The following is a 224920-nucleotide window of genomic DNA, read 5'->3' on the forward strand; positions in this document are numbered from 1 at the left end:
TCTTCGAGTTGGAGTATCTGTTCGGTGTCCGGCCGGCGTCGGGGGACTTGCAGGAGGACGTAGTGCGGCAGCTCGGCAGTCTGCTGGTCGAGACATGGTCGGCGCGGCTCGCGTCGGCCTATCCCGACCGCCGATTCTCCGTGACGCTCCAGCTCGCGGACGAGTCGCTGATGCTGGCCACCCGGGTGCAGGTGACGCAGACGACTCCACCGCTGCAACCGCCCGCGGGCTGGAGCCTCTCGGTCAGCTGAGCCAGGTGGGGCGTAGGGGGAAGTGGGCGTTGGATTGGTTGTCCAGTTTTACGGCCAGGAACTGGTGGAGTTGGGTGTTGTTGCGTTCGAAGCCGACTCGGCAGGCGGCTAGGTAGAGGCCCCAGATCTTGGCGATGGGGTGGCCTACTTCGGCTACGGCCTCGTCCCAGTGGGTCTGGAGGTTGTCGGACCAGGCGGCGAGGGTGAGGGCGTAGTGCTCGCGGAGGTTCTCCGAGTGGCGGACCTCGAAGCCGGCGTCCTGGGCTTCGGCCATGATGCGGCCGGAGCCGATCAGTTCGCCGTCGGGGAAGATGTAGCGGTCGATGAAGGCGCCGGTGGAGCGGAAGCGGTTGTCCGGCCGGGTGATGCAGTGGTTCAGCAGCCGGCCGCCGGGCTTGAGCCGGTCCAGCAGGAAACCGAAGTACGACGGATAGTTGCGTACGCCGATGTGCTCCGTCAGACCGATCGAGCTGATCGCGTCGAAGTCGCGCTCCGGCACGTCGCGGTAGTCGAGGAACCGTACCTCGGCCAGATCCTCCAGCCCTTCGGCCTTGATCGCCTCCGACGCCCACTCGGCCTGCGCCGACGACAACGTGACGCCCAGCGCGCGAACGCCGTACTCGCGGGCCGCGTGCCGGACCATGCCGCCCCACCCGCACCCGACGTCGAGCAGCCGCTGACCCGCCTTCAGATCGAGCTTCCGCGCAACCAGGTCGTACTTCTCGTACTGCGCCTGCTCCAGGGTCGCGTCCGCGGACGGGTACACCGCGCAGGTGTACGTCATCGACGGCCCGAGGATCCACTCGTAGAAAGTGTTCGACACGTCGTAGTGGTGGTGGATCGCGGCCTTGTCCCGGGTCCGCGAGTGGCGCAGTCCCTCGAACGTCCGGCGCCACTTCGGCAGGTGCTCCTGCGGCGGGGGCGGCGGTGGTTTCAGGTGGCTCCAGCCGAGCCCGCGGACGATGCGCAGCGCCTCCGCCGTCGTCGGCCGCTCGAAGTGCAGCTGGTTGAGCATCATCCGCATCAGCCCGTACGGATTGGCCGGGTGCACGCCGGTGATCTCCAGGTCGCCCATCACGTAGGCGCGGACCAGGCCGAGGTCGCCGGGCGCCGTGAGTACGTAGGACAGTCCACGCTCGGACGCGAGGTGCATGTGGATCGGCGAATCCTCAGGGCCGGTCGCGCTGCCGTCGTACGCCGTGAACCGGAACGGGAGACCGTCCGGGGTCACTGTCGTGAGTGCATCGGCAATCGAAACCTGGGTCGCAAGCGTCGTCATCGGCGCGTCACCGCCTTCTCGTAGAGCCCGGTGAGCCGGGCGTCGGGGTCGTACCGTTTCTTCACCGCGTTCAAGGCCGGAACGTTGTAGAGGCGGTCGAACGTGTCGCGGTCGTAGTAGGCATCGGAGTACAGCGACTTGTGGCCGTCGAAACGCGCGACGGCGTCCTCGATCGCCCGGTTCACGTCACCGTCGGCGGCACCGTCGGCCATGGCCACGGTGCCCCAGAAGCCAACGTTCACGTACGTCTCGCCGGGCTTCAGCGGATACAGCGGCCAGTCGATGGACCCGCGGAGCCGCAGCGGGCACAGCCACACCGGCCGCATCCCCACCTCGGCGTCGAACCAGCGCAGGAACCCGGCCAGCTGCGACGCCGGAATCTCGACGTCCTGGACCACGCGTTCGCGGTCGGCCTGGCCGCGCCGGCGATTGAGCCGCGCGGCGACGTGATGCCGGTTCTCGAAGCCGACGATCTTGTGGAACACGTCGCTGCGCCGCCAGCGCCGCGGCCACACCCGCCGTACCCAGGGGTTCTGCGCGCCGAACGCGGCCGAGCACCAGAACCAGTCGGTGTCCCAGCGCCACAGATAGTCGTGTGCGGTGAGGAAGTCGTTCGGCCGCTGCTGGATCGAGCGGTAGTAGATCTGCTGGCCGGTGTAGTCGCTGGTCCGCACCGCCGCGTCGCTGTTGCGACCGAGCGTCAGATACGCCTCCGACGGCGTGAACGCCACCCCGTCGACGAAGTGCACCGGCTCGCCCTCGTACATGCCGGAGGCAACGAGCTCCTCGATCACCGGGCCGAGCCGGTCCAGGTCGACCCGCACATGCCGCAGCGCGACGTACGGCGAGATCCGGTCGAGCTCGATCCGCAGCCGGGTCGCGTAGCCGAGCGTGCCGTAGGAGTTCGGGAAGGTGCGGAACAGCTCCGCGTGCTCACCGTCGGGCCGGGCCGTGACGAGCTGGCCGGACCCGGTGAGGATGTCGAGTTCGAGCACCGACTCGTGCGGCAGCCCGGCGCGGAACGACGACGACTCGATGCCGAGTCCGGTGACCGCGCCGCCGAGGGTGATGGTCTTCAACTGCGGGACGACCATCGGGGTGAGGCCGTGCGGCAGCGTCGCCGCGACCAGGTCCTCGTACGTGCACATGCCCTGGACGTCGGCCGTCCGCGCCACCGGATCGACAGCGATCACGCCGGTCAGTGCGGATACATCGAGACCGGCCTGGTCGATCTCGGTTCTCGGCCGGAACAAGTTGGAACTGCGCTTCGCCAGCCGGACGGGCCTGCCTGCGGGGATCCGTTCGTACGACGCCCGCAGCTGCCCTACCGCCTGGTCGTGATCGAGAGTCCGAACCGGATCCGATGTCGAAGGCACCGATCCAGAGTACGACGACGCTTCGTGCCTGGCACGGGAGTTCACACTGTCGGAGTGGCCGAGTAGGTTCGTGGGCATGGCTGATGTGGTGAAGGCATGGCTGCCCTGGGAGGACCCCGACACCTTCCTCGGCGGGCTGCCCGCGGGTTTCGACGTGGACTTCTTCGACGGTGACGAGCGGCCGGCGTCGCTCGCGGAGGTCGAGTTCTACGTTCCGGGGTACATGGGCGGTGACCGGGTGATCCAGGTCGTCCGGGAGCTGCCGAATCTCAAGGTCGTGCAGACCCAGACGGCCGGGTTCGAGCATGTTGTGCCGCACCTGGCCGACGGAGTCACCTTGTGCAACGCCCGCGGCGTCCATGACGCGTCCACCGCGGAGCTGGCGGTCGGCCTGATCCTGGCGTCGTACCGGCGCCTGCCGCGAGCCGTCCGCAACCAGGAGCGGGAGGTCTGGCCGTCGTCGTACACCGAGCTGGACGACTCGCTCGCGGACCGGACGGTGATGATCCTCGGATACGGGTCGATCGGCGAGGCGCTGGAGCGGCGGCTGACCGGGTTCGAGTGCGAGATCATCCGGGTCGCCCGGCGGCCCCGGGAGGGTGTGCACCCGATCACCGACCTGCCTGAGCTGCTCCCGCGCGCGGATGTCGTCGTCGTTCTGACGCCGGCGACCGCCGAGACGCGGGGGATGGTAGACGCGAAGTTCCTGGCCCAGCTGAAGGACGGCGCGCTGCTGGTCAACGTCGCACGCGGTGTCGTCGTGGACACGGACGCGTTGCTGGCGGAGCTCAGCTCGGAGCGGATCAGCGCCGCGCTCGACGTGACCCATCCCGAGCCGTTGCCCGCCGGACATCCGCTGTGGTCGGCTCCGAACGTTCTGATCAACCCGCACCGCGGCGGTGCGTCGACGGCGTTCGAGCCGCGAGTCGCCCGGCTGGTGCGTGCGCAGCTGGAGCGGTATGCGCAAGGGGAAGCACTCGTCAATGTGGTGGCGGGGCCGCCACGCTAAAGGAGGACAACGATGTCCGAGGCCGTACTGCTGATCGGGACCAAGAAGGGGCTCTGGATCGGACGGAGTGACGCCGCGCGCCGGAAGTGGAGCCTGGACGGCCCGGTGCCGGAGTTCGAGATGCAGGGTGTGTACGCGGTCGGTATCGATCCGCGCGGCGACCAGCCCCGGCTGTTCGTCGGTGGGACGAGCGAGCACTGGGGCCCGGCGGTGTTCCACTCCGACGACCTCGGCAAGACGTGGGCCGAACCGCCCCAGGGCTCGATCGGCTTCCCTGAAGGCTCCGAGGCGTCGCTCGAGCGGGTCTGGCAGATCCAGCCGGCGCCCGAATCGCAGCCCGGAGTCGTGTACGCCGGGACGCAGCCGTCGGCGCTGTGGAAGTCGACCGACGGGGGAGTGACGTTCGAGCTGGTCCGCGGCCTGTGGGACCACCCGCACCGCAAGGAGTGGGGCGCCGGCTTCGGCGGTCAGGCGGTGCACACCGTGCTCCCGCACCCGAGCGACCCCGGGCAGGTGAGTGTCGCGATGTCGACCGGTGGCGTGTACCAGACCACCGACGGCGGTGCGTCGTGGTCGCCGGCGAACCACGGGATCAAGGCGAAGTTCATGCCCGACCCGGATCCGGAGTTCGGTCAGTGCGTGCACAAGTTGGCCGGGCATCCCGACGTACCGGAGCGGATGTTCGCGCAGAACCACCACGGCGTCTACCGCTCCGACGACGGTGGCGCGATCTGGAAGTCGATCGCGGACGGACTGCCCTCGGACTTCGGGTTCCCGATCGTGGTGCATCCGCACGACCCCGACACCGTTTACGTCTTCCCGTTGGTCGCGGACGCGAACCGGATCCCCACCGACGCCAGTTGCCGCGTCTACCGGTCTCGCGACGCCGGGGCGACCTGGGAGCCGTTGTCCAGCGGACTGCCCGACGTTTCGTTCGTGCCGGTCCTGCGCGACGCGATGACGACCGACACGGCCGACCCGGCCGGGGTGTACGTCGGCACGCGCGACGGGTGCGTGTATGCGAGTGCGGATGCCGGTGACACGTGGGTCGAGGTGGCGAGTCACCTGCCAGACGTGCTCACCGTGCGCGCCGCGGTGCTGGGCTGACGATGGTCGCGGTCAGGCTGCCGACGGTGCTCAGACCGTTCGCGGGCGGAGCCGAGCGGGTCGAGATCGAGTCCGGCGGCGAGCCGACCGTTGCCTCGGTCTTCGCCGCCCTCGAGGCTCAGCACCCGGCACTCCGCCGGCGCCTGACCGACGAGCAGGGTGCGATCCGTCGGCACGTGAACGTGTATCTGGGCAACGACAACATCCGCGACCTGGACGGTCTGGACACCAAGCTGCCCGCCGAAGCCGAGCTCCTCATCCTGCCCAGCGTCGCCGGCGGCTAAATGAGTGCAGTTTCCGGGGCGGGTTGGCTAGCGTCTCGCAGCATGAACGGCGAGCTCATCGTGCTGACCGGACCACCTGGCGCAGGCAAGTCGACAGTGGCCGAGTTGGTTGCCACGGATGCGGAACGTCTGACCGTGCACCTCCTGACCGATCAGTTCTACACGGCCATCCGCACCGGCTTCGTGCCGCCGTACCTGCCTGGGTCGGCGGACCAGAACGACGTGGTCGTCGACGTCATCGTCGCGGCGGCGACGACGTACGCACGAGGCGGGTACGACGTCGTGGTGGACGGGGTCGTCGGCCTCCATTACGTGCCACCGTTCCGCGCCGCCGCGGAGCAGGCCGGCCTGGTCCTGTCGTACGTCGTACTCCGGCCGGATCTCGAGACCACGCTGGCCCGGGCCCGGGACCGGGGCGGCGACTCACTGAAGGATGCCGAGGCGATCACCGGGCTGCACCAGTTGTTCGCCGAACTGGGTGAGCTGGAGTCGCATGCGATCGACACCAGCGGGCTCGACGTGCAGCGGACGGCGGACGAAGTACGGCGGGCGGTCTCCTCCCAACGCTTCCGCTTGGTCGGCTGACGACGAAGAGCGATCCTGCGGTGGCGTAGAGATACGGACAGTGACCGAGGGGTTGTCGCGGGGTCGCGCCCAGCCTACTGTCGGCGAAGGGGCGCGCGGCGTGGCCGGGCCTGGGGGCGCCTGGGGGAGGGGGCGCCCTGTGCATGTGTTTCTGGATCGGCTCGGTCGAGGGGCCGCACGATTTCACTGGTTCGTGATCGCCGGCTGGCTGGTTGCCGTGGTCGGGTTGTTCGTCCTGCGGGCGGCGTTCGGCGGTACGTACGTCAACAACTACACGGTCCCCGGCAGTGAATCGTCGGCTGGATTGACGATCCTGAACAAGGACTTCTCCACGGCCGGCGGGTACTCCGGATCGATCGTCTTCCACGCCAAGTCCGGGACGGTCTCCGAGCAGTCCGATGCGGTCAAGACGTCGATGGCGGCGGTCGGCAAGCTGCCTGACGTCGTCTCGGCCGTCGATCCGCTGGCGACGTCATCGACGGCGTACATCTCGAAGGACGGGAGCGTCGTCAACGCTCCGGTGTCGTTCTCCGTGGTGCCGGCGTCGCTCGACAGCAGCTACCTCGACAAGCTGGACGCGGCCGTCCAGCCGGCCCGCTCCGCCGGACTCGAGGTCGAGTACGGCGGAGGCGCCGGGCAGATCGGCAAGCAGGCCGACGATGCGCTCTCGGAGGCGATCGGTCTCGCGCTGGCGCTGCTGTTGCTGTTCCTGATGTTCCGGTCCATCGTCGCGTCCGCGCTGCCGCTGGTGGCCGCGATCTTCAGCGTCGGCGGCGGCCTGGCCATACTCGGTCTGCTCGCGGCCGTGAAGGACTTCCCGGTCTCGGCGCCGACGGTCGCGACCCTGCTCGGACTGGGCGTCGCGATCGACTACGGGCTCTTCATGGTGTCCCGCCATCGCGAACAACTCGACGACGGCCAAGGCGTCGAGGAGTCCGTCGGCCGGACCGAGTCGACCTCCGGTGCGGCCATCCTGGTCGCCGGTGGGACGGTCGTCATCGCGATCCTCGGTCTGTATGTGTCCGGCGTACCGTTCGTCGGCGCGCTCGGTCTGTCGTCGGCCATCGTGGTCGCGGTCACTGTGCTGGCTGCCCTGACACTCATCCCGGCCATGCTCGGTCTGGCGAAGTTCCTGGTACTGAACCGCAACGACAGGCACCACCTGGTCGAGGAACAGGAGCTCGAGGCCGGCCTCGAGGACGAGGTGGCCGTGGCCGAACACCGGGCCGAGGAGCGCGAGCGGCGCGACCTCAAGCACGAGCAGAGCGCGTTCGCCCGCTGGGGGCGCAAGGTCAGCGTCCGGCCGTGGCCGTACGGCATCGTCGCCACGCTGGTGCTGCTCGTCCTGGCGATCCCGCTGCTGTCGATGAACCTCGGCCAGCTCGACGCCGGCACGGATCCGGCGCAGGACTCGAGCCGGAAGGCGTACGACCTGGTTGCCCAAGGCTTCGGCCCGGGCGCGAACGGTCCGCTGACGGTCGTCGTACAGCTCCCGTCCGAGAGCTCGACCGACAAGCAGACCTTGCTGAACGGTCTCGCGTCGACGCTGCAGAAGACGTCCGGCGTGGCCGCCGTACAGCCGCCGAGCCTGAACAGCTCCGGTACGACGGCGATCATCAACGTCATCCCGACCACGTCGCCGTCCGCGGCGGAGACCGAGGACCTGGTCAACCGGATCCGGGACGACGTACTCGCGGGGCAGAAAGAGCCCACCTTCGTCGTCGGCACCACTGCCGGGTACGTCGACTTCACCGAGAAGGTGTCCGGGCGGATGCTGTGGCTGATCGGGGCTGTGGTGCTGCTGGCGTTCCTGCTGCTCACGGTCGCGTTCCGATCGCTCCTGATCGGGATCAAGGCCGCGATCCTCAACCTGCTGTCGGTCGGAGCGGCGTACGGCGTGATCGTCGCGGTGTTCCAGTGGGGTTGGGGATCCTCGTTGGTCGGGATCGACGAGAAGGTGCCGATCCCGTCGTTCGTGCCGATGCTGATGTTCGCGATCGTGTTCGGGTTGTCGATGGACTACGAAGTCTTCCTGCTGTCCCGGGTGCACGAGGCGTGGATCGCGACCAAGGACAGCCATCGCGCCGTGGCGATCGGGATCGGCGCGACGGCCCGGGTCATCACCACGGCGGCCGCGATCATGATCGTGGTCTTCCTCAGCTTCGTCCTCGACGACGACCCGACGGTCAAGATGCTCGCGGTCGGCATGGCAGTCGCCGTACTGATCGACGCCAGCATCGTCCGGATGGTCCTGGTGCCGTCCGTCATGACGCTCCTCGGCGACCGCGCCTGGTGGCTCCCACGCTGGCTCGACCGCATCGTCCCCGACATCCAACTGGAAGGCGGCCCACCGGCCCCACCCCCACCAACCCCCCAAGAAACCCCCAAGGTCGAACCCGTCGCCTGACCTCCTCAATGGCGGAAGAGGCGTACGCCGGTTCGTGACAGCGTGATTCCGCGGGCAGCGCACGCCTCGGCGACCTCGTCGGAGCGGATCGAGCCGCCGGGTTCGGCGATGTGGGCTACGCCGTGGCGGTGGGCTTCGTCGATGTTGTCGACGAAGGGGATGGCGCCGTCGGAGACCATCGCGACGCCGGTCAGCGGCTCTGACGAGCGGCGGGACCACCACTCGTCTGCTTTCTCGCCGGCCAGGCGGACGCAGTCGACTCGTGACTGCTGGCCGGCGCCGATGCCGATCGTCGTACCGTCCTTCACCATCGCGACCGTGTTCGACTGCGTGTACCGCGCCACGATCATCCCGAGCAACAAGTCCCGGGCCGCTGCATCCGGCACGCCCGGATCCAGCAGCTCACGAGTCAACGGCAGGTCGTCCCGCTGCTGCGTCAGCCGTAGCCCGTACACCTCGCGCACCTCGTGCTCCGGAGGCTCGAAGGACGCATCGGCTTCGAGGACGAGAAAGGTCCCGCGCTTCTTCCCGGCCAACACTCCGACGACGCCTTCGTCGTACCCAGGCGCAATGATCCCGTCGCTCACGACCCGCTTGAGCACACCCGCAAGCTCGGCATCGACCGGATGCGAGACCGCAACGAAATCGCCGTACGACGACTTCGGATCGGCATCACGGGCGCGCACATACGCGGCACTCACCGAATCCGCCAGCGCAGCACCGGCAGGGGAGACGTGCTTGTACGACGCCGCCGCGACCACCCCGAACGCCCCAGCCGCCTCCCGTACGAGCTGCCAACCGGTGAGCGCATCCAAGACATTGATGTACGACGGACTCCCGCTGACGACTGTGAACGGCGCCCGACCGGACACCGGGGTCATCGTGGCGGACTGGTGTGGGTTCATTCCATAACGCATCCAGCGACCTCCGAGATCGAAACACATCGGAGGCGCCCAGGCGGACGACGCCTTGCTTACCGGCCGACCGCTCCCCGGTGGTACTCCACCCTCGCCAGTCGCGATCGTTCGGCAGTCTATTCGAGCAACCCGCACACGTACGATCCGAGCATGGGGATCTTCTCTCGCAAGGCGGTGGATGTCTCCAGGCTTCGGCTTGATCAGGCGTGGGCCGATCCCGAGCTCGATCGAGCGTACGCCGCTGTGCGTGCGGGGGATCTGTCGACGGGGATGGCGTTGCTGAAGGCGACGCCGGTGAATACCGGGCTGCGGTCGGTGCGAGTGGTGGGGCTGGGGCAGGCGGCGGTCGGGCACAGCGAGCAGTTGGAATTGCGGCTGGAGGCGTTGCCCGGGGATCCGGATCTGCTGCTGTGGCTTGGGCAGACGTTGGTGTTCGAGGCCTGGGAAGTGCGGAGCGGGAGTCTCGCGAAGTACGTCTCCGAGCAGCAGTTCGCGTCCTTCCACGACGTCCTCGGGACCGCGGGCGCAGTACTGAATCATGCGATCGATGCGGCGCCCGACGATGCGGCCCCGTGGGAGGTGCTGCAGTGGGTGACGGTTGGACTGCAGTCGTCGATGGAGGTGAAGGACAAGGTCTTTCGGTCCGCGGTGGAGCGGCATCCCGACAGCTACGCCGCGCACAGCGGACGGGTGCAGGTGCTGGCCCCGAAGTGGTCGGGCCTGGAGCTCGCCGAGCTCGTGCACTTCGGTCATCAGGTGGTGGCGAACGCACAGCCGGGTAGCGCCCTGAGTGCCGTCGCCGCACAGGTGATCAACGAGGTGTGGGTCGACGTACTCGGCGACAGCGAGCTCTCCCGGCTGCAGCGCGGCGCCCGCCTGACGCACGAGGTCTCGAACCGGCGGGAGGAACTGCTGGCCGCGCGGGACAAATGGTGGACCCCCGGACGCGAGCAACAGCCGGAGGACATCTCCGCCCACGGTGCGATGTCGTTCGCATTGAAGGCAGTCGGTGCGAAGGCAGCGGCAATGGAGCACGCCGCCCTGACCACAGGCCGGATCGAGAGCCTGCCCTGGGGCTACACCAACGCCCCCGACGCCCTCACCGCCTTCGCCACCGCGGTGGCACACCAGATGTCCTGAGACCCGGCGCGGTCGGACGAGGGCAGCGTTGTTGATTTACGAGGAATAGAGTGACCGGCATGGTCGATGTGAAGCCACGGAGCCGGACGGTGACCGACGGGCTGGAGGCGACCGCATCGCGCGGGATGCTTCGCGCGGTCGGGATGGGTGACGACGACTGGGCCAAGCCACAGGTCGGAGTCGCGTCGAGCTGGAATGAGATCACCCCGTGCAACCTGTCCCTGGACCGGCTCGCGAAGGCGGTCAAGGAGGGCGTGCACGCGGCCGGCGGCTATCCGCTGGAGTTCGGCACGATCAGCGTGTCCGACGGCATCTCGATGGGCCACGTCGGCATGCACTACTCGCTCGTCAGCCGCGAGATCATCGCCGACTCGGTCGAGACCGTGATGGAGGCCGAGCGGCTGGACGGCTCGGTGCTGTTGGCCGGCTGCGACAAGTCGCTGCCCGGCATGCTGATGGCCGCGGCCCGGCTCGACCTGGCCTCGGTCTTCCTGTACGCCGGTTCGATCATGCCCGGCAGGCTCGGCGACAAGGACGTCACGATCATCGACGCGTTCGAGGCGGTCGGTGCCTGCCTGCGTGGCCTGATCACGCAGGACGAGGTGGACGCGGTCGAGCGCGCTATCTGCCCGGGCGAAGGCGCCTGTGGCGGCATGTACACCGCGAACACCATGGCCGCCTCCGCCGAAGCGCTCGGTATGTCGCTCCCCGGCTCGGCCGCACCGCCCGCGGTCGACCGACGTCGCGACGGCTACGCGCGTAAGTCCGGCGAAGCCGTGGTCGGCCTTCTGCAGAAGGGGATCACGGCCCGCCAGATCCTCACCAAGGAAGCGTTCGAGAACGCGATCGCCGTCGTGATGGCGCTCGGCGGCTCCACGAACGCCGTACTGCATCTGCTCGCGATCGCGCGCGAGGCCGACGTCGACCTGACCCTGGCGGACTTCAACCGGATCGGCGACCGGGTCCCGCATCTCGGCGACCTCAAGCCGTTCGGGCGCTACGTGATGACCGACGTGGACCGCGTCGGCGGCATCCCGGTCGTCATGCGTTCGCTCCTCGATGCCGGCCTGCTGCACGGCGACTGCCTCACCGTTACCGGCAAGACGATGGCTGAGAACCTCGCCGACATCGCCCCGCCGGACGTCGACGGCACGATCATCCGCGCGCTGGACAAGCCGATCCACGGCACCGGCGGCATCACGATCCTGCACGGCTCGCTCGCGCCCGAGGGCGCGGTGGTGAAAAGCGCCGGCTTCGACTCCGACGTCTTCGAAGGTACGGCGCGAGTCTTCGACGGGGAGCGCCCGGCCATGGACGCGGTCGCCGGACTCAACCCCGGCGACGTCGTGGTGATCCGCTACGAAGGCCCGAAGGGTGGCCCTGGGATGCGCGAGATGCTCGCGGTCACCGGTGCGATCAAGGGCGCGGGTCTCGGCAAAGAGGTCCTGCTGCTCACCGACGGCCGTTTCTCCGGCGGTACGACGGGGCTCTGCGTGGGCCATGTCGCGCCGGAGGCCGTCGACGGCGGCCCGATCGCGTTCGTCCGTGACGGCGACCGGATCACCCTCGACGTCAAGAACCGCACGCTCGACCTGCACATCAGCCCGGAGGAACTCGAACGCCGCAAGGTTGGCTGGACCCCGAAGACCCCGGCGATCACCAAGGGCGTGCTCGGCAAGTACACCCGCCTGGTCCGCTCCGCGTCCGAAGGGGCTGTCTGCATCTAAGACAGTCATCTCACGATATGAGAGAACGCCGAGCCGAACTTGACCCGATCGCATTCCGTCGGCGACTGTTGCCTACATGCGATCGATTCTCCTCGTACTTGTGCGGCGCGCCGACTGACGCGACCACTGAGTCGAGCGCGCCCCTTCAGCCAACCGGCGGAAGGGGTTTTTTGTTGCCAATGCGACTATCTGCGACCCAGATATCGCGAAGCAGCAGCCACAAGCGAGGATGGATCGGTCGCGACAAGCCAGATCGTCAAGGCCATATCGTGACAGGACTGAGGGAAGGCACTCATGAGTGAGCAGCTGACCGGGGCACAGGCTCTGATCCGCGCACTGGAACATGCCGGAGTGGACACCGTCTTCGGCATCCCGGGTGGCGCGATCCTCCCGGCGTACGACCCGATGCTCGACTCGACCCAGATCCGCCACATCCTGGTACGTCACGAGCAGGGCGCCGGCCACGCCGCCCAGGGGTACGCCTCGGCGTCCGGCAAGACCGGCGTGTGCATGGCGACCTCCGGGCCCGGCGCGACCAACCTGGTGACGCCGATCGCGGACGCGTACATGGACTCGGTCCCGTTGGTCGCGATCACCGGCCAGGTGGCCAGCGCCGCGATCGGGACGGACGCCTTCCAGGAGGCCGACATCCGCGGCATCACGATGCCGATCACCAAGCACAACTTCCTGGTCAACGACCCGAACGACATCGCCACCACGGTGGCCGAGGCGTTCCACATCGCCTCGACCGGCCGGCCCGGTCCGGTGCTCGTCGACGTGACCAAGGACGCGATGCAGGCGCGGGTCGACTTCCAGTGGCCGACCGAACTGTCGCTGCCCGGCTACCGGCCGGTGACGCGGCCGCACCCCAAGCAGGTGCGCGAGGCGGCCCGCCTGATCGCCGCGGCCGAGAAGCCGGTCCTGTACGTCGGCGGCGGCGTGATCCGGGCTCAGGCCCACGCCGAGTTGAAGGAACTCGCGGAGCTCCTCGGCATCCCGGTGGTGACCACGCTGATGGCCCGCGGCGCGCTGCCGGACACCCATGACCTGCACTTCGGCATGCCGGGCATGCACGGCTCGGTCTCCGCGGTCGGCGCGCTCCAGCGCTCCGATCTGCTCATCTGCCTGGGTGCCCGCTTCGACGACCGGGTGACCGGCAAGCTCGACTCGTTCGCCCCGGAGGCGAAGGTCATCCACGCCGACATCGACCCGGCCGAGATCGGCAAGAACCGGGCCGCCGACGTGCCGATCGTGGGTGACTGCAAGGAGGTCATCACCGACCTCATCGCCGCGCTCCACACCGAGATCGCGAACGCCGGCCGGACCCCGTCGTACGACACCTGGCGGCACCAGCTCGAGGCCGTGCGGGCCAAGTACCCGGTCGCGTACGACGAGCCCGAGGACGGCAGCCTGTCCCCGCAGTACGTGATCGAGCGGATCGGCCAGATCGCCGGCCCGGACGCCATCTACACCGCGGGCGTCGGGCAGCACCAGATGTGGGCCGCGCACTATCTCCCGTTCGAGAAGCCGCGTCACTGGCTGAACTCCGGCGGCCTCGGCACGATGGGGTACGCCGTTCCGGCCGCGATGGGAGCCAAGGTCGCCCGGCCGGACAAGACCGTGTGGGCGATCGACGGTGACGGCTGCTTCCAGATGACCAACCAGGAGCTGGTCACCTGTGCGCTGGAGGGCATCCCGATCAAGGTTGCCGTGATCAACAACCAGTCCCTGGGCATGGTCCGGCAGTGGCAGACCCTGTTCTACGACAAGCGTTACTCCAACACCGATCTGCACTCGGCCCAGATCCCGGACTTCGCCAAGCTGGCCGAGGCGATGGGCGGCGTCGGGCTGCGCTGCTCCGACCGCGACTCGGTCGACGCCACGATCGAGAAGGCGATGGCGGTCACCGACGCGCCGGTGGTGGTCGACTTCGTCGTGCACCGCGACGCGATGGTCTGGCCGATGGTCGCGGCCGGCACCAGCAACGACGACATCCAGATCGCCCGCGACATGGCGCCGGCCTGGGACACCGAGGAGCTCTAAATGTCGAAACACACTCTGAGCATCCTGGTCGAGAACAAGCATGGAGTGCTGGCCCGGGTGGCCGCGCTGATCTCGCGCCGCGGGTTCAACATCGACTCCCTCGCGGTCGGTCCGACCGAGCACCCGGAGGTGTCCCGGATGACCATCGCGGTCAGCGTGGACGAGCAGCCTCTGGAGCAGATCACCAAGCAGCTGAACAAGCTGGTGAACGTGATCAAGATCGTCGAACTCGAGCCCAGCCAGACCGTGCAGCGTGAACTGCTGCTGGTGAAGGTCAAGGCGGACACCCTGACCAGGGGACAGGTGCTGGAGACCGTCCAGCTGTTCCGTGCGAAGGTGGTGGACGTGGCTCCGGACGCGATCACGATCGAGGCGACCGGCAATCCCGAGAAGCTCGAGGCCATGCTGCGGGTGCTGGAACCGTTCGGCGTCCGCGAGCTGGTGCAGTCCGGCATGGTGGCGATCGGCCGGGGCAGTCGCTCCATTTCCGACCGCACGCTACGGCCGGTCCCGGTGCCACCGCCGCACGTCGCGTCGGGTCCCCCGAACCTGCAGGCGCAACCCGCCGAGCGCCCCCATCACCCGGTGCCGGCGCCGCCGCCGGGCCGACCCGTGGCCCCGGCCCGCCAGGGCTGAGCCGACAACAAGCGCCGTACCGAATATCTACAGAGGAGAAGAGCGCCAAAGTGGCTGCTGAAATGTTCTACGACGACAACGCCGACCTGTCGGTGATCCAGGGCCGCCACGTGGCCGTTCTCGGCTACGGCTCCCAGGGCCACGCGCACGCGCTGTCCCTGCGCGACTCCGGCGTCGACGTCCGGGTGGGCCTGCCCGAGGGCTCCAAGAGCCGGGCCAAGGCCGAGGCCCAGGGCCTGCGCGTACTCAGCCCGGCCGAGGCGGTGGAGGAGGCCGACGTGATCGTCGTCCTCGCGCCGGACCCGGCCCAGCGCAAGCTCTACAAGGAGGCCATCGAGCCGAACCTGGTCGACGGCGACGCGCTCGTGTTCGGTCACGGCTTCAACATCCGGTTCGGCTACATCAAGCCGCCGGCCGGCGTGGACGTGTTCATGGTCGCCCCGAAGGGCCCGGGCCACCTGGTCCGCCGTGAGTACACCGAGGGTCGCGGCGTACCCGTGCTGGTAGCGGTCGAGCAGGACGCCACCGGCAAGGCGTGGGACCTCGCGCTGTCGTACGCCAAGGGCATCGGCGGCCTCCGGGCCGGCGGCATCAAGACCACCTTCACCGAGGAGACCGAGACCGACCTGTTCGGTGAGCAGGCCGTCCTCTGCGGTGGCGTGTCCGCGCTGATCCAGAACGGCTTCGAGGTACTGACCGAGGCCGGCTACCAGCCCGAGGTCGCGTACTTCGAGTGCCTGCACGAGCTCAAGCTGATCGTCGACCTGATCTACGAAGGCGGCATCGCCAAGCAGCGCTGGTCGGTCTCCGACACCGCCGAGTACGGCGACTACGTGTCCGGGCCCCGCATCATCGACGCGTCGGTCAAGCAGCGGATGAAGGAGGTCCTCGGCGACATCACCGACGGCACCTTCGCGGCCCGCTTCATCGCCGACCAGGACGCCGGCGCGCCGGAGTTCGCCGAGTTCCGCAAGCAGAGCGAGTCGCACCCGATCGAGGCGGTCGGCAAGGAACTGCGCGGCCTGATGGCCTGGGTCAAGTCCCACGACGAGGACTACGTGGAGGGCACGGCAGCCCGCTGACACCACCTTGTGATAGGCCCGGACCATCCAGGTGGATGGTCCGGGCTCAGGGCGTGTCTCACAGTTCCCGCCTACTGCGCGGCACTCGGCACGGCACCTCGCTGCACGTGAGCAAAGGCCACGATGCGCCGCCTCGAGACCTTCGCTCCCGCGCACCGATGCACCGCACCGAGCACCTGCTCGCTACGGCGCGGAACTGTGAGACCCGCCCTGTTCTTTGGCACAATCGGTGACGATTGTGGTCTGGACTGGTGATGGTGGGGGAGGTGAGCCTCGGTGGAGGACGGCAGGCATGCGCTGCCGCGGCCGCCCCGGCGCGTGCCGGTAGGCGCCGGCGTCCTCACCCAACTGCAGACCCCGCCCCCGCGGGCCCCACGCCGCGGACGACGGCCGCCGTGGAAGTTCGGCCGGTTCCTGGCCGGACTCCTCGTCGTACTGCTGATCCTCGGCGCCGGCGCTTCGGCCGGCTGGGTGATCCGCGCGCAGAGCCTCAAGATCGACACCGCGAAGGTCCTGGACCTGGCCGGCCCGGGTGTCGTCCGGGTCCTGGCGACGACGTGCGCGGGGAACGGTGAAGCGAGCGGGGTCGTGATCGGTGACGGGCTGGTCCTGACCGCCGCATCCGCGATGAAGCAATCGCTCTCGATGGCGATCGTGACCCCGGACGGCCGGATCCGACGGGCCAACCTGCTCGGGACGAGTGCGGACGGAGTCGCCGTACTGCGCATGATCGGGCGACTCGACGACGACCCGGTGCCGCTGGCGCCGACGGACCCGGACCGGAAGGCCGAGCGCGCGCACATCGGCTACACCGCCGCGGGGAGGCAGGCGATCCAGAAGGTCGGTACGACGGATCGCCCGCGGGCGCTGACCGAGATCATGAACACGGCCAAGCTCGGTGGGCCGGTCGTCGACAAGTCCGGCCAGGTCGTCGGCCTGGTCGTCGGCGACACCGCCGCGACCGCGAGCATCGTCCCGGTCGCCCGGTTGCGCGAGTACGTCGTACCGAACGCGCCGGCGCTCACGCCTGAACCGGGCGGCACCTGTGACCGGTCGCGCGGACCGCAGACCCCGATCGTCCCGGAACTGCTGGTCTCGAAGACCAAGCTGGCGATCGAGGCGCAGGGACTGCTCGGCACCTACCTGACGCTGATGAACCAGCACGACTTCAGCGGGCTGCGGACGGCCTACTACTCCAAGCGGCTGCTCGGCGCGCTGTCGGAGAAACGGGACCGGGACAGCCACCAGACGACGTACTTCTTCGGCGCCAGGATCACCGAGGTGACCACCAACGCGCTGGGCGTGAACGTCCGGATGATGTTCACCGTGCTGTTCTCGCCGAACTCGAGCGGTGCGAAGGGTCAGACCTGCAACCGGCTGGACGTCCGCTATCGTCTGGTCCGGGAGGGCAACCGGCTCAAGGTCGACCAGGGCAGTTCGGTGAACCTCCCGCAGAGCTGCGACACCGACTGACCGTCATTCGGGTCGCCCGGCGGGTCTGACCGGTGACCAGGTACTATCTCATCAGCGGGCACAGCGCGGTGCTCTGAACTTTCGAGCCCCTACCGCTTCTGCAGGAGACTTCTCCCATGACTGACGTAACCCGGCCCGTCGTCCTGATCGCCGAAGAGCTGAGCCCGGCCACCGTCGAGGCCCTCGGCCCCGATTTCGAGATCCGGCACACCAACGGCGCCGATCGCGCCCAGCTGCTCCCGGCCATCGCCGACGTCGACGCCATCCTGATCCGCAGTGCCACCAAGGTGGACGCCGAGGCGCTGGCCGCGGCCAAGCGCCTGAAGGTCGTCGCCCGGGCCGGTGTCGGCCTGGACAACGTGGACGTGAAGGCCGCCACCCAGGCCGGCGTGATGGTGGTCAACGCGCCGACCTCCAACATCGTCAGCGCCGCCGAGCTCGCGGTCGCGCTGCTGCTGGCCACCGCGCGCCGGGTGCCGGCCGCCGACCAGTCGCTGAAGAACGGCGAGTGGAAGCGCAGCAAGTACTCCGGTGTCGAGCTGTTCGAGAAGACTGTCGGCATCGTCGGCCTCGGCAAGATCGGTGTCCTGGTCGCGCAGCGGCTGGCCGCCTTCGGCATGAACGTGATCGCCTACGACCCGTACGTGCAGGCCGGCCGGGCCGCTCAGATGGGTGTGCGGCTGGCGTCTCTCGACGAGCTCCTCGCCGCCAGCGACTTCATCTCGGTGCACCTGCCGAAGACCCCGGAGACGATCGGCCTGATCGGCGACGAGGAGCTGCACAAGGTCAAGCCCGAGGTCATCGTCGTGAACGCGGCCCGCGGCGGCATCGTCGACGAGCAGGCGCTCTACTCCGCGCTCAAGGAAGGCCGGGTGGCCGGCGCCGGCCTGGACGTGTTCGCGTCCGAGCCGTGCACCGACTCGCCGCTGTTCGAGTTCGAGAACGTGATCGCCACCCCGCACCTGGGCGCGTCCACCGACGAGGCGCAGGAGAAGGCCGGCATCGCGGTGGCCAAGTCGGTCCGGCTGGCGCTGTCGGGCGAGCTGGTGCCGGACGCGGTCAACGTCCAGGGCGGTGTGATCGCCGAGGACGTCCGGCCGGGCATCGGCCTGACCGAGAAGCTGGGCCGGATCTTCACCGCGCTGGCCGGCGGCGTCGCGCAGCAGCTCGACGTCGAGGTCCGCGGCGAGATCACGCAGTACGACGTGAAGGTGCTCGAGCTGGCCGCGCTGAAGGGCGTCTTCGCCGACGTGGTCGAGGACAACGTGTCGTACGTGAACGCGCCGCTGCTGGCGGCCGAGCGGGGCCTCGAGGTCCGGCTCGTCACCGACCACGACAGCCCCGAGCACCGCAACCTGATCACCCTGCGCGGGACCCTTGCCGACGGCATCCAGGTGTCGGTGTCCGGCACGCTGATCGGCGTCCGGCAGTCGGAGCGGCTGGTCGAGATCGACGGGTTCGACGTGGAGATCGAGCTGTCCGCGCACCTGGCCTTCCTCACCTACGAGGACCGGCCGGGCATCGTCGGACAGATCGGCCGCATCCTCGGCGACGCGGAAGTGAACATCGCCGGCATGCAGGTCAGCCGGGACCGCAAGGGCGGCAAGGCGCTGGTCGCGCTGGCCGTCGACTCGGCGATCGCGACCGGCGTACTGGACGACATCGCCGGTGCGGTGCAGGCCGATACGGCTCGCACTGTGGACCTGGAGGCGTAATTCAGACGAACGACTGATTTACTGGAGGCGGTCGGCCGCCCGCAGGCGCATGGCGGCCGGCAAGGGCCCGAGTCACCTATGGCTCGGGCCCGCCTTCGTTCCCGGCTGTTTCAGGGCTTGTGTCAGTGCCGGGTGGCCAGCAGTACGGCGGCGTCCGGCGCGACCATCACCTCGACGGTGGTGAACCGCTTGTCCATCAGCCATTCCTGCCGGAGCGTGTCGACCCGGCCTTCGTACATGGGCGGCCAGACCGCCGATGGCGTGAAGTCGTCCAGGACGACGAAGCCGCCCGGCTCGACGACGTCCGCGATGATGTCGCGGGCCGACAGCTTCGCCTCGCGGGCGTCCACGAACAGCAGCGCGAACGGGCCGCGCTCGATCAGGGCGGTCCAGTCGGCCGAGACGACCTCGATCCGCTCGTCGGCCGCGAACAGCTCCGCCACCGCCTGCGCCAGCTGCGGGTCGCTCTCCGCGGTGACGATGCGGGTGCTCTCCGCGGCGCCGCTGCGCAACCACGCGGAGCCCACGCCACAGCCGGTCCCGAGCTCACCGAGCAGACCGGTCCTCGACGCGGCGAGAGTCGCCAGCAGCCGGCCGGTCTCGTTCCTGGTAGAGCTGACGAATCCACGCCGGCCGGACAGGCTGAGGGCCGCTGAAACCAGCGGCGGTAGTTCTGGAGGAGCACTCACCGGTTGAGAGTTGCACAGCTCTGGCCCAGCGTCTGCACCGGCATCTCACATTCCGGGACATCGTGCCCGCATAGTGGTGAAATAGTCGGACGTCAGAGTAAATTCGTCGGCATCCTGCCGCCCGCATCCTGTCTGGGGAGGAGCAGCATGTACGACATGTATCCGGCCAACTGGCCCGCGATCGACGCCCGGGAACGGAAGGCGACCCGCCGTCGCCGTCCGGCGCGCCGCGGGAGCGTGACCGCGTCCGAGGCCGGGGCCGTCCAAGAGGCTATGAACCGCCGCGACAATGGGGGAGAACCCAAGAAGTGAGCGACAAGAAGAACTTCACGCTGGCCGTGGTCCCCGGTGACGGTATCGGTCCGGAGGTGACCACCGAGGCGCTGAAGGTGCTGGACGCGGTAGCCGCGCAGCACGGCGTGACGTTCGAGCGGACCGAGTACGACCTCGGCGCGAGGCGCTGGCACGCGACCGGCGAGACGCTGCCGGACGCCGAGCTCGAGGAGATCCGCAAGCACGACGCGATCCTGCTCGGTGCGGTCGGCGACCCGTCGGTCCCGTCCGGGGTGCTCGAGCGCGGCCTGCTGCTGAAGCTCCGGTTCACCCTCGACCACTACGTGAACCTGCGCCCGTCGAAGATCTACCCCTCCGTCGGCTCCCCGCTGGCGGACCCGGGCGACGTCGACTTCGTCGTCGTCCGCGAGGGCACCGAGGGCCCGTACGTCGGCAACGGTGGCGCCCTGCGAGTCGGTACGCCGGCCGAGATCGCCACCGAGGTCTCCGTCAACACGGCGTACGGCGTGGAGCGCGTGGTCCGGGACGCGTTCGCCCGGGCGCAGGCGCGGCCGCGTAAGAAGCTCACGCTGGTGCACAAGAACAACGTGCTCGTGTACGCCGGCCACCTGTGGAAGCGGACCGTCGACAAGGTCGCCGCGGACTTCCCGGAGATCGCGGTCGACTACCTGCACGTGGACGCGGCGACCATCTTCCTGGTCACCGACCCGGCCCGGTTCGACGTGATCGTCACCGACAACCTGTTCGGCGACATCATCACCGACCTGGCGGCCGCGATCAGCGGTGGCATCGGGCTGGCCGCGAGCGGCAACATCAACCCGGACCGGACCGCGCCGAGCATGTTCGAGCCGGTGCACGGCTCCGCGCCGGACATCGCCGGTCAGCAGAAGGCCGACCCGACCGCGGCGATCCTGTCCGCGTCGCTGTTGTGCGACCACCTCGGTCTGACCGAGGCCGCGGCGGCGATCGAGGCGGCTGTCACGGCCGATATCGCGGAGCGTACCGGCGCCGTCCGGAGCACCGCGGAGATCGGTGACGCCATCACCAAGCGCGCGATCGGCTGACGCTCGCATGACCAGTCGGCCAAGAGGTACGGTGCGGCTATGAGCGCCGATCTGCGATTCACCGTTGAGCCAACCACCCATGCGGCCAGCGACGACCAGCGCGCCACGATCCTGGCGAACCCGGGATTCGGGCAGTACTTCTCCGACCACATGGCGATCGCCACCTGGACCAAGGAGAACGGCTGGCACGACGCGAGGATCACCGCCTTCGGACCGCTGGAGCTGTCTCCGGCCACCGCGGTGTTCCACTACGCCCAGACCATTTTCGAGGGGATGAAGGCCTACCGGCATCCCGACGACTCGATCCACATGTTCCGTCCCGAGGCCAATGCCGCCCGGTTCGCGAAGTCGGCGCGCCGGCTCGCGCTGCCCGAGCTGCCCGAGGCCGCCTTCCTGGACTCGCTGCGCAAGCTGGTCGAGCTGGACAAGGCCTGGGTCCCCGGTGGCGGTGAGACGTCGCTCTACCTGCGGCCGTTCATGTTCGGATCGGACCCGTTCCTCGGCGTCCGGCCGTCCGCGGAGGTCACGTACTGCGTGATCACGTCCCCGGCCGGCTCGTACTTCGCGAACGGCGTCAAGCCGGTGCGGATCTGGCTGAGTGAGGATTACACCCGGGCGGCCCCCGGTGGCACCGGCGCGGCCAAGACGGGCGGCAACTACGCCTCGTCGCTGATCGCGCAGGCCGAAGCCATCGAGCAGGGCTGCGACCAGGTCGCCTTCCTCGACGCGGTCGAGAAGAAGTGGATCGAGGAGCTCGGCGGGATGAACCTGTACTTCGTCCTCGACGACAATTCGGTCGTCACCCCGGAGCTGTCCGGCACCATCCTCGAGGGCGTCACCCGGGACTCGATCCTCAAGCTGGTCACCGACCTCGGCCACACCGTCACCGAGCGGAAGATCTCGATCGACGAGTGGCGCGACGGTGCGGCGTCGGGCAAGATCCGCGAGGTGTTCGCCTGCGGCACCGCCGCGGTGATCACCCCGGTCGCGTCGCTGAAGTGGAAGGACGGCGAGGTGCAGGTGGCCGACGGCAACGGTGGCCCGGTCACCGCCGCGGTCCGCAGCGCCCTCCTCGACGTCCAGTACGGCCGCACCCCCGACACCCACAACTGGATGACCAGAGTCTGCTGATCAGTCGCCCGTACGACGGCCCGGTGGAGCTTCCACCGGGCCGTTCGTCATGTCAGCCCCGGGTCGTTTCCTCAAGCGGGTCGTTTTCACAGGATCTTTTCAGCTCCTCGGGTCCGGGGTTCGGTAGGGTCGGGCGGCATGAGCAGCTTCCCCGACGATGTCGAGGCCTATTACGCGGAGCTCGCCGGGCGGCGTGACTGGTCGCCCGAGACCGTCGCCGCGATCCGGTCGACCGTCGAGCTGATCCGCGACCTCGACCGCGGTACCGCGCCTCGCACGTACGGCGCGGTGGCCGACGAGGAAGGCACCGACTGGCTGTACGAGGCGGTCTGGCACGAGGGGGAGTGGGTCGTGGTCCGCCAGATCGGCGCGGCCGAGGACGGCACCATCACCAGGTACTGGTGGCAGCGGGTCGAGGACGACGAGGGCATGCTCACCGACCAGGCCCTGGACCGCGACGAGTGGGGCCTGCGCCCACTCAGCCGCGAGGACTTCTACACCGCCTGGGACGACCCCGGCTGGTCCCTGACCACCCTGACCGCCTGACCCCCGCACCCCCCACCCGCACCCTGCCCACGCCCCCCGCACCGGCCCCCGGTCCCGAGGAGATATCCGGCTCCTCTGTCTGATGTGTGGGTCGGTTTCGGCCGGTCTCGTTCCGGGACAGCGCGTCGTACTGCGCTGGTCGCGGCGGCCGCGGACACCATCAGGGGATCGCGGACAGGAAATACCTTGTCCGAGGTCCCCGGTTCCTGTCCGCGCCCCCACCGCAAAGCCGTCCGAGGGCGAGCCCGGTGCGGCCGGCGCACGGCACCCTGCGATATGAACGGACAACCCCTGGAATTGCTGGTTGTCCGGCCGGAATTCGAGCGAACAACCAGCAAGTCGACGGGTTGTCCGGCGTCGTGCTCGGTGGCTGGGTGATCGTCGGCGTGGGTGGGGGTTGAGGGGATGCGGTCGTGCAGTTCGACAGGACGTGTCGACGCGATCCGGCCGGTCTCAGGCGTGAATACCCCAGCAGACGTGGTCCCTGGACCGACACCTCCTGTCGAGCTGTACGCCGAACCCCGCCCGGGGCTCGCTCCCTGTCGTGGCTTCTGCGCTGCCGTGGCGAGCGCGGTGTCGGGGATCGGTTCGTGGATCACGGTTCGCCACAGACGCTGAACCGCGCCCGCATCCACGACTCGACGACCACCTGCCGCTGAGTTGACCCCGACAAGACACAACCCACGCCAGCCCCGCGGCGCGTCACACGGTGTCGCCCACACATCAGGCACGAGAGCCGGATATCCGGTCGTATGAGAACGGAGAACCCACACGGGGAGGGGACATCCGTTCGTTTGGGAGTGGTGGAGGAGCGGGCTCCGGCGGGTGGTGGTGGGGGAGCGGGCTTTGGCGGGGTGGACTGTGGCGGGCGCCGTAGTACTGGTCGGCGTACTGAATGTTCGTGATTCGAGACGGGCCCGCCACGGTGTGGACATTGTGTGGCAGACTGCGAAATGTCATGAAGAACTACCGGGTCATCATTATCTAGGCGCGCTCAGCCAGCAGTACCTGAGCGCGCAGACCTCTCGCAGCTTGCGGGAGGTTTTTTGTTTGCCCGCCAGCCCCCACCGGAAGGCCGATCATGAGTATCTCGGACGAGTTCCACGTCTACGACACCACTCTGCGCGACGGTGCGCAGCAGGAGGGGCTGGCGCTGTCCGTGGCCGACAAGATCGCCATTGCGCGGCACCTGGACGACCTGGGCGTGGGATTCATCGAGGGCGGCTGGCCGGGCGCGGTGCCCAAGGACACCGAGTTCTTCGAGCAGGCCCGGACCGAGTTGCACCTGCGGAACGCGACGTTCGCGGCCTTCGGCGCGACTCGCAAACCCGAGACCGCGGTGGCCGACGACCAGCAGGTGGCGGCCCTGCGCGACTCCGGCGCCGGCGTCGTCACACTCGTTGCCAAGAGCCACGATGCGCACGTCGAGCGGGCGCTGCGGACGACGCTGGACGAGAACCTCCGGATGGTCGCGGACACGGTCCGCCATCTGCGCGAGAACGGGCAGCGAGTCTTCCTCGACACGGAGCACTTCTTCGACGGCTACCGCGCGAACCGGGCTTACGCGCTGGAAGTCGTACGAGTAGCCGTCGAGGCCGGCGCCGACGTGGTGGCGCTGTGCGACACGAACGGCGGCACGCTGCCGCGGGAGTTGCAGGACATCGTCCGCGACGTCCTCGACTCCACCGGCGCGCGCCTCGGTATCCACTGTCACAACGACGCCGGCTGCGCGGTGGCGAACACGATCGCCGCCGTCGAGGCCGGCGTCACGCACGTCCAGGGCACCATCAACGGGTACGGCGAACGCACCGGAAACGCCGACCTGCTCGCGATCGTCGCCAACCTGGAGCTGAAGCGGGGCCTGGACCTCCTCCCGGCCGGCAAGCTGGCCGAGTCGTTCCGGATCGCCCACGCGATCGCCGAAGTGACGAACGTGCCGCCGTCGACCCGGCAGCCGTACGTCGGTGTGTCCGCCTTCGCCCACAAGGCGGGGCTGCACGCCAGTGCCATCAAGGTGGATCCCGATCTCTACCAGCACACGGATCCGGCCCGCGTGGGCAACGACATGCGGATGCTCGTGTCCGAGATGGCCGGGCGGGCGAGCGTCGAGCTGAAGGGTCGCGAGCTCGGGTTCGACCTCGGCAACGACCGCGAACTGGTCAGCCGCGTGACGGAGCGAGTGAAGGAGATGGAGGCCCGCGGGTACACGTTCGAGGCGGCGGACGCGTCGTTCGAACTGCTGCTGACCGAAGAGGTCACCGGGAAACGGGCATCCTTCTTCGACGTCGAGTCCTGGCGGGTGATCACCGAGTCGCGCGCCGACGGCGAGGCGGTGTCGGAGTCGACCGTGAAGCTGGTCGCGGGCGGCGAGCGGGAGATCGTCACGGGGGAGGGGAACGGCCCGGTCAACGCCCTCGACCACGCGCTTCGTACTGCGATCGAACGCGCGTACCCAGTGGTGAACAAGTTCGAGTTGGTCGACTACAAGGTCCGCATCCTCGATCAAGGGCATGGGACGGACGCGGTCATCAGAGTCCTGATCGAGACCGCGGACGGCGAGGGCTCATGGGTGACGGTCGGGGTCGGCCACAACATCGTCGAGGCGTCCTGGGAGGCGCTCGTCGACGGTGTCACGTTCGGTCTGCTGCGTCACAAGGAGGTCGTGCGATGACCCTGCTCGCCGTCGAACGAACGGTCACCGTCTTCACCGCGCGCGTCGTCGAGACCGAAGGCATGCTGGCCCGGATCGCCGTCATGCTGAACCCGTACGACGTACGCGAACTCGCGCTCTCCCTCGACGAAGGCACGCTGAACATCACCGTCGAAGGCGACGGCTTCGACGCCGGCCGCGTCGCCGCCCGCCTGAACAAGGTGATCGGCGTCCTCGAGGTCACGTACTCCTGACTCGCCAGTCCCAACTGTTCAGTTTGGACTGATCAGTTATGCTGGCTATGTGAGCCAGCGGATCTCCCCTTCGGCGGTGCAGGCGGCCAGTGACGTGCGCGTCATGTTCGGCCGGGTGAAGCGCAGGCTGAAGGAGCTGGCGGAGCACGACGACCTGACGCCGTCGCAGAGCTCGGTGCTCAGCCGGCTCGACAAGGACGGGCCGGCGTCGGCCAGTGAGTTGGCGGCCGTGGAGCGGGTGCGCCCGCAGTCGATGGCTGCGATCCTGGCCGGACTGCGGGAGTCGGACCTGATCGAGCGCCACCCGGACCCTGAGGACGGTCGCCGGCAGGTCGTGTCGCTCACCACCGCCGGACGGCATCGGCTCCAGGGTGATCGCAAGGTCCGCCAGGAGTGGCTGGCCCGTGCCCTGCAGGACGGCTGCACCGAGACCGAGCGGCAGACCATCATCAAGGCACTCGCTCTGCTCGACCACGCCCTCGACACCACCGCGGCACCCCGGGCGGCGACCTCCCGGTGACCCCCGAGCCGGATCCGGCCGCCAGTCGCCCCCAGCGGTTCGATCGGCGGTTGATCGCGCCGATGGTGGTGGGGTCGATCCTCAACCCGATCAACTCGTCGATGCTCGCGGTGGCGCTGATCCCGATCGGGGCCGCCTTCGGAGTACCGCCCTCCGACACCGCCTGGCTGATCACCGGGCTGTACCTCGCGACCGCTGTCGGGCAGCCGGTCATCGGCCGGCTGGTCGACCTCTACGGCCCGCGTCCGCTCTATCTGATCGGTACGGCGGTCGTCGGCATCGCCGGTCTGCTCGGTGCGCTGGCGCCGACGCTCGGGGTGCTGATCCTTTCCCGCGTCCTCCTCGGTTTCGGTACGTCGGCGGCGTACCCGGCCTCGATGTCGCTGATCCGGAGCGAAGCCGACCGGACCGGCATGGACACCCCGGCGGCCATCCTCAGCTCGCTGTCGATCGCCAACCAGGTGATCTCGGTGATCGGCCCGACGCTCGGCGGGCTGCTGATCGGGCTCGGTGGCTGGCACATGATCTTCACCATCAACGTGCCGTTGTCGATCCTCTGCCTGGTCCTCGGATCCCTCTGGCTGCCGCGGAGTCCGCGGTCCCGTGTCACGGTCAGGCTCGACTACGCGGGCATCGCGCTGTTCGCCGGCACGCTGGTGTCGTTGATGGTGTTCCTGATGGCGCCGAAGGCATCGAACTGGTATCTGCTGATGCTCGGTGCCCTGCTCGGCGTGGTGTTCGTCGTCGTGCAACTTCGCTCGGTGGAGCCGTTCATCGACCTGCGGGTCCTCGGCGGCAACCGTCCGCTGATTGCGACGTACCTGCGCCAGGTGCTCGCGTTCACCATCAGCTACTCGTTCCTCTACGGCTTCACGCAGTGGCTGGAGGAAGGTCGCGGGCTGGGTGCCTCGTCGGCCGGGCTGCTGTTGCTGCCGCTGTCCCTGTCGGCCGTGGCGATCACGGTGATCACCGGCCGGCGCGCTCAGGTCCGCGGCAAACTCGTTGCCGGGAGCATCCTCTTGGCCGTGGCCTGCGTCGTACCGCAGTTCGTCGGGGGAGAGACTGCGATCTGGCTGCTGGCATTGGTCGGCGTCATCGCGGGGATCCCGCAGGGCCTGAACGGTCTGGCCAATCAGAACGCGCTCTACCACCAGGCGGATCGAGCCCGGATGGGGTCCTCCGCTGGTCTGCTGCGCACCTTCATGTACCTCGGTGCGCTGATCGCCGCCGCGGCCAACGCCCACTTCTTCCAGCACGGCGCGACCACCACCGGTCTGCACGAGCTGGCGCTGTTCCTGCTCGTCGTCGCCGGCCTCCTCGTGCTGGTGACCCTCCTCGACCGGTCCCTCGCCCAGATCGGCCGCCCACAACCCAACTGAGAGGTCCGTCGTGCCCGTCACCGCTCTTGATCCGAAAACCGCCCTCGTCGTCATCGACCTGCAGAACGGCATCACGGCCATCCCTGGTGCGCCGTACCCGACCGCCGACGTCATCACCCGGACCGCGGAGCTCGCCGACGCCTTCCGCAAGCGCGGCCTCCCGGTGTTCCTGGTCCGGGCCAGCTTCCGCGCGGACGGTGCGGACCGGATGCCAGGCCGGACCGAGCAGCCGACCCGCGCGACGGGTACGCCGCCCGCGGATGCCGACCAGATCGTCCCGCAGCTCGCCGGTCACCCCGAGGACACCGTGGTGACCAAGCGGAACTGGGGTGCCTTCCACGGCACCGACCTCGACGTCCACCTCCGCCGCCGCGGCGTCACCCAGATCGTCCTCACCGGCGTAGCCACCAGCTTCGGCGTCGAGTCGACCGCCCGCGCCGCCCACGAGCACGGCTACAACGTCACCCTCGCCACCGACGCCATGACGGACCTCAGCCCCGAGTCCCACATCCACGCCACCACCTACATCTTCCCCCGCCTCGGCGAGACCGGCACCACCGCCGACATCCTGGCCAAGCTCCCTGCGTAGACCGCGGGCAGGACACGCGAGCCGGGCAGCTGCTGTGCTGCCCGGCTCGCGTCGCACTCAGTCCCAGCTCAGCCCGCTCGACGACTGGTACTCGATGACGCGGGTCTCGAAGAAGTTCTTTTCCTTCTTCAGGTCCATGACCTCTGACATCCAGCCGAACGGGTTGCGGGTCTCGCCGAAGATGGGGGCGAGGCCGATCTGCTCGGCGCGGCGGTCGGTGATGAAGTGCATGTACTGCTCGCAGAGCTCCGCGGTCAGGCCGAGCATGCCGTTCGGCATCGTCGCGCGGCCGTAGGCGACCTCCAGCTCACACGCTTCGGTGAGCATCTGCCGCACCTCGGCCTGGAAACGAGCCGTCCACAGGTGCGGGTTCTCCTGCTTGATCTGGTTGATGCAGTCGATGCCGAAGTTCAGGTGGATCGACTCGTCGCGCAGGATGTACTGGTACTGCTCGGCGATGCCGACCATCTTGTTCCGCCGGCCCAGCGACAGGATCTGCGCGAACCCGGTGTAGAACCACATCCCCTCGAACACCACGTAGAACGCGATCAGGTCGCGCAGGAACGCGGTGTCGCTCTCCGGCGTCCCGGTCCGGAAGTCCGGGTCCTCCAGGTGCTGGGTGTACTTCAGCGCCCACGCGTCCTTGTCCGAGATCGACGGCACCTCGCGGTACATGTTGAACAGCTCGCCCTCGTCCAGGCCGAGCGACGTACAGATGTACTGGAAGGTGTGCGTGTGCACGGCCTCCTCGAACGCCTGGCGCAGCAGGTACTGCCGGCATTCGGGGTTGGTCAGCTGCCGGTAGACGGCCAGGACGATGTTGTTCGCGACCAGAGACTCCGCCGTAGCGAAGAAGCCGAGGTTGCGCTTCAGCATCATCCGCTCGTCCTCGGTGAGGCCGTCCCTCGACTTCCATAACGAGATGTCGGCTTGCATGGACACCTCCGTCGGCATCCAGTGGTTGTTGCAGGCGGCAAGGTACTTCTCCCAGGCCCACCGGTACTTCAAAGGCAGCAACTGGTTCACGTCCGCCCGCGCGTTGATCATCGCCTTGTCGGCGACCTCGACCCGGGACGCCCCGACGGAGATCTCTCCCAATCCGGTCGTCACTGGCAGGCCTCGCAGTCCGGGTCGTCGATGGCGCAAACGGCTCCGGTGGGCTCGGGAAGCGCAACTTGTACGGCGTTCAGCCGGCCGTCCGTCCCTTGGAGCGTGGACTTCTCCACATGGGTGGCTGACTGGGAACGCAGGTAATAGGTCGTCTTGAGTCCATACCGCCAAGTCGACCTGTAGAGCTCGTCCAGCGCCCGGCCCGACGGCGCGGCCATGTAGAGGTTCAGCGACTGCGACTGGTCGATCCACTTCTGCCGCCGCGACGCCGCCTTGACCAGCCACATCGGGTCGATCTCGAAGGCCGTCGCGTACAGCTCGCGCAGGTCGGCCGGGATCCGCTCGATCCCCGCCAGGATGCCGTCGTGGTACTTGAGGTCGGACACCATCACCTGGTCCCACAGCCCGCGCGCCTTCAGGTCGGCCACGAGGTACGGGTTCGCCACGGTGAACTCACCCGACATGTTCGACTTCACGAACAGGTTGCTGTACGTCGGCTCGATCGACTGGCTCACCCCGCAGATGTTGGAGATCGTCGCGGTCGGCGCGATCGCCATCACGTTGGAGTTGCGCATGCCGTCGCGCCGGACCTTCTGCCGGAGCGCGTCCCAGTCGAGCTGCTTGCTCTGGTCAACGATCAGGTCGCCGTCCCGCGCCGTCTTGAGCAGCTCGAGCGAGTCGATCGGCAGGATGCCCTGGCTCCACAGCGATCCGTCGTACGACGAGTAGCGGCCGCGCTCGGCGGCGAGATCGCTGGAGGCCTCGATCGCGTGGTAGCTGATCTGCTCCATCGAGCTGTCGGCGAAGGCGACCGCCGCCTCTGAGGCATACGGTATCCGTAGCCGGAAGAGTGCGTCGGAGAACCCCATCAGGCCGAGACTGATCGGCCGGTGCCGCAGGTTCGACCGCTCCGACTCGGGCGTGGTGTAGAAGTTCGTGTCGATGGTGTTGTCGAGCATCCGGACCGCCGCCATGACGGTGTCGCGGAGCAGCTCGGCGTCCAGCCCGTCAGGTGTGACGTGGGCAGCCAGGTTCACCGAGCCGAGGTTGCAGACGGCGATCTCGTCGGCGCTGGTGTTCAGGGTGATCTCGGTGCACAGGTTCGAGGAGTGGACGACACCGTCGTGCTGCTGCGGCGAGCGCAGGTTGCACGGGTCCTTGAACGTGATCCACGGGTGCCCGGTCTCGAAGAGCACCGTGAGCATCCGCCGCCACAGATCGACCGCCTTGACCCGCTTGAACACCCGGATCTCGCCACGGTCCGCGGCCTGCTCGTAACCGCGGTAAGCGTCCGCGAACGCAGTGCCGTACAGGTCGTGCAGCTCGGGCACGTCGTCGGGGGAGAAGAGTGTCCAGTCGCCGCCGGCCTCGACCCGTTGCATGAACAGGTCGGGGACCCAGTTCGCGGTGTTCATGTCGTGGGTACGGCGCCGCTCGTCGCCGGTGTTCTTGCGCAGGTCGAGGAACTCCTCGATGTCGATGTGCCAGGTCTCGAGGTACGCGCAGACCGCACCCTTGCGCTTGCCACCCTGGTTCACCGCGACCGCGGTGTCGTTGGCGATCTTCAGGAACGGTACGACGCCCTGCGACTCACCGTTGGTCCCGCGGATCCTGGCGCCGATGCCGCGCACCGGGGTCCAGTCGTTGCCGAGGCCGCCGGAGTACTTGGCGAGCAGCGCGTTGTTGCGGATGCCTGCGAAGATCTCGGCCAGGTCGTCCTGGACGGTGGTCAGGAAGCAGGCAGACAGCTGCGGTCGGGTCGTGCCGGAGTTGAACAGGATCGGCGTCGACGTCATGAACCGGAACGAGCTGAGCATTTCGTAGAACTCGATGGCCTTTGCGTCACGGTCGTCCTCGCGCAGCGCCATCCCCATCGCGACGCGCAGGAAAAGCGCCTGCGGCAGCTCGAAGCGCACCTTGTCGATGTGCAGCAGGTAGCGGTCGTACAAGGTCTGCAGGCTGAGGAAGGTGAAGTCCAGGTCGCGCTCGGGCTGGATCGCGGCGGCGAGGCGCGGGAGGTCGAAGGTGGCCAGCTCGGGATCGAGATGCCCGGCTTCGACCCCGAGTTCGACGTAGCGCGGGAAGTAGTCCACGTACGCCTGGGCCATCTCCGCCTGGCTGGCCTGCCGCGGCTCGCCGTGGACGCGGCCGAGCGCCTCGCGACGGATCTGGTCGAGCAGCAGCCGGGACGCGGCGAAGCTGTACTGCGGCTCGGTCTCGACGTACGACCGGGCGGCCATCACCAGAGCGAGCTCGACCTCGTGTTGTGCGATGCCGTCGTAGCAGGAACCGAGGGTCTCGTCGAGGATCAGCTCGGGGTCGACCGCGTCCAGACCCGTGGCCGCCTCCGCGACGATCACGCGCAGCCGGTCGATGTCGAGCGGCGCGGTGCTGCCGTCGGCCGCGCGGACGCTGAGCGCGGGCTTGTCGGTGATGCCGGAAGGGTCGGCCGGGGTGCGGGCCTTGGTGCGCTCCTCGCGGTAGAGGACGTACGCACGGGCGACCTGGTGCTCGCCGGCGCGCATCAGCGCCAGCTCGACCTGGTCCTGGATGTCCTCGACCTGCACGCTGCGGCGGGCGTCACCGCGGCTCGTCAGGGCCTCGACGACCCGGCCGGTCAAGTCCGTCACCAGGTCACGGACCCGGTGGGTGGTGCCCGCCTCGGCACCCTCGACGGCGAGGAACGCCTTGGTCATGGCGACCGAGATCTTGGTCTGGTCGAAGCCGGTGTGGCCGCCGTCGCGGCGTACGACGGTCAGCTGGATCGACCGGTCGGCTGTCGCCGACCGGGATGAGGAAGCAATCGTCACAGGTGTTGTCTCCAAAAGAGTTCGGAGGATCGGAGCCACGCGGAGGGGCGCACGACGGGGCCGGCAGAACCGGCCGGGAACACTGCCGCCACGCCCTGCGACCCACCCGCGAGGTCTCGGACCACGTGCACCGGCGGTGCACGCGCCGGTGGCAGGTATCCGGACTCGCGGAAGGCTTCCGCTCACCGTTGCGGGGCAGTTCCGGACTCGCACCGGATTCCCCTGTTGCCTCGGCGTGGCCCCACATCTTGTGGTGCCGACCACTCCGAACCACCAGCAGTAGTGATGCTAAGTGGCTGACCCTAGATCTTGTGGTAGCGCCACGCCGCATGTCGCACATGTTGTGGTCCTCACGCCGCGACCGCGTAGAGGTCCTGGAGCGTCATGATCTCCGAGCCATGGTGGATCAGCTCACGATTCAGCCGCAGTACGACGTGACCGAACGGCTCGCCCGCGTCCAGCTCGGTCGCCTGGCTGAGGCCGATCGTCATCACCTGCTCCTCGTCGAGAGCGGCGATCGCGTCCTGCCAGGCCTCGACCCAGTGAGTCAGCCACGCCACCGCATCGCGCGCGTTGCCGTGCAGGGTGATGTCGGCACGTCCCTGTTGGCTCGCGCCGAACGTCCACTCCCAGCGCTCGAAGAACGTCTCGGTCAGATGGGCGATCAGCCAGGCGATCGTGCGTGGCCCGCGATGGTCCGGCTCGTCGGGCCACTGCGCGACCCACTCGCCGGACCCGAGTGATCGGAACCGCCCGGTGTAGTGCCGGCGTACGACGGTCAGCGCCTCGCTGCTCGGTCGCCAGAAGTACTGGTCGTCGGTCAACTGCGCGAGCCGGCCGGACAGCACCATCCAGCTGAAGCCGAGCTGGCCCCGGACCATGGCCATCGCCGATGGCCGGTGCAGGATGTCCCAGTCGAACGGCTCTGGCATCATCTCTCCCTGTACGATCGAACATATGTTCGAATTCTTGCTCGCTCGGGAGAAGAAAGTCAATGTGCGTGGCGTGTTGGTGCTGGCCTCGATGGAACCGGTCTGCTAGGTGGCTCGATCCGGGTGTCCGCGGCCGGGCTGGCGAAGCGGCGTTCGAGCAGGGTGAACGCGTCGATCAGTTCGGGCGCCTCGTAGACGCGGTTGCGTCGGCCGTCGGTGATCTCACGCAGGATGCGGGCCTCGACGAGCCTCGCCAGACCCTGGTTGGTTGCCTGCTGGGAGCGGTCGACAAGTTGCGCGGCCGCCGCGAGCGTGAGCACCGGCGCGGCAGGCAGTGCCTCGATGAGCAGGTCGGCTGTCGAGCCGCCGCGGACAGGCGCGGCTCGCTCGCGCCATGCGGACTTCAGTTCGGCGGCCGTCTGCTCGAAGCGAGCGGCCTCCGCCGTCGCGTGGCTGCAGGCCATCGCGAACATCCGCAGCCACGGATTCGCCGCCGACCGAGCCTTCGCAGTAGTCGCGCGACCGACATGCCGGAACGCCGTCAGTGCTTCGACGTACTGCATCGCGTGCGTGGCGAGCGACAGCGACACCGGCGGCACGGTCCGCGTGACCAGTCCATCGGCCCGCAGGATCAGGTGGATCAGCGCTCGCCCGGTCCGGCCGTTGCCATCGGCAAATGGGTGGATGGTCTCGAACTGTGCGTGCGCGATCGCGGCCTTCGCCAGCACCGGCAGCCGGGACTCCCGGACGAAGGTCATCAGATCCGCCAGCAGGTCGGGCACCAGGTGCGCCGGCGGCGGGACGTAGTACGCCTCCGCGGGGGAGCGGCCGCCGATCCAGTTCTGCAGGAAGCGGACCTCGCCGCCGAACTCGGGTGTCGGGGACTGGGCCATCAAGCGCCGGTGCGCCTCGAGCAGGTGGTCGACCTCGAGCTTGTCGCCGGCCTGGACGGATTCGGTCGCCCAGGTCATCGCGTCGACCGCGCCGAGCACCTCCTCGGCGGTGACGTCGCGCTGCCGGTCCCGCAGTACGTCGGCCTTGAGCAGGCGACGCGCGCCGACCACCAGCCCTTCGATCTGCGACGACCCGACAGCCTCCGCCCGCAGCAGCAGGCGGGCCAGGGCTTCGCTGTTCGTCAGGACGGCGGCCGTCGCGTCCAGGCGGGCCAGATCGCCGGCGGCGTCCTCCAACGCCGCGAGGACGTCGTCGCTCAGGTCGAACTCGCGCCCGACCAACGGGTCCGGGAAGTACAGCTCGTACGACCCGCCCAACCGCTCGGCCCGGGTGAACCCGTCCGGATGCCCAGGCCACCGATGCAACTCCACCCGTGCCATAATCCTTATTCAAGCTTATTTCACAACCTTGAACAAGGGGATGCGATCAAGCAGGCGGTGTTCACCCGCTCGCCACCAGGACGCGTCACAATCAGTCCCCCGCCCGGCGTCGCCGGGCGATTACCGAAGGAGCCCGGCGATGACGGAGACCGAGCCGCAGGACGAGCATTCCGGTCTGCTGCACTCTCTCGGCAAACACCTGCCGCACCACCAGCACCATCCGGAGACCGACGACGTCACCGAGTCGGAGGAGGCGGTCGGCTTCGACCTCGACACCGACTCGGCGCTGCCGCACCCGCATCACCCGGACGGCAATACGTTCGACCGCACCAAGGATCTGTCCTACGGTCGACTGCCAGACGACCCCGACGCCTGAGGACGCTTATGCGACTGGACGCGCAGACACTGCAGATGGTGGCCGCCAACGAGGCGGACTGGGATGCGCGGGCGCCGCTGCACGCGGCGAGCCGTTTCTACAGTCAGCCGGCGGAGTTCTGGTTCGCCGACTACGAGTGGGACGACCTCGGTCCGCTCGAGGGTCGCGACGTACTGCATCTGCAGTGTCATCTGGGGACAGAGACCATCGCTTTCGCTCGGCGCGGGGCGCGGACGACCGGGTTGGACCTGTCGGCCAAGTCGCTCGAGGAGGCGCGGCAGATCGCTGCCGACGCCGGGGTCGAGGTCGACTACGTCCACGCGAATGTGTACGACGCTGTGGAGGCGGTGCAAGGTCGCAGGTTCGATGTCGTCTACACGGGCAAGGGTGCGCTGTGCTACCTGCCCGATCTCGAGCACTGGGCGCGCGTGGTCCGTGACCTCCTCAAGCCTGGCGGCGCCTTGTATGTCGTGGAGTTCCACCCACTGCTGAACGCGATGCGGCCGGTGTCGCTGCCTGGCGAGTCCGACGACCTGATCATCCGCGCCGACTACCTCGAAGGTCGCGGACCGATCGCCCACGACTCGACCGTGACCTACACCGGCGATGCGGTGCCCGGCCGTCAAACCAGCTACGAATGGATGCACGGCCTGGGTGAGGTGGTCACCACCCTCGCGTCCACCGGCTTCCACGTCACAAGCCTGCGTGAATCAGAGGTCCTGCAGTGGCCCCGTTGGCCGAGCATGAAACAGACCGCCGAGGGCTGGTGGCGCCTCCCCGACGACGCCCCACGCATCCCGCTCCTCTTCGCCTTGAAGGCAGTCACTCCGCGCTGAAGCCGGTGCGCCAACTGGGGTGAAGCGGCGTCCAACCGAGCGAGCGGGCCAGGGCGTTGTCGGCGCCGCGCTCCCACGGTCTGCGACCCGGTGCCAGAGCCGGAGTCGGGGCTCCCACGGACGCTGCGAAGACGGGGAGCCATTCGCGCGTCGGTGCCGGTTCGTCGTCGACCACGTTGACGGCGCCGCTCGGCCAGTTCAGGGCGTCGACGGCAGCCCGTGCCGCGTCGTCGACATGGAGGAACGAGAAGACACCATCGCCCTCGGTGAGGCCGCCGAAGAACGCGGCACCCGGGTGATCGGCCGGCCGCTCGCTCCGCAGTACGTCGTCCGCCAACCCACCGCGGCGCAGCCACGTGCCCGGGCCGTAGAGCAGTCCGTACCGCAGGACGACGTACTCCGGGAGCTCGGCCGCGCCGTCCTCCAGCGCGCGGATCGCGGACACTGTCGTACCGCGCGGGTCCGGTGCCGACTCGTCCAGCGGGGTGGTCTCCACGGCCGGTCCAGCGCCGGCTTCGTAGGCCCAGGCAATCGACTGCGCGACCATCTTGGGTACTGCAGCCTGGCGGGCGGCGTCGACGAGGTTGCGGGTGCCGATGCGCCGGATCCGGCCGTTGCCACCTGGGGCGCCGCTGCTGAGGTCGGTCAGTTGATGCATGATCACGTCGGGCGCAGCAGCCGCGACCGCGGCCTTCACCGCATCCGCGTCGTACACATCGAGTTGTACGCCGTGCGCCCCGGCCGCCCGCAGTTGTTCGAGCCCCGCATCGGAGCGGGTCGTCCCGATCACCTGATGCCCACCCTCGATCAGGCGCGGGACCAACTGTCGTCCGATCGTGCCGGTCGCGCCGGCAATCATGACCTTCACGACTGCCACGGTAGGGCCTGAAATGCCCAGCGGATTGGGCCAATCAGCGTTGGAGACCGTGGGCCAGTCGATCCTCTCTAGGATCGGAAGATGACGAACGACGGCCGCGCGCAGCGCGAGAGTGACTTGATTGCCTACTACACCAACGAGGTTGGTGCTCGCGTCGGGCGTGAGCTGCCTGACGCCAGGGTTGCCCGGCGTACGGCGTACCTCGAGCGGCTGGGCAGTGAGGGGCGGCGGTCCGTGCTCGAGATCGGCTGTGGTCCCGGGCGTGACGGGCAGGCGATTGCGGATGCCGGGTTCGCCTATGTGGGCGTGGATCTCGCGCCCGCCAGCGTCGAGACCTGCCGTTCACTTGGTCTGGAAGCGCAGGTTGCCTCGGTCCTGGAGTTGCCGTTCGAGGACGGGAGCTTCGACGCGGGCTGGACGATGAGCACGCTCCTGCATGTCGCGGACGAGGATGTCGACCAGGCGCTGAGCGAGATCGTGCGAGTGCTGCGTCCTGGCGCACCGCTGGCGATCGGGCTGTGGGGTAGTGCCACCGGCGGCGAGCAGGTCTGGCAGGACGAGAGCGGCTTCGGTCCCGGGCGCTTCTTCAGCATCCGCACGGACGACGGACTGCGGGAGACCTTGCAGCGCTACGGCACCGTCGACGAATGGGAGACCTGGGACGACGGCCGATCGATGCACTATCAGTGGGCGGTGGTCACCGTTTCTGCGGACCGCGGAACGCAACGTAGATGAGCGCGACGCCGGCGGCCGCGACGATCGGGCCGACGATCGCCCAGAACGAGCTGCCGGTCATCGAGCTGCCCTTGAGGTAGCCGAGTCCCTGGAGCGTCCAGACCGCGCCGATGGCAAGCAGCAGCGCACCCAGCGCGATGGCGACGATCTTCCCCATGCCGCCGAGCCTAGCCGAGCAACTCGTCGCAGAGGTCGACGAGCTGCTGGCGGAGTGGCCGGGCGCGTTCGGCGAAGATGCGTTGGGCGGCGGCGTACTCGGCTTTGCCTGCTGTGGTTTCGATCGGCACAGGGGAGTAGCCGAGAGCCGAGAGGTCGTACGGCGAGGCGCGCATGTCGAGCGTGCGGATGTCGCGGGCGATCTCGAAGCAGCCCAGCACCAAGGCACTCGGAGTGAACGGCATCAGCTTCGACGCCCACTTGTAAAGGTCCATGTTGGCGTGCAGGCAACCGCCCTGCTCCAGCTGCGGCTGGGACTCCCGGGTCGGTTGCAGCACGTTGCGCGGCCGCGCGGAATCCGTGAAGAACCGGAAGGCGTCGAAGTGCGAGCACGCGATCTTGTGCGACTCGACCACCTGGTCCGTCCGCTCGGATCCCAGCCGCAACGGCCACGACTCATGCCGTACGTCGGACGTCCGGTAGACCATCGCCCACTCGTGCAACCCGAAACATCCGAACTGCGGCTGGCGATCCAGCGTCGCACCCAGCAGCCGACGGATCCACCGAAGGCTGTCCGCCCGCCGACCCACCTCCGCCGGATCCACACTGGCTGCGCCGTCGACGTACCTGTAGCCGCGGCGTCCGTCGTACTGCGTGGCTCCGAGCAGCCGGACGCCCGGTCCTGGATGCCAGACGCGAAGCTGGTTCGGGCGAGTGGGGTAGTAGGTGAAGAGGAAGTCCTCGACCGGATGCGCCTCCCTACGGCGTCGCCGCTCCAGATGCCCGGAGACCAAGGCGTCGACGCGGTTCCGATGGGCTGTCTCGTACGACGTCCATTCGGCGGGGCTGAGGGTGACGGTCACAGGTCCAGGGCGAAGGCCCACAGATCGACGCCGGCGATCGGGGACCAGTCGCGGTCGGGGATGCGGACGAAGCCGAGGCGCTGGTAGATGCGGTGCGCGGTCGTCATGTACGTCGCACTGCACATCACGATCCGGCCGAGGCCGAGCTCGCGGGTGCGCTCGATACAGCGCTCGGTCAGCGCGGTCCCAACGCCTAGTCCGCGCGCCCGGCCGACCACTCCGAGCATCCGGAACTCGCCCTCGTCGTCCAGCCCGATCTCTCGGTACACAGAGCCTGCTGGACAGTAGGTGACAGAGCCGAGCAGTCCGCTCTCGTCCGCCGCGACCCACAGCTCCGCCTTGGCCGCCCGATCAGCCGCCGCTCGCAGCGTCCTCGCGTAGTCGCCCCGGACATAGCCGTCGTGCGAGTAGGCCTCCACCGTCAGCTCGCCGACAGCGTCGTACTCGGAAGGAAGGGCCTGCCGGATCTCGATCGTCACCACATAACTCTCTCACTCCGTCCCGACGGTAGGCTCGGGCCGTGCGTATCGCCAGATTCTCCGTGGACGACGAGCCGAGGTACGGCGTCGTCGAGACCGACGACCCCGAGGGGCTCACCGGCACCGTATCCGTGCTCGACTCGGACCCGCTCTACCGGCCGGTCCAGTTCACCGGGGAGAAGCTGCAACTGGCCGACGTCCGGCTGCTCGCTCCGGTGATCCCGCGCAGCAAGGTGGTCTGCGTCGGCCGCAACTACGCCGCGCACGCCGAGGAGCTCGGCAACGACGTACCGGCCGAGCCATTGATCTTCCTGAAGCCGAACACCTCGGTGATCGGGCCGCGGGACGGCATCGTCTACCCCGAGCAGACCAACAACCTGCACTTCGAGGGCGAACTGGCGATCGTGATCGGCCGGATCTGCCGCGACCTGCCCAAGGAGCGGGTGAACGAGGTGATCTTCGGGTACACGATCGCCAACGACGTCACCGCGCGCGACCTGCAGAAGAGCGACGGGCAGTGGGCCCGGGCCAAGGGCTACGACACGTTCTGCCCGCTCGGCCCGTGGATCAGCACCGAGCTCGACGCGTCCGACCTGCGGGTCAGCACGCAGGTGAACGGCGAGCCGAAGCAGGACGGGCGGACGTCGCAGTTCATCTTCGGCATCCCGGAGGTGCTGGCCTACATCACGTCCTTCACCACGCTGCTGCCCGGCGACGTGGTGCTCACCGGCACCCCCGCGGGTGTCGGCCCGATGCTGCCCGGCGACGAGGTCGCGATCAGCGTCGAAGGAATCGGAACTCTGACGAACAAGGTGATCGTGCGTGACTGACCGGCCAGCCCCCACCGACGACGATGTCCTGGGTGGCCTCGAACCGAACCAGGTGCGGCTGCGCTTCGCGCCCTCCCCGACGGGCTACCTGCACGTCGGCAACATCCGGACCGCGCTGTTCGCCTGGGCCTTCGCCCGCCACTACGGCGGCAAGCTGGTCCTGCGGATCGAGGACACCGATATTGCCCGGAACACCCCGGACGGGCTGAGCTTCACCCTGGAGTCGCTGCGCTGGCTGGGCATCGACTGGGACGAGGGCCCGGAGAAGGGCGGCGACTTCGGTCCGTACCAGCAGACCGAGCGGATGGACATCTACTCCGATGTCGTCGCCAAGCTGCTGGCGGCCGGCCGGGCGTACCACTGCTACTGCTCGCAGGAGGAGCTCGAGCAGCGTCGTGAGGCCGCGCGCACCGCCGGCCAGCACAGCGGGTACGACGGTCACTGCCGCACGCTCACCGAGGAGCAGGTCAAGGCGTACGTCGACGAGGGCCGCCGGCCCGTGGTCCGGCTGCGCATGCCGGACCGGCCGATCGTGTTCGACGACTTGGTCCGCGGGCAGATCACCTTCCTGCCCGAGAACCTGAGCGACTACGTCCTGGTCCGGGCGAACGGCTACCCGCTCTACCCGCTGGTGAACCCGGTCGACGACGCGCTGATGGAGATCACCCACGTGCTCCGCGGCGAGGACCTGCTGCCGTCCACACCACGGCAGGTCGCGCTCTACGAGGCGCTCGCCGAGATCGGCGTCGGCAGCGGCCGGACGCCGCGGTTCGGGCACCTGCCGTTCGTGATGGGTGAGGGCAACAAGAAGCTGTCCAAGCGCGACCCGGGCTCCGGCCTCGGCGAGTACATGCAGCGTGGCTTCCTGCCCGAAGGCCTGCTGAACTACCTGGCCCTGCTCGGCTGGTCGATCGCCGACGACCGCGACGTGTTCACGACGGCGGAGATGATCGAGGCGTTCGACATCCGCAAGGTGAACTCGAACGCGGCCCGCTTCGACCCGAAGAAGTGCGAGGCGATCAACGCCGCGCACATGCGGATGCTGGCGCCGGAGGAGTTCGGATCCCGGATGGTCCCGTTCCTGGCCAAGGCGGGCGTGCTGCCGGCCGAGCCGTCGGCGGACCAGCGTGCAGTCCTGCAGGCCGCCGTACCACTGGTGCAGGAGCGCATGAACACGCTGTCGGAGTCGGTCGACATGCTCGGCTTCCTGTTCGTCGACGATGCGGCGTTCAGCGTCGACCCGGACGCCGCAGCGAAGGTGCTGACCGGTGACGCGGGCGCGGTCCTCGAGGCGTCGGTGAAGGCGCTGGCCGACGTGGACTGGACCACTGAGGCGATCGAGGCGTCGCTGCGGACCTCGCTGATCGAGGGGCTCGGGCTGAAGCCGAAGAACGCGTTCGGCCCGGTCCGGGTGGCGATCTCCGGACGCCGGATCTCGCCGCCGCTGTTCGAGTCGCTCGAGCTGCTCGGCCGGGAGAAGTCCCTGCATCGGCTCGAGCAGGCGCGTGCTTCCCTCCTGGCGGGCTAGATGCCGCACGACGTGACGCCGGCGACGGACAGGTCCGATGCGGGGCCTCCGCCGTACCAGCGGCTGCTGGTGAACCCGGAGGCACCGCGCGGGTACGTCGTTCTCGGCGCCTTGGCGATCCTCGTCGGCTGGATGATCACGAGCGTGGTCGTGCTCGGGATCCAGCAGGGCATCCGCAAGGATCCCGAGGGCACAGTCTCGTGGCTTGGGCTGCTGGCGACGAACCTGTCGCTGATCGCGCTGATCCCGCTGAGCATGCTGGTCGCGCGGGCGCTCAACCGGCAGGCGCCGGGGCTGTTGTCCTCGGTCATCGGCCGGCTGCGCTGGCGGCCGCTGGCGTGGTTCGCGGTGGCCGCGGTTGTGACCGAGTTGGTCATGCTCGGTGTGATCCAGCTCGGCAGCGTCGAGCTCATCGGCGGTGATGGTGGCAGCGGGATCGCGCCGGATGCGGCGGGCGTGATTGCAGTCACGCTGCTCACGTCGACGTTCCAGGCTGCGGGGGAGGAGTACTTCTTCCGCGGCTACCTGTTGCAGGCCGTCGGTGCCCTGGTGCGGAGCTCGGTGATCGCGGTCCTCGTCACGACCGTGCTGTTCACCATGGCGCACGGGGTGTGGCCGTGGGAGAGCCCGGCGTTGTTCCTGGATCGGTTCGCATTCGGGTTGGTCGCGGGCTTCCTCGTCATACGGACCGGTGGGCTGGAGGCGTCGATCGCGGCGCACGCGGCGAACAACGTGGTGACCTTCGTGTTCGCGGCGTTGACGAACAGCGTGGGTGCCAGCCTGGGCGCGAAGGACGCGCCCTGGTCGCTGGTGACGGTGGACGTGGTGAAGTTCGCACTGTTCGGAGCGGTCGCGCTGTGGCTGGCCCGGAGGATGAAGCTGGCGACAGTGTGCAACCTGCCGTTGACCCCGGCTCCGCACCCGGGCACGAGGCTGGTGTGACGGGAGTGACAACCCGCGACCGGCACCCCCGTTTTGGTGTCCGAGCCCTTGCTCGGGTACTCTCTTCGAGCCAGGTTGTGAGGGCGGAGACGGTCTCACAACTGCAGTGAAATGCCTTTGGGGTATGGGGTAATTGGCAGCCCGTCTGATTCTGGTTCAGTTAGTCTAGGTTCGAGTCCTAGTACCCCAGCGGATTGGACCGCACCGATGGAAATCGGTAAGGTTCAACCTCGTTGCCCGGCCCGTGAGGACCGGACGACAACCCTCTGGCCCCGTTGTGTAGCGGCCTAGCACGCCGCCCTCTCAAGGCGGTAGCGCGGGTTCGAATCCCGTCGGGGCTACCAGAGAAAGCCTCCCACCAGCTGGTGGGAGGCTTTTCTGGTTCTGGACGGATCAGGTCACCGAACTGCGGGCCGGCCGTCCTGCGAAGTACACGACGATGGCGACAACGGTGTAGGCGGCGGCGAGCAGGTACCCGAGCCTGGCGTTGTCCTCGCCGGTCACCATCAGGAAGAAGAAGCCGCTGCCGAAGGCGTTGAGGCTCGCGTGCCAGACCGCCGTCAGAGTCCAGCGTCCGCCGCTGGCGACGAAGACCCGCAGCATCACCATCGTGAACGCCGCGTTGCCCACGATGCCGACCACCCACGGCAGCTCGCCGGTGATCATCAGCGGCAGGTGCCAAAGGATCCGCATCCCAGCGGCGAGCGCCCAGGCGGCCAGGAAGCCGTGCCGGCGCAGCAGGATCGGCGCCGCGAACGCCATCCAGCCCGCTTCCTCGCCGATGCCGATCAGCACCACCAGCACCACCATCGACGCCAGTACGCCGGGCCAGGCCGCGAGCTGCTCCGAGGTGGGCAACGGCGCCCCGAGCAGATGGTTCACCAGCACGTTGACGGTGTGCAGCACCACTGGGGCCAGGATGGCGAGCAGGTACCACTTCGGAGCGGCTCTCCAGCTGCGCAGCCTCCGGCCCCAGGCGCGCAGCTCCTCACGGCCCTGGCAGGCGGTGACGACCAGTGCGGCCGCGAGTGGCCCGAGCGGAAGGTTCTCCGGATTCGATCCGAGCCCGAGGAAGGCCGTGATGTAGCGCAGCCAGCCGAAGAAGCAGGCCAGCACGACGAAGCTGATGATCGGGTAGCGCCGGATGACGCCGATCGGGCCTCGGGTCTTGTGCTGCTCGGCGATGCGTCGGGCTGCGGGCTCTACCTCGATGGTCTGTGCGTTCATGACATCCCCCCTCTCCATACGCCTCCGTATGGAGGATTGACCATACGGTAGCGTATGGACATGGCCATTGGGAAGCGCGAATCATTGACGGCGAACGACTGGACGGCGGCAGCGCTCGACGCACTCGCCCGGGGCGGCCTCGGAGCGGTCGCGGTCGAGCCGCTGGCCAAGTCCCTCGGGACCACGAAGGGCAGCTTCTACTGGCACTTCACCGATCGGAACGCACTCATCGCGGCCGCGCTCGAGCGCTGGGAGCAGCGCGACACCGATCGGGTGATCGCGGCGGTCGATCAGACGCCGGACGTCGCGACGCGTCTTCGCAAACTCCTCCGCCTGGTGTTCACCGCGGTGGTGGGCGACCCCGGGGCGGGAGCCGGTTCCGTCGAGCTCGCCCTGCAGGCCACCGCGACGCATCCGCTGGTCGCGCCCACGCTGGCACGGGTGACCGAGCGCCGGCTCGCCTACCTCACCTCACTGTTCGCCGAACTCGGTCTCTCCCAGGCCCGGGCCCGCGACCGCGGCCTGCTGGCGTACGCCGCCTTCCTCGGCCACGCACAACTGGCGCATGCGACGCCGCAGCTCGTGCCGGCCGGTCGAGCACTCTCCAGTCACATCGATCGGCTCATCGAAACGCTGACCGCTATCGAGGACTGACGTCACCTGTGATGCGCGGGCCAGGCGATGTGGTCGATTGCGAGCCACGGTGCGGTGGCCACGGCGGAAGGGGTGATTCCAGTGATGGCTTTGACATCGCGGTGGAGATGGGACTGGTCGACGTACCCGCTCTGGGCGGCAGCACTCGCGGGGGCATGGCCCGCCGCGAGAAGGTGAGCGGCGTGGTCGAAGCGCACCAGCTGTGCGGCGCGCTTGGGCGTAAGGCCGATCTGGGAGCGGAAGCGGGACCACAGGCGCTGCCGGCTCCAGCCGACCTCGTCCGCCAGCCCGTCGACCCGGATCCGCCCGCGGCCGGCGACCGTCCGCCGCCAGGAAAGGGCGACCTCCGGATCGATCGATGGCCGGCCGTCCAGGCGCCGGGTGAGGACGTCCGCCGCGATCGTGAACCGCTCGTCCCAGGAGCCCGTGGCGCGCAGTTTCTCCTCGAGCTGTCCGCCATCGCGGCCCCACACATCTTCCAGGGATGCGACTGTCCCGGAGAGCTCGGTCGACGCGCCGAACAACGAGGCCGCGACTACCGGCGACAAGCGGATCTGGAGACACTCGCCGCTCCAGCCGCCGGCCCGAAGCCGACCAGGGAGGAGCCCGGCGACGAAGCTGCCGCGCTGGCGCTGCCCCCCATCGGCCTGGTAGACGACGCCACCTGCCAGGCTCAGGTCGAACAGCACAGTGACCGACGGGTGGGCAACCATGGCGATGTCCACGAACGCGGAGGTACGGACGCCGAACCCGGCCATGCTGATCCCCGGCAGCCGAGCTGACGGGCGCGGTACGGCGACGTCCACGTCCGACCAGGTCCAGCTGGGTGATGTGCCAGTCGACAGCACGTGATCAGTCTACGGAGTGTTCGCGGCAGCAGCCGTGAAACCCAGCAGGAGTTCGCTGGTCAGCTCGGGCGCCTCGAGCATGGGCATGTGCCCGACATCAGGCAGCATCTCGAGCCGTGTGTTCGGCACCGCGTCGTACTGGCGCGCTGTTGCCGGGTAGTACCGGGGGTCGGCGGCACCGAAGATCACGAGCACCGGTACGTCGAGGCCAGTGAGACGATCCGGGGTACTGCGCTCGGCGACGTACGCGCCGTTGCACCGCAGGACCTTCCGGAAGGTGCGGTACGTGATGTTCTTCAGGTCGGCGACCGTGTCGTCCGGAATGTCCACCGGGCGAACCATCGTTGCCCTGATCCCCTTGCGGATCATCGCGTCCGACCGCCTGGGCCACAGCAACGGGCCGAACGGCGGGGCCAGCAGGGCTCGCAGGATGAACGGTTGCGGCTGCAGCGCGTCGAGGCTGGTGGCGGTGCTGATCAGCACGAGCGAACCCACCAGGTCGTGGCGCTGTTCGGCCAGCGAGATGGCGACCCAGCCACCACTGGAGTGCCCGACCACAGGGACGTCCCGCAGTCCAAGGTCGTCGAGCAGCTCGGCAACGCGGCTCGCCTGACGAGGCACGTCGTACGTCGGTGCTGTCGGAGACCGGCCGCATCCGGGAAGGTCTACCCGGATGACGTGATGACGGGCGGCGAGTGCCTCGACCACCGGGCCCCAGGATGCGCCCGAGGCGCCCGATCCATGAATGAGCAGTAACGGCGACGCTGTCCGCGGGCCGTCGTGGACCACGTGCATCCCGTGCACGAGCTCAACGTCGCGATGAACCATGCACGGGACGCTACGTGGATGCCGAGGCGTCGGTCTTGGACGAATGTCAGCCGATCACGCCGGGGACGGCGTGGTGGTCTGCGGTGGATGGCTCAGGTCGCGGCGGACGCTGAGGCCGACGGCGATCAGGACGACGCCCCAGACCAGGGCGGTCACCCCGAGGAGTACGGCGATGCCGACCGCGGACGCACCCGGGTTGGCGACGAACAGGACACCGATCAGGATCGACAGGGCACCGCTCACGACGAGCAGCCAGCGGGGCATGACGTGGTTGTTGGTGAAGGCACCGAACAGTTCGAAGAGACCGCGGACGATCAGCCAGATGCCGAGGATCCACGTCAGTGTCTTCGCGGCCATCCCGGGGTGGACGATCGCGAAGAACGCCGCGAGCAGCGCGATGACGCCGAGCACCACCAGCCAGATGCGGTTGCCCTTCGACTCCGGCTGGAAGGCCTGCACTATCGACCCGATGCCGTCCGCAAGGGCCCAGATACCCCACAGCACTGCGAGCGCGATGGCCGTTTCGATCGGCCAGACGATCGCGAGAATCCCGAAGACGATGCCGATCGCCCCACGGACGAGCAGCATCTTCCAGCCGAGTGTGAGCCAGTCCCGATCCATGGCAGACCTCCTTGAGCTCCCAGGCCACTCAAGCTTCATGGTCACCCGACTCACCCGAATACACAACGGGTACACGTCATCACTCGCAGCCGCGGGCAACCATCCGAGCGCGGTTCGGCCTACGCTGGGCTGATGGCCGTCGAGTTCAACCACACCATCGTGAACTGCACCGACAAGGGGGCGTCGGCGCGCTTCCTGGCCGAGATCCTCGGACTCGGCGATCCGGCCGGCTACGGGCCGTTCGCTGTGGTGCAGCTCGGGAACGGCACGTCGCTGGACTTCGCGGACAGCCACGGGCAGCCGCATCGCCAGCACTATGCCTTCCTCGTCAGCGAGGAGGAGTTCGACCAGATCCATGCACGGATCGTCGAGCGCGGACTGACCTACTGGGCCGACCCGTTCCACCGGCGCGACGGTGAGATCAACACCAACGACGGCGGACGTGGCCTCTACTGGGACGATCCCGACGGGCACAACCTCGAGATCCTCACGGTGCCGTACGGCGGCTGAACGTCGCCTGATTACTCCGAGGCGCGGCGGAGAGCCTCGGACAGACGCTCGGCGGCAGCCATCACGGCGGGGGCGTGCATCCGTCCGGGCTGGCGGGACAACCGCTCGATCGGGCCGGAGACGGACACGGCCGCGATCACCTTGCCGGACGGGGAACGCACCGGAGCGGACACCGAGGCGACACCCTGCTCGCGTTCGCCGACCGAGTGGGCCCAGCCGCGGCGCCGTACACCGGCCAACGCGGCCGCGTTGAAGGTGGCGTTGTGCAGACCGCGGTGCATCCGCTCCGGGTCCTCCCAGGCGAGCAGGATCTGGGCCGCGGAGCCGGCCGCCATGGTCAGCTGACTGCCGACCGGCACGGTGTCGCGCAGGCCGGACGGACGCTCGGCGGCCGCGACGCACACCCGGTACTCACCCTGGCGGCGGAACAACTGCGCCGACTCACCCGTGATGTCGCGCAGCCGCGCCAGCACCGGGCCGGCGGTCGCCAGCAGCCGGTCCTCACCGGCGGCCGAGGCCAACTCGCTGAGCCGCGGGCCGAGCACGAACCGGCCCTGCATGTCGCGCCCGACCAGCCGGTGGTGCTCCAGCGCCACCGCCAGCCGGTGTGCCGTCGGACGGGCCAGCCCCGTGGCCGCCACCAGGCCGGCCAGGGTCGCCGGCCCGGACTCGAGGGCGGACAGAACGAGGGCTGCTTTGTCGAGAACGCCGACTCCGCTAGAGTTGTCCATGAGACGATATTGCCGTCTCGAATCGTGGAACGCAAGTCGCTTCCGTGACCCGATCGAGAGCACTGTGAGCCAGACAGCACCTCACCAGACACCTCGACAGGGGCGGTGGGGTTGGGAAAAGTATCCAAGGAGGAGAAGTCTGATGGGTAGGACGTTGTCGGAAAAGGTGTGGGATGCGCACGTCGTGCGCCATGCCGACGGGGAACCCGACCTCCTCTACATCGACCTCCACCTGGTGCACGAGGTGACCAGTCCGCAGGCGTTCGACGGCCTCCGGCTGGGTGGCCGTCAGGTCCGGCGCCCGGACCTGACCATCGCCACCGAGGACCACAACGTCCCGACCTTCGACGTGGACAAGCCGATCGCCGACCCGGTGTCGCGCACCCAGGTCGACACCCTGCGCAAGAACGCCGAGGAGTTCGGCATCCGGATCCACACCCTCGGCGACCCGGACCAGGGCGTCGTCCACGTGATCGGCCCGCAGCTCGGACTGACCCAGCCCGGCATGACCGTGGTCTGCGGTGACAGCCATACGAGCACGCACGGCGCGTTCGGGGCGATTGCCTTCGGCATCGGCACCAGCGAGGTCGAGCACGTGCTGGCCACCCAGACGCTGATGCAGGCGCGGCCGAAGACGATGGCCGTGACGGTCGACGGCGTACTGCCCGACGGCGTCTCGGCGAAGGACCTGGTGCTGGCGCTGATCGCGGAGGTCGGCACCGGCGGCGGCCAGGGCTACATCGTCGAGTACCGCGGCGAGGCGATCCGCGCGCTGAGCATGGAAGCCCGGATGACGATCTGCAACATGTCGATCGAGTGGGGCGCGAAGGCCGGCATGATCGCGCCGGACGAGACCACGTTCGCGTACCTGCGGGACAAGCCGCACGCGCCGCAGGGCGTCGACTGGGAAGCCGCGGTCGAGTACTGGAAGAGCCTGGCCACCGACGCGGACGCGACCTTCGACCGCGAGGTGGTCCTGCGCGCCGAGGACATCACGCCGTTCGTCACCTGGGGCACCAACCCCGGTCAGGGCATCCCGCTGTCGGAGTCCGTCCCGTCGCCGGACGACTTCGGCAACGAGAACGACAAGCGCGCCGCCGAGCGGGCGCTGGAGTACATGGGCCTGACCGCCGGTACGCCGATGCGCGAGATCCACGTGGACACAGTGTTCCTGGGCTCCTGCACCAACGGCCGGATCGAGGACCTGCGCGCCGCGGCCGGGGTGCTGGCCGGCCGGAAGGTTGCCGAGGGCACCCGGATGCTCGTGGTCCCGGGATCGGGCCGGGTCCGGTTGCAGGCCGAGGCCGAGGGCCTGGACGCGATCTTCAAGGATGCCGGCGCCGAATGGCGTGGGGCCGGATGCTCGATGTGCCTGGGCATGAACCCGGACCAGTTGGCCCCGGGCGAGCGCAGCGCCTCCACCTCGAACCGGAACTTCGAAGGCCGCCAGGGCAAGGGCGGCCGGACGCACCTGGTGTCCCCGCTGGTTGCCGCCGCGACCGCCGTCACCGGGACCCTCGCGGCCCCGGTGGACCTGCCGCCGGTCGACGTCGCCGTACCCGAGAACGTCTGAGGAGCAGCAGAATCATGGAAGCCTTCACCCAGCACATCGGTACGGCGGCCCCACTGCGCCGCAGCAACGTCGACACCGACCAGATCATCCCGGCCGTCTACCTGAAGCGCGTCACCCGGACCGGCTTCGAGGACGGGCTGTTCGCGGCCTGGCGCAACGATCCCGAGTTCGTCCTGAACCAGCCCGAGTACGGCGGTGTCTCGGTGCTCGTGGCCGGACCGGACTTCGGCACCGGATCGTCGCGGGAGCACGCGGTCTGGGCCCTGCTCGACTACGGGTTCCGCGTCGTCGTGTCGTCGCGGTTCGGCGACATCTTCCGTGGCAACTCGGGCAAGGCCGGGCTGCTCGCGGCCCTTGTCGAGCAGGACGTCGTCGAGCGGCTGTGGACCACGATCGAATCCGACCCGGGCACCAAGGTGACCGTCGACCTGGAGCACAAGACGATCTCCGCCGGTGACGTGTCGGCGCCGTTCGAGATCGACGACTACACCCGCTACCGGTTGCTGAACGGTCTCGACGACGTCGGCATCACCTTGTCCCACGAGGCCGACATCGCCGCGTACGAGGCGACCCGGCCCGCCTTCAAGCCGGCCACGTTGCCGGCGAAGGCCTGACGTAGCGCGAAGGCCTGACGTAGTGCAGAGTTCTCGCCGCCGTAACGTCCGGACGTCCGGCGGCGATAACTCTGGTGTTACCCTGGCGTGGTTGTCAGAACAAGGCTTGCGAGACCGAGGAGGTGAGGCGCTCATGAGTAGCGACCCCTCCAGACATATGGGTCTCGCTCGACCTTGAGAGGCGGAATCCTCTGGTAGTTGCGGCTTGAGTGCCGTGGGGGTCGGGCAGACGCGTGCCCATCACTCACTTGCCTCACCGCACCTGGAGGACTCATGTCCGACCTGCGCCTGCGCACGCTGCGCGCCTTCGGCCGCACCCCGTCACTTCGCACTACCGCCCGCAAGCATGCCGCTGCTCCTGTCGTCGAGCCGGCCGAGAGGCCGCGCGAGCTGCCGAAGCCCAAGGGACACAGCGTCGTCGACAGTGCGATCTACTGCGACGGCCGCCGGGTTGCGTCGCCGGGTTCGCTGGCCGAGACCTATCGCGTGCTGCACAAGGCGCCCAAGAGCCTGGCCTGGATCGGCCTGTACCGGCCGGACCGGCGCGAACTCGCGTCGCTGGCCCAGGAGTTCGACCTGCACGAGTTGGCCATCGAGGACGCCATCCAGGCCCATCAACGGCCGAAGCTGGAGCGCTACGGCGACACGTTGTTCGTCGTACTGAAGGCCGCCCGCTACCGGGACGCGACCGAGGAGGTCGAGTTCGGCGAGGTGCACGTGTTCGTCGGCCCGGACTTCGTGGTGACGGTCCGGCATGCCGAGGCGCCCAACCTGGCCGCGGTACGGCGCCGGGTCGAACGCGACCCCGAGTTGCTGGACCGCGGCACCGAGGCGGTGCTCTACGCGATCATGGACAAGGTCGTCGACGGGTACGCGCCGGTGGTCGCCGGCCTGGAGAACGACATCGACGAGATCGAGACCGAGGTGTTCCGCGGCGACCCGAAGGTGTCGCGGCGCATCTACGAACTGTCCCGTGAGGTGATCGAGTTCCAGCGCGCGACCCGGCCGTTGGTCGCGATTCTCGAGGCGTTGCGCGGCGGATTCGAGAAGTACGGCATCGACGAGGAACTGCAGCGTTCGCTGCGCGATGTGGCCGACCACGTCACCGAGGTGGTGGAGAAGGTCGACGGCTTCCGCGAACTGCTGCGCGACATCCTGACCGTGAACGCGACCCTGGTGGCCCAGCAGCAGAACGAGGAGATGAAGAGCCTCGCGATCGCCAGCAGCGAGCAGAACGAAGAGGTGAAGCGGATCTCCGCCTGGGCGGCGATCCTGTTCGCACCGACCCTGATCGGCACTGTCTACGGGATGAACTTCGACAGCATGCCCGAGCTGCACTGGCAGTTCGGATACCCGTTCGCGATCGGCCTGATGGCGTTGGTCTGTGGGGGTCTGCACCAGATCTTCAAGCGCCGCGGCTGGTTGTGAACCCGGCTTCCACCCGGTCACGCAGGGCATCGGATCGTTGCTCAGCAGGGATTCTGAAGGCCCTGAAGGGCCGGATCGGGCCAAATTGTGGCACGAATCGCCCAAAACAAGCCGAATTGCCGCGTTGGTGTTTGTGAACTGGCACTGGAGTCCATAACGTTCACGTGAGATCGAGCGCTGTGCTCGACGCCTAGTGTTCACGGAGGGAAGCAGTGAACAAGAGCCAGTTGGTCGAAGCGCTCGCAGTGCACTTCGACGGAAACCGCCGCCAAGCCCAGCACGCACTGGAATCGGTGATCGACACCGTGGAGCGCGAGCTGACCAAGAAGGGTGGCAAGGTCGCCATCACCGGGTTCGGTGCCTTCGAGGCCATCGAGCGTGGCGCGCGCATCGTGCGCAACCCGCGGACCGGCGAGACCAAGCGTGCCAAGAAGACCGTGGTTCCGAAGTTCCGCGCGGGTGCGGAGCTGAAGGCCGTTGTCTCCGGTGCGAAGAAGCTGCCGAAGCTCGTCGTGCCGAAGCCGGCCGCGACCGCCACCAAGGCGGCCGCCCCGGCGAAGAAGGCCGCTCCGGCCAAGGCCGCGGCGACCAAGACCGCCGCCAAGAGGGCGACGGCCACCAAGACGGTTGCCAAGAAGGCGCCGGCCAAGACCGTTGCCAAGAAGGCCCCGGCCAAGGCCGTCGCCAAGAAGGCTCCGGCGAAGAAGGCGACCGTTGCCAAGAAGGCGCCGGCCAAGAAGGCCCCCGCCAAGAAGGCTCCGGCGAAGCGCGCATCGTCTCGCTGACCTTCAGCACTGCAGCACCGCAGTACGCACTACAGCGAAGGCCGGTCACCCCACTCCAGGGGCGACCGGCCTTCGCCGTGTGCACAGTGCCGTGTGCGGGTGCCTGCGGCAACCTTTTACAGCACGGTGCCGAAATCGACCCTGGTCACGCGGAGATCCGCCCCGGAGCCGGTGGTTTCGATCCGGACCCGCTGACCGACGCGGAGGTGGCGGACCGGAGTGTCCGCGACGGCGTGCACGGTGAAAGGCAGCTCGATCCCGGTGTCGGTCAGCACCGCGCCGGAGAACGTCTCGGTGTCGTAGCGGCTCACTGTTGCTTGCATTTCAGCAGGCTAGACCCTCGGTCCCGGTGGCGGCGCCGAGCACGAGTGACATCACGTCCGCGGTCGCTTCACCGACTCCCAGTTGTACGGCGTGAGCCAGATCGGCTGCCGTGTCGACGTCGCGGCGTACCGACTCGATGCCGGTCAACTCGATCGGCATCGCCCCGGATGCTTGGTGGGCTAGTGCGGAACCCACACCGAACCGCGGATCCAGCGCGACCCCGGGCTGTGCCGCGAGGAGCGTCGTACCGGTGCCGGGAAGGTCGATGACGAATGATCGGGGCGCCACACAGGCAGCCAGTACGGCGGTCAGCTCGGCGGGCCGCAACGCGGGCAGATCCGCGGAGAGGGCAACGACCCCGTGCCCCGGGAACTCCGCGGCGGCAACCCTGGCGCCGTGCAGGAGCGCCTCGTTCAGCCCCGCGGCCGGGAGATCCGGCACGACCCGCGCGCCGACGGCGGTGACGTCCCTGGCCACCACCGGGTCGTCGGTGACGACCAGGGCGGCACGGACCAGGGCAGAGGACAAGATGGCCGCAGTAGTGTCGACAGCGAAGGCGCGCGCGAGCTCCGGACGGTGCTGCGGGTAGGCGGCAGCCAGCCGGCTCTTTGCGATCGCCGTACGCTTCACCGGGATCACCAGGGTCCAGGGAGCGACCTGTAGGTCTGCCATCAGGCAGGATTCTCCCATGACGGATGGCAGGCACGAGCAGCAGGAGGCAGCAGTGGACGGGCAGCGGAAAGATCCCCGGCCACCCCGGGGCTTCTGGTTCGGCCTGATCGTCGTGATCGTGAAGCCGTTCATGCTGGTGTTCACCAAGTGCACGTTCACCGGGCGGGAGAACATGCCCCGCTCCGGCGGCGTGGTCTACGTGCCGAATCACATCTCGCATTTCGACCCGGTCGTGCTCGGGTACTTCATCTGGGAGTGCCGCCGGATCCCGCGGTTCCTGGGCAAGGCGTCGCTGTTCAAGCTGCCGGTGCTCGGCCGGATCATCACCAGTGCCGGCCAGATCCCGGTCTACCGGGACTCCACCCAGGCCGCGGACGCGTTCCGGGATGCGGTCGCCGCGGTCGAGCGGGGCGAGTGCGTCGGCGTCTACCCGGAGGGCACGATCACCCGCGACCCCGAGATGTGGCCGATGACCGGCAAGACCGGCGCCGCCCGGATCGCCTTGATGACCGGCTGTCCGGTGGTCCCGATCGCCAACTGGGGCGCCCAGGAGGTCATCAAGTCCTACACCGGCCGCACCGTGCGGATCCGGCTGCTGCCGCGCAAGACGCTGCGAGTGCGGGCCGGCAAGCCGGTCGACCTGAGCGCGTTCCAGGGCAAGCCGATCACCAACTCGCTGTTGCACGAGGCAACCGAGGTGATCATGGCCGAGGTCGCTGCCACGCTGGGCGAGTTGCGCGGCGAGACCCCGCCGAAGGAGCTCTACGACCTGCGCAAGGCCCGTGCAGCCGACGATGGTGAGGAGACGGCATGACGAAGGTGGCGGTGTTCGGAGCCGGATCCTGGGGTACGGCGTTCGCCACGGTGCTGGCGAACGCGGGGAACCAGGTGTCCATCTGGGGCCGGCGTGAGTCCCTGTGCGAAGTGATCAACACCCAGCACGAGAACACCGACTACCTGCCCGGGTTGCGACTCCCGGACACGATCACCGCGACCCACGATCCGGCCGCGGCTGCCGACGGTGCGGAGGCCGTCGTACTGGCGGTCCCGAGTCAGTCGTTGCGTGAGAACCTGAAGGACTGGGCCGACGTCCTGCCGAACGCCGTACCCCTGGTCAGCCTGATGAAGGGCGTCGAGGTCGGTACGACCAAGCGGATGAGCGAGGTGATCGCGGAGATCACCGGCGCCGGACCGGAGCGGATCGCTGTGGTGTCGGGGCCCAACCTGGCGCGGGAGATCGCCGAAGGACAACCGGCCGCGTCGGTGGTCGCGTGCGCGGACGAGGGAACTGCGACACGGCTGCAGAAGCTGTGCCATTCGCCGACGTTCCGCCCGTACACGAACAACGACGTGATCGGCTGCGAGCTCGGTGGCGCGACCAAGAACGTGATCGCCCTGGCCGTCGGGATGGCGGTCGGCCTCGGCTTCGGCGACAACGCCAGGGCCTCGGTCATCACCCGCGGTCTGGTCGAGACAGCCCGCCTGGGTACGGCGCTCGGCGCGCGGGAGCACACGTTCTCCGGGCTGGCCGGCTTGGGTGACCTGGTCGCGACCTGCTCGTCGCCGCTGTCGCGGAACCGGACCTTCGGCGAGAAGCTCGGCAAGGGCATGACCGTGGCCGAGATCGCCGGCGCCACTCGCCAGGTCGCGGAGGGTGTGAAGTCCTGTTCGTCGATCAGCGACCTGGCTCACCACCACGACGTCGAGATGCCGATCGCCGAACACGTCACCAAGGTCGTCGCCGGCGAGATGACGCCCAAGGACATGCTGTTCAGCCTCGTGTCCCGCTCGGCCAAGTCGGAGCGGTGGGGATGATCCCTTCCGCCTTCGCCCAGGCCACGGTCGATCGCGAGGGTGAGGCGGGGGCAGCCTGGCTGGCCGAACTCCCCGCACTCGTGGACGACCTGATGGCGCGGTGGGACTGCGTTCGGGACGGCGAGGTGACGCACGGCCAGGTCGGGGTGATCGTTCCGGTCCTTCACGCGTCTGGACATGCCGTGCTCAAGGTGTCGTTCCCGCACCCGGGCAACGTGCACGAACCGGACGCGTACGCGGCGTGGGGCGGCCGTGGCGCGGTCCTGTTGTACGAGCGCGATGACGCTTCCTTCGCGATGCTGCTCGAGCGTGCGAAGTCCTCGACCCTGGGCCAGCTCGCCGACCGCGACGAGATTGCGTCCGTGTCGGGACAGCTCAGTCGCCGCCTGTCCATCCCGGCGCCCTCCGGGCTACCGCGGCTTGCCGATCAGGCCGACGGCTGGGCCGCCGAGCTGCGCCAGGATGCCGCGGATTTTCCTGGTGCGCTGCCCGTTGCAGTCGTGGACTCCGCGCTGGCGGTCATCGACGAACTGGGCCGGCAACAGCCGGAGCTCGTCGTGCACGGCGATTTCCACGGCCGCAACATCCTGCGTGGGAATCGCGAACCGTGGCTGGCCGTCGATCCCAAGGGGTACGTCGGGGATCCGGCGTACGACGGCGCGACCTTGCTCAAGCCGCGTGCCTTGGCGCTGATGGAGTCCGACGACCTGATGAAGGCGCTGCTGCACGAGCTCGACGTCTTCGCCGAAGCGGCACAACTCGATCGCGAGCGCGTCCGGAGATGGGCACACCTGCAGGTCGTGCAGGCCGCCTTCCACGGCAGGCGCCACGGGTTCGGGCGGGCGCGGGGCGGACCGCTCCTCGACCGGCTCCTCGCCGTGGTGGATCACTGGGCCGTCAGCTGGTGCTGAAGGACGAGGGTTGCGGCGCCGCGCAGCGCGGCATCCTGACCTGACTGGCTGGTGACCACGTGCAGGTCGGTGGTGGCCAGGGGCAACGATCTGGCGTAGATCGCTTCGCGGATGCCGGCCAGGAGGCTGTCGCCGGCCTGGGACAGTGAACCGCCGATGACGATCACCGACGGGTTGAGCAGGCTGACGGCCGCGGCGAGGACGGAGCCGATCTCACGTCCCGCCTGGCGGACCGCTGCGGTTGCGGCGGTGTTGCCGGCGCGGACGAGGTCGACGATGTCGTGACTGCCACCGACGTTCAGCTGGGCGGCGATGGCCGCGGCCGACGCGACCGCCTCCAGGCAGCCGGTGTTGCCACAGCGGCACAGCTCGGAGCGACCTGGTGCCTGGATGTGGCCGATGTCGCCGGCCGCGCCCTGTGCGCCACGATGCAAGCGGCCCCCGCTGATCACGCCGGCGCCGATGCCGGTGGCGACCTTGACGAACAGCAGGTGCTCCACGTCGGCGTACTCGGTCGCGTGTTCGCCGAGGGCCATGATGTTCACGTCGTTGTCGACCAGAACCGGCGCCTTCAGTTCGTGTTCGAGTCGGCCGACCACGTCGTAGGAGTCCCAGCCCGGCATGATCGGCGGATGGTTCGGACGGCCGGTGCTGTGCTCGACCGGTCCAGGCAGTCCGACTCCGGTGCCGGCAAGATCCTTGACCGAACGCCGCGCGGCCTTCAGCAGCGAACGTCCGGTCTGCGCGATGGCGGTCAGGACCACCTCGGGGCCTTCGGCGATGTTGAGCGGCGTGGTCGACCGATCGAGGATCTCGCCGGTGAGGTCGGTCAGGGCGACGGACAGATGTGTCGCGCCGACGTCCGCCGCCAGGATCAGCCGCGCGGCCGGGTTGAACCGGAAGCGCGCCGGTGGCCGGCCACCGGTCGACGCTGCCTCACCGGACGGTACGACGAGTCCGGCCGCGAGCAACTCCTCGATCCGGCCGGTCACCGTGGACCGGGCCAGGCCGCTGAGGTCGATGAGTTCGGCGCGGGTCCGGGGCTGCCCGTCCAGGAGTAACCGCAGCACGGCACCGGTGCCCGCCGTACCCAGATCGCTCATCGCAGCACTTCCGTCGTTGGACCGATGGACTTTTGCTTGACAGGGTTCAAAAGTGTCACATAGCGTCCTTCGACGTGTCCACCAGTGCGCGCAAGCTCCGGGTCGGGATCGTCGGCGGCGGCTTCATGGGCCGCGTTCACGGCAGGTCGGCCCTGGTGGCCGGAGCCCAGGTGGTCGGTGCGCTCGGTTCCAGCCCCGCTCGGGCGGAGGCGGCGGCCGAGGCGACCGGCGCCGAGCGCGGCTTCGCGACCCTGGACGAACTGCTTGCCGCCGACATCGATGTCGTCCACGTCTGTACGCCGAACAACACCCACCTCCCGGTGACGCTGCAGGCGCTCGAGGCCGGTAAGCACGTGATCTGCGAGAAGCCGCTGGCGACCTCGGCGCAGGACGCGGCCGGTCTGCACGCCGCCGCGGTCGACGCCGAGCGTGTCGGAGCCGTGCCGTTCGTCTACCGCTACCACCCGATGGTCCGCGAGCTCCGGACCCGGATCGCTGCCGGCGAGGCCGGAGTGATCACCAGCCTGCACGGGTCGTACCTGCAGGACTGGCTGGCCGGTGTGGACGACCAGAACTGGCGGGTGGACGACCAGACCGGCGGTCCGTCGCGGACGTTCGCCGACATCGGGTCGCACTGGTGTGACCTGACCGAGTTCGTCACCGGTGACCGGATCGCGGCCATCAGCGCGCAGCTACGGACCGTCCGCGGCGAGCGTGGCGGCGTGCAGGTGCGCACGGAGGATCTGGCGACCGCGCAGTTCCGCACCGAGGCCGGAGTGGTCGGCACCATCGTCGTCAGCCAGGTCGCCGCCGGCCGGAAGAACCGCCTGTACCTGGAGGTCTCGGGGACCGAGTCGAGCTTCGGCTTCGACCAGGAGGACCCGGATCGCCTCTGGGTCGGCCGTCGTGCCGCCTCGCAGTTGCTGACCCGGGACCCGGAGACGCTCAGCCCGCCCGCGGCGCGAGTGAACCGGCTGCCGGCCGGGCATGCGCAGGGGTACCAGGACGCGTTCGACTCGTTCGTTGCCGACAGCTATGCCGCCGTACTGGGTGATCGCCCGGACGGTCTGCCCGATTTCGCCGCCGGAGCGCGGTCCGCCCGGCTGGTCGACGCCGTACTGCGGTCGGCCGCGGACGACAGCGCCTGGACCACCGTCGAGAACTCTTAATCGCTGAGGAGTCAGTCAGATGCCACGTCCGATCACCTTGTTCACCGGTCAGTGGGCCGACCTGCCGTTCGAGGAGGTCTGTCAGTTCGCCTCCGAGGCCGGGTACGACGGCGTCGAGATCGCCTGCTCGGGTGACCACTTCGACGTCCAGCAGGCCGTCAACGACGACTCGTACGTCCAGGGCCGCAAGGACATCCTGGCCAAGTACAACCTGCAGGTGTTCGCGATCTCGAACCACCTGGTCGGCCAGGCCGTCTGCGACAACCCGATCGACTTCCGGCACCAGGCGATCGTGCCGTCGCGGATCTGGGGCGACGGCGATGCCGAAGGCGTCCGGCAGCGCGCCGCCGAGGACTTGAAGAACACCGCGCGGGCGGCGGCCAAGCTCGGCGTGAAGACAGTGATCGGCTTCACCGGGTCGTCGATCTGGCAGTACGTCGCGATGTTCCCGCCGGTGCCGGCCGAGCGGATCGAGGCCGGCTACAAGGACTTCGCCGACCGGTGGAACCCGATCCTCGACGTCTTCGACGAGGAGGGCGTGCGGTTCGCGCACGAGGTGCACCCGTCGGAGATCGCGTACGACTACTGGACCACCACGCTGACGCTCGAGGCGATCGGGCACCGTGAGGCCTTCGGCCTGAACTGGGATCCGTCGCACATGGTGTGGCAGGACATCGACCCGGTCGCATTCCTGTGGGACTTCAAGGACCGGATCTACCACGTCGACTGCAAGGACACCCGGATGCGGGTCGGCGGCGGCCGCAACGGCCGGCTCGGTTCGCACCTGCCGTGGGGCGACCCGCGCCGCGGCTGGGACTTCTACTCCACCGGCCACGGCGACGTGCAGTGGGAGGACTGCTTCCGGGTCCTGAACGCGATCGGCTACGACGGCCCGATCTCGGTCGAGTGGGAGGACGCCGGCATGGAGCGCAAGGTCGGCGCCGCCGAGGCGGTCAACGTCATCCGCAACCTCGCCTTCGACAAGCCCGAAGCCGCCTTCGACGCCGCTTTCGCCACCGACAAGTAGCCGCTCGGACAGACAGGGTCAGGAGCTTGGTGACAGCCGGTTGATGGCCGTGCCAAGCTTCTGGCCGGGCGTCTCAGCCCAGGCGGCGGCGGATCAGCTGGTCGAGGCGTTGCCAGGCGGGCGACGAGGCGTTGACCGTGTTCTGGAGGAGCTGGGGCAGGTTGGGGTCGATCGCCTGGCCGGGCAGGTCCGTGCCGTAGCGCTCGATGCTGGCCGCCACGATCCGGTCGGCGAGCTCGACCAGGACCGGGTCGTCGGGTTGCAGCTCGCGGGCGCGGTCGTAGTCGAGGTAGAGCTCTCGCAGCGCCGGTTCCGCCAGAGCGCCGGCCTGGTCCCTGAAGAGCTCGTCCCCGGTGTCTGGGTAGGTGGCGAACACGATGATCCACAGATCGCGCTCCATCGCCACCCACTGCTCACTGAAGCCCAGCTCGGCCAGACCCCGCAGATGTACGTCGACCTCGGCCGGGAGCAGCTGTACGTCGCCCGAGGCAAGCTCGCGCAAGCGCTGCTGAGTGGCTTGCAGGCCACGAATCCGGTCGGTCAGATCGTCGTCGATCTGCTGCAGGGCCGCGGCGAACTCCTGCCCCGAACCGAGGTTGCGGATCCTTGCCAGCGGAACACCGGCCTCGGCGAGGGTCCGGATCCGGATCAGTTCGACCACCGCCTCCGCGCCGTACCGCCGGTAGCCGGAGGCGTCGCGTTCGGGCTCGGGCAGCAGGCCCTTGGCGTGGTAGACGCGGACGGTCTTGGTCGACACCCCGACGTACTTGGCAAGCTGTCCGATCGTGAGCACAGGGCCATTGTTGACCTTGCCCTTGGGGCAAGGTCGCATCATCGACGCATGACTGACTGGGACACCCTGCGCGCGCTCGCCGACGAGGGGAACGAGAAGGCGATGGACCGGCTCGCCGATCTGGCGGATGAGCGGTCTGATCTGGACGCTCTGAACGGGTTGCTGGACGAGGGGAACGAGCGGGCGGGGGAGCACCTCACGCGGCGTGCGGCTGCCGCCAAGGATCTGCTGGAGCTGCAGCGGATCAGCGACGCCGGCTATGAGGAAGCGGGGGAGGTCCTCGACCGGTTGCTCAGCTAGGCGCGTCCGCGAGGCAGGCGCGCGCATGAGGGTGGGCGCGGGCGCGAGGCTAGGCGCGGACGCGGGGTTTGGTGCGGAGGACCGGGGCGAAGACGGCCAGGGCGACGGTCAGGACGGTGACGACCATGAAGGAGACGGTCAGGTTGCTGGCCTGGGCGATGCCGCCGATGATCGACGGCGCGACGAGCCCGGACGCGTACGTGATGGTGGCGACTCCGGCAATCGCCTGACTCGCGTTGGCGTCGGTCCGGCCGGCCGCGGCGAATGCGAGCGGTACGACGACCGCGATCCCGATCCCGATCAGCCCGAACCCCAGCATCGCGACGGCCGCGTGAGGTGCGACCACGACCAGTACGCCGCCCGCCGTCGCGATCACGCCACTCCAGCGAACCGTCCGTACGGCGCCGAAACGGTCGACCACCGCGTCACCGGTCAACCGGGCGATCGCCATCGTCAACGCGAAGCCCGTCGTCGCACCCGCGGCGACTCCGGCCGTGCTGTCGAGGATGTCGCGCAGGTAGACCGCCGACCAGTCCAGGCTCGCGCCCTCCGCGAACACCGCGCAGAACCCGACCGCACCGATCAGCAACGCCGACCGCGGCGGCAGCGCGAACCGCGCCGGCGGCTCCTCGTCCTCGTCCGGATGAATGTTCAGCACGAACTGACACGCCACAGCCCCGACCACCGTCAGGAAGATGGCTGCAGCCACATGATGGACCTGGGCACTGAGCTCCGCATGCGCCGCGACGGTGCCGACCGCGGCCCCGAAGAGCGCGCCGAGACTCCACATCCCGTGCAGGCCGGACATGATCGATTTGTTCAGCCGATGCTCCACCTCGACCCCGAGGGCGTTCATCGCCACATCGGCCATGCCCGACGTCCCGCCGTACACGAAGAGCGCGGCGCACAGCATCAGCAGGTTCGGAGCGAACGACGGCAGGATCAGCGAGAGCGTCCACAACGCCAGCAGACCGCGCAGGGCGCTCCGTGTCCCGAAGCGGTGGGTGACCCGGGCTGCGAGGGGCATCATCAATGCCGCACCCAGTGCGGGGAACGCGAGCGCGATGCCGAGCTGTCCGGCAGACAAGCCGGAGTGTTCCTGGATCCAGGGCACGCGGGTCGCGAACGAGCCCGTCACCGAGCCGTGCACGCAGAAGACCGCGGCCACGGCGTACCGCGACCGCCTGACCAGCTTGGTGTCATCAGTCACAAGCGAACAGACTATCTGTTTGAACGATCAGACGGATGGTAGATTTCTGCGCGTGAGGAGTGCAGAACGGCATCAAGTGATCGTAGAACGACTTCGGGGCGTTGACCGAGTGTCCGTCCAGGAACTGGTCGAGGCCACCGAGTCGTCGGACATGACGATCCGCCGCGACCTCGACTTCCTGGCCGCCCAGGGCGTTCTCAAGCGCGTCCACGGTGGTGCTGTCCCGGCCATGGGCTCGGGTGTCGAGCCGCCGTACTCGCTGAGGGCGCAGGCCGCCGTCGCCGCCAAGCGTGCGATCGCGCGCGTCGCGATCGAGCACATCCACGACGGCGAGACGATCGTCCTCGACAGCGGTACGACGGCGCTCGAGGTGGCCAAGCTTCTGCACGATCGCGCGGTGACCGTCATGCCGCTCTCGCTCCACGTCGCGCACGAGTTGGCGGACGCGCCACGGATCCGGCTGCTGATGCCCGGGGGAGAGGCGCGTCGAGGCGAGCTTGCTCTGGTTGGTCCGCTGACGCTCGCGTCGCTGCGGGCGTTGCGCTTCGACCTGGCCGTGTTGAGCCCCTGCGCGTTCAGCCTCGACGCCGGACTGACTGCGTTCGATCTGGGCGACGCCGAGGTCAAGCAGGAGGCGATGGCCGTCGCCGCTCGGTCGATGGTGCTGGCCGACGGTGCGAAGTGGGATCGCGCCGCCTTGGCCTACGTCTGTCCGGCCGACTACCCAGACCTGATCATCACCGACCCGACCGCGCCCGAGGACCAGCGCACGCTGCTGGCCCAACGCGGCGTACTGGTCGAGGTCGCCGCTTGGGAGGACGCTTCTTGACCGCCACCGATCTGCGTTCGCAGACCGCACCGCCAAGAGCCGCCCGCGTCGCCACCTGGCTGTACTTCGGCCTGAACGGGTTCGCCGTCGGTATGTGGGTCGTGCACATCCCCAACATCGAGCACGCCACCGGCATCTCGCACAGCACGCTCGGGCTTCTGCTGCTGGTCCTCGGCGGCGCCGCCTTCACCGGCATGCAGGTGGCCGGTCCGCTGGTGGACCGCCTCGGCCAGCGACGGCTGGTGCCCGCGGCCGGCGTACTGCTCGGCATCGCCCTCGCCGGTCCCGGCCTGGCGACGAACTGGTGGACGCTGGGCCTGACGCTGATTCTCATCGGCTTCGGCAACGGCTCGATCGACGTCGGGATGAACGCCCAGGCGGTCGTGGTGGAACGCGGCTACCCGCGCCCGATCATGGCCGCCTTCCACGCGATGTGGTCGATCGGCGGCGCCATCGCAGCGCTGATCGGTGCCGCCACGCTGCGTGCCGGCGTACCGACCGAGGTCTCCCTCGGCCTGGCGGGCGCGCTGTGCATCGTCATCGCCCTCGCCGCCAGCCGGTTCTTGATCGAGGCAACCACTGACGAGGCCGACGAGCCGGCGCAGGAGCGCGCAAAACCGCCCGGCAAGCTGGTCTGGGCGCTCGGCGGGCTCGCGTTCGGCCTCATGCTCGCGGAGGGTGTGGCCAACGACTGGGCCGCGCTGCACTTCCGCGACATCCTCGGAACGTCGGTCAGTACGGCGGCCTACGCGTACGGCGCCTTCGCGGTGGCGATGACCGTCGGCCGGTTCCTCACCGACCGTGTCGCCGCGGTGGTCGGACCGGCGGCGATCGTGAGGTGGGGTGCCGCGATGGCCGCGGTCGGCCTGACCATCGTGATCGTCGTACCGTGGGTGCCCGTCGCGCTCGTCGGCTGGGCGTTGTTCGGCCTCGGCCTGGCCGGCGGCGTACCGCAACTCTTCACCGCCGCCGGCAACCTCGACCCCCGCGCCGCCGGCGCCCTGATGGCACGCGTCGTCGGACTCGGGTACGTCGGTCTGCTCGCGGGCCCGGCGCTGATCGGTGGGCTCGCGCACTGGATGCCGCTGAACCTCGCGTTCATCCTGCCGCTGGTGCTCTGTGTGCTGACGTTCCTCGGCGGACCGGTGCTCAAATCGCGGTCTTGAGCGCGTGCTCCAGATCGGCCCAGAGGTCGTCGGGATGCTCGATCCCGACGGCCAGCCGGATCAGGTCCACCGGGATCGTCTCGACCTCCATCGCCCAGCGGCGACGGCGTTCCAGCATCGACTCGACACCGCCGAGACTGGTCGCGTGAACCCACAGTTCAGTGCTCTCACAGACCCGCTGGGCGTACTCACCATCGCCGCCGAGTTCGATGGACAGGATCGCTCCGAAGCCGGACATCTGCGCGGCCGCGCGGGCGTGGCCGGGGTCATCCGGTAGGCCCGGGTACCGCACACGGCTCACGCGTGGGTGTTGAAGGAGACGCTCGGCCAGGAACGCGGCATTGGACTGGGCACGCTCAAGCCGCAGCGCGAGGGTCCGCAGGCCGCGGAGGCCCAGCCAGGCCTCCATCGGGCCGGGGATCGCGCCGCTGCCGCGGCGGCGGAGCTCGATCGCGGCCCACAGCTCCTCGTCGGCGGTGATGACGGCGCCGAGGATGACGTCGGAGTGGCCGGCGATGAACTTGGTTGCCGAGTGCATCACGACGTCAGCGCCGAGCTTGAGCGGCTGCTGCAGCAGCGGGGTCGCAAACGTGTTGTCGACGACAACGGTTGCGCCGGCGTCGTGACCAGCGGCTGCGAGCGCGGGGATGTCCGCGACCTCCATGGCCGGGTTGGTCGGTGACTCGATCCACAGCATGTCGGCGCCTGCGGCCGCTTGGATCACGGCGTCGGTGTCCGCGATGTTCACCTTGTCCACGCGCAGGCGGCCGGATGCCGCGTGCTGGTCGAGGAGCGCGAGCACACCGGAGTACGCGTGCTGTGGTGCGACGATCCGGCCACCGACGGGGACGAGATCACAGACCGCCGCGACCGCTGCCATCCCGGAGGCGAAGGTCAGTCCACGACCGCCTTCGAGCGCGCCGAGGGTCTCCTCGAGTGCGGTCCACGCGTCGTTGCCGAATCGTCCGTAGCCGCGGTCGCCGCCCGCGACGTACGTCGAGCTGAACACCGGCGAGTCGCCGACCGGCGCGTTCGGTACCCGCTCGGGGCGGCCGGCGTGGACGACGACGGTGGAGGGATCGAGATCAGAGGCCATACGGGGAATTGTTCCGCCCACCGTCCGCCTCGCTCCGGGCGGGGGAGGACGGGAGAGCGCCGGGCAGTCGCGGACCGGCCGCCGGCAGGGGGATGCCGCCGCCGCGGAGCAGGCTCATCGCGCGGCGGGCCAGCACCTTGACCTCGGTGTCGTCCGGGTTCTCGACCCAGATCCGTACCACCGTCTCGATGATGTTCATCGCGATCCCGGCCGACAGCGCGGCCGTGAACTCGACCTGCTGCGGGTTCGGAGCCTGCTGGCCGGACTCGACCCGTTGGCGGGCCGGACCGGAGAGTCGGCGGACCAGTTCGTCGGTGAGGTCGTTGCGGAACCGCCAGATCAACTCGTTCAGGTGGGCGCTCACCGACGCGGTCTGACCGGCCAGGTCGAACACCGCACGCACCCGGTCCGGGTTGCTCTCCAGCCGCTCCAGCACCCGCTCGATCACCGACTGCAGGCCGTCGGGCAGGGCGATGACCACCGGCTGCCCGCGGAACCAGCCGACGGCGTCCATCAGGCAGTCCTCGACGAACTCGAGGACGAGCGTCTCCTTGGTCGGGAAGTACCGGTACAGCGTGCTCGGACCAACCTCCGCGGCGGCGGCGATCTGTTCGACCGTGGTCCGGCCGAAGCCGTGGTCGGTGAACAGCTCGAACGCCTTGTCCGCGATCAGCCGGCGGGTCCGCTCCCGCTTGAGTTCGCGCAGTCCCATCTCCACCTCCGCGGGCAGAGTACCGGTTGGCCGACTCGCCAGTAATGGTTCGCTTTCGGCACTCTCGATCATATGGTAGTCACTACCAAAACCCGTCGAACGGGTGCCGATGACCGACACGTTCCCCGTCAACCGCCCGTCCGGGTGCCCGTTCGACCCCGCGAGCGAGGCACCCCCTGGGTGAGCCGCCACGCGTCGGCCGGAGGCTGACGACCTTCCGGCCGGCCCGCAGACGATCGAGGCGGGTGGGTTCCTGATCGCGGCGCTGTCGTCGGCCAACCGCGACGAGCGCGCCTTCCCGGACCCCGATCGGCTCGATCTGACCCGCAAGGCCGCCGGTCACGTGGCGTTCGGTTTCGGTCCACACCAGTGCCTCGGACAACAGTTGGCCAGGGTGGAACTGCAGGAGGTGTTCACCCGTCTGTACCGGCGGATCCCGACGCTGCGACTCGCCGTACCGTTCGAGGAACTCGAGTTCAGGGACAACACGTTGGTGTACGGCGTGACCGCGCTCCCGGTCACCTGGGACACGCCGCTACCGTCCGAAATCTGAACAGCTCTTAACCGAACCCAGATCGGAACCTGATCGCCGGGCCGCTACAGTCGAGCCGGTGAGTGAGTACTCGAGGGAACAACGCAAGCCCCGCGTCGCCGTGGTCTTCGGCGGACGGTCGAGCGAGCACGCCATCTCCTGTGTGACCGCGGCCAACGTGCTGCAGGCGATCGACCGCGACGTCTACGACGTGGTCCCGGTCGGCATCAGTACCAGCGGTCACTGGGTGCTGGAAAGCGGTGATCCGGAGCGGCTGTCGATCACCGACGGCAAGCTCCCGGAGGTCGACGTCACCGCGATGCCGGTGCTGTTCGGCGCGAACCGCGAGCTCGTGGTGAGCGAACCGGGGACGGTACCGAGCACGCTCGGCGAGGTCGACGTGGTGTTCCCACTCCTGCACGGTCCGTGGGGCGAGGACGGCACCATCCAGGGCCTCCTCGAGATGTCCGACATCCGGTACGTCGGCTCCGGCGTCCTGTCCAGCGCGGTCGGTATGGACAAGCACTACATGAAGGTCGTCTTCCAGGCGGCCGGCCTCGAGGTCGGGCCGTACGTCGTGATCCGCGACCGTGACTGGAGGCGCGACGCGGAGGCCTGCCGCAAGGCGGTGGACGAGCTCGGCTACCCGGTGTTCGTGAAGCCGGCCCGCGGCGGGTCGAGCCTGGGCATCAGCAAGGTGAACAGCCGCGATGAGCTCGACGACGCGATCGTCGAGGCCCGGGCCCACGACCCGAAGGTGATCGTCGAGGCGTCGGCGAATGACCCGCGCGAAATCGAGGTCGGCGTCCTGGGCGGCCTGGACGGTGCGCCAGCCGAGGTCAGCGTGTGCGGCGAGGTCGCGGTCTCCGGCGGCGGCCACGACTTCTACGACTTCGAGACGAAGTACCTGCCGGAGGGGGAGGAGTACCTCGCGCTCTCGGTGCCGGCCGACCTCCCGGCCGACGTCGCCGCGGACATCCGCGCGAAGGCTCTGACGGCGTTCGACGCGATCGAGGCCGAGGGCCTGGCCCGTGTCGACTTCTTCCTCGATGCTGACGGCCGGGTGGTCATCAACGAGATCAACACGATGCCCGGCTTCACCCCCACGAGCATGTTCCCCCGCTTGTGGGCCGAATCCGGCATCGACTACCCGACCCTGGTCAACCGCCTCCTCACCCTGGCCCTGACCCGCCCCACCGGCCTCCGCTGACGGCCTTTCCCGCCTTTCAGACGCTGAAAGTGGTCTGAAAGGCGGTCGGCCTACGGTCGCGGAAGTGGGTTTGACCCCACGCCGGGCCAGGAGGGGAGCAGGTTCATGTCCAAGTCGGTGCTCGACATGTCGGTGTCCGTTGACGGATACATCGCGGATCTCGACGACTACCTCGGTGGAGCCGACGGGCATCGGCTGCACAACTGGTTCGCCGAGGACGCCGAAGCGAAGCGGCCGCCTGGGCCCGAGTCGGAGTTCTTCGACGAGTGGAGCGGCTGTGGGGCGGTCCTCGCGGGGCGTCGTACGGCCGAGCTGATGGATCACTGGGGTGGCGATCACAACGGAAGGCCGATTTTCGTGCCGAGTCACCGGCCGCCCGGCCCCGCCGCGCGGTGGGGGTATCCGCTGGTGACGTACGTGCCGGACGGCATCGTGAGCGCGATGAAGCAGGCCAAGGCAGCCGCCGGCGAGCGCGATGTCCAGGTCCGTGGTGGGTACGCGGGTCAGAGCGCGCTGGAGGCCGGCGTCCTGGACGAGATCCAGGTCCACCAGGTCCCGGTCCTGCTCGGCCGAGGCCACCGCCTGTTCGACATCCTCCCAACCGAGATCGAGCTGCAGATCATCCGCGTCATAGACACCCCACTAGCCACCCACATCCGTTACCAGGTGATCACTCCCACACCGCAGCCATAGCGTGGCGGTCGATTCCTCACCGGAGTCATAGTCGGTGGCGGTCGGCCCCACAGCCGGTTGGCGGTCGGTCGGCGCCGCGGTCGTAGGCGGGTGGCAGTCGGCTCACACCGCGGTCACAGGCGGTTGGCTCGGGTGTGGAGGTAGCGCTGCTGGGGGACGCTGGTGGTTTTGGTTGCTGCTTCCTCGTAGGCGGCTCGGGCCGCTGTGGTGTCGCCGGACATTTCCAGTAGGTGCGCGCGGACGGCCGCCAGGCGATGGTCGTGGGCGATGCGGTCGTCGTCTTCGATGGTGCTCAGTTGCTTGAGACCCTCGTCTGGTCCCCGCGCCATCGCGACCGCGACGACGTGGTTGAGCGCGACCATCGGGTTGTCGGTCAGCCGGAGCAAGACCTCGTACAGCGCAAGGATCTGCTGCCAGTCGGTCTCGTCCGCCGACGCGGCCTCGTCATGTACGGCGGCGATCGCCGCCTGCAGCTGATACGGACCCACCGGACCTCGCGGCAGCGCCGCGGTGATCAGCCCCACCCCTTCCGCGATCAACTCAGAGATCCACAGCGACCGATCCTGCTCGTCCATCGGGACCAACTCACCCAGCGGACCGGTCCGCGCCGGCCGACGCGCATCCGTCAGCAGCATCAGCGCGAGCAACCCCGTCACCTCGCTGTCGTCCGGCAGCAACCGGTGCAGCATCCGTCCCAGCCGGATCCCCTCCGCCGACAACTCGACCCGCTGCAGACTCGGCCCCGTCGTACTCGCGTAGCCCTCGTTGAAGATCAGGTAGACGACCTTCAGCACTGCGCCGAGCCGCTCGTCCCGATCCGCCGGCAGGGCGAACCGCGCACCGCTGTCGCTCACGCTCGCCTTCGCCCGGCTGATCCGCCGCGTCATCGTTGCCTCCGGCACCAGGAACGCCCGGGCGATCTCCGCGGTGGTCAGACCGCCGACCGCCCGCAACGTCAACGCGATCTGCGACGCCGGCGACAGCGACGGGTGGCAGCACATGAACAACAGGATCAGCGTGTCGTCGGTGTCCGCGATCGGTTCGCTCGGACTGGCCGCCCACTGCGCCATCCGGTCCTCGCGCCGCTGCCGAGCCTGCTCCCGGCGGAGCAGATCCGTCAGCCGGCGCGAGGCCACCGTGATCAGCCAGCCGCGCGGACTGTCCGGTACGCCGTCCTCCGGCCACTGCTGCGCCGCCGCGAGCAGTGCCTCCTGCACCGCGTCCTCCGCGGTGTCGAAGTGCCCGTACCGCCGGACCAGCGCCCCGAGCACCTGCGGCGCCAGCTCGCGCAGCAGGTCCTCGAGAGCTGCGGACATGACGATCAGTCCAGCATTTCGTCTCGGCCCTCGACCACGGGCCGGATGTCGGCGTACGCGGTCGCGCGGACGAACTCGGGCGCTGGCGTGTCGGCAAGCCTGGAGGCGATCTCGGTCGCCCGGTCGAAGGACTCGCACTCGACGATCCAGTACCCGGCGAGCACCTCCTGGGTCTCGGCGTACGGACCGTCCGTCACCACCGAGGCTCCGTCCTTCGAGCCGAGCCGCCGGGTGAGCACCGGCGCGGCCAGCGCGCGGGTCTCGACCAGCTCACCGGACTCGGCCAGGTCCGCGTTGAACTTCTCCATGAACGCCCTCATCGCGGCGAAGTCCTCGCCCGTCCAGGCCGGCTTGCCCGTGTCCTTGCCGGACATCCCGTCGTAGTCCTCCTGCGACGCGTAGGTCAGGATCATGTACTTCATCGGAGTCTCCCGTCGTCCGGGCACCCACCGCGGGTGCCTCTCAGCCGATACGTCGCCCCCGCCGGACCGAACCGGACACCGAGTGCGGACGAATTTCCTTCTCGACAGGGAGTATGCCGTCGTCAGGTACAGGGAGTGATGACTTTGTCGAACCTGTGGACAGCGTCGGCGACGTCGGTCAGCGCGTTCGCCTCGGGGTCGTACTTCGCCGGGACCGCGACCTCGACATAGACCTCGCGGCCGATGGTCGTGAAGATGACCCCGTTGCCGGCCTCCTTGGCGAACCAGCCGACGCCGTTCACCTCGAAGCACTGCGACTGCGCCTCGGCCATCCCCGCCGGCGGTGCGACTCCGCAGGTGATCTCGATCGGCGGATCGCCGTACGCGGTGGTCAGCGGGCTGGGCGGCTCGGTCTTGCGGCGGTCGGCGTCCAGCACCTGGTCGGGCAGCGCCGCCACCAGCTGCTCACAGACCGCAGCGACCTCGGGCGCGGGAGACGGTACGGCGACAGGCACGGCTCCCGGACTGCACGCGGCCAGAACGACCAGACCGGCCAGACCGAGTGCGGCGAACAGGACTTTGGGCATGCTGAAGGACGGCGGGACCTCGGGCAACCAGCTCAGATGTGAACGACGGGACAGGTCAGGGTGCGGGTGATGCCAGGCACGTTCTGGACCCGGGCAACGACCAGCTTGCCCAGTTCGTCGACGTTGCGGGCTTCCGCGCGGACGATCACGTCGTACGGACCGGTGACGTCCTCGGCCAGGGTGACACCCTGGACCTCGGCGATCTGTGCGGCGACGTCGGCCGCCCGGCCGACCTCGGTCTGGATCAGGATGTAGGCCTGGACCACCACGTCGTTCTCCACTCAGTCGTCCTCAGCTGGCTCCGGCCGCGGTACTGGGCGGCGGCCGGGCGTACTCTTCGTTGCCCGGTCACGGTACCGCCTAAGGCGGTGTCTGGTAATCCCCCGCCTACTGCGCGGCACTCGGCACGGCACCTCGCCGCACTGGAGCAAAGGCCACGATGCGCCGCATCGAGACCTTCGCTCCAGCACGCCGATGCACCGCACCGAGCACCTGCTCGCTACGGCGTGGGATCACCAGACACCGCCTAGACTCCCACTGGCGATATGGGAGGTCTGTTGACGTGACAGAGACGTTGGGGAGCACGGGTGAGTTCGGCCTGATCGAGGCCGTCACCAAGGGGCTGTCCACAAGTGAGGACGTCCTGGTCGGGCCTGGTGACGACGCGGCCGTGGTGGCGGTGCCGGACGGGCGGATGGTGATCACGACGGACCTGCTGGTGGAGGGCCGCCACTTCCGCCGGGACTGGTCGTCGGCGTACGACGTGGGCCGCAAGGCTGCCGCGCAGAACCTGGCCGATGTGGTGGCGATGGGCGCGCGGCCGACCTCCATGGTGGTCGGCTTCGGCGCACCGGCCGACCTGGCGACCGCTTGGGCGCTGGAGCTCAACCAGGGCCTGGCGGACGAGTGCGAACTGGTCGATGTGCACATCGTCGGCGGCGACACCGTGCAGTCGGACAAGATCGTCGTTTCGGTGACAGCCTTCGGGTCGCTCGACGGCCGCGCACCGGTGCTGCGCTCCGGTGCGCGCCCCGGTGACGAGGTCGCGTACATCGGCCGGCTGGGCTGGGCCGAGGCCGGCTACACGGTCCTGACCCGCGGCTTCCGTTCGCCCCGGTCGGTCGTGGAAGCGCACCGCCGCCCGCAGCCGCCGTACGTCGAAGGTCCGCGGGCCGCGCTGGCCGGTGCGTCGTCGCTGTGTGACGTGAGTGACGGACTGCTCGCAGATCTCGGCCACATCGCGACCCGGAGTCAGGTGGTCATCGACGTACACTCGCACGCGCTGGCCGTGCCGGAGCCGCTGCAGGCGGTGGCGGCCGCGACAGGTGTCGACGCGCTGAAGTTCGTGCTGACCGGTGGTGAGGACCACGCACTGGTCGGCACCTTCGAGCCCGCGGACGTACCCGAGGGCTGGACCGTCATCGGTTCGGTTGCTGAGGGCAACGAGGAACGGCCGGCCGGAACGGTCACCGTGGATGGCGCGGCGTACGCCGAGGAGTCCGGTCACGCCCACTTCAGGAGCTGAGATGAGTCGATTGCCCAGGGTGCTCACGATCGCCGGTTCGGACTCCGGCGGCGGAGCGGGAATCCAGGCCGACCTCAAGTCCATGCTGGCCAACGGGGTCCATGGCATGAGCGTGCTGACCGCGATCACGGCGCAGAACAGTCTCGGCGTGCAGGGTGCGTGGGAGCTGCCGGAGGAGCAGGTCCGCGCCCAGTTCCACAGTGTCGTGGACGACATCGGTGTGGATGCGGTGAAGACCGGCATGCTGGCGTCTGCGCGGATGGCCGGCGTGGTGGCGTCCCTGCTACGGACGCTGCCGTCGTCCGTGCCGGTGGTGGTCGACCCGGTGTCGGTGTCCAAGCACGGTGATGCGCTGCTGGCCGCCGACGCGATGGACGCCGTACGGACCGAGATCGTGCCGCTGGCAACCGTCCTGACGCCGAACCTGACCGAGCTCGGACCGGTCGCCGGAATCGAGTTGGAGACCATCGAGGACCGTGAGCTCGCCGCGAAGCTGCTCATGGACGCCGGAGCCACGTGGGTCCTGGTGAAGGGCGGCCACGACGTCGGTACGGCGGCAGTGGACGTGCTGCACGGTCCTGGGGTACGACGGTCCTACAGCGCGGTCCGGGCGGACAACCGGCACACCCACGGCACCGGATGCACCTTGGCCAGCGCCATCGCGTCGTACCTGGCGCGTGGGTACGACGTACCGAGTGCGGTCGGTGCTGCGAAGGAGTACGTGACCGGGGCGATCTCGGCCGGGTTCGCGCTCGGTGGTGGAATCGGTCCGGTCGATCACGCGTGGAGATTTCGAGGGAGTGGCAGTTGACGAAGCAGCAGCCCCCGGTGGACGGGTACTGCGAGCAGTGCGGCTTCAACTACGACACGGGTGACCTGCAGGGCACGGTGACCCTGCTCATCCGGCAGGCGGCGGACTGCAGCATGGCTCTGACCAAGGCCGCGGCCGGTCCGGATCCGAACGTCGTACGGCTGCGGCCGGAGCCCGACGTGTGGTCGGCGATCGAGTACGCCTGCCACGTGCGCGACGTACTCGAGACGCAGCGGCACCGGATCGCGCAATGCCTGGCGGAGGACCGGCCGGTGTACGCGCCGATGGACCGGACCGGTCGGGTGAAGCAGCTCAAGTACGAGCTCCAGGACCCGATGGAGGTGGCGGCCGCGCTGGTGCGGTTCGCCCGCGAGTTCGGTGCCGCCGCACGGGTGCTGACCCCGCCGCAGCTCGGCAAGCTCGGCCTCTACAACTACCCGGTGCGTGCGCCGCGCACGCTGGGCTGGATCATCCGCCACACCGCCCACGAGATTCAGCACCACCGGCTCGACCTCATCACCATCCTCGCGGAGGTGGAGCCGCCGATCGTCTCCAAGGCTAAGCCCGAGCCGCCTCCGGCAGTGGAGGAGACCACTACTGACTAGCGGCCCAAGTCGCTATGGAGGGCTCGCTGGTGAGGTGGTCGAGTGCCAGAGCTGCCGCACCGCGGAGCGGGCCGTCTGGTTGGTGTGTGGCAGAAAGGACCGGTGGGGGAGAGCTGCGGTGGAAGGTCATCAGACCGGCTAGGTAGGCCTGCTCGAACGACGTCTCGGCGGCAGCGCGGAGTGGGATGGCCAGACCGCCCAGCGTGACCACGTCGGGGTCGTGTGCGTTGACCAGACCGGCGATGCCGGTGCCCAATGCCGTAACCACCTTGGCGACTGCCCGGGCCGCTGCACGGTCGGTGCGGCGGAGCACAGCCTCGGCATAGGCGTACGGATCGTCCGGTGCGGTCTCCTTGAGATGCCTGGCCAGTGCGCGCCCGTCGATGTCCAGGTCCCAGCAGCCGCGCGCACCGCATGGGCACGACCGAGTGCGATCCCCGAACGGGACATGCCCGTACTCACCGCCGGCGCCCGACGCTCCCTGCGCTGGTACGCCGTCGATGATCAGAGTGCCGCCGAGACCCACCTCGACGATGAGGTGCAACGCCGTACCGGCTCCCGCGGCAGCACCCGTGCGCGCTTCGGCCACACCGCTCAGGGTCGCGTCGTTGCCGGCGAGTAGTGGTATCCCGGTCCGAGCTGTGACGGTCTCGAGGTCAAGCTCGGCCCAGTCCAGCGTCGGCGCCTGCATCAAACGGTTGTCCCGGATGGTGCCCGGCGCCGCCAGGCTGACGACCCGCAACCGAGCGCCGTACTGCCGGTGTGTCCGCTCTACCTCCTTCTGCAGGTTGCTGAGCACGACCTGGGAACGTCGGCTTCGGTGCCGCCTGGACTGCTGCTCCAGGAACGACCCGTCGAGCGAGACCACAGCACTGCGCCAACTGCCCTGCCTCAGGTCCAGTCCGAGCCCCACAGGCCCTTGAGGGTGCGCCCGCAGTACTGTCGTCGGCCGTCCCCGCCCCTGACTGGGCGCCGGCGCCTCGGTCAGCAGCCGTACGTCGCGTAGCCGAGCGGTCACCTCAGTCGCCGAACTCGTGCTCAGCCGCAGCTCGCGCGCCACCGCGGCACGCGTGATCCCCGGCTGACGGCTCACCCGCACCAGTACGTCGGAAGCCGTCTGCCACTGTCCCCGGCGCACTGGAGTCATAGCATCCTTCTACCTTATGCTCGTGGGACGAGTTTAATTGGAGGGGTGATGGGGCTTCCCGACATCCGCGCGGTGCTGTTCGACATGGACGGCACCCTGGTCGACTCCGACGGTGCCGTCGACCGGACCTGGACGCTCTGGGCGGAGGAGTACGGCGTACGGCCGGCCGACGCACTGGCGATCGCTCACGGCAGTCCGTCCGAGGCGACGATCGCGCGGCTGCGGCCCGATCTCGCGCCGGCGGAGGTGTCCGCTGCCGCGGCGCGGCTGCTGGATCTCGAGTGCGAGGACCTGACCGACGTCGTGCCTGCACCTGGTGCCCACGAGTTGATCGAGGTGCTGGAGCGGCTCGGTCTGCCGTGGGCCGTCTTCACGAGTGCGTCCACCCGGCTGGCGAAGGTCCGCCTCGGAGCTACCGGGATCTCTCCGTCGATCCTGGTCACCGTCGACGACGTCAGCCGGGGCAAGCCGGATCCGGAGGGGTATCTGCGGGCCGCCGAGCTGGTCGGCGTACCTGCTGAGCAGTGTCTGGTGGTCGAGGACACCGAGGTCGGGCTGGCCGCCGGCCGCGCGGCCGGTGCGGTCACGGCCGGCCTGAAGGGGACGACCGCCGACATCGAACTGCCCGACCTGCACCGCCTCGTCGCCTTGTTCACCGCACACGTCGAATGAGCGCCGAGATCCCCGAGATGTCCGGAGTGCGGATCCGCCGCGATGAGGTCCAGATCGGAATCGGGCTCTCGTCGATGGGGTTCGTGCTGGCCGGACTGGGAGCCTGCATCGCGATCCTCGCGCGCGATCTGGACGAACCGACCAGTCGGTTGGCTCTGCTGTCGTCGGGTTTCGCGATCGGCCTCCTGATCGTCGCGCTGGTCGGTCCACGACTGCTCCGCACCTGGCCGATCAGCACCGTCCTCGCGCTGGGGTCGGTTGTCTGCTCCGCCGGCATAGTGCTCCTTGCTCTGGCCCCGGTGTACGCCGTGGCGGTCGCCGGCGGACTGTGTATCGGGCTGGGCGGCGCACTGCTCGTCCTGGTCGCGCCACTGATGCTGAACGGTCCCACAGCGGCTGCCCGTCTCAGCCGGGTCAATGCGGTCGCCAGCGGCGCCGGCATCCTCGCCCCGCTCGCCATTGGCGCCCTCGACTCACTAGGCCCCACTGGCCGCCTCGCCATCCTGGCCGCCGTCCCACCCCTGCTCCTCCTGGCCGTTCTCACCTGGCGCACGGCCTCACCATCGCCCCCGGTCAGGGAGGCGCCCGTACCCGTACTCATCGACTCGGCTCCGGCAGTGGGTCTCGGCAAGCGGTGGTTCGGGCGGCGGACCGGACGTGGTCTCAAGGGACTCGTGCCTCGCAGGCTGGGGAGGGCGGTGGTTCTGGAGGTCGGTCGCGGCTGGTTGCGGATCGTGCTGGCCGTCGCCGTCGAGTTCTGCTTCGTGGTCTGGGCGGTGGCCCGCCTGGTCTCCACCGGGTTGCCGACGGCAACAGCTGCCCTGCTGGGGAGTGCCTTCCCGATCGGCATGGCGGTCGGCCGGGCAATCGGTCCAATCCACTGGCGGGCATGGTCCCCCGTCGTACCCAGTGGACTCCTGGCGATCGCCGGCACGTTGCTCGTCAGTCTGTTCGACTCGCCCGCGGCAGTGGCGCTCGGACTGGGAGTGGCCGGCTTCGGCATAGCGCCGCTCTACCCGATCACCCTCGCCGCGCTGGTCGCGACACCCGGCCTCAGCCCCGCCCGCCTTGCAGCCGTCGGAGCCCTCGCCTCCGGCATCGCCATCCTGATCGCCCCGGCTCTCCTCGCCGTACTGGCTCGCGTCCTCGACCTTCGTACGGCGTACCTCGTCACCCTCCCGCTCCTCGCAACCCTCTTCGTCCTGAGCCGCGGGCCGAGGCGCTCTCGGCACCAGCGTGCAGCGACGACGCTGCGGTCGGGTCACGTAGCATGACGTGCATGGAGTGTTTCGCCGCGGGACGTACCCGCCGCTGAAGGTCGACCCGTCGCAGCGCGAGCTGCGAGGTGGGTCACGCGCGCCCGATTCCCTTCAGTGCGAGAGGCACACTTCATGTTTATTCGTTCGTACGTTCACTCTGACCTGCCCCGGCTGATCGAGTTCACCATCGAGACGTTCGGCCCGTTCTACGAGGGCTCGTTCCGTCCGCTGGTCGGCGAGACGATCTTCGGCATCCAGCACGGCAACTGGCGCGACGACTATCACAAGCAGGTCGCCGGGCTGCATGATCCGGACCAGCACAAGTACGTCGTGATCGCCGAAGAGAGCGGCGTACTCGCCGGCTACGTGGCCTGGGCCGTCGAGCCCGACCGGCGGCATGGCGAGGTGACCATCCTCGCCGTCGCAGCGCAGCACCGCCGGGAGAACCTCGGCACCGCGCTGTGTGAGCACGCGTTCGACGGGATGCGAAGCCTGGGCGCGGAAGTCGTCGAGATCGGCACGGGCGGAGACGACTTCCACGCCCCCGCCCGTGCCCTCTACGAAAGCCTCGGCTGCATCAAACTCCCGGTCGCCGTCTACTACCGCACTCTCTAGTAGCACCCGGCCAGGCCGTCGCTGACAGCTGACCGCTCCGCGCGGCCCGCTCGCCGTAGCTCCCACGACTCTGAGCACCCATCAACCACCAGACACGCGGACACGTGGTCGACCCGTGCACAACGTCGCGCCAGCGCCCCACCCGCTTCCGAGGTCCCGGGCCTCCAGGGTGGGCCGGGGCTGCGGACAGGATGTGGGGACCGCGGACACGGCATGACCTGTGCACGGTCACCAGAAGGTGTTCACGGTCGCGCGTACTGCCCGACCATCTTTACCAAGGTGTCCGGCGGAACGACCTTCACGTGGGGGTCGAGTCCGTCGACAACAGCCAGCACGTTGTCGACGGACTTGCTCCACGCGTGCCAGACGACCACCGAGTAGCCGGCCGTGGAGTGCGGGTTCCGCGTGGCTGCGTTGAGTTCGGCCGTCACTGAGGCCTCGTCGGCGCCGTCGAGCCCGTCCCAGAGCATCGTGCGGGCGGAGATGACCGGCTTGCCCTCGGACCAGACGACCTTGCCCTTCAGGCCGTCGTAGCGGGAGTACTCGAGGTAGATGAGCCCGTCGATCTCACGGCGCTTGAGGTACGACGACCACAGGCTGGTGTTCTCGAACGCATCGAAGTCGATGATCTGTGCGACGGAGAGGTCTGCACGGCCCATCGCCTTGGCCAGGGACGCGGTGTGCTTGTCCAGCGCGGCAGCGGGGTAGCGGCTCGGGTACATGTAGCCGCCGCCCGACGGTCCGACGACCCAGCGGTCCTTGCGCGACTGGTCGTAGTACCAGCGCATCACCGAGGGGGCGAGATCGATCAGCGACGGCGAGATGCCCCAACCCAGGTCGACCTCCCCGCGCCGAGGACTCCCGAACCACCGCGGGTCGGTCGGGAAGTCCCCGAGCATCCACTGAATGTTGTCCCCATCGGTGATCAGAAAGGTGACGTAGTGGGCATTCGGGTCCGGTTCGAGGGCCCTCCCCCCACCCCCTCCGCTCTGCGTCAAGCGGTCTTCCCGGATGCCCGACAGCACCGACAGGTTGCGGGCGTGGTCGGCGGGCAGGGCTTTGACGCCGGCTGCCGAGTTCACGCCGATGAACGCGTCCTCGCCGTTCGATGCGTCGCCCCAGCCGATCACGGTGGCGTCGTCGTCGAGCGCGTCGACCACCTCGGCGCGGAAGTCCGAGTTGCCGTCGAAGAAGGCGAGCGTCCCCGCCATCGTCACGTAGTCCCGCAGTCGCTCCGGCCAGTCTCCCTTCTGCTCGATCGCGACGTCGTGCCGCAACCGTGGCCAGTAGTTGTCCAGCACCCAGCGGTCGTCCTTGTCCCGCACGTCCAGCACCTTGCGCAGTCCGTGCTGGACGGCGAGCGCCTCCAGGCTCTCCTCGACGGCCACCGCACCGGTCAATCCGGAGAGCGTGGTCGCGACGTTGACCGACGGGGTGCCCGTTCGGAAGAGAACATATCCGTCGATGCCGGACCGGGTGACGGTTGTCCACAGGTCGCCGGGACGCGTGCGAACGCCGTACCGGGAGACGATGTCGTCCAGCCAGATCTGGTAACCGAGCGACGGGATGTTCAGGTAGAGCGACTCGCCACCGCGGCGGGCCAGCAGCCCTTGCAGCGTGGTCGCGAGCGTCCGCTCAGCGGGGCTCAGCGAGTCCTCGGTCAGCACGTTCAGCAGCCGCGGCCGCTGCCCCTTGGGGTAGGCCGCACCAGTGGAGGCGGAAGCGAAGGAAGGCACGGCGACTGACGGAGCAAGGGACGCCAGGCCCAACCCCGCGGTCAGGCCGAGGGCGTGCCGGCGGGTGAGACGTCGTCGATCGGACATGCGGTGCCTCCAGGGAGCGGCTGGTGGACTGTCCTACGTTGTCATCTGCCCCGAGACCATGCCACAAGCCGTCACCGCCTCACAAGAGGTCAGCCCGGAATCGGCAACCCGTAACGGCGCAGCAGCCCCACCAACGTGTCCACCCCGGTCGACAGGTCGTACACCTCAGCGTGCAGCCCGACGCTCGCAGCGCCCGCCACATTGGCTTCGTTGTCGTCGATGAACAGTACCGACGACGCCGGTACGTCGATCGCGGCCAGGATCGCCCGGAAGTACGCCGGATCAGGCTTGGCCAGCCCCAGATCGCACGAGTAGAAGCTCTGGTCGAACCACTCGCCGTACCCGCGCTCGTCGTGCATGAGCGACCGTCGGTACGCCTGCTGGTTGGTCGCGAGGTGGCACCCGATCCCGGCGGCGCGCAGCTCCTGGATCAACGACACCACGGCCGGCTCCGCCTCGAACCAGTGCCACGGCTCGAGCGCCTCCTCCACCGTCGCGGTGGAGTTCCAGCGCTGCAGGACCTCGGCGAGTGCGTCCCGGAAGTCGACCTTGCCGACCAGGCTGGGCTTCTCCGCGGCCATCAGCTCGGCCAGAAAGGTCTCGCTGTCGGCGGGGACGAGGGAGTTCAGGCGGGCGAACCAGTCCTGGCTGGGGCGCTGGAGCACGCCGTCGGCGTCGAACAGGACGGCGGTGACAGAGGTCGTCGGCATGAATCCATCCTGTCAGCCCGGGGCCTTGACCGGTTCAGTCGGTATGCGCTTACCTTGTGGCTACGTAAACATATCTGGACACCTTCCGGCGAAAAACAACAGAAAGCGCCAGGTGAGGCGTATGAGTCTGAGCAGAAGGAAGTTCCTCGCGTTCGGTGCCGGCGCCGCGGCCGCGAGCACCGGTCTGAGCGGATGTGGCTCCCGAAGTTCGCTCGGCGGATCCGACGAGCTGAGCATGTGGACCTGGGTCGGATCGGTGAACGACGACCTGATCGGCCAAGCGGAGAAGGCGATCCCGGGGCACGACGGGCTGCGGCTGTCGATGACCCGGATCGGCAGCAACTACAAGACCAAGGTGCTGACCTCGCTGGCCGGCAAGTCGCTGGTTCCCGACATCGTCGCGATCAACGACGACGTGGCGACGTACTTCCCGAACGCCGACCAGTTCCACGACCTGTTCGAACTCGGCGCCAAGGAGCGCGAGAGCGAGTTCCTGCCCTGGAAATGGAAGCTCGGCGTCACGCCGGACAACAAGATGATGGCCTACCCGATGGACACCGGTCCGACCGCGCTGTTCTACCGCACCGACGTCTTCAGCAAGGCCGGCATCGACATCGACCCCGCCGCGGTCGCCGGGCTCGCGCCGGACTGGGACACCTACATCGCGCTCGGAAAGAAGGTGAAGCAGGCCGTCCCCGGCGCGTCGATCACCGACAACATCAACAGCATCTTCTCCTACCGGATGGCGCAGCAGCCGAAGCGGTACATGACCGTGGACGGGCAGTACATCGGCGACCAGGACCACGTCCGGGAGGCGTTCGACCTGGCCATCCGCGTGGTCAAGGAAGGGCTGTCCGCCAACGCGCAGGACGGTTCGACCGACGCGGACGCGGTCGTGACGAACGGCAAGCTGGTCGCCTTCAACGCCGCGGTCTGGTGGGCCCAGCTCGGCCCGAAGAACGCGGCGCCCAAGACCAAGGGACTCTGGCGGGTGACGGCGGCTCCTGGTGGCGCCGGCAACCGCGGCGGGTCCTTCCTGGGCATCACGAAGTACTGCAAGAACCCCGAGGCGGCCTTCGCGTTCATCAGCTGGCTGGAGTCGGCGAAGAACCAGGCCCAGGCGTTCCTCGACCCAGTGCTGTTTCCGTCAACTCCGGCCAGCTACACCGATTCCCGGCTCGCCGCGCCGGATCCGTTCTTCGGCGGTCAGAAGATCGTCGAGGTGTTCGCGGAGTCGGCGACGAAGTACCCGGGCGCCTATTTCTCGCCGTACGACTCGATCATCGGTGCGCCGATCAGCGCCGAACTCGTGAACGTCGAAGTGGCCGGCAAGTCACCGAACCAGGCCTGGAACGACGCACAGCACCAGGTCGAGCGTGAACTGACCCGGGCGGGGGCGATCTGAGATGACTGCCACCAAAACACTTCCCGTGACCGTCCGCAGCACCGACACCACTACCGCCAAGCCGCCGGGCAAGTATCGCCAGGCGTTCCCGCAGTACGCCGCCGTCGCGCCGTTCTTCATCCTGTTCGCGATCTTCGGCGCCTTCCCGGTGCTGTTCTCGATCTGGATCTCGTTCCACGACTGGGACGGCATCGGGTCGATGACCTGGGTCGGCCTGCAGCAGTACAGCTACCTGCTCGGCGATCCGAAGTTCTGGCAGGCGATCGGCAACACGCTGATCATCTGGGTGCTGTCGACCGTGCCGATGTTGCTGCTCGCGCTCGTGATCGCCAACGCGTTGCACAACGCCACCCGGTTCCGCAGCTTCTACCGGATCGCCTACTTCATCCCCAACGTCACCTCGGTGGTCGCGGTCACCCTGGTGTTCGGATCGATCTTCAGCAACAACTTCGGCCTGCTGAACGCGTTCCTGCAGTCGGTCGGCCTGGGCAAGGTCGAATGGTTGACCCAGCCGTGGGGGATCAAGATCGCGATCGCCACCATCGTCACCTGGCGGTGGGTCGGCTACAACGCGATCATCTTCCTGGCCGGCCTGCAGGCGATCTCGGCCGACGTGTACGAGGCGGCCAAGGTCGACGGCGCCAGTTCACGGCAGGTGTTCTGGCGGATCACTGTGCCGATGCTGCGGCCGGTGATCCTGTTCACCGCGGTCACCTCGACCATCGGCGGACTGCAGATCTTCACCGAATCCCGGGTTCTGTTCGGTGACACCAACAACATCGGCGGCCCCGGCAACGCCGGTATGACGATCGTGTCGTACCTGTACCAGAGCGCGTTCATCAACAACCAGTTCGGGTACGGCGCCGCGATCGGCTGGGCGCTGTTCATCCTCATCGTGCTGTTCTCGATCATCAACTGGCGACTGATCGGCGGCCGGGACAACGAGCGGATCGCCCGTCGCGCCGCCCGCCGGGCCGAACGCAACATCGCCGCCCAGAAGGCCGCCCAGCAGGCCGAACAGCAGGAGGAAGCACAGCAGACCACGAAGGAGGCCGCCGATGTCCATTGAGCGCATCCGCACCACGATCGGGCACATCGTCTTGATGCTCGGCGTCGTCGTCTCGATCTTCCCGTTCTACTGGATGCTGGTGATGGCCTCGAACACCACACCGGACATCTTCAGCTACCCGCCGAAGCTGGTGATCGGCTCCCACCTGTTCGAGAACATGGGCAAGGTGCTCGACAACATCGACTTCTTCGGAGCGATGCTGCTCACCCTGATCGCCTCCCTCGGCGTCACCGTCCTCATCCTGTTCTTCGACTCGCTGGCCGCGTTCGCGTTCGCGAAGTACGAGTTCCCCGGCCGCAACTTTCTCTTCGGGTTGCTGCTGGCAACCTTCATGATCCCGACCCAGCTGTCGCTGGTGCCGCAGTTCGTCACACTCGCGGAGTTCGGCTGGATCGGGTCGCTGAAGGCACTCATCATCCCGGGCGCGGCGAACGCGTTCGGCATCTTCTGGATGCGCCAGTACGCCGCCGGCGCGATCCCGGACGAGCTGATCTCGGCCGCCAAGGTCGACGGGGCCGGATTCTTCCGGCAGTACCTGACGGTCGGCCTGCCGGTACTGCGGCCCGGCCTCGCGTTCCTCGGCATCTTCACCTTCATCAACGTCTGGAACGACTACCTCTGGCCGCTGATCGTGATGACCGACCCGAACCGGCTCACCCTGCAGGTCGCCCTGGACCAGCTCAACGGCATCTACGGCACCGACTACTCCATGGTCATGGCCGGCGCCCTGATGAGCGTCATACCGTTGATCGGGGTCTTCCTGATCGGCGGCCGGCACTTCATCTCCGATCTGGCCGCCGGCGCCATGAAATTCTGATCCATACCGACAAAGAAAACGGGACACGTCTTGACTGACACCAAGCTCCGCTGGGGCATCCTCGGCACCGGGAACATCGCGTCCCGGTTCGCCAGCCAGGTGCCGACCTCGCCGACGAACTCGGTCGTCGCCGTCGGCAGCCGGTCGATCGACTCCGCCAACGCCTTCGCCGACAAGTGGGACATCGCCAACCGGCACGCGTCGTACGAGGACCTGCTCGCCGACGAGACCGTGGACGCGGTCTACATCGCGACGCCGCACCCGATGCACGTCGAGTGGGCGATCAAGGCCGCCGAGGCCGGCAAGCACGTGCTGTGCGAGAAGCCGCTCGCGATCAACAAGGCCTGGGCCGAGGCGATGATCGAGGCCGCGGTCCGCAACGACGTCTTCCTGATGGAGGCGTACATGTACCGCTGCCTGCCGCAGACCAAGCTGATCGCCCAGCTGGTCCGCGACGGCGAGCTCGGCAACGTCCACCAGATCCAGGCGACGTTCGCGTTCGCGTCGTCGTTCCGGCCGGAGTCGCGGATCTTCGCCGACGAGCTGGCCGGTGGCGGCATTCTCGATGTCGGCGGCTACCCGGTCTCGATGGCCCGGCTGATTGCCGGCGCGGCGACCGGGCAGCCGTTCGCCGACCCGGCCGCGGTGACCGCGGTCGGCACGGTCGGCGAAACCGGCGCCGACGAATGGACCGTGGCGACGCTGTTCTTCGAGGGCGGCGTGACCGCACAGGTGAGCACCGGCGTGCGGCTCGGGGACCAGAACCAGGTCCGCATCTTCGGCAGCAAGGGCTATCTGGTGGTCGAGGACCCGTGGTTCGGTGGCGACGGCAAGCCGACCCACGTCACCCTGCACAAGGTGGGGGAGGAGCCGCGGGACATCTCCGCGGACCCGGCGCTCATCTACGCGGCCGAGGCCGAGGCGGTCGCACGGGCGATCGAGCAACGGCAGGCACCGGAGATGAGCTGGGCCGACACCCTCGGCAACCTGACCGTCCAGGACGCGTGGCGGGCGGCGATCGGGCAGCAGTACGCGAGCGAGCGGGACGACGCCAAGATCCCGACCGCCACCGGCCGCCCGCTGGCCAAGCGCGCCGACGCCCCGATGATCTACGGCAAGGTGCCCGGGCTCGACAAGCCCGTCTCCCGGCTCGTGATGGGCGTCGACAACCAGCAGACGCTCACCCACGCCGCGGTGGTCTTCGACGACTTCGTCGAGCGCGGCGGAACGACGTTCGACACCGCCTACATCTACGGCGGCGGCCGGGGCGAGAAGCTGCTTGGTCAGTGGATCACGTCCCGCGGCAACCGCGACGAGATCGTTGTCATCGGCAAGGGTGCGCACACGCCGCACTGCGATCCGGAGTCGATCACGCGGCAGCTGCACGAGAGCCTCGAGCGGCTGCAGACCGACCACGTCGACCTCTACATGATGCACCGCGACAACGAGGAGATCCCGGTCGCGGAGTTCGTCGATGTCCTCGACGAGCACTTCAAAGCCGGCCGGATCAAGGCGTACGGCGGCTCCAACTGGTCGCTGTCGCGGTTCGACGATGCCAACGCGTACGCCGAGGCCAACGGCAAGCAGCCGTTCACGCTGCTCAGCAACCACCTCGGCCTCGCGCGGGCGTACGACGTACCGTGGAAGGGCTGCCGGCACGTCTCCGACGACGAGTCGCAGGCGTGGCTGCGGGAGCGGCAGGTCGCGCTGTTCCCGTGGTCGAGCCAGGCGCGCGGGTTCTTCACTGGGCGGGCGAAACCGGAGGACCGGTCGGACGAGGAACTGGTGCGCTGTTTCTACTCCGACGAGAACTTCCGTAGGCTCGACCGGGCACGGGAGCTGGCGGCCGCCAAGGGAGTCGAGCCGACGGCGATCGCGCTTGCTTGGCTGTTGCATCAGCCGTACCCGGTGTTCCCGCTGATCGGGCCGCGGCACGTCAGCGAGACCCGGACCTCGACACCGGGGCTGTCGGTCACTCTCACGGACGAGGAAGTGGCCTACCTCACTGCCTGATCGGCGAGTGTGGACCGAATTGGTCGTGCGTCAGGCCGCATGTAACATGGTCTGTCGGTGTCACGACCCTGAACACGGAGAATCATGTCTAAGAAGTGCGATGTCTGCGGCAAGCAGCCGACGTTCGGCAACAACGTTGCCCGCCTGGGTAAGGGCGCGATGATCCGTCGGGTCAAGGCTCGTACGCCGCGGCGGTTCAACCCCAACATCCAGCCGGTCCGGGCGCTCATCAAGGGCACCCCGACCCGCCTGAAGGTCTGCACGTCCTGCATCAAGGCCGGCAAGGTCCAGCGCGTCGTCGGCTGACCCCAGCTCTCTCCGTTGTAGGGCCTGAAACAGGCGCCCGGGATCACCCGGGCGCCTCTTTCGCGTCTTCTCAGACCTTGTGGGCCACGACGGTGATCTCGTTCCGGTTGTGGTGCAGTTGCCGGGCGTGCAGTACGTCGTACTGCCGGCGCAGGACGTCGATACCGCGCCGGGCGCCGTCGAGCGGGTTCTTCCCGCCGCCCTTCAGCGTGACGATCGCGAGTCCGCCGCGGCGCACGTGCGCCGCCGCGTCGACCATCATCTGGGCGCTCATCACCTGATCCATCCGCATGTCGTTCACCACCACGTGGAACCGCACCCGGTTCTCCGCGAAGAACCGCCCGGCCGTCGTCGCCGCGTGATGGATCCCGCGGTCACGCTGCAGCCGCTGGTCCAGCGAGCCAGGATCCACCGACCACACCACCTGCTCGTGCTGCCGCAGGATCCGCGTCCACCCGCCCGGCGACGCACCCAGGTCGACCGCCTTCCCACCCGGCGCAAGCTCCAGCCCGAAGGTCGCGATCGCCTCCTCCAACTTGAACTCCGACCGCGACACCCGCTCCTCACCCCGAGCCAACCGCATCCGCCCACCCGGCCAGTCCGACAAGCTGTCAGCGCGGCGGTGCAGCCCGAGCAGGACCGCTCGGCGGCCCACGAAGCACGAGACGACGACCTCCTGCCCGGAGCGGGTCACCCTCACCCCACGCTCGGTGAGGGCGCCCTCGAGCCGGTGGTAGTACGACCCGCCGGTGCCTGCGCCATCGGTCCAGGCCTGCACCGCGAGCGCTTTCGGGTAGTCGGGCAGGGCGCTGAGCACAAGCTCGGCCAGCTCGTAGTCCGGGGGCAGCTCGTCGAAGCTGGCGATCTCGGTAGTCAGGTGCCGGACGAACACGATCCGCCCCGCGTCGCATGCCGCCGCGAGCTCACCCACGGCCGGGCCGTCGACGATGCGCCCCAGGTCACCGCTGACCCGCTCGATCCGCAGCTCGCGGCCGAACTCGCTCCGGATCTCCCGCACCGCCCACTCGTAACTGTCGGCAGCAACCGAGAACAACACGCTCACCCCCGAACCCTAGCGACCCGGCTCTCTGCGTACCGAACGACAGGACGTAGTCGTGTACGTAGATGCCCGCGCACGCCTGACGAGGTGCGCCGGAAGCCTCGGTTGGGGGACTACCTCCTGTCCTTCGGTACGCAGCGGGCTGTGTCGCTAGGGTTTGGGCGTGGAGGAATTGACGGTCGAGGTGTTGCGGGCCTGGGCTCGGACGGCGCTGGTCGAGTTGGGGCGGGCGCGGACCGACATCGACGAGCTGAACGTGTATCCGGTGCCGGACGGTGATACGGGCACGAACCTCTACCTGACCTGGGAAGCCGCCTGCGACGCGTTGCCCGCGGGCGAGCTGACCTTCAGCGAGGCCATCCAGGCGTTCGGCCGCGGCGCGTTGCTCGGCGCCCGCGGCAACTCCGGCGTCATCACCTCCCAGATGATCCGCGCCTGCGGCCTCCGCCTCGCGGAGAACCTCCCGCGTGACCAGGCTGCCGATGACAACGCCGTACTGGCCGACCCCCGGATGAGCGAGTCGGCCGCGTTCGCGGATGCCCTGAAGTACGCCGCCGATGCCGCCTACGGTGCGGTCGCGCAACCGGTCGAGGGGACCATGCTGACCGTGGCCCGGGCTGCGGCGACCGGCGCGATCACGGCCGCGAACGACGGGAAGAGCCTGGCGGACGTGTGCCTGGCCGCCGTCGCATCCGCCCGGCAGGCGCTCACCAGGACGACCGAGCAGCTCGACGTACTGCGGCGCGCGGGTGTCGTGGATGCCGGGGGAGCGGGCCTCGTGGTGATCCTCGGCGCGATGGAGTCCGTGCTCACCGGGCAGATCGTGCGGGTCGAGGTGCCGGCCCGGGTCGAGCCTCAGGGTGAGAACGCCGAGAGCCAGGACGGGCCGGCGTACGAGGTGATGTACCTGCTGGACGCACCGGACGACAAGGTCGCCGACTTCCGGCAGATCCTGGCCGGTCTCGGCGACTCGGTCGTCGTGGTCGGCGGGGACGGGTTGTGGAACGTCCACGTCCACACCGACGACGTGGGTGCCGCGATCGAGCACGGCATCGACATCGGTCGGCCGCACCGGATCCGGGTCACCCACTTCGCCGACCAGGCCCAGCACGAGCCGCCGCCGGGTCGCGCGGTGATCGCGGTCGTCGCCGGTGACGGGCTGGCGGACCTGTTCACCGAGGCCGGGGCGCAGGTCATCATCGGCGGACCGGGGCGGCGGTGCTCGACCGGGGAACTGCTGCGCGCGATGGAGAAGTCGAAGGCGTCCGAGATCGTGCTGCTGCCCAACGACAGCGACTCGCTCGCGGTCGCCGAGGCCGCCGCGACCGCGGCCCGCCAGGACGGGATCCGGGTGGCCGTGATCCCGACCAGGGCCCAGGTCCAGGGTCTGGCGGCGATCGCTGTCCACGACCCCGAGCGCAACTTCGACGACGACGTCGTACACCTCTCGGCGGCGGCCGGGCAAACCCGCCACGGCGCCGTCACGATCGCGGTGAAGGACGCCTGGACGATGGCCGGCATGTGCCGGGTCGGCGACGCGCTGGGCGTGGTCGACGGCGATTTCACGCTGATCACCGAAGATCTTGAGGAGGCGGCGTTCGGCGTGGTCGACCGGCTGCTCGGCGGCGGAGGCGAGTTGCTCACCATCGTCACCGGCCGGGACGCGGACCCCGCCCTGGCGGCGGCTCTGGAGCGGCACGTGCGGCGGAACCGCAAAGATGTCGACGTCGTGGTGTACGACGGAGGACAGGACAGGTACCCGCTGCTGATCGGGGTGGAATGACAACGGATATGGACAGGAAGGTCCGCGACTTCCTCGGTGCCAGGACGGCGAAGATCTTCGCGGACGTGCTCGCCATCGAGACCGTCGGCGACCTGCTGCGGCACTACCCGCGCCGGTACCTGAAGAAGGGTGAGCTGACCCCCTTCGACGAGCTCGAGGTGGGCGACCAGGCGACCGTCAACGGCCGGGTCAAGAAGGTCACCGTGCGGTCGCTGGACACCAAGGCCGAGATCCCGCTCACCGACGTGCAGAAGTGGGCCCGGCGCAAGACTCTGACCAAGGTCGTCGTCACCGACGGCCGGCGCGACCTGGAGCTGGCCTTCTTCAACCAGCCCTGGCTGGCGACCAAGCTGACGCCGGGGACGGCCGCCCTGTTCTGGGGCGAGGTGACGATGTTCCGCGACATCATGCAGCTGAAGAGCCCGGGCACCGAGATCCTCGACGAGGAGGACCTGTCCGAGGCCGAGATCGAACGCCGGGCCCGGCCGTTCCGGCCGCTCTACCCGGCCACCGCGAAGTTGCCGACCGCAACGATCGAGCGGAGCGTGAAGATCGTCCTGGACAGCCTGGCCGAGGGTCTCGACGACCCGATCCCGGAGCTGATCCTGCGCAAGGAGAAGCTGCTCAACCTGCGCGAGGCCCTGCAGAAGGTGCATCTGCCGGACACCGAGAAGGACATCCGCGACGCGCAGCACCGGTTCCGGTTCGAGGAAGCCCTGGTGATGCAGACGATCCTGGCCCAGCGCCGGGCCGTCACCGACGCGCTGAACGCGATCCCGCGGCCGCGGACCGAGGGCGGGATGCTGGACGAGTTCGACCAGCGGCTGCCGTTCGAGCTCACTGCCGGCCAGGCTGAGGTGGGCGAGGAGATCTTCGCCGACCTGGCCCGGCCGCACCCGATGCACCGCCTGTTGCAGGGCGAGGTCGGCTCCGGCAAGACCGTGGTCGCGCTGCGGGCGATGCTGTCCGTGGTCGACTCCGGCGGTCAGGCGGTGCTGCTGGCCCCGACCGAGGTGCTCGCCACCCAGCACCACAAGACGCTGACCAAGATGCTCGGCGATCTGGCCGAGGAGGGCATGCTCGGCGGCGCGGAGCGGGCCACCCGGGTGGGGCTGCTCACCGGTTCCCTGGGCGCGGCGGCCCGTCGTACGGCGATGCTCGACGCGGCCAGCGGGGCCGCGGGGATCGTGGTCGGGACGCACGCGCTGCTCGAGGACAAGGTGCAGTTCGCGGATCTCGGGCTCGTGGTGGTCGACGAGCAGCACCGGTTCGGGGTCGAGCAACGGGCGGCGCTGAGTCAGAAGTCCGGCGAGAACACTCCGCACGTGCTGGTGATGACGGCGACACCCATCCCGCGGACCGTGGCGATGACGGTGTTCGGCGACCTGTCCGTCTCGACGCTGACCGAGCTCCCCGCCGGACGCTCGCCGATCCAGTCGTCCGTGGTCCCGGCGAAGGAGAAGCCCGACTGGCTGCAGCGGGCCTGGGCCCGGGTCCGCGAGGAGGTCGGCAAGGGCCATCAGGCGTACGTCGTGTGCCCGCGGATCGGTGACGACGTGAAGAACGCGGCCGACGAGGAAGGTGAGTTCGTCGCCGGCGAGGAGGACAAGGGCGGCGGGAAGAAGCAGCAGGCGCGGCCGCCGATCTCGGTCCTGCAGGTGGCCGAGGCGCTGACCGAGATCCTGCACGACCTGCGGGTCGAGATCCTGCACGGCCGGCTGCCGGCCGAGGAGAAGGACGCGGTGATGTCGCGGTTCGCGGCTGGTGAGGTCGACGTACTGATCGCGACCACGGTGATCGAGGTCGGCGTCGACGTACCGAACGCGTCGACGATGGTGATCATGGACGCCGACCGGTTCGGCATCTCCCAGCTGCACCAGCTCCGCGGCCGGGTAGGTCGGGGCAAGGTGCCGGGGCTGTGCCTGCTGGTGACGGACCTGTGGGCGGGCTCGAAGTCGTACGGGCGCCTGGACGCGGTCGCATCGACGACGGACGGGTTCGAGCTGTCGCGGATCGACCTCGAGACCCGGCGTGAGGGTGACGTGCTGGGAGTCGCGCAGTCGGGTCGGCGGAGCAGTCTGAAGCTGCTGAGCGTGCTGCGGGACGAGGACATCATCTTCGCCGCCCGGCATGTGGCGAACTCGATCGTCTCGGTCGACGCCGAACTGGCCGAGTACCCGGCGCTCCGGTCGTTCGTGCGGAGCGCCCTGGAGTCGGAGACGACCGAGTACCTGGAGAAGACGTGAGCCGGATCGTCGGCGGATCGGCCGGCGGGCGGCGGATCGCCGTACCACCGGGGAGCGGTACGCGGCCGACCGCGGATCGGGTCCGGGAGGCGCTGTTCTCGTCGCTGGAGTCCGAGTTCGGCAGCCTCGACGGGCTCGCGGTGCTCGACCTGTACGCCGGATCGGGCGCGATCGGACTCGAGGCGCTGTCCCGGGGAGCGGTGCGCGCGGTCCTGGTCGAGTCGGACCGGAGGGCGGCCGAGGTGATCGCGGCCAACATCAAGGCCGTGGGCCTGCCCGGCGCGACCGTGCTGACACGTCCGGTGGAAAAGGTGACGGCGGGGGAGAGCCCCGCGGTCTTCGACCTGGTGTTCGCGGATCCGCCGTACAGGCTGGAGACGGAGGAGTTGCAGGACGTGCTGACCGGCCTGGCCGCGAACGGGTGGCTGGCCGACGACGCGGTCGTCGTGGTCGAGCGGGGCAAGCGGGAGCCGTGGGAGTGGCCGGAAGGTTTCGCCGCGCTGCGGGACCGCAAGTACGGCGAGGCCCGGCTTTGGTACGGTCACCGCCATGAGTAGGGCGGTCTTCCCCGGCACCTTCGACCCGCCGACGGTCGGGCATCTGGACATCGTCACCCGGGCGGCCGCCGCCTTCGACGAGGTGATCGTCGCGGCCGGCGTGAACCAGTCCAAGAACCGGCTGTTCAGCCCCGACGAGCGGGTGGAGATGCTGACCGAGCTCGCCGCGCCGTTCGGCAACGTGCGGATCGGGACCTTCGAGGGGCTGCTGGTCGACTACTGCCGGGCCGAGGGCGCCGGCGTGATCGTGAAGGGCCTGCGGTCGGCGGCCGACTACGACTACGAACTGCAGATGGCCCAGCTCAACCGCGCGATGACCGGGGTCGACACGCTGTTCATGCCGACCCGGGCGGAGAACGCTTTCATCTCCTCCAGTTGGGTCAAGGAGATCGCCCGCCTCGGCGGGGACGTAAGCTCCTTCGTGACCCCGGCTGTTCACTCCCGGTTACTGGCGAAGTTCTAGATGTACCCCGAATTGGGCGACTGGCCGCGGAGTTGGTAACCTAGACAACCGGTCTCGACGAGACCGAGATTTTGCCTTGCCCACGCCTGAGAGGAATGTCCTGAGCGTCTTGGACCCGCGGTCCCCACTCGTGATCGACACGCACGAGCTGACACGCCGCGCCGGGTCCCAGCGCGAGGTCACCTTCACGGCGCCGGCTCCGGCGGATCTCGGAATCGACGTGATCGGCGTCCCCGAGGGCGACCCGATCCAGTTCGATCTACGGCTGGAATCGGTCGTCGAAGGGGTCCTCGTCACCGGGACGGCCCGCGGCCGACTGGTCGGGGAGTGCGCGCGGTGCCTGGTCGATATCGAGGACGAGTTCCTCGCTGACGTCCAGGAGCTGTACGTCTACCCGGAAAGCGAAGCCGAACCGGACGAGGCCAGCCGGATGGAGGGCGATCTGATCGACCTCGAGCCGGTGCTGAGGGACCAGGTGGTGCTCGCACTGCCGTTCCAGCCCTTGTGTACGGACGACTGTCCGGGCCTGTGCCCCGAGTGTGGGGTACGCCTGGCGGACGAGCCCGGCCACAAGCACGAGGACGGTACCGACCCACGCTGGGCAGCCCTCGGCGGACTGCTCCAGAACGACCAGCACGACAACTAGATACCGAATACACGTCAGCCAGCCGGCCGGGTCCACAAGCCCCCGGCCGAACCGAGGAGTCATAACCGTGGCCGTTCCGAAGCGGAAGATGTCGCGCAGCAACACCCGCAACCGCCGGGCCCAGTGGAAGACCACTGCCCCGTCGCTGGTCACCTGCGTGAACCCCGCCTGCCGCGCGAAGCACCTGCAGCACACCGTTTGCCCCACCTGCGGCCAGTACGGCGCCAAGGGCGAGCGCCGCCAGGTCGTCGAGAGCTAAGCGACACCTCACCCAGTGAATTCGGTCAACGAGACGGGGCTCTACGCCGAGCTGAACCAGCGGCTCGGCGTATCGCTGGCTGACGAACTACTGGAGCACGCCTTCACCCACCGCTCGTACGCGTACGAGAACGGCGGGCTACCGACGAACGAGCGGCTGGAGTTCCTCGGGGACTCCGTGCTCGGCGTCATCGTCACGGAGTCGCTGTTCCGCAATCACCCGGACCTGTCCGAGGGCAGGCTGGCCAAGCTGCGCGCCGCGGTGGTGAACATGCGCGCGCTCGCCGGGGTCGCCCGCGATCTCAAGCTGGGCAAGTACCTGAGGCTCGGTCGCGGTGAGGAAGCCACCGGCGGCCGGGACAAGTCGTCGATCCTGGCCGACTGTGTCGAGGCGCTGATCGGTGCCGTCTACCTGGACCGCGGCTTCGAGACCGCCGGACACGTCGTGCACAGGCTGTTCGACGACCTGATGGAGTCCTCGGCCCGGCTCGGCGCCGGCCTGGACTGGAAGACCTCGCTGCAGGAACTGGTCGCGCAGCTGGGCGTCGGCGTGCCGGAGTACGTGATCGCCGAGTCCGGCCCGGACCACGCCAAGACGTTCGAGGCTCGGGTCCGGATCGGTTCCGACACGTACGGTCACGGCATCGGCCGGAGCAAGAAGGAAGCCGAGCAGCAGGCCGCGGAGACCGCGTGGAAGGCGCTCCGGGCCGCCCACCCAGACAGCACAGACCCATCCCAGCAGCCCTGAGGTGCCTGAGCTTCCTGAGGTAGAGGTCGTACGCCGGGGTCTGGCGGAGTTCACCACCGGCCGGACCATCGACGCGGTCGAGGTCCTGCATCCGCGTCCGGTACGGCGTCACGCCGCCGGGCCGGACGATTTCGTCGCCCGGCTGAAGGGGCAGGTGTTCGCCGAGCCGGCCCGGCGCGGGAAGTACCTGTGGCTGCCACTGGAGTCCGGGGACGCGGTGCTGACCCATCTCGGGATGAGCGGGCAGTTCCGGGTGCAGCCGGTCGGCGCGCCGGACGAGTCCCATCTGCGGGTCCGGTTCCGGTTCGCCGACGACGGCGGAGAGGTCCGATTTGTGGACCAGCGGATGTTCGGTGGTCTGTCCTATTCCGAGGGTGGTGCGGACCTGCCGCCGGAAATCGCGCACATCGCCCGCGACCCGTTCGATCCTCTGTTCGATCCGGACGTCTTCGTGGCCGCGGTCCGGCGCCGCAAGACCGGCCTCAAACGGGCCTTGCTGGACCAGACCGTCATCAGCGGAGTGGGCAATATCTACGCAGATGAAGCGTTGTGGCGGTCAAAAATGCACTACGCCCGGGCGACGGAAACGCTGAAACCCTTACAAATAAGGGAGATCCTGCGCCACGCCCATGAGGTGATGGCGGAGGCACTGACCGTCGGCGGGACCAGCTTCGATGCCCTGTATGTCAACGTGAACGGGGAATCCGGCTACTTCGAGCGTGGCCTGAACGTCTACGGACAAGAGGGTTCGCCGTGTCCGCGCGACGGGCGGCCGATCCGTCGGGAGCCGTTCATGAACCGTTCGTCGTATCGGTGCCCGAAATGTCAGCCGATCCCTCGCCATGTCCGCTGGTGAGCGAGGTATCGTTAATAAACGTGGCCCAGGTTGACCGTCGGCCCCGCCGGTGTCACCCTGAAAGACGGCACACATTTTCAGCGCTCCACGTCGTGATCCCAGGAGCGCACCCGGCGAGAACCCTTCCGGAGGACAGCACAATGGCCAAGGCTCTTCTAGGGCACCTTGGAGGCACTGACCCGCGCATGCTCGAGCAGGTTCGTCTGCTCAACCGGCGTGTCGCCGATCTGGAGGCGCACGTGATGCGCCTGCAGGCAGAGAACGACCACCTCGTCGCACAGGTCCACGAGGGCCGACTGCTTACCGTCGACGAGGCTCTGCGCGCCCCCGCTTCGGTCTGAGGACCCGAGCCGCGACAACGAGAGTTCCATCTCTACCGTCCGCACTACCCACGGCGGTGGCCCCCGTCCGGGCCTCCGCCGGTTGTCTGTTCATCGAATGTTGTGCTCCCAGAACCTTTGCCCGCCATTCTGATCGGCTGGCCTCCGCACGTTCGTCGGCAGCTGTTTGTAGACTGCGAAGCGGAACTACTTCCCCCGGGTAGCGGCAGCGTTACGTGCAGTTATGACGGTTCCTTCGGTATCGTCTGTCCTTTCACGGGTTGGAGAGCATCGCTTTGTACCTGAAGAGCATGACGCTCCGAGGCTTCAAGTCGTTCGCGTCGGCCACGACGATGAACTTCGAACCGGGCATCACCTGCATCGTCGGCCCGAACGGCTCCGGCAAGTCCAATGTGGTCGACGCTCTCGCCTGGGTGATGGGCGAGCAGGGCGCCAAGTCGCTGCGTGGCGGCAAGATGGAAGACGTCATCTTCGCCGGCACCTCCGGCCGCGCCCCGCTGGGCCGCGCCGAGGTGGTGCTCACCATCGACAACACCGACGGCGCGCTGCCGATCGAGTACGCCGAGGTGACGATCTCCCGGACGATGTTCCGCAACGGCGGGTCGGACTACCAGATCAACGGCCAGAACTGCCGGCTCCTGGACGTCCAGGAACTGCTCAGCGACTCCGGCATCGGCCGCGAGATGCACGTCATCGTCGGCCAGGGCCAGCTCGACTCGATCCTGCGCGCCACACCGGAAGGCCGGCGCGGGTTCGTCGAGGAGGCGGCCGGCGTCCTGAAGCACCGCAAGCGCAAGGAAAAGGCGATCCGGAAGCTGGAGGCCACCGAGGGCAACCTGAACCGGCTCGGGGACCTGATCACCGAGATCCGCCGCCAGTTGAAGCCGCTCGGGCGCCAGGCGGAGGTGGCGCGCCGGGCGGTGACGATCCAGGCGGAGGTCCGGGACGGTCGCGCCCGGCTGCTCGCCGACGACATCGTCCAGGCCCAGTCCGCGCTCGAGGCGGAGCTGCGCGACGAGGCCGCGCTGACCCAGCGGCGGACCGAGACCGAGGCCAAGCTGCGCGAGGCCCGTGAGCTGGAGGCCGAGCTCGAGGACGCGCTGCGCGAGGATGCGCCCGCCCTGCAGGCCGCCCAGGATACGTGGTACCAGCTGTCCGGCTTCGGCGAGAAGATCAAGGGCACGGCGCGGATCGCGGCGGACCGGATCCGGTCGCTGAACGACGAGGCCGAGGAGCCGCGCGCCGGGCGGGACCCGGACGAGCTCGAGCTGGAGGCCGCGCGGGTCCGCGAGACCGAGGCGCAGATCGAGGCCGAGGTCGAGGCGCACTCGGAGCTGCTCGCCGAAGCCGTCGAACGCCGCCAGCAGCTCGAGTCCCAAGAGGCCGAGGAGGAGCGACGGATCTCGGCGCTGATCCGGGCCGCCGCCGACCGCCGCGAGGGCCTGGCCCGGCTGACCGGTCAGGTGAACGCGCTGAAGAGCCGCGCCTCCGCCGCCGAGTCCGAGATCGGCCGTCTCGCCAGCAACATGCGCGAGGCCGAGGCACGTGCGGCCAAGGCGCAGCACGACTTCACCGCGCTGGAGACCCAGGTCGCCGGGCTGGACGCCGGTGAGAAGGGTCTCGACGACCAGTTCGAGGCGGCTCAGGCGGTCCTCGACGAGATGGACGAGCGCCTGGCGAAGGTCCGGGCCGAGGAGCGCGACGCCGAGCGCGAGCGCACCGGCCTGTCGGCTCGCAAGGAGGCGCTGGAACTCGGCCTGAACCGCAAGGACGGTGCCGGCGCCCTGCTGGCCGCCTCCGAGCAGGTGAACGGCCTGATGGGTTCCGTGGCTGCCCTGCTGAGCGTGCGGACCGGGTACGAAACTGCAATCGCAGCGGCCCTCGGCGAGGCTGCCGACGCCGTCGCGGTCACCCACACCGACGCTGCTCTGCACGCCGTCGGCCACCTCAAGCAGCACGATCTGGGTCGGGCCGGCCTGCTGCTGGGCGATGCACCGTCGGATGACTACGCCACGTGGCCGTCGCTGCCGTACGGAGCGTCGTACGCCGTTGATGTCGTGGACTGCCCGGAGACCCTGCGGCCCGCTCTGCGGCGGCTGCTGCGCAAGGTCGTCGTGGTGGACGATGTCGCAGCTGCCCGGGTGCTGGTGCGGAATCTGCCCGACGTCACGTGCACCACGCGCGGTGGCGACGTACTCGGGGCGCATTTCGCGTACGGCGGTTCGGACGCGGCGCCCAGCCTGATCGAGGTGCAGTCCGCGGTCGACGAGGCGGCGGAGAAGCTGACCGAGGCGACGGCGCGGAGCGAGCGGCTGCGGTTCGAGTTGGCGGCGCTGGACGACGAGCGATCGCGGCAGAAGGAATCCGTCGAGATCACGCTGGCCCGGCTGCACGAGTCGGACGCGGCGATGGCGGCCGTGGCCGAGCAGTTGGCGCACTTCGGGTCGCTCGCGAAGGCGTCCCGTGGCGAGGCGCAGCGGATGGCCGAGGCCATCGCCGCGGCCGAGGAGGAGCGCGACAAGAACCTGTCCGGCCTGGCCGAGCTGGAGGAGCGCCTCACCGACGCCGAGCAGTTCGACGACGACGGTGACGAGCCGGATACCGCCGAGCGCGACCGGCTCGCCGAGGCGGCCAAGGGCGGTCGGGCGGCCGAGATGGAGGCGCGGCTGGCGCTGCGCACCACCGAGGAGCGGGCCAGGGCGCTGTCCGGCCGGGCGGACTCGCTGGAGCGCGCGGCGCGGCAGGAGCGCGAGGCGCGGGCGCGGGCGATCGCTCGGGCGGCACGCCGAGCCCGGCAGGCGGAGGCCGCGCAGGCGGTGCACCTGGCTGCTGGTCACGTGCTGGCCCGGCTGGAGACCTCGTTGCAGCTGGCGGCGTCCGAGCGGGCGGCGATCCAGGCGCAGCGCGCGGATCGCGAGCAGGCGCTGGCCCAGTCGCGCTCCGCGACGCGGGGCCTGAGCTCCGAGCTGGAGCAGCTGACCAACACTGTGCACCGCGACGCGCTGGCCCGGGCCGAGCAGAAGATGCGGCTGGAGCAGCTGTACGAGAAGTCGCTCGGCGAGCTCGGCGTCGAGGTCGAGGCGCTTGTCGCGGAGTACGGGCCGGACCAGCTGGTGCCGCCGCTGCCGAAGGACGGCGACGACAACACCCTCGAGCTCGAGGGCGAGCCGTTCGACCGGACGAAGGTCGAGAAGCGGCTCAAGCAGGCCGAACGCGCGCTCAACCAGCTGGGGCGGATCAACCCGCTCGCGCTGGAGGAGTTCGACGCGATGGAGGAGCGGCACCGGTTCCTGTCCGAGCAGCTCGACGACCTGAAGAAGTCCCGCCGGGACCTGATGGACATCGTCAAGGAGGTCGACGAGCGGGTCGAGCAGGTCTTCACCCAGGCCTATCGCGACGTCGAGGTCGCCTTCGAGCATGTGTTCGCCCGGCTGTTCCCGGGAGGTGAGGGCCGGCTGGTGCTGACCGACCCCGACGACATGCTGTCCACCGGGATCGACGTCGAGGCGCGCCCGCCGGGCAAGAAGGTGAAGCGGCTGTCGTTGCTGTCCGGTGGCGAACGGTCGCTCGTCGCGGTCGCGTTCCTGGTCGCGCTGTTCAAGGCCCGGCCGTCGCCGTTCTACATTCTCGACGAGGTCGAGGCGGCGCTGGACGACACGAACCTCGGCCGCCTGCTGGAGCTCTACGAAGAGCTGCGCGAGAACAGCCAGCTCCTCGTCATCACCCACCAGAAGCGCACCATGGAGGTCGCCGACGCCCTGTACGGCGTCACCATGCGCGGCGACGGCGTCTCCTCGGTCATCTCCCAACGAATCCGCGAGCCCGAAGCAGTGTAGTTCGCAGGTGTAGCGAGCTGTGTCTCATGGAGCTACGCTGGGGGTATGAAGATCATCACCCAGCGGGAGTTCCGCAATCACTCCGCGGCTGTGATGGATGCCGTTGAGGCTGGGGAGACCTACCACATCACCCGGAACGGCACCGAGGTCGCCGAGCTGCGCCCGCTGAACAAGCGGCGACGCCTGAGCGCGCAGGAGCTGGTCCAACGGCACCGCCGGTTGCCCCGCGTGGACGCCGCGCTGATGCGACAGGAGGCGGACGAGTTCTTCGGCGCCGAGGACAGGGTCGGCGAGGACGACCCCTGGGAGCGCGGCGGTGAGTGATCCGTCGGCTTCCGGCGTTCTGGACACCTGTACGTACATCGATCTCGGTCTGATCGAGGCAGATGCGCTGCCGGAGTATCCCGAACTCACGGCCGTCACCCTCGCCGAACTGCATCAGGGTGTAGCGATGGCGAAGGATGCGGCGACGAGAGCCGCGCGGACTGAGGTGCTCGGAGCTGCCGTGTCCGACTTCGATCCACTGCCGTTCGACGGCGATGCGGCGGCCCGCTACGGCACGCTGGTGGCGCTGGTGATCTCGGCCGGCCGTGATCCCCGGCCCCGGCGAATGGACCTGATGATCGCGGCCATCGCCTCGAGCCGGGGCCTGCCGCTGTACACACGCAACGCAGCGGACTTCAAGGGACTCGACAACGTGCTGACCGTCCGCGCGGTCTGAGGGCATTGGGCTACCAGTTGTTGCCGGAGGCGGCGGAATCTCCGAGGTCCGAGTCGCTGCCGCTGGAGGGGCCGGAGTCGAAGGCGAAGTCGTCGCCGGCGTCGTACAGGCCGTAGGCGTACTTCGTGTACCGGCGGGCTGACATTCTCATGACCGGACTGTAGGAGGCCGATGGGGCAGTCGAGCGCTTGACCGCTGCGGCGTGCTTGCCTCCGGCAACTAAGCGGGGTCAGGCGGTGATGGTCATGGATGCGAGCTGATCGCCCTGGACGTCGAAGGTGAAGTGGGACGGTCCGTTGAAGCCGTCGCCGCCGACCTGGGTGACGATCGTCAGCGGGTTGCCCGGGGTGGACACCGTGGTGCCGGTGAAGGTGGCCCGCTTGCCGATCAGCTCGTTGTCGCTCCAGGACCGGATCCGGTCGTGTCCGCGGAACTGGCGGCCCCAGTCGTCGACGAAGCCGTCGGCGGCGAAGGCCGCCACGAACGCGTCGTTGTCCTGCTCGTCGATCGCGGTGAGTGCACGCTGGATCGCGGCGGGGATCTGTTCCATACCTGAAACCATGCCCGAAACGATATCTCTCCGGTTTGAACCGGTCACGGATTCCGGACGTATGGCAGGTGTTCAACGGTGACCCGAGGAGGACCTGATGAAGCGGATGGGAATTGTGATCGGTGTGCTCGCCCTCGGCCTCGCCGGCTTGACCGCCTGCGGTGACGACGGCAACTCCGCCAGCGGTGGGACATCCAGCAGCAGCTCGAGCGCACCGGCCGCCGCCGACGCGAAGCTCGCCACTGCCGACGTCGGCAGCTTCGGCAAGGTCATTGTCGACGGCAACGGGCGAACGGTGTACGTGTTCGACAAGGACGTGTCCGGCAAGTCGAACTGTGAGGGCGACTGCCTGGCCAAGTGGCCGGTCGTGGCCGCCGGTGACGGTACGCCGCAGCTGGACGGCATCGACGCCTCGCTGGTCAGCACAGTGACCCGGTCCGACGGCAGCAAGCAGCTGGCGGTCGGCGGGTTGCCGATCTACCTGTTCGCGAGTGACACCAAGGCGGGCGACGCCAAAGGCCAGGCGGTCGAAGGAGTCTGGTGGGTCGTCGGCGCGGACGGTAAGAAGGTCACGACTCAGCCGTCAAGTAATGGCAACTCAGGTTACTGAGTTCCGGCCGCGGTCGAGCCCAGCCATTGCGGTGGCCGGTGAATCCCCTATCGTACGGACGGTGGGTGACTACCCGGGGCCGGAGGCTGCCGAGACGCTGATCCGATCGCTGTACGCCGAACACGGCCGCAGCCTGCTGGCTTATGCGACCCGGCTGACCGGCGACCGTGCGGCCGCGGAGGACGTCGTACAGGAGACTCTGGTGCGGGCGTGGAAACACGCCGGCGACCTGACCTCGGGCAAGGGTTCCGTCCGCGGATGGTTGCTGACGGTGGCACGCAACATCGTCACCGACCGGGCCAGGGCCCGAGCGGCGCGACCGGCCGAGGTCGCCGACGTGGAGATCCGGCCCCCGGTCGAGGGTGACCATTCCGAGTCCGTGGTGAACACCATGATCGTGATGGACGCACTCGACCAGGTGTCGCCGGAACATCGCGAGGTGCTGGTGCAGTTGTACTACCGGGGCCGGTCGGTCGCCGAGGCCGCCAAGGAACTCGGTGTCCCGCCCGGTACCGTGAAATCGAGATCGTATTACGCCCTCCGAGCTCTGCGCGCGGTGATGGCCGGAACAGAAGCGGAGGTGGCCCGATGACTGAGCACGATCGCTCGCAGCTGGGTGCCTACGCCCTCGGCGCGCTCGAGCCCGACGAGGTCCGCGAGGTCGACGAGCACCTGGCCACCTGTGCCGAGTGCCGCACCGAGGTGGCCGAGTTGGAGGAGATGAAGTACTTCCTGGGCGAGGTGCCGCCGGAGGCGTTCCTGGACGGTCCGCCCGAAGGTGGCGAGCTCTTGCTGCAGCGCACGCTGCGGGAGGTGCGGCAGACGGCCGCCGAGCCGGCGCCGGTGCAGGCCCCGCCCGCCAGGAAGCGGTCCCGCACATGGTTGCTGGCAGCCGCGGCAGTGCTGGTGGTGGCCGGTGCACTCGGTGGCGGCGTGGCCATCGGACGGCAGGCCGCCGAGCCGGCCGAGGTTCCTGTCGCCGGGTCCAAGCACGTCAACTCCGCGGACGTCGCGACTGGCACGACGATGGCCACGACGGTGGAGCCACGGGCCGGCTGGAGCTGGGTCACGGTGCAGATCAACGGCCTGAAGGCCGGTGCCGAGTGCCAGATGGTCGTGACCGACAAGTCGGGCAAGACCTGGATCGCGGGCAGTTGGGTGGTGTCGGCGAAGGCCGCTCAGGAGGGCAGCAAGTTCGGCGGCGGTGTGCTGGTGCCGCTGAATCAGGTGCGGTCGGTCGAGATCAGGACGCTCGAGGGCGAGCACGTGGTCACTGCCAAGATCTGAGCCCAAACCGATTGCGGGGCACGAGAGGATAGGGGCGTGGCTACTACCTCTGACGACCTCAGGGCCCGCCGGAAGACCGCGGCCGAGAACTGTGAACGCTGGCTGTCACACCCACGGGTGTCTGTGCCGGACAGGTTGCGGCAGCTCACCGAGGTCGAGTGCGAGGAGTCGGCCGACGTCTACGGCAACGATGGAGACGTCGCCGCGCTCGAGCAGGAGGTAGCCGACCTCCTGGGGAAGCCGGCGGCGGTCTTCATGCCGACCGGGATCATGGCCCAGCAGAGCGTCCTGCGCGTATACGCCGACCGCGCCGGGACCGATCGGGTCGCGGTGCACGGGCTGTCCCACCTGCTCGTGCACGAGCTGAACGCACTGGAAGAGGTGCACCGGCTCCGGATCGAGCGGATGACGTCGGAGCCGCGGCAGCCCCGGCCGGACGAGCTGGCCGCGATCCCGGGGAAGCTGGCCGCGGTCACGGTGGAGCTGCCGCTGCGCGATGGCGGGTTCGTGCTGCCGACGTGGGACGAGCTGGTCGTGTTCGCCGAGTCCTGTCGGGAGCGCGGCGTACCGCTGCATCTGGATGGCGCTCGCTTGTGGGAGAGCACGCCGTACCTGGGCCACAGCCTGGCGGAGATCGCGGCACTCGCCTCGACGGTGTACGTGTCGTTCTACAAGGTGCTTGGTGGCTTGAGCGGTGCGGCGCTGGCCGGGCCGGAGGACGTGATCGCCGAGGTACGGCGCTGGCAGCGTCGGCTGGGCGGCAACCTCTACACGCTGTTCCCGTACGCCGTGTCCGCGCGGGAGGGACTGCGGACCGTCCTGCCGCTCATGGGAGACCTGTACCAGCGGGCGGTCGAGCTCTCGATGGCCTTGCAGGGCGAGGGTTTCCGGGTGTTCCCGGAGCCGCCGCACACCAACTCGTTCCGGGTCTACGCGCCGCAGGCGGCCGACACGATCGAGACCGCTGCGGTCAAGCGGATGGAGACGACGCGCGAGGCGATCTGCGGCCGATGGCAGCCCGCTGACGTACCGGGATGGTCGTGGATCGAGTTGGTGGTTGGTCCGCACACGCTGGAGTGGCAGGTCGACGAAGTCGCCAAGGCGTTCGGGGAACTTTTGCGGCACTGAGGTCGTCAGTGTGATTGTTGGGTTGGGGATACGGGGAGAGAAGTGCTGACATTCGTCGTCACCATGGTCGTTCTGCTGGTTCTGTCGGGGCTCGTGCTGCTGGCCGTGGCCCGGGGTGAGGGGAAACATTTCGGGTAGCCTCGCTGGATGAGGCGACTGATCTTTCAGGAGTACGTCACCCTCGACGGGTACGCCGCCGGACCGGACGGTGGGCTGGAGTTCTTCGACACGATCGCCGGGCAGTCCGACACCGACAATCTCGCCTTGCTCGAGAACGTCGACACCATGGTGCTCGGCGCCGAGACGTACCGGTTGTTCGCCGCGTTCTGGCCGACGGCCGCCTCTGCCGGTGAGGTGATCGCGGAGAAGCTCAACGCGTTGCGCCTGGTGGTCGTCTCGACGACGCTCGAGAGCGCACCGTGGGGGCAGTACGAGCCCGGCATCGTGGTCCGCGACCTCGACGCGGTGCGGGCGATCAAGGCCGAGCAGGACGGCAAGGACCTGATCCTGTGGGGCAGCATCACGCTGTTCCACTCGCTGCTGCACGCCGGTCTGGTCGACGAGGTGCAGTTACGCATCTGCCCGATCCTGCTGGGCGCGGGCAAGAGCGCGTTCCCGGTCGGGGGCCAGCCGGTCGACCTCGACCTGATCGAGGCCAGGCCGTGGGCCAAGGGCGGCGTACTGGTCCGCTACCAGCCGGCTAACTCACCGCGCTGACGATCGCTTTGACGAGTGGGGCGGCGACGGTGATCGTCGGGAGGATCAGGAGGGCGGCCGCCACGGCGTAGGTGCCGGCGGCGAGCCAGGCGTTGCTCGGCTCGGGGTCGGCGAGGCGCTGGACCCGCAGTACGGTCGCCGACTTGGCAGCGGCCAATCCTGCTTCGGGAGCTGGTGCGCCGGCGAGCGCGACCAGGGCTCGGGCGAGTGGGCGTGGGCCGTTGCGGCGGCGGGCGTCGTCGTCCGCCAGCAGCTCGACCAGCGTGCGTGCCTGCTCCAGTGCTACGTCGCTGCGGACCAAGCGCGGGAATGCCATGTGCAGTGCTGTGAACGCCTCGAGGACAAGATCGTGCCGGGCGCGCAGGTGCGCTTGCTCGTGGGCGAGCACGGCGCGCAGCTCGTTGTCGTCGAGCCTGTCCAGAGCTCCGACCGACACGACCACGCGGGCGCCGCGGAGAGCTGGGAGGCAGTAGGCCAGCGGTGTTTCCTCGGCGAGCACACGCAGTCCCGGGATCAGGCCGTCCGGTCTGGCGAGTACGTCGACCAGGTCGCGGTGCCGCTTGCGGCGGGCCCTGGTACCTACTGCGACTCGGCTGGCTGCCCAGAGGAGTCTCACCAGAACCAGTGCGGTCATGGCGAGGATGACGGCCGCCAGCAGGTCTCGGGCGGACGATGGGTCGAAGCGTGGCCGGCCGGGTTCGCCCGCTGTGGAGTAGGAGAGCGCGATGCCGGCGCCTAGCGCGGCCAGTACGGCGGCGAGCGATATCGCCTGCCAGAGTGTGACGGCAGCGCGGGGGATCCGGTAGGGCCAGCTGGAACGTGCCAGCAGCGCCGGTGCCGGCCCCGTCAGCACCAGGGCGAGTGCGGCGAGCAGGACGGGGGTGATCACCCCGCTCGCTCCTCGCTCTCCGCGTGGCCCTCCAGCCGGCCGAGGGCTTCGCGGAGCAGTGCGGCTTCCTCGTCGCTGACCTGTCCGACGAAGCGGACCAACGCCTCGCGGCGATCACCGGCACGGTCGAGGGCATCCCGCATAAGGTCCGCCGCGAGCTCCTCACGTGGCGAGGCGGCCCGGTAGCGCCAGGCCTTGCCGTCGCGCTCCCGCTCGGTCAGCTTCTTCTTGGCCAGCCGGTCCAGCACGGTCATCACGGTCGTGTAGGCGAGCTCACGGGTGTCCGCCAGTTGCTCGTGCACCTCGCGAACCGTCAGCGCCGCCGGCGCAGCCCACAGCCGCTCCATGACCAGCCGCTCCAGGTCGCCCAGGGGGCGCGGTGCCTTCTCCTCACTCGCCACGTGACCAGTATAACTACGCGTTGTAGTAGATCCGCGCTAGCATCTACTACGTAACGTCGTAGATGGCTGGGGAGGCCGGCGCGTGGACACCCTGGATCTGGCTCGATGGCAGTTCGCCATCACCACCGTGTACCACTTCTTCTTCGTCCCGGTGACGATCTCGCTGGTCGCGATCACTGCCGGGCTGCAGACCGCGTGGTACCGGACCGGCAAAGAGAAGTACCTGCGGCTGACCAAGTTCTACGGGAAGCTGTTCCTGATCAACATCGCGATGGGTGTGGTCACCGGACTGGTGCAGGAGTTCCAGTTCGGGATGAACTGGAGCGACTACTCGCGGTTCGTCGGCGACGTGTTCGGTGCACCGCTGGCGCTGGAGGGGCTGCTCGCGTTCTTCCTGGAGTCGACATTCATCGGGCTGTGGATCTTCGGCTGGGAGCGGTTGCCCCGGCTGGTCCATCTCGGGTGCATCTGGATGGTGGTGCTGGGGTCGCAGTTGTCGGCGTACTTCATCCTGGCGGCCAACTCGTGGATGCAGAACCCGGTCGGCTTCCGCTACAACGCTTCCCGTGGCCGCGCGGAGCTGACCGATATCTGGGCGGTGCTGACGAACAAGGTCGTCCTGGTCACCTACCCGCACACGATCTTCGCCGCGTTCATGGTCGGCGGTGCGTTCGTCGCCGGGGTGGCGCTCTGGCACCTGATCCGGCGGCCGTCGGTGGACCGCGAGGTGTTCCGTACGGCGCTCAAAATCGGGGCCGTGATCGTGATCGCGGCCGGTGCCGGGGTCGCGATCAGCGGTGACCAGCAGGGCAAGGTGATGACCGAGGTACAGCCGATGAAGATGGCCGCGGCCGAGGCGCTGTACGAGACGGAGAAGCCGGCGTCGTTCTCGGTCTTCACCGTGGGCACGCTGGACGGGTCGCGGGAGATCTTCTCCGTCAAGCTGCCGCATCTGCTGTCGTTCCTGGCCACCGGGAACTTCAACGGCGAGGTGAAGGGGATCAACTCGCTGCAGGCCGCGTACGAGCAGTTGTACGGGCCGGGGTCGTACAAGCCGAACATCCCGCTGACCTACTGGACCTTCCGGTTGATGATCGGAGTCGGGATGGCGTCCGCCGTGCTGGCGGTGTGGTTGCTGTGGACCACCCGGCGTGGCCGGGCGCCTGCTCGGTGGCTGATCTGGCTCGCGGCTCCGCTGCCGTTGCTGCCACTGCTGGCGAACACCTTCGGCTGGATCTTCACCGAGACCGGGCGGCAGCCCTGGCTGGTGTTCGGATTGTTGCCGACGGCATCGGGTGTGTCGCCGGGCACGACCAGCGGCGAGGTGATCACGTCGCTGGCCGGCTTCACCGTGCTGTACGGCGTACTCGCTGTTGTCGAGGTCAAGCTGATGGTGCGCACCATCCGCGGTGGGCTGGCCGGGACGGACGGGCCGGCGCCCGATTCGCCGGACGACGCACCGGACGACGCCGCCAAACCGTTGTCGTTCGCCTACTGAGGGGCTGGCCATGGAACTCACCACCGTTTGGTTCCTCGCCATCGCGGGGTTGTGGATCGGGTACTTCGTCCTGGAGGGATTCGACTTCGGCGTCGGCACGCTGCTGCGGGTGCTCGGGCGGAACGAGCCGGAGCGACGGGCGGTGATCACCACGATCGGGCCGGTCTGGGACGGCAACGAGGTGTGGCTGATCGTGGCCGGCGGGGCGACGTTCGCTGCCTTTCCGGAGTGGTACGCGACGTTGTTCAGTGGGTTCTACCTACCGCTGTTCGCGATCCTGGTGTCGCTGATCGTGCGCGGGGTGGCGTTGGAGTACCGCGGTAAGCGCGACGACCTGGTCTGGCGCGGCCGGATGGACACGATGATCACGATCGGGTCGGTGCTGCCTGCGCTGCTGTGGGGTCTCACGTTCGCCAACCTGCTGCGTGGGGTGCCGCTTGATGCTTCGTTCGAGTACGTCGGCAATCTCGGTGACCTGTTGAGTCCGTTCGCTCTGCTCGGCGCGGTTGCGTTCACCGCGGTGTTCGTTGCCCATGGCGCGATCTTCCTTGCCTTGCGGACGACGGATGATCTGCGGGTGCGGGCCAATCGGTTGGCCTCGCGTGCCGGGTTGGTGGCGGCGGTGCTGGTGATCGCCTTTCTCGCGTGGGCCCAGGCGATCCGCGGTGACACCGGCTCGGTGATCGTCGCGGCGTTGGCGGTGGTCGCGTTCGCCGGTGGTCTGGTTGCGAACCGGGTCCGGCGCGAGGGCTGGGCTTTCCTCGGTACGGCGCTCGCCGTCGGGCTGGCCGTGGCGTCGTTGTTCGCCGCGATGTTCCCGGCCGTGATGCCGTCAACACTTGATCCGCAATCAACATTGACAACAGTTGATGCCGCGTCAACGCCGTACACGTTGAAGATCTTGACGATCATTGCCGGGATCTTCCTGCCGTTGGTGCTGCTGTACCAGGGGTGGACGTACTGGGTGTTCCGCAAGCGCATCACTGTCGAGCCGGTCGCTGTCTCGGGCTCCGCGTCATGAAGCCCGTCGACCCGCGGCTGCTGCGCAGAGCGCGGGGTGCGCGGGTCTTTCTCGCGGCGTCGGTGCTGATCGGGATCGCCAGCGGATTGCTGATCGTGATCCAGGCTGTGCTGCTGGCGCGCGGCATCGCGGGCATGGTGCCGACCGCCGACGGAGGAACCGGCGTACTCCGCGGAGACGCGGGCGGCGCCGAGCCCAGTGGCGGCGTGCTGGGTGGGGGGCTGGGCAGCGGGTTGCTCGGCGGCTTGCTCGGCGAAGGCTTGCGGGGCGGCGGGGTGGCGGCTGTGGCTCTCGGGCTGGGGGTTGTTGTGGTAGGGCGGGGGCTCTTGGTGTGGATGCAGGAGGTGGTGGCGCAGCGAGCGGCGGCTGCGGTGAAGTCGACGCTGCGTCGGCAGGTGCTGGAGCACTCACTGAAGCTCGGGCCGGTGTGGCTGAGTGGTGAGCGCAGCAGCGCAATGACGACCCTGCTGACCAAGGGGCTGGACGACCTGGATCCGTACTTCGCGCGGTACCTGCCCCAGCTCGTACTAGCCGCGACCGTCCCGGCCGGCGTGATCGGATGGATGGCGACGGGAGACCTGATCGCGGCGGGGACCGTGCTGATCACGCTCCCGCTGATCCCGATCTTCATGGCCCTGATCGGCTGGGCGACCCAAGCCCACAGCCGGCGCCGCCAGCACGCACTGTCCGTCCTCGCGCACCACTTCGCCGATGTCGTCTCCGGTTTGCCCACCCTGAAGCTGTTCGGCCGCGCCAAGGCCCAGGAGTCCGCCGTACGACGGGTGACCGACAAGCATCGGGTGGCGTCGATGAGCAGTCTGCGGTTGGCGTTCCTGTCGTCGTTCGCGCTGGAACTGCTGGCGAGCATCTCGGTGGCGCTGGTCGCCGTCGGTGTCGGTCTGCGGCTGGTCGACGGCAAGCTGGGGCTCGAGACGGCGTTGATGGTGTTGATCCTGGCGCCTGAGGCGTACCTGCCGTTGCGTCAGGTCGGCATGCAGTTCCACGCCAGTGCGGACGGGGTCGCCGCGAGCGAAGAGGTGTTCCGGATCCTGGAGACGCCACTGCCTGAGCGCGGCGATCGGACCGACGTACCGGACCTGCGGGTGAGCCCGCTGCAGCTGTACGACGTGACGGTGCGGTACCCAGGACGCGACGACGCGGCGCTGGATGGGTTCGACCTGGACGTGCGTCCGGGGGAGGTGGTTGCGCTGACCGGGCCGAGCGGGGTCGGGAAGTCGACTGTGCTGGCTGTGTTGCTCGGGTTTGTGGAGCTGGAGCGGGGCGTGGTTGTTGCGGGTGGGAGTGCGGCGGACGAGTTCGAGCCGACGGTGTGGAGGCGGCAGTTCGCCTGGGTGCCACAGCGGCCCGGGCTGCGGATGGGAACGGTCGCGGACAACGTGCGGCTGGGTCGGCCGGATGCCTCCGACGACGAGGTCCGGCTGGCGCTGATCGCGGCCGGCGCCGGTGAACTGGAGCTCGACAAGGCAGTCGGCGAGCAAGGGCAGCTGCTGTCCGGTGGGCAGCAACGCCGAGTGGCACTGGCCCGAGCGCTGATCACCGACGCCCCGGTGCTCCTCCTGGACGAGCCGACAGCGGGCCTGGACCCCGACGCGGAGGCGACAGTCATCGCCGGCCTCCGTGCCAGCGGCCGCACAGTCCTGATGGTCGCTCACAGACCCGCCCTGATCGCCGCCGCAGACCGAACAGTCACGGTCGGCGCGAGAGAGCTGGTGAACGCATGAGCGCCACAAGCAGCCCTCGGCGACGTCTGACGGAGCCGGGCGGAGCGCACCTCACCGAAGCGAGCCAGCCGGCCCTCGGGATCCCGATGGAAGCGGGAACCGCGGGAGACACGGGGTCGGGGGGAGAGACGACGGGGCTGCGGGAAGAGACGGGGCCGCGGGGAGAGACGACGGGGTCGGCGAGAGGGACGGGGCCGCAGGAGGAGACGGGGCCGCGGGGAGAGACGGGGGCGTGGGGAGAGACGGAGTTGGGGCGGGGGTGGTTTCCGGTTGGGCTGGTGGTGCCTGAGCGGGGCGTGCGGTGGCGGTTGGGGGTGGCGCTCGCGGCTGGGGTGGCGGCTGCGGGGTCTGCGGTGGGGTTGCTGGCTACTTCGGCTTGGTTGATTACCACTGCTGCGGCTCAGCCGCCGGTGTTGATCTTGATGGTAGCGATCGTGGCGGTGCGGGCGTTCGGGGTGGGACGCGGGGTGTTCCGGTACGTCGAGCGGTTGGTCGGGCATGACGCGGCGTACCGGGTGCTGGGGGAGACTCGGGCGCGGATCACCGGGCGGTTGGAGAAGCTGGCGCCGGGTGGGCTGAGCTCGCAGCGGAAGGGTGACCTGCTGGCGAGGCTGGTGCTGGACGTGGACGCGGTGCTGGACCTGTGGCTGCGCGTGCTGCTGCCGGTAGCGGTCGCAGCGGTGACAGCCACCGCCACGGTGGTCCTCATAGCTCTGCTGCTGCCGGCTGCGGGTGTAGCCGTCGCGTTGGCGGTCCTGATCGCGTGCACCGTCGTACCGTGGCTGACCGCGAAGACCGCTGGACGGGCCGAGCGGAAGCTCTCAGGTGCACGCGGCGAGGTAGCGGCCGCCGCCACCGAGACGCTGCTCACCGCAGGCGACATCGTCGCGTTCAACGCGATCGACAACGTGCTGGACTCCTTCAGCGCCAGCGACTCTCGCCTAGCCACGGCAGAGCGACGCTCTGCCTGGAGCGCCGGACTCGGGGCAGCGCTCCTCGTGCTGTGCGTCGGCGGTGCGAGCGTGGCCGGTCTGGTGCTCGGCAGTACGGCGAACATCACCGGCGCAGTGTTCGCCGTACTCGTCCTGACCCCACTCGCGCTCGCCGATGTCCTCGGTGGGATCCCGGCCGCCGCACAACTAGCGATCCGCGTCCGGGCATCACTGGACCGGGTCCAAGAGCTCCTGGACACCCAAGAGCCAGTCACCGAACCCGAGACCCCGCTACCCCTGCCCCACGGACGCGACCTCGAGGTGAAGCTCCTCCGAGTTGGGTACGCCGACCACGCCGACGTACTGAACGGGTTGAGCCTGGACATGCCGGCCGGCAGCCGAGTGGTGATCACCGGCCCGAGCGGCTCGGGAAAGAGCACCCTCGCAGCGGTCCTGCTGCGGTTCCTGGAGCCGCGCGCCGGCGAGGTGCTGCTGGACGGTGTCGATCTGGCCAAGCTCGAGGGCGACCAGGTCCGGTCCGTGGTCGGCCTGCTCACCCAGGAGAGCCACGTGTTCGACACGAGCATCCGGGAGAACCTCCTGCTCGCCAAGCCCGGCGCCAGTGACCTGGAGCTCTGGAGGGCGCTCTACCGCGCCCGCCTCGGGGTCTTCGTCGAGACGCTGCCGGACGGGCTCGACACGATGGTGGGCGAGCACGGCGCCCGGCTGTCGGGTGGGGAGCGGCAGCGCCTCGCGTTCGCCCGGCTGCTGCTGGCCGACCGCGACGTACTCGTGCTGGACGAGCCGACCGAGCACCTGGACGAGGAGACTGGACGGGCGCTGCTGGAGGACCTGTTCGCCGCGGCCGGGCACCGGACCGTGGTGTTGCTCACGCACCGGCCCGAGCTGGTACCGCCTCACGTACCGCGACAGCTGGTGCGCCTGACGTGATGGATGCAAAGGGCGGGCCGGGTGTCTGTCAAGATGGGGAACCGTGTTGACTCCACAGCTCGTCACTCTGCTCTCGGACCAGGCCCTGATCGCGATCATCGTCGTGGTCGCGGCTGTCCTGGTCGCCGGTACCGCCGGACTCGTGGTGTCCCGGCGGCGGTCGTCCCAGCTGCCGCAGGCCACTCAGCCGGCGCCGCTCGACACCGCTGAGCCGACGGTCGGTGAGGACGCCGAGGAGCCGAGGGACACGCCGACCCGGACGCTGGAGGACACCGAGCTGCCGGTGGAGGCCCCGGCCGCGACGATCGAGAAGCCGGAGTCCGCGCAGGGACGGCTGGTCCGGCTGCGCGCGCGGCTGGCGCGGTCGCAGGGGTCGCTGGGCAAGGGCCTGCTCGCACTGCTGTCGCGGGACAAGCTGGACGAGGAGGCGTGGGAGGACATCGAGACCACGCTGATCACGGCGGACGTCGGTGTGGCGCCGACACAGGAGCTGGTCGAGAAGCTGCGGACCCGGATGCGAGTCGAGGGCGTCAGCGGCGCGCAGGCCCGCGACATCCTCCGCGAGGAGCTGATCGCGCTGGTCGACCCGTCGCTGGACCGGACGCTGAAGGTGAGCCGCAAGGAGACGCAGCCGGCGGTCGTGATGGTCGTCGGTGTGAACGGCACCGGCAAGACCACCACGGTCGGCAAGCTGGCGCGGGTCCTGGTCGCCGAGGACAAGCACGTCGTGCTCGGCGCGGCCGACACGTTCCGGGCCGCGGCCGCGGACCAGCTGCAGACCTGGGGTGACCGGGTCGGGGTCCGGACCGTGCGCGGCCCTGAGGGCGGCGACCCGGCCAGCGTCGCGTTCGACTCGGTCAAGCAGGGCATCGAGGAGGAGGCGGACGCCGTCCTGGTCGACACTGCCGGACGGCTGCACACCAAGACCGGCCTGATGGACGAGCTGGGCAAGGTGAAGCGGGTGATCGAGAAGACTGCCGAGGTCGACGAGGTGCTGCTCGTCATCGACGCCACCACCGGCCAGAACGGCCTCACCCAGGCCCGCGTCTTCGCCGAGGTCATCGACGTCACCGGACTGGTCCTGACCAAGCTCGACGGTACGGCGAAGGGCGGCATCGTGATCGCGGTCCAGCGTGAGCTCGGCGTACCGGTCAAACTGGTCGGCCTGGGCGAGGGTGCCGACGACATGGCGCCGTTCGACGCCGAGCAGTTCGTGGACGCCCTGCTGGACTGACGCCCTGCTGGGCGGACGCGCCGCTGGACCGAGGCTGTCTGCCGGGCGGGTGGATCTGGTACTCAGGTGGCATGACGCTGCCAAGAGTCGTGATCATCGGTGCCGGGTTCGCCGGGTTCCACGCGGCCAAGACGCTGTGCCGGCTGGCCAAGGGCCGGGCCGACATCGTCATGGTCAATCCGACCGACTACTTCCTGTACGTCCCGCTGCTGCCCGAGGTCGCGACCGGCATCCTCGAGCCCCGGCGGCTGACAGTGTCCATCGCGGACGCGCTGCCCGACGTCCGCCTGGTGCTCGGAGAAGCCGAGGGACTCGACCTGGACCGGCGGACGGTGCAGTACGCCGATCCGCTCGACCGGCGCGACGAGATCGAGTACGACCGGCTCATCATCGCCGCCGGCAGTGTGAACAAGCTGCTGCCCATCCCCGGCGTGACGGAGTACGCGCACGGCTTCCGTGGCATCCCCGAAGCGGTCTTCCTGCGTGACCACCTGACCCAGCAGATCGAGCTCGCCAACGCCACCGACGATGCGGCCGCGCGGGACGCACTCTGCACGTTCGTTGTCGTCGGAGCGGGCTACACGGGCACAGAGGTGGCAGCGCACGGCGTCCTGTACACCGAGCTGCTCAAGAAACGCAGACCGCGCCTGCGCCACCAGCGGATGCGCTGGATGCTGCTGGACATCGCCGACCGCGTCCTGCCCGAGCTGGACGAGCGGCTGTCGCGTACGGCGGACAGAGTGCTACGCGAGCGTGGTGTCGAGGTCATGATGGGTACGTCGGTCGAAGAGGCCATGCACGACGGTGTCCGACTCACCGACCAGTCCGACGTACCGACCCACTCACTGATCTGGTGTGTCGGCGTCCGTCCGGACCCTGTGGTCGAGGCACTCGGTCTGAAGACGCAGAAGGGGCGTCTGCTGGTCGACGAGTACCTGAACGTGCCCGACCACCCAGAGGTGTTCGCCTGCGGCGACGCGGCCGCCGTACCGGATCTGACGCGGCCTGGCGAGGTCACACCGATGACTGCGCAACATGCCGAGCGGCAAGGCCGGCGAGCTGCCAAGAACGTAGCCGCCAGCTTTGGCACAGGTGAGCGGAAGCCGTACATCCACAAGGACCTCGGCTTCGTGGTGGACCTGGGCGGCAAGCAGGCGGCGGCCAACCCGCTGCAGATCCCGCTCGCCGGTCTCCCCGCGAAGGCGGTGACCCGTGGCTACCATCTGATGTCCATGCCGGGGAACCGCGTCCGTACGGCGACCGAATGGCTGTTCGATGCGACACTGCACCGGCAGACCACGCAGCTCGGTGTCATCCCCGCGGCCGACGTACCGCTGGAGACCGCGAGTCCGGAGCGGGTCCGCCCACATCGAAGTGGGCCGAAGGAGGAGACGAGATGACCAAGTTCCTGCTGCTGATGCACTACGACGGCGGCAACGTCGACACCCCGATGCTGGAGTGGGACGAGCCCGACATGAAGGCGCACCTGCAGTACCTGACCGACCACCTGGAGCGGCTGCGGGAGAGCGGTGAGCTGGTGGAGGCGCAGGCCCTGACCTGGCCCCAGCACGCCAAGGTCGTCCGGGCTGCCAGCGTGAGTGCGCCGGTGCTGACGGACGGTCCGTACGCCGAGTCCAAGGAGGTGCTGGCCGGGTACACGATGGTGGACGTGGAGTCGGAGGAACGCGCACTGGAGATCGCGGCCGAGCAGTCCGCCGCGCCCGGCCCGGGCGGTGTCCCGGTCGAGCAGCCGATCGAGGTCCGCCGTCTGATGGAGTCGGATGCCGACCTCTACGAATGACCACCACCTCGAGGACCTGCTGCGTGAGCTGACGCCGCAGGTCGTCGGTGCGGTCGTGCGGTGGTCCGGCGACTTCGCGGCGGCGGAGGACGCCGTCCAAGAGGCGCTGCTGGCCGCTGCGACGACCTGGCCACGCGACGGTACGCCGGACAACCCGAAGGCGTGGCTGATCCAGGCGGCGTCGCGGCGGCTGATCGACGAGGTCCGGCAGGAGCAGGCCCGGCGACGCCGGGAGGAGCGTGCCGCGCTGCGCGACGTACCGCCGGAGGACGTCGAGGAGCAGGACGACACGCTGCGGCTGCTGTTCCTGTGCTGCCACCCGAAGCTGACGCCGGCGTCGGCCATCGCGCTGACGCTGCGGGCGGTCGGCGGCCTCACCACCGCCGAGATCGCGCACGCCTACTTGGTGCCTGAGGCGACGATGGCGCAGCGGATCAGCCGGGCGAAGCAGCGGCTCAAGGGCGTCGCCTTCGAGTTGGACACCGGCGAGGAGCGACTCCGCAATGTGCTGCACGTGCTGTACCTGATGTTCAACGAGGGCTACACCAGCACCAGCGGTCCGGAGTTGCAGCGCAGCGATCTGTCGGCGGAAGCGATCCGTCTGACGCGGAGCGTGCACGCGCTACTGCCGGAGAACGGTCAGGTCACCGGACTGCTCGCGCTGATGCTCCTCAGCGACGCTCGCCGCCCCGCCCGCACCGGCGGCGCCGGAGAGCTCATCCCGCTCGCGGACCAGGACCGCACGCTCTGGAACAAGGACCACATCACCGAAGGCGTCGCACTGGCCGTGCAGGCCTTCGACACGCCGCCACTCGGGGAGTACCAGCTACAAGCCGCGATCGCAGCACTGCACGACGAAGTGGACCGGGCAGAGGACACCGACTGGCCGCAGATCCTCGCGCTGTACGGACTGCTGGAGGATCTGTCCGGCAATCCGATGGTGAAGCTCAACCGGGCCATCGCCGCCGCGATGGTCGATGGCCCCGACGCAGGTCTGAAGCTCCTCGAGCCACTCGACGAGGAACTACCTGGCCACTACCGGCTGGACGCCGTACGCGGGCATCTGTACGAGATGAAGGGCGACCACGAGACTGCCGCGCACCATTTCCGCGCGGCGGCCCTCGGTACGACCAGCCTTCCCGAACGCGACTACCTGACGACCAAGGCGGCCGAGCTCAGATAGGCCGACGGTGGCCGGCCACCGTCGGAGTTTCCTGAACACTGCCTCCGTCCGGACCGGCGGACAGGTCGTTCCACCACAACACCTCGCCGGCCGGGGGAGTCGCGTCAGCCGGCACCTGCGGTAGGTGGCCCAGCCGCTCGACCTGCTCCGCCAACGCGTCCAGGACAGACCGGAGCTGCACATGTGCGACCCGGGTGAACGTCCGCACGTACTCCAGGTCGGCGACCGGAGCATCGCTCGCCGGGAAGTGCTTCACAGCGGATTCCACCGAGTCGCGAGCCTGCGCCAGTGCGTCCCGCTGCTGGGTGCGAGCCGTCTCCACCAGATCCTTCGCGTACTGTTCCGCCTCGGCCACCAGGTTGTCCGCGATCTGCTGCGCCTGGCTCAGCAGCCCGACCGCGTGGGCGGTGATGTGGGCGCGCTGGTCCGAGTCCGGCGTACTGCTGCGGAGCCGCTCGACCTCTGCCCGCAGCTCCGCCCGGTCCGCGTCGGCGTACTCGATCTGGTCCGCCAGGTCGCTCAGGTACGCCGTGACTTCGTTCTGGTCCAGGCCCCTGCGGCGGGTGCCGAAGGTCTTGTGCCGGATCGTGTACGGCGATTGAGCCGGTCGGCCGGCGAACGGATCTTGGCGCGTCACTGCTGACTCCCTGCCGAGGTCGTGATCCCCAAGGATTCGGTGTGGATGGCGGTGGTCGGCACACCGGCTTCGGTGAGATCGGCGACCGTGTGCCGGACCATGGCGGGCGATCCGCACACCAGGGCGGTGCGGTCCGTCCACGGCCCCTGGGCAGCGGCGACCGCGCCGACCTGCCCACGCTCCCCGGGGTACGACGAATCGTCGGAAACCACCGGGGTGTAGCTGAACCAGGGCCGCCGGGTGAGGCTGATCAGCTGCTTGTGCTCGTACAGGTTCCACGGCATCCGGGCTCCGTGGAACAGATGCACTCGCGGGACCTGGCTCGACTGGGCCCGCCGGTCGAGCTGCTCGAGCATCGCCCGGAACGGCGCCAGTCCGGTGCCGCCGGCGATCATCACGAGGTCCCGGCCGTCTTCCGGGAGCTTGAGGGTGTCGCCGACCGGAGCGCCGATGCGGACCGGGTCACCGCGCTTGAGCGACCGGACGGCAGGCCCGCTCACCTGGCCGCCGGGGACCAGGCCGATGTGCAGCTCGAACGAACCGTCGCTGCGCGGTGCGTTGGCAGGGCTGTAGTAGCGCCACCGCCGCGGCCGGTAGGGGATCTCGACCGCCACGGACTGGCCAGGCCGGTACTCCAGCGGTCGCTCCGGGTGGATCTGCACGATCGTCACGTCCATCGTGCGCCGGTCCACGCCGAGAACCTCACCGGACCACCAGGCGGGGTACTCCTCGGCGGACTCCTCGGCGGACTGGACCATCACTGTCGCGACCAGGCCGTACGCCTCGGCCCAGTCGGCGGCCAGCTCGGACGTCCAGGCAGCACCCAGGAAGTGCTGCAGCGTCGCGAGCAGGGACGCGCCGACCGCGGAGTAGTGCTCGGCGACGACCGAGAAGCGCCGGTGATCGCGGCCGAGTTGTTGCAGGAACGGCACCACCTCGTCGATTTGAGCGGCGTTGCTGACAACGGCGCCGAGAGCGCCGACGAGCTTGTCGCGTTGGGCGGCCATCGAGACCGGGAACATCTCCCGGACCTCGGGATGGGAAAGGAACAGATGGGAGTAGAAGAACAGCGGCACCTCGTCACCGGACTTGGCGACCAGTGCCCAGCTGTTCTTCAGCGCAGCCGGGTCCATCCGCGTCAGTGCGCCCCGACGATGTCGTCCTGGGTGGCACCCAGCGCTGTCACCACCCGGCCGATGATGTCGGCGGGCACCTCGTGCGCCTCCAGCGCGGCGACCAGGTGCACCACCACCTTACCGAAGTCCTCACCGGTGATGCCGCGGCCCTTGTGCGCCTCGGCCAGCGCGAGACCGTCGTACGACACCGGGCCGCCCATGACCTGCGAGACCAGTTGCACCTGGTGCCGTTTCAGCTTGGCCAGGTCGCTGTCGGCGAAGTAGCCCGCCAGCTGCGGATCCGCAAGCACGTTGCGGTAGAAGACATCCACCACCGACGCGATCGCCGGACCACCGCCGACCGCTTGGTAATCGCTGTCCCCCGCTGTGCTGCCCTGTGTCTGCTCGACCACGGCGCAACCATCTCCCAACCCTCGAAATCGGTCCCCGAGCGGTGACGATCCGAGCACTGTCCGGCTGAGAGGTCAAGTTCAGGAGACGGATTTGCCACGATTTGTCCGATCTTTGCCGCGATTGGTTAGCAGCGCCGATTCGTGGGTAGGAGCTCTATCCGAATTCCGGAATGTTGCCCAAGGCAATAATCAAACGTATTGTCCGAACGCCGCCGCGATGTCGTCATCTGTTGCCAAGAGCAACCGAAGCAGGACCCGGGCCTTGTACGGGTCCAGGAAGCCGCCGTCGATCAGGCCACGCTGTAGCAGATCCCACTCCGACCCGACCGACCGGTAGGTGTTCCGGACGATCGAACCGGCGCCCGTCCGCGACGTCAGCACCACTGGTATCGTCGCAGCCAACTCTCCGAGCACAGGAGCAAGCGCGGCCGGCACATGTCCGACGCCGAAGCCGGCCACCACCAGACCCTGGTGGGTGTCCGCCAGCCCCTGCAACAGCAGGCCGTCGTCGTCCATCGTGACGGTGTAGAGCGCCACCCGCGTCGCGTCGAGCTCTGCCGGCTCCGCACTTCCCTGTACGCCGTCAAGGCGCAGGGGGCGGGTGAGGACCCGCACGCGGTCCTCGACCACGTGTCCGATCGGGCCGGTGTTGGGTGACACGAAGGTCGCCGTACTCGTGCTGTGCGTCTTGCGGACCCAGCGGGCCGCGTGGATCTCTTCCTTGAACACGACCAGTGCGCCGAGGTCGCGGGCCGCGGGGGAGCAGGCGACGCGGAGAGCAGCCAGGAGGTTCGCCGGGCCGTCAGGGCCGGCCAGAGTGGGATTGCGCATCGCACCGGTGAGGACGAACGGCTGCGGATGTGGCCAGACCTGGTCGACCAGGAAGGCGGTCTCCTCCAGCGTGTCTGTGCCTTGCGTGACCACGACCCCGGTGGCGCCGGCGGACACGGCCTTCGAGGCGGCGTCGACGACCTCGAGCATCTTCGCGGCGGTCAGGTTGGCGCTGGGCACTGCCTCGATGTCCTGGATCTCGACCGGTCGGCCGAGCTCCGACAACCCGGGCACCGCGGCGGCCAGGTCCTCGCCGGTCAGTCGGTGTTTGCCGGCCATCCCGATGGTGCCGCCCAGGGTGAACAACGCGATGCTCACTACCAGTTCCTCCTCAGTCACACGGATCGCCCGACAGACCGCCGCAGCCTACTGGCTACTTGGTGCGCGCCCGGACGTGCAGGCGTTCCCCCTGTGGCCCGTACAGGCACAGGACCTCCGTCGGACCCGGACCGGGGTTGCCGAACCAGTGCGGCACCCGGGTGTCGAACTCCGCCACCTCACCCTCTTTCAGGATGAAGTCCTGGTCGCCGAGCTTGAGCCGGACCCGTCCGGAGAGCACATAGATCCAGTCGTAGCCCTCGTGCGTCTTCTGTTGTACGTCGTTGCCGGGGTAGCCCTCCGGCAGGATCTGCTTGAACGCTTGCAGCCCGCCCGGTCGCCTGCTCAGCGGGATGTGCACCGTGCCGTGGCGTTTGATCGGCTTCGCGTAGATCCGAGGGTCGCCGGTGGGTGGCGCGTCCACCAGTTCGTCCAGCTGGACCTGATGTGCCCGTGCCAGCGGCAGCAGAAGCTCGAGGGTCGGCCGGCGCTGCCCGGACTCCAGCCGGGAGAGCGTGCTCACCGAGATCCCGGTCTCCTCGGACAGCTGGGACAGCGTCGTACCGCGCTCCGATCGCAGGCTGCGCAGCCGGGATCCGACCGCTTCGAGTACGTCGTCGTAGGACTCCATGTTGCCATTCTGGCAAACAAAGTTGTCGAAAACGAGAATCGTCACGCACGCTCGAGGCAACCGAGAGGAGCCGGAGATGAAGAAGTACGACGTGATTGTGATCGGCGGAGGCGCCGCCGGGCTGAGTGGAGCGCTGGCGTTGGTCCGATCGCGCCGGTCGGTCCTGGTGATCGACGACGGTACGCCGCGCAACGCGCCGGCCGAGCATGTGCACAACTACCTGACCCGGGACGGTGTCCCACCGGCCGAGGTGTACGCCATCGGCCGCCAAGAGGTCATCGGGTACGGCGGTGAGGTCGTCACAGGCACCGTGACCACGGCCCGCCGGGCCGGCGATTTCACGGTCGAGCTTGCGGACGGTACGACGTACCAGGGCCGGCGGCTGCTGGTGACGACCGGGCTGACGGACGTGCTGCCCGACGTACCCGGGCTGGCTGAGCGGTGGGGCAAGGACGTGCTGCACTGCCCGTACTGCCACGGCTGGGAGGTGCGCGACCAGGCGATCGGCGTACTGGCGACCAGTGTGATGGCGCTGCACCAGGTGCAGCTGTTCCGGCAGCTGAGTGACGACGTGACGCTGTTCCTGCACACCGCGCCGGAGCCGACCGACGAGCAGTGGGAGGAGCTCGCGGCTCGCGGTATCTCGGTAGTGGAAGGGAAGGTCGAGCAGCTCGAGGTGGAGGACGGCAAGCTCACCGGTGTCCGGCTGGAGGGCGGCAAGGTCATCCCACGGCAGGCGCTGGCAGTGCAGACCACCATGCGGGCGCGTGCGGGCTTCCTGGCCGATCTGGGGCTGGAGACGACCGAGCTGGAGGCCAACGGGACCGTCCTGGGCACCGCCGTCCAGGTCGACGCGATGGGAGCCACCCAGGTGCCCGGCGTCTTCGCGGCCGGCAACGTGACCGACCCGAAGGCGCAGGTCATGCCCGCCGCGGCCGCCGGGCTGATGGCTGCCGGTGGTATCAACTTCGACCTGATCGGCGAAGAGATGCGGCTGGCAGTGGCCGCCCGCAGTAGTTGAGGAGTTGAATAGAGGCGGGAGGGTGGATGCACGAAACGGTCGACCCGGATTTCGCCTCGTATGTCGATGCGCGGCAGGGCAGATGGCTCCGGACGGCGTACCTGGTGTACGGCGATCCTGAGCGTGCCGAGGATGCGCTGATGCACGCCTTCACCCGGCTGGCGCTGCGCTGGACCAGGGTCGACGATCCAGACGCCTTCGTTCAGCGGCTGCTCTACCAGCCTGCTCTGAACCGGTGGAGCCGGGTGACGGCGTTCCCGGACGAGGACGACCCGGTGAAGCTCGCGCTGGCCGAGCTGACGCCCGCACAGCGCACTGTGTTCGTGCTGCTCCACCTGGAGGAGCTCACCGAGTTCGAGGTGGCTGACATGCTCAACATGTCCCACCAGACCGTGCACGGGCACGGCATGTCGGCCTTCAGCCGGTTCCGTACTGCGCTAGGCGGGGGCGACTGGCGTGACGGCCCCAGCGAGAGCGCCCCTGACAGCGCCAACGACAGGGCGCGCGACATCGGTGGGGGCGACCAGCGATGAGGCGCGAGGACGTCCAGCCGATGCTCGCCAAGGCGTCGGACCGGCTGCCCGAACCGGATCTGGCCGACGCGGCCTGGGCCGCCGGAGTGGAGACCCGGCGCCGCCGGCGGCGCAGCATCCTCATCGGTCTGATCTCCGCTGTGCTGATTGCCGTCATCGCTGCGATCGGAGTGGGCCTCAGCGGTGACGACAACTCCCAGTTCACCCCACCGATCACACCGCCCAGCGACCCGGCCGTCCGCGCCCCGGACGGACAGATCAACGGGATCGACTTCTGGGTCGCTCCGCCGTCCGGAAGCGAACGGTTCCTCGACCGGCTCGAGACGCCGCTCGGCGACCTCCTGCAACTACCGGACAACGTCGAGCCGCTGGCGGACCGGCCGCTGGACCGCATTGCCGCGGTGGTGCTCGAGGACCGTGGCGATCGCTACGTACCGCTCCTGCTGGGATCCGACTCCTCCTGGGCGCGAGCCGACGTGGAGTTGCTCCCGATCCGCACCGGTACGCCGCTGAGCTCCGGGGCGGTGTCGCCTGACGGACGGATCGCCGCCTTCCCGCAGCCGGGCGAGCTGGTCACCGTCAACGTCGCGACGGCAGAGGTGTTCCGCATCAAGATGCCGGCCCAGGACATCCGCAGCGTCTCTTGGCTACCGGATGCCCAGCGCGTTCTCGTCAGCGGTCCGGGGATCGCGTATCGGGTGCTGGTGGGGGAGAGCGGCACCGGCGAGGAGCCGCTGGTGGCGATCGCGGGTGCCGCGGATCCGTCGGCGGTCACAGCGCCGTTCCGGCTGGACAAGGGTGCCGTGCTCCGGTACATGGTCGGTGGCCAGTGGATCGTCGACAGCGCTCTGCAGTTGCCGGTGCGCGCATGGGTCGGGCAGACCTTCTCCACGGACAGGGCCGCCGCCCGGCTCTTCATCGCGGACGATCTGACCCCAGTGACCACCGAAGCCTCACAACCGCAGGTGGTGGCGGCCATCTCGACCCTGCGGGCAGAGCCCAGCCGCCTGCTGGTGCTGGGTGACCCCACGGTGATGTCCTCGGCCCAGCCAATGGACGAGCCGTACGCGCGTGAGCCTGGCTGCTGTGCCGTACTGGGCTGGTACGACCACGACACCCCGCTGTTCGAGGTCCGAGGCTGGGTGCTCGCCTGGGACCTGAACTCAGGCCGGGTCCGCCGGGTCACCGAACTGGCTGTGGCCGGCCTGGCCGTTGGACCCGGGATTCGCCCCTGAACCGGTGTCCATGATGCAGCGCAGTGTGAACTCCACCAGCCGGTCGGCGTCCTCCGGCGGCGGCATCGGCTCCCCGGTCAGCGCGCGGACGACGAACACGCCGGCCAGCCACTGCACCATCAGCACCGGGTCCACCGTGCTCCGGATCGGCTCCCCGCGCTTGCGGGCCCGTTCCAGCGCGTTCCGGGTCAGCCCGATCCGGTGGTCCAGGAATTCACGGTAGATCCGTGCGGACCGCTCGTCGCGGTTCGCCTCCGTGACCGCCAGGCGGATCAGTGCCAGGCCGTTCTCGCTGTTCACGAACGCCAGTGCGTCGGCGTAGACCTGGCGCAGGTCACCGGCGATCGATCCGGTGTCCGCGTCCGGTATCTGGATGTCGAAGAGCTCCGCCATCGCGTCGTTGGCCAGCGATTCCTTGCTGGCCCAGCGACGGTAGATGGTGGCTTTGCCGACGCCCGCCGCCTCGGCGACGTCGTCGACCGTCATTCCGTCGAATCCGCGCTCCAGCAGCAGCTGCACGGCGTACCTGCGGATCCTCGGCTCTGCGTCCGGGTCTCGCGGCCTGCCGCGGCGCGGCCTCACCCCGTGGTTGATCCCCATCTCGTATCCCCAGGTCGGACGGGCGCAGTGGCGCGGCTGCGTACCCGTGTGGTCCAGGCCAGAGTGCCACACCTTGGCCGATGTCACCTCGATGTCACCTGATCGCCCTCTTTGTCACATGCCTGAAACAAACCGACCGATTGGCTGAAACGGCGTCCCGACACCGTGTCCGGTGTGGCTGTTGCGCGTGGGCTCCCCGGCGTTGTGGAGTTCCCCCGGCTGAGGGCGCCGGTCACCCCGCAACGATGGAAGGGATGACGTTGATGGAGATCAACGCCGGCGATACCGCCTGGGTCTTGGCAAGCGCCGCCCTGGTGATGCTGATGACACCGGGCCTGGCTTTCTTCTACGGCGGCATGGTGCGCATGAAGAGCGTGCTGAACATGATGATGATGAGCTTCATCACCATCGCCGTCGTCACCATCATGTGGGTGGTGGTCGGCTATTCGCTCACGTTCGCCGGCGACACCGGGCACGTGGTCGGTGACCTCTCCGAGGTCGGCCTGAAGGGCCTGATGTCCCCGGACGCGGTGAGCGGCTCGACGCCGACGCTCGCGTTCGTCGCGTTCCAGCTGATGTTCGCGATCATCACTCCGGCGCTGATCTCGGGTGCCATCGCCGACCGGGCCACGTTCCGGGGCTGGATCGCGTTCGTCGTCGGCTGGACGCCGCTGGTGTACTTCCCGGTCGCGCACTCGGTCTGGTTCCTGCAGGACGGGGAGGGCGGCTGGATCGGCGACAAGTTGAAGGCGGTCGACTTCGCCGGTGGTACGGCGGTGCACGTGAACGCCGGTGCCGCCGCGCTCGCGCTGGCGATCGTGCTCGGCAAGCGGATCGGCTGGAAGAAGGACCCGATGCGGCCGCACAGCCTGCCGCTGGTCATCCTCGGCGGCGGTCTGCTGTGGTTCGGCTGGTTCGGCTTCAACGCGGGCTCGGCGCTGAGCGCCGGCACCACTGCGGCGGTCACCTTCGTGAACACCCAGGCCGCCACCGCCGCCGCCGTGATCGGCTGGCTGATCATCGAGCGGATCCGGCATGGCAAGGCCACCACGCTGGGCATGGCGTCCGGTGCGGTCGCCGGTCTGGTCGCGATCACGCCGTCCTGTGGCGCGGTCACCCCGGTCGGTGCGATCATCCTCGGCCTGCTGGCCGGCGCGGTCTGCTGCTTCGCGGTGTCGCTGAAGTACAAGTTCGGCTTCGACGACTCGCTCGACGTGGTCGGCGTCCACCTGGTCGGCGGTCTGTTCGGCTCGCTGATGATCGGCCTCCTCGGTACGGCGGCGGCCCCGTCGGCCGTGAACGGCCTGTTCTACGGCGGCGGCGTCTCCCAGCTGGGTAAGCAGGCGCTCGCCAACCTGGTGGTGGGTGTGTACTCGTTCGTGGTCGCCTTCATCCTCGGCAAGGTGATCGACAAGACCATCGGCTTCCGGGTCACGGAGGACGACGAGGTCACCGGTGTCGACCAGGTGGAGCACGCCGAGACGGCGTACGACTTCCTGGGCGCGTCGGGTCTGCGGGGGCACACCCCGCTGGCCAGGCCGAGCACCGCTGAGACCGAGAATGGCACCACCGAGACGTCCGAGAAGGAAGGTGCGAACGCATGAAGCTGATCACCGCGGTGGTCAAGCCGCACAAGCTGGAGGACGTCCGGGCCGCGCTGGAGACGTTCGGTGTCACCGGCATGACGGTCACCGAGGCGAGCGGCTACGGCCGGCAGAAGGGGCACACCGAGGTGTACCGCGGCGCCGAGTACGAGGTGGACCTGGTCCCGAAGGTCCGGCTCGAGGTCGTCGTCGAGGACGGCGACAGCGGCGACGTGGTGGACGTGATCGTGAAGGCCGCACAGACCGGCAAGATCGGTGACGGCAAGGTCTGGGTCACCCCGGTCGAGACCATCGTCCGGGTTCGCACCGGCGAGCTGGATGGAGACGCCCTCTAGATGGTGAACCGAGCAGAACAGCGGCGCGTTCGTGCCGAGGAGGCCGACGCGCTGCTGTACCTGCTCCTCTCCAAGGCCTGTGACGCCCTCGGTGTTCCCACCGAGGGCGTCGCCCTGGTCGCGGTCGGGGGCTACGGCCGGGAGGAGCTGTCGCCGTACAGCGACCTCGACGTGATGCTCGTGCACGCCGAGGGGTATCCGCGTGTGGACGAGTTGGCGGCACAGATCTGGTATCCGCTGTGGGACTCGAGGACCAAGCTGGACCACAGTGTCCGGACGTTGGCGGAGGCCCGGCAGGCGGCAGCCGACGATGTCCGCGTCGCCCTGGGTCTGCTGGACGCACGACATGTCGCCGGGGACTCGCACCTCACACTGCAGCTGCGCTCGGTGCTGATGGCGGACTGGCGTCGTACGGCGCGCACGCGGCTGCCTGCGCTGGCGCAGGCGTGCCGGGACCGCGCCACGACCGTCGGTGAGCTCGCGCATCTCGCCGAGCCGGATCTGAAGGAGGCGTACGGCGGTCTGCGGGATGCCGTCGTACTGCGCTCATTGGTCGCTTCTTGGCTGGTCGACGTACCGCACCCGGTCGTGGAGCGGGCGCGGCTGGACCTGCTCGACATCCGGGACGAACTGCACGAGGTTGCTGGTCGTTCCACCGACCGACTGGTGGCCGACCTGGCCGGTGAGGTCGCGGCAGGCCTGGGTCTGGACGGGCGGGACGAACTGTTGCGCCACGTCTACGCGACCGGCCGGACGCTGGCGCATGTGTGCGACGTGTCGTGGCGGCGGGTGGAGAGCCTGATGACCCGGCCGCCGCGGTCCAGGCGTCGGCAGCGGACTGGTGGACCCCTGCTGCTGGCGCTGGATGACGGAGTCGGTCAGCACGAGGGTGAAGTCGTACTGATGCCGGACGCGCGGCCGGAGCGTGACGCAGTACTTGGCCTCCGGGCTGCTGCTGTTGCCGCGGATCGTGAGCTCGTCCTGTCGCCGGCTGTGTGTGGTCGGCTGGCCAGGAGCGCCATGGCGTTGCCCGAGCCGTGGCCGGGTGAGGCGCGGCGGTTGCTGTGCGCTCTGCTGGGTGCCGGCAGTGGACTGCTCGAGGTGTGGGAGGCGCTGGACCAGGCTGGTTACATCTCGCGGATCCTGCCGGAGTGGGACACGGTCCGGTTCCGGCCGCCGCAGTCCGCGGTCCACCGCTTCACCGTCGACCGGCATCTGCTGGAGACGTGTGTCGAGGCATCCAAGATGCTGCGGGACGTCCGACGTCCTGACCTCCTGCTGGTCTCCGCATTGCTCCATGACTTGGGCAAAGCGGTCGACGGGGACCACAGTGTCACCGGAGCTGTGATCGCCGGGACCGTTGCTCGCCGCATCGGATTCACCGAGGCAGACGCCGACACCATCGCGCTGCTGGTCCGGCAGCACCTCATGCTTGCGCAGGTCGCCACTCGCCGAGACCTGGACGACCCGATGACTGTCGACCTGGTCGTGGGCATCGTCCGCACCACCGAGACACTGGACCTGCTGGAGGCCCTCACGTACGCCGACGCACGGGCTGCCGGTCCGGCGGCGGCGTCACCGTGGCGGATGCGGCTGGTCGGTGAACTGTGTCGTCGGGTGCGTGGCGAGCTGTCCGGGGGAGGCGAGGGCATGTGGACCGATGCTCCTCCGGTTCCCGTGCCCACACTGCATCAGGTGGTCGGCGTAGGACGGCTGGGCGTGTCAGTGGCTGACCATCACGGTGACTTGCGCATCAACGTCGCCGTACCCGATCAAGTGGGCACGCTGTCGACCGTTGCGGCCGTGTTGGCGGTTGAGCGGCTCGCAGTGCGGTCCGCTGTGATCACATCCGTTGAGGGCTTGGGTATCTCGCAGTGGACCGTGGCCGGCTCACTGCCTGATCCGATCCGGCTGCGTGACCGGCTCGCCGTGGCGCTGCGCGACAGCACTGACCTGGTACGACGTTTGGCCGCGCGAGACTCGTCCGCGGTGAAGCAACGGCTCGACAGCCGGGTCGACCTCCTGCCCGGAGCCTCAGAGACCGCCACAGTGCTGCAGGTGCGAGCACATGACCGCCCGGGACTGCTGTACGACGTCACCGCGGCTATCGCGTTCACCGGAGCGGACATCCGGTCGGCCCACGTCAGCACACTGGGTGCGGAGTGCGTGGACGTCTTCTACCTCACCGATCCACAGGGTTCTCCACTCGACGAGGAGGACGCGCGCACAACGGCAAAGACGGTCCTGGATCGCCTGACCTCTTAATCTCAGTGATGTGCATGTTGTAGCGGCGTTCCAGCATCAAGCGGTTGCCTGCGAGGACCTCGGGTCCCCGATGTACGCCGAACTGCTTCGGCTGATCGTGGACGATTACGAGGTCGGAGGCGTGTCCACCGGAGTACTGGCGGGCTATGAGGATCGTCCGTTCGGTGACGCGATCGCTCTGCGCTTGCTGGCCGCGGTGCACGGCCAGGTACTGGCCGGGGAGGTGCCCGAGCTGGCGGCGTTCTATCCGAGCGTCGGTGGGTCGTGGGACCCGGTGCTGGGCTGGGAGGCGTTCGAGCAGGTCCTGCAGTCACGGTCCGCTGAGCTGCGGGCGTTGCTGACCCAGCCACCGCAGACGAATGAGGTAGGCCGGGCCGCCGCGCTCTACGGCGGTCTACTGCAGTTGGTCGAGGCCGTGCGGTTGCCTGTCCGGTTGTTCGAGATCGGTGCGAGCGCTGGGCTCAACCTGCGGGCGGACCACTTCCGCTACACCGCGGACGGGACGTCGTACGGTCCGGCCGACAGTCCTGTGGTGTTCGAGGACGCCTGGTCCGGGCAGTCGCTGAAGCCGGCGGAGCTGCGGATCGCCGAGCGGGTCGGGAGCGACATCGCTCCGGTGAACCCACTGACCTCGGAGGGCGCACGCACGCTGACGTCGTACGTGTGGCCGGACATGTCGCAGCGGCTGGAGCGGTTGCGCGGTGCGGTGGAGATCGCGCGGCAGGTGCCGGCCGACGTACGACGGGAGGACGCCGTCTCGTTCGTGCGCGGTCTCGAGCTGTCGCAGGGGCATGTGACCGTGGTGTGGCACTCGATCATGTGGCAGTACCTGAGCCGCGACGACCGGGCCGCAGTGGACGACCACCTCGCCGATCTCGGTGCCCAGGCCACCGAGTCGACCCCACTGGCGCGCCTGCGCCTCGAGCCACTGCCACGAGCAGTCCTGGTCGAGCTGCAGACCTGGCCCGGCGGCGAACGGCGGACCCTCGGCCGAGCCGAACCACACGGTCAAGGTCTCGTCTGGTCAGCTGAGTGACGCGACCAGTGTGTCGGTGAGCTCGGCTGCGTAGACCCCGTCGGGATCCAGATCAGGGTCGAAGATGCCGATGTCGATCCCCATGCAGGCCGGCGAGGCCAACAGCGGGCGCAGGAGTTCTCTGAGCTGGGAGTGGTCGATGCCGCCCGGGTCGGGGCTGTCCACCGCCGGCATCACCTCGGCGTCGAGGATGTCCACATCCAGATGCACCCAGAACCCGTCGAGCTCCTCCCGCTCGAGATGCTCCAGTACGCCGTCCGCAGCCGACTCCGCCATCATCGTGAGCGCAGACCACACCGGTATCCCGGCCGCCTCGACGTCACCGACGTACTCGTCGTCCTCCCGAATGCCCAATAGGGCAGCATCCGTGTCCTGGACGTACGGCGACAACCCTTCGAGATCAGTGAGGTCCGCCTGGCCGCGTCCCGTGACCAGTGCGAGCGCTTCACCACCCGCTGCCCCGACGTACGGCGAGTTGTCGACGGTGCGGAAGTCGGAGTGGCCGTCGATGTAGATCACGCCGTACCGCCCGCGCCGCTTCAACGCCAAGGCCGGCCCGAGCAGATTGCTGCACTCACCACCGAGCAGCACCACGAACCGCTGGTCGTCGAACAACTTCGTCAGCCGATCAGCCAGCCGCACCGTGTACGACGCCATCGCCTCGGCGTTGAACACGCCGTCGCCCGGCTTCCAACCCTCGCGGTCGTACCTCGGTGGGGTGACACAGCCGGCGTCGGAAGCGTTGATCCGCTGCAGCAATCCCTGGTCGCGCAACGCCCCGGCCAGCTTGTAGCAGCCCGGCACCGCGCCCTTGACCGGTGGCCGCAATCCCAGGTTCGATGGTCCGTCCAGCACTACCCGCTGCCTGCCCACTCGAGCCCCCTAACCGATCCACATGGATTGACCGGTTAGAGCCTCGCGGCCTGACCCTCCGGTTGTCAACCGCGCCCGGTAGACTCGGGGAGTTGTCTGGGTGAGCTGGGTTTTCTGAAGAACGGACTGTTCCTGGTGTTCGACACGCTTTCCGATCGTCTGTCCACGGCGTTCAAGAATCTGCGCGGCAAGGGCAAGCTGACCGACGCCGACATCGACGCGACGACGCGGGAGATCCGGATCGCGCTGCTCGAGGCCGATGTCGCGCTGCCGGTGGTGAAGGAGTTCATCGCCGCGGTCCGGGAACGGGCCAGCGGCGCCGACGTGCGCGGCGGGCTGAACCCGGCGCAGCAGGTGATCAAGATCGTCAACGAGGAACTGGTCAAAATCCTCGGTGGCGAGACCCGCGAGCTGCGGATGGCCAAGCGGCCGCCGACCGTCATCATGCTCGCCGGTCTGCAAGGTGCTGGTAAGACCACGCTGGCCGGCAAGTTGGCCAAGTGGCTGAAGGAGACCAAGCACCAGACGCCGATGCTGGTCGCGGCCGACCTCCAGCGCCCGAACGCGGTGACCCAGCTGCAGGTGGTCGGCGAGCGTGCCGGCGTGCCGGTGTTCGCTCCCGAGCCCGGCAACGGCGTCGGCGACCCGGTCGACGTGGCCCGCAAGGCGATGGACGAGGCGCGGACCAAGCAGCACAGCGTGGTCATCGTCGACACGGCCGGCCGGCTGGGTGTCGACGAGGTGCTGATGAAGCAGGCCGCCGACATCCGCGACGCGGTCACGCCGGACGAGATCCTGTTCGTGGTCGACGCGATGATCGGTCAGGACGCGGTCACCACCGCCCAGGCCTTCCTCGACGGGGTCGGCTTCGACGGTGTCGTGCTGTCCAAGCTCGACGGTGACGCCCGCGGTGGTGCCGCGCTGTCGATCGCGCAGGTCACCGGCCGCCAGGTGATGTTCGCCTCCAACGGCGAGAAGCTCGAGGACTTCGACGTCTTCCACCCCGATCGGATGGCGTCGCGCATCCTCGGCATGGGCGACGTGATGAGCCTGATCGAGCAGGCGGAGAAGTCGTTCGACGCGGAGGAGGCCGCCAAGACGGCCGCCAAGCTGCAGAAGCGCGGCGGCAAGGACTTCACCCTGGACGACTTCCTCGCCCAGATGCAGTCGGTCCGCAAGATGGGCCCGCTGACCAAGATCTTCGGCATGCTGCCCGGGGCGAACCAGTTCAAGGACCAGCTGGAGAACTTCGACGAGCGCGAGATCGACCGGATCGAGGCGGTCATCCACTCGATGACACCGGCCGAGCGGACCGATCCCAACATCATCAACGGCTCCCGCCGGGCCCGGATCGCGAAGGGCTCCGGGACCGAGGTCGCCACCGTCAGCGGCCTGGTCGAGCGGTTCTTCGAGGCCCGCAAGATGATGGCCGCGATGGCGTCGGGCAAGGGAATGCCCGGGATGCCCGGTATGCCGGGGATGCCCGGCATGGGCGGCGGTGGCGCGCGGAAGGCCAAGCAGCAACAGAAGAAGGGCAAGAAGCGCGGCTCCGGCAACCCGGCCAAGCGGGCGAACCAGGGCAACTCCCAGCCGGCTCCGCCGCAGCCGGGGCAGCTGCCCGCCGCGTTCGGCGGTGGCGGCCAGGACGCCGGCGACTTCGCCCTCCCGGACGAACTGCGCAAGATCCTCGGCGACGACAAGAAGTGACACCGGGCGGTGAACGCTCGGTGACGGGGGAGTGGACGCCGCTTCGGCATTTGGTCACTGCATGAAGTGGCGCACCGTTACCGGTTGTCCACGACCCTGCGACGGCTAAGATCGTGCCTACGCCCGGCAAGACTCAGTACTGCGGAAACGTCGAGGGACGCGGATGAGGCAGCAGTTCAAGAACCTGGATACGTGGCGGGGGAAGCTGACCGCCACCTGGGTCTGCTTGGCTCCTCCCACCGCGATGGTCGCCGTGTTCGTCGCGGGCGGCCTCACCTCGAACACGTTCATCGTGGACGCGCACGCGCTGGCCCAACCGCGCCAGGACGCGCAGTTCGACAACTTGGCCGACAACGTCCCGAACCAGCCCGGCGCCGACGGCAGCCTCCCGACCCAGCAGAAGTCGCAGATCGCGGTGCCGGTGACCGGTGCCGTCGACGGCACGGTGCAGCCGATCCCGGGCATCTCCGGTGACGCCTCGGGCATTCCTGGCACGGTGCTGGCGGCGTACCAGAAGGCGGCGAACGATCTCGCGGTGGCGACGCCGGGTTGTCACATCACCTGGCCGCTGCTGGCCGGGATCGGCAAGGTCGAGTCCGCGCATGCCAGCGGTGGCAAGGTCGAGGCCAACGGGAACACCCGCGGCAAGATCCTCGGACCGGTGCTCGACGGTGGCCCGGGGATGGCCGCGATCGCCGACACCGACCAGGGCGTGTACGACGGGAATGCTCAGTGGGACCGTGCGGTCGGGCCGATGCAGTTCATCCCGGGGACGTGGAAGGTCTTCGGTGCGGACGGCAACGGTGACGGGGTCAAGGATCCGCACAACGTCTTCGACGCGGCCCGGGCGGCCGGTGACTACCTGTGCTCCGGCGGAGCGGACCTGAGTAATCCGCAGGGGCTCGTGCAGGCGGTGCTGCGCTACAACCACTCGATGGACTACGTGTCGACGGTGCTTCGGTGGATGCAGTCGTACAGCAAGGAGACTGTGACGATCCCGGACACGTCGGGCGTCATCACCCCGCCGCTGGGCGACAACGGGAACGTCGACGAGAGCAACGACCCGACCCGCGCGGGCGGCACCACGAGTCCGACGCCGACGCCGCAGCCGTCCACGCCGACGCCGACCGCGAGCCGGACGACGAGCAAGCCGCCGTCGAGCAAGCCGACCACCCAGGTGCCGAACACGCCGCCGTCGACGACGACGAAGCCGCCGACGACGACCCCGCCGTCGACCACGACCCCGCCGACGACGACCCCGCCGACGACCACGACCCCGCCGACGACCACTCCGCCGACGACGCCGCCGACCTCGGATCCGCCGCCGACGACCTGTACGCCGACGCCCACCCCGACGGACCCGCCGACGACGACACCGACGGAGACCCCGAGCCCGACCCCCACGCCGTGCGACACCAACGCTCCCGGGTCGGACGAGAGCACGGCCGCGACTCCGGGCGAGGCGCCCGAGCCGGCCAACTGAGCAACGACCCGCGATCCGGGGCCCGGATACCTCTGGCAACGTAGTTCTGAGCGTTACCCGGGTGCCTGTTTTCGGCCGTGTTGGCGAGTCAGGTAACTTTGCGTCGTCTTGATGTAACTTTCTGGCGTATTGATCGTTGAGGGGATCATGCGCCTAACCCGTAGTGGTAACCGTCGGGTCAAAATCATCATCGCTTCACTGTGCACAGCCCCGCTCCTGGTCGGGGCCATCGTGACAGTCGCCTCGGGCGGAGCCGGTGCCTCCGGTCAGCTCGCGGCGGACAGCCCGGTCGCCCCATCGCCTGGGGCCGGGCTCAACAGCGGTGAGTTCGACGAACTGACGATGGTCGTGCCGCAGCGTCCCGGAGTGGACGGCCGGCTCGGCTCCGATAAACCCGCCCGCGCCGACGTCCCCGTGCAGGGGGCGACCGATGGCCGTTCGGTGGTCCGCCCGGGCCGCCCGGACGCGGTCAACGGCATTCCGCGCGGGGTGTTCCCCGCCTACCGTCGCGCCACCGCGAATCTCGCCGTGGTCCGGCCGAACTGTGGGCTCACCTGGCCGTTGCTGGCCGGGATCGGCAAGGTCGAGTCCGACCATGCCAGCGGCGGCCGGGTCGACGTGGCCGGCACCACCCGGGGCAAGATCCTCGGCCCGGTGCTGAACGGCCGTGCCGGCAACGGCCGGGTCACCGACTCCGACAAGGGCCGGTTCGACGGCGATCTGACCTGGGACCGTGCGGTCGGGCCGATGCAGATCATTCCCCAGGTGTGGGACGAGTTCGGCGCCGACGGCAACGGTGACGGCTTCCGCAACCCGAACAACGTGTACGACGCGGTCACCACGGTCGCGGTCTACCTGTGCTCCGAGGGCGACGACCTGAAGGCACCCCGCGACCTGGTCGCCTCCTTGCTGCGGTACCAGCACTCCAAGGACTTCGTCTCCACGGTGCTGCGGTGGATGCGGGTCTACAGCAAGAACGCCGTACTGATCCCGAACGAGAAGGGCAGCCTGTCGACGGCGAAGTCCGCCGGGAACGCGGAGCGCAAGGTCGACCCGCGCCAGGTCCCGGACGTGCCGGACGACAAGACGGCCTCGCCGACGCAGCACCCGTCGACACCGGTCGGCGAGCCGACGGTGCCGGATCCGATCGAGACGCCGACGCACAAGCCGACCCGGCCGACGCAGACGCCGACGAAGACTCCGACCAAGACGCCGACGAAGACGCCGACCAAGACGCCTACGCCGACGGACACCCCGACCCAGACGCCGACCGAGACCCCGTCGCAGACGCCGACGGACACGCCGAGCGGGACGCCCTGCACGGCTGAGCCGACCACGCCGAGCTGCACCCCAGGAGGCGGCTCGCACGGCTGACGCTTGCCCGGATACGGTCGCGGTATGACCGACTCCGGCGTCCTCAGAATCGTCGGCACGGTGCTGCCGGCCGGCGAACAGCAAGAGCTCCATCTCAGCGGTGGGCTGGTCGTCGACCAGCCCACCGCTGCTGATGTCACCACCGTGCACTCCGGTGGCTGGATCGTGCCCGGTCTGGTCGACGCCCACTGTCACATCGGCCTGGACCAGCGCGGTGCGGTCGACAAGGAAACGCAGGAGGAGCAGGCGATCGCGGACCGCGCGGCCGGTGCGCTGCTGGTCCGCGACGCCGGTTCGGCCGCCGACACCCGCTGGATCGACGAGCGCGAGGACCTGCCCAAGATCATCCGGGCCGGCCGGCACATCGCCCGCTCGAAGCGGTACATCCGCAACTACGGCTGGGAGATCGAGCCGGACGAGTTGGTCGCGTACGTCGAGCAGGAGGCCCGCCGTGCCGACGGTTGGGTGAAGCTCGTCGGCGACTGGATCGATCGGGATGCCGGTGACCTCACCGCCTGCTGGCCGGCCGAGGCGCTCGACGCGGCGATCGCTCGCGCCCACGAGCTCGGCGCGCGCGTCACCGCGCACGTGTTCGGCGAGCACGCCCTGCCCGATCTGCTTGCCGCCGGCATCGACTGCATCGAGCACGGCACCGGCGTACTGCCGGACATGCTCGACCAGATGGCCGCGCACGGTGTCGCGGTGGTGCCGACGCTCATCCAGCTGGAGAACTTCCCGGAGTACGCCGATCAGGCCGCCGCGAAGTTCCCGGAGTACTCGGCCCACATGCGCGACCTCTACGACCGCCGCCTCGAGCGACTCCGGGACGCGTTCGAGGCCGGCGTACCCGTGTATGCCGGGACCGACGCGGGCGGGGTCCTCGGGCACGGCCTGGTGGCGCAGGAGATCCAGGCGCTGACCGGGATCGGGATGTCGGGGGAGCAGGCGCTGGCTGCTGGTTCGTGGGCGGCCCGCGAGTGGTTGGGGGCCCCGAGCACCTTTCAGCCGGGCGATCCGGCCGACCTGGTGGTGTACGACGAGGACCCGCGGGCGAACCCAGCGGTGCTCACCCATCCTCGGCTGATCGTCCTGCGCGGCCGGGTGGTGAGCTGATCGGGTGGCATGATCGCGTGATCGGCCGACTTCACGCCGTGACGGGAAAAAATTCACCTGAACTCTGGTCTCGGCGGAAGATTTTGGCTTAGCGTGAGCCCGGGACCGCCGACGCCCCTCGGCGGACCGACCAAGGGAAGGAACCGCCCGATGGGGAAAACCGCCCGAGTACCCAGACACGTGTCCACAACGCTCCTGGCCGTCGCGGCCGCCGGCGCACTCGCACTCAGCGCACTGCCGAGCAACGCGGCCGAACCGACGCAACCCTCCGGCTCCGCGGGCCTGTCGTCCGCGTTCGACACCGCCGCCGCGAAGTACGACGTACCGCGTGAACTGCTCGTCGGCGTCGGGTACGCCGAATCGCACCTGGACGGTCACAACGGCCAACCCAGCCAGGCGAACGGCTATGGCGTCATGCACCTGGTCAGCAACGACAAGAACCAGACGATGTCCGAGGCAACCAAGCTCACCGGCCTGCCGCTCGCGCAGTTGTCCAAGGACAACGCTTCGAACATCCTCGGCGCCGCCGCGGTCCTGGACTCGTACGCCGACCAGGCCGGTCTGACCGATCGGTCCAACCTCTGCAAGTGGTACGGCGTGGTCGCGAAGTACTCGCACTCCGCCGACGGGCCGACCGCCCGGCTGTACACCGACGAGGTCTACCGGATCATCGGCGCGGGTGTCCGCGCCGCGGGTGTGACCACCGAGCCGAAGAAGGTCACGCCGGTCCTCGGCGCCTACGCCAACGTCACCCCGCTCGGCACCCGCACACCGGCCTCGGTCGCGGCGGTCGACTACCCGGGCGCGATCTGGAACGCGGCCAGCACCAGCAACTACCGGGTCGGCCGGAACGCGGCGATCTCCACCATCGTCATCCACGTGACGCAGGGGTCGTACGCAGGCACGATCAGCTGGTTCAAGAACCCGTCGGCGCAGGTCAGCTCGCACTACGTGATCCGGTCGAGCGACGGCCAGGTCACCCAGATGGTGGCCGAGAAGGACACGGCCTGGCACGTGGGCTCCGAGAACGGCTACACGATCGGCATCGAGCACGAGGGCTTCGTCGATCAGCCCTCCTGGTTCACCGACGCGATGTACCGCTCGTCGGCCGCTCTGACTCGCAACATCGCGGACCGCCGGGGCATCCCGAAGGACCGGGCCCACATCAAGGGCCACGTCGAGATGCCGAACCAGACCCACACCGACCCGGGTCCGAACTGGAACTGGAACTACTACATGGAGCTGGTGAACGGCGGGAACCCGAACCCGCCGGAATACAACTTCACCACCTACGGCAGCGGCGTCCGGGTCCGCTCGGCCCCCAGCCTCACCGCCTCCATCATCACCGAGCTGCCCGGGCCGACCCAGGTGTTCGTCACTTGCCAGGTGCATGGCGACCCGGTGACGGCCGAGGGCACCACCAACGACTGGTGGGCGAAACTCCGCGACCAGGGCGGCTACATGAGCAACATCTACATCCAAGACCCGAATCCGAAGCTCCCCGGCGTCCCTGAGTGCTGATCACGACAGGAGGCCCGGGGGATCACCCCGGGCCTTCTGGTGTGCCGGAGCCCGAACAGTAGAGCCTGCTGTACCGACCACGGCGTCCGCTTGGCGCACGATTGAGACATGTTGACCAAGATCCTGTCCCGGGGCATGCCGGCCAGCGGCTATCTGATGGTCCGCTTCCTGAAGTCGCTGGCGCTGCTTCCTACGCTGCCGATCGGCCTGCTGCTGGGCTGGATCATTCCGGACCTCACCGCCGGTCTGGTGCGGCTGGCCAACATCGAGCGGTACCGCGCCGCGTGGTACCTCGGTGTGCCGGAGCCCGAGCTGCTGCCGCGGGCCGCGCGCCGCCGGCCGGGCGACGTCGTCGCGCTGTTCAAGGACAAGTCGTTCAAGCGCAGTCTGCGGTGTCTGCTGATGCCGCTGGTGATGATCCCCGAACTGGTGGTTGCGGTCGTCTCGGTGGCCGGAGCGCCATCGGCACTCATCAGCATGGCAACGTGGAAGTTCAACAACGGCGCCAGCCTGATGGGGCTCGACGTCGACAGCTGGACCAGGGCATTGACGCTCGGTCCGCTGCAAGTGCTGATCAGTCTTAGCTTCCTCTGGTGGGTAGCGCCGGCCCTGGCGCGCGGCCACGCGAAGGCAGCACTCGATCTGCTTGCGCCGACCGAGTCCCAGTTGGAGACGGCCAGGTTGGAGCAGCGGGTGGAGGAGCTGACCAAGAGCCGGGCTGGTGCGGTGGATTCGCATGGTGCCGAGTTGCGGCGCATCGAGCGGGATCTGCATGACGGTACGCAGGCGCAGTTGGTGTCGCTGGCGATGCGGATCGGGCTCGCCAAGAAGACCATGGCGGACGACCCGGAGAAGGCGGCCAAGCTGCTCGACGACGCCCGCGACGGCGCGGAGCAGGCCATGCACGAGCTGCGCGGCGTACTGCGGACCATGTACCCGCCGATCCTCGCCGACCGCGGTCTGGCCGGTGCAGTCTCCGCACTGTGCGCCCGCTGCCCACTACCGGTCGACCTCCGGCTGGGTGAGCTCGGGCAAGTACCCGCGCCTGTCGAGGCGGCGGCGTACTTCGTCGTCGCCGAGTCGCTCACCAACATCACCAAGCACTCTGCCGCTGGACACGTCGACGTACTGATGGAACGGCGGGATGCGGAGCTGCACCTGGTGATCACCGATGACGGGATCGGGGGAGCGCGGATCAACGACCGGTCCGACCTGCTCGGCCGGGGGAGTGGTCTGCATGGCATGCTCCACCGGGTGCAGGCGATCGACGGTCAGCTGGAGTTGCAGAGCCCGATCGGTGGGCCGACCACCGTCGAGGTGATCCTCCCGTGCGGGTGATGATCCTCGAGGACAACCCGATCCTTGCCGAGGGCCTCGGTTTGCTGCTGGGCAACTCCGGCTTCGAGGTGGCCGCGGTCGCCGGCGACGCGGACGGGTTCGCGAAGGCGATCGCCGAGCACGAGGTGGACATCGCGGTGGTCGACGTACGGCTGCCGCCCACCTTCACCGACGAGGGTCTGCGGGCCGCGATCGAGGCCCGCCGGGTGCGGCCCGGCCTGCCCGTACTGGTGTTCTCGCAGTACGTCGAAGAGGTCTACGCGGCCGAGTTGCTCGCCGCCGGGAGCGAGGGCGTCGGGTACCTGCTCAAGGACCGCGTCTCCCGGGTCGACGAGTTCCTCGAAGCGGTACGCCGGGTCGCCGCCGGAGGAACCGTACTGGACCCCGAGGTGGTGAGCCAGTTGATGATCAAGCGGAGCAGTCCGCTGGACCGGCTCACCCCTCGGGAACGCGAGGTACTCGCACTGATGGCGCAAGGACTGGGTAACACGGCGATCGCCGACCGCCTGGTCGTCACCGAAGGCGCCGTCCACAAACACGTCGGCAACGTCTTCCTCAAGCTCGACCTACCGCCAACGGATGCCGGCCACCGCCGCGTCCTCGCAGTCCTCGCCTACCTCGGTCTCTGACCCAGCCGATCAGGCCGGCTGGTCGGGCACCGACTCGAGCGCCGGCTTGTGGTCCTTCGGGGTGCTGAGGGAGTCGATCAGCTGCTTGGCCAGGGCGAACCCGGAGCCGCCCATCGTGATCGTCTTGACCAGGGTGTCCTCGATGCCCTGGGCACCGTTCAGCACGACCATGTTGCCGACCTTCTCGAACGAGCCCGCCGCCGCGGCGACGATCTCCGGGTAGGCCTCGGCCAGCTGCTGCGCGACGACCGCGTCCGTGTTGGTGGCCAGCGCCTCGGCCCGGGCCTTGATACCGGCCGCCTCGGCCATCGCCTTCGCCTGCACTGCGGCGGCTTCGGCCTTACCGGTCAGCTCGGTCGCCTTCGCCTGGGCCTCACCGCGGAGCTGGACCTCCTTGGCGTTCGCCTCGGCGGCCGCGATCTGAGCGTCGCGGGCAGCCTGGGCCAGCGTGCGCTGCCGGTACGCCTCGGCGTCTGCCGGCTTCAGCACCGACGACTCCAACTGCTTCTCGGCCAGCGAGGCGTTCAGCTTCGCGGTCTCCGTTTCGGCGACGACGACCTCCTGCCGGGCCAGCGCCTCGGCCAGCGGACCGGACTGCGACGCCTTCGAGTTCGCTTGGTCGACCTCGGCCTGGTAACCGGCCTGGGCGATCGAGCTCTCCCGCACCGCCGCGGCCTTCTTCGCCGCCGCGGCCTGCTCGCGCTCGGTCGCCTCCCGGTCCCGCTCGGCCTGCGCGATCCGGGCCGCGGCCTCGACCGCGGCGGCCTGCGGGCGGCCGAGGTTCTTGATGTAACCGGACTCGTCGTCGATCTCCTGGATCTGCAGCGAGTCGACCACCAGGCCGAGCTTCTCCATGTCGCCGGCCAGCGAGCCGCGGATGTTCGTGGTCAGCGTCTCGCGGTCGTGCAGCATCTCCTCGACCGTCGTCGAGCCGACGATCGCGCGCAGGTGACCGGCGAACAGCTCGTGGATCGTGCTCATCACCTGCTCGTCGCTCTGCTCCAGGAACCGCCGGGCCGCGTTCGCGATCGAGCCGTAGTCGTCACCGACCTTGTACGCCGTCACACCCTTGATGTGCAGCGGGATGCCCTGGCTGGACACGCAGGTGACGGTCAGCGGCGTCGCGCGGATGTCCAGCGGCAACCGCCGTACGGTCTGGAAACCCGGCAGTACCGCGGTGCCGCGGCCGACGACGATCTTGAAGCCGAGGGTCTCGTTGACCTGCTCCTGGCTCGAGTGCGCGCCGAGACCGGAGATGATCAGCGCCTCGTTCGGCTCCGCCACCCGCCAGACCATCCGGAACACGATCAGAAGGACGACCACCGCCACCGCGGCGATGATCACGTACGTCCAGAGCATTTCCCCTCCAGGGAACGGAACGATGAATCAGATGGCGCGAGCGACGTAGACAGTGCGCGGCGGGTCGTAGTCGACGACCACCACCTGCGTGCCCACCTCGATCACCTCGTCGGTCGCGGGGTAAGCGTAGAAGGCCTCGGTGGCACCCCGGACCGGCAGCATCACCTCGCCGACGATCCCAGGTGCGATCCGCCCGATCACGCGCCCCCGTTTGCCTACCATGACGCCCCTCCGACGTACCGCGGCTGCTCTGGGTTCCGCAGCTTAACGCCTTGTGGCCCGGACGCTCGCGGGCGCATGGTGGAGGCATCGACGCGCGGCCTGGGGGCGGGGGAGGGGTGATGGGCGCGGAGGTACAGCTGGGGGTCGTCGAAGAGGGGTCGGACGACGCACGGCTCGAGGAACTGGCGTTGCTGCTCCGGGAGGAGTTGCTGACGCTCGACGTACGGTCGGTCGAGCCGTACTACGAAGGCGAAGCACCGGAGGGATCGCGGAGTGCTCTCGCCGCGATCGCCGGCATGCTCAGCGTCTCGGTGGCCCCAGGGGTGCAAGCGGTCGGTGCGATCGTGGCGGTGGTCCGCGGCTGGCTGCGCCGGTCCGGCAACGAGCGGACGGTGAAGCTCACGATCGACGGAGACGTGATCGAGCTGACCGGCGCCAGCGACCAGGCCCAGCAGCAACTGGTGGATGCGTTCGTCCGAAGGCACTCCATGGCGGACGGGTGAGATGGACGGCAAGAGGGTCGCGCTCGTCATCGCCAACGACCAGTACGACGATCCCGGTCTGCGCAGGCTTGTCGCGCCCGCCCAGGACGCGGCCGCACTGGCGGAGGTGCTGGCGGATCCGTCGGTCGGTGGGTTCGCGGTGCAGGTCCTGCACAACGAGTCCGCCCAGGAGATCCGGTTTGCGGTCGAGGACTTCTTCGCCGATCGCGTGCCGGAGGATCTGCTGTTACTGCATTTCTCCTGCCACGGCCTGAAGAACTCCGCGGGGGAGTTGTTCCTGGCCGTCGCCGACACCAAGCCGACCCGGCTCGCGTCGACCGCGCTGGCCGCGGACTTCGTCAACCGGCAGATGGCGGACAGTCGCGCGCAGCGGATCGCACTGTTCCTCGATTGTTGCTACGGCGGCGCGTTCCCGCGGGGCATGGTCGTGCGTGCGTCCGGTGAGGCGCAGGTACGCGACGCCTTCGTCGGCCAGGAAGAGGTCGGCGGCGGACGTGGACGCGTGGTGGTGACGGCCTCCAGCGCGATGGAGTACGCCTTCGAGGGCGGGCAGTTGGCGACCGCCGCCGCCACGCCGGCGCCGTCGGTGTTCACCAGCGCCGTGGTGGACGGCCTGACGACCGGCGAGGCGGATCGGGACGGCGACGGGTGGGTCGGGCTCACGGAGTTGGTCGGGTTCGTCACCGATCGGGTCCATCGGGTCACTCCGAATCAGAACCCGCAGATGTGGACGTTCGGATCGCAGGGCGAGCTGCTGATCGCGCGCAGCCGGGTCCGCCGGATCACGCCCACGCCGCTTGCGCCGGCTCTGCTCGAGGCGATGGAGAGTCCGTTGCCGGCGGCAAGGTTCGGCGTGGTCGACTACCTGCGCGAACGGTTGGACGGAGACGACCTCGGGCAGGCGTACGCCGCTTGGCAGGCACTGCACCGGATGGTCGCCGACGACAGCCGCAAGGTGTCCGAGGCCGCCGGCGAGGCGATCGCCTCAGCGGTCCCGCGGGTGACGCCTGGCGAGGTCGAACTCGGCGAAGCTGTGCCGAGCGTTGAGCTGCAGGTCGAAGGCCCGCCGATCGCCCGAACTGCCGTGGCGTCGCCCGGTGCCGCCTGGGTCCGGGTCGAACAGGACGGCATGACTGTCCGAGTGAGCGCCGACCCTGCCGACCCCGGCACCCACGAGTCCTCGCTCATCGTCGCCGGCCCAACCGGCGAATGCACAGTCCCCGTCCACCTAACCCTCCCCGAATCCAAACCCGAGCCACCACCACCCCGTCCCGAGCCGGCCGCCGTGTCCGGCGTGGCACCCATTGCCGAGCCGGCCCCTGTGTCCGCGCCGGGGCTTGAGACGGCCTCTGCGTTGAAGGCGGCACCTGTTGCCGAGCCGGCCGCTCTGTCTGAGCCGGAGCCTGAGGCGGCCGCCGCGTCCAAGCCAGTTCCTGTTGCCGAGACGGAGCCCGAGCCGACATCCAAACCCGTGCCACCGTCTCTGCCCTCCGCGCAACCCGAGGCTGGATCCGCACCTCCGTGGTGGGCGATCGCCGTACTGGCGATCGGTGGTGTGGCGCTCGTCTACCTGAACTGGCCCGGTCCGCTGCATTCGCAGTACCTGTGGAGCGACAGCGATACCGGGTGGTGGGTGTACCGCAGCTGGGGCGACGCTGCGATCCTGGCGTCGGTCTGTGCGGTGGTGGCGAGCCTGGTCGCTCGGTGGTCGGGACCGCTGGCGCTCGGTGTCGTCGCCGGGTGTGCTCTCTCGGTGCTCGAGGACGGCGTGGTCATCCTCGGCGGAGGCATCTCGGCGGACGAGACCACGCCGTGGGCCCTCTCGACGGTTGTCACGGCCGCGATGGTCGCCGTACTGCTGATCGTGCTCCGACCGACGAGTTGGCGGTACTGGCCCGTCCCGCTGGCGGCCGCGGCGCTGGTCGTTGCCGGCGGCGTCTTGATACTGGTCAGCGCCCTGACCCACCACCCGGACGGCTATTCCTGGTTCACGGTCACGAAGCTGGCTCTGATCGAGCCCGTCTTCACGGCGGGGCTGGGTTGGCTCGCTGTGGCCGCGACCGACAAGCGAAGCCGGATCTGGCTGGGTGCGGCGGTGACGACGGTCGCAGTGATGAGTTGCATCTCCGTCATCCCCGCCCTGACCCAGGGCAACTCGCCGCCGGCCTTCATCACCGCCGTCCTCGGGAACGTGCTGGTCGTGGCCGGCGTGCTCAGCCGCGAATTGCGCCTTCAGTCGCGCCCTTGATGAACTGGCGGGCGAAGAGTGCGAAGACGATGATCAGCGGAATCATCGCCAGCAGGGCACCGGTCATCACCATGCTGTAGTCGACACCGTGGGACCGGTTCAGCTGCGACAACGCCACCTGGAGCGTGAGGTGGTCTGGGTTGGTGAGCACGATCAGCGGCCAGAGGTAGTCGTTCCAGGACGCGACGAACGTGAAGATGCCCAGGAACGCCAGCGCCGGCCGGGCCGACGGGAGCGCCACGTGCCAGTACGTCCCCATGAACCCGCAGCCGTCCAGCGTCGCCGCCTCGACCAGTTCGTCGTGGATGGAGCGCTGGAAGTACTGCCGCATCCAGAAGATGCCGAACGCGTTCGCCGCACCTGGGATGATCAGCGCCTTCAGCGAGCCGACCCAGCCGAGCGCGACCATCGTCTGGAACTGCGGGATGGTCGCCAACTGTGCGGGCAGCAGCATCGTCGCCAGCAGGATCACGAACAACGCGTTCCGGCCCGGGAACCGGAACTTCGCGAACGTGAACGCGGCCAGCGAGTCGAAGAACAGCACCAGCACCGTGGCCGAGACCGCAACGATCGCCGAGTTGCCCATCGACTGGAAGAACGCGATGTTCGTCAGCACATGGTGGATGTTGTCGTCGAGCTGCGAGCCGAAGGTGAACTTCGGCGGGAACCGGTAGATGTCCGCCGTGGTATTGGTTGCCATCACCAACGACCAGTAGAACGGGAACAGCGAGACCAGTGCCGTCACCGCCAGGCCCGCGTGCAGCAGGATCCGTCCACGTCGCCTGATCATGAATCACTCCTGCCCCGGAACAGCCGCCAGTTGATCGCCGTCACCAGCAGCACGAGCATGAAGATGCTCAAGGCAACGGCGGCCGCGTAGCCGTAGTCGTTGGCGACGAACGCCTGGGTGTAGAAGTACATGACCGCGGTCAGACCGCTCTGGCCCGCGCCACCACTGGTACCGACCATCACCTGCGGTTCGGTGAACGTCTGCAGACCGCCGATCGTCGACATGATCACCGTGAACAACACCACCGGCCGCAGCTGCGGCAGTGTGATCGAGAAGAACGTCCGGACCGGTCCGGCGCCGTCCACCTTGGCCGCCTCGTACTGCTCGGTCGGAATCGCCTGCAATCCGGCCAGGTAGATGATCGTGTTGTACCCGGTCCACTGCCACACGATCATCGTCGAGATCGCGATCTTGATGCCCCACGGCTGCCCGAGCCAGTCCTCGGTGGGCAGTCCCAGCGACCGCAGGCCGGCGTTGATCAGACCGAAGTTCGTACTGAAGATCGCGCCGAAGAAGATCGCCGCCGCGACCAGCGAGGTGATGTTCGGGACGAAGTACGCGAACCGGTACACGCTGCTGAACCGCACCGCCGAGTGCAGCATCACCGCCAGCAGGAGCGCCAGGCACAGCGTCGGTGCGGTCGACATGACGAACAGCACCAGCGTGTTCCACAGCGACAGCCAGAACGTGTTGTCCTCGATCAGGAACTTGAAGTTCTGCAGCCCGACCATCTGCCGCGCCCCGAGCCCGTCCCACTTCTGGAACGCGAGCAGGATCGTGGACGCGACCGGGTACAGCCCGAAGACGACGAACAGGATGTAGAACGGCGACAGGGCCAGGTAGAACCGCCAGTACGACCGGACCGGACGTTTCCGCCCGGATCCCGTCGTACCGACGTCGCTGCGGGGCGCCGTGGCGGTCAGGGTCACTGCACGCCCTGACGTTTGCCGATCTGCTTCGCCTGCGCGACCGCGTCCTTCCAGGCCTGCTCCGACGACTTGCTGCCGGACTGCACAGTCTTCAGCTGGGTCCCGTACGGCGCTCCGACCGCGGAGTCGAGCGGTGCTTCGTACGCGATCGGGATGGCCTTGGCGGCCGGACCGAACACGTCGATCGGGACCTGCCCGCCGAAGAACGGGTCGGCTGCCTTCAGTTGCGGCATGTCGTACGCCTTCGGGGCGGCCGGGAAGATCTGAGCGTCGGCGAACGCCTTGGCCTGGTTGTCCGCGCTGAGCATGTACTTGATCACCTCGAACGCGGCGGATGGGTCGGCGGCGTTCTTGGTGATGCCGAGGAACGAGCCACCGAAGTTCGCCGGGCCGCTCGGGGTCGGTGCCAGCCGCCACTTGCCCACGCTGGTCTTGCAGGCCGCCTTCACGTCCAGCGCGACCCAGGCCGCACCGGACAGCGCCGGCACCGTGCCCTGGTCGAGTCCGGCGTTCCAGTCCGGCGTACCGCCGAGGGTCTTCGCGTCGACCTTGGTGTTGATTGCCTTCACCGCCAGGTCCCAAGCGCGGCGAATGTGGTCCTGGTCGCCGATGAACTTGTTGTCCTTGTCGATGTAGCGCTCGGTGCCCTGGCTGACGATGATCCCGTACATGTCGGTCGCGTCGGACACGATCAGCGCCTTCGGGTTCTTCGCCTTCAGCTCCAGACCGGCCGCGAGCAGGTCGTCCCAGGTCTTCAGTTGCGCTGCCACCTCGTCCGGCTTGCCGGGCAGTCCGCCCGCGGTGAACACGTCCTCGCGGTAGAACAGCGCGGTCGGGCCGATGTCGATCGGGATGCCGAGCAGCTTGCCGTCCAGCGTGGTGGCCTGCTTGACCTTCCACTCCAGGTAGTCGCCGAGGATGTCCTTCGCGCCGACGGTGTTCAGGTCGACGAACCGGTCCGCCTGCGGCAGCCAGGAGGCGATGTCCTCGCCCTTGAGCCCGGTGATGTCGGGGATGTTGGTGCCGCCGTTGAACGTGGTCAGCAGCTTCTGCTTGAAGTCGTCGCCGATCTCGGAGTACTTGATGTGCTGGTCCGGGAAGTGCGCGATGGTGTCGTCCAGCACGGACTTGCCCAGTCCGCCCGGCCAGCACCACAGCGCGATGTTGCCCGAGGCATTCTTCTTCGTGGACGAGGCGTCCATCCCGGACGAGCAGCCGACAAGGGAACCGCCGAGCACGGCTGCGAAGCCCCCAGCGAGCAGCGTCCGACGTGAGAGCTCCATGGTTCTTACCTTCCTGAGTGGGCGCTGATCAGCGCTTCGAGGTGATGGTCTTCGGGATGCGCGGCCTGCCACCCCGACAGGTCCTCCCAGCGGGGCGCCGCGTCGGCACCGCCGAGCCGGGTCACCGACATGGCCGCGGTGAGCGCGGCGAAGCGCACCCGCAGCTCCAGCGGCAGATTCCACAGCGTGGCCGCGATGAAGCCGGCGGCGAACACATCACCCGCCCCGGTGGTGTCCGCCGCCTGCACTGGATACGCCGGTACGGCGACCCGCTCGCCGGTGCCGGCGTCGATCGCCAGGGCGCCGGCGGCGCCGTTCGAGACGACGACCTGCGGCACCAGTTCGGCCAGCCGGTCGAGCGCCTGCTCCGGACTGTTCGTCCGGGTGTAGTTCATCGCCTCGTCGGCGTTCGGCAGGAACACGTCACAGTGCTCGAGCTGGTCGAGTACTGCGGGATCCCACCGCTCCGACGGATCCCACCCGACATCGGCGAACACCACGCAACCGGCCGCCTTCGCCTTCGCCAGCCACTCGTTCGGCCAGGGGCCGATGTGGGCGGCGACAGCTCGAGCGGCCGGCGGCGCAGTGATCAGCTCGTCGGCCGACAGCAGGGGAGGGGTGCCCCGGGTGACCAGTGCCCGATCGTTGTCATAGGCAAGGGCCACCGTCAACGGGGTCCGCCAGCCGGCGAGCTTGCGGGAGAGAGTCAGATCGATGCCCTCGTGCGCCAGCCGGTCCCAGACGCTGTCGCCGTCGGGATCGGCGCCGAAGGCCGCGGCCAGCCCCGTGCGCAGGCCGAGCCGAGCCAGTGCGACGGCGAAGTTCGCGATGCCGCCCGGGCTCTCCTGTGAGTCGGTGGCCCACACCTCGGTGCCGGGCCGCGGCGGCGTGGGCAGGCCGAGCACCAGGTCCTGGAAGACCAGGCCGGACACAACCACGTCCAGCTCACTCATCTACTTTCCACCACACTTCTGCAGGGTCGATCAAACTCGTGCATGAATCTTGAAACGCTTGCGCAAGATGCGCAATACCTGCCCATAACTTTGACTGAAAATGACGGAGTTTGCGTGATACGGTCTGGGTGTGTTGCCGAAGCAGCGACAGGATCAGATCATCCGCGCGCTCCGGGCCGACGGGGCCGGGGGCGTCAAAGTGCTGGCCACGCGACTCGGGGTCAGTGAGGCGACGATCCGCCGCGACCTCGAGCAACTGCACGCGGAAGGCCGATTGACCCGTGTGTACGGGGGTGCGCTCGCGGTCGACGGTGGAGACGAGCCGTTCGCGGACGTCAACGCCGTACATGCCGCGGAGAAGGACCGGATCGCGCGGCGGGCCGCTGAGTTGGTGAACGACGGTGAGTCGTTGCTGCTCGACATCGGTACGACGGCGTTGCGCGTCGCCCAGCATCTGCATGGCCGGTCGTTGACGGTGGTCACCAGCAATCTCGCAGTACTGGAGGAGCTGGAGAACGACGAGCAGATCGAGCTGATCGTGCTCGGTGGGTTCGTCCGGCGGAGCTACCGCTCGCTGGTGGGGTATCTGACCGAGGAGAGCCTGCGGCAGATCCACGTCGACTGGCTGTTCCTCGGCACCAGCGGAGTGCGGCCGGACGGGCGGGTGATGGACAGCACGATGATCGAGGTACCGGTGAAGCGCGCGATGATCCAGGCCGCCGACCGGGTGGTGCTGCTGGCGGACGCGACGAAGTTCCCGGGCCATGGCGTCGGGCGGGTCTGCGATCCGGGGGAGCTGTTCATGGTGGTGACCGAGCCCGGCGCCGATGAGGTGACCCGGGCCCAACTGACAGAGGCGGGCGTACAGGTGGTGCTTGCGTGAGACTGACAATCCTTGGCGGTGGGGGATTCCGGGTGCCGCTGGTGTATCAGGCGTTGCTCGGAGACCGGGGTACCGGCCGGATCACGTCGGTGGCGCTGTTCGACACCGATCGGACTCGGCTGACGTCGATCGCGGCGGTGTTGCGGCAGCAGGCCGCGGGCGTCGCGGACGCGCCGGTGGTGACCGAGACGACTGACCTGGACGAGGCGCTGCGCGGTGCGGACTTCGTGTTCTCCGCGATCCGCGTGGGCGGGCTGGAAGGGCGGACCGTCGACGAGCGGGTCGCGCTGGACCTCGGCGTACTCGGTCAGGAGACGGTCGGGGCCGGTGGGATCGCCTACGGGCTGCGCACGGTGCCGGTTGCCGTGGGGATCGCCCAGCGGATCGCAGCGGTGGCGCCGCAGGCGTGGGTCATCAACTTCACCAACCCGGCCGGGATGGTGACCGAAGCGATGATCCCGTACCTGGGCGACCGGGTGATCGGGATCTGTGACTCGCCGTCCGGACTGGGGCGCCGGGCCGCGCTGGCGCTCGGGGTGGACCCATCGACGGCGTTCTACGACTACGCGGGGCTGAACCACCTGGGCTGGCTGCGGGGCTTGCGGTCCGGTGGAGTCGACCGGCTGCCGGCGTTGCTGGAGTCCTCCGACGCGTTGTCGTCGTTCGAGGAGGGGCGGCTGTTCGGGGCGGACTGGTTGCGGTCGCTGGGCGCCATTCCGAACGAGTACCTGCATTACTACTACTTCGCCCGCGAGACGCTGGCCGCCGTACAGGCTGTGCAGCAGACGCGGGGCAAGTTCCTGCTGGAGCAGCAGTCCGCGTTCTATGCGGAGACGGTCCGACATCCGGAGCGGGCGCTGGAGTTGTGGCAGAAGACCCGGGCCGAGCGTGAGTCGACGTACATGGTGGAGAGTCGCGAGGTCGCGGACGCTGGTGAACGCGACGAGCGCGACATGGCCGCCGGGGGTTACGAGCAGGTCGCGCTGTCGCTGATGCGGGCGATCGCCCACAACGAGCGCGCCTCGCTGATCCTGAACGTGCGCAACCGCGGGGTGCTGCATCACCTGGACGACGACGCGGTGGTGGAGATCCCGTGCACGGTCGATGCGAACGGCGCGCTGCCGGTCACGGTGTCCCAGTTGACCGACCACCAGGCCGGGCTCATCTGCTCGGTCAAGGCGGTCGAGCGCTCGACGATCGAGGCTGCTGTCAGTGGCTCCCGGTCCGCCGCGCTGCGCGCCTTCGCCTGGCACCCCCTGGTCGACTCCGTGACCGCGGCCGGCAAGCTGCTGGAGTCGTATGCCGAGCAGCTGCCGGACCTGTCCCGGTTCCGGGCTTGACACCGGATTGGGTGGTGGGGTCGGAATCTGGCACAATGGCCTGCTGAGTCCGTCCAGGTTCGTGCAGCCCTCTAACTCCACTGCCCGGCCGGCCCATTCGAGTGGTCACCCGTTGTCCCCACGACGCTGTGCTGCTCACCCAGACATGTAATCCGAGGGAGACCCCACAAACGTGGCTGTCAAGATCCGTTTGAAGCGCATCGGCAAGAAGCGTGCGCCGCACTACCGCATCGTCGTGATGGACGCCCGGACCAAGCGGGACGGTCGCGCCATCGAGGAGATCGGGAAGTACAACCCGAAGACCGAGCCGTCGTTCATCCACGTCGAGTCGGACCGGGCGCAGTACTGGCTGAGCGTCGGCGCGCAGCCGACCGAGGCCGTCGAGGCGATCTTCAAGGCCTCCGGCGACTGGCAGAAGTTCAAGGGTGAGGCCGCTCCGGCGCCGCTGCGGGTCAAGGAGCCCAAGCGGGACAAGCAGGAGATCTTCAACGAGGCGCTGGCCGAGGCCCACGGCACGCTGAAGACCGAGGCCACCACCGCCAAGAAGTCGGCGGCGAAGAAGGCGGACAAGAAGGACGACGCGCCGAAGGACGAGGCCGCCAAGGCCGACGCCCCCAAGGCCGACGCTCCCAAGGCCGACGCTCCCAAGACTGAGGCGCCGAAGGCTGAGGCCGCCGAGGCCCCGGCTGAGGCCGCGCCGGCCGACGACGCCAAGGCCTGACCATGATGGAGACCGAGGCGCTCGAGCACCTGGTCCGTGGCATCGTGGACAACCCCGACGAGGTCAGCGTCCGGGCCCGGAACCTGCGGCGTGGCCGCACCCTCGAGGTGCACGTCCACCCCGACGACATCGGCAAGGTGATCGGCCGCAACGGCCGGACCGCCACCGCGATCCGTACCGTCGTCGGTGCGCTCAGCTCCGAGTCGTCGATCCGGATCGACTTCGTCGACGAGTTCAACCGGCGTCCGCGCCGCTGACTCGCAGCAGTTCCCCGAAGGGCCGCACCGCACCGGTGCGGCCCTTCGCCATATCCTCGGGTCCATCGTGTCTGTAGAGAGAGGTTTGTGCGGGTGTTGGTGACTGTCGGACGGCTCGGCCGGGCGCATGGGATCAAGGGCGAGGTCGGTGTGGACGTCCGGACGGACGAGCCGGACCTCCGGTTCGCCGACGGCGCGACCCTGGTGACGGACTCGAAGGTCCCGCGCAAGCTGACCGTCGAGGCGAGCCGGTGGCACAGCGGGCGGCTGCTGGTGAAGTTCGCCGAGGTGGCGGACCGGACCGGTGCCGAACAGCTGCGCAACCTGTTCGTGCAGGCCGAGGTGGCCGAGGACGCCCGGCCGGAGGACCCGGAGGAGTACTACGACCGCGAGCTGGTCGGCCTGGCGGTTCGGACCTCGGACGGCGCTGAGGCCGGCGAGGTGATCGACGTCGTCCACCTGCCGTCGCAGGACCTGCTGGAGATCCGGCGTCCCGCGGGCAACGCCGTACTGGTGCCGCTGGTCGAGGAGCTCGTGCCCGAGATCAATCTGGACAAGCAGTACGTCGTCGTGGCCGACCGGCCGGGTCTGCTGGACCCGGAGGGCGCTGACGTGGTTCCGACCGAGCCGGGCGCCGACTGATGAGGCTGGACGTCCTCACGATCTTCCCGGAGTACCTGGCCGCGCTCGACGTCTCCCTGGTCGGCAAGGCGGCGAAGAGCGGCCTCCTCGACATCCGCCTCCATGACTTGCGCGACTGGACCCACGATCGGCACCGGACCGTCGACGACACCCCGTACGGCGGCGGTGCGGGCATGGTGATGCGGCCGGAGCCATGGGGAGAGGCGCTGGACGCTGTTGCGCCCCCGGGTGGCCCTTCACAGCCTCGTCTGATCGTGCCGACGCCGGCGGGCCGCCCGTTCACCCAGGAGCTCGCGTACGAGCTTGCCGCCGAGCCATGGCTTGCATTCGCCTGCGGCCGCTACGAGGGCATCGACGCTCGGGTGGCGTCGTACGCGGCGGAGCGGATGCGCGTCGACGAGGTTTCGATCGGCGACTACGTGCTGAACGGCGGGGAGGTCGCCGTACTCGTCATGGTCGAGGCGGTCGCCCGTCTGCTGCCTGGTGTCATCGGCAACCCGGAGTCGTTGGCTGAGGAGTCCCACTCGGGCGATGGCCTGCTGGAGTATCCGGTCTACACGAAACCGCCGGTGTGGCGCGGGTACGACGTACCCGAGGTGCTGTTGTCCGGAAACCATCGTCTGATCGCGGAGTGGCATCACGACGAGTCGGTACGACGTACTGCGGAGCGCCGGCCTGATCTGCTTGCGGCGTGGGGCGATGCGGTCGCGGGGAAGGACGATCCGGCGTCGGAGGTCCGGCTGCTGCCGGCCACGGAGGCGGACGCGGGGGAGATTCACACGCTCCAGTTGGCCGCGTTCCTCTCGGAGGGGCAGATCTACGACGACCTGACGATCCCGCCGCTCTCGGAGGACCCGGCCGCGAGTGTCGAGCGGCTCAAGCAGGGCGGCGTACTCAAGGCTGTGGCCGGCACCAGGATCGTCGGGTCGGTGCAGCTGAGCGTGGACGGTGAGGTGGGCCGGATCGATCGGTTGATCGTCGCGCCGGACTGGCAGGGGCGCGGTCTGGGTGTCCGGCTGTTGCGGGTCGCGGAAAAGCTCGCGCCGGCCGAGGTCACGTCGTACGAGCTGAACACGGGTGCGGAGAGTGAGCGGAACCTCGGGTTGTACCGGAAAGCCGGTTACCGTGAGACACGACGCGTGCCGCAGACCGCGAAGGTCGAACTGGTGGTGCTGACCAAGCGCCGCAGGCGACGCTGATTTCGGTTCCGCTGGGCCAATGTGGCAAGATTGCTCGTTGCTGCCCTTCGGTGCTCCTGCCACAGGGGGTGACCACCGACCGGCAGCACGCGATGAGCTGTGCAGCTATGCAGAGCCTCCTGATGACTTCATCACCACCGAGATTCGTGGGTGACCTGTGGCACGCGCGAGGAAGAGACACCTGATGAGCAACATCCTGAACGAGCTCGACAACGCGAGCAAGCGTGACGACATCCCCGCCTTCCGTCCCGGTGACACCGTCAAGGTGCACGTCAAGGTCGTCGAGGGCAACCGGTCCCGCGTCCAGGTGTTCCAGGGTGTCGTGATCCGGCGCCAGGGTGGTGGCCTGCAGGAGACCTTCACGGTCCGCAAGGTCAGCTTCGGTGTCGGCGTCGAGCGGACCTTCCCGCTGCACACCCCGATCGTCGAGAAGGTCGAGGTCGTGACCCGCGGCGACGTCCGCCGGGCCAAGCTGTACTACCTGCGTGAGCTGCGCGGCAAGGCAGCCAAGATCAAGGAGAAGCGGGACGTCCCGGCCTCCTGAGCGTCGTAGCGACGACGGTCACCTATGGCGCCGAGCACTGCGACTCGCGCTCGCCCTCGCCCGGTCGCCCGGAGGGCACGTCGCAGTAAGGGACGTCACCGCAGGCTGAAGCAGCGCAATCCGCTGCTCAGCCTGCTCATCGAGATGAGCACCGTCACGGTGCTCGCCCTCGTCATCACGGTGGTACTGCGGCTGTTCGTCGCGGAAGCGTTCTACGTACCGTCGGAGTCGATGTACGACACGCTGACCACGAACGACCGCATCCTGGCCGAGAAGATCAGCTACATGCACCGGGACGTGGACCGCGGCGACATCATCGTGTTCAAGGACCCCGCGAACTGGCTGAACGAGGCGCAGACCGAGCCCGGCCCGTTCCGCCGGGTCGGCGAGTTCGTCGGCATCCTGCCGCGCAGCGGCGAGGGGCACCTGGTCAAGCGGGTGATCGGCGTCGGCGGCGACAAGGTGATCTGCTGCGACCGCTCGGGCCGGATCACCGTCAACGGCATCCCGCTGGACGAACGCGAGTACCTGCTCAAGGACGCGAAGCCGTCCGAGCTGCCCTTCAGCGTGGTGGTGCCGCCAGGCCACCTGTGGGTGATGGGGGACAATCGCGCCGAATCCGCCGACTCCCGCGCCCATATGGGCGGCCCCGGTGGTGGGTTCGTGCCGGTCGAGAACGTGGTTGGCCGGGCCTGTTGCGTAATCTGGCCGTCTGACCGGATGACGATGCTGCGTCCTCCGGAAACCTTCAAGAAGCCGGGGCTGAAGAAGTGACCGATACACCGACGAAGACGGACGAGAAACCCGCACACCGATCGGGCTTCGCGGCCGCCGCTCGCGAGTTCGTGCTGATCGTGGTCGGGGCGCTCATCGTCTCGTCGATCCTGCGGGCGTTCGTCGGGCAGATGTTCATCATCCCCAGCGAGTCGATGGAGAACACCCTGCTGGTCGGCGACCGCGTCGTGGTGGAGAAGCTCACCGATGTCAAGCGCGGCGACGTGGTCGTGTTCGAGGACCCGGGCGGCTGGCTCGGCCCGGAGGAGAGCGGTCAGAAGCGTGGGTCGATCGGCCGGTTCTTCGAGATCGTCGGCCTGCTGCCGGACTCCAGCCACGGCCACTTGATCAAGCGCCTGATCGGCATGCCGGGCGACAAGGTCGCCTGCTGCGACGAGAAGGGCCGGCTGCTGGTGAACGGCCAGCCTCTGGACGAGACCAGTTACCTGTACCCGGGCGACGCACCATCCCAGATGGAGTTCCAGGTCACTGTGCCAGCTGGGCGCGTGTTCGTGATGGGTGACCACCGGTCCGCCTCGGGCGACTCCCGCGTCCATCTGAGCGACGTGGACGCCAACGGCAACAATCCCGGCGACGCAGCGTTCGTCCCGATGGACAAGGTCACCGGCCGCGCCATCATGATCGTCTGGCCCGCGGGCCGCTGGGGCAAGCTCGGCGTCCCCGACACCTTCAAAGCCGTCCCGGCGCCCGGGCCGGCGCCGGACAAACCCTCGATATCCCTCACCCCACCGCCCAAATGACAAGACCCCGCTCAGCGGGGACGTCGGTGGTCGTGCCTAGGGTGGTCTTGCCTAGGGTGGGAGCTGTGATGCGGAGGGCTGCATGAGCGTGTTGCCGCGCGGGAGCACGGTACGGCGCGATGCCGGGCTGTACGGGTACGAGCGGGCGCTGCGCCGCGTCGGCCTGGATCCGATCGCCGGCGTGGACGAGGCGGGCCGCGGACCGTGCGCGGGACCGCTGGTCGCGGCTGCGGTGATCCTCCCCGAGGGCAAGCGCGGCCAGATCCCGGAGCTCGCCGACTCGAAGCTGTTGACCGCGAAGGCCCGTGACCGCTGCTACGACGAGATCCGCAAGCGCGCCCTGGCCTGGTCGGTCGTCGCCATCGAGTCCACCGAGTGCGATCGCCTGGGCATGCACGTCGCCAACGTGGAGGCGCTCCGCCGCGCGCTCTTCCGCCTCGACGTGCGCCCGGCGTACGTGCTGACCGACGGGTTCGGCGTCGACGGGCTCGGCGTCCCTGGCCTCGCGATCTGGAAGGGTGATCGCGTGGCCGCCTGTATCGCTGCCGCGTCAATCATCGCGAAGGTGACGCGCGACCGGGTGATGGAGCACTGGGACAAGGTGTACCCGCAGTACGGTTTCGGGATCCACAAGGGCTACTGCACGCCCGAACACCAGGCGGCGCTGGACGAATACGGCCCGTGCCCACAACATCGACGGCGGTTCGAGAATGTCCGCCGCAGTCTGCGACCCGATATGGGACAGAATGTGACCAGTCCCACCGGAGTGGAGAGCCGATGAGCGAGCGCAGCGAGCGCCCAAACAAGCACAGCGCTCTCAGCGCTCATGCCGGATCCGAGCGTTGCGAGGTGGAGTATGAGCGCTGACGACCTCGAGAAGTACGAAACCGATATGGAGCTGCAGCTCTATCGGGAGTACAAGGACGTCGTCGGGATCTTCAAGTACGTCGTGGAGACCGAACGGCGCTTCTACCTGTGCAACGCGGTCGACCTGAAGGTCCGCACCGAGGGCGGCGACGTGTACTTCGAGGTGACCATGGCCGACGCGTGGGTCTGGGATGTCTACCGATCCGCCCGCTTCGTCAAGAACGCGAAGGTCGTCACCTTCCGCGACGTCAACATCGAAGAACTGGCCAAGTCCGACCTGGAAGTCCCCAAGGACTCCGACTTCGGCCGCTGACCCCGCCGACTCCTACCCCACCCCGCATCAGGGTGGGGTCGGTGTCAGGCGCCAGCCGGTTGGGGTGGGGTGGACCAGGGCGAGGGCGGCGAGGGTTTCGAGGCAGGACTGGGTGGTCGGGAGGTCCAGGCCTGCGGTGGTGGCTATGCGGGCGGCGGGCGCTGGGTTGACGACCGGGACGGCGTCGAGGGTGCGGCGGACGTCGTGGGGCAGGTCGTCGCTGGGATTCTTGGGGGCTTGTGGGCGCGGCGCGAGGCCGGTGCCGAGCGGGGAGACGGCCTCGATGATCTCGGCGACGCTCGTGACGAGTACGGCGTCTCGTTCGCGGACCAGCAAGTGGCTGCCTGCGGACATGCGGGACGTGATCGGCCCCGGCACCGCGAGGACGGCACGTCCGCACTGCTCGGCCCAACCTGCGCTGTTCAGCGCTCCGCTCCGGACCGCTGCCTCGATGACGACCGTGCCGAGCGTGCCCGCCGCGATCAGCCGGTTGCGCGCCAGGAACCGCAGCTTGGTCGGTGAACATCCCGGTGGCAGCTCACTCACCACCAACCCGTCCTCCACAATCCGGCTGAACATCGCGGAGTTGCTCTTCGGATAGCTCGTATCAACCCCAGACGCCAGCACGGCGACCGTCACCCCGGAACCAGCCAGCACACCCCGATGCGCCGCCGCATCAATCCCGTACGCCCCGCCTGACACCACCGTGATCCCGTTGTCCGCCAGTCCACCCGCGAGCTCCGCCGCGACATGCTCGCCGTACGACGAACACGCGCGAGCACCCACCATCGCGACGGATCGCGCGAGCGTCTTGCGCAGGTGCGCCGGCCCTCGGACCCACAGCCCGAACGGCACGCCGGCCCGACGAGTCAGCTGCCCTGCCTCGGCCAGTACTTCCACCTGCTCGGGCCACTCGTCGTCCCCAGGGATCACGAACCGCGCTCCTGCAGCAGCCGCCCGCTCGAGGTCCCGCTCAGGCTGCGCCGCAGCCAGCCGCGTGGACCACCGCTCGGTGCCTGGCGCCTTCCCCCGCAAGAACTCCCAGATCTCCAGCACCTCCATCCCTGCGAACGCCTTCAAGGCCGCCAGGTCCCCGGGCTCCACCACCCGGGACAACCCCACCCGAACCAGCCGCTCCTCATCCCCGCCCCCGCCAACTCCCGCGGTCCCACCACCACCTGTCCCGCCAACCCCATCCACCGACGCCTCGTCCACCACGTCAGCTGCACCCACCACCCCCTCCGTGACCGCCACTGACGCACGCGCCTCAGCCGCGGAGGTGCTGGATGCCCGAGGCAACGTCATCGGGGGAGAGGACGTACACGTGCTGCGACGGGATGGGGGCGCAGGCAACTGATTGCCTGAGGTGATGGCAGAGGCCGGTTCCTGCGAAGCCAGGTTCCTTGGAGCCGTGATGCAGTTGAGCGTCATGCGGGGATTCCTTTGAGGGGGCGGGTGTCGGAGAGGTCGGTCAGGGGTTCGCCGGTGCGGAGTTGGAAGGCTTCGTGGGTCAGGGCAGCGGTTGGTTGGTCGATGCCTTGGAGATCTGCGAGGGTCCAAGCCACTCGGACGACGCGGTCGAAACCACGGGCGGTGAGGCGGCCGGCGGTGTAGAGGTCCTCGAGGAGTTTGTGGCTGGCGGCATCCAACGGGAACTCGCGCCGCAGCACCGGGCCGGGGACCTCGCTGTTGAGGATCCAGCCGGTCTCGCGGTAGCGGTACGCCTGCCGGTCGCGTGCCGCCTTCACGCGCTCGGCCACTGCCGCGGTCGACTCGGAGGCCTCGCGGTCGGCGTCCCCTCGTGCGGCCGGCAGGATCTGCCGCTGAATGTCGAGGCGATCCTTGATCGGTCCACTGATCCGCTGCCGATACCGCGCCAGCACCTGCGGCGTGCAGTTGCAGATCGCGTTCCCGGCGCCGGACATGCCGCAGGGACACGGATTGGCCGCGAGCACGAGCATGAAGCGGGCTGGGAACTTCGCAACAGCCGCCGACCGATGGACCTCGATGTACCCGGACTCCAGCGGCTGCCGCAGAGTGTCGAGCGTCAGCGGATGCATCTCGGGCGCCTCGTCGATGAACAGGATCCCGCGATGCGCGCAGCTGATCGCCCCCGGCCGCGGCATGCCAGAGCCGCCACCGACAAGACTGGACAGGGACGCGGTGTGGTGCGGCGCGATGAACGGCGGACGCACCACCAGCTCGGCGTCGTTGGTCAGCAGCCCGGCCAGCGAATGCACTGCTGACACTTCGAGCGAGTCGTCCGTGCTCAAGTCCGGCATCAATCCGGCCAGCCGCTCAGCCAGCATCGTCTTGCCCGAGCCCGGCGGCCCGTGCAGGAACAGGTGATGCCCGCCCGCGGCCGCGGCTTCGATCGCCCGTCGCCCCTCGCGTTGACCGATGATGTCGTCCAGATCGACCTCCGGAACCCGGGTCAGCGACTCGGACAGCAGCCGGGGCTCAGCCCGCGGCGGTGCCTCGTTGGGGATCTCGGTGCCACGCAACAGGGCAAGCACCTGCCGTAGCGAGCGCACGCCGTACACCTCGATGCCGGGCACGAGGCGCGCCTCGCCCGAGTTCAGCTCCGGGACGACGATGCGCTCGAAGCTGGAACGGGCCGCGGCCAAGGTCATCGCGAGCGCACCACGGACTTCGCGGATCCGGCCGTCCAGGCCGAGCTCACCGATGATCGCGGTCTGCCGCAACGATTCGGCGTCGATCACTCCCGCGGCCGTGAGCAAGGCGAGCGCGATGGCGACGTCGTAATGCGAGCCGGTCTTCGGCAGGGTGGCCGGTGAGAGGCCGATGGTGACCTTGCGATCGGGGAATCGCTCCCCGCTGTTCACCACCGCGGCGCGGACCCGATCACGGGCCTCGGACAACGATGCGTCCGGCAGTCCGATGAGCGTCGTCTTGGGCAGGCCTTGCGCGATGTCGGCCTCGACCTCGACCAGATGGCCTTCGAGTCCGACCAGCGCGACGGACCACGTCTGTGCGAGCGGCATCAGGCCGCACCTCGCAAGTGGTCGACCTGCGGCGCCGTGTTCTGGTCGAAGAGCACGGCGACGATGTCGATCCGGATCGCGCCAGGTTTGAGCTGGTGGGTCTGCAGCCAGCGACCCGCCAGCTTCCGCAGCGTGGTCAGCTTCCGGTACGTGATCGACTCCAGCGGGCTGCCGTAGTTCAGCCCGCGCCGGGTCTTCACCTCACAGACGACAAGCGTGTCGCCCTCGCGCGCGACGATGTCGATCTCGCCCAGCTCGCAGCGCCAGTTGCGCTCGAGGATGGCGAAGCCCTCTCCGGCCAGATACCTGGCGGCGAGGTCTTCGCCGTATCGTCCGACGACGTTCTTGGTCCGCATCGATGACCACCTCCGGCAGAGAACATGCCGGGATCAGGCCTCGATTTCGGACCTCACTTTCTGCCTGTGGACAACCTCAGTTGCGCATGTGCTTGCCACGCGTCGGCTTCTGCGGCGGCGTGCGGACGGCACGCAACTCGTTCGTCGGCTCGCCAGGCTGCTCGGTGCGGATCGCCTGCAGACCACCGGTCCCAGGGTCGGTGTCGCCGATGTCGTAGTCCCAGCTGTCCTCGTTGGCCAGCCGGCTGTGCCAGCGCCCGTACAGCCCGTAGATCGCCAGGCCGACGACCATCCAGATACCGAACTTCGTCCACGTGCTCGTCTTCAGGTTCAGCATCAGCCACACCGTTGCGGCCAGCGACAGCAGCGGGATCAGCGGCACCATCGGCACCCGGAAACCACGCTCCAGGTTCGGCTCGGAGCGACGCAGGGTGAGTACGCCGATCGCACAGAACGCGAAGCAGAACAACGCGCCGATGACCAGCAGTTCCTCGAGCTCCAGCACCTTCGGGTAGAGCGTCAGCGCCAGTGCCGCAAAGCCGGCAGCGGCCGCCGCGCGGGCGGGGGAGGAGTACACCCGGCTGACCCGGCCGAGGCTCTTCGGCAGCAGACCGTCGCGGCCCATGTTGAACAACACACGGCTCTGCGCGATCAGCACCACCATGATCACTGTCATCAGCGCGAGCAACGCACCCAGGTTGACCACCTTCGCGGCCCACCCGACCCCTGTCGCAGCCAACGCTTCGGAGACCGGTGCGCTGCCGCCCAGCTCGCCGTACGGGCGCATTCCAACCAGAACCACGGCCATCGCGATGTAGAGGATCGTGACGGCGCCGACGCCGAGCAGCATGCCCTGCGGGACCGTCTTGCGCGGGCTGCGCGCGTCCTCGGACGCGGTCGCGATCAGGTCGAACCCGATGTAGGCGAACACGATCGAGCTCGCGGCCGTGAAGATGCCCATCATCCCAAACGAACCGAACGACGAGTCCAGGATCCAGCCCAGCAAGGTTGGACTGGCGGTCGCGGGCGCGGCCCGGGCCATCGGCACGAACGGGTGGTAGTTGTCCATGTTGATGTGCGCCGCGCCGACCACCACGACCAGCACGATCACGGCGACCTTCGCGATCACCACCACGGTGAGCACCCGGGCGGACAGCTTCGTACCGGTCACGATCAGCGCGGTCAGGATCAGCAGCAGCAGCGGCGCGACCAGGTTGACCTTCGCATCCGGGCCGAAGAACTTGGCCACGCCGTCGGGCAGTGTCAGTCCGAACCCGTCCAGTGTGGCCAGGAAGTACGCCGACCAGACGCGGGCGACGATCGCGGCCGCGGTGACGAGTTCCAGCACGAGCGCCCAGCCGACCAGCCAGGCCCACATCTCGCCGAAGGTCACATAGCTGAAGGTGTACGCGCTACCCGATACAGGAATCGTGGACGACAGCTCGGCGTAACAGGCCGCGGCCAGCACACAGACGATCGCCGCGATGACGAACGACAAAATCACGGCCGGACCGGCGACTTTGGCCGCCTGGTTGCCGCTGATGCTGAATATGCCGGACCCGATCATCACGCCCAGGCCGAGTACGACCAGATCGCGACGACCGAACAAGCGCGGCAGACGGTGCCGTGCGTCCTCGACTCGAGTGAACGCAGACTCGACCGGCAGGCGCCGGCCTACGGTCTGTCCGTTCGCTGAGGGGGCCATGGTCAGGGGTGCCTCCGTTGCTACTAGGGCAATCGGGCCGAACAGTAGTCGACCGTCGGGCTATCGACCAGACCTCCTGTCCTCGGCCCCCGCGCGGTGCCTTGCGATGCCGCGTCGGCTCCCGCATCGTCGAGGCATGACGCCGGACGATGTCAGCGCGAACCCTTCCTGGCCGGAAGGTTTCACTGCGTTACTGGCTGACTACGAACGGCATCTGGTGGCGGAGAGGGACCTCAGCAGACATTCGGTCAGAGCGTACCGTGGGGATGTCGCGGATTTACTCGAACATTTGATTCGTCTTGGTCACGATGATCTCGAAGGCCTGGATATCCGAGGGCTGCGGTCGTGGCTGGCCAAGCAGCAAAGCCTCGGGAAGGCACGCAGCACGATGGCGCGCCGCGCCACCGCCGCGCGTGTCTTCACCGCCTGGGCGCAGCGAACCGGACGGATCAGCACGGATCCGGGCGCGTTGCTGGCGAGTCCGAGGCCGCACAAGAGCCTGCCGGGAGTGTTGGGGCAGGCCGACACGCGTGCCGTGCTCGACGCGGCGGCCGTGGCGGCGGACGACGGCAGCCCGATCGGCCTGCGTGACCTGGCGATCATGGAACTGCTCTACGCGACCGGCATCCGCGTCGGCGAACTCTGTGCCCTCGACATCGACGACATCGACACCTCGCGCCGAGTCGTCCGCGTCTTCGGCAAGGGCCGCAAGGAACGCTCTGTCCCGTACGGAGTGCCGGCCTCCGACGCACTGCGGCGCTGGCTCGACGAAGCCCGCCCGCAGCTGGCGCGGCAGGGGAGTGGGCCGGCGGTGTTCCTGGGTGCCCGTGGCGGCCGAATCGATCAGCGAGCGGTACGACGCCTTGTCCACGAGCGGATCGGAGTCGTCGATGCCCCCGACCTGTCGCCGCACGGTCTGCGCCATACGGCGGCAACCCACCTGCTCGAAGGTGGTGCCGACCTTCGCAGCGTCCAGGAACTGCTCGGCCACGCATCGCTGGCGACCACTCAGATCTACACCCACATCTCCACCGACCGCCTGCGCCGGGCCTACGAACAGGCTCACCCTCGGGCCTGATCTGTCGGGCTGTCCGCGGGTGGATGCGGCGAGCGGGTGCGGGGATGGGGCAGACTGCGGTTCATGCGGGTTTCGGCGAAGTCTGACTATGCGTTGCGGGCGCTGATCGAGATCACCCAACGATGGGTGGCGAACGACCCGTCGGTCGTGTCGGCCGAGGAGCTCAGCCGTGCGCAGGGCATTCCGCATGGGTTCCTCCAGGGGATCTTGGCGGACCTCCGGCGTGCGGGGATCCTGGCGAGTCAGCGGGGACAGTCCGGCGGCTGGAAACTCGCCGTGGACCCGAACGAGATCTCTGTCGCCGACGTGATGCGTGCGGTCGACGGACCGATCGTGAGCATCTCCGGGGTGCGGCCCGAGAGCGTCGCGTACAACGAGCGGGCCGTCGTACTGCAACGCGTCTGGATCGCCGCCCGCGCGAGTCTGCGGGATGTGCTCGAGCACACCACGCTCATCGATCTCGCCAAGAACAAGCTCCCGGCCGGCGTCGAGCGTCGCTCCCGCGACGAGGACGCCTGGCAAGCGCGCGTTCCTGGCAGCTGACCTCTCCCCGGACCCTGATCCGACTGTTACAGTGTGGCCTTATATAAGCCGTGACTACAGGAGGACTGATGGCTGAGCAGAAGACCACCACGTTCCTGATGTTCCAGGACGGCAGGGCCGAGGAGGCGATGAACTTCTACCTGTCGCTCTTCGACAATGCGGAGGTCGTCTCGATCACTCGCTTCGGGCCGGAGGGACCCGGCGCCGACGGCTCGGTGATGCATGCGATCTTCACGTTGGCGGGTCAGCAGTACATGTGCAGCGATAGCCCGGTGCAGCACGGGTTCGACTTCACGCCGTCGATCTCGCTCTGGGTCGGCTGTGCGGACGAGGCTGAGATCGACCGCCTGTTCGCCGTCTTGTCCGAGAAGGGCAAGGTGATGATGCCGCTGGGGGAGTACGGCTGGAGCCGGAAGTTCGGGTGGGTCGGCGACCGGTTCGGGATCTCGTGGCAGCTCAACCTGGCCTAGGCGTGTCCTAGTGGCGCTTGAGCAGGAGGCCGCCGGCCAGGGCCAAGGCCGCCGTACTGGCGACCACGATCGCGCCTGTCCGGTTGGAGCTTGAAGCCGGGGGTGACGCGGTCGAACGCACCGGCTGGGGAGGTAGCGACGCGGTGGTGTGAACCGGCTGCGCCTCGACAGGCCGCGCTGCGGCGCGGCTGGCCTGGAACTGAGGGGGAGTAGGCGGACCGGGCGGCCCGGGAGCAGCGTGAGCGGATTGAGGTAGCGCTTGCCTTCGATCAGGCCCCAGTGAAGGCAGGTCGCGGGTGCGCAGTGCGAGCCGGCGCCCGAGAGATGGCCGATCACCGTGCTCATGGTGACGGGAGTGCCCACGGTGACCGCTGGGACGACCGGCTCGTAGGTGGTCCGGCGCGCGCCGTGTGACACCGCGACCACGCCGCGACCGGCGAGCTGACCGGCATACGTGACTGTGCCGGAGGTTGCGGCGCGGACGGGTTGGCCGGGGGAGCCGGTCAGGTCGACGCCGCGGTGGCCCGGGAGCCAGGGTTTGGCGGGCAGTTCGAAGCCGCGGACGACCTCGGGACGGGGTTGGAGGGGCCAGTTCGCAGGATCCGGGCCTGCGGTGGCGAGGGTCAGGGCGAGAAGGACGACGTTCATGCCTGGAACATGCCGTCGAAACCCCTGATTTCCGGCGGTGAGTTCGGGGCTGTGGACAACCGGGCCCGGTTCGCTTTGGGCCGGGGTGGTCCCGTACACTTCCGGTGGCGTCCCATGTGAGTGGGACGACTACGCATGCCCGCACAACAGCGCGCCTCCCTCGGTCCCGGGACCTCCCGGGTGGGTTGCGTGCCGACGGGCATCAGGCACGGCGGTCCACCCCGGTCCGCCGCGAGACAACCGAGACTGCGCCGACCGGACCGAGCGAACCCGGGAAAGCGCGACAGGAGGCAACACCCTCATGGCCGTCGTGACCATGAAGCAGCTCCTCGAGAGCGGCGTGCACTTCGGGCACCAGACCCGGCGCTGGAACCCCAAGATGAAGCGCTACATCCTCACCGAGCGCAACGGCATCTACATCATCGACCTGCAGCAGTCGCTGTCGTACATCGACCGCGCCTACGAGTTCGTCCGCAGCACGGTCGCCTCGGGCGGGGCGATCCTGTTCGTCGGCACCAAGAAGCAGGCTCAGGAAGCGATCGCCGAGCAGGCGACCCGGGTCGGCATGCCGTACGTGAACCAGCGCTGGCTGGGCGGCATGCTCACCAACTTCCAGACCGTGAACAAGCGGCTCCAGCGGCTCAAGGAGCTGGAACTGCTCGACTTCGACGACGTGGCGGCCTCGGGCGTCACCAAGAAGGAGCTGCTGCAGAAGCGGCGCGAGCACGACAAGCTTCTGAAGACCCTCGGTGGTATCCGCGACATGGCCCGGGTTCCGGCCGCCGTGTGGATCGTGGACACCAAGAAGGAGCACCTCGCCGTCGACGAGGCGCGCAAGCTGAAGCTGCCGATCATCGGCATCCTGGACACCAACTGCGACCCGGACGAGGTCGACTTCCCGATCCCGGGCAACGACGACGCGATCCGCTCGGTCGGCCTGCTGACCCGCGTGGTCGCAGACGCCGTCGCCGACGGCCTGATGGCCCGTTCGGGTCAGGGTGCCGCCGCTGCCGGTGAGGAGCTCGGCGCCGAGGAGCCGCTGGCCGCCTGGGAGCGCGAGCTGCTGGAGAGCCAGAACGGCACCTCCGAGGCCAAGTCCGCTGATGGCGACGCCGCGAAGGCTCCGGAAGCCGCCGAGGCGCCGAAGGATGCCGCCGCTGACGCGCCGGCCGCCGCTGCCGAGGAAGCCCCGGCTGCTGTCGAGGAGACCCCGGCGGCTGTCGAGGAGACCCCGGCTGCTGTCGAGGAGACCCCGGCCGCTGTCGAGGAGACCCCGGCTGCTGTCGAGGAGACCCCGGCCGTCGACGCCGTGAAGGCCGACGAGGCCCCCAAGGCCGACGAGGCCTGACAGCCCTGAGTTGCCGCCCGGTTCACACCGGGCGGCACTCGAGCCCGCCTATCCAGCCGCATCGACAAGACGAGAGAACGAGGAATGGCGAACTACACCGCCGCTGACGTGAAGAAGCTCCGCGACGCCACCGGCGCGGGCATGATGGACGCGAAGAAGGCGCTCGAGACCACCGACGGCGACTTCGAGAAGGCGATCGAGGAGCTGCGCATCCACGGCGCGGCCAAGGCCGCCAAGCGGGGCGCCGAGCGCTCCGCCACCAACGGCCTGGTGGCCGCGGCGGAGAACGCGCTGGTCCAGCTGAACTGCGAGACCGACTTCGTCGCCAAGAACGAGCAGTTCCAGCAGCTGGCCGCCGACATCGTCGCGCACGCCGCCGCCAGCAAGGTCGCCGACGTCGAGGGCCTGCTGAGCGAGAAGCTGTCCGACGGCAAGAGCGTCGCCGAGAACATCGAGGCGCTGGCCTCGGTCATCGGCGAGAAGCTCGAGCTGGGCAAGGTCGCCGTGTTCGACGGCCAGGTGACGGCGTACATGCACAAGCGTGCCGCCGATCTGCCGGCCCAGGTCGGCGTGCTGGTCGAGTTCGAGGGCGACAACGTCGAGGCCGCTCGTGGTGCCGCCATGCAGGCCGCCGCGATGCGCCCGCTGTACACCACCCGCGACGAGGTCCCGGCCGAGACGGTCGAGAACGAGAAGCGGATCGCCGAGGCGACCGCCCGCGAGGAGGGCAAGCCGGAGCAGGCTCTGCCGAAGATCGTCGAGGGCCGGGTGAACGGCTTCTTCAAGGACGTCGTCCTGCTCGAGCAGGCGTCGGTCCAGGAGAGCAAGAAGACCGTGAAGGCCGTGCTCGACGAGGCCGGCGTGACCGTGAAGCGGTTCGCCCGCTTCGAGGTCGGCGCCTGAGCTTCGGGATCTTCGAAGGATCAGCAAGACAGCAACGATCGAGGAGGCCGGAATCGTGACGGAAACCCTGGGTACCGAGACGAGTCCGGCCTCTTCGCCGTTCGCGCCGGCCTATCACCGGGTGCTGCTGAAGCTGTCGGGTGAGGTGTTCGGCGGCGGCAAGCTCGGCGTCGACCCTGACGTGGTGAACTCCATCGCCAAGCAGATCGCGGGGGTGGCCCGGGCCGGCGTCCAGGTCGCCGTGGTGGTCGGCGGTGGCAACTTCTTCCGCGGTGCCGAGTTGCAGCAGCGCGGGATGGAGCGCAACCGGGCCGACTACATGGGCATGCTGGGCACGGTGATGAACTGCCTGGCGCTGCAGGACTTCCTGGAGAAGCTCGGGATCGAGACCCGGGTGCAGACCGCCATCACGATGGGCCAGGTCGCCGAGCCGTACATCCCGCGCAAGGCCGAGCGGCACCTGGAGAAGGGCCGCGTGGTGATCTTCGGCGCCGGTTCCGGCATGCCGTACTTCTCCACCGACACGGTTGCCGCGCAACGGGCGCTGGAGATCGGCGCCGAGGCGCTGCTGATGGGCAAGCAGGGTGTCGACGGGGTCTACGACTCCGACCCGAAGAAGAACCCGGACGCGGTGAAGTTCGACCAGTTGTCGTACGACGACTTCCTCGCCCGCGGACTGCGGGTCGCCGACGCCACCGCGATCAGCCTGGCCCGCGACAACGCGCTACCGATCGTGATCTTCGGCCTCGAGGAGGGCAACATCGCCCGGGTCGTGCACGGCGAGAAGATCGGGACCATCGTTTCTCCCGGTCAGTAGTCCCCCGGCCGCAGCCGGTACCGCGGCGTACCACTAGGATCGTTCGACACGGGTGGATGTCCGTTATCTGGTAAACCTGCGTTCGTAGGGTATGCAGTGGCCGCGCCGAGGCGGCCCTGAGGAAGCGAGGAATGTCGTGATCGACCAAGCTCTCCGCGAAGCCGAGCAGAAGATGGCGAAGGCTGTGGAGGTCGCGAAGGACGACTTCGCCGCGATCCGCACCGGCCGGGCCCACCCGCAGATGTTCGCGGGCATCCTGGCCGACTACTACGGCAGCCCGACGCCGCTGCAGCAACTGGCCGGTTTCCAGGTCCCGGAGCCCCGGACCGTGCTGATCTCGCCGTACGACAAGGGTGCGATGGCGGCGATCGAGAAGGCGATCCGCGACTCGGACCTGGGGGTGAACCCGGGCAACGACGGTTCGGTGATCCGGGTGGTGATGCCGCAGCTGACCGAGGAGCGGCGCAAGGAGTACATCAAGGTCGCCAAGACCAAGGCCGAGGAAGCCAAGGTCTCGGTCCGCAACATCCGCCGGCACGCCATGGACCAGGTGCACAAGACCGTCAAGGACGGCGATGCGGGCGAGGACGAGGGCAAGAGTGCTGAGAAGCGGCTCGACGGGTTGACGAAGAAGTACGTCGACTCGATCGACGATCTGCTCAAGCACAAGGAAGCCGAACTGCTCGAGGTGTGATGGGCGTCGACAGCACGCCCACGCCGAGTCCCAGCCCGAGCCGCGCCGGGCGGAATCTGCCTGCGGCCATCGCGGTCGGGGTCGGTCTCGGCGCCCTGATCCTCGGATCGCTGTTCTGGCAGAAGGTTCTGTTCGCCGTCCTCGTGCTGGCCGCCGTGCTGGTGGCCGTCGACGAGATGATCAAGGCTCTGCGTGCGGGCGGCGCGGTGATCCCGAGGATCCCGCTGTTCGCCGGTACGACGGCGATGCTGATGGCGGCGTACTTCTGGGGACCGATGGCGCTGCTGATCGCGCTCGCGCTCACGGTGCTGGCGACGATCTGGTGGCGGATGCCGGGCGGATCGGTCGGGTTCGTCCGGGACGCGAGCGCCGGGGTGTTCCTGATCGGCTACGTGCCGCTGCTGGCCGGCTTCGCGATCCTGCTGGTCCAGCCGGAGTCGGACGGCCCGCAGCGGGTTCTGACCTTCTTCCTGGTCGTGGTCGCCAGTGACGTCGGCGGCTACGCGGCCGGGGTGCTGTTCGGCAAGCACCCGATGGCTCCGACGATCAGTCCGAAGAAGTCCTGGGAGGGCTTCGCGGGCTCGACCCTCGCGTGCATCGGTGCCGGCATCGGTTCGGTCGTGTGGCTGCTCGACGGGGACTGGTGGGCCGGTGCGATCGTCGGCGCGGTGGCCGTGCTGACAGCCACGGTGGGCGATCTCAGCGAGTCGATGATCAAGCGCGACCTTGGCATCAAGGACATGTCCAACCTGCTGCCGGGGCACGGCGGTGTGATGGACCGGCTGGACTCGTTGCTGGCCACGGCCCCTGCGGTCTGGCTGCTGCTGCATCTTCTGGTGAAGGGGTGAGCGCATGACGGTGGCGCCCGACGGACGGTCGCTGGTAGGCGAGGTCGTCCGGCTGGACCGGCTGCAGGACGGCGACATCGAGGAGTTGTACGCCGCCATCGGCAACGAGCAGGTGTACGCCGCCGGCTTCGCCGGTGGAATCGCCGGGATGCCGGCCGATGCCGAAGCCATGCGGGCGCAATGGATCCCGTCATCGGAGCAGCGCTACGCGTACGCGGTCCGGTTGGTTGCCGACGGCACCCTCGTCGGTACGTCGAGCCTCGGCGACGTCGACCTGACCAACGAATCGATCCACCTCGGCTGGACCGGCTACGCGCCGGCGGTCTGGGGTACGGCGGTGAACCCGGCGGCCAAGCTGTTGCTGCTCCAGCACGCCTTCGAGGACTGCGGATTCGGCCGGGTGAAGATCCAGACCGGCTCGACGAACACCCGGTCGCAGGCGGCCATCGCCAAGCTCGGTGCGACCCGCGAAGGCATGTTGCGCCGGGAGAGACGGCAGGCCGACGGTTCGTTCCGCGACACCGTGGTGTTCTCGATCCTGGTCGACGAGTGGCCCGAGGTCCGCAAGCGCCTCGAGGACCGGCTCAGCCGCTGACGGTACGGCGAGTGCCCGCCAGCTCGGCCAGAGCGGCGTACGACGCGACCAGGTCGGCCCGGTCGTAGGTGTTCGTGGTGATCAGCACTTCGTCGGCGGCGGTACGACGTACCAGCCCGCCGAGGGCCTCGTCGACCTGGTCGGGTGTGCCGTAGATCTGGCCGCGGAGCGACTGCTCGAAGAGCTCGCGCTCCTTCGCGGTCAGGTCGCCAGGTACCGAAGGCTCCAGCGGTGGGAACACCCCGCGCGTGCGCGAGTAGGCACTCGCCCATGCCTCGGGCAACAGCAACTGCCTGGCCTCCTCCGTGGTCTCCGCAACAGCGGCAGTCACCGCGAGTACGACGTACGGCCGCGGAGCCCACGTGGACGGCTGGAACTCGGCGCGGTAGCCGTCGACCAAGTGGAGCAGTGCCGACTCATCCCTGCCGGCGATGACCAGGGGGAGTCCGAGCGAAGCGGCGAGGCGGGCGCCCTCGCCGACAGCGAGGATGAAGGGTGGGATGCGCAGACCTTCTCCGGGACGAGCGTGGACCTGGTTCTGCAGTGTGCCGGTGAAGTAGCCCAGTAGCTCCTGGACCTGTGCGGCGAAGTCCTCGGCCGCGTCCTTCTCGACGCCCAGGGCGCGGCGGATGCCGTTGGTGAAGCCGACAGAGCGGCCGAGGCCCATGTCGATGCGGCCCGGGTACAGCGACTCCAGCACTCCGAGCTGCTCGGCGACCACGAGCGGCTGATGGTTCGGCAGCATCACACCGCCGGTGCCGACGCGGATCCGGCTCGTGCGGGCCGCGATCGCGGCTGCCAGCACTGTGGGAGCCGATCCGACCACTCCGGGCACGCTGTGGTGCTCTGAGACCCAGAAACGCTTGTAGCCAAGCTCTTCCACCTGCTGCGCGAGCTCGACGGTCGCACGCAATGTCTCTGCTTCCGTCTCACCTGCCCGCGTCCGCGAGCGGTCCAAGACGGAGAGCGGAACCCCAGTGAGAGCAGCCATGACCTCATTTCCAACTGCGGCTGCCCAGCGGTCATTCCCCGAGCAGCAGCCGCAGATCCTCACGGAACCGGTCGGCATCCGGCAGCGAGGCCAGGAACTCGCGCTCAACCTCCAGCCGCACCCGCTCCGCCTCCTCGAACGTCGACTCGCCCTTGGCGGTGAGCACCACGACGTTGCGCCGCCGGTCCTCCGGACTGCGCCGGCGCTCGACCAGTCCGCGTTCCTCCAGGCTGTCGAGCAGGTCGCCGATCGAGGTCCGGTCGACTCGGAGCCTGGACGCGACCTCCAGTTGCGAGAGCGGCTCACCGGCAACCACTGCGGACAGTACGGCGAGATCCCGGCCGTTCAGCCCGTACGGGGCGAGCGCTTTGGCCTGCTCGTCGGTCAGCTGCGCGAGGACATGTTTGAGCAGATACCCCAGCCGGTCGGACATCATGGGCCAAATCTACCGCTCCACTGATCGTCAGGACTGCTGATCATCAGCTACCCTGACGATTATGACTCTGACTTTCGGCTTGAAAACCACCCCGATGCATGTCCCGTACGCCGACATCCAGCGCGTCTGGCTCGAGGCCGACGAGTTCCCGCAGTTCCGCGACGCCTGGTTGTGGGACCACTTCCTGCCGCTCGTCGGGCCCAAGGACGGCGACGTACTGGAAGGCTGGACGCTGCTCACCGCGCTCGCCGCGCAGACGACCCGCCTTCGCTTCGGTCTGCTCGTGACCAGCAACCGCGTCCGCGCGCCCGCCGTACTCGGCAAGATCGCCAGCACCCTGGACGTGATCTCGGGCGGCCGGCTGACCATGGGCCTCGGTGCCGGCGGTACGCATCAACCGCCCGGTGCCGGAGGTATCGCCGGACCGAACCCGGCCATCGCGGAGTACGAGGCGTACGGGCTGACGCTGGTCCCGCCGGGGGAAGGGGTGGACCGACTCCGCGAGACCATCGAGATCCTGCGCGGCATGTGGACGCAGGACGTCTTCGACTTCCATGGCCGGTACTACAGGCTCGAGCGGAACCGGAACGAGCCCAAGCCGATCCAGCGACCGGGACCGCCGCTCCTGATCGGCGGCTGGGGCAACCGGATGATGCGGCTGATCGCCGAGTACGCCGACATCTGGAACATCAGCGGCCCGCCGCACACCGACTTCGAAGTTCTCGCCGACCGGGCCCGTCGACTCGACGCGGAGTGCGCCCGCATCGGCCGCGACCCGGCCACAGTCAGCCGCGCGCTGCAGCAACTCGTCTCGTACGACGATCCGGCCGCGACCCGAACGATCATCCGCCGGGCGGCTGGGCTGGGCTTCGACCACATCGTGCTCTCGCTGACCCGCCCGTACCCGGACCGGGCGGTTCAGTGGCTGGTCCGGGAGATCATCGATCCGGTGCTCGAGGAGACCTCCGCAGCCTGACCTTTCGAGCTGGATGGAAAGGGTTGGTCATTTTTCACGCCACGCCGGCGGGACTGGAAACCGCTTCTGACCTGGGGAAACACCAGTCGCGCCGGCGCCGGGACGGGCGCTGGAGGGGTTTACAAGGTGGGGCGGCAGGAATGCACTCAGTGATGGGACGACCACGCCCCGGCGTCCCTGTGAGGCTGAGGAGCTGACATGAGGCATACGACGACGAAACTCAAGGCCGCACTGAGCGGTCTGACCCTGGTCGCGGCAGCAGCGTTGCCGATGGCATCCACTCCGGCGACCGCGGTGCCAACCGCGCCCGCCATCTCCGCCGAGGCCGCTGCGGCCGCCAAGCCGGTGCCGACGCTCGGCTACTCGACGCAGGCCGTCAAGACGCTGCCCATCGACTTCCAGTACCAGCAGACCGGCTACTGGTGTGGCCCGGCAGCGACCCGGATCGCCCTGTCCGCCCGGATCTCACCGCCGAGCCAGCAGCAGCTGGCCAACGAACTGCCCACCACCACGAACGGTACGGACTGGATCGGGCAGGTGACCCGGGTGCTCAACAACCACCTCGGCACCGGCTGGTACGAGACCAAGGAGATGCCGAACGACCCGCCCACCCAGGCGCAGCGCGACCTGCTCTGGCGCGACGTCACCCTCGACATCGACAACAACTACCCGATCGTCGCGAACATCGTCGCCCCGGCCAGCAACCACCCGCCGGGTTACCCGAACTACACGATCTACCACTACTTCACCGTGATCGGGTACGACTCCAGCGACATGACCGTGCTGATCGCCGACCCGGCCGGCTTCGCCCCGACCGCGACGTACTGGCTCACCTTCAACCAGCTCGCCACACTGATTCCGCCGAAGGGCTACTCGGCCTGATACTCCAGCGGGCTGGAGTGCGACCGCTCCAGCCCGCTACTCGATGGCAGTGGACCGGCTGAGCTGCTCCCACTCGGTCACCTCGGCCAGGAGCGCCTCATGGTGTGCGCGGAGCCCGTCGACTGCGTCATTGCCGAGCAGCAGGCGCAGTGGCGGGTTGTCGCTGTCCAGCGCCTTCATGATCGCCGCGACGCCCTTGACCGGGTCGTTCGGCTCGGAGTCGAGCAGCTGTCTGGTCGCGACCCGGGTCGCGCCGGCGGTGTCCCGGTAGCTGTCCAGCTCGGCGGTGGCTCGCTTGTTGCGGTTGAACTCGGTCCGGAAGGCGCCCGGCTCCACCAGAAGGATGCGGATCCCGAGGGGTGCGACCTCGGTCGCCAGCGCTTCGGACAGACCTTCCAGCGCGTACTTCGCCGCGTGGTACGCGCCGTAGCCGGGATAGGTTTTGAGCCCGCCGAGTGAGCTCATCTGCACGATCGTTCCCGAGCCCTGCGAGCGGAACAATGGCAGGACGGCCTTCGTCATCTCGGCTGCACCGAAGAAGACGACGTCGAGTTGTTCGCGCAGATCCGCCATCGACACCTCCTCGACGGCGCCGAGCACCATCGAGCCGGCATTGTTGACCAGTACGTCGATCCGGCCGAAGACCGCGATCGTCGCCTGCACCGCGGCCTCGATCGAGGCAGAGTCGGTCACGTCCAGTACGGCCGTGCTGACCCGGCCCTGGCCCGGCTCGGCCAGGTCGGCCAGGGTTTCGGGCCGCCGGGCCGTGGCCATCACCCGGTCTCCGGCCGCGAGAGCGGCCAGGACGAGCTCCCGCCCGAAGCCCGTGGAGCAGCCGGTGATCAGCCAGACCCGGCCTTGTTCGTCGTGTTTTTCCAGTGTGTTGTTCACACTTCGAGTCTTCGTCCGGGGCCGCTTCCGGGGCCAACATCGGCTGCCTGGCGCGGCAGTAGCCTGGGCCTGTGACCCCAGAGCTCCGGCAGTTGCGGTACTTCGTCGCGGTGGCGGAGGAGTCGAGCTTCACCCGGGCGGCGGCGCGGCTGACCATCGCGCAGCAGTCCCTGTCGCAGCAGATCACGTTGCTGGAGCGGATGGTCGGTGCGAAGCTCTTCGACCGCGACAGCCGGGGCACGGCGCTGACCGAGGTCGGCGCGGTCTTCCTTCCCGAGGCGCGAGCGGTGCTGGCGCGTGCGGATGCGGCGATGAGCGTCGTCGGCCAGGCAGTCCGTGGCGAGGCCGGGCAGCTGCGGCTGGCGTTTCTGGCGACGACGGCGAACTATCTGCTGCCGCCGGTGGTCCGGGCCGTACGCGAGCGCCTTCCCGAGCTGCGGCTGTCGACCGAGGAGACCACGATCAGTCAGCTGGTCGAGGGCATCACCAGCGGCCGGTACGACGTCGCCTTCTCGCGACCACCGCTGGTCGACACGCTGGCGACCCGGACGCTGATCGCTGAGGAAGTCTGCGCGGTGCTGCCGGCTGGGCATCCCCTGGCCGGCCGCAGCGAACTGAAGCTCACCGAGTTGGCCGGTGACCCGTGGCTTCTGACTCCGCGGAGCTCCTGGGGACCGTGGCACGACTTCTACGACGAGGAGTTCCGGGCGGCCGGATTCGTGCCGAACGTGGTGCACCGCGACTCGAGCGTCCAGGTGCTGCTCGGAATGGTGGCAGCCGGTGTCGGGGTGACCAAACTGGCCCGGTCGGCGCAGAGCCTGCGTCGTACCGGGGTGGTCTTCGTCCCCGTGGCCGGTCAAACCGTCTCGACGGAGATGGTGTGGTTGCCCGCCAATCCGTCGCCGATCCTGCTCGCCGTCCGGGACGTGGTGGTCGAGCTGGCCGAGTCCGGTCAGATCACCACCACCGGCTGAGGGGTGACAGGGGTCATGGGATGTGAATTTGTGAACGGTCGGGGCGGCGGGCGACAATAGGTCGGTTATGACTACCTCCCTTCCCCTTGTTTTCGATGAACCGCGCCGTGCCAAGAAGCCGCCGCGGCATCTGGCCGATCTCACCGGGGAGGAACGGCGTACGGCGGTGGCCGCGCTGGGCGAGCCCGCGTTCCGGGCCAAGCAGTTGTCGAACCACTACTTCTCCCGGCTGGTGTCCGACCCGGCCGAGATGACCGATCTTCCGGCCGCGACCCGGGACAAGCTGGTGGCCGAGCTGATGCCACCGCTGCTGACCCGGGTGCGTGACCTGGAGTGCGACAACGGGCAGACCCGCAAGACGCTGTGGAAGCTGCTGGACGGTTCGCTGGTCGAGTCCGTCCTGATGCGGTACACGGACCGCACCACCATGTGCGTGTCGTCGCAGGCCGGCTGTGGGATGGCGTGCCCGTTCTGCGCGACCGGTCAGGCCGGCCTGACCCGGAACATGACGACCGCGGAGATCGTCGAGCAGGTCGTCGACGGTGCCCGGGCGCTGTCCCGCGGTGAGATCACCGGCGGGCCGGGCCGGGTCAACAACATCGTGTTCATGGGCATGGGCGAGCCGATGGCCAACTACAAGGCCGTGATCGGTGCCGTCCGCCGGTTCACCGACCCGTCGCCGGAGGGCCTCGGGATCTCGGCGCGCGGTGTCACCGTGTCGACGGTCGGCCTGGTGCCGCGGATCAACCAGCTCTCCACCGAGGGCATCCCGGTCACGCTCGCGCTGTCGCTGCACGCGCCGGACGACGAGCTGCGCGACGAGTTGGTGCCGATCAACAACCGGTGGAAGGTCGACGAGGTGCTCGACGCGGCGTGGGGGTACGCGCGGCAGACGAAGCGCCGGGTCTCGATCGAGTACGCGATGATCCGTGACATCAACGACCACGCCTGGCGCGCGGACCTGCTGGCGGAGAAGCTGGCCGCCCGTGGCGACTGGGGCTGGGTGCACGTCAACCTGATCCCGCTCAACCCGACCCCAGGCTCGAAGTGGACCGCCTCCGATCCGGCCGACGAGCGCGAGTTCGTCCGCCGCCTCCAGGCCGGCGGCATCCCGACCACGGTTCGCGACACCCGCGGCCAGGAGATCGACGGAGCCTGCGGCCAGCTCGCCGCCGCCAACAAGTCCTGATCCCGTCAGGCCAACCCGTCCAGCAGCTTGGTGAGAGCTGCGGGTTGGGAGAACATCGGCCAGTGGCCGGTGGGTAGCTCGAGCAGCTCCCAGGACGGGCTCTTGAGCTGCTCGGCGACGTCTGCCGAAGGCGTGGCGCCGTCCAGCAGGCATTTGAGGTACGTCGTGGGCAGGTCGCCGATCGGGCAGGTCAGTCGGGCCGGCTCCGAGATTGCCCGGCCGGGGTGCGGCGTACTGCGAGCGACGATCAGCGCTATCGCCTCGTCGGAGAGATCCTGGTCGGCGTAGTCCTCGGCGGTGAGCGGTGGCCAGAACCCGCCGGACTCGGCCAACTGCCCCTCGACCCAGGCGCGTCCCTCGGTGGACCAGCCGTCGACGAACGACTTCCCGTCGGCGGGGATGTTCGAGTCGACGTACACCACTCGCCGCAGCCGGTCGCCGATCCGCCCGGCGGCCTGGCCGACCGGGATCCCGGAGTAGCTGTGCCCGGCGAGGACGACGTCCCGCAGATCGTGGCTCTCGATCACCGCCACGATGTCGTCGACGTGTTGCTGCTGTCCGACCTGAGCGGAATCCGGACCGTGCCGCTCGGCCAGCCCGCTCAGCGTCACCGGATAAACCCCGTGCCCCTCCGCGCGCAGCCCTGCCGCCACCTCGTCCCATGCCCACGCACCGAGCCACGCCCCTGGCACCAACACGAAGTTCGTCATGCCGCGCACGGTAGACCAAGCCTCCGACAAACTTGGGGCATGCGTGGTGAGGTACGTCGGTACGAGGAGAAGGATCGGCAGGCGGTGCTCGACCTGGCGCCGCGACTGATGGAGGGAGTGGCCCGCTGGCGCTCACCGGATGGAGTGCGTGCGGCTGTCACCGGCTGGGTCGTCGAAGCGGTCGAGCGAGCCGCCGAACCAGGCCGCTTCGTGTACGTCGCCGAGATGGACGGTGTGGTCGCCGGCTTCGTCTCCGGCGAGCGGCGGACGCACTGGTCCGGTGACCAGGAGCTGTACGTCGGTGAGCTCGTGGTGTCCACGAGTCACGAAGGCGAAGGCGTCGGCCGCGCTCTGATCGACGCTGTGACCGACCACGCACGTCGCTTTGGCGTCACCACGATCACGCTCGACACCGGCGCCGCCAACATGTCCGCACGCGGCTTCTACCGCAGCCTCGGCTTCGAGGAGGAGGACGTGAAGCTCACCAGGGTCCTCAGCTGACCAGCGCGGTCGCCTCGTCGATGGTGTCGACCAGGTGGAGTGACGTCGCCATCGCGCGTTTCGCGGCCAGGGACTGCAGCAGCGGCCAGACCGGCAGCTTGACGGTCCAGTGCTCGACGTCGACGAGGATGAGCGGGATCTGGGTCGCCGGATCGCCGTAGTAGTTCGGTGTCACCGCCTGGAAGACCTCCTGCACCGTTCCGGCCGCGCCGGGGAGGTAGACGATCCCGCCCTTCGCCCGGCTGAGCAGCACGTCCTCCCGCTGGGCGTTGGAGAAGTACTTGGCGATCGACGACGCGAACACGTTCGGTGGCTCGTGCCCGTAGAACCACGTCGGGATCGACACCCCGCCGGCGCCGGGGAACTCACGCCGTACGCGGAGCCCCACGGCGGCCCACTCGGCCACCGAGGGTTTGAACGACGGTACGGCGGCCAGCGCGGCCAGTGCGGTGTCGACGGCGGACTCGTCGTACCCGGACAGGGATGCACCGAGGTTCGCCGCCTCCATGGCGCCAGGACCGCCGCCGGTCACCACGGTGCGGCCCGTCCGGGCGAGGCTGCGCCCGAGCATGACGGCCGACCGGTACGACGTACTCCCGCGGGCGACACCGTGTCCGCCCATGACACCGATCCACGGCTGGTCGGTGGGCAACTCGTGGAGCGCGTCGGCGATGGAGTGGTCGTGCAGGGCGGCCGCGAGGGTCCGGCTGGTGTCGCCCTTCTCGTCGTGCTGCCGGGACCATGCGTAGATCCGCGCGTCCGGTGTGGCGTCGTACCCGTTCTCGAGGTCGGCGTAGAGCTCCTCGGCGTCGTACAGCGTGCCGCGGTAGGCGTCGAAGGGCAGGGACGGGATCGCCGGGAACACGAGCCCGCCGCCGTCGCGGATCCAGGCGTCGGCCTTCTCCTCCAGCACGCAGCCGAGGAACAGGGAGCCCATCGGGCTCAGCCCGAGCAGCTCCGCCGTCCGGCCGGTCAGGTCGACCGACTGAACCCGCCAGCCCGCCATCGAGGTGGCGCCCGCCGCCACGATCCGGTCGAAATGCGCCAAGGATTCGATGTCCACGTGCGGGATGCTCGGCAATGTCACGCAGAGCACCTTAACCGTCATAGAAGCCCACTATGAGCGAGCGACGCGATGAGGTAATGCTTAGGCATGACACATGCGGAGCTCTGGGAGCGTCACAAGGCCGTCATGCCGGACTGGCTCGCGTTGTACTACGAGGAGCCGATCGAGATCGTGCAGGGATCGGGCCGCCGGGTGACCGACGGCCAAGGTGCCACCTATCTCGACTTCTTCGCCGGCATCCTGACCAACGCGATCGGCTACGACATCGCGGAGATCTCCGACGCGGTGCGTGAGCAACTGGCCACCGGTATCGCGCACACCTCGACGGTCTACCTGATCCGCAAGCAGATCGAGCTGGCCGAGCAGATCGCGCAGCTGTCCGGGATCCCGAACGCCAAGGTCTTCTTCACCAACTCCGGCACCGAGGCGAACGAGGCGGCCCTGATGCTGGCCACCCAGCGGCGCCGGTCCAACCAGGTGCTGGCGATGCGCAACTCCTACCACGGCCGCGGTTTCGGCACGGTCGCCATCACCGGCAACCGCGGCTGGTCCGCGAGCAGCCTGTCACCGGTCAACGTCCAATACGTGCAAGGTGCTTACCGGTACCGCAGCCCGTTCCGTGACCTGCCCGACGCGGCCTACATCAAGGTCTGCGTCGACGATCTGCGCAACGTCATCGAGACCACGACCGCGGGCGACGTCGCGTGCCTGATCGCCGAGCCGATCCAGGGCGTCGGCGGCTTCTCGTCCGGCCCTGACGGCCTGTACGCCGCCTTCAAGGAGGTCTTGGACGAGTACGGCATCCTGTTCATCTCCGACGAGGTGCAGACCGGCTGGGGCCGCACCGGCGAGCACTTCTGGGGGATCCAGGCGCACGACATGGTGCCGGACGCGATGACGTTCGCCAAGGGCCTCGGCAACGGGTTCGCGATCGGCGGTGTGGTCGCGACGCCGGAGCTGATGGACAGCCTGAGCGCCAACTCGCTGTCGACGTTCGGCGGCAACCCGATCTCCACCAGCGCGGCGAAGGCGACGCTGGACTACCTGCTCGACCACGACCTGCAGGCGAACGCGGCCAAGCGCGGCTCGCAACTGGTCGACGGCCTGCGCGGCATCTCCGAGGAGTTCCTCGAGCTCGGCGACGTCCGCGGCAAGGGCCTGATGCTGGCCGCCGAGATCGTCAAGCCGGACGACAACAGCCCCGACCCGGCCACCACCGCCAAACTCCAGCAGGAGACCAAGAACCGGGGTCTCCTGGTCGGCAAGGGTGGCCTGTACGGCAACGTCCTCCGGATGGCGCCACCGATGACGTTGACCGAGGACGAGGCCACCGAAGCCCTCGAGATCATCCGCGACTCCTTCAACACCCTGCGCTGAGGAGCTTCTCGAGCAAACGAAAAGGGTCCCGGGGAATTGCTTCCCGGGACCCTTTCGCGTGATCAGTTGGCCGAGGGTGGCCCGTCGCCCATGGTCAGCGCCTCGGTGGTGCCGACGGCGGACTGGTCGAGCGGTTCGGCCGTCAGCGGACCGCCGGCGGAGCGGCCGCGGCGGCGCATCAGGCGCTCGACCCGCTGTGCGAGCAGGCTCAGCAGGTAGTTGATGATCACGAAGATCGCGCCCACGACGATCAGCGCCGGGAGCAGGTTCGACTTGTAGTTGCCGATCTGCTCGGCTTTCCGGAGCAGTTCCTCGTAGGTGATGATGTAGCCGAGCGCGGTGTCCTTCAGGATCACCACCAGCTGGCCGACGATCGCCGGCAGCATCGCGGTGATTGCCTGCGGCAACAGGATCATCCGCATCGACTTCCCGGTGGTCAGGCCGATCGCCATCGCGGCCTCGCTCTGCCCCTTCGGCAGGGAGTACACCCCGGAGCGGACCAGTTCGGCGACCACCGCGCCGTTGTACAGCGTGAGAGCGGTGACGACGGCGGCCAGAGCGAGCCGATCCGGCGGGAACAGGTCGTAGTTCGCGTACAAGGCGTACGTGAACAACATCATCAACAGCACCGGTACCGCGCGGAAGAACTCCACGACGATGCTGCTGGGCCACCGGATCCAGACCTGGGTGGACAGCCGGCCGACACCGAGCAGGATGCCGAGGACCATCGCGAAGACGACCGAGATCGCGGCCGCGGTGAGCGTGCCGATCAGGCCGGGGATCAGGTACTCGGTCCAGATCTCACCGGTCAGGAACGGCTCCCACTTCGCCGCGGTGAGCTGTCCCTTCTCGTTGAGCTTGTCGATCACGAACCACAGCGCCAGCAGCAGGATCAGGACGCTGGCGACGCCGACCGCGGCGTACAGGCGCTTGGCGCGCGGGCCGGGCGCGTCGAACAGGACGGTGCCGCTCATCGCTTCACCGCCAGTCGCTTCGACATCGAGGTGAACAGGATGCCGATCGGCAGGGTCAGGATCACGAAGCCGACCGCGAAGATGCCGAACACGACGAAGAGCACGTCCGGACGGTCCTCCATCATCACCTTCATCACCGCAGATGCTTCGGTCACGCCGATGACCGAGGCAACCGTCGAGTTCTTGGTCAGCGCGATCAGCACGTTGCCGAGCGGTGCGATGGCGCCGCGGAACGCCTGCGGCAGGACGACGTACCACAGCGTCTTCAGGAACGGCAGGCCGATCGCCCGGGCCGCCTCGGCCTGGCCGAGCGGGACGGTGTTCACGCCGCTACGGATCGCCTCGGCGACGAAGGACGCGTGGTACACCGACAGACCGAGGACGGCCAGCCGGAAGTTGTTGTCGGTGATGAAGGTGTTCGAGTCCTTGTTCGCCAGCGAGACGCCGAGCTGCAGGAACAGCCCGAGGTTGCAGAACACGATGACCAGCGTCAGCGGTGTGTTCCGGACGATGTTCACGTAGGCGGTGCCGATGATCTGCAGCACTCGGACCGGGGAGACCCGCATCACCGCCACCACCGTGCCGATCAGCAGTGCGAACAGTGCCGACAGCAGCGTGAGGTAGATGGTCGTCCGGAACGCTTGCAGACCGTCGTACTCGGAGAAGAACTCCGATATCACGTCCATGATTCTCCTGCTGGGGAACGAGGCGGAGACCAGCACACCGGGGAGGGACCGCGGACGGTCCCTCCCCGGAGCATGCTAGGTCAGGCGCAGGCGTCGAAAGTCTTCGGCGGGTTGGTGGCCTTGTCCAGCGTCAGACCGGCCTGGCCGAGGTTCTTGTCGAAGGCCTTCTGCCACTCGCCGGAGTCGACCATCTTCTTCAGCGCGTCGTTGACCTTGGTGCAGGTCTCGGTGTCGCCCTTCTTCAGGCCGACGCCGTAGCGCTCGGTCGAGAAGGTCTTGCCGACCACCTTGAACTTGCCCTTGTTGGCTTCCTGCGCGGCGTAGCCGGCCAGGATGGTGTTGTCGGTGGTGAGCGCGTCGATCGCGCCGGCGCCGAGGGCCTCGACACACTTGGAGTAGGTGTCGTACTCCTGCAGCTGCACCGTGTCGGCGAACTGGTCCTTGACCTTCTGCGCCGAGGTGGAGCCGGTCACCGAGCACAGCTTCTTGCCGCCCAGCGACTCCGGTCCGGTGATGTCGGTGTTGTCGGAGCGGACCAGCAGGTCCTGGCCGGCCACCATGTACGGACCGCCGAAGGAGACCTTCTCCTTGCGCTTGTCGGTGATGGAGTAGGTCGCGAAGATCATCTTGACCTGACCGTTGGCCAGCAGCGTCTCGCGCTGGGCCGACGGGGACTCCTTGAACGTGATGTCGCCGTATCCGAGCTCCTTGGCGACGTACTTCGCGACATCGACGTCCATGCCGGTGTAGTCCGCGCCCTCCTTCAGGCCGAGACCCGGCTGGTCGAACTTGATGCCGATGGTGACCTTCTCGCCACCGCTGGCGCCGGAGCCGGAGCTGGAGTTCGTGTCGTCGCCACAGGCAACCAGTCCGGTCGCCGCCAGGCCCGCGATGCCGAGGGCAGCGATGATTCGCTGTCGCATTGTCTTTTCCTCCGTTGATCAGTACTGCGCTGGGACGGCGTTGTGGACGGTCAGTGGGTCAGGATCTTCGACAGGAAGTCCTGGGCCCGCTTGGTCTGCGGATCGGTGAAGAACCGCTCCGGCTCGGCCTCCTCGACGATCTGGCCGTCGGCCATGAACACGACCCGGTTCGCCGCGCGGCGGGCGAAGCCCATCTCGTGCGTGACGACGATCATCGTCATGCTCTGCCCGGCCAGGTCGACCATCACGTCCAGGACCTCTTTGATCATCTCGGGGTCCAGGGCCGAGGTCGGCTCGTCGAACAGCATCACCTTGGGATCCATGGCCAGCGCGCGGGCGATCGCCACCCGCTGCTGCTGACCGCCGGACAGTTGGGCCGGGTACTTGTCGGCCTGGGCGGTGACGCCGACCCGCTCCAAGAGCCCTCGGGCCTTCTCCTCGGCCCCGGACTTGGACTGGCCACGCACCTTGCTCGGGCCGAGGGTGACGTTCTGCAGGATCGTCTTGTGCGCGAACAGGTTGAACGACTGGAACACCATGCCGACGTCGGCGCGGAGCCGGGCCAGGGCCTTGCCCTCGCTGGGCAGCGGCTGGCCGTCCAGGGTGATCGTGCCGGAGTCGATGGGCTCCAGCCGGTTGATCGCGCGGCAGAGCGTCGATTTGCCGGATCCGGACGGACCGATCACCACGACGACCTCGCCCTTGGCGATGGACAGGTTGATGTCCTTCAGGACGTGCAGGTCACCGAAATGCTTGTTGACATCGGTCAGGGCGACCAGGCCGGTTTTCGTCAAGGTTCCGGAATCGCTCATGGCCAGAACCTACTGGAGTGGGGGGCACGGACAAACGACGCCCCGGTTCCACGGTGGTAACGATCTGCAACAAAGCGGAGCGGGCTGTGACCGACTGGTCACAGCCCGCATGATCTGCGCTTCAGTGTCCATTAACCCCTGTTCCGCAACAGCCACTTGCAGCGATCGCTGCGGCCGACGGCGGCTCCTGGACCGCCGCCTCGACGTCGGCCAGCATGCTCTGACGGGCGGCCGGCGAGATCACCCGGCCGCGAGTGACGACCGAATGGATCCGTCGCGTGTTGCGGATGTCCTTCAGTGGATCGGCCTCCAATACAACGAGATCCGCGATCTTGCGGGGTTCGACCGAGCCGAGATCGTTGCCGAGTCCGAGGAACCTGGCCGGCTCGACGGTGGCCGCGTGCAGGGCCTGTCGCGGGGTGGCGCCGGCCTGGACGAGATGCTCCAATTCGTCGTGCAGAGCGAAACCCGGGACGGAGTACGGCGTACCTGTGTCGGTGCCGGCCAGGATTGGGACGTCGTGGGCAAGAAGTTCGTGGGCGAAGCGCTGCCGCCACTCCCACATCTGCCGCTGGTGCGAGATCTCCTCCGCGGTCCGGTTGGCCTTGTAGAGGTTCTCCATCACGTAGTCGTAGGTTCCGATCGAGTCCGCGCTCAGGTACTTCGTGGTCGCCGGGTCGAGGGCGGTGTAGTCAGGCCGGTCCAGCACGTTGTGCATGGTCAGCGTCGGCGTCACCCGGGTGCGGTTGCGCCGCAGCATGCCGAAGACATCGGCGGCCCGGCTCGGGCTGAAGGTGTTCGCGGCGATCCACTCGATCGGGTGCATCTGCCGGAACCACGCGTTGTAGTCGCCGGTCTTCACGCTGATCGCGCGGACCATCCGGCGTACCTCGGCCTCGCGGGTGGAGACGGACAGGCCGAGTGAGTGGATGTGCTCGATGCTGCGTTGGCCGGCGTTGCTGACCTCCTTCGAGGTGAGCTCGTCGGGACCGTGGCCGTGCACCGTCAGGCCGACCCTGCGCGCCTCGTCGAGGATGGCGGCGTACGCCGGCCGGCCGAGCCGCGAGTAGACCTTCACGAAGTCGGCGCCTTCGGCCTTGACCTGGCGTACGGCGGCCCGCGCGGCGGCAGCGTCCTCGACGACCAGGACATGCAGCAGGTTCGGGTCCCACAGGGTCGGATCGCCGTCGATGATCTGGCTGGCCACGACCATCCGCGGGCCGAGCAGCGTGCCGGCGTCGATCCGGTCACGCCAGTCGTACAAGGCCGGATCGGTGCCGGCCATCTCGCGGACCATGGTCAGCCCGTTGGCGAGGTACAGCGGGGGAGACACCCGCTCGTCGCCCAGGCTGTGCACGTGCATGTCGGCCAGGCCGGGGATGACGAACTTGCCGGTCAGGTCGATCCGGACGGCGCCGCGGGGGACCGGGAGGTTACGGCCGACGCCGATGATGCGGTCGCCGCTGATCAGGACGGTCTGGTTGCGGTCCCGGCGTCCGGTGGCGACATCGATGACGGTGGCGTTGGTGAAGGCGGTGATCGGCGTCGTACCCAAGGAGTTCACCGAGGGCTTCACGAGGGCTGACGCGGTGGTGGCGGTGAAGGAGCCCCCGGCGATCACGGCGGCGCCGGCGGCGGTACGGGCGAGGAACTGGCGACGAGAACTGTTCATGCCCCTCACTATTCTCGCCGCGCACCCGCCGGTCAGGGGTTACAAGGACCCAAACCCAGGTAGGGAAATGTCTACCGCGGCACGTACTCTAGGTGGCTGTCATGCGTACTTATGAGGTCCGCACCTACGGGTGCCAGATGAATGTTCACGACTCCGAGCGGCTGCGCGGGCTGCTGGAGGACGCGGGCTACGTCCGCGCGCCCGAGGGTGATCAGGCCGACGTGGTCGTCTTCAACACCTGCGCGGTCCGGGAGAACGCCGACAACAAGCTGTACGGCAATCTCGGTCACCTGGCGCCGGTGAAGGCCAAGACGCCGGGCATGCAGATCGCCGTCGGTGGGTGTCTGGCGCAGAAGGACAAGGCCAGCATCACCAAGAAGGCGCCGTGGGTGGACGTCGTCTTCGGCACCCACAACATCGGCTCGCTTCCGGCGTTGCTGGAGCGCGCGCGGGTGGAGCAGGAGTCGCAGGTCGAGATCCTCGAGGCGCTCGAGGTGTTCCCGTCCACGCTGCCGACCCGGCGTGAGTCGCCGTACTCGGCGTGGGTGTCGGTGAGCGTCGGCTGCAACAACACGTGCACGTTCTGCATCGTGCCGTCGCTGCGCGGCCGGGAGAAGGATCGCCGGCCGGGCGACGTACTCGCCGAGGTCGAGGCGCTGGTCGCCGAGGGCGTGCTGGAGGTGACCCTGCTCGGCCAGAACGTGAACTCGTACGGCGTCGAGTTCGGCGACCGCTACGCCTTCGGCAAACTGCTCCGGGCCTGCGGCACGATCGACGGACTGGAGCGGGTCCGGTTCACCTCGCCGCACCCGCGTGACTTCACCGCGGACGTGATCGAGGCGATGGCCGAGACGCCGAACGTGATGCCCTCGCTGCACATGCCGCTGCAGTCCGGCTCGGACCGGGTTCTGAAGGCCATGCGGCGCTCGTACCGTCGCGATCGGTATCTGAAGATCATCGAGGACGTGCGGGCCGCGATGCCCGACGCCGCGATCACCACCGACATCATCGTCGGCTTCCCCGGTGAGACCGAGGAGGACTTCCAGGGCACGCTCGACGTGGTCCGGCAGGCACGGTTCGCCGGTGCGTTCACCTTCCAGTACTCGAAGCGTCCCGGGACGCCGGCGGAGTCGATGGAGGACCAGGTCCCGCGCGACGTCGTCCAGGATCGGTACGAACGTCTGGTCGCGCTGCAGGACGACATGGCCTGGGACGAGAACAAGTTGACCGTCGGCCGGTCGCTCGAGGTGCTCGTTGCCGAGGGGGAGGGGCGCAAGGACGCCGCCACCCATCGACTCAGCGGCCGCGCGCGGGACAACCGGCTCGTCCACTTCGCGCTGCCGGAGGGCGTCGAGGCTCCGCGACCGGGTGACATGGCAACGGTCGAGGTCACGTACGCCGCGCCACACCACCTCGTCGCGGATGTCTTCGGTGCAGTACGACGTACGCGCGCCGGAGACGCCTGGGAGCGAGCCCAGGACGCACCGGCCTCGACACCAGGAGTGATGCTCGGCATGCCCACGATCGGAGCGAAGCCGCTGGAGCCCGCGGTCGGCGGGTGCCAGGTCGGATGAAGCTTCCAGCCGGCGCCGAGCCGTTCGCCAACGGGCGCGATGCGGACGTCTACGCCCTGAGCGACGGCCGGGTACTGCGGCGGTACCGCAACGGGCATCCGGTCCGCGACGAGGCCGAGTACATGCGGCATGTCGCGAAGTACGACTACCCGGTGCCGACGGTCTTCGAGGTCGACGGGCCGGACATGGTGATGCAGCGGATCGACGGTCCGACGCTGGGCGACGCCGCGATCGCGGGTCAGCTGACCGCGACCGAATTGGGTGAACTGCACGCCGACCTGCACCGGCGGCTGCATGCGATCCCGCCTCCGAGCGGTGCCGACGGGCTGGTCGTCGTGCACGGCGATCTGCATCCGCTCAATGTCATCGCGACGACCGATGGTCCGGTCGTCATCGACTGGTGCAACGCCGAGGAGGGACCGGCGGAGTTCGACGTCGCGATGAGCGCGATCATCTTCGCCCAGGTCGCCCTCGACCCGGCGTTCGCGGAGCTGTCACCCCTCCTGCGCGAGGCTCTCGGCAGCTACCTCGCACACTCCATCGACCCGACGCCCGGTCTGCCCGCCGCGCTCCGTGCTCGGAGCAACAATCCCACCCTCTCCAGCGAGGAGCTGGCGATGCTGCCGGCCCAGGAAGCCCTGATCCGCTCACATCTCTAGGCGTTCAGGAACTGGGACGGCTTGAGGGCGCGGGTGACGATGCGGAGCTCGCCGATGTGGCCGGCGAAGGACTGCTCGATCACGTTGGCGTAGTGGTTCGCACCCAGGAGCCAGGGCTTGTCGGCGGTCGCCAGTCCGTTGGACGTGGTGGCCGGATTGCGGAGCAGCGGCGACGAGTCGACGTACAAGGTGCTGTGCCTTCCGTCGTTGACCACCGCGAGGTGGAACCACTGTCCGGCGACCTGTTCGTGGCCCCAGTTGGTGAACGTGTCGTTGCGGTCGAGCGGGTACACGGCCCACTGCAGTTGGCGTCCGCCGGAGAACGCAAGGTTGACCACCGGCTCCGACGGATCGCTGCCGGTCTTGCCCGCATCCGCGCCGGTGCCCATCCGGCTCAGTAGGCCCTCCCAGGCGTGGTCGGCGTCGTCGTCGGCCAGCTTCACGAACGCCTCGATCGTGTAGCCGTTGGTGAAGGTGAGGGCGTTGAGCGGCGCGCCGTCGGCGGTCCGCAGGTAGCCGCCGCGGGCCGGGTTCTTGCCGCCGGAGAACAGCCAGCTGGCGTGCCCGGGCTGATCCGGGTGGTACTCCGTCGAGGCCTGCGGTCCATCGCCGGCCAGTTGCACGCGGGTCAGGTGGTTGCCCTTGCCTGAGTGGTCGACCACCTTGTCGGTGACCGGCCCGTCGAAGCGCCAGTACGCCGCCGTACCCGGAATGACGAGTTGCGCGGCCGGCCGCGCGGGGCGGACCGGGACGGGGTCGAAGCTGGCGAACCGCTCGGTGAAGTCGATCGGGATGCTGAACCGGTTGGTGTCGTCGGTCAGCTCCAGATCGCCCTCGGCCAGCGCGTTGCGCTTGGCCGGGTCCTGGCCGAGGAGCCATGGCGCGATCGTCTCGATGTCGATCGTGTTCCGGGCCAGGTCGAAGTGGTAGAGCCGGATCATCCCGGATCCGCCGTAGTACCGGTCCTGGTAGTTGGTCAGGTGCAGGTGTACGTCGTGGCCGGCGGCGTTCTGGCGGACGACCCGGCCAGGCGGCCAGAAGTGGCCGTTCAGCGTGAGGAAGATCTGGTCGTTGCCGTTCACCAACTGGTCCCAGACCCGGTTGCCGTGGTCGGTGAAGTACGCCACCGGCCGGCCGTGGTCGGCGTTCACCAACTCGTGCGTGGTCAGGATGACCGGCAGCTTCGGGTGTTTGGCGATCACGTCCCGCGCCCAGGCGAGGCTGGCGTCCGACGGCCGCCAGTCCATTGCCAGCAGCAACCATTGCCGCCCGGCTGCGCGGAACACGTGGTACGAGTTGTACCCGTTCGGCGTCGAGCCGCCGTACGTCGCCATCCGCCGGAACCGCTGCGGCGGGAACGTCTGCAAGTACGCCGAGTCGCCGCGGGTGTCGTCCTTCGACGCGTCGATGTCGTGGTTGCCGGCGAGAACGGAGTACGGCATCCGGGCCCGGTCGAGGATCTTGAACACCGGGTCCGCCTGGGCGAACTCGGACGCCTGCGCGTTCTCGACCACGTCACCGAGGTGCGCGGTGAAGACGATGTTCTCGGCCGAGCGCTGGTCGATCAGGTACTCGAAGCTCGCGGTCAGCGGCGCCGGGTCGCCGCGGTCCAGGTCGAACTGGTACTGCGTGTCCGGCACGACGGCGACCGTGAACCGCGGGTGCTCGGTGTCGATCCGCCCGCCCGATGCCTTGCTCGCCTGGGTTGCCTGGGTCGCCGCCGCTGCGGCCCCTCCGGTGCTCAGCGTGCCCGATGCGAGCACCGCACCCGCGCCGAGTGCACCCGCCTGCAACAGTCGCCGCCGGCTCGTCCCGTCGTACCGCTCGTCCATCGCTCGCCTCCGAAGCTCGCTGACATCGCAGCGAACTCTAGAGCGAGGGAATCTAAGCGTCGGTGAACTCAGTCGAAACCGTGGGCGATCACCGCGGGAAGGCCGTCACCGGCCAGACCGGCCAGCACCCGCGCCTCGTGCGGAACGACCGGGTCGGGAAGCTTGTCCAGCGAGTACCACTCCAGGCCGCCTGCCTTGTCCGGCTCCATCAGCCGGGGCTCACCGCTCCAGCGGGACGTCGTGAAGAAGAAGTCGACCCGCTCATCGATCGGGTCACCGTTCCCACCGGTCCGGTGCATCGCGGTCACCGGCACGAGATCCGCCGGATCGATCTCCACTCCAACCTCTTCCCGCACCTCCCGCACCGCCGCCTCGAGCACCGACTCGCCCTTCTCCACATGCCCTGCCGGCACCGCCCAATACCCATCCATGTAACCGGTGTTGGCCCGGAGCATCATCAACACCTCATCCCCCCGCCGCAACACCACATAAGCCGCCGGAACCACCCGAAACCGATCCATACAAGCACCCTAATCACCCCCGCCGACAACCCAGCCCGACCTCCGGAAAGGACTCATCCTCCGAGGGCTACGGGTAAGAAATCCTGTGGCGGTGGTTGGTGGGCTGGTGACAGGGTGGCGCGTATGCCGGATGTCGTGGTGCCGCTGACGGTGAGGGATCTGGTTGCTGAGGATCTGTACGCGGGGTTCTCCGGCTGGACGGATACGCATCTTGCGGGGACGTTGGAGGTCCTTGAACGGGCGAAGCGCGGGGATGTGGACTTCCTCGCGGTCTGTCCGCCGTCGGGGATTCCTGTGGCGACCGGCGGGGTCGACTACGCCAAGCCTTCGGGTGTGCCGGTCCTTTGGCAGCTGGAGGTTGATGCGCCGCTACGGTCCTGTGGCATCGGCACGGTCCTCGTCCAGGCGTTGGAGGAGCGGATCCGCGGACGTGGTCTCACCTTGGCCGAGCTGGGAGTGGACGAGAACGCCGCACGGCCGCGTGCACTCTACGAACGCCTCGGGTACGTCGTGGTCGGCCGCGAGCCTGGCGGCTGGAATCGGGAGACACCGGACGGCACCGTGACCCGGTACGAAACGATGATCACCGTCCTCCGCAAGACGCTTGCCTGACCCTCCGCCTGGACCGGCCGTGGACCAGCGAGCCGTCGGGGAGGATGTGCACATGAACGAGGACGAGGACTTCCTGGCTGAGCAGGCGCAGCTCGCTGGGGCGCAAGCCGAAGCCGATGCCGAACGGATCCGGCTGGAGGCCGAGGACGCCACCGCCGACCCGGCGGCTCAGCAGGAGTGGATCCGCCAGTCCAACCTGATCTACGGCGGACTGGGTGCCGCCGGTCTGGTCGTGGTGCAGCCATTCCTGACCGAGCCCTCGCTCGACCCGTCGGCGATGGTGTGTGTCATCGCGTTCGCCGTCTCGATCCCGTTGCTTGCCGCGCTCCTGGTGCTGAATCGGCAGGAGGAGTTTCGTCGTCGAGCGAGCAGGTCACCGTTGGTCGGACTGGCCAAGGCAGTCGCACAAGGCTCGGCGTTCGTCGGCATCACTGCGGCGTTCTGGCACATGTCCATGATCGCGGGGATCGTGTTCCTGGCCGTGGGGTTCGTCGCGGTGGGAGTGCATTCCTCGGGGTACGTGCGACTGGAGTACGACTCCAAGTTCCGCTCGAGATTCACTCGCCGCCGGGCTCCTGAGGCGTAACCACCGCGCGGGCGTTGACCTCTCGTACGGCGTCGGCGATGGCGCGGAAGTCCTTCTTGAGGATCGCGCCGTGGCTGCTGGCGACCTTCGCGCTGAGCTCGAGGTTCGGGTTCCGCTCGAAGACCTGATCGAGGCTCGCGCGAATTCGTTCCTGCTCGTCACCCTTGCTGCCGAACGACGACCCCGACGCAAGCACGTACCGCACCGGGACGCTGATGTTGTCCAGCACCGGGCCGAGCTCACTTTCCCGGGAGATCTTGCCGAGCTCGATGTTGCACTCGGCCTGCTGTTCGGCGCTCAACCGCGGTACCAGACCCGTCGGGCGCAGCAGCGGCGTGAACCAGCCCATCCGCCGGAACAGCTTCCGGATCCGCTGCTCCATGGCCTCGTCCAGCCAGTCGTACGGTTCCGCGCCGTCAACCAGGACCGCGCCGATCGCACGCCCCGGATTCCGGCTGGCCCAATGCGCCGCGACGAACGCTCCGTACGACCAGCCCACCACCAGCGCCCGGTCCACACCCCGGGCCGCGAGTACGGCGTCGACATCCCGTACGGCGGCCTCGAACGAATAGTCCGCGGAACGCTTCGACTTCTTGCCGCGCCCCCGCTCGTCGTAGCTGATGTGCCGCCACCCCGACCCCAGCTCGGAGATCACCCGCCGCCAATACCCCTGAGTCGCAAACTGCCCATTGAGATACACCACAGGAACGCCGGACCCGCCGGTGTCCGTAACGGCCAGAGCCGTGTCATCAACCGACACCATGCCGGCCCATTCAGAGTCGGTCGAGGGAATGCTGTTCTTCGTCATGCAACCACCATCAATCCCCGCCCTGACACCCCTCTGACACCATCCTGACGCGCCCGCCCACCTCCTCGAGCCCGCACGAGCCTGCGCGGTCCGAGATCTGTTCAGCCCATCGCGAGAGGACCCTGCTGTGATTGTGGTACGCCCAGCCACTGCCGATGACATCGACGAGCTTCTGAGGCTCACTGAAGAGCTGGACCGCTTCTACGGCGGCACAGACCTGGATCCTGTCGAGTTTCGACGTCAACAAGTTCACGAGGCCCTCTTCGGTGACATGCCGGCGGCCCAGGTGCTGCTCGCGCTGGAGGGCGAGACGGTGGTCGCCTTCGCTTCCTACTCGTACCTCTGGCCCGCCGTCGGCCTGACACGTTCGCTCTATCTCAAGGAGCTCTACGTTTCGCAGGCGATGAGCCGTCGCGGCGCCGGCCGCGCACTCATGGAGTCGTTGCTCGAGACGGCCCGCAAGAACGGCTGCAGTCGAGTGGAGTGGACAACCGACGTACACAACTCCGCCTCGAGCACTAGATGTGGACTGGCCTCACTCTGTGCGCCCATCAACCATCGATCCGCCGCCGTGATGGTTGACCGGTGCTCAAGGTGAGGTGCCGCCGCCGGGCGACAACCCACGACTGCGTGACTGCACCGATCACCGGAAACTTTTCGTCGCTGGGCGCACCTTTGTTTCCGAAGATCGCGACGGTCGGTGAGTGCGTGTGATGGGTCAGCGCGCCGCCGGAGGCGGCTGGATGGACAGCCGCGTCGTTTCTGGGCTGCCAGATCCGTGGAGCCGTGGCGGCGTGTCATGCAGGCCGAAGGGCCGCGAGGATTCTCGCGGCCCTTCGGGTGGTGCGGTCAGGCGGGGCGGTTCGTGCCGGGGATGTCGTCGTTCTGGCCGTCGAGGCCGTCCAGGCCCTCCTTGGCCTTCTCGACACCCTGGTCGATCTTGTCGCCGTACTTGCCGCCGGTCTTCTCGTCGACGAAGTCACCGGCCTTGTCCAGACCCTCGCCGACCTTGTCGCCGTGCTGGTCGACCAGGTCGCCGGCCTTGTCCTTCAGGCCCTCGGCCTTGCCCTTGAACTTGTCGAAGATGCCCATCGTCGGGCTCCCATTCCTGCGTAGTGAACTGCTTACGGACAGCTAGCGGTGATCTTCGCACCTCCCGGCCCCGAACTGTGGGACCTGCACCGCCGCCGTCGTGACAGGAATTAGCTGTCGCCGCCGGGCCTGGACTCGACGTCACCACCGCTGCCGTCAGGTTCGGACTCGACGTCGCCGCCGGAGTCGGACTCGACGTCACCGCCGCTGAACTCGACGTCGCCACCACTGCGCTTCAACTCGACGTCCCCACCACTGCGCTTTGCGGCAGCAAGGTCCTCTTTGCTGTCGCCCCCCAGGTCCAGCGCGTCTTTCGCCGCGTCAGACTCTTCCTCGAACGGATTCGTCACAGCGTCATTCCTCCCGTATCGGTGTTGCGATCATCAAGATGAGTCCTACCGAACTTTCCGGGTCAACCACAAGCCCGGTGCCGGGTTTTGGTGCACTCTTCAACTGATCCTCGCCAGGGCGATGGAGCGGGGGCGGCAGAGACACTGACACACTGGAGTGATGGCCGAACCACTCGTCGTCGCGGTCGTCGGCCCCACCGCGGCCGGCAAGTCCGACCTGTCCGTTGCCCTGTGCAAACGCCTGGGTGGCGAGGTGGTGAACGCGGACGCGATGCAGGTGTACCGCGGCATGGACGTCGGTACGGCGAAGATCACGGCGGCCGAGCGCGCCGGCGTACCGCATCATCTGCTCGACATCCTCGACGTCACCCAGACCGCGACCGTGGCCGAGTTCCAGCAGTTGGCGCGGGCCGCGATCGACGACTGTGTCAGCCGGAGCGTGGTGCCGGTGCTGGCCGGCGGTTCCGCGTTGTACGTGCGCGCGATCCTCGACGACTTCGAGTTCCCCGGTACGGACGCCGCCGTACGCAAAAAGCTGGAAGCGGAGCTCGAACGCGTCGGATCCGGAGCGCTGCACCAGAAGCTCGCCGAGGTGGATCCGAAGGCCGCCGAGCAGATCCTGCCGAGCAACGGGCGACGGATCGTCCGGGCGCTGGAGGTCATCGAGATCACCGGCGGGCCGTACGTCGCGACGTTGCCCGAGCATCACTATGTCTACCCGGGTGCGGTGCAGCTCGGTCTCGACGTACCGCGGCCGGAGCTGGACGAGCGGATCGGCCGGCGGGTGGACCGGATGTTCGACGCGGGTTTCGTGGACGAGGTGCGAGATCTGCTGAACAAGGGTTTGCTTGAAGGGAAGACGGCCAACCGTGCCCTCGGCTACTCGCAGGTGATCGCGTTGCTCGACGGTGAGATCAGCGAGCAGGAGGCGCGGGAGCGGACCGCGCAGTCCACCCGCCGGTTCGCGCGGCGGCAGGACTCGTGGTTCCGTAAGGACCAACGCATCGTGTGGCTCCCGTACGACGACCCCGATCTGGTGGAGAAGGCACTGAACGTGATAGCCGAAGGCAACCGAAGGGGGACCGGCGGCGTAGTCGGGGTGGAAGAGGGCCCAGCCGATGGCCGGGGGTCCGTCGATGCGAGGGGGTGACCGTGAGGCCGAGTTCCGCGAGTACCTGCTTGCGGACCGCACCCGACTGATGAGAACGGCGTTGCTGCTCACCGCGGGGGATGTGCACACCGCCGAAGATCTGGTCCAGACCGCCTGCACCCGCGTGTACGTGCACTGGCACCGGATCAAGCACGAGGGCGCCGGACCGTATGCGCACCGCATCCTGGTCAACGCCTTCCTGGACGAGCGCCGCTGGGCCGGCCGCCACCCCGAGGTGGTGACCGCGGAGACGCTCGAGCCGCGGCTGACCGACGAGGCGGACCCGGTGGACACGCTGGCCGTCCGGCGGGCGCTGCTGGATCTCACACCGCGGCAGCGGGCGGTCCTGGTGCTGCGGTACTTCCAGGATCTCGACGTGGCGACCTGTGCGCGGATCTTGCAATGCACCGAGGGGACCGTGAAGAGCCAGACCGCGAAGGCGCTGAAGAGACTGAAGGACCTGATGACCGACGAACCGTCGGATCAGGCGACCGGGAGTAGTTGAGGAGAAGTGGACGAGGTCAAGAGGTTGCTGGAGGGGTTCGCCGACGAGGCCGCCGATGGGCTGCCGACGGCGGATATCGACGCGGACGTCGCGCGTGGGCGCCGGGCGTTGCGCCGGATCAAGCGGCGTCGCCGGGTGACCGGTGTGCTGTGCGTGGCGGCGGTCTCAGCGGCCGTGCTCGCGATCGGCAACCAGGTGAAGTGGTGGGGGAACCCGGGGACCGAGGTCGCCGGTGGACCGGCCGACAGCGAGACCGCGCAGGCAGCGCCGTCGTCCTCGTCACCCGCGCCGGCCGAAGGCGGCGAGACCATGTCGATGTTCGGTGCGTCCGTGGTCGAACTGGTCGCGAACCAGCAGTCCTGGAACACGATCGGCTGCACCCTCGCCCCGAAGGGCTGGAGCGCCGAGACCCCGATCGCCCAGGACCGCGTCATCCTGTCCCGGCCGACGATGCGGACCGCGGACACCGACACCAAGGTGGTCCTGCAGGCGGCTCCGGAGGCGCGCACGCTCGCATCGGTCCAGGTCACCCAGTCGGCCGGCAAGACGTTCCACATCGGCCGGCTCGAAGGCCGCGTCGCCGGTCAGGTGCAGCTGCCCGATCGGTGGCTCCTGGTCGAGCTTCCGGCCGGCGACAAGGACTGGAACCCCGAGCTGCTCCGCCGCTTCCTGGACTCCTGCACAGTGACCTAACAGGAAACTGACCGGGGAACTAGCCGCGCCACAACTGGCGCGCAGGCCCCGTTCGGGATAGGCAAGGGCTTGACCCTGTACGCCGACGCCCCGCGGGAGAACCTGGTGAAGAAGCTGGTCGCATCCCTGTCTGCAGGTGCCCTCGTCCTGTCCGGCCTGAGTGCGAGCGGCGCGGCCGCCGGCTCGCCGCAGCCGCCGGCCAAACATCCGACCGCCATCGGGTTCGGTGGTGCGGTCGCCTCGGTCGACCCCGAAGCCACGAACGCCGGCCTCGGCGTACTGCGCCGTGGCGGCAACGCCGTCGACGCCGCGGTAGCCACCGCCGCCGCGCTCGGCGTGACCGAGCCGTACTCCGCGGGAGTCGGCGGAGGCGGGTACTTCGTCTTCTACGACGCCAAGAAACACAAGGTGTTCACGATCGACGGCCGCGAGACCGCGCCCGCCACGATGCCCAACGACGCGTTCATCGACCCGGCCACCGGTCAGCCGTACCGCTTCACCCCGGAGCTGGTGACATCCGGCGTCTCGGTCGGCATCCCGGGCACCTTGGCGACCTGGGACTCGGCGTTGCGGCAATGGGGTTCGCTGTCGCTGGGCAAGGCGCTGAAGCCGGCCGCCGACCTGGCCGATCGGGGCTTCGTCGTGGACGACACCTTCCGCGGCCAGACCTTGGACAACAAGGCCCGGTTCAGCGCGATCGTGCCGACGGCCAAGCTGTTCCTGCCCGGCGGTGACGCGCCGAAGGTCGGCTCGGTGTTCAAGAACCCCGAGCTCGCCGACACCTACCGGATGCTCGGCAAGGAGGGCCTGTCGGCCTTCTACGGCGGCCCGCTGGCGTCCGAGATCGAGGCAGTGGTGAAGACCCCGCCCAAGGCCGAGGGCGCAACGTTGCCCGTGATGCCCGGCTACCTCACGACCAGCGACCTGTCCAAGTACAAGACGATCAACCGGGAGCCGACGAAGGTCCGGTACGACGGCCTGGATGTGTACGGCATGCCCCCTTCGTCGTCCGGTGGGACCACGGTCGGCGAGGCGCTGAACATCCTCCAGCCGCTCAATCTGGACAAGATGGACACCCCGCAGGCCTTGCACACCTACCTCGAGGCGTCCGCCCTCGCCTTCGCGGATCGAGCCGCGTACGTCGGTGATCCGGCGTACGTCGACGTACCGACGAAGGAGCTGTTGTCGCGCGGTTTCGGCGCCGAGCGGTCCTGCGCGATCGACCCGGAGCACGCCGCGACCAAGCCGGTGAAGGCTGGCTCGCCCGACGGCAAGTACTCGCAGTGCGCCAAGGGTGTAGCGACCACGCAGCGGCCGGACACGGAAGGTCTGTCGACCACACACTTGGTTGCCGCCGACAAGTGGGGCAACGTCGTCTCGTACACGCTCACGATCGAGCAGACCGGCGGCAGCGGCATCACGGTGCCGGGTCGCGGGTTCCTGCTGAACAACGAGCTGACCGACTTCTCTGCGGTTTACGACGAGGCCGACCCGAACCGGATCCAGCCGGGCAAGCGGCCGCGGTCGTCGATGTCGCCGACGATCGTGCTGCGCGACGGCAAGCCGTTCCTGGCGCTGGGTTCGCCGGGTGGATCGACCATCATCACGACCGTCCTGCAGACGCTGACGAACCGGCTCGACCGCGACATGACGTTGCCGGAGGCAATCGCGGCGCCGCGTGCGTCTCAGCGCAACGCCGCGACCGTGACGGCCGAGCCGCCGTTCATCGACGCGTACGACGCCGCCCTCAAGCCGTACGGCCACACGCTGGTCCCGTCGGGCGACGCGTTCACCTCGGCCGCGGAGATCGGTGCCGTTGCCGCGCTGGAGTTCCTGCCGGGCGGTGGGATCCTCGCTGCCGCTGAGCCGACGCGCCGCGGTGGCGGAGCGGCGGGAACGGTCAAACAGCTGTGGCCTAGATAGTCGTGATGATCGCGGCGACCAGGTCCGCACGTTCGGCCAGGCTCGCCGCGATCACCTGCTCGTGGACGGCGTGGGCACCCTTCCCTCGGGGGCCCAGGCCGTCCAGGGTCGGGATGCCCAGCCAGCCGGTCAGGTTCGTGTCGGCGGCGCCTGATGCCGGTGCACCACCGATCTCCTGACCAACCGATCGCGCGGCCGCCTGCACCTTCCGCAGCAGCTCATCGGTCGCCGCCGACGGCTGCCAGGCGGGCCGGTTCGACATCACCGACACCTGCAACTGGGCGTCGGGCCGGATTGGCTCGAGACTCGTCACGGCGTCCAGCACCGCCCGCTCGGTCTCCGGGTCGATGAACCGGAACCCGACATCGGCAGCGGCCGCCCCGGGTACGACGTTCGTCCGTCCACCTCCCGTGATCGTGCCGACGTTGCACAGCACGTCGTCGTACCCCGCGACCAAGGCGCGTACGGCGATCAGTTGGTCGATGAGCTCGTCGATCGCCGAGACTCCACGGCCGGGGTCGAGCGCGGCGTGCGCCTCCCGGCCCGTGACCTCGATGCGGACCCGGCTGCTGCCGCGGCGCGCGGTCTTGAGGTCGCCGTTCGGGAGCGGCGATTCGAAACCGAAGACGGCGACCACGCCGGACGATTCGGCGGTGACCAGCTCGCGGGCGGTCGGCGATCCAACCTCCTCGTCCGCGACCACGACGACGCGCACCGGGCGATGATCGCGATCCGCGATCTGCTCGAGCGCCGCCTCGAGGACGACCAGCCCGCCCTTCATGTCGAAGACGCCGGGACCGTGCAGCAGCCCGTCCTGCTCGCGCCAGGGCATCGCGTCGCGCAGTTGCCCGATCGGCCAGACCGTGTCGTGGTGACCGATGAAGAGCAGCGGCGCCTCAGCGGCGAGCGGACCGCGGCCGGGGAAGTCGGCAACGACGTGGTCGCCGGTCGGTGCCGCAACGCGACGGGCAGTCCCGCCGAGCTCGGCGTACCGGTCGAGGAGCCGGTCGGCGAAGGCGTTCAGGGCCTGGGCGGCACCGGTCGGCGTCTCGTGCCCGACGTACTCCCGGAGTCGATCGATCATCATAGATAGGCAACGTATCATCATTTGGGCACCAATTGACTCCCTTGTTGTCCAGGGGATTTACTCAGGATCTGTTACGTATCTTCGAGAGGAGTGGGCCGGTGCAGGACAGCTTCAGATCCGTCTCGCTCACCACCCAGGACCGGTACGCCGAGGCCGCGGCGCTGTATCGCGAGGTCTTCGGCTACCAGCACCCCGACTACGGGCTGAACCCGCGGCTGCTCGGTGCACTGGCGAGCAACGGCGGATCGGTGGTCGGCGTACTGGACGAGAGCGATCGGCTCGTCGCCTTCGCCTATGGCTTCTGTGGCACCGACAAACGCGGCTTCTACCACTACTCGCAGTCGGCCGTGGTCGCCGCCGGACACCAGGGCCGCGGCCTGGGCCGGCAGCTGAAGTACGCGCAGCGCGAGGTGGCGCTCGGCTCGGGCATGACCCGGATGCGCTGGACCTACGATCCGTTCCAGATCCGCAACGGCCACTTCAACTTCGATGTGCTCGGCGCCCGCGGTCGCTGGTTCGCCCCGGACATGTACGGACCCGGCACCGACCGGGTCGTCGTCGAGTGGGATCTGACCGACCAGCCCAACGCTGTCCCGGACCAGGAGCTGACCGAGCTGGTGATGCCGGCCGAGTCGACGGACAAGGACCGGCACGAGGTGCGAGCGGCGTTCGAGGAGTTGTTCGCCAAGGGTCTCGCCGCGGTGTCCTGCCGGCGGCTGCCGGACGGGAACGCCGTCTACTACTTCGGACCGGTGGACGATGTCTGACGATCTGCGGAACCGCGAACTGACCAGCCCGCAGGAGCGGTACGACGCCCGCCTCCAGCGCCGGTCGTCGACCCTGTTGCAGCGACGCGTGGTCGAGCAGGAGCGAGCCTCGATCGAGCAGGCACTCGACGAGATCCTGGCCGACGACTCGATCGCCCAGGCGGCCGCCCGGATCGTCGCCGCCCGCCGCCGGTTCATCATCGGCTCCGCGAAGTCGTTCTCCTACGCCTCGCTGCTCGCCTTCGACCTGAGTGCCGGTCTGTCCCAGGTGACGTTGATCGACGGCACCGTCGTCCGCGGTGTCGACGTACTGTCCGACGTCCGGTCGAGTGACCTGATGGTCGCGTTCTCGCTGCGCCGGTATCGCCGCGACACCGTCGAGATCGCCCGCAGATTCGTCGAGGCAGGTGGCGAACTCGTGGCCGTCACGGACTTCGAGGACGCGCCGCTGGCGAAGATCGCGGACCAGTCCATCTACGTCGCCACCGGCAGTGCGTCGTACGTCGACTCGCCGACGGTGGTGGCGGCCGTGCTGCACGTGCTGGCGACCCTGACCACGGCGAGCGCCAAGGGTGCGCGCCGGCGGCTGGGGGAGCGCGACCGCCTGAACACGGAGCTGGGCCTGTATGTCAACTGACCTGAAGATCACCGCGGCCCGGCTGCACCGGGTCCGGATGCCGCTGGTGCACGCCTTCCGCACCAGCTCGCACCGCAAGACCTACCTCGATCACATCCTCGTCGAGGTGGAGGACGCGTCGGGAGCCGTCGGCTGGGGCGAGATCGCTTCGCCATCGGATCCGTACTACGCGCCGGAGACCGTCGAGACGTGCTGGCAGATTGCCGAGCGCTACCTCCTTCCGGCCGTGCTCGGGCAGACCTGGGAGCGGCCCGAGCAGGTCCCGCAGTTGTGGGCCAAGGTTCGGGGCAACCAGTTCGCCAAGGCCGGCGTGGATGTCGCCGCCTGGGTGCTGTGGTCGACCGTGCGAGGTGTGCCGCTGGCCGAGGCACTCGGCGGAACGCGGACCGAGGTTGTCGCCGGGGTGTCGCTCGGGATCGAGCCGACGATCGACGATCTGCTGGCCGAGGTCGAGCGCCAGGTGGGAGCCGGGTATCCGCGGGTCAAGCTGAAGATCGCGCCCGGCTGGGACGTCGAACCGGTGCGTGCGGTGCGAGCGGCGTACCCGGACCTGGATCTCCATGTCGATGCCAACGGCATCTATTCCGCGGAGCAGTCGGACGGGCTGCGGGCGCTGGACGAGTTCGGCCTGACCATGATCGAGCAGCCGTTCGCGCCGCGGGACCTGCTCGCCCACGCCCGCCTGCAGCAGGCGATGACCACCCCGATCTGCCTGGACGAGAGCATCGAGACCCTCGACGACCTGGAGACCGCTCTGGCCCTCGAGGCGCTGAAGGTGCTCAACATCAAGGTGTCGCGGATGGGTGGCCTGACCGCCGCCCGCGCCGCGCATGACCGCGCTCAGCAGGCCGGCATCCCGGTCTGGTGCGGCGGCATGCACGAGTTCGGCATCGGTCGCGCCGCGAACGTCGCGATCTCCAGTCTCCCCGGATTCTCCCTCCCGTCGGACGTCTCCGCCTCGGAGAAGTACTACGCCCAGGACGTGATCACACCCGCGGTGACTGCCACCCGGGGTGTCGTCCAGGTGCCGACAGGAACCGGTCTCGGGCACACGGTCGACGCGGAGCTGATCGCCGCGAACACCGTTGCCACGCTGTCCCTCTGAACGAACAGGACTCTTGATGAGCCAGGACCAGAAGAGCACGACCACGTCTGCGAACGCTTACCAGGTCGAAGTCGCGCCCGGGCGCCGCCGGCTGGTGAACGCGCTGGCCGGGGCCGGGCTGGTCGTCTCGATCGTCGCCGGCCTGCTCACCGACGGCCCGACGCTGTGGGGTCTGCTGCCGATCGTGCTGTACGCCGTCCTGTGCCTGCTCGGCATGGACATCGTCGTCGGCACCGTCGTCGCGGTGCTGTCCGGCGTACTGATCGCGGGACTGAGCCCGATCGAGACCGGCACGTTGCTGGGCAAGTCGCTGGCCGACTCGGTGACCGCGATCGGCCTGATCATCGTGCTGGGCGCCGGCGTCGGCGAGGTCCTCAGGGTCACCGGCGTGGCGTCGACGATCGTGTCCGGCGTGATGCGGGTGGCCGGCAACCGCAGCAAGGTGGCGGTCGTGCTCGGCGTGATGGTCGCGTGCCTGATCCTCGTCGCCAGCCTCGGCACCCTCGCCGGAGCCCTGGCCATCGCGGCGCCGATCGTGCTGCCGATCACCGCGCGGCTGGGCTACACCCGCGCCGCGACCGCGTCGATGATCTTCATCGGCGGCTGCGCCGGCCTGACGATCGCGCCCTTCGCCGGTTCGAACGTCGCGATCATGACCGCGGCCGACGTCAACTACCTGACCTACCTCGGGTACGGCGCCGGACCGCTGGCACTGCTCTCGCTGGTGCTCGGACCGTTCGTGGTGGCCTACATCCAGCGCCGGACCGCGCGCACCGGCGACGAGTACGACCTTGCCGAACTCGTCTCCGACGACAGTGCGACGACCGCTCGGGCGCCACGCGCCGCGACTGCCACCTTCCTCGTCGTACTGCTCGGCAGTGTCGTGTACGCGACGGTGACCGAGGCCGGCACCAACTTCCCGCTGCTCGCGCTGCCGGTGCTGGGCGTCGTCACCGGGTTGGCCGGACGGCTCTCCGCGAAGGACATCGCCGAGCACATGTACCGCGGTGGCGCCAAGCTGATCAGCATCCTGTTGCTCTTCTGGTTGCTGGCGGCCCTCTTCGCGCTGATCGACCAGCTCGCGCCGTTCAAGGTCATCCTCGACCAGCTCGGTCCGGAGCTCGCGACGGTGTCCGGCTTCGGGGTGGCGATCGCGATCGCCTTGCTCGGCTGGGTCGGCGTACCGGGCGCGACCGCGGCCCAGGTCGTCCTGCTGGACAAGGTGTTCGGGACGCTGGCGGCGAGCGCCGGGGTCGGGCCGGGCGCCTGGGTTGTGGTGCTGCTGTTCGCGTCGAAGGCGGACACCTACGGCCCCTTCCCGAACGCCAACATGGTCGGTGCGATGGGCCTGGCCCGATCCTCCGACCTGAAGAGCATGCTGATCACCGGGTGGATGATGCTGGTGCCCGCCTGCGTGATGTACGCCGTGATATTGCTGGTGACAACATGATCGCGATCACGGGTGGCCTCGTCCTGGACGGCAGTGGTGCGGACGCAGTCGCTGCAACGGTACTGATCGACGGCGAGCGGATCGCCGACGTACTGCCGCCTGACTCCGCGCCGGCCGACGCCCAGGTGATCGATGCCGCGGGCAACATCGTGGCACCTGGGTTCATCGACCTGCACTCACACGCGGACTTCTCCGTGCGTACGTCGCCGGACGCGGCCACGCAGCTGCATCAAGGCGTCACCACACTGGTCACGGGGAACTGCGGCTGGTCGCCGTTCCCGATCACCGACCTGGAGTCCATGAAGGCCGGTACGGCGTTCCTCGACCCGCAGCACGACTGGTCGTGGCGGGACACGGCTGAGTTCGCTGCCCCGTTGCAACCCGCCGTGAACCTCGCACTGCAGGTGGGGCACTCGTCGCTCCGGATCGCGGCCATGGGCAGCGCCGAGCGGGCGCCGTCAGCGGACGAACTGCGGACGATGCAGGACCTGCTGCGGAAGGCCGCCGATCAAGGTGCTGTCGGTTTCTCGACTGGGCTGATCTACGCACCGGGCGCGTACGCAGAGTCCTCCGAGGTCGCTGCCCTGGTGGCGACCGCGGCCGAGTGCGGTCTGCTCTACTCGACGCACATCCGCAACGAAGGTGCGGACCTGCTCGAAGCATTGGGAGAGGCGATCGCCGCTGCAAGGGCCGCCGGAGCGAGACTCGAGGTCTCCCACCTGAAGGCAGTAGGCAAGGCGAACTACGGCCTCGTCACCGCCGCACTCGAGCTCCTCGACCAAGCCCGCGCAGACGGAGTCGACGTGGCCTGGGACGTCTATCCGTACACAGCCTCCAGTACGACGCTCACGGCCCGGCTACCCACGTGGGCGATGGACGGCGGCCCGCATGCCCTCCTGGCCAGGCTCGCCGATCGGACCGAACGGGGGCGCATCGCGGAGGCCATCCGGACCCGCGACCTGCTCGATGGGAACGCCGTCGTCATCGCGTCACTGCCACCCGGCCGGTACGAGGACTGCCGTGGTCTCAGCCTGGCCGAGATCGCTCGCCGCGACGAGGTGGACGCGGCCGAAGCCGCACTGCGCGTACTCGAACACCACCGGGCCGCGGTCAGCGTCGTCAACCACGCGATGAACGAGGACGACGTCGTCACCGTGCTGCAGCATCCGTGCACGAGCGTTGCGAGCGACGGCTGGATCCTCGACGCCACCGGCACCGGTCACCCGCATCCCCGCAACTTCGGCACATTCCCGCGCGTCCTCGGCCGCTACACCCGCGACCTCGGCGTCCTCACGTTGCCCGAGGCAATCCGGCGGATGACCTCGCTCCCGGCCTCCCGCCTCGGCTTCGACGACCGCGGTGTGGTGAAACCCGGTGCCGTCGCGGACCTCGTCGTACTGGATCCGGCTCAGGTCGCCGATCGGTCGACGTACGACGATCCCTGGCAACTGTCGGTCGGCATCGAGCACATGCTCGTCGCGGGCCAACCGGTGCTGACGGACGGCGTACCGACTGCCGCGCGGCCGGGCCGGGTGCTCACGCTTTCTTGAAACGCTTGGGCGCGGTCGGCAGCGGGGGAGGAGCGGTGGGCTCGTCCTCGGCCGCGGTCTCGAGCCACCCGTCGTACTCTGCCAGGACCTCGTCCACCTCGGCCCTGTCCACCTCGCGGAGTACGACGACCCAGGGGTGGTCCTCGTCATCGTCCTCGCCATGGAAGCGCCCGCGCCGGACCTGGCCGCCCAGCCGTTCGGCGGCCGCGTCGGCGTCCTCCTGCTCCCAGAAGTAGGCGATCAGCTCCATGAGGGACACCGTACGATCTTCGGTATGAGCACGTTTCCCTGGCTGAAGGGGCATGGCACGGAGAACGACTTCGTGATCCTGCCCGACCCCGACGGTTCGGTCCACGGGGACCTGGACGCGGACCTGGTGCGGTTCCTCTGCGACCGGCACGCGGGCCTCGGGGCGGACGGCGTACTGCGCGTGATCGAAGGCAGCAAGCAGTCGTATGTCGAGGACGGCGGCGACTGGTTCATGGACTACCGCAACTCCGACGGCTCGATCGCGGAGATGTGCGGGAACGGCGTACGGGTGTTCGCGAGGTATCTGGCCGAGGCGGGACTGACCGGGGACAAGCCGGTCCGGGTCGGGACCCGCGCCGGGGTCAAAGAGGTCGTGCAGAACGACGATGGCACGCTCACCGTGGACATGGGCGAGCCTGTGTTGCCCGGTCCGGTGGGCGTCGTCGTGGAGGCGAACGGTCACCAGTGGCCGGCCGTGCACGTGGACATGGGGAACCCGCACGCCGTGGCTTTCGTCGACGACCTGCGCGAGCCGGGCAACCTCTGCGACCAGCCCACCTGGTCGCCCCAGGAAGCGTTTCCCGCCGGCGTCAACCTGGAGTTCGTCGTACGGCGGGGTCCCCGGGACGTCGAGATGCGGGTGCACGAGCGCGGAGCGGGCGAGACGAGGTCCTGCGGGACCGGCACCTGTGCCGTCGCGGTGGCGGCCGCGCGGGCGGCCCGGGAGGAGCTGCCGGTCACGTACCGCGTCGGCGTACCGGGTGGTGAGGTCACCGTGACATGGCGCGCGGACAACCACCTGGAGCTGACCGGACCGGCCGTTCTGCACGCTCGCGGGGACTTCGATCGGACCTGGCTGCCTGCCTGAGCCTGGATCTGTCGAGCAACACGTCCAGCCACTGCCTCAAGCGGTCGGCCAACCCCTGAAATGGGGATCTCGCTCTGTTGGCTGGCGGGTTATGTACTCGCTGACCGGAAACTACCCGCCAGTCATCACATAACCCGCCAGCCGCACCACCGACGATCGGGTCCAGCCTGCTGGTTTCTGACGGGTGCATTTCGACAGGACGTATCGACACGACCCGGCCGGTCCCAGGCGTGATTGCGGCCCGCCGACCACCATCTCGGGCCGACACCTCCTGTCGAGATGCACAGCCCATCCACCCCGGAACAGCCGCAGCCATCCGGGCCGGACACCAGCGATGCTTCACCCCGAGCACGCCCCCGCACCGAGCAGCGAGGCCTGAATGGTGGCCGGATCATGGGCCGCTGGAGCGCTGGTGTCGGCGGATGGAGCGGCCCGTCCAGGCATTGATCAGGAATTCGGGCAGCGCGTGGGGCGTTGACTACTGTTAATCGGGTCGCTTGTACTGGTGGCCCGTGCCACGATGGAAGGTATATGACGACCCATTCGAACTTTTACGACGAGACCACCGACGTCGAACTTGACCTCATCGAGGGCGATGACTCCGGCGATTCGTTGACGGGTCACGACTCGCACGATTCCGAGCTCAGTACCGAGGGGCTCGAGCTCGAAGAACGCCAGGCGCTCCGCCGCGTAGTCGGCATGTCGACCGAGCTGACCGACATCAGCGAGGTCGAGTACCGCAAGCTGCTGCTCGAGCGGGTGCTGCTGGTCGGCGTCTGGACCGAGGGCAGCGCCGAGGACGCGGAGAACTCGCTGGCCGAGCTGAAGCTGCTCGCCGAGACCGCCGGTTCCGAAGTACTGGACGGTGTGATCCAGCGGCGGAAGAAGCCGGACCCGGCGACCTTCATCGGTTCCGGCAAGGTGGCCGACCTGCGCAACCTGGTCGCGTCGCTCGGCGCGGACACGGTGATCGCGGACGGCGAGCTGGCGCCCGCGCAGCTGCGCAACCTGGAGGACAAGCTCAAGGTCAAGGTGGTCGACCGGACCGCGCTGATCCTGGACATCTTCGCCCAGCACGCGAAGAGCAAGGAAGGCAAGGCCCAGGTCGAGCTGGCCCAGCTGCAGTACATGAAGCAGCGCCTGCGTGGTTGGGGTGGCAACCTGTCCCGCCAGGCCGGTGGACGCGTCGGTGCGGCCGGTGGCGGTATCGGTGGCCGTGGTCCCGGTGAGACCAAGATCGAGACCGACCGGCGCCGGATCAACACCAAGATCTCCAAGCTGCGGCGTGAGCTGAAGGGCATGAAGGGCACGCGGTCGACGATGCGCCAGGAGCGCCGCCGGCACGCGATCCCGTCGGTCGCGATCGCGGGCTACACCAACGCCGGCAAGTCCTCGCTGCTGAACAAGATCACCGGTGCCGGTGTTCTGGTCGAGAACGCCCTGTTCGCGACCCTGGACCCGACCACCCGACGGACGACGACGTCCGACGGCCGCGTGTACACGTTCACCGACACGGTCGGGTTCGTCCGGCACCTGCCGCACGACATCGTCGAGGCGTTCCGGTCGACGCTGGAGGAGGTCGCGGACGCGGACCTGCTGCTGCACGTGGTCGACGGATCGCACGCCGACCCGTTCGCGCAGATCCAGGCGGTTCGCGAGGTGCTGAGCGAGATCGGCGCCGCGGACGTCCCGGAGATCATCGTCATCAACAAGGCCGACCTGGCCGACCCGATGGCGCTGGCCCCGATCCTGCACCGCGAGCCGCGCGCGATCGTCGTCTCGGCCCGCACCGGCGAGGGCATCGACAAGCTGAAGTCGCTGGTCGAGGCCTCGCTGCCGCAGCCGGACGTAGCGCTCGACCTGCTGCTCCCGTACGAGCGTGGTGACCTGGTCTCCCGGATCCACTCCGAGGGCTCGGTCGACCAGCTGGAGCACACCGCGGACGGCACCCGCGTCACCGCCCGGGTCCACCCGGATCTGGCCGGCGACCTGACGCCGTACCAGGTGGCAACCGCTCAGTAAGGCAGACAAAGACAACGGCCCCGGGAGGATCTCCCGGGGCCGTTGTCTTGTGCTCAGCGGGTCAGCTGCGCTTGGACACCTGGACCTTCATGGTCGTCCCGGTGCGGGACACGACCTTGATGTTGACCCCGTTGTTCGGGACCTTCACGCTGCTCGTCGGCAGGTCCGCCGACCAGTACTGCTTGCTGTCGTTGAACGTCGGTACGGCGTCCTGGCCGCGGATGTAGCTCGCCTGCCCGTTGATGTGCAGGGTGAACGAGTCCGCCTTCTCCAGACCGAACGGCGCGTCGTACGCGCTCACCCGCGGCCGCCAGACCTGACCGTCGATCCGGTTGATCGGGGTCGGGTGCGAGTCGATCGGCAGGATCAGCCCGCCACCGGGGTGGGTGTTGGTGTTGTTGTCGTTGAACGAGGTGTCCCAGTACCAGACCAGCAGGCCGTCCTGGTACGGGAAGTGCTCGACCCGGTCCGGCAGGGTGTTCAGCCAGCCGAAGTTGTACGGACCGGTCTTCAGGTACTGGTCCTGGGCGACGTAGTTGATGTGCGACGCCAGATAGAAGTTGTCGTGCATGCTGGTGAAGCTCGCGCCCTGGGCGCTGAAGCCGTTCAGCGTCCAGCCGTCCGGCGAGGTCTCCGCGCCGGAGGTCAGCACCGTGGTCGTCCCGGACGTCACGTTGATCTCGTCGGCGAAGAAGCCCTTGCCGCCGGTGTTCGGGTCGGTGGTGTAGCGGAACTGCAGACCGACCGTCTTGCCCGCGTAGGCGGACAGGTCGAAGGTCGCCGGCTTCCAGCCGTTGCTCTTGCCGTCGATGCCGTTGCCCTCGGCCGCGTTGGCGATGGTGCCGGGGATCGGCTTGTAGCCGGTGCCGTCGTTCACCTCGACGTAGGCGTAGTCACACGCCGTCGTACCGCAGTCCTCGATGTCCCAGTTGGCCTGGAACGTGAGGCTGGCCGCTGCCCCGGCGGGCAGCGTGACCTGACGGTTCATCGTGTGGGTGAAGTTGTCGCCGGCGCCGCTCCACCACGACTTGGTCCCGGCCGCTGGTGGCACCAGTTCGTTGACGCGCGCCTTCTTCGGCAGCGTCACCACCAACCCCTGGGCCTTGCTCGAGTTGTATTCGTGCGGGCCGAGCTCGAGCGTCCGCTTCTGGCCGGAGTTGACGATCTCGTAGTCCAGCCATCCCAGCTGCAGCTTGTCCCACGCGTTCAGGTCGGCCGCGCGCTCGCCGAGCCCGCCGTCGGTGGCCGCGCTGACCCGGCTCTGGGCCATCAGGGTCCACCAGTTCACGCCGTTCTCGACCGCCGCACCGGAGGTGTCGTACTCGTCCGGCAGGCCGAGGTCGTGCGCGTACTCGTGCGCGAAGACGCTGACGCCGCCGTTCTCCGGCTGGATCGTGTAGTCGCCGACCCACATGCCGGTGTCGCCGATCTGGGCGCCACCGATCGGGTTGTCCGCCGGGCCGCCGGGGAAGCCGGCGTACCAGCGGTGCGACCAGATCGCGTCCTCACCCTGCTGCGGGTCGCCGTCGGCCTGGTCGCCGCCGGCGTGCACGATCTGGAAGTGGTCGATGAAGCCGTCCGGCTCGTTGAAGTTGCCGTCGCCGTCGAAGTCGTAGCGGTCCCACTGGTCGAACGTCTTCAGGTCGGCGGTGATCTGCGCCTTGGTGCGGCCGGCCGCCTCCTGGTCGGCGACCCACTGGTTCACCGCGTCCTGGATCAGGAACCAGGTGTTGTTGCAGACGTTGCCGGTGCAGGGGAAGCCGTTCGAGCGACCGTAGCGGGCCTCGTTGTACCTCACCTTGACCCAGTCGGTGACCTCACCGGAGACCGAGTAGCGGCCCGAGGACTGCGTCTCGTAGTACTTCTTCACGGAGTTGCCGTTGCCGAAGTACATGTCCTGGAAGTGCTGCTGGTTGTAGTCGGCCTGCCAGACGGTGGAGTTGTCGACCGACCGGTCCGGCTGGGGGATCGCGTTGTGCAGCGGCCCCTCGAACGTCGCCGGGCCGGGGATGCTCGGTGCCTGGTCCTTGTCCGGGTAGCTGGGGTGCCGCTCGTTGCCGAACTCGGCCAGGATCACGAAGATCCGGTCGGTCTTCTCCCGGCTCAGCTCGACGTACTGGTCGACCGTCTGCTGGGCCTTCGGGCCGGTCTGGCCCTTGGCCGCGGCCGACTTGGTGCCGACCTTCACGACCGTGCTGGCGCCGCGTTTCTCGGCCTTGGCGGTGCCGTTCAGCACCTTCGTCAGCGCTTCCTGGCGCAGTTCGCGACGCTGGTCCTCGAGCGGGCTCGACAACTCGTCGGACGTCTGGGCCGGCTCGCTGGCGCTCGTGGCTGCCGGAGCCCCTTCAGGCGGGGCGGCGGCGCCGGACGAAGCCATGCTCAGTCCGAACGTCACCGCAAGGGCCAGGCTGAACAGCCCGGCGGGTAGCTTGCGCACGATTCCCCTCCATGCATTGGTCGCTGCCACCGCGATGGTGACGCGGCGTGATCGAAGCTCCCCCGAGCGTGTTTTGCGCGAGAGTACGGCGAAAACCGGCAGACCTGAAGTGGATAGCGGAAAATCCGGGAAACCTGGGGGGAATCCTGCGCCATGCGTAGAACTACCTGACCAGCCCGGTACGACGCCTCAGCCGCGGCGGGCCGGTCGATTGGCAGACTGTCCCGGTGAAGTCCGACCCCGTCGACCTCCTGCAGCCGTTGTGGCGTGCCCTGGTCGCCTTCCGCGTGATCGCCTTCGGGTTCGCGTGCTTCGGCGTCTGGACGCGGTGGGACGGGATCGTCCGGCCGTCCGGGGCGGTGCTGCTACTGGCCGTCATGGGTATCTGGACCGTCGTCTCCTCGATCGGCTACAGCCGGCGCTGGGGACGCCGCAACACCCGGCTGGCCTTCGCCGACCTGGTCATCACGGTCGGCTGCATGTACGCGACCCTGCTCGCGCAACCGCTGCTCGACATTCGCGCCGGCGCGTCCGTGCTGACCTCGGTCTGGGCGGCCGGACCGGTGCTCGCGCTGGCCATCTCCCGCGGGCGGGACGGCGGTCTGCTCGGCGCCGTGACCGTGAGCCTGGCGCTGCTGTCGCTACGCGGTGTCGACCACGCGTCGAAGATCCTCGGCAACGTGCAACTCCTCCTGGTCGCCGGTCTGGTCGTCGGGTACGCCGCCTCGACCATGCGGCAGGCGGGAGCGCGCCTGCGCGAGGCGATCGCGACCGAGAGCGCCACCGCCGAGCGGCTCCGGCTCAGTCGGTCCATCCACGACGGCGTGCTGCAGGTGCTCGCCCAAGTGCAGCGTCGCGGCACGGCGATCGGCGGTGAGGCGCTGGAGCTCGCCGAATTGGCTGCCGAGCAGGAAGTTGCCCTACGCACCCTGATGTCGTCCCGCCCGACGGTCGGCGAGGGCGACAGCCTCGACCTGTGCGGGCTGTTGCTGCCGCTGGCCACCACCCGGGTGGACGTCGTCGTACCTGCCTCGCCGGTCCTGTTGCCGGCCGCAACCGCCGCCGAACTGGTGGCCGCGGTCAACGAAGCGCTGAGCAACGTGGACAAGCACGCCGGTCCAGCTGCCCGGTCCTGGGTGGTGGTCGAGGATCTCGGCGACGAGGTGGTCGTGTCGATCCGCGACGATGGGATCGGTACGACGTCTGCCCGGCTGGAGCAGGCCCGCGTCGACGGGCACCTGGGCGTCAGCGAGTCGATCCGCGGCCGCATCGCCGATCTGGGTGGCACAGTCATGGTCCGGACCGCCCCCGGCGAGGGAACCGAGTGGGAACTGAAGGTGGCTACATGACACGCGTGATGATCGTCGACGACCATCCGATGTGGCGCGAGGGCGTGGCGCGCGATCTGGGCAGCCGTGGGTACGACGTCTGCGCGACAGCCTCGGACGTGGCTGGTGCGGTGAAGATCGCGCTGGCGACCCGGCCGGACGTGGTGGTGATGGATCTGCAGCTCGGCGACGGGTCCGGCGTCGACGCGACCCGGGAGATCACCGCGGCGCTGCCGGACACGCGGGTGCTGGTGCTGTCGGCCAGCGCCGAGCAGAGCGACGTACTGGACGCGGTGAAGAACGGTGCCTCCGGCTATCTGGTGAAGTCGGCGTCGTTGGACGAGTTCGACGACGCAGTACGGCGTACTGCGGAAGGCGATGCGGTGTTCAGCGCCGGACTGGCCGGACTGGTGCTGGGGGAGTACCGACGGCTCGGCGCGGGGCCGGAGGTGCCGCATCTGACCGAGCGGGAGACAGAGGTGCTCCGCCTGGTTGCCCGCGGGCTGACCGCTCGCCAGATCGCGACCCGGCTCGTGCTGTCGCACCGGACGGTTGAGAACCACGTGCAGAACACGCTGCGGAAGCTGCAGCTGCACAACCGGGCCGAACTGGTCCGCTACGCGATCGAACACGGGATCGACGCACCCGAATAGTTCGGAGCCGGATGGACTTTTGCGCCAGCTCCATAGACTGAGGCCTCCTCGCCGAGAGCCTCCGGAGGCTGTTGTGAACCGGTCGTCCCTCGTCCGCGCGCTGCTGGCGTTCTTCGTGCTGGCAGCCTCGACGTACGTCGTGCTGACGGCCAAGCCGCAGCTCGGCCTCGACCTGCGTGGCGGAACGCAGATCGTGCTGGAGGCGAAGGACTCGCCGACGGTCAAGGCGGACAAGAACACCACGGACAAGGCCACCCAGGTGCTGCACCGGCGGATCGACGCGCTCGGCGTCAGCGAGCCGAACGTGACGCGCCAGGGCGAGAACCGGATCATCGTCGAACTGCCCGGTGTCCAGGATCCGCGCGAGGCCGCGCAGGTGATCGGCAAGACCGCGCAGCTCACCTTCCACGAGGTGCTCGACCAGGTTGCGACGAAGCCGGCCAAACCGGCCGCGGGCGAGCTCTACCTGCCCAGCGACACCGGTCAGGGCTTCCTCCGGCTGGCCAAGCCCGCGATGACAGGCGAGATGGTCAGCGGCGCGGAGGGCCGGCTCGACCCGCAGCAGGCCGCCATGGGCTGGTTCGTCGAGATGAACTTCAAGGGTGACGGCGGCAAGACCTGGGCCGCGATCACCGGCAAGGCCGCCTGCCAGCCGCTGAACACGCCGCAGCGGCTGATCGCGATCGTGCTCGACAACGAGATCATCAGCGCGCCGCAGGTCGACCCGAACGGCGGCAACCAGCTGTGCAACGTCGGCATCGGCGGCGGTACGACGACGATCTCCGGCTCCTTCAACGAGGAGCAGGCCAAGGACCTTGCCGCGCTGATCTCCGGCGGCGCGCTGCCGGTTCCGGTCGAGGTCATCGACCAGCGCACCGTCGGCCCGTCGCTCGGACAGGACGCGATTCAGGCGAGCGCGCTGGCCGCCATCATCGGCCTGGCGCTCACGGCGCTCTTTATCGTGATCGTCTACCGCCTGGTCGGCCTGATGGCGGTCCTCGGCCTGATCGGGTACGCCGGGATGTCGTACGCGGCGCTGACCGTGCTCGGGGCGACGCTCACGCTGCCCGGCCTGGCCGGCTTCGTGCTGGCCATCGGTATGGCGGTCGATGCGAACGTTCTGGTGTTCGAACGGGCGCGTGAGGACTACATCGCGGGGCGGACGGACGGGCTGCGCCGGTCGCTGCGGAGTGGTTTCCGGAACGCGCTGTCTGCGATCGCGGACTCGAACATCACGACCTTGCTGGCCGCCGGGCTGTTGTTCTTCCTGGCTGCCGGGCCGGTCCGTGGGTTCGGTGTCACGCTGAGCATCGGTGTGATCGCCTCGGTGTTGTCCGCGCTGGTCGTGACACGCGTGCTGGCCGAGTTCGTGGTGTCGCGGGGATTCGTGGTGCGGCGCCCGCAGCTGAGTGGGATCGCGGGACACGGACGGGTTCGGACCTGGCTGGAGGCGCGGCGCCCGTCGTTGATGAAGCACAGCCGCCGCTGGCTGCTGATCACGGCTGTCGCCATCATCGTGAGTCTTGCGGGGGTCGCCGTACGCGGACTGAATCTCGGCATCGAGTTCACTGGTGGCCGGCTGCTCGAGGTGAGCACGGCGCAGCGGATCACACCGGACCAGGCGCGGGCCGCGGTCGCCGAGGCCGGGTACCCGAACGCGGTGGTGCAGGCGTCCGGCGCCGACGACATCACCGTGCGGACCGGGACGATCAGCGACGACGAGGCGGAGAAGATCCGCGAGTCGATCTCCGAGATCGGTGGCGGCACGGAGTTGGTGCGCAACGAGAGCATCGGGCCGTCGCTGGGTGAGGAACTGCGGAACAAGGGCCTGATCGCGCTCGGGATCGCGCTGCTGGCGCAGTTGGTGTATCTGGCTGCGCGGTTCCGATGGACGTTCGGCGCCGGCGCGGTGCTGGCGTTGCTGCAGAACGTGGCGGTCGTGGTCGGCGTGTTCGCGTGGACAGGCAAACCGGTGGACGGGATCTTCCTGGCCGCGATCCTCACGATCATCGGCTACACGGTGAACGACTCGGTGGTCGTCTTCGACCGCATCCGCGAGACTCGCAACGCCCGCTCCACCGAGAACCTGGGCCCGGTCATCGACACCGCCATCGTCAACGTCCTGCCCCGCACCATCAACACCGGCATCTCGACCCTCTTCATCCTCAGCGCCCTCCTCTTCCTCGGCGGCGACTCCCTGGCCGACTTCGCCCTGGCACTACTCCTGGGCATCCTCGTCGGCACCTACTCCTCCAACCTCACCGCAGCCCCCTTGCTGCTCGAGCTGGAACGCCGCTACCCAGCCCCACCCCCACGCCCCAAACGCCCCCAGGTAGACCGAGACGCCCAACCCGACCGCGGCGCCGTCGTCTAGCAGTCTGGCGTTATCCACACCCGCGGCGTCCGAACGGAAATCTGTCCGTCGGGCGGGCTAGGGTGTGGCGGTGGGTGTTGATGTGCGGGAACTGCTCGAGGCTGCTGTGTCGGGGATCAACGGGCAGACCAGGCCCGGTCAGGTGGAGATGGCGCAGGCCGTCGACACCTCGATGCACGACGGTTCGCACCTCCTGGTGCAAGCCGGCACCGGCACCGGCAAGTCGCTCGGCTATCTCGTCCCAGCACTCCTGCACGCGATCGAGGATCGCCGCGTCGTCGTGTCCACCGCGACCCTCGCGCTCCAGTCGCAGCTCGTCGACCGCGACGTCCCCGCACTCCTCGACGCGACCGAGAAGCTCCTCCCGCGCAGACCGTCGTACGCGATCCAGAAGGGCCGCAACAACTACGCCTGCCTGCACCGGATCCGCGAGGGCGCGCCGGACGACGACGGCATGCTCATCGACGTCCCGCCGCCCGGCCAGATCGGTCAGCAGGTGCTCGAGCTGCGCGACTGGGCCGAGCAGCAACTGCTCGACGGCAAGGCCGGCGACCGCGACCACGCACCCTCACACCAGTACCAAGCCTGGCAGCAGGTCGCCATCGCCGCTCGCGAGTGCCTCGGCGCGCAGAAATGCCCGTACGGCGAGGAGTGCTTCGCGGAGAAGGCGAAGGACCAGGCCCGCAAGGCCGACATCGTGATCACGAACCACGCCCTGCTCTCGATCGACGCGTTCGAGAACCGCACCGTGCTGCCCGAGCACGACGTGATCATCGTCGACGAGGCGCACGAGCTGCCCGCCCGCGTCACCGGCGCGGCCGGCGACGAGCTCTCCCCGCAGATGGTCGAGCGCGCCGCCAAACGATCCCGCCGCTTCGTCGACGACGACAAGGCCGACGACCTGATCGATGCCTCCGACGCTCTCCGCGCCGCCCTCGACGGCACTCGCGAGGGCCGTATCGAGCCGTCGAACGCCGTGGTCCTGGAGGCCGCCGCGCTGGTCCGCGACGCCGCGCGCTCGCTGTACTCCGACCTGAACAAGAAGTCCGACGACAAGGACGACGACCCCGACGGCGCGAAGCGGCAGTCGAAGGGCGCGGTGAAGGAGATCTTCGACGTCTCCGAGCGCGTCGCCGCGCTCAGCGACGCCGACGTGGTCTGGATGACCGACCGCGACCGCTTCGGCCGCGAGCTCCGGATCGCGCCGCTCACCGTCGCCGGGCTGCTCCGCGAGCTCGTGCTCAAGGACCGGACCGCCGTACTCACCTCCGCGACCCTCACCCTCGGCGGCGACTTCGACGCGATCGCCCGCCAGGTCGGCCTTCGCCCGGCGGACAAACTCGATGAGGACGACGAGATGCCGGAGCTCGACGAGAGTTCCGAGACCGGCCCGCTGCCCTGGCGCGGCCTCGACGTCGGCTCCCCGTTCGAGTACGAGAAGCAGGCGATCCTGTACGTCGCCAAGCACCTGCCGCCGCCGCATCGCGATGGACTGGGGCAGAAGCAGTTCGACGAGATCATCGACCTGATCACGGCCGCCGGTGGCCGGACCCTCGGCCTGTTCTCGTCTCGCCGCGCGGCCGAGGCGGCGACGGCCGCGGTCCGCGAGGCGACCGACCTGAAGGTGCTCTGCCAGGGTGACGCCCAGCTGGGCGAGTTGGCCCGCGAGTTCGTCGACGATCCGGAGACGTCCCTGTTCGGCACGCTGTCGCTGTGGCAGGGCATCGACGTACCGGGCTCGACCTGCAACCTGGTGATCATCGACCGGGTGCCGTTCCCGCGACCGGACGAGCCACTGATGGCGGCCCGCCAGCGCGCCGTCGACGAGGCGGGCGGCAACGGCTTCATGGCTGTCGCCGCGACGCACGCCGCACTGCTGCTGGCGCAGGGGACGGGCCGGCTGATTCGCCGCAGCAGCGACCGCGGCGTGGTCGCCATCCTCGACCCCCGCATCATCACCCAGCGGTACGGCGCGTACCTGCGCGCCTCCTTGCCTCCGATGTGGCCGACCGCCGATCGTGAGAAGGTGCTCGGCGCCCTGAAGCGGTTGCAGTCGACATGAGCCCCGCGACCAGTCCTCCGGTGCTGCCGATGATGGCCTCCCTGGGGGAGATGCCGTCCGGCGCGGGCTGGTCGTACGAGCTGAAATGGGACGGCATCCGCGTCATCGCCGAGGTGGACGACGGCGTCTGCCGACTCTGGTCGCGCAACAGCCGCGACGTCTCCGCCGGCTATCCCGAGCTGATCGGTCTCGCCGACGCCCCGGGCCTGCGACTCCCCGCCGTACTCGATGGTGAGATCGTCACCCTGGACGAGAACGGCGCACCGTCATTCGGTCTGCTGCAACGGCGGATGCACGTGCGGGACCCGCGCCAGTTGCGGCACCTGATCACCCAGGTGCCCGTCTCGGTGCGGTTGTTCGACGTCCTCCGCCTCGACGGCAAGTGGTTGCTGGAGGCAACGTACGACGATCGCCGCGGGCTGCTGGACTCGCTCGACATCGGCGACCCGTTCTGGGAGACACCGCCGGCGTTCGACGACGGGGGAGCGGCGCTTGACGTGGCGATGTCGACCGGGCTCGAAGGCGTGGTGGCCAAGCGCCGGAAGTCGCGTTACCTGTCCGGCCGGCGCAGCTCGGACTGGATCAAGATCAAGCCGGTCCTGACCCGCGACGTCATCCTCTGCGGCTGGCACCCGGGCGAAGGCAACCGCGAGGGCAAGATCGGCTCGTTCTACTGCGGCGCCTACTCCGAGCCGGGCGGTGACCTGGTCCTGATCGGGAAGGTCGGCTCGGGCCTCGACTTCGCCACGCTCGACATGTTCAGCGCGGAGCTGGCCGGCCTCGAGATCGGCGATCCGCCCTTCGACCCCTCGACGATCCCCACCCACGACCGCCGCATCGCGCACTGGCTGGACCCGGTCCTGGTCGCGGAGGTGACCTACTCCGGGTGGGCCGCGGACTCTCGCCTGCGTCATCCGGTCTGGCGCGGTCTGCGGCTGGACATCAACGCCGACGCGGTTCTCGTCGACCGCTGAATTGCGCCGGGCCGGTCGCCGACGACATTGTCCGGAATTCGGAGAGATTTGCGTTGCGCTGAGACGGTCGATGTTCAGGTGTCTCATTCAGCAACGACATTCCGGCAACGGCGGAAGGAACTCCTGTGCTCTTCACGTCAACGACCGTTGCCTGCGGCGACGATTCCCCCGGGAACCGCGCCGGATGGTTCAGTCGTTCGATTCCCGGGACGGTGCGGGAATCGCCAGTGCCGCCTCGATCTTGTCGGCGAGTTTGTCCGGTGCGTGGGTCGGGGCGTAGCGGGCGATCACGCCGCCGTCACGGCCGATCAGGAACTTGGTGAAGTTCCACTTGATCCGCCCGCCGAGCAGGCCGCCCTGCTCACGCTTCAACCAGTTGAACAGCGGAAGCGTCTTCGACCCGTTCACATCGATCTTGGCGAACATGGGGAACGTGACGTGATAGATCGTCGAACAGAAGTTCGCGATCTCATTCTCGTCACCAGGCTCCTGGTGGCCGAACTGGTCGCAGGGGAAACCCAGCACCGAGAAGCCTTGTCTACGGTAAGCCTTGTAGAGCTTCTGCAACCCCGTGTACTGCGGAGTCTGGGCACACTGCGACGCCGTGTTCACCACCAGGAGCACCTGGTCGCGGAAATCGGCAAGAGACTGTTCATTGCCTTCGATCCGCCGCGCGCTGAAGTCATAGACAGTCGTCATGGTTCAATGCTGACACGACACGCCCGACTTCGCTCGCCGTCTGAGATGTCAGACACGGCGCAGAACTGTTACGACCTTTCCGAGAATGATGGCATCCTTGCCGTCGATCGGCTCGAAGGCCGGGTTATGTGGTAGCAGCAGGATCTCGGTCTTGGTCTTCTTGAACGTCTTGACCGTCGCCTCGCCGTCGATCATCGCGGCCACGATGTCGCCGTTCTCCGCGTTCGGCTGCTGCCGGACCACGACCCAGTCGCCGTCGCAGATCGCCGCGTCGATCATCGACTCACCTTTGACCCGCAGCATGAACAGCGTGCCCTCGCCGACCATTGCCTTCGGCAACGGGAAGATCTCCTCGATCTCCTGCTCGGCCAGGATCGGGCCACCGGCGGCGATCCGCCCGACCACCGGCACGTACGCCGCGTCCGGATGCGCGTCGCCGGCCCCGGTCTCGTCGTACGACGTCTGCCGCACCGAGCCGAGCGCCGACCGGCGGGCCGCGGCGTCGACCTCGCCGGGGTAGCGGACCTCGATGGCCCGCGGGCGGTTCGGGTCGCGGCGGAGCATGCCCTTCTGCTCCAGCACGCGAAGCTGGTGCGACACCGACGAGGAACTGGTCAGGCCGACCCGCTCACCGATCTCGCGCATCGAGGGCGGGTATCCACGGCTGTCGACCGAGTCGCGGATGACGTCCAGAACGCGACGCTGGCGCGGCGTCAGGCCGGTGGCGTCGGCGGGGCCGTCCGGCAACTCGGTCACGGTCCGGTCCGCGACCTCGTCCGCACCGCTGCGCTCGCCTTTACTGGAACCGCTCGGCGTCCTGGCCATCGGTCGTTGCTCCTCGGGTCGGGCCGCCGCTCGCGCACCGGCCAAGCTTGCTCGACTGACACTGACCGTAGACCGAATCCTGAGATTCTTCAAACATCTGTTCGAAGGCGTGTCGGTTCGTACGTTTGTTCGTGTGTCGGGTTATAAGGCGCCGGCGGCGCGGGGAATTTCCCGGGCGTGTCGTGGTTGGAAGTGGTTGCGCGACGGGTGCCTGTCGGTTAATCATTCGTACAGGCGTTCGATCGAACAGGTGTTCGGGCCGGTCGAGCGGGCAGCTTTCAGAAACTGTCGGAGGCGGCCGGTAGACAGGGATCGACACCGCAGGACGTGGACTGACCGAGGTCTGGAGGATCCGATGAGCACAGCGGCTCTCGCGGCCGACGCACTGGCAGGACGCCAGGCGCCCGAGGTTGCGCCGTCTCCGAACAGTGTGCCCCGCCGCCGCCCGAGGATCGCCGGTACGACGACCGAGCCACTCCCGGTCCGTGCCTGCTCCGGCGAGGTTCTCGGCCGTCACACGATCGAGCCGACCCGCGTCCGGCGGCACGCAGACCCCGCCCGCGTGCGCCGTACCGCGGAGGCCGAGGCGCCGGCACTGCGGCTGACCCGGCGCGGCCGGATGGTGATGACGGCTTTGTCCGTGCTGGTCTTCGGCTCGGCAATCGTCGTGCTCGGCCTGCGGATCAGCGGTGTACTCGAGCCCGGCCCCGACTTCACCCACACGGTCCCGGTTCAGGTGGCGCCCGGTCAGACCTTGTGGTCGATCGCCCAGGACACCAACCCGGCGCAGGACCCGGCGACCGTCGTCGAGAAGATCGCCGACCTCAACAAACTGTCCGGCCCGGCCGACCTCGTGCCCGGTCAGACTCTGCAGATCCCGATCGCTCGCTGACCGGTGATCATTCGTTCTTGATGGCGTAGCCCATGTAGGAGACGCCGGTGGACTTCACCTCACCGATGTCCATGAGTTCACTGAGCCGGCCGAAGGTTGTGCGACCGCGGCGGGCTTGCAGGTAGCTCCGCAGTACGACGAGCTTGTTCGCGCGAGGTCCGAGGCCGGTGATCTCGCCCAGGCGCAGCCCGTGCCGGCGCAGGGTTCCTTCGAGCTCCGTCGGCGTGATGAACAGGTTCCACGAGTGCAACTCGGTGTCGATGACCCTCGTCAGCCGCCAGTCCTGCGCCACCTTGATCACCAGGATCTTTGACGCGAACGTCCGGTTGATCGTGTCGAACAAGTAGATCCCGCCCGGTTTCAGCACGCGCGCGGTCTCCCCGATCACCCGATCCAGGTCCGACACATGCTCGAGTACGTCGCAGCAACAGGCGAGCTCAACGCTCTCGGCGTCGAGGGGTAGCCGCTCGCCGGATGCGACGGCATAGCCGACGGTGAGACCCGACGAACCGGCATGCTCCCGCGCGGTCCTGACCGAGACCTCCGACGGGTCGATGCCGGCGACCTGGCATCCGAGCCGAGCGAACTGTTCGGCCATGAATCCGCCCCCGCACCCGATGTCGACGGCCCGCAAGCCGGCCGGGTCGAGGCCGCGGCGTGCGAGGACGCTGCGGAAGTAGGCGAACCGGCCAGGCGTGAAACTCCCGTTCAGCATGTTCAGCGGATTGGCCTCGTCCCACCAACCGTCGCCGATCCGGTCGTAGATCTGGTTGTCGATCCCCACCGCAACCCCCTAAGAGGCCTTCGCGCGCCAGTCCTCCTCCAGGAGAGCGTAGACGTACTCGTTCGCCCACTCGCCTTTGAACTGCAGGGCGTGGAGGTGGTGAGCCTCGCGCCGCATGCCCAGGCGCTCCAGCAACTGGGCGGACGCCGTGTTGCGATCGTCCAGGATCGCAACGATCCGGTGCAGCCCCAGATCCTCGAAGCCGACCCGCAGAACCTCGCGCGCAGCCTCCGCGGCCAGGCCCTTGCCCTGATAGTCGGTGTGCAGCGCGAAGCCGATCTCGCCCTGCCGATCTGTCTGGCTCGCCCACTTCAGCAGGACCTCGCCGATCACCGTCCCGGTCTCGCGAAGCTCGATGGCGAGCACCAGCCACTGACCCGGTTCGGTCAGCTCGCCCTGCGACAGCTTGGCCTCGAGCGCGACCCGCGTCTGCTCCCGGTCCCGTACCGGCCACGGTGTGTACCGCACCACCTCGGGTCGCGAGTGGAACGCGTACAGGTCGTCCAGGTCGTCCATCCGGTGCGGTCGCAGGTCGAGTCGCTCGGTGCGCAGCGGATAGTCGGGGTGCAGTCCAGGCACGATGCCGTCCTCGGGTAGGCTGTCTAATGTCGTTAGACAGCAACCTAACCGCCCGGGACCCAACCCGACAACGAGGTTTTCGTGACCAGACGCGACCCGTCCTCCCATGCGGCCGCAGGGATCTCCGTCACCGCGATCGCCGACGCCGCCCTCGCGGTCATCCGTGGCGACGGCGTCGACGGACTGACCATGCGATCCGTCGCCGAGCGCCTGAACGTCCGCGCACCGTCGCTCTACCACCACGTCCACAACAAGGACGAACTCCTCGATCTGGTTGCCCGGAACGCGTTCGATCAGTTCACCGGCGACAACGCGGCGTACCAGGGGGTGCGCAGTGTCGACGAGTGGATTGCGGTCACCAAGGCCGGGGCGCTGGAGTTGCGGGCGTTCTACGCCGACCATCCCGGCCTGGCCGGCTTGATCCAGGCCAAGGCGACCCCGGACCGGGATCGGGGCGAGGGATCACGAGCTGACCTGGTCCGCGCGCAGATCGATTCTCTCGTGGACCTCGGCGTACCCGAATCGCAGGCGCGTCATCTCTTCGAGGTCAGCGCCCGTTGGACTCTCGCCGCCGTGGTCGCCGAGTCCAGCGGCACCGCCGACCTCTTCGGCGACGGCCTCGAGTTGTTCATGGACGGACTGCGCGCCCGTCTGCAGGAACTGGCTACTTGACCGTGCTCAACCAGAGTTCGGCGTACCGCGCGGCGTCCACTGCGGTCGCCACCTGGACGACGGTCGACGACGGCCCATGGGGATCGCTGCTGAGGTCGGCCGCCCAGTCGCGGGTGTCGACGATCGTCCGCCCGCGCGACCAAGTCCCGGACAGCTCTACCCGCAGTGGGAAGCGCTGCGTCGTCAGCCCGTCCGGATCGATCACCGCACAGACCGCGCCACCGTCGCCGATGCTGGCACCGTCCGACTTGTACAGCTCGCTCCGCTTTTCGATCAGCCGCCGAGCCAGGTCCGCCGACGGCGATCCACCCAGCCCTCGCGCCTGCTCCATCGTGATCACCACGTCGTAGAACACATCCAGGCCGTACATCGTCACGGGTACGCCGAGCTCGCCGGCCGCGGTGAGGACGACCGCAGCCGCCTCTGGATCCGTCCAGATGTTGAACTCCGCCGAGGCGGTGGCGTTCCCGATCCCGGCCGCGCCGCCCATGAACACGATCTCGCGGAGTCCGGCCGCCGCCTTGGGGTACGTCCGGAGCAGAAGCGCGATGTTCGTCATCGGTGCCAACGGGATCAGCGTCACGAGCTCTCCGGTCGCCGCGGCGTCACGCAGTACGTCCCGCAGCAACTCGACCGCGTGCCGAGCGTCCGTCGTACGAGTCGACCGCGGCCAGTGCAGGTCGCCCAGCCCGTCGGTGCCATGGACGTGAGGCGCCGCGCGAACCGGCTGGAGCAACGGCACCGCTGCTCCCCGGGCCACAGGCACGTCAGTCCGCCCGGCAGCCTCCAGAACCGTCAGCGTGTTGATCACCACGTCGTCCAGGCCGACGTTCCCACCAACACAGGTCACCGCTTTCAGGTCGACCTCAGGATGGCGCGCGGCCAGCAGCAGCGCACACGCATCATCCAACCCCGTATCAACATCAAGAATCACCGGCCTCATACGGCCCATCCTCACGCATGCATGGTCATTGGCGGGCGGTGATGAGGCGGTGGTAGGCGCCGGTGAGGTGGTTGTCGATGACTTCGGTGGCGGCGGTGGGGTCGCCGCCGGTGATGATGTCGCGGATCGCCTTGTGCTCGGCGTACGCGATCTCGTGGAAGTCGCGGCGGGCGACATGTCGCGAGTGGAGGAACATCGCGACCTGGCTGCGGATCTGCTGCCAGGCCCGGTCGAGCCGCGAATGCGCGGCGGCCTGGTAGATCACGTCGTGGAACGCGAGGTCCAGATCCAGCGCGGTCTGCGGCTCGTAGTCCGGCCCGAGCGCCCGCATCTGCTCGAGTACGTCGTCCATCGTCGCGAGGTGCTCGTCGGTCAGCCGGGGGAGTGCCCGGGCGATCGCCAGTTGTTCGAGGCTCAGCCGGAGCGTGTAGATCTCCTCAATGTCCTCGTTGGTCAGCGCGATCACCTGCGCGCCGCGATGCCGGCGCAGTACGACCAGACCCTCGCGCTCGAGCTCGATCAGCGCCTCCCGGATCGGGCCGCGGCTCATCTCCAGCACGGCCGCGAGCTCACCCTCGGGGAGGTGTTCACCCGGTGCGAGGGCACCGCTGATGATCATCTGCCGCAGCGCTGGTACGACGGTCGCCCACAACGCAGGACTGCGCTCGGCCTGCCGGGCGAGCTGATCCAGCGGTCCGGCCACGGTCGGTTCCTCCATCGGTGTAAAGCGTTGATTGTTAACCATTGACATTTAACAATGCCGCGACCAGGCTAACTCGCAGGACTCGCCACGGGGAGAGGTCGAGCCGGAGACCCTGGCTGCCTGTCCGCCGCGGGTCGGTCCTGGCCGCCCGGCCCGATCTCGTCCCCGGGACGACTCCGCCCGACCTCCACTCGACTCGCCCGATCTCCCGGCGACGCGCCGCCCTGGCCCTCGGGGCCGGCCGCGTCTTGATGCCGAGGCGCGTTTATCGATACAAGCGGACTGAAAGGCTGACATGACCGAGAACAGCTCTCCCAGCGCGGTTCAGCAACTCCCGTATGCCCCGTCCGACCCTGACGCGCCGCGGTTGGACCAGGCCCGCGTCGTCGTCGACGCCGCCCGCGAGTTGGGTGCGCTCGACCGCCCGTGGGCCAGCCTCGGATACGACGAGATCAACTGGACCTACACCCCGCAGGGACGCCGGACCTTGCGGACGATCGGTGGGTTCGCAGAGACGCCGTACCACGTCCGGCCGCACAACATCTTCAACAGCGGCACCGGCTTCGGCCTGCCGCACTGGGGGAGCGGCAACGTCTACCACGAGGACGCGGACGGGAAGCCGTTCTACGACTTCACCATCGCCGATCTGACCTACGACGCGATCGTCGAGGCCGGTCATCATCCCCTGGTCGAGCTCGCGTTCACGCCGCTCGCGCTGGTGCCCGAGGAGGCCAAGACCGACTTCCCGTTCGGCAACAGCCCCAGCCAGTACAGCGGGTACGAGGCCGGCTGGTGGACCTACCCGCCGAAGGACTACGCGAAGTGGGGCGGCCTGGTCGCCGCGCTCGTCGAGCACGCCCTCGAGCGGTACGGCGCCGACGAGGTCCAGCACTGGCTCTGGGAGCTGTGGAACGAGCCCGACATCTCGTACTGGAAGGGCACGCCCGAACAGTTCCACGAGCTGTACGACGTCACGGTCAAGTCGATCCGCCAGGTCTACCCCGAGGCCAAGATCGGCGGACCCGCTGTCACCGGTGGCGATCGCGGTGCCGAGTTCCTCCGCGGCTTCCTGCAGGCCTGCGCGGATCGCGACCTGCCCGTGGACTTCGTCTCCTTCCACACCAAGGGGTCGCACTTCACGCCATGGCGCACCTACGGCCCGATCGGTGCGCCGGCGTCCCTGCGGCAGTCGCCGTCGACGCCGAAGATGCTCCGTGAGATCGACCGTGCGCTGGCCGTCATCGAGGAGTTCCCGCAGTACGCCGGTCAGCCGGTGATCGTGGACGAGTGCGACGCGTCGGTGCCCGCGCACTGGGGGATCTACGACAACTCGAACTTCGCCTACCGCAACAACGAGTACTACCCGGTCTTCCAGGCGAAGCTGATGAAGAAGGTGCTCGACCTCAACGAGCAGCACACGGCGAAGGTGCACGAGGCAACCACCTGGAGCTTCCAGATCGAGGGCGAGCGGTACTTCGAGGGCACCCGGAGTTTCGTCACCGCGGCGGGGGTCGAGAAGCCGCTGATGAACGCCTACCGGGTGTTCGCGCTCCTCGGCGACCGCCGGATCGCAGCCTCGTCCGACCGCTCCGCCGACGTCTCCGACATCAGCGCCTTGGGCAACGGTCTGCCCGAGGAGGTCGACGTGATCGCGAGCCGCGCCTCGGCGGACGGCAGTGTCGCCGTCCTCGTCTGGCGGCACGCCGACGACCAGTACGCCGCTGACACCACGACGGCTCGGGTCGATCTCGAGGTGAGCGGACTGGACTTCGGCGACTGGACCGTGCAGCACTACCGGATCGACCACAGCCACAGCAACAGCCACACGGTCTGGCAGGACCTCGGCGGCCCACAGGACCCGACACCCGAGCAGCTCGCGACGATCACCGATCGCCAGGGACTCGAGCGGTTCGCGGCAGACGCCGCGGTCACGGTCGACGGAACGCTCTCTCTCCCACTGGACCTTCCGCTGCCGTCGCTGAGCCTCGTCGTCCTGACCAGGGCGGTCTGATTCCTCGCCGTTCGGTGGGGTAAAGCTGTCCGGGTAGGGCAGAGAGGGTGGCACTTGCCGCCGCGGTGACGACGAGAGGAACTCCATGACGCTGGATCCCGGGGTGTGGGGCGTGCTGGCGACGCCACTGACTGCGGACGGATCCGCGGTCGACACGGAGTCGCTGGCGCGGCAGGTCCGGCATTACGAGTCCATCGGGGCGACGGGGCTGACCGTGCTCGGTGTCTTCGGTGAGGCGGCGCGCCTGAGCCCCGTGGAGCGGCGGACGGTGGTGGAGACGGTCGTAGCCTCCTCGGCTCGGCTGCCGCTCGTCATCGGCATCAGCGCACTGAAGCTCGACGAGGTGGTGGCCGAGGCGGCCAATGTGTTGCCGGCCGTCGGGTCTCGCCTGGCCGGACTCATGGTTCAAGTGAATTCCGGCGATCCGGATGCCTTGAGCAACCATCTGAACGAGGTTGCCGAGCGCACCGAACGCCCGCTCGTGGTGCAGGACTACCCGGTGATCACCGGTATCTCGATCGCAACCGCCGACCTGATCGCCGCCGTACGCACCGTGCCGTCCGCCGTGGCCGTGAAGTCCGAGTCGTCGCCGAACCCGCCCGCGGTGGCCGAATTGGCGGCCGGACTCGACGTACCGATCTTCGGCGGGCTCGGCGGCACCTGTCTGCTCGACGAACTGGCGGTCGGCGCCGCCGGAGCGATGACCGGCTTCTCCGTGCCGGAGGGGTTGCTCGCGTGCGTGGCGGCGTACCGCTCAGGCGGTTTCGAGGCGGCGCGTGAGGTCTGGCGGGACTACCTGCCGCTGGTCAACTTCGAGTTCCAGGCCGGGATCGCGCTCGGTCTGCGCAAGCGCAGCCTCGTCTTGCGCGGGCTGATCGCGTACGACGCCGTCCGCGCGCCGGCCGCCGTACCGCCGGAGAGCATGCTGCGGTTGCTGGAGGAACACCTTCGCCGGACACCAGGAGCACTGTGACGACGGGCATCTACCGGGGACTGGTCAGCTACGGGGACCCGGAGTTCTCGCGGTTCCTGCGGCGGGCGTTCCTGCACGCCAGCGGCCGGTCACCAGAGTCGCTGGACCGTCCAGTGATCGGCATCGCCACCTCGGCCAGCGACTACAACCCTTGCCACCGGCAACAGCCGGAGCTGGTGAAGTCCGTGGCCCGCGGCATCATCGCGGCCGGCGGGCTGCCGATGGAGTTCCCGACCGTCTCGCTGGGGGAGAGCTTCCTCGAGCCGACCTCGATGGTCTACCGCAACCTGATGGCGATGGACGTCGAGGAACTCGTCCGGGCGCAGCCGATGGACGGTGTCGTCCTCGTCGGCGGCTGCGACAAGACCGTACCGGCGCAGCTGATGGGAGCGTTGTCGGCCGGGCGGCCGGCGATCCAGCTCGTCACTGGTCCGATGTCGACCGGTCGGTATCAGGGCGAGCGGTTGGGTGCGTGCACCGACTGCCGTCGCTTCTGGGCGAGCTACCGAGCCGGTGAGGTGTCGGAGGAAGAGATCGGGCGGGTGGAGCGCAACCTGGCGACGACCGCAGGCACCTGTGCGGTCATGGGGACAGCGTCGACGATGGCCTGCATCGTGGAGGCTCTGGGCATGGCTCTGCCGGACAGCGCTGCGGCTCCCGCGGTGCACGCGGACCGGCTGCGGATCGGTGAAGCGACCGGTGCCGCCGCAGTGTCTATCGCCATCGCCGGACGTACGCCGGACCAGGTCGTCACCGCTGCCTCGGTACGCAACGCGCTGCGGGTGCTGCTGGCGATCGGCGGGTCGACGAATGCCTTGATCCATTTGACCGCGATCGCCGGACGGCTCGGGCTGAGGATCGATCCGGACGAGCTGAACGAGCTGAGTGACACCACACCGGTCCTGGTGGAGCTGAAGCCGACCGGTGCCCACTACATGGAGGATCTGCACGCCTCCGGCGGACTGCCCGCCGTACTGCATGAGCTGCGGGACTTGCTGGACCTGTCTGCGCTGACGGTGACCGGGGAGACGCTGGGGGAGCGGCTGGGCGACGGACCGCCCTGGGTGGATCGGGATGTTGTGCGTCCGTTGAGCGCTCCGAGCCGGGACAAGGGCGGTCTGGTCTGGCTGAGTGGGTCGCTGGCGCCATCCGGCGCGCTGATCAAGCGGTCGGCCGCCGACCCGGCGCTCTTCGAGACGACTGGGCGTGCCGTCGTGTTCAGCTCGTTGGAGGACCTGGCGGCCCGCATCGACGACCCCGCGCTGGATGTGGAGCCCTCCGACGTGCTGGTCCTGCAGAACGCCGGACCACTCGGAGCGGGCATGCCTGAGGCCGGCTATCTGCCCATCCCGGCCAAACTCGCCCGGAGCGGTGTCCGGGACATGGTCCGGATCTCCGATGCGCGCATGAGCGGCACGGCGTACGGAACGATCGTCTTGCACGTCACCCCGGAAGCCGCCCTGGCCGGTCCGCTCGCCCTGGTCCGGACCGGCGACCAGATCCGGCTGTCCGTGTCCGAGGGCAGGCTCGACCTGCTGGTTCCGCCGGACGAGTTGGAGAAGCGCCGAGCCGATCTCCCGGCGTCCGCTCCGCCGCCCGTCACCGGCTACCGAAAGTTGTTCCGCGACCACGTTCTGGGAGCGGATCAGGGCTGCGATTTCGACTTCTCCCTGCCTGGCTCCTGAGGCCCTCGGCGGGCCGTAGTTTGCTCCTCCGCGGGCCCGTTCCGGCGGCGCCACGCGGGAGTACACCAGGCCGCGCGGGTGTTGGAACAAAGAGACGCGCGCGAGATTCCGGCGTTCTTGCAAACTGTCGGAGCAGCGATCTAGGATCGCTAGATGTAGTGGTTACACGGGTGTAATTTTCCACAGGTAGTGGTCGGTTACGCACACGTCATACACAAGTTGTCCCCAGAAAGATCCACAGGACGCCCGCTGGGCGGCCTCACGGGAGGAGTGATTCGTCGTGCACTGTCCGTATTGCCGGCACGTCGATTCCCGGGTCGTCGACAGCAGGGTGGCCGAGGACGGCGGAGCGATCCGCCGCCGCCGGCAGTGCCCGGTGTGCGAGAAGCGGTTCACCACCGTCGAGCAGATGCAGCTCACGGTCGTGAAGCGCTCCGGCGCGACCGAGCCGTTCAGCCGGGAGAAGGTCATCAACGGCGTCGGCAAGGCCTGCAAGGGCCGGCCGGTCGACGTGGACGCGCTGGCCCGGCTGGGCCAGAAGGTCGAGGACGCGCTCAAGGCGAGCGGCTCGCCGGAGGTGCCCGCGCACGAGGTCGGACTCGCGATCCTCGGGCCGCTGCGGGAGCTCGACGAGGTCGCCTACCTGCGGTTCGCGAGCGTCTACCGGCAGTTCGAGTCGGCCGACGACTTCGAGACGGAGATCGCGCTGCTGCGGGCGGAGAAGGAGCCTGAGGGCACCGAGCCGCGCCCGCTGAAGCCGACCCAGCAGACATAAATCGGGGATTTCAGCACCACCACCTGCAACACCTGGCGTTACTCAACGGGGCGGTCCCGACAGACCGCGGCAGTGCAGACACACGGCGAGGAGCAACCATGACAGAGACGGTGACCGGCCACTCGGGGTCGACCAAGAGGTCGGCGGCCGGGTTCCGTGGGCGCAAGAACGCGCCCGCGGGACTCACCATCGAGCGCATCTTCACCACCGAGGGTGCGCACCCGTACGACGAGGTGACGTGGGAGCGCCGCGACGTCGTACAGCAGAACTGGAAGACCGGTGAGACCGTCTTCGAGCAGCGCGGGGTCGAGTTCCCCGACTACTGGAGCGTGAACGCGTCCACC

The 224920-nt window shown here is 68.6% G+C and carries 228 protein-coding genes, 2 tRNA genes, 2 pseudogenes and 2 riboswitches (2 of these 234 running past the window's edge); of the genes and pseudogenes, 153 read left to right on the forward strand and 79 right to left on the reverse strand.

Annotation, left to right across the window (positions count from 1 at the left end; all coding sequences use genetic code 11):
* A protein-coding gene (locus ACIBG5_RS25515; RefSeq protein WP_396393971.1) for a hypothetical protein crosses the window boundary here: on the forward strand, positions 1 to 251 show its 3' portion. It extends 277 nt beyond the left edge of the window; the window shows 251 of its 528 coding nt (coding positions 278-528); its start codon lies off the left edge, out of view; its stop codon occupies positions 249 to 251.
* Here ACIBG5_RS25515 and ACIBG5_RS25520 read toward each other — a convergent pair.
* Complete coding sequence (locus ACIBG5_RS25520) at positions 244 to 1530, reverse strand: class I SAM-dependent methyltransferase (RefSeq protein WP_396393972.1); 1287 nt, start codon at positions 1528 to 1530, stop codon at positions 244 to 246. The genes ACIBG5_RS25515 and ACIBG5_RS25520 overlap by 8 nt on opposite strands.
* The gene (locus ACIBG5_RS25525; RefSeq protein ID WP_396393973.1) at positions 1527 to 2906 is read right to left on the reverse strand and encodes an FAD-binding oxidoreductase; all 1380 of its coding nucleotides are present in this window, start codon (positions 2904 to 2906) and stop codon (positions 1527 to 1529) included. Before ACIBG5_RS25525 ends, ACIBG5_RS25520 begins: the two co-directional genes overlap by 4 nt.
* 76 nt (positions 2907 to 2982) lie before the next feature.
* Between ACIBG5_RS25525 and ACIBG5_RS25530 the strand changes: the two genes are divergently transcribed.
* From ACIBG5_RS25530 to ACIBG5_RS25550, 5 genes are all read left to right on the forward strand, one after another.
* Entirely contained in the window at positions 2983 to 3915 is a 933-nt protein-coding gene (locus ACIBG5_RS25530) for a 2-hydroxyacid dehydrogenase (protein WP_396393974.1), read from the forward strand.
* A 12-nt stretch (positions 3916 to 3927) separates the two neighbouring features.
* A complete protein-coding gene (locus ACIBG5_RS25535; RefSeq protein ID WP_396393975.1) occupies positions 3928 to 5022 on the forward strand; it encodes a WD40/YVTN/BNR-like repeat-containing protein in 1095 nt (364 codons plus the stop codon).
* Between the two features lie 2 nt (positions 5023 to 5024).
* Complete coding sequence (locus ACIBG5_RS25540; protein ID WP_396393976.1) at positions 5025 to 5306, forward strand: ubiquitin-like small modifier protein 1; 282 nt, start codon at positions 5025 to 5027, stop codon at positions 5304 to 5306.
* A 42-nt stretch (positions 5307 to 5348) separates the two neighbouring features.
* Positions 5349 to 5891, forward strand: a complete 543-nt coding sequence (locus tag ACIBG5_RS25545) for an AAA family ATPase (RefSeq protein ID WP_396393977.1) — start codon at positions 5349 to 5351, stop codon at positions 5889 to 5891.
* A 139-nt stretch (positions 5892 to 6030) separates the two neighbouring features.
* Positions 6031 to 8298: an MMPL family transporter gene (locus ACIBG5_RS25550; protein WP_396393978.1), complete on the forward strand. Its 2268-nt coding sequence runs from the start codon at positions 6031 to 6033 to the stop codon at positions 8296 to 8298.
* A gap of 5 nt (positions 8299 to 8303) precedes the next feature.
* Here ACIBG5_RS25550 and ACIBG5_RS25555 read toward each other — a convergent pair whose 3' ends face one another.
* Positions 8304 to 9215, reverse strand: a complete 912-nt coding sequence (locus ACIBG5_RS25555; RefSeq protein WP_396393979.1) for a 5-aminoimidazole-4-carboxamide ribonucleotide transformylase — start codon at positions 9213 to 9215, stop codon at positions 8304 to 8306.
* Between the two features lie 27 nt (positions 9216 to 9242).
* Positions 9243 to 9327, reverse strand: a riboswitch (ZMP/ZTP riboswitch).
* Positions 9328 to 9365: 38 nt separating this feature from the next.
* Between ACIBG5_RS25555 and ACIBG5_RS25560 the strand changes: the two genes are divergently transcribed.
* From ACIBG5_RS25560 to serA, 7 genes and pseudogenes are all read left to right on the forward strand, one after another.
* Positions 9366 to 10355 (forward strand): hypothetical protein, encoded by a 990-nt coding sequence (locus tag ACIBG5_RS25560; RefSeq protein ID WP_396393980.1) that lies wholly within the window; start codon positions 9366 to 9368, stop codon positions 10353 to 10355.
* 59 nt (positions 10356 to 10414) lie between these two features.
* Positions 10415 to 12082: a dihydroxy-acid dehydratase gene (gene ilvD, locus ACIBG5_RS25565; protein WP_396393981.1), complete on the forward strand. Its 1668-nt coding sequence runs from the start codon at positions 10415 to 10417 to the stop codon at positions 12080 to 12082.
* Positions 12083 to 12376: 294 nt separating this feature from the next.
* The gene (locus tag ACIBG5_RS25570) at positions 12377 to 14125 is read left to right on the forward strand and encodes an acetolactate synthase large subunit (RefSeq protein WP_396393982.1); all 1749 of its coding nucleotides are present in this window, start codon (positions 12377 to 12379) and stop codon (positions 14123 to 14125) included.
* A pseudogene (ilvN, locus tag ACIBG5_RS25575) lies at positions 14126 to 14629 on the forward strand (acetolactate synthase small subunit); the annotation flags it as partial. It lies immediately after the preceding gene.
* Between the two features lie 194 nt (positions 14630 to 14823).
* Positions 14824 to 15843 (forward strand): ketol-acid reductoisomerase, encoded by a 1020-nt coding sequence (ilvC, locus tag ACIBG5_RS25580; protein WP_131356552.1) that lies wholly within the window; start codon positions 14824 to 14826, stop codon positions 15841 to 15843.
* Between the two features lie 276 nt (positions 15844 to 16119).
* The gene (locus ACIBG5_RS25585) at positions 16120 to 17316 is read left to right on the forward strand and encodes a serine protease (protein ID WP_396393983.1); all 1197 of its coding nucleotides are present in this window, start codon (positions 16120 to 16122) and stop codon (positions 17314 to 17316) included.
* 116 nt (positions 17317 to 17432) lie between these two features.
* The gene (gene serA, locus ACIBG5_RS25590) at positions 17433 to 19031 is read left to right on the forward strand and encodes a phosphoglycerate dehydrogenase (protein ID WP_360440792.1); all 1599 of its coding nucleotides are present in this window, start codon (positions 17433 to 17435) and stop codon (positions 19029 to 19031) included.
* A gap of 122 nt (positions 19032 to 19153) precedes the next feature.
* Here the strand turns inward: serA and ACIBG5_RS25595 are convergent, their stop codons facing one another.
* The gene (locus ACIBG5_RS25595; RefSeq protein WP_396393984.1) at positions 19154 to 19720 is read right to left on the reverse strand and encodes an O-methyltransferase; all 567 of its coding nucleotides are present in this window, start codon (positions 19718 to 19720) and stop codon (positions 19154 to 19156) included.
* Between the two features lie 147 nt (positions 19721 to 19867).
* Between ACIBG5_RS25595 and ACIBG5_RS25600 the strand changes: the two genes are divergently transcribed.
* The 9 genes from ACIBG5_RS25600 (at position 19868) to ACIBG5_RS25640 (ending at position 28147) form a co-directional block, all read left to right on the forward strand.
* Complete coding sequence (locus tag ACIBG5_RS25600) at positions 19868 to 20032, forward strand: hypothetical protein (RefSeq protein WP_396393985.1); 165 nt, start codon at positions 19868 to 19870, stop codon at positions 20030 to 20032.
* Positions 20029 to 21078: a 3-isopropylmalate dehydrogenase gene (locus ACIBG5_RS25605; RefSeq protein WP_396393986.1), complete on the forward strand. Its 1050-nt coding sequence runs from the start codon at positions 20029 to 20031 to the stop codon at positions 21076 to 21078. Before ACIBG5_RS25600 ends, ACIBG5_RS25605 begins: the two co-directional genes overlap by 4 nt.
* Before the next feature lie 39 nt (positions 21079 to 21117).
* Positions 21118 to 22209 carry a branched-chain amino acid aminotransferase gene (locus ACIBG5_RS25610; protein WP_396393987.1) on the forward strand — a complete coding sequence of 364 codons (1092 nt, stop codon included), beginning with the start codon at positions 21118 to 21120 and terminating at the stop codon, positions 22207 to 22209.
* Positions 22210 to 22347: 138 nt separating this feature from the next.
* Positions 22348 to 22755, forward strand: coding sequence for a hypothetical protein (locus tag ACIBG5_RS25615; protein ID WP_396393988.1), 408 nt, complete (start codon positions 22348 to 22350; stop codon positions 22753 to 22755).
* Positions 22756 to 23836: 1081 nt separating this feature from the next.
* Positions 23837 to 25426: a citramalate synthase gene (gene cimA / locus ACIBG5_RS25620; RefSeq protein WP_360451869.1), complete on the forward strand. Its 1590-nt coding sequence runs from the start codon at positions 23837 to 23839 to the stop codon at positions 25424 to 25426.
* On the forward strand, positions 25423 to 25659 hold the full coding sequence (locus ACIBG5_RS25625) for a hypothetical protein (RefSeq protein WP_360451871.1): 237 nt from the start codon (positions 25423 to 25425) through the stop codon (positions 25657 to 25659). The genes cimA and ACIBG5_RS25625 overlap by 4 nt, the downstream gene beginning before the upstream one ends.
* 49 nt (positions 25660 to 25708) lie before the next feature.
* Complete coding sequence (locus ACIBG5_RS25630) at positions 25709 to 26179, forward strand: MarR family winged helix-turn-helix transcriptional regulator (RefSeq protein WP_396393989.1); 471 nt, start codon at positions 25709 to 25711, stop codon at positions 26177 to 26179.
* Positions 26176 to 27558 carry an MFS transporter gene (locus ACIBG5_RS25635; protein WP_396393990.1) on the forward strand — a complete coding sequence of 461 codons (1383 nt, stop codon included), beginning with the start codon at positions 26176 to 26178 and terminating at the stop codon, positions 27556 to 27558. The genes ACIBG5_RS25630 and ACIBG5_RS25635 overlap by 4 nt, the downstream gene beginning before the upstream one ends.
* Before the next feature lie 10 nt (positions 27559 to 27568).
* Positions 27569 to 28147 carry an isochorismatase family protein gene (locus ACIBG5_RS25640; protein WP_396393991.1) on the forward strand — a complete coding sequence of 193 codons (579 nt, stop codon included), beginning with the start codon at positions 27569 to 27571 and terminating at the stop codon, positions 28145 to 28147.
* A gap of 57 nt (positions 28148 to 28204) precedes the next feature.
* Here the strand turns inward: ACIBG5_RS25640 and ACIBG5_RS25645 are convergent, their stop codons facing one another.
* From ACIBG5_RS25645 to ACIBG5_RS25660, 4 genes are all read right to left on the reverse strand, one after another.
* Entirely contained in the window at positions 28205 to 29293 is a 1089-nt protein-coding gene (locus ACIBG5_RS25645; RefSeq protein WP_396393992.1) for a ribonucleotide-diphosphate reductase subunit beta, read from the reverse strand.
* Positions 29254 to 32067, reverse strand: a complete 2814-nt coding sequence (locus ACIBG5_RS25650) for a ribonucleoside-diphosphate reductase subunit alpha (RefSeq protein WP_396393993.1) — start codon at positions 32065 to 32067, stop codon at positions 29254 to 29256. Before ACIBG5_RS25650 ends, ACIBG5_RS25645 begins: the two co-directional genes overlap by 40 nt.
* 132 nt (positions 32068 to 32199) lie before the next feature.
* A riboswitch (cobalamin riboswitch) is annotated at positions 32200 to 32357 on the reverse strand.
* A gap of 60 nt (positions 32358 to 32417) precedes the next feature.
* Positions 32418 to 32999 (reverse strand): DinB family protein, encoded by a 582-nt coding sequence (locus tag ACIBG5_RS25655; RefSeq protein WP_360451883.1) that lies wholly within the window; start codon positions 32997 to 32999, stop codon positions 32418 to 32420.
* A 59-nt stretch (positions 33000 to 33058) separates the two neighbouring features.
* Positions 33059 to 34324 carry a Fic family protein gene (locus ACIBG5_RS25660; protein ID WP_396393994.1) on the reverse strand — a complete coding sequence of 422 codons (1266 nt, stop codon included), beginning with the start codon at positions 34322 to 34324 and terminating at the stop codon, positions 33059 to 33061.
* Positions 34325 to 34472: 148 nt separating this feature from the next.
* Here ACIBG5_RS25660 and ACIBG5_RS25665 point away from each other — a divergent pair, with 148 nt between their 5' ends.
* Together ACIBG5_RS25665 and ACIBG5_RS25670 are read left to right on the forward strand one after the other, a co-directional pair.
* Positions 34473 to 34709, forward strand: a complete 237-nt coding sequence (locus tag ACIBG5_RS25665) for a hypothetical protein (RefSeq protein ID WP_396393995.1) — start codon at positions 34473 to 34475, stop codon at positions 34707 to 34709.
* Between the two features lie 8 nt (positions 34710 to 34717).
* Complete coding sequence (locus ACIBG5_RS25670; RefSeq protein WP_396393996.1) at positions 34718 to 35545, forward strand: class I SAM-dependent methyltransferase; 828 nt, start codon at positions 34718 to 34720, stop codon at positions 35543 to 35545.
* On the opposite strand, the gene ACIBG5_RS25675 is transcribed toward ACIBG5_RS25670, so the two are convergent.
* Positions 35532 to 36404, reverse strand: a complete 873-nt coding sequence (locus tag ACIBG5_RS25675) for an NAD-dependent epimerase/dehydratase family protein (RefSeq protein ID WP_396394168.1) — start codon at positions 36402 to 36404, stop codon at positions 35532 to 35534. The two genes, ACIBG5_RS25670 and ACIBG5_RS25675, sit on opposite strands and share 14 nt — an antisense overlap.
* Before the next feature lie 99 nt (positions 36405 to 36503).
* Between ACIBG5_RS25675 and ACIBG5_RS25680 the strand changes: the two genes are divergently transcribed.
* Entirely contained in the window at positions 36504 to 37157 is a 654-nt protein-coding gene (locus tag ACIBG5_RS25680; RefSeq protein ID WP_396393997.1) for a class I SAM-dependent methyltransferase, read from the forward strand.
* Here ACIBG5_RS25680 and ACIBG5_RS25685 read toward each other — a convergent pair.
* Genes ACIBG5_RS25685 through ACIBG5_RS25695 form a run of 3 tightly spaced genes read right to left on the reverse strand, consistent with a single transcriptional unit; the run spans position 37120 to position 38655 of the window.
* On the reverse strand, positions 37120 to 37314 hold the full coding sequence (locus ACIBG5_RS25685) for a hypothetical protein (protein ID WP_396393998.1): 195 nt from the start codon (positions 37312 to 37314) through the stop codon (positions 37120 to 37122). The genes ACIBG5_RS25680 and ACIBG5_RS25685 overlap by 38 nt on opposite strands.
* Positions 37315 to 37324: 10 nt before the next feature.
* Positions 37325 to 38176, reverse strand: coding sequence for a 3-methyladenine DNA glycosylase (locus ACIBG5_RS25690; protein WP_396393999.1), 852 nt, complete (start codon positions 38174 to 38176; stop codon positions 37325 to 37327).
* Entirely contained in the window at positions 38173 to 38655 is a 483-nt protein-coding gene (locus tag ACIBG5_RS25695; protein WP_238164004.1) for a GNAT family N-acetyltransferase, read from the reverse strand. The genes ACIBG5_RS25690 and ACIBG5_RS25695 overlap by 4 nt, the downstream gene beginning before the upstream one ends.
* A 41-nt stretch (positions 38656 to 38696) precedes the next feature.
* Here ACIBG5_RS25695 and ACIBG5_RS25700 point away from each other — a divergent pair, with 41 nt between their 5' ends.
* The 5 genes from ACIBG5_RS25700 to ACIBG5_RS25720 all read left to right on the forward strand — a co-directional run bounded on the left by ACIBG5_RS25700 (position 38697) and on the right by ACIBG5_RS25720 (position 42299).
* Positions 38697 to 39485, forward strand: a complete 789-nt coding sequence (locus ACIBG5_RS25700; RefSeq protein ID WP_360451897.1) for a fumarylacetoacetate hydrolase family protein — start codon at positions 38697 to 38699, stop codon at positions 39483 to 39485.
* The gene (gltX, locus tag ACIBG5_RS25705; RefSeq protein WP_396394000.1) at positions 39478 to 41013 is read left to right on the forward strand and encodes a glutamate--tRNA ligase; all 1536 of its coding nucleotides are present in this window, start codon (positions 39478 to 39480) and stop codon (positions 41011 to 41013) included. The genes ACIBG5_RS25700 and gltX overlap by 8 nt, the downstream gene beginning before the upstream one ends.
* Positions 41014 to 41955: a lysostaphin resistance A-like protein gene (locus ACIBG5_RS25710; RefSeq protein ID WP_396394001.1), complete on the forward strand. Its 942-nt coding sequence runs from the start codon at positions 41014 to 41016 to the stop codon at positions 41953 to 41955. It abuts the gene before it with no gap.
* A 118-nt stretch (positions 41956 to 42073) separates the two neighbouring features.
* Positions 42074 to 42145: transfer RNA gene (locus tag ACIBG5_RS25715), tRNA-Gln, on the forward strand.
* Between the two features lie 78 nt (positions 42146 to 42223).
* Positions 42224 to 42299, forward strand: a tRNA-Glu gene (locus tag ACIBG5_RS25720).
* A gap of 49 nt (positions 42300 to 42348) precedes the next feature.
* On the opposite strand, the gene ACIBG5_RS25725 is transcribed toward ACIBG5_RS25720, so the two are convergent.
* Positions 42349 to 43182: a hypothetical protein gene (locus ACIBG5_RS25725; protein WP_396394002.1), complete on the reverse strand. Its 834-nt coding sequence runs from the start codon at positions 43180 to 43182 to the stop codon at positions 42349 to 42351.
* Positions 43183 to 43242: 60 nt separating this feature from the next.
* Between ACIBG5_RS25725 and ACIBG5_RS25730 the strand changes: the two genes are divergently transcribed.
* The gene (locus ACIBG5_RS25730) at positions 43243 to 43836 is read left to right on the forward strand and encodes a TetR/AcrR family transcriptional regulator (protein WP_396394003.1); all 594 of its coding nucleotides are present in this window, start codon (positions 43243 to 43245) and stop codon (positions 43834 to 43836) included.
* 2 nt (positions 43837 to 43838) lie between these two features.
* Here the strand turns inward: ACIBG5_RS25730 and ACIBG5_RS25735 are convergent, their stop codons facing one another.
* Genes ACIBG5_RS25735 through ACIBG5_RS25745 form a run of 3 tightly spaced genes read right to left on the reverse strand, consistent with a single transcriptional unit; the run spans position 43839 to position 46133 of the window.
* A complete protein-coding gene (locus tag ACIBG5_RS25735; RefSeq protein ID WP_396394004.1) occupies positions 43839 to 44684 on the reverse strand; it encodes a helix-turn-helix domain-containing protein in 846 nt (281 codons plus the stop codon).
* Between the two features lie 9 nt (positions 44685 to 44693).
* Positions 44694 to 45512, reverse strand: coding sequence for an alpha/beta fold hydrolase (locus ACIBG5_RS25740; RefSeq protein WP_396394005.1), 819 nt, complete (start codon positions 45510 to 45512; stop codon positions 44694 to 44696).
* Between the two features lie 54 nt (positions 45513 to 45566).
* On the reverse strand, positions 45567 to 46133 hold the full coding sequence (locus ACIBG5_RS25745; RefSeq protein WP_396394006.1) for an HdeD family acid-resistance protein: 567 nt from the start codon (positions 46131 to 46133) through the stop codon (positions 45567 to 45569).
* Positions 46134 to 46265: 132 nt separating this feature from the next.
* Between ACIBG5_RS25745 and ACIBG5_RS25750 the strand changes: the two genes are divergently transcribed.
* Positions 46266 to 46643, forward strand: coding sequence for a VOC family protein (locus tag ACIBG5_RS25750; RefSeq protein ID WP_396394007.1), 378 nt, complete (start codon positions 46266 to 46268; stop codon positions 46641 to 46643).
* Between the two features lie 11 nt (positions 46644 to 46654).
* Here ACIBG5_RS25750 and ACIBG5_RS25755 read toward each other — a convergent pair whose 3' ends face one another.
* Entirely contained in the window at positions 46655 to 47374 is a 720-nt protein-coding gene (locus ACIBG5_RS25755) for an IclR family transcriptional regulator (RefSeq protein ID WP_012922430.1), read from the reverse strand.
* Positions 47375 to 47516: 142 nt separating this feature from the next.
* On the opposite strand from ACIBG5_RS25755, the gene leuC reads away from it, so the two are divergent.
* From leuC to ACIBG5_RS25775, 4 genes are all read left to right on the forward strand, one after another.
* Complete coding sequence (gene leuC, locus ACIBG5_RS25760; RefSeq protein WP_396394008.1) at positions 47517 to 48947, forward strand: 3-isopropylmalate dehydratase large subunit; 1431 nt, start codon at positions 47517 to 47519, stop codon at positions 48945 to 48947.
* Between the two features lie 14 nt (positions 48948 to 48961).
* Positions 48962 to 49561 (forward strand): 3-isopropylmalate dehydratase small subunit, encoded by a 600-nt coding sequence (gene leuD / locus ACIBG5_RS25765; RefSeq protein ID WP_360451916.1) that lies wholly within the window; start codon positions 48962 to 48964, stop codon positions 49559 to 49561.
* A 273-nt stretch (positions 49562 to 49834) separates the two neighbouring features.
* A complete protein-coding gene (gene corA / locus ACIBG5_RS25770; protein ID WP_360451918.1) occupies positions 49835 to 50989 on the forward strand; it encodes a magnesium/cobalt transporter CorA in 1155 nt (384 codons plus the stop codon).
* A 212-nt stretch (positions 50990 to 51201) separates the two neighbouring features.
* Positions 51202 to 51774, forward strand: a complete 573-nt coding sequence (locus tag ACIBG5_RS25775) for an HU family DNA-binding protein (protein WP_396394009.1) — start codon at positions 51202 to 51204, stop codon at positions 51772 to 51774.
* A gap of 116 nt (positions 51775 to 51890) precedes the next feature.
* Here ACIBG5_RS25775 and ACIBG5_RS25780 read toward each other — a convergent pair whose 3' ends face one another.
* A complete protein-coding gene (locus tag ACIBG5_RS25780; protein ID WP_396394010.1) occupies positions 51891 to 52097 on the reverse strand; it encodes a hypothetical protein in 207 nt (68 codons plus the stop codon).
* A 1-nt stretch (position 52098) separates the two neighbouring features.
* Positions 52099 to 52770: a 2-phospho-L-lactate guanylyltransferase gene (cofC, locus tag ACIBG5_RS25785; RefSeq protein ID WP_396394011.1), complete on the reverse strand. Its 672-nt coding sequence runs from the start codon at positions 52768 to 52770 to the stop codon at positions 52099 to 52101.
* Between the two features lie 16 nt (positions 52771 to 52786).
* Between cofC and ACIBG5_RS25790 the strand changes: the two genes are divergently transcribed.
* From ACIBG5_RS25790 to ACIBG5_RS25800, 3 genes are read left to right on the forward strand one after another with little or no spacing between them, the layout of a single operon-like run.
* A complete protein-coding gene (locus tag ACIBG5_RS25790) occupies positions 52787 to 53584 on the forward strand; it encodes a lysophospholipid acyltransferase family protein (RefSeq protein ID WP_396394012.1) in 798 nt (265 codons plus the stop codon).
* Positions 53581 to 54585, forward strand: coding sequence for an NAD(P)H-dependent glycerol-3-phosphate dehydrogenase (locus ACIBG5_RS25795; RefSeq protein ID WP_396394013.1), 1005 nt, complete (start codon positions 53581 to 53583; stop codon positions 54583 to 54585). Before ACIBG5_RS25790 ends, ACIBG5_RS25795 begins: the two co-directional genes overlap by 4 nt.
* A complete protein-coding gene (locus tag ACIBG5_RS25800; RefSeq protein WP_396394014.1) occupies positions 54582 to 55496 on the forward strand; it encodes an aminoglycoside phosphotransferase family protein in 915 nt (304 codons plus the stop codon). Before ACIBG5_RS25795 ends, ACIBG5_RS25800 begins: the two co-directional genes overlap by 4 nt.
* On the opposite strand, the gene ACIBG5_RS25805 is transcribed toward ACIBG5_RS25800, so the two are convergent.
* Entirely contained in the window at positions 55472 to 56599 is a 1128-nt protein-coding gene (locus ACIBG5_RS25805) for an ROK family protein (RefSeq protein ID WP_396394015.1), read from the reverse strand. The two genes, ACIBG5_RS25800 and ACIBG5_RS25805, sit on opposite strands and share 25 nt — an antisense overlap.
* Before the next feature lie 74 nt (positions 56600 to 56673).
* Between ACIBG5_RS25805 and ACIBG5_RS25810 the strand changes: the two genes are divergently transcribed.
* Both ACIBG5_RS25810 and ACIBG5_RS25815 read left to right on the forward strand, forming a co-directional pair.
* Entirely contained in the window at positions 56674 to 57768 is a 1095-nt protein-coding gene (locus tag ACIBG5_RS25810) for a Gfo/Idh/MocA family protein (RefSeq protein ID WP_396394016.1), read from the forward strand.
* A 19-nt stretch (positions 57769 to 57787) separates the two neighbouring features.
* A complete protein-coding gene (locus tag ACIBG5_RS25815) occupies positions 57788 to 58795 on the forward strand; it encodes a sugar phosphate isomerase/epimerase family protein (RefSeq protein ID WP_396394017.1) in 1008 nt (335 codons plus the stop codon).
* 73 nt (positions 58796 to 58868) lie between these two features.
* On the opposite strand, the gene ACIBG5_RS25820 is transcribed toward ACIBG5_RS25815, so the two are convergent.
* A complete protein-coding gene (locus ACIBG5_RS25820; RefSeq protein ID WP_396394018.1) occupies positions 58869 to 59588 on the reverse strand; it encodes a MerR family transcriptional regulator in 720 nt (239 codons plus the stop codon).
* A 48-nt stretch (positions 59589 to 59636) separates the two neighbouring features.
* Here ACIBG5_RS25820 and ACIBG5_RS25825 point away from each other — a divergent pair, with 48 nt between their 5' ends.
* Positions 59637 to 59888: a hypothetical protein gene (locus ACIBG5_RS25825; RefSeq protein WP_393396903.1), complete on the forward strand. Its 252-nt coding sequence runs from the start codon at positions 59637 to 59639 to the stop codon at positions 59886 to 59888.
* 49 nt (positions 59889 to 59937) lie between these two features.
* Here the strand turns inward: ACIBG5_RS25825 and ACIBG5_RS25830 are convergent, their stop codons facing one another.
* Positions 59938 to 61098, reverse strand: coding sequence for an MFS transporter (locus ACIBG5_RS25830; protein WP_396394019.1), 1161 nt, complete (start codon positions 61096 to 61098; stop codon positions 59938 to 59940).
* A gap of 76 nt (positions 61099 to 61174) precedes the next feature.
* Here ACIBG5_RS25830 and ACIBG5_RS25835 point away from each other — a divergent pair, with 76 nt between their 5' ends.
* Positions 61175 to 61927 (forward strand): DeoR/GlpR family DNA-binding transcription regulator, encoded by a 753-nt coding sequence (locus tag ACIBG5_RS25835; RefSeq protein ID WP_396394020.1) that lies wholly within the window; start codon positions 61175 to 61177, stop codon positions 61925 to 61927.
* Entirely contained in the window at positions 61924 to 63093 is a 1170-nt protein-coding gene (locus ACIBG5_RS25840) for an MFS transporter (protein WP_396394021.1), read from the forward strand. Before ACIBG5_RS25835 ends, ACIBG5_RS25840 begins: the two co-directional genes overlap by 4 nt.
* On the opposite strand, the gene ACIBG5_RS25845 is transcribed toward ACIBG5_RS25840, so the two are convergent.
* Both ACIBG5_RS25845 and ACIBG5_RS25850 read right to left on the reverse strand, forming a co-directional pair.
* Positions 63077 to 64189 carry a trans-sulfuration enzyme family protein gene (locus ACIBG5_RS25845; protein ID WP_396394022.1) on the reverse strand — a complete coding sequence of 371 codons (1113 nt, stop codon included), beginning with the start codon at positions 64187 to 64189 and terminating at the stop codon, positions 63077 to 63079. The two genes, ACIBG5_RS25840 and ACIBG5_RS25845, sit on opposite strands and share 17 nt — an antisense overlap.
* Positions 64179 to 64901, reverse strand: a complete 723-nt coding sequence (locus tag ACIBG5_RS25850; protein WP_396394023.1) for a TetR/AcrR family transcriptional regulator — start codon at positions 64899 to 64901, stop codon at positions 64179 to 64181. The genes ACIBG5_RS25845 and ACIBG5_RS25850 overlap by 11 nt, the downstream gene beginning before the upstream one ends.
* A gap of 235 nt (positions 64902 to 65136) precedes the next feature.
* On the opposite strand from ACIBG5_RS25850, the gene ACIBG5_RS25855 reads away from it, so the two are divergent.
* The 3 genes from ACIBG5_RS25855 (at position 65137) to ACIBG5_RS25865 (ending at position 67336) form a co-directional block, all read left to right on the forward strand.
* Positions 65137 to 65454: a cytochrome P450 gene (locus ACIBG5_RS25855; protein ID WP_396394170.1), complete on the forward strand. Its 318-nt coding sequence runs from the start codon at positions 65137 to 65139 to the stop codon at positions 65452 to 65454.
* Between the two features lie 58 nt (positions 65455 to 65512).
* On the forward strand, positions 65513 to 66643 hold the full coding sequence (locus ACIBG5_RS25860) for a D-alanine--D-alanine ligase family protein (RefSeq protein ID WP_396394024.1): 1131 nt from the start codon (positions 65513 to 65515) through the stop codon (positions 66641 to 66643).
* A gap of 105 nt (positions 66644 to 66748) precedes the next feature.
* On the forward strand, positions 66749 to 67336 hold the full coding sequence (locus tag ACIBG5_RS25865) for a dihydrofolate reductase family protein (RefSeq protein WP_396394025.1): 588 nt from the start codon (positions 66749 to 66751) through the stop codon (positions 67334 to 67336).
* Positions 67337 to 67449: 113 nt separating this feature from the next.
* Here ACIBG5_RS25865 and ACIBG5_RS25870 read toward each other — a convergent pair whose 3' ends face one another.
* From ACIBG5_RS25870 to ACIBG5_RS25885, 4 genes are all read right to left on the reverse strand, one after another.
* Positions 67450 to 68652 (reverse strand): RNA polymerase sigma factor, encoded by a 1203-nt coding sequence (locus ACIBG5_RS25870; RefSeq protein WP_396394026.1) that lies wholly within the window; start codon positions 68650 to 68652, stop codon positions 67450 to 67452.
* Between the two features lie 5 nt (positions 68653 to 68657).
* Positions 68658 to 69074, reverse strand: a complete 417-nt coding sequence (locus ACIBG5_RS25875; RefSeq protein WP_396394027.1) for a YciI family protein — start codon at positions 69072 to 69074, stop codon at positions 68658 to 68660.
* A gap of 122 nt (positions 69075 to 69196) precedes the next feature.
* Positions 69197 to 69661, reverse strand: coding sequence for a DUF3515 domain-containing protein (locus tag ACIBG5_RS25880; RefSeq protein WP_396394028.1), 465 nt, complete (start codon positions 69659 to 69661; stop codon positions 69197 to 69199).
* 32 nt (positions 69662 to 69693) lie between these two features.
* Positions 69694 to 69927 carry an Lrp/AsnC family transcriptional regulator gene (locus tag ACIBG5_RS25885; RefSeq protein ID WP_198682133.1) on the reverse strand — a complete coding sequence of 78 codons (234 nt, stop codon included), beginning with the start codon at positions 69925 to 69927 and terminating at the stop codon, positions 69694 to 69696.
* Between the two features lie 296 nt (positions 69928 to 70223).
* Here ACIBG5_RS25885 and ACIBG5_RS25890 point away from each other — a divergent pair, with 296 nt between their 5' ends.
* The 3 genes from ACIBG5_RS25890 to ACIBG5_RS25900 are packed head-to-tail and all read left to right on the forward strand — an operon-like array spanning position 70224 to position 72602.
* The gene (locus tag ACIBG5_RS25890; protein ID WP_396394029.1) at positions 70224 to 71186 is read left to right on the forward strand and encodes a thiamine-phosphate kinase; all 963 of its coding nucleotides are present in this window, start codon (positions 70224 to 70226) and stop codon (positions 71184 to 71186) included.
* A gap of 1 nt (position 71187) precedes the next feature.
* Positions 71188 to 71997, forward strand: a complete 810-nt coding sequence (thiD, locus tag ACIBG5_RS25895; protein ID WP_396394030.1) for a bifunctional hydroxymethylpyrimidine kinase/phosphomethylpyrimidine kinase — start codon at positions 71188 to 71190, stop codon at positions 71995 to 71997.
* Positions 71994 to 72602 (forward strand): DinB family protein, encoded by a 609-nt coding sequence (locus tag ACIBG5_RS25900; protein ID WP_396394031.1) that lies wholly within the window; start codon positions 71994 to 71996, stop codon positions 72600 to 72602. Before thiD ends, ACIBG5_RS25900 begins: the two co-directional genes overlap by 4 nt.
* Here ACIBG5_RS25900 and ACIBG5_RS25905 read toward each other — a convergent pair.
* A complete protein-coding gene (locus tag ACIBG5_RS25905) occupies positions 72592 to 73749 on the reverse strand; it encodes an ROK family protein (protein WP_396394032.1) in 1158 nt (385 codons plus the stop codon). The genes ACIBG5_RS25900 and ACIBG5_RS25905 overlap by 11 nt on opposite strands.
* A gap of 48 nt (positions 73750 to 73797) precedes the next feature.
* Here ACIBG5_RS25905 and ACIBG5_RS25910 point away from each other — a divergent pair, with 48 nt between their 5' ends.
* The 3 genes from ACIBG5_RS25910 (at position 73798) to ACIBG5_RS25920 (ending at position 76295) form a co-directional block, all read left to right on the forward strand.
* A complete protein-coding gene (locus tag ACIBG5_RS25910; RefSeq protein ID WP_396394033.1) occupies positions 73798 to 74421 on the forward strand; it encodes an HAD-IA family hydrolase in 624 nt (207 codons plus the stop codon).
* Positions 74418 to 75695, forward strand: a complete 1278-nt coding sequence (locus tag ACIBG5_RS25915) for an MFS transporter (RefSeq protein WP_396394034.1) — start codon at positions 74418 to 74420, stop codon at positions 75693 to 75695. The genes ACIBG5_RS25910 and ACIBG5_RS25915 overlap by 4 nt, the downstream gene beginning before the upstream one ends.
* A 117-nt stretch (positions 75696 to 75812) precedes the next feature.
* Positions 75813 to 76295, forward strand: coding sequence for a GNAT family N-acetyltransferase (locus ACIBG5_RS25920; protein ID WP_396394035.1), 483 nt, complete (start codon positions 75813 to 75815; stop codon positions 76293 to 76295).
* Positions 76296 to 76537: 242 nt separating this feature from the next.
* Here the strand turns inward: ACIBG5_RS25920 and ACIBG5_RS25925 are convergent, their stop codons facing one another.
* Both ACIBG5_RS25925 and ACIBG5_RS25930 read right to left on the reverse strand, forming a co-directional pair.
* Complete coding sequence (locus ACIBG5_RS25925; RefSeq protein WP_396394036.1) at positions 76538 to 78118, reverse strand: GxGYxYP domain-containing protein; 1581 nt, start codon at positions 78116 to 78118, stop codon at positions 76538 to 76540.
* Between the two features lie 89 nt (positions 78119 to 78207).
* Positions 78208 to 78828 carry an HAD-IA family hydrolase gene (locus ACIBG5_RS25930; RefSeq protein WP_360451978.1) on the reverse strand — a complete coding sequence of 207 codons (621 nt, stop codon included), beginning with the start codon at positions 78826 to 78828 and terminating at the stop codon, positions 78208 to 78210.
* Between the two features lie 121 nt (positions 78829 to 78949).
* Between ACIBG5_RS25930 and ACIBG5_RS25935 the strand changes: the two genes are divergently transcribed.
* The 5 genes from ACIBG5_RS25935 (at position 78950) to rpmB (ending at position 84438) form a co-directional block, all read left to right on the forward strand.
* Positions 78950 to 80233, forward strand: coding sequence for an ABC transporter substrate-binding protein (locus ACIBG5_RS25935; protein WP_396394037.1), 1284 nt, complete (start codon positions 78950 to 78952; stop codon positions 80231 to 80233).
* Position 80234: 1 nt separating this feature from the next.
* Complete coding sequence (locus ACIBG5_RS25940; RefSeq protein WP_396394038.1) at positions 80235 to 81302, forward strand: carbohydrate ABC transporter permease; 1068 nt, start codon at positions 80235 to 80237, stop codon at positions 81300 to 81302.
* Complete coding sequence (locus ACIBG5_RS25945) at positions 81292 to 82119, forward strand: carbohydrate ABC transporter permease (protein WP_396394039.1); 828 nt, start codon at positions 81292 to 81294, stop codon at positions 82117 to 82119. The genes ACIBG5_RS25940 and ACIBG5_RS25945 overlap by 11 nt, the downstream gene beginning before the upstream one ends.
* 30 nt (positions 82120 to 82149) lie before the next feature.
* Complete coding sequence (locus ACIBG5_RS25950; RefSeq protein WP_396394040.1) at positions 82150 to 84132, forward strand: aldo/keto reductase; 1983 nt, start codon at positions 82150 to 82152, stop codon at positions 84130 to 84132.
* A gap of 84 nt (positions 84133 to 84216) precedes the next feature.
* Positions 84217 to 84438: a 50S ribosomal protein L28 gene (gene rpmB / locus ACIBG5_RS25955; RefSeq protein ID WP_131355194.1), complete on the forward strand. Its 222-nt coding sequence runs from the start codon at positions 84217 to 84219 to the stop codon at positions 84436 to 84438.
* Positions 84439 to 84508: 70 nt separating this feature from the next.
* Here rpmB and ACIBG5_RS25960 read toward each other — a convergent pair whose 3' ends face one another.
* Positions 84509 to 85501 carry an SAM-dependent methyltransferase gene (locus ACIBG5_RS25960; protein WP_396394041.1) on the reverse strand — a complete coding sequence of 331 codons (993 nt, stop codon included), beginning with the start codon at positions 85499 to 85501 and terminating at the stop codon, positions 84509 to 84511.
* Positions 85502 to 85661: 160 nt separating this feature from the next.
* On the opposite strand from ACIBG5_RS25960, the gene ACIBG5_RS25965 reads away from it, so the two are divergent.
* The 8 genes from ACIBG5_RS25965 to mutM all read left to right on the forward strand — a co-directional run bounded on the left by ACIBG5_RS25965 (position 85662) and on the right by mutM (position 93055).
* Entirely contained in the window at positions 85662 to 87281 is a 1620-nt protein-coding gene (locus tag ACIBG5_RS25965; protein ID WP_396394042.1) for a DAK2 domain-containing protein, read from the forward strand.
* Positions 87278 to 89527 (forward strand): ATP-dependent DNA helicase RecG, encoded by a 2250-nt coding sequence (recG, locus tag ACIBG5_RS25970; protein ID WP_396394043.1) that lies wholly within the window; start codon positions 87278 to 87280, stop codon positions 89525 to 89527. The genes ACIBG5_RS25965 and recG overlap by 4 nt, the downstream gene beginning before the upstream one ends.
* Positions 89524 to 90084 carry a 16S rRNA (guanine(966)-N(2))-methyltransferase RsmD gene (gene rsmD, locus ACIBG5_RS25975; protein WP_396394044.1) on the forward strand — a complete coding sequence of 187 codons (561 nt, stop codon included), beginning with the start codon at positions 89524 to 89526 and terminating at the stop codon, positions 90082 to 90084. Before recG ends, rsmD begins: the two co-directional genes overlap by 4 nt.
* Positions 90077 to 90547, forward strand: coding sequence for a pantetheine-phosphate adenylyltransferase (gene coaD / locus ACIBG5_RS25980; protein ID WP_360451994.1), 471 nt, complete (start codon positions 90077 to 90079; stop codon positions 90545 to 90547). Before rsmD ends, coaD begins: the two co-directional genes overlap by 8 nt.
* A gap of 130 nt (positions 90548 to 90677) precedes the next feature.
* Positions 90678 to 91193, forward strand: a complete 516-nt coding sequence (locus ACIBG5_RS25985) for a DUF177 domain-containing protein (protein WP_360451996.1) — start codon at positions 90678 to 90680, stop codon at positions 91191 to 91193.
* 67 nt (positions 91194 to 91260) lie between these two features.
* On the forward strand, positions 91261 to 91452 hold the full coding sequence (gene rpmF / locus ACIBG5_RS25990; RefSeq protein WP_131355175.1) for a 50S ribosomal protein L32: 192 nt from the start codon (positions 91261 to 91263) through the stop codon (positions 91450 to 91452).
* 15 nt (positions 91453 to 91467) lie between these two features.
* Positions 91468 to 92199, forward strand: a complete 732-nt coding sequence (rnc, locus tag ACIBG5_RS25995) for a ribonuclease III (RefSeq protein ID WP_396394045.1) — start codon at positions 91468 to 91470, stop codon at positions 92197 to 92199.
* A 1-nt stretch (position 92200) separates the two neighbouring features.
* Positions 92201 to 93055 (forward strand): bifunctional DNA-formamidopyrimidine glycosylase/DNA-(apurinic or apyrimidinic site) lyase, encoded by an 855-nt coding sequence (mutM, locus tag ACIBG5_RS26000; RefSeq protein ID WP_396394046.1) that lies wholly within the window; start codon positions 92201 to 92203, stop codon positions 93053 to 93055.
* A gap of 155 nt (positions 93056 to 93210) precedes the next feature.
* Here the strand turns inward: mutM and ACIBG5_RS26005 are convergent, their stop codons facing one another.
* On the reverse strand, positions 93211 to 93426 hold the full coding sequence (locus ACIBG5_RS26005; protein ID WP_396394047.1) for a hypothetical protein: 216 nt from the start codon (positions 93424 to 93426) through the stop codon (positions 93211 to 93213).
* Positions 93427 to 93686: 260 nt separating this feature from the next.
* On the opposite strand from ACIBG5_RS26005, the gene smc reads away from it, so the two are divergent.
* From smc to ACIBG5_RS26020, 3 genes are read left to right on the forward strand one after another with little or no spacing between them, the layout of a single operon-like run.
* Entirely contained in the window at positions 93687 to 97232 is a 3546-nt protein-coding gene (gene smc, locus ACIBG5_RS26010) for a chromosome segregation protein SMC (protein ID WP_396394048.1), read from the forward strand.
* 45 nt (positions 97233 to 97277) lie between these two features.
* On the forward strand, positions 97278 to 97556 hold the full coding sequence (locus ACIBG5_RS26015; protein ID WP_396394049.1) for a type II toxin-antitoxin system Phd/YefM family antitoxin: 279 nt from the start codon (positions 97278 to 97280) through the stop codon (positions 97554 to 97556).
* Positions 97549 to 97953, forward strand: a complete 405-nt coding sequence (locus ACIBG5_RS26020) for a type II toxin-antitoxin system VapC family toxin (protein WP_396394050.1) — start codon at positions 97549 to 97551, stop codon at positions 97951 to 97953. The genes ACIBG5_RS26015 and ACIBG5_RS26020 overlap by 8 nt, the downstream gene beginning before the upstream one ends.
* Positions 97954 to 97963: 10 nt before the next feature.
* On the opposite strand, the gene ACIBG5_RS26025 is transcribed toward ACIBG5_RS26020, so the two are convergent.
* A complete protein-coding gene (locus ACIBG5_RS26025) occupies positions 97964 to 98104 on the reverse strand; it encodes a hypothetical protein (RefSeq protein ID WP_396394051.1) in 141 nt (46 codons plus the stop codon).
* 78 nt (positions 98105 to 98182) lie between these two features.
* Entirely contained in the window at positions 98183 to 98503 is a 321-nt protein-coding gene (locus tag ACIBG5_RS26030) for a nuclear transport factor 2 family protein (protein ID WP_360452010.1), read from the reverse strand.
* Between the two features lie 97 nt (positions 98504 to 98600).
* On the opposite strand from ACIBG5_RS26030, the gene ACIBG5_RS26035 reads away from it, so the two are divergent.
* From ACIBG5_RS26035 to ACIBG5_RS26055, 5 genes are all read left to right on the forward strand, one after another.
* Positions 98601 to 99113, forward strand: coding sequence for a hypothetical protein (locus ACIBG5_RS26035; protein ID WP_396394052.1), 513 nt, complete (start codon positions 98601 to 98603; stop codon positions 99111 to 99113).
* Positions 99114 to 99213: 100 nt separating this feature from the next.
* The gene (locus ACIBG5_RS26040; RefSeq protein WP_396394171.1) at positions 99214 to 99705 is read left to right on the forward strand and encodes a sigma-70 family RNA polymerase sigma factor; all 492 of its coding nucleotides are present in this window, start codon (positions 99214 to 99216) and stop codon (positions 99703 to 99705) included.
* Positions 99702 to 100400 carry an anti-sigma factor family protein gene (locus ACIBG5_RS26045; protein WP_396394053.1) on the forward strand — a complete coding sequence of 233 codons (699 nt, stop codon included), beginning with the start codon at positions 99702 to 99704 and terminating at the stop codon, positions 100398 to 100400. The genes ACIBG5_RS26040 and ACIBG5_RS26045 overlap by 4 nt, the downstream gene beginning before the upstream one ends.
* Before the next feature lie 36 nt (positions 100401 to 100436).
* Positions 100437 to 101528, forward strand: coding sequence for a threonine aldolase family protein (locus ACIBG5_RS26050; protein WP_396394054.1), 1092 nt, complete (start codon positions 100437 to 100439; stop codon positions 101526 to 101528).
* Between the two features lie 147 nt (positions 101529 to 101675).
* Positions 101676 to 102245 (forward strand): dihydrofolate reductase family protein, encoded by a 570-nt coding sequence (locus tag ACIBG5_RS26055; RefSeq protein WP_360452020.1) that lies wholly within the window; start codon positions 101676 to 101678, stop codon positions 102243 to 102245.
* Here ACIBG5_RS26055 and ACIBG5_RS26060 read toward each other — a convergent pair.
* Both ACIBG5_RS26060 and ACIBG5_RS26065 read right to left on the reverse strand, forming a co-directional pair.
* Positions 102229 to 103134: a M56 family metallopeptidase gene (locus tag ACIBG5_RS26060; protein ID WP_396394055.1), complete on the reverse strand. Its 906-nt coding sequence runs from the start codon at positions 103132 to 103134 to the stop codon at positions 102229 to 102231. The genes ACIBG5_RS26055 and ACIBG5_RS26060 overlap by 17 nt on opposite strands.
* On the reverse strand, positions 103131 to 103535 hold the full coding sequence (locus ACIBG5_RS26065) for a BlaI/MecI/CopY family transcriptional regulator (RefSeq protein WP_393396982.1): 405 nt from the start codon (positions 103533 to 103535) through the stop codon (positions 103131 to 103133). The genes ACIBG5_RS26060 and ACIBG5_RS26065 overlap by 4 nt, the downstream gene beginning before the upstream one ends.
* An 82-nt stretch (positions 103536 to 103617) precedes the next feature.
* On the opposite strand from ACIBG5_RS26065, the gene ACIBG5_RS26070 reads away from it, so the two are divergent.
* From ACIBG5_RS26070 to ACIBG5_RS26105, 8 genes are all read left to right on the forward strand, one after another.
* A complete protein-coding gene (locus tag ACIBG5_RS26070) occupies positions 103618 to 105033 on the forward strand; it encodes a cytochrome ubiquinol oxidase subunit I (RefSeq protein WP_396394056.1) in 1416 nt (471 codons plus the stop codon).
* 10 nt (positions 105034 to 105043) lie between these two features.
* Positions 105044 to 106054: a cytochrome d ubiquinol oxidase subunit II gene (gene cydB, locus ACIBG5_RS26075; protein ID WP_396394057.1), complete on the forward strand. Its 1011-nt coding sequence runs from the start codon at positions 105044 to 105046 to the stop codon at positions 106052 to 106054.
* Complete coding sequence (gene cydD, locus ACIBG5_RS26080) at positions 106051 to 107796, forward strand: thiol reductant ABC exporter subunit CydD (protein ID WP_396394058.1); 1746 nt, start codon at positions 106051 to 106053, stop codon at positions 107794 to 107796. Before cydB ends, cydD begins: the two co-directional genes overlap by 4 nt.
* A gap of 281 nt (positions 107797 to 108077) precedes the next feature.
* A complete protein-coding gene (gene cydC, locus ACIBG5_RS26085) occupies positions 108078 to 109679 on the forward strand; it encodes a thiol reductant ABC exporter subunit CydC (protein ID WP_396394172.1) in 1602 nt (533 codons plus the stop codon).
* 43 nt (positions 109680 to 109722) lie between these two features.
* Positions 109723 to 110913, forward strand: coding sequence for a signal recognition particle-docking protein FtsY (ftsY, locus tag ACIBG5_RS26090; RefSeq protein WP_396394059.1), 1191 nt, complete (start codon positions 109723 to 109725; stop codon positions 110911 to 110913).
* A gap of 71 nt (positions 110914 to 110984) precedes the next feature.
* The gene (locus ACIBG5_RS26095; protein WP_396394060.1) at positions 110985 to 112313 is read left to right on the forward strand and encodes an NAD(P)/FAD-dependent oxidoreductase; all 1329 of its coding nucleotides are present in this window, start codon (positions 110985 to 110987) and stop codon (positions 112311 to 112313) included.
* A complete protein-coding gene (locus ACIBG5_RS26100; RefSeq protein WP_396394061.1) occupies positions 112310 to 112714 on the forward strand; it encodes a YciI family protein in 405 nt (134 codons plus the stop codon). Before ACIBG5_RS26095 ends, ACIBG5_RS26100 begins: the two co-directional genes overlap by 4 nt.
* A complete protein-coding gene (locus tag ACIBG5_RS26105) occupies positions 112695 to 113897 on the forward strand; it encodes an RNA polymerase sigma factor (protein ID WP_396394062.1) in 1203 nt (400 codons plus the stop codon). The genes ACIBG5_RS26100 and ACIBG5_RS26105 overlap by 20 nt, the downstream gene beginning before the upstream one ends.
* On the opposite strand, the gene ACIBG5_RS26110 is transcribed toward ACIBG5_RS26105, so the two are convergent.
* From ACIBG5_RS26110 to ACIBG5_RS26130, 5 genes are all read right to left on the reverse strand, one after another.
* Entirely contained in the window at positions 113890 to 114534 is a 645-nt protein-coding gene (locus ACIBG5_RS26110) for a DivIVA domain-containing protein (RefSeq protein WP_396394063.1), read from the reverse strand. The two genes, ACIBG5_RS26105 and ACIBG5_RS26110, sit on opposite strands and share 8 nt — an antisense overlap.
* Entirely contained in the window at positions 114531 to 115667 is a 1137-nt protein-coding gene (locus ACIBG5_RS26115) for a globin domain-containing protein (protein ID WP_396394064.1), read from the reverse strand. Before ACIBG5_RS26115 ends, ACIBG5_RS26110 begins: the two co-directional genes overlap by 4 nt.
* A gap of 5 nt (positions 115668 to 115672) precedes the next feature.
* Positions 115673 to 116062 (reverse strand): group 1 truncated hemoglobin, encoded by a 390-nt coding sequence (locus ACIBG5_RS26120; protein WP_396394065.1) that lies wholly within the window; start codon positions 116060 to 116062, stop codon positions 115673 to 115675.
* 189 nt (positions 116063 to 116251) lie between these two features.
* Positions 116252 to 117211, reverse strand: coding sequence for an asparaginase (locus ACIBG5_RS26125; protein WP_396394066.1), 960 nt, complete (start codon positions 117209 to 117211; stop codon positions 116252 to 116254).
* Positions 117212 to 117266: 55 nt separating this feature from the next.
* Positions 117267 to 117842, reverse strand: a complete 576-nt coding sequence (locus tag ACIBG5_RS26130; RefSeq protein WP_396394067.1) for a helix-turn-helix domain-containing protein — start codon at positions 117840 to 117842, stop codon at positions 117267 to 117269.
* A 76-nt stretch (positions 117843 to 117918) separates the two neighbouring features.
* Here ACIBG5_RS26130 and ACIBG5_RS26135 point away from each other — a divergent pair, with 76 nt between their 5' ends.
* From ACIBG5_RS26135 to ACIBG5_RS26145, 3 genes are read left to right on the forward strand one after another with little or no spacing between them, the layout of a single operon-like run.
* On the forward strand, positions 117919 to 118863 hold the full coding sequence (locus ACIBG5_RS26135) for an NAD(P)/FAD-dependent oxidoreductase (RefSeq protein ID WP_396394068.1): 945 nt from the start codon (positions 117919 to 117921) through the stop codon (positions 118861 to 118863).
* Between the two features lie 26 nt (positions 118864 to 118889).
* Positions 118890 to 119396, forward strand: coding sequence for a sigma factor-like helix-turn-helix DNA-binding protein (locus tag ACIBG5_RS26140; RefSeq protein WP_396394069.1), 507 nt, complete (start codon positions 118890 to 118892; stop codon positions 119394 to 119396).
* Positions 119393 to 120631 carry a hypothetical protein gene (locus ACIBG5_RS26145; RefSeq protein WP_396394070.1) on the forward strand — a complete coding sequence of 413 codons (1239 nt, stop codon included), beginning with the start codon at positions 119393 to 119395 and terminating at the stop codon, positions 120629 to 120631. Before ACIBG5_RS26140 ends, ACIBG5_RS26145 begins: the two co-directional genes overlap by 4 nt.
* Here the strand turns inward: ACIBG5_RS26145 and ACIBG5_RS26150 are convergent.
* A complete protein-coding gene (locus tag ACIBG5_RS26150) occupies positions 120560 to 121231 on the reverse strand; it encodes a TetR/AcrR family transcriptional regulator (protein ID WP_396394071.1) in 672 nt (223 codons plus the stop codon). The two genes, ACIBG5_RS26145 and ACIBG5_RS26150, sit on opposite strands and share 72 nt — an antisense overlap.
* Positions 121232 to 121485: 254 nt before the next feature.
* On the opposite strand from ACIBG5_RS26150, the gene ACIBG5_RS26155 reads away from it, so the two are divergent.
* The 4 genes from ACIBG5_RS26155 to ACIBG5_RS26170 are packed head-to-tail and all read left to right on the forward strand — an operon-like array spanning position 121486 to position 126471.
* Positions 121486 to 122835 carry an ammonium transporter gene (locus ACIBG5_RS26155; protein WP_396394072.1) on the forward strand — a complete coding sequence of 450 codons (1350 nt, stop codon included), beginning with the start codon at positions 121486 to 121488 and terminating at the stop codon, positions 122833 to 122835.
* Positions 122832 to 123170 carry a P-II family nitrogen regulator gene (locus tag ACIBG5_RS26160; protein ID WP_329479584.1) on the forward strand — a complete coding sequence of 113 codons (339 nt, stop codon included), beginning with the start codon at positions 122832 to 122834 and terminating at the stop codon, positions 123168 to 123170. The genes ACIBG5_RS26155 and ACIBG5_RS26160 overlap by 4 nt, the downstream gene beginning before the upstream one ends.
* Positions 123171 to 125435 carry a [protein-PII] uridylyltransferase gene (locus ACIBG5_RS26165; protein ID WP_396394073.1) on the forward strand — a complete coding sequence of 755 codons (2265 nt, stop codon included), beginning with the start codon at positions 123171 to 123173 and terminating at the stop codon, positions 125433 to 125435.
* Between the two features lie 10 nt (positions 125436 to 125445).
* The gene (locus ACIBG5_RS26170) at positions 125446 to 126471 is read left to right on the forward strand and encodes a DUF2332 domain-containing protein (RefSeq protein WP_396394074.1); all 1026 of its coding nucleotides are present in this window, start codon (positions 125446 to 125448) and stop codon (positions 126469 to 126471) included.
* On the opposite strand, the gene ACIBG5_RS26175 is transcribed toward ACIBG5_RS26170, so the two are convergent.
* Entirely contained in the window at positions 126460 to 127326 is an 867-nt protein-coding gene (locus ACIBG5_RS26175) for an arginase family protein (protein ID WP_396394075.1), read from the reverse strand. The two genes, ACIBG5_RS26170 and ACIBG5_RS26175, sit on opposite strands and share 12 nt — an antisense overlap.
* Before the next feature lie 153 nt (positions 127327 to 127479).
* Between ACIBG5_RS26175 and ffh the strand changes: the two genes are divergently transcribed.
* The 7 genes from ffh to ACIBG5_RS26210 all read left to right on the forward strand — a co-directional run bounded on the left by ffh (position 127480) and on the right by ACIBG5_RS26210 (position 136509).
* The gene (ffh, locus tag ACIBG5_RS26180; protein WP_396394076.1) at positions 127480 to 129051 is read left to right on the forward strand and encodes a signal recognition particle protein; all 1572 of its coding nucleotides are present in this window, start codon (positions 127480 to 127482) and stop codon (positions 129049 to 129051) included.
* Between the two features lie 163 nt (positions 129052 to 129214).
* The gene (locus ACIBG5_RS26185; RefSeq protein WP_396394077.1) at positions 129215 to 130534 is read left to right on the forward strand and encodes a lytic transglycosylase domain-containing protein; all 1320 of its coding nucleotides are present in this window, start codon (positions 129215 to 129217) and stop codon (positions 130532 to 130534) included.
* Between the two features lie 231 nt (positions 130535 to 130765).
* Complete coding sequence (locus ACIBG5_RS26190) at positions 130766 to 131908, forward strand: lytic transglycosylase domain-containing protein (RefSeq protein WP_396394078.1); 1143 nt, start codon at positions 130766 to 130768, stop codon at positions 131906 to 131908.
* 24 nt (positions 131909 to 131932) lie between these two features.
* Positions 131933 to 133021, forward strand: coding sequence for an amidohydrolase family protein (locus ACIBG5_RS26195; RefSeq protein WP_396394079.1), 1089 nt, complete (start codon positions 131933 to 131935; stop codon positions 133019 to 133021).
* 180 nt (positions 133022 to 133201) lie between these two features.
* Complete coding sequence (locus ACIBG5_RS26200) at positions 133202 to 134542, forward strand: N-acetylmuramoyl-L-alanine amidase (RefSeq protein WP_396394080.1); 1341 nt, start codon at positions 133202 to 133204, stop codon at positions 134540 to 134542.
* 108 nt (positions 134543 to 134650) lie between these two features.
* Positions 134651 to 135880 (forward strand): histidine kinase, encoded by a 1230-nt coding sequence (locus tag ACIBG5_RS26205; RefSeq protein WP_396394081.1) that lies wholly within the window; start codon positions 134651 to 134653, stop codon positions 135878 to 135880.
* Positions 135871 to 136509: a response regulator gene (locus ACIBG5_RS26210; RefSeq protein WP_396394082.1), complete on the forward strand. Its 639-nt coding sequence runs from the start codon at positions 135871 to 135873 to the stop codon at positions 136507 to 136509. Before ACIBG5_RS26205 ends, ACIBG5_RS26210 begins: the two co-directional genes overlap by 10 nt.
* Before the next feature lie 9 nt (positions 136510 to 136518).
* Here ACIBG5_RS26210 and ACIBG5_RS26215 read toward each other — a convergent pair whose 3' ends face one another.
* Positions 136519 to 137868 (reverse strand): SPFH domain-containing protein, encoded by a 1350-nt coding sequence (locus ACIBG5_RS26215; protein WP_396394083.1) that lies wholly within the window; start codon positions 137866 to 137868, stop codon positions 136519 to 136521.
* Positions 137869 to 137895: 27 nt separating this feature from the next.
* A complete protein-coding gene (locus ACIBG5_RS26220; RefSeq protein WP_360452250.1) occupies positions 137896 to 138090 on the reverse strand; it encodes a hypothetical protein in 195 nt (64 codons plus the stop codon).
* Between the two features lie 119 nt (positions 138091 to 138209).
* On the opposite strand from ACIBG5_RS26220, the gene ACIBG5_RS26225 reads away from it, so the two are divergent.
* Both ACIBG5_RS26225 and ACIBG5_RS26230 read left to right on the forward strand, forming a co-directional pair.
* Positions 138210 to 138593: a hypothetical protein gene (locus ACIBG5_RS26225; protein WP_360452248.1), complete on the forward strand. Its 384-nt coding sequence runs from the start codon at positions 138210 to 138212 to the stop codon at positions 138591 to 138593.
* Between the two features lies 1 nt (position 138594).
* Positions 138595 to 140841, forward strand: coding sequence for a caspase family protein (locus ACIBG5_RS26230; RefSeq protein ID WP_396394084.1), 2247 nt, complete (start codon positions 138595 to 138597; stop codon positions 140839 to 140841).
* On the opposite strand, the gene ACIBG5_RS26235 is transcribed toward ACIBG5_RS26230, so the two are convergent.
* From ACIBG5_RS26235 to ACIBG5_RS26250, 4 genes are read right to left on the reverse strand one after another with little or no spacing between them, the layout of a single operon-like run.
* Positions 140807 to 141628, reverse strand: a complete 822-nt coding sequence (locus tag ACIBG5_RS26235) for a carbohydrate ABC transporter permease (protein ID WP_396394173.1) — start codon at positions 141626 to 141628, stop codon at positions 140807 to 140809. The genes ACIBG5_RS26230 and ACIBG5_RS26235 overlap by 35 nt on opposite strands.
* Positions 141628 to 142560, reverse strand: a complete 933-nt coding sequence (locus ACIBG5_RS26240; protein WP_360452242.1) for a sugar ABC transporter permease — start codon at positions 142558 to 142560, stop codon at positions 141628 to 141630. The genes ACIBG5_RS26235 and ACIBG5_RS26240 overlap by 1 nt, the downstream gene beginning before the upstream one ends.
* Positions 142557 to 143843, reverse strand: coding sequence for an extracellular solute-binding protein (locus ACIBG5_RS26245; RefSeq protein ID WP_396394085.1), 1287 nt, complete (start codon positions 143841 to 143843; stop codon positions 142557 to 142559). Before ACIBG5_RS26245 ends, ACIBG5_RS26240 begins: the two co-directional genes overlap by 4 nt.
* 5 nt (positions 143844 to 143848) lie before the next feature.
* On the reverse strand, positions 143849 to 144796 hold the full coding sequence (locus tag ACIBG5_RS26250; protein ID WP_396394086.1) for a carbohydrate kinase family protein: 948 nt from the start codon (positions 144794 to 144796) through the stop codon (positions 143849 to 143851).
* 130 nt (positions 144797 to 144926) lie between these two features.
* Between ACIBG5_RS26250 and ACIBG5_RS26255 the strand changes: the two genes are divergently transcribed.
* The 11 genes from ACIBG5_RS26255 (at position 144927) to ACIBG5_RS26305 (ending at position 153097) form a co-directional block, all read left to right on the forward strand.
* Entirely contained in the window at positions 144927 to 145679 is a 753-nt protein-coding gene (locus tag ACIBG5_RS26255; protein ID WP_131355030.1) for a DeoR/GlpR family DNA-binding transcription regulator, read from the forward strand.
* Positions 145676 to 147019, forward strand: coding sequence for a 6-phospho-beta-glucosidase (locus ACIBG5_RS26260; protein ID WP_396394087.1), 1344 nt, complete (start codon positions 145676 to 145678; stop codon positions 147017 to 147019). Before ACIBG5_RS26255 ends, ACIBG5_RS26260 begins: the two co-directional genes overlap by 4 nt.
* A gap of 172 nt (positions 147020 to 147191) precedes the next feature.
* The gene (rpsP, locus tag ACIBG5_RS26265) at positions 147192 to 147740 is read left to right on the forward strand and encodes a 30S ribosomal protein S16 (RefSeq protein WP_396394088.1); all 549 of its coding nucleotides are present in this window, start codon (positions 147192 to 147194) and stop codon (positions 147738 to 147740) included.
* A gap of 5 nt (positions 147741 to 147745) precedes the next feature.
* Entirely contained in the window at positions 147746 to 147997 is a 252-nt protein-coding gene (locus tag ACIBG5_RS26270; RefSeq protein WP_131356518.1) for an RNA-binding protein, read from the forward strand.
* Positions 147998 to 148090: 93 nt separating this feature from the next.
* The gene (rimM, locus tag ACIBG5_RS26275) at positions 148091 to 148639 is read left to right on the forward strand and encodes a ribosome maturation factor RimM (protein WP_396394089.1); all 549 of its coding nucleotides are present in this window, start codon (positions 148091 to 148093) and stop codon (positions 148637 to 148639) included.
* On the forward strand, positions 148639 to 149838 hold the full coding sequence (trmD, locus tag ACIBG5_RS26280) for a tRNA (guanosine(37)-N1)-methyltransferase TrmD (RefSeq protein WP_396394090.1): 1200 nt from the start codon (positions 148639 to 148641) through the stop codon (positions 149836 to 149838). Before rimM ends, trmD begins: the two co-directional genes overlap by 1 nt.
* A gap of 184 nt (positions 149839 to 150022) precedes the next feature.
* Entirely contained in the window at positions 150023 to 150382 is a 360-nt protein-coding gene (gene rplS, locus ACIBG5_RS26285) for a 50S ribosomal protein L19 (protein ID WP_131355015.1), read from the forward strand.
* A gap of 144 nt (positions 150383 to 150526) precedes the next feature.
* Complete coding sequence (lepB, locus tag ACIBG5_RS26290) at positions 150527 to 151156, forward strand: signal peptidase I (protein ID WP_238163422.1); 630 nt, start codon at positions 150527 to 150529, stop codon at positions 151154 to 151156.
* The gene (gene lepB / locus ACIBG5_RS26295) at positions 151153 to 151917 is read left to right on the forward strand and encodes a signal peptidase I (protein ID WP_131355009.1); all 765 of its coding nucleotides are present in this window, start codon (positions 151153 to 151155) and stop codon (positions 151915 to 151917) included. Before lepB (ACIBG5_RS26290) ends, lepB (ACIBG5_RS26295) begins: the two co-directional genes overlap by 4 nt.
* Before the next feature lie 82 nt (positions 151918 to 151999).
* Positions 152000 to 152698, forward strand: coding sequence for a ribonuclease HII (locus tag ACIBG5_RS26300; protein ID WP_131517714.1), 699 nt, complete (start codon positions 152000 to 152002; stop codon positions 152696 to 152698).
* Positions 152699 to 152773: 75 nt separating this feature from the next.
* Positions 152774 to 153097: a DUF2469 domain-containing protein gene (locus ACIBG5_RS26305; RefSeq protein ID WP_012922325.1), complete on the forward strand. Its 324-nt coding sequence runs from the start codon at positions 152774 to 152776 to the stop codon at positions 153095 to 153097.
* A gap of 27 nt (positions 153098 to 153124) precedes the next feature.
* On the opposite strand, the gene dprA is transcribed toward ACIBG5_RS26305, so the two are convergent.
* From dprA to ACIBG5_RS26325, 4 genes are all read right to left on the reverse strand, one after another.
* Entirely contained in the window at positions 153125 to 154330 is a 1206-nt protein-coding gene (gene dprA, locus ACIBG5_RS26310) for a DNA-processing protein DprA (RefSeq protein ID WP_396394091.1), read from the reverse strand.
* Between the two features lie 194 nt (positions 154331 to 154524).
* Positions 154525 to 156102, reverse strand: a complete 1578-nt coding sequence (locus ACIBG5_RS26315) for a YifB family Mg chelatase-like AAA ATPase (protein WP_396394092.1) — start codon at positions 156100 to 156102, stop codon at positions 154525 to 154527.
* Positions 156102 to 156458 (reverse strand): YraN family protein, encoded by a 357-nt coding sequence (locus ACIBG5_RS26320; RefSeq protein ID WP_360452222.1) that lies wholly within the window; start codon positions 156456 to 156458, stop codon positions 156102 to 156104. Before ACIBG5_RS26320 ends, ACIBG5_RS26315 begins: the two co-directional genes overlap by 1 nt.
* 76 nt (positions 156459 to 156534) lie before the next feature.
* Positions 156535 to 158163, reverse strand: coding sequence for an APC family permease (locus ACIBG5_RS26325; RefSeq protein WP_396394093.1), 1629 nt, complete (start codon positions 158161 to 158163; stop codon positions 156535 to 156537).
* Positions 158164 to 158299: 136 nt separating this feature from the next.
* Here ACIBG5_RS26325 and ACIBG5_RS26330 point away from each other — a divergent pair, with 136 nt between their 5' ends.
* The 4 genes from ACIBG5_RS26330 (at position 158300) to ACIBG5_RS26345 (ending at position 160406) form a co-directional block, all read left to right on the forward strand.
* A complete protein-coding gene (locus ACIBG5_RS26330) occupies positions 158300 to 159241 on the forward strand; it encodes a tyrosine recombinase XerC (protein ID WP_396394094.1) in 942 nt (313 codons plus the stop codon).
* A gap of 63 nt (positions 159242 to 159304) precedes the next feature.
* Complete coding sequence (locus tag ACIBG5_RS26335; protein WP_131354981.1) at positions 159305 to 159784, forward strand: Rrf2 family transcriptional regulator; 480 nt, start codon at positions 159305 to 159307, stop codon at positions 159782 to 159784.
* Positions 159785 to 159852: 68 nt separating this feature from the next.
* Positions 159853 to 160254 carry a VOC family protein gene (locus ACIBG5_RS26340; protein WP_396394095.1) on the forward strand — a complete coding sequence of 134 codons (402 nt, stop codon included), beginning with the start codon at positions 159853 to 159855 and terminating at the stop codon, positions 160252 to 160254.
* 17 nt (positions 160255 to 160271) lie between these two features.
* Positions 160272 to 160406, forward strand: a complete 135-nt coding sequence (locus ACIBG5_RS26345) for a hypothetical protein (protein WP_396394096.1) — start codon at positions 160272 to 160274, stop codon at positions 160404 to 160406.
* A gap of 103 nt (positions 160407 to 160509) precedes the next feature.
* On the opposite strand, the pseudogene ACIBG5_RS26350 reads toward ACIBG5_RS26345, so the two are convergent.
* Positions 160510 to 160902 (reverse strand): annotated as a pseudogene (locus ACIBG5_RS26350) (peptidoglycan DD-metalloendopeptidase family protein); the annotation flags it as partial.
* A 301-nt stretch (positions 160903 to 161203) separates the two neighbouring features.
* Between ACIBG5_RS26350 and rpsB the strand changes: the two are divergent.
* The 6 genes from rpsB to ACIBG5_RS26380 all read left to right on the forward strand — a co-directional run bounded on the left by rpsB (position 161204) and on the right by ACIBG5_RS26380 (position 166107).
* Positions 161204 to 162250, forward strand: coding sequence for a 30S ribosomal protein S2 (gene rpsB, locus ACIBG5_RS26355; RefSeq protein ID WP_396394097.1), 1047 nt, complete (start codon positions 161204 to 161206; stop codon positions 162248 to 162250).
* Positions 162251 to 162334: 84 nt separating this feature from the next.
* Entirely contained in the window at positions 162335 to 163153 is an 819-nt protein-coding gene (gene tsf, locus ACIBG5_RS26360) for a translation elongation factor Ts (protein ID WP_131354969.1), read from the forward strand.
* Between the two features lie 55 nt (positions 163154 to 163208).
* The gene (pyrH, locus tag ACIBG5_RS26365) at positions 163209 to 163970 is read left to right on the forward strand and encodes a UMP kinase (RefSeq protein ID WP_238163420.1); all 762 of its coding nucleotides are present in this window, start codon (positions 163209 to 163211) and stop codon (positions 163968 to 163970) included.
* A gap of 139 nt (positions 163971 to 164109) precedes the next feature.
* Positions 164110 to 164664 (forward strand): ribosome recycling factor, encoded by a 555-nt coding sequence (frr, locus tag ACIBG5_RS26370; RefSeq protein WP_396394174.1) that lies wholly within the window; start codon positions 164110 to 164112, stop codon positions 164662 to 164664.
* Positions 164664 to 165512 (forward strand): phosphatidate cytidylyltransferase, encoded by an 849-nt coding sequence (locus tag ACIBG5_RS26375; protein ID WP_396394098.1) that lies wholly within the window; start codon positions 164664 to 164666, stop codon positions 165510 to 165512. Before frr ends, ACIBG5_RS26375 begins: the two co-directional genes overlap by 1 nt.
* Before the next feature lie 4 nt (positions 165513 to 165516).
* On the forward strand, positions 165517 to 166107 hold the full coding sequence (locus ACIBG5_RS26380) for a GNAT family N-acetyltransferase (RefSeq protein WP_396394099.1): 591 nt from the start codon (positions 165517 to 165519) through the stop codon (positions 166105 to 166107).
* On the opposite strand, the gene ACIBG5_RS26385 is transcribed toward ACIBG5_RS26380, so the two are convergent.
* Together ACIBG5_RS26385 and ACIBG5_RS26390 are read right to left on the reverse strand one after the other, a co-directional pair.
* Positions 166097 to 167098 carry an LLM class flavin-dependent oxidoreductase gene (locus tag ACIBG5_RS26385; RefSeq protein ID WP_396394100.1) on the reverse strand — a complete coding sequence of 334 codons (1002 nt, stop codon included), beginning with the start codon at positions 167096 to 167098 and terminating at the stop codon, positions 166097 to 166099. The two genes, ACIBG5_RS26380 and ACIBG5_RS26385, sit on opposite strands and share 11 nt — an antisense overlap.
* Before the next feature lie 31 nt (positions 167099 to 167129).
* Entirely contained in the window at positions 167130 to 167534 is a 405-nt protein-coding gene (locus ACIBG5_RS26390; protein WP_393397090.1) for a MarR family winged helix-turn-helix transcriptional regulator, read from the reverse strand.
* A gap of 61 nt (positions 167535 to 167595) precedes the next feature.
* On the opposite strand from ACIBG5_RS26390, the gene ACIBG5_RS26395 reads away from it, so the two are divergent.
* Complete coding sequence (locus ACIBG5_RS26395; protein ID WP_396394101.1) at positions 167596 to 168510, forward strand: LLM class flavin-dependent oxidoreductase; 915 nt, start codon at positions 167596 to 167598, stop codon at positions 168508 to 168510.
* Positions 168511 to 168708: 198 nt separating this feature from the next.
* Positions 168709 to 169392: a C39 family peptidase gene (locus ACIBG5_RS26400; protein ID WP_396394102.1), complete on the forward strand. Its 684-nt coding sequence runs from the start codon at positions 168709 to 168711 to the stop codon at positions 169390 to 169392.
* A 36-nt stretch (positions 169393 to 169428) separates the two neighbouring features.
* Here the strand turns inward: ACIBG5_RS26400 and ACIBG5_RS26405 are convergent, their stop codons facing one another.
* Positions 169429 to 170283 carry an oxidoreductase gene (locus tag ACIBG5_RS26405; protein WP_396394103.1) on the reverse strand — a complete coding sequence of 285 codons (855 nt, stop codon included), beginning with the start codon at positions 170281 to 170283 and terminating at the stop codon, positions 169429 to 169431.
* Between the two features lie 71 nt (positions 170284 to 170354).
* Here ACIBG5_RS26405 and ACIBG5_RS26410 point away from each other — a divergent pair, with 71 nt between their 5' ends.
* On the forward strand, positions 170355 to 171257 hold the full coding sequence (locus ACIBG5_RS26410) for a LysR family transcriptional regulator (protein ID WP_396394104.1): 903 nt from the start codon (positions 170355 to 170357) through the stop codon (positions 171255 to 171257).
* A gap of 67 nt (positions 171258 to 171324) precedes the next feature.
* Complete coding sequence (gene rlmN, locus ACIBG5_RS26415; RefSeq protein ID WP_396394105.1) at positions 171325 to 172446, forward strand: 23S rRNA (adenine(2503)-C(2))-methyltransferase RlmN; 1122 nt, start codon at positions 171325 to 171327, stop codon at positions 172444 to 172446.
* A 5-nt stretch (positions 172447 to 172451) separates the two neighbouring features.
* Here rlmN and ACIBG5_RS26420 read toward each other — a convergent pair whose 3' ends face one another.
* Complete coding sequence (locus ACIBG5_RS26420) at positions 172452 to 173156, reverse strand: alpha/beta fold hydrolase (RefSeq protein ID WP_396394106.1); 705 nt, start codon at positions 173154 to 173156, stop codon at positions 172452 to 172454.
* Positions 173157 to 173195: 39 nt separating this feature from the next.
* Between ACIBG5_RS26420 and ACIBG5_RS26425 the strand changes: the two genes are divergently transcribed.
* A complete protein-coding gene (locus ACIBG5_RS26425; protein WP_396394107.1) occupies positions 173196 to 173657 on the forward strand; it encodes a GNAT family N-acetyltransferase in 462 nt (153 codons plus the stop codon).
* Here ACIBG5_RS26425 and ACIBG5_RS26430 read toward each other — a convergent pair.
* Positions 173650 to 174744 carry an LOG family protein gene (locus ACIBG5_RS26430; protein ID WP_396394108.1) on the reverse strand — a complete coding sequence of 365 codons (1095 nt, stop codon included), beginning with the start codon at positions 174742 to 174744 and terminating at the stop codon, positions 173650 to 173652. The two genes, ACIBG5_RS26425 and ACIBG5_RS26430, sit on opposite strands and share 8 nt — an antisense overlap.
* A gap of 66 nt (positions 174745 to 174810) precedes the next feature.
* Between ACIBG5_RS26430 and ACIBG5_RS26435 the strand changes: the two genes are divergently transcribed.
* Complete coding sequence (locus tag ACIBG5_RS26435; protein ID WP_396394109.1) at positions 174811 to 176100, forward strand: aspartate aminotransferase family protein; 1290 nt, start codon at positions 174811 to 174813, stop codon at positions 176098 to 176100.
* A 62-nt stretch (positions 176101 to 176162) separates the two neighbouring features.
* Here ACIBG5_RS26435 and ACIBG5_RS26440 read toward each other — a convergent pair whose 3' ends face one another.
* The 5 genes from ACIBG5_RS26440 to ACIBG5_RS26460 form a co-directional block, all read right to left on the reverse strand.
* Positions 176163 to 177074, reverse strand: a complete 912-nt coding sequence (locus tag ACIBG5_RS26440; protein WP_396394110.1) for an amino acid ABC transporter permease — start codon at positions 177072 to 177074, stop codon at positions 176163 to 176165.
* Complete coding sequence (locus tag ACIBG5_RS26445; protein WP_396394111.1) at positions 177071 to 177760, reverse strand: amino acid ABC transporter permease; 690 nt, start codon at positions 177758 to 177760, stop codon at positions 177071 to 177073. Before ACIBG5_RS26445 ends, ACIBG5_RS26440 begins: the two co-directional genes overlap by 4 nt.
* A gap of 80 nt (positions 177761 to 177840) precedes the next feature.
* On the reverse strand, positions 177841 to 178683 hold the full coding sequence (locus tag ACIBG5_RS26450; RefSeq protein WP_396394112.1) for a glutamate ABC transporter substrate-binding protein: 843 nt from the start codon (positions 178681 to 178683) through the stop codon (positions 177841 to 177843).
* 50 nt (positions 178684 to 178733) lie between these two features.
* Complete coding sequence (locus ACIBG5_RS26455) at positions 178734 to 179495, reverse strand: amino acid ABC transporter ATP-binding protein (protein ID WP_396394113.1); 762 nt, start codon at positions 179493 to 179495, stop codon at positions 178734 to 178736.
* A 121-nt stretch (positions 179496 to 179616) separates the two neighbouring features.
* On the reverse strand, positions 179617 to 181167 hold the full coding sequence (locus ACIBG5_RS26460) for an amidohydrolase family protein (RefSeq protein WP_396394114.1): 1551 nt from the start codon (positions 181165 to 181167) through the stop codon (positions 179617 to 179619).
* A gap of 101 nt (positions 181168 to 181268) precedes the next feature.
* Here ACIBG5_RS26460 and miaB point away from each other — a divergent pair, with 101 nt between their 5' ends.
* Positions 181269 to 182741: a tRNA (N6-isopentenyl adenosine(37)-C2)-methylthiotransferase MiaB gene (miaB, locus tag ACIBG5_RS26465; RefSeq protein ID WP_396394115.1), complete on the forward strand. Its 1473-nt coding sequence runs from the start codon at positions 181269 to 181271 to the stop codon at positions 182739 to 182741.
* The gene (locus tag ACIBG5_RS26470; protein WP_396394116.1) at positions 182738 to 183400 is read left to right on the forward strand and encodes a phosphotransferase; all 663 of its coding nucleotides are present in this window, start codon (positions 182738 to 182740) and stop codon (positions 183398 to 183400) included. Before miaB ends, ACIBG5_RS26470 begins: the two co-directional genes overlap by 4 nt.
* On the opposite strand, the gene ACIBG5_RS26475 is transcribed toward ACIBG5_RS26470, so the two are convergent.
* Together ACIBG5_RS26475 and ACIBG5_RS26480 are read right to left on the reverse strand one after the other, a co-directional pair.
* Positions 183397 to 185232 carry a LamG-like jellyroll fold domain-containing protein gene (locus tag ACIBG5_RS26475; RefSeq protein WP_396394117.1) on the reverse strand — a complete coding sequence of 612 codons (1836 nt, stop codon included), beginning with the start codon at positions 185230 to 185232 and terminating at the stop codon, positions 183397 to 183399. The genes ACIBG5_RS26470 and ACIBG5_RS26475 overlap by 4 nt on opposite strands.
* A 68-nt stretch (positions 185233 to 185300) precedes the next feature.
* Entirely contained in the window at positions 185301 to 185753 is a 453-nt protein-coding gene (locus ACIBG5_RS26480; RefSeq protein WP_360452166.1) for an NUDIX domain-containing protein, read from the reverse strand.
* Between the two features lie 123 nt (positions 185754 to 185876).
* On the opposite strand from ACIBG5_RS26480, the gene ACIBG5_RS26485 reads away from it, so the two are divergent.
* A complete protein-coding gene (locus ACIBG5_RS26485) occupies positions 185877 to 186365 on the forward strand; it encodes a GNAT family N-acetyltransferase (protein WP_396394118.1) in 489 nt (162 codons plus the stop codon).
* A 52-nt stretch (positions 186366 to 186417) separates the two neighbouring features.
* A complete protein-coding gene (locus ACIBG5_RS26490) occupies positions 186418 to 186951 on the forward strand; it encodes a hypothetical protein (protein ID WP_396394119.1) in 534 nt (177 codons plus the stop codon).
* Here ACIBG5_RS26490 and ACIBG5_RS26495 read toward each other — a convergent pair.
* Positions 186923 to 187759: an alpha/beta fold hydrolase gene (locus ACIBG5_RS26495; RefSeq protein ID WP_396394120.1), complete on the reverse strand. Its 837-nt coding sequence runs from the start codon at positions 187757 to 187759 to the stop codon at positions 186923 to 186925. The two genes, ACIBG5_RS26490 and ACIBG5_RS26495, sit on opposite strands and share 29 nt — an antisense overlap.
* 127 nt (positions 187760 to 187886) lie before the next feature.
* On the opposite strand from ACIBG5_RS26495, the gene ACIBG5_RS26500 reads away from it, so the two are divergent.
* Positions 187887 to 188357 carry a GNAT family N-acetyltransferase gene (locus tag ACIBG5_RS26500; RefSeq protein WP_396394121.1) on the forward strand — a complete coding sequence of 157 codons (471 nt, stop codon included), beginning with the start codon at positions 187887 to 187889 and terminating at the stop codon, positions 188355 to 188357.
* A 251-nt stretch (positions 188358 to 188608) separates the two neighbouring features.
* Here the strand turns inward: ACIBG5_RS26500 and ACIBG5_RS26505 are convergent, their stop codons facing one another.
* Positions 188609 to 188851: an antitoxin gene (locus ACIBG5_RS26505; RefSeq protein WP_396394122.1), complete on the reverse strand. Its 243-nt coding sequence runs from the start codon at positions 188849 to 188851 to the stop codon at positions 188609 to 188611.
* Positions 188852 to 188961: 110 nt separating this feature from the next.
* Positions 188962 to 189201, reverse strand: coding sequence for a hypothetical protein (locus ACIBG5_RS26510; protein WP_360452156.1), 240 nt, complete (start codon positions 189199 to 189201; stop codon positions 188962 to 188964).
* Positions 189202 to 189361: 160 nt separating this feature from the next.
* Between ACIBG5_RS26510 and miaA the strand changes: the two genes are divergently transcribed.
* The 4 genes from miaA (at position 189362) to ggt (ending at position 193472) form a co-directional block, all read left to right on the forward strand.
* Positions 189362 to 190351, forward strand: a complete 990-nt coding sequence (gene miaA, locus ACIBG5_RS26515; RefSeq protein WP_396394123.1) for a tRNA (adenosine(37)-N6)-dimethylallyltransferase MiaA — start codon at positions 189362 to 189364, stop codon at positions 190349 to 190351.
* Positions 190338 to 190856 (forward strand): sigma-70 family RNA polymerase sigma factor, encoded by a 519-nt coding sequence (locus ACIBG5_RS26520; protein ID WP_396394124.1) that lies wholly within the window; start codon positions 190338 to 190340, stop codon positions 190854 to 190856. Before miaA ends, ACIBG5_RS26520 begins: the two co-directional genes overlap by 14 nt.
* Positions 190857 to 190862: 6 nt before the next feature.
* Complete coding sequence (locus ACIBG5_RS26525; RefSeq protein WP_396394125.1) at positions 190863 to 191549, forward strand: hypothetical protein; 687 nt, start codon at positions 190863 to 190865, stop codon at positions 191547 to 191549.
* A gap of 69 nt (positions 191550 to 191618) precedes the next feature.
* A complete protein-coding gene (gene ggt, locus ACIBG5_RS26530) occupies positions 191619 to 193472 on the forward strand; it encodes a gamma-glutamyltransferase (protein WP_396394126.1) in 1854 nt (617 codons plus the stop codon).
* Here ggt and ACIBG5_RS26535 read toward each other — a convergent pair.
* The gene (locus tag ACIBG5_RS26535) at positions 193465 to 194559 is read right to left on the reverse strand and encodes a M20/M25/M40 family metallo-hydrolase (protein ID WP_396394127.1); all 1095 of its coding nucleotides are present in this window, start codon (positions 194557 to 194559) and stop codon (positions 193465 to 193467) included. The two genes, ggt and ACIBG5_RS26535, sit on opposite strands and share 8 nt — an antisense overlap.
* 98 nt (positions 194560 to 194657) lie before the next feature.
* On the opposite strand from ACIBG5_RS26535, the gene ACIBG5_RS26540 reads away from it, so the two are divergent.
* Genes ACIBG5_RS26540 through ACIBG5_RS26560 form a run of 5 tightly spaced genes read left to right on the forward strand, consistent with a single transcriptional unit; the run spans position 194658 to position 200068 of the window.
* Complete coding sequence (locus ACIBG5_RS26540) at positions 194658 to 195326, forward strand: GNAT family N-acetyltransferase (protein WP_396394128.1); 669 nt, start codon at positions 194658 to 194660, stop codon at positions 195324 to 195326.
* Positions 195319 to 195963 carry a MurR/RpiR family transcriptional regulator gene (locus tag ACIBG5_RS26545; protein ID WP_396394129.1) on the forward strand — a complete coding sequence of 215 codons (645 nt, stop codon included), beginning with the start codon at positions 195319 to 195321 and terminating at the stop codon, positions 195961 to 195963. Before ACIBG5_RS26540 ends, ACIBG5_RS26545 begins: the two co-directional genes overlap by 8 nt.
* A complete protein-coding gene (gene menC / locus ACIBG5_RS26550; protein WP_396394130.1) occupies positions 195953 to 197068 on the forward strand; it encodes an o-succinylbenzoate synthase in 1116 nt (371 codons plus the stop codon). Before ACIBG5_RS26545 ends, menC begins: the two co-directional genes overlap by 11 nt.
* Positions 197069 to 197084: 16 nt before the next feature.
* On the forward strand, positions 197085 to 198518 hold the full coding sequence (locus ACIBG5_RS26555; protein ID WP_396394131.1) for a Na+/H+ antiporter NhaC family protein: 1434 nt from the start codon (positions 197085 to 197087) through the stop codon (positions 198516 to 198518).
* Positions 198515 to 200068, forward strand: coding sequence for an amidohydrolase family protein (locus ACIBG5_RS26560; protein ID WP_396394132.1), 1554 nt, complete (start codon positions 198515 to 198517; stop codon positions 200066 to 200068). Before ACIBG5_RS26555 ends, ACIBG5_RS26560 begins: the two co-directional genes overlap by 4 nt.
* On the opposite strand, the gene ACIBG5_RS26565 is transcribed toward ACIBG5_RS26560, so the two are convergent.
* Positions 200055 to 200318 (reverse strand): hypothetical protein, encoded by a 264-nt coding sequence (locus ACIBG5_RS26565; RefSeq protein WP_396394133.1) that lies wholly within the window; start codon positions 200316 to 200318, stop codon positions 200055 to 200057. The two genes, ACIBG5_RS26560 and ACIBG5_RS26565, sit on opposite strands and share 14 nt — an antisense overlap.
* Positions 200319 to 200342: 24 nt before the next feature.
* Between ACIBG5_RS26565 and dapF the strand changes: the two genes are divergently transcribed.
* Positions 200343 to 201185: a diaminopimelate epimerase gene (dapF, locus tag ACIBG5_RS26570; RefSeq protein ID WP_396394134.1), complete on the forward strand. Its 843-nt coding sequence runs from the start codon at positions 200343 to 200345 to the stop codon at positions 201183 to 201185.
* A gap of 531 nt (positions 201186 to 201716) precedes the next feature.
* Entirely contained in the window at positions 201717 to 203207 is a 1491-nt protein-coding gene (hflX, locus tag ACIBG5_RS26575) for a GTPase HflX (protein ID WP_396394135.1), read from the forward strand.
* A gap of 61 nt (positions 203208 to 203268) precedes the next feature.
* On the opposite strand, the gene ACIBG5_RS26580 is transcribed toward hflX, so the two are convergent.
* Positions 203269 to 205644, reverse strand: coding sequence for an immune inhibitor A domain-containing protein (locus tag ACIBG5_RS26580; RefSeq protein WP_396394136.1), 2376 nt, complete (start codon positions 205642 to 205644; stop codon positions 203269 to 203271).
* A gap of 227 nt (positions 205645 to 205871) precedes the next feature.
* Here ACIBG5_RS26580 and macS point away from each other — a divergent pair, with 227 nt between their 5' ends.
* From macS to ligD, 5 genes are all read left to right on the forward strand, one after another.
* Positions 205872 to 206993, forward strand: a complete 1122-nt coding sequence (macS, locus tag ACIBG5_RS26585) for a MacS family sensor histidine kinase (RefSeq protein WP_396394137.1) — start codon at positions 205872 to 205874, stop codon at positions 206991 to 206993.
* Positions 206990 to 207625: a response regulator gene (locus tag ACIBG5_RS26590; RefSeq protein ID WP_396394138.1), complete on the forward strand. Its 636-nt coding sequence runs from the start codon at positions 206990 to 206992 to the stop codon at positions 207623 to 207625. Before macS ends, ACIBG5_RS26590 begins: the two co-directional genes overlap by 4 nt.
* A 73-nt stretch (positions 207626 to 207698) precedes the next feature.
* A complete protein-coding gene (secD, locus tag ACIBG5_RS26595; protein WP_396394139.1) occupies positions 207699 to 209999 on the forward strand; it encodes a protein translocase subunit SecD in 2301 nt (766 codons plus the stop codon).
* Positions 210000 to 210063: 64 nt separating this feature from the next.
* On the forward strand, positions 210064 to 212061 hold the full coding sequence (locus ACIBG5_RS26600) for an ATP-dependent DNA helicase (RefSeq protein ID WP_396394140.1): 1998 nt from the start codon (positions 210064 to 210066) through the stop codon (positions 212059 to 212061).
* Positions 212058 to 213035, forward strand: coding sequence for a non-homologous end-joining DNA ligase (gene ligD / locus ACIBG5_RS26605; protein ID WP_396394141.1), 978 nt, complete (start codon positions 212058 to 212060; stop codon positions 213033 to 213035). The genes ACIBG5_RS26600 and ligD overlap by 4 nt, the downstream gene beginning before the upstream one ends.
* 189 nt (positions 213036 to 213224) lie before the next feature.
* Here ligD and ACIBG5_RS26610 read toward each other — a convergent pair whose 3' ends face one another.
* Together ACIBG5_RS26610 and lexA are read right to left on the reverse strand one after the other, a co-directional pair.
* Positions 213225 to 213734: a glutathione peroxidase gene (locus ACIBG5_RS26610; RefSeq protein ID WP_131354846.1), complete on the reverse strand. Its 510-nt coding sequence runs from the start codon at positions 213732 to 213734 to the stop codon at positions 213225 to 213227.
* A 48-nt stretch (positions 213735 to 213782) separates the two neighbouring features.
* Entirely contained in the window at positions 213783 to 214559 is a 777-nt protein-coding gene (lexA, locus tag ACIBG5_RS26615; protein WP_396394142.1) for a transcriptional repressor LexA, read from the reverse strand.
* A gap of 355 nt (positions 214560 to 214914) precedes the next feature.
* Between lexA and ACIBG5_RS26620 the strand changes: the two genes are divergently transcribed.
* Entirely contained in the window at positions 214915 to 215451 is a 537-nt protein-coding gene (locus ACIBG5_RS26620; RefSeq protein WP_396394143.1) for a LysM peptidoglycan-binding domain-containing protein, read from the forward strand.
* A gap of 7 nt (positions 215452 to 215458) precedes the next feature.
* Here ACIBG5_RS26620 and ubiG read toward each other — a convergent pair whose 3' ends face one another.
* Complete coding sequence (gene ubiG, locus ACIBG5_RS26625) at positions 215459 to 216235, reverse strand: bifunctional 2-polyprenyl-6-hydroxyphenol methylase/3-demethylubiquinol 3-O-methyltransferase UbiG (RefSeq protein ID WP_396394144.1); 777 nt, start codon at positions 216233 to 216235, stop codon at positions 215459 to 215461.
* Between the two features lie 9 nt (positions 216236 to 216244).
* Entirely contained in the window at positions 216245 to 216814 is a 570-nt protein-coding gene (locus ACIBG5_RS26630; RefSeq protein WP_396394145.1) for a GNAT family N-acetyltransferase, read from the reverse strand.
* Positions 216815 to 216895: 81 nt separating this feature from the next.
* Between ACIBG5_RS26630 and ACIBG5_RS26635 the strand changes: the two genes are divergently transcribed.
* Positions 216896 to 217486: a TetR/AcrR family transcriptional regulator gene (locus ACIBG5_RS26635; RefSeq protein WP_396394146.1), complete on the forward strand. Its 591-nt coding sequence runs from the start codon at positions 216896 to 216898 to the stop codon at positions 217484 to 217486.
* Here ACIBG5_RS26635 and ACIBG5_RS26640 read toward each other — a convergent pair.
* Both ACIBG5_RS26640 and ACIBG5_RS26645 read right to left on the reverse strand, forming a co-directional pair.
* Positions 217479 to 218429, reverse strand: coding sequence for a nucleoside hydrolase (locus tag ACIBG5_RS26640; RefSeq protein ID WP_396394147.1), 951 nt, complete (start codon positions 218427 to 218429; stop codon positions 217479 to 217481). The two genes, ACIBG5_RS26635 and ACIBG5_RS26640, sit on opposite strands and share 8 nt — an antisense overlap.
* Before the next feature lie 25 nt (positions 218430 to 218454).
* Positions 218455 to 219147 (reverse strand): GntR family transcriptional regulator, encoded by a 693-nt coding sequence (locus ACIBG5_RS26645; RefSeq protein ID WP_396394148.1) that lies wholly within the window; start codon positions 219145 to 219147, stop codon positions 218455 to 218457.
* A gap of 280 nt (positions 219148 to 219427) precedes the next feature.
* Here ACIBG5_RS26645 and ACIBG5_RS26650 point away from each other — a divergent pair, with 280 nt between their 5' ends.
* From ACIBG5_RS26650 to ACIBG5_RS26670, 5 genes are all read left to right on the forward strand, one after another.
* Positions 219428 to 221143: a glycosyl hydrolase gene (locus ACIBG5_RS26650; protein WP_396394149.1), complete on the forward strand. Its 1716-nt coding sequence runs from the start codon at positions 219428 to 219430 to the stop codon at positions 221141 to 221143.
* A gap of 85 nt (positions 221144 to 221228) precedes the next feature.
* Positions 221229 to 222116: a dihydrodipicolinate synthase family protein gene (locus ACIBG5_RS26655; protein ID WP_396394150.1), complete on the forward strand. Its 888-nt coding sequence runs from the start codon at positions 221229 to 221231 to the stop codon at positions 222114 to 222116.
* Positions 222113 to 223801, forward strand: a complete 1689-nt coding sequence (locus ACIBG5_RS26660) for a dihydroxy-acid dehydratase (RefSeq protein WP_396394151.1) — start codon at positions 222113 to 222115, stop codon at positions 223799 to 223801. The genes ACIBG5_RS26655 and ACIBG5_RS26660 overlap by 4 nt, the downstream gene beginning before the upstream one ends.
* A 280-nt stretch (positions 223802 to 224081) precedes the next feature.
* On the forward strand, positions 224082 to 224576 hold the full coding sequence (gene nrdR, locus ACIBG5_RS26665) for a transcriptional regulator NrdR (RefSeq protein ID WP_131354813.1): 495 nt from the start codon (positions 224082 to 224084) through the stop codon (positions 224574 to 224576).
* 98 nt (positions 224577 to 224674) lie between these two features.
* A protein-coding gene (locus tag ACIBG5_RS26670; RefSeq protein ID WP_396394152.1) for a vitamin B12-dependent ribonucleotide reductase crosses the window boundary here: on the forward strand, positions 224675 to 224920 show its 5' end (the start). 2658 nt of this gene lie beyond the right edge of the window; the window shows 246 of its 2904 coding nt (coding positions 1-246); it begins with the start codon at positions 224675 to 224677; the stop codon falls past the right edge of the window.

This window comes from Kribbella sp. NPDC050241, from assembly GCF_044459685.1.
Taxonomy (GTDB): domain Bacteria; phylum Actinomycetota; class Actinomycetes; order Propionibacteriales; family Kribbellaceae; genus Kribbella.

Bases quoted from the DNA above. Each gene is read 5' to 3' on its own strand.
- ACIBG5_RS25740 (WP_396394005.1), bottom strand. From the start codon at position 45,512: ATGGTTCATCGCGACGTTGAGCTCGTGCACGGGATGCACGTGGTCCAC.
- ACIBG5_RS25780 (WP_396394010.1), bottom strand. From the start codon at position 52,097: ATGCAAGCAACAGTGAGCCGCTACGACACCGAGACGTTCTCCGGCGCG.
- ACIBG5_RS25535 (WP_396393975.1), top strand. From the start codon at position 3,928: ATGTCCGAGGCCGTACTGCTGATCGGGACCAAGAAGGGGCTCTGGATC.
- ACIBG5_RS25530 (WP_396393974.1), top strand. From the start codon at position 2,983: ATGGCTGATGTGGTGAAGGCATGGCTGCCCTGGGAGGACCCCGACACC.
- ACIBG5_RS25920 (WP_396394035.1), top strand. From the start codon at position 75,813: ATGTTTATTCGTTCGTACGTTCACTCTGACCTGCCCCGGCTGATCGAG.
- ACIBG5_RS26445 (WP_396394111.1), bottom strand. From the start codon at position 177,760: ATGGACGTGATATCGGAGTTCTTCTCCGAGTACGACGGTCTGCAAGCG.
- ACIBG5_RS26555 (WP_396394131.1), top strand. From the start codon at position 197,085: ATGAGCCAGGACCAGAAGAGCACGACCACGTCTGCGAACGCTTACCAG.
- ACIBG5_RS26495 (WP_396394120.1), bottom strand. From the start codon at position 187,759: ATGACGAAGAACAGCATTCCCTCGACCGACTCTGAATGGGCCGGCATG.
- ACIBG5_RS26655 (WP_396394150.1), top strand. From the start codon at position 221,229: ATGACGCTGGATCCCGGGGTGTGGGGCGTGCTGGCGACGCCACTGACT.
- ACIBG5_RS25750 (WP_396394007.1), top strand. From the start codon at position 46,266: ATGGCCGTCGAGTTCAACCACACCATCGTGAACTGCACCGACAAGGGG.
- ACIBG5_RS25600 (WP_396393985.1), top strand. From the start codon at position 19,868: ATGTACGACATGTATCCGGCCAACTGGCCCGCGATCGACGCCCGGGAA.
- ACIBG5_RS26225 (WP_360452248.1), top strand. From the start codon at position 138,210: ATGGGCGCGGAGGTACAGCTGGGGGTCGTCGAAGAGGGGTCGGACGAC.
- ACIBG5_RS25865 (WP_396394025.1), top strand. From the start codon at position 66,749: ATGTCCAAGTCGGTGCTCGACATGTCGGTGTCCGTTGACGGATACATC.
- ACIBG5_RS26395 (WP_396394101.1), top strand. From the start codon at position 167,596: ATGACTCTGACTTTCGGCTTGAAAACCACCCCGATGCATGTCCCGTAC.
- serA (WP_360440792.1), top strand. From the start codon at position 17,433: ATGACTGACGTAACCCGGCCCGTCGTCCTGATCGCCGAAGAGCTGAGC.
- ACIBG5_RS25870 (WP_396394026.1), bottom strand. From the start codon at position 68,652: ATGTCCGCAGCTCTCGAGGACCTGCTGCGCGAGCTGGCGCCGCAGGTG.
- ACIBG5_RS26035 (WP_396394052.1), top strand. From the start codon at position 98,601: ATGAAGCGGATGGGAATTGTGATCGGTGTGCTCGCCCTCGGCCTCGCC.
- ACIBG5_RS26400 (WP_396394102.1), top strand. From the start codon at position 168,709: ATGAGGCATACGACGACGAAACTCAAGGCCGCACTGAGCGGTCTGACC.
- ACIBG5_RS26145 (WP_396394070.1), top strand. From the start codon at position 119,393: ATGAGGCGCGAGGACGTCCAGCCGATGCTCGCCAAGGCGTCGGACCGG.
- ACIBG5_RS25725 (WP_396394002.1), bottom strand. From the start codon at position 43,182: ATGAACGCACAGACCATCGAGGTAGAGCCCGCAGCCCGACGCATCGCC.
- ACIBG5_RS26475 (WP_396394117.1), bottom strand. From the start codon at position 185,232: ATGGACGAGCGGTACGACGGGACGAGCCGGCGGCGACTGTTGCAGGCG.
- ACIBG5_RS25940 (WP_396394038.1), top strand. From the start codon at position 80,235: ATGACTGCCACCAAAACACTTCCCGTGACCGTCCGCAGCACCGACACC.
- ACIBG5_RS26030 (WP_360452010.1), bottom strand. From the start codon at position 98,503: ATGGAACAGATCCCCGCCGCGATCCAGCGTGCACTCACCGCGATCGAC.
- ACIBG5_RS26100 (WP_396394061.1), top strand. From the start codon at position 112,310: ATGACCAAGTTCCTGCTGCTGATGCACTACGACGGCGGCAACGTCGAC.
- ACIBG5_RS25610 (WP_396393987.1), top strand. From the start codon at position 21,118: ATGAGCGCCGATCTGCGATTCACCGTTGAGCCAACCACCCATGCGGCC.
- hflX (WP_396394135.1), top strand. From the start codon at position 201,717: ATGACGACCCATTCGAACTTTTACGACGAGACCACCGACGTCGAACTT.
- trmD (WP_396394090.1), top strand. From the start codon at position 148,639: ATGAGGCTGGACGTCCTCACGATCTTCCCGGAGTACCTGGCCGCGCTC.
- smc (WP_396394048.1), top strand. From the start codon at position 93,687: ATGACGCTCCGAGGCTTCAAGTCGTTCGCGTCGGCCACGACGATGAAC.
- ACIBG5_RS25795 (WP_396394013.1), top strand. From the start codon at position 53,581: ATGACGAAGGTGGCGGTGTTCGGAGCCGGATCCTGGGGTACGGCGTTC.
- lepB (WP_238163422.1), top strand. From the start codon at position 150,527: ATGAGCACCGTCACGGTGCTCGCCCTCGTCATCACGGTGGTACTGCGG.
- ACIBG5_RS25555 (WP_396393979.1), bottom strand. From the start codon at position 9,215: ATGCGTTATGGAATGAACCCACACCAGTCCGCCACGATGACCCCGGTG.
- leuD (WP_360451916.1), top strand. From the start codon at position 48,962: ATGGAAGCCTTCACCCAGCACATCGGTACGGCGGCCCCACTGCGCCGC.
- ACIBG5_RS25845 (WP_396394022.1), bottom strand. From the start codon at position 64,189: ATGGCCTCTGATCTCGATCCCTCCACCGTCGTCGTCCACGCCGGCCGC.
- ACIBG5_RS25675 (WP_396394168.1), bottom strand. From the start codon at position 36,404: ATGATTGCCGGCGCGACCGGCACGATCGGACGACAGTTGGTCCCGCGC.
- ACIBG5_RS25655 (WP_360451883.1), bottom strand. From the start codon at position 32,999: ATGCCAGAGCCGTTCGACTGGGACATCCTGCACCGGCCATCGGCGATG.
- ACIBG5_RS26565 (WP_396394133.1), bottom strand. From the start codon at position 200,318: ATGGAGCTGATCGCCTACTTCTGGGAGCAGGAGGACGCCGACGCGGCC.
- ACIBG5_RS26230 (WP_396394084.1), top strand. From the start codon at position 138,595: ATGGACGGCAAGAGGGTCGCGCTCGTCATCGCCAACGACCAGTACGAC.
- ACIBG5_RS26025 (WP_396394051.1), bottom strand. From the start codon at position 98,104: ATGAGAATGTCAGCCCGCCGGTACACGAAGTACGCCTACGGCCTGTAC.
- cydB (WP_396394057.1), top strand. From the start codon at position 105,044: ATGGAACTCACCACCGTTTGGTTCCTCGCCATCGCGGGGTTGTGGATC.
- cimA (WP_360451869.1), top strand. From the start codon at position 23,837: ATGAGTATCTCGGACGAGTTCCACGTCTACGACACCACTCTGCGCGAC.
- ACIBG5_RS25825 (WP_393396903.1), top strand. From the start codon at position 59,637: ATGACTGACTGGGACACCCTGCGCGCGCTCGCCGACGAGGGGAACGAG.
- ACIBG5_RS25915 (WP_396394034.1), top strand. From the start codon at position 74,418: ATGAGCGCCGAGATCCCCGAGATGTCCGGAGTGCGGATCCGCCGCGAT.
- ACIBG5_RS25685 (WP_396393998.1), bottom strand. From the start codon at position 37,314: ATGGGGAAGATCGTCGCCATCGCGCTGGGTGCGCTGCTGCTTGCCATC.
- ACIBG5_RS26375 (WP_396394098.1), top strand. From the start codon at position 164,664: ATGGGCGTCGACAGCACGCCCACGCCGAGTCCCAGCCCGAGCCGCGCC.
- ACIBG5_RS26320 (WP_360452222.1), bottom strand. From the start codon at position 156,458: ATGCGGACCAAGAACGTCGTCGGACGATACGGCGAAGACCTCGCCGCC.
- ACIBG5_RS25680 (WP_396393997.1), top strand. From the start codon at position 36,504: ATGACGAACGACGGCCGCGCGCAGCGCGAGAGTGACTTGATTGCCTAC.
- ACIBG5_RS26195 (WP_396394079.1), top strand. From the start codon at position 131,933: ATGACCGACTCCGGCGTCCTCAGAATCGTCGGCACGGTGCTGCCGGCC.
- ACIBG5_RS25710 (WP_396394001.1), top strand. From the start codon at position 41,014: ATGCCGCACGACGTGACGCCGGCGACGGACAGGTCCGATGCGGGGCCT.
- ACIBG5_RS25850 (WP_396394023.1), bottom strand. From the start codon at position 64,901: ATGGGACTGCGCGAACTCAAGCGGGAGCGGACCCGCCGGCTGATCGCG.
- ACIBG5_RS26505 (WP_396394122.1), bottom strand. From the start codon at position 188,851: ATGGGCATCTTCGACAAGTTCAAGGGCAAGGCCGAGGGCCTGAAGGAC.
- ACIBG5_RS25755 (WP_012922430.1), bottom strand. From the start codon at position 47,374: ATGGACAACTCTAGCGGAGTCGGCGTTCTCGACAAAGCAGCCCTCGTT.
- ACIBG5_RS26115 (WP_396394064.1), bottom strand. From the start codon at position 115,667: ATGGACCCGGCTGCGCTGAAGAACAGCTGGGCACTGGTCGCCAAGTCC.
- ACIBG5_RS26095 (WP_396394060.1), top strand. From the start codon at position 110,985: ATGACGCTGCCAAGAGTCGTGATCATCGGTGCCGGGTTCGCCGGGTTC.
- ACIBG5_RS26640 (WP_396394147.1), bottom strand. From the start codon at position 218,429: ATGAGGCCGGTGATTCTTGATGTTGATACGGGGTTGGATGATGCGTGT.
- ACIBG5_RS26150 (WP_396394071.1), bottom strand. From the start codon at position 121,231: ATGGGGATCAACCACGGGGTGAGGCCGCGCCGCGGCAGGCCGCGAGAC.
- miaB (WP_396394115.1), top strand. From the start codon at position 181,269: ATGCGTACTTATGAGGTCCGCACCTACGGGTGCCAGATGAATGTTCAC.
- ACIBG5_RS26055 (WP_360452020.1), top strand. From the start codon at position 101,676: ATGAGGCGACTGATCTTTCAGGAGTACGTCACCCTCGACGGGTACGCC.
- ACIBG5_RS26220 (WP_360452250.1), bottom strand. From the start codon at position 138,090: ATGGTAGGCAAACGGGGGCGCGTGATCGGGCGGATCGCACCTGGGATC.
- ACIBG5_RS25875 (WP_396394027.1), bottom strand. From the start codon at position 69,074: ATGAAGTACATGATCCTGACCTACGCGTCGCAGGAGGACTACGACGGG.
- coaD (WP_360451994.1), top strand. From the start codon at position 90,077: ATGAGTAGGGCGGTCTTCCCCGGCACCTTCGACCCGCCGACGGTCGGG.
- ACIBG5_RS26105 (WP_396394062.1), top strand. From the start codon at position 112,695: ATGCCGACCTCTACGAATGACCACCACCTCGAGGACCTGCTGCGTGAG.
- ACIBG5_RS26185 (WP_396394077.1), top strand. From the start codon at position 129,215: ATGAGGCAGCAGTTCAAGAACCTGGATACGTGGCGGGGGAAGCTGACC.
- ACIBG5_RS26315 (WP_396394092.1), bottom strand. From the start codon at position 156,102: ATGCCGCTCGCACAGACGTGGTCCGTCGCGCTGGTCGGACTCGAAGGC.
- ACIBG5_RS26480 (WP_360452166.1), bottom strand. From the start codon at position 185,753: ATGGATCGGTTTCGGGTGGTTCCGGCGGCTTATGTGGTGTTGCGGCGG.
- ACIBG5_RS26645 (WP_396394148.1), bottom strand. From the start codon at position 219,147: ATGGAGGAACCGACCGTGGCCGGACCGCTGGATCAGCTCGCCCGGCAG.
- ACIBG5_RS25670 (WP_396393996.1), top strand. From the start codon at position 34,718: ATGCGACTGGACGCGCAGACACTGCAGATGGTGGCCGCCAACGAGGCG.
- rpmB (WP_131355194.1), top strand. From the start codon at position 84,217: ATGTCTAAGAAGTGCGATGTCTGCGGCAAGCAGCCGACGTTCGGCAAC.
- ACIBG5_RS26270 (WP_131356518.1), top strand. From the start codon at position 147,746: ATGGAGACCGAGGCGCTCGAGCACCTGGTCCGTGGCATCGTGGACAAC.
- rplS (WP_131355015.1), top strand. From the start codon at position 150,023: ATGAGCAACATCCTGAACGAGCTCGACAACGCGAGCAAGCGTGACGAC.
- ACIBG5_RS25570 (WP_396393982.1), top strand. From the start codon at position 12,377: ATGAGTGAGCAGCTGACCGGGGCACAGGCTCTGATCCGCGCACTGGAA.
- ACIBG5_RS25665 (WP_396393995.1), top strand. From the start codon at position 34,473: ATGACGGAGACCGAGCCGCAGGACGAGCATTCCGGTCTGCTGCACTCT.
- ACIBG5_RS26130 (WP_396394067.1), bottom strand. From the start codon at position 117,842: ATGGAGTCCTACGACGACGTACTCGAAGCGGTCGGATCCCGGCTGCGC.
- ACIBG5_RS26305 (WP_012922325.1), top strand. From the start codon at position 152,774: ATGAGCGCTGACGACCTCGAGAAGTACGAAACCGATATGGAGCTGCAG.
- ligD (WP_396394141.1), top strand. From the start codon at position 212,058: ATGAGCCCCGCGACCAGTCCTCCGGTGCTGCCGATGATGGCCTCCCTG.
- ACIBG5_RS26390 (WP_393397090.1), bottom strand. From the start codon at position 167,534: ATGATGTCCGACCGGCTGGGGTATCTGCTCAAACATGTCCTCGCGCAG.
- ACIBG5_RS26140 (WP_396394069.1), top strand. From the start codon at position 118,890: ATGCACGAAACGGTCGACCCGGATTTCGCCTCGTATGTCGATGCGCGG.
- ACIBG5_RS26435 (WP_396394109.1), top strand. From the start codon at position 174,811: ATGACACATGCGGAGCTCTGGGAGCGTCACAAGGCCGTCATGCCGGAC.
- menC (WP_396394130.1), top strand. From the start codon at position 195,953: ATGTCAACTGACCTGAAGATCACCGCGGCCCGGCTGCACCGGGTCCGG.
- ACIBG5_RS25905 (WP_396394032.1), bottom strand. From the start codon at position 73,749: ATGACTCCAGTGCGCCGGGGACAGTGGCAGACGGCTTCCGACGTACTG.
- ACIBG5_RS25520 (WP_396393972.1), bottom strand. From the start codon at position 1,530: ATGACGACGCTTGCGACCCAGGTTTCGATTGCCGATGCACTCACGACA.
- ACIBG5_RS25925 (WP_396394036.1), bottom strand. From the start codon at position 78,118: ATGTCCGATCGACGACGTCTCACCCGCCGGCACGCCCTCGGCCTGACC.
- ACIBG5_RS26420 (WP_396394106.1), bottom strand. From the start codon at position 173,156: ATGACGAACTTCGTGTTGGTGCCAGGGGCGTGGCTCGGTGCGTGGGCA.
- ACIBG5_RS26385 (WP_396394100.1), bottom strand. From the start codon at position 167,098: ATGGCTGCTCTCACTGGGGTTCCGCTCTCCGTCTTGGACCGCTCGCGG.
- ACIBG5_RS25805 (WP_396394015.1), bottom strand. From the start codon at position 56,599: ATGAGCGATCTGGGTACGGCGGGCACCGGTGCCGTGCTGCGGTTACTC.
- ACIBG5_RS26650 (WP_396394149.1), top strand. From the start codon at position 219,428: ATGACCGAGAACAGCTCTCCCAGCGCGGTTCAGCAACTCCCGTATGCC.
- ACIBG5_RS26300 (WP_131517714.1), top strand. From the start codon at position 152,000: ATGAGCGTGTTGCCGCGCGGGAGCACGGTACGGCGCGATGCCGGGCTG.
- ACIBG5_RS25880 (WP_396394028.1), bottom strand. From the start codon at position 69,661: ATGCCCAAAGTCCTGTTCGCCGCACTCGGTCTGGCCGGTCTGGTCGTT.
- ACIBG5_RS26335 (WP_131354981.1), top strand. From the start codon at position 159,305: ATGCGGGTTTCGGCGAAGTCTGACTATGCGTTGCGGGCGCTGATCGAG.
- ACIBG5_RS26450 (WP_396394112.1), bottom strand. From the start codon at position 178,683: ATGCGACAGCGAATCATCGCTGCCCTCGGCATCGCGGGCCTGGCGGCG.
- ACIBG5_RS25625 (WP_360451871.1), top strand. From the start codon at position 25,423: ATGACCCTGCTCGCCGTCGAACGAACGGTCACCGTCTTCACCGCGCGC.
- rlmN (WP_396394105.1), top strand. From the start codon at position 171,325: ATGACTACCTCCCTTCCCCTTGTTTTCGATGAACCGCGCCGTGCCAAG.
- ACIBG5_RS26590 (WP_396394138.1), top strand. From the start codon at position 206,990: ATGACACGCGTGATGATCGTCGACGACCATCCGATGTGGCGCGAGGGC.
- tsf (WP_131354969.1), top strand. From the start codon at position 162,335: ATGGCGAACTACACCGCCGCTGACGTGAAGAAGCTCCGCGACGCCACC.
- ACIBG5_RS26330 (WP_396394094.1), top strand. From the start codon at position 158,300: ATGACGCCGGACGATGTCAGCGCGAACCCTTCCTGGCCGGAAGGTTTC.
- ACIBG5_RS26440 (WP_396394110.1), bottom strand. From the start codon at position 177,074: ATGAGCGGCACCGTCCTGTTCGACGCGCCCGGCCCGCGCGCCAAGCGC.
- cydD (WP_396394058.1), top strand. From the start codon at position 106,051: ATGAAGCCCGTCGACCCGCGGCTGCTGCGCAGAGCGCGGGGTGCGCGG.
- ACIBG5_RS26135 (WP_396394068.1), top strand. From the start codon at position 117,919: ATGAAGAAGTACGACGTGATTGTGATCGGCGGAGGCGCCGCCGGGCTG.
- ACIBG5_RS26160 (WP_329479584.1), top strand. From the start codon at position 122,832: ATGAAGCTGATCACCGCGGTGGTCAAGCCGCACAAGCTGGAGGACGTC.
- ACIBG5_RS25745 (WP_396394006.1), bottom strand. From the start codon at position 46,133: ATGGATCGGGACTGGCTCACACTCGGCTGGAAGATGCTGCTCGTCCGT.
- ACIBG5_RS25800 (WP_396394014.1), top strand. From the start codon at position 54,582: ATGATCCCTTCCGCCTTCGCCCAGGCCACGGTCGATCGCGAGGGTGAG.
- ACIBG5_RS25615 (WP_396393988.1), top strand. From the start codon at position 22,348: ATGAGCAGCTTCCCCGACGATGTCGAGGCCTATTACGCGGAGCTCGCC.
- rpsB (WP_396394097.1), top strand. From the start codon at position 161,204: ATGGCCGTCGTGACCATGAAGCAGCTCCTCGAGAGCGGCGTGCACTTC.
- dapF (WP_396394134.1), top strand. From the start codon at position 200,343: ATGAGCACGTTTCCCTGGCTGAAGGGGCATGGCACGGAGAACGACTTC.
- ACIBG5_RS26545 (WP_396394129.1), top strand. From the start codon at position 195,319: ATGTCTGACGATCTGCGGAACCGCGAACTGACCAGCCCGCAGGAGCGG.
- ACIBG5_RS26155 (WP_396394072.1), top strand. From the start codon at position 121,486: ATGACGTTGATGGAGATCAACGCCGGCGATACCGCCTGGGTCTTGGCA.
- ACIBG5_RS26215 (WP_396394083.1), bottom strand. From the start codon at position 137,868: ATGCTCTGGACGTACGTGATCATCGCCGCGGTGGCGGTGGTCGTCCTT.
- recG (WP_396394043.1), top strand. From the start codon at position 87,278: ATGACAACGGATATGGACAGGAAGGTCCGCGACTTCCTCGGTGCCAGG.
- ACIBG5_RS26460 (WP_396394114.1), bottom strand. From the start codon at position 181,167: ATGAACAGTTCTCGTCGCCAGTTCCTCGCCCGTACCGCCGCCGGCGCC.
- ACIBG5_RS26490 (WP_396394119.1), top strand. From the start codon at position 186,418: ATGAACGAGGACGAGGACTTCCTGGCTGAGCAGGCGCAGCTCGCTGGG.
- ACIBG5_RS26340 (WP_396394095.1), top strand. From the start codon at position 159,853: ATGGCTGAGCAGAAGACCACCACGTTCCTGATGTTCCAGGACGGCAGG.
- corA (WP_360451918.1), top strand. From the start codon at position 49,835: ATGTCCGACCTGCGCCTGCGCACGCTGCGCGCCTTCGGCCGCACCCCG.
- ACIBG5_RS26015 (WP_396394049.1), top strand. From the start codon at position 97,278: ATGAAGATCATCACCCAGCGGGAGTTCCGCAATCACTCCGCGGCTGTG.
- ACIBG5_RS26520 (WP_396394124.1), top strand. From the start codon at position 190,338: ATGCGAGGGGGTGACCGTGAGGCCGAGTTCCGCGAGTACCTGCTTGCG.
- ACIBG5_RS25545 (WP_396393977.1), top strand. From the start codon at position 5,349: ATGAACGGCGAGCTCATCGTGCTGACCGGACCACCTGGCGCAGGCAAG.
- ACIBG5_RS26455 (WP_396394113.1), bottom strand. From the start codon at position 179,495: ATGAGCGATTCCGGAACCTTGACGAAAACCGGCCTGGTCGCCCTGACC.
- ilvC (WP_131356552.1), top strand. From the start codon at position 14,824: ATGTTCTACGACGACAACGCCGACCTGTCGGTGATCCAGGGCCGCCAC.
- ACIBG5_RS25930 (WP_360451978.1), bottom strand. From the start codon at position 78,828: ATGCCGACGACCTCTGTCACCGCCGTCCTGTTCGACGCCGACGGCGTG.
- ACIBG5_RS25790 (WP_396394012.1), top strand. From the start codon at position 52,787: ATGACGGATGGCAGGCACGAGCAGCAGGAGGCAGCAGTGGACGGGCAG.
- ACIBG5_RS26560 (WP_396394132.1), top strand. From the start codon at position 198,515: ATGATCGCGATCACGGGTGGCCTCGTCCTGGACGGCAGTGGTGCGGAC.
- cofC (WP_396394011.1), bottom strand. From the start codon at position 52,770: ATGGCAGACCTACAGGTCGCTCCCTGGACCCTGGTGATCCCGGTGAAG.
- ACIBG5_RS26205 (WP_396394081.1), top strand. From the start codon at position 134,651: ATGTTGACCAAGATCCTGTCCCGGGGCATGCCGGCCAGCGGCTATCTG.
- ACIBG5_RS26485 (WP_396394118.1), top strand. From the start codon at position 185,877: ATGCCGGATGTCGTGGTGCCGCTGACGGTGAGGGATCTGGTTGCTGAG.
- leuC (WP_396394008.1), top strand. From the start codon at position 47,517: ATGGGTAGGACGTTGTCGGAAAAGGTGTGGGATGCGCACGTCGTGCGC.
- ACIBG5_RS25730 (WP_396394003.1), top strand. From the start codon at position 43,243: ATGGCCATTGGGAAGCGCGAATCATTGACGGCGAACGACTGGACGGCG.
- ACIBG5_RS25815 (WP_396394017.1), top strand. From the start codon at position 57,788: ATGCCACGTCCGATCACCTTGTTCACCGGTCAGTGGGCCGACCTGCCG.
- ACIBG5_RS26250 (WP_396394086.1), bottom strand. From the start codon at position 144,796: ATGAGTGAGCTGGACGTGGTTGTGTCCGGCCTGGTCTTCCAGGACCTG.
- miaA (WP_396394123.1), top strand. From the start codon at position 189,362: ATGGCCGAACCACTCGTCGTCGCGGTCGTCGGCCCCACCGCGGCCGGC.
- lexA (WP_396394142.1), bottom strand. From the start codon at position 214,559: ATGGCCAGGACGCCGAGCGGTTCCAGTAAAGGCGAGCGCAGCGGTGCG.
- ACIBG5_RS26245 (WP_396394085.1), bottom strand. From the start codon at position 143,843: ATGGAGCTCTCACGTCGGACGCTGCTCGCTGGGGGCTTCGCAGCCGTG.
- ACIBG5_RS26610 (WP_131354846.1), bottom strand. From the start codon at position 213,734: ATGACGACTGTCTATGACTTCAGCGCGCGGCGGATCGAAGGCAATGAA.
- ACIBG5_RS25540 (WP_396393976.1), top strand. From the start codon at position 5,025: ATGGTCGCGGTCAGGCTGCCGACGGTGCTCAGACCGTTCGCGGGCGGA.
- ACIBG5_RS26325 (WP_396394093.1), bottom strand. From the start codon at position 158,163: ATGGCCCCCTCAGCGAACGGACAGACCGTAGGCCGGCGCCTGCCGGTC.
- ACIBG5_RS26620 (WP_396394143.1), top strand. From the start codon at position 214,915: ATGAGCACAGCGGCTCTCGCGGCCGACGCACTGGCAGGACGCCAGGCG.
- ACIBG5_RS26045 (WP_396394053.1), top strand. From the start codon at position 99,702: ATGACTGAGCACGATCGCTCGCAGCTGGGTGCCTACGCCCTCGGCGCG.
- ACIBG5_RS26165 (WP_396394073.1), top strand. From the start codon at position 123,171: ATGGTGAACCGAGCAGAACAGCGGCGCGTTCGTGCCGAGGAGGCCGAC.
- ACIBG5_RS25945 (WP_396394039.1), top strand. From the start codon at position 81,292: ATGTCCATTGAGCGCATCCGCACCACGATCGGGCACATCGTCTTGATG.
- ACIBG5_RS25935 (WP_396394037.1), top strand. From the start codon at position 78,950: ATGAGTCTGAGCAGAAGGAAGTTCCTCGCGTTCGGTGCCGGCGCCGCG.
- ACIBG5_RS26380 (WP_396394099.1), top strand. From the start codon at position 165,517: ATGACGGTGGCGCCCGACGGACGGTCGCTGGTAGGCGAGGTCGTCCGG.
- ACIBG5_RS25560 (WP_396393980.1), top strand. From the start codon at position 9,366: ATGGGGATCTTCTCTCGCAAGGCGGTGGATGTCTCCAGGCTTCGGCTT.
- ACIBG5_RS26425 (WP_396394107.1), top strand. From the start codon at position 173,196: ATGCGTGGTGAGGTACGTCGGTACGAGGAGAAGGATCGGCAGGCGGTG.
- thiD (WP_396394030.1), top strand. From the start codon at position 71,188: ATGAGTCGATTGCCCAGGGTGCTCACGATCGCCGGTTCGGACTCCGGC.
- ACIBG5_RS25910 (WP_396394033.1), top strand. From the start codon at position 73,798: ATGGGGCTTCCCGACATCCGCGCGGTGCTGTTCGACATGGACGGCACC.
- ACIBG5_RS26005 (WP_396394047.1), bottom strand. From the start codon at position 93,426: ATGGAACTCTCGTTGTCGCGGCTCGGGTCCTCAGACCGAAGCGGGGGC.
- ACIBG5_RS26470 (WP_396394116.1), top strand. From the start codon at position 182,738: ATGAAGCTTCCAGCCGGCGCCGAGCCGTTCGCCAACGGGCGCGATGCG.
- ilvD (WP_396393981.1), top strand. From the start codon at position 10,415: ATGGTCGATGTGAAGCCACGGAGCCGGACGGTGACCGACGGGCTGGAG.
- ACIBG5_RS26535 (WP_396394127.1), bottom strand. From the start codon at position 194,559: ATGATGATCGATCGACTCCGGGAGTACGTCGGGCACGAGACGCCGACC.